Below are 228105 nucleotides of genomic sequence, written 5' to 3'. Positions count from 1 at the left end.
GGAGGCGCGGATCGTCGCTCGGGGCGTGACCATCGCGACGGCGCAAGGAGAACGGCGGGTAAATATCAGCAGTTCGCCGTTGCATGGCGCTGCCGGATGGCGTGTGCTGACACTGTCCGACGCCGGTCAACCCGAGATCGATGACGACGAGAACGAACGGGTAGAGCTGCGGGCTCCGGCCGTATTGGCTCACGAAATCAAGAATCCACTCTCCGCCATTCGCGGGGCGAGCCAGTTGCTCGCGCGGCGGGTTGCGGGAAAGGACAAACCTCTGGCGCGAATGATATCCGCCGAAGTCGACCGAATTGCCCAATTGATCGATCGGATGCAGCAACTCGGGGCAAAGCCGGTCGAGATCACAGGCCCGTGCAATCTGCACGAGGCCATCCGCAATGCGATGGGCACCGTGCGGGCGGGCCGTGCCGAGCCTTGCGAACTGGTGGAAGAGTTCGACCCATCGCTCCCTCCGGTAGCGGCAGATCAGGGCGCGCTCGAGCAGGTCCTCATAAATCTGATGGCGAATGCATGTGATGCCAGCGCGGGAATCGACGATGCCCGGGTGAAGGTTCGCACGCGCTTCGCCAGCGGTCTGGTTTTCAATACCATCCGGTTTGGCAAGGTCACGCGCCTGCCGATCGAAATCACTGTGATCGATAGCGGCCCGGGCATCGATCCAGCGCTTCACGAACATGTGTTCGAGCCCTTTGTGTCGAGCAAACCTCAGGGGCAGGGCCTCGGTCTGGCTCTCGTACGCAAGTTGTTGCGCGACATGGGAGGGCGCATATCGCACGAGCGCGACGAGCGCGCTGGCGAAACCCACTTTCGGATAAATCTGCCGGTAGCGGCAGGGTAGGACATTTCATGGCGCACGCGGTTCTGCTGGTCGAAGACGATAAGAGCATAGCGACGGTCATCACCGAGGCGCTGCGCGACGATGGCTTCGATGTGACGAGGTGCGAGAGTATTGCCCAGCGCGATGTCCTTTTGGCCGAGCGTCGTTTCGACGTCATGCTGACCGATGTGGTTCTGGAGGATGGCGACGGTCTGGCGTCGATCGAGGCCGTGCGCGCGCAGGCCCCCGATATGCCGGTGATTGTCCTCTCGGCGCAGAACACGCTGGATACCGCAGTCAGGGCGAGCGACAGCGATGCGTTCGAGTATTTTCCCAAACCTTTCGACCTGGATGAGCTCACCCAGGCCGTGACTCAGGCGGTTGCGAGCCGACCCGCGTCCCAAGATCAAGCTGCGGACGATGACGACGCCTTGCCGCTGATCGGGCGCAGCCCTGCCATGCAAGGCGTGTTCCGGATGATCACCCGCGTCTTGCGCAACGATCTTACCGTGCTGATCACGGGGGAAAGCGGCACGGGGAAGGAGCTGGTGGCGGAGGCCATCCATGAACTGGGTTCACGCAAGACCGGCCCGTTCGTCGCGGTCAATATGGCGGCCATCCCGCACGATCTTCTCGAAAGCGAACTTTTCGGACACGAGCGCGGCGCTTTCACGGGGGCCGTGGGCCAACAAATCGGCAAGTTCGAACAGGCGAATGGCGGCACGCTGTTCCTCGATGAAATCGGAGACATGCCTGCCGAGGCACAGACCCGACTCTTGCGCGCTCTCCAGTCGGGAAAGATCCGCCGTGTGGGCGGTCGGCAGGAAATCGGCGTCGACGTGCGCATCGTCGCCGCCACGAACCGGGATCTGACTCCGATGATTTCCGACGGGCGCTTCCGCGAGGATCTCTATTATCGCCTCAATGTCGTCCCGATCCATCTTCCCCCGCTGCGCGAGCGGCGAGAGGACATCGGCGCTCTGGTGCGGCATTTTCTGGGGCAGGCCGCAGCGGAGGGATTACCTGCGCGACAAGCACTATCCAGCGGCGTGGAGGCGCTCGAACAGCGCGATTGGCGTGGCAATGTCCGCGAATTGCGTAACGCGGTATTCCGTCTCGCGCTCATGGCGCGCGACGACGTGATCGATCGCTCGGCCGTCGAAGATGTTCTGCCCCAGTCGGCTCTCGATCCGGACACCGGGGAAAAGTGTGGGTTCGAGGCGGCCGTAGAGGATTGGGTAGAGGACGCGCATCCCCCCGATGGGACGCTTTACCATGCCGCCCTCGCTGCTTTCGAAACCCCGCTGTTCGAACTCGCTCTCGCGCGGACAGGCGGCAATCAGCTGCGCGCGGCCCGGTTGCTGGGGATCAATCGCAACACCTTGCGCAAACGGCTGTCCGAGCTTGGAATCGCGCCGGAGGATTTCGGCCCAAGGCGCTGAGGGAAGGGCGCTCGACCGCTACACCCCTCCTTTTGTCGTATTTATACTTGCAAACGTGCAACAGTGGCGTTGTATGCGCGCCACGATGGCCACCAGCTTTGCAGATACGAGACGACAAACCCCGCGCTGGTGGCGAAGGTTCATCGTGGCCTCGCGACGTCAGAATTTCATCGCCTATGTCGAAGTCGTAGCAGCGATTGCCTTCCTCGTCATGGTGGCGAGCACTTGGGCGACCTTCACCAATGCCCCTCCGAATGGCGCATTGCTGCCATCCCGACAAGTGGCAGGGCTGCTGATCGGAACGCTCATTCCCGCAATGGCCTTGCTGGTTCTGGCCGGACGCAGGATCGCGCTGCGGCGCGCTGCGGGGAGCACGGCACGCTTGCACGTCCGTCTCGTATTCTTCTTCTCCATGATCGCGGCAGTCCCCACGCTGTTGGTGGCGGGGTTCGCGGCGTTTCTGTTTCAGTCGGGGGTCGATTTCTGGTTCTCCGATGATTCCCGTGGACTGATGGAAAATGCCAACCAGCTCGCGGAAGGATATTACGAAGAGAACCAACTCGATCTTGCGAACGAGACAATCTCCATGGCGATGGATATGCGCGCAATCCTCGGCAGGGTCGAAGTAACCGATCCCAATTTCGCGCTCGTTTATCAGTACCAGGCCGAGCCGCGCGATGTCATCGAAAGCGCGATTTTGCAGGCGATGCCGGATACGACGATGCGCACGGCCGTCGTGTACGGCCTCAACGAGGATAGCGACCCGCGCGCCTTTGCCCAGGATTCGCTGAAAGTCCTTTCCGGCGGCGAGCAGGTGGCCGTGCGGGGGAGCCCCGAACGTATCGAAGCGGTCGCCCCCATCGACCGCGATGCGGGAATCTATCTCTACACCGCTCGCAATGCCGAAGCGGGGACCTTCCGCAGTTGGCAATCCGCGCGTTCGATTTCCACCGCCTACGACGAACTGACCAAGCGCGCCCGCGCATTGCAGTTACGGTTCAATCTCGCGCTGTTTTTCGTATCCTTGGCATTGGTCGGCCTGGCCGTGTGGTTCGCGTTGCGGTTCGCCGATCGCCAGGTCGAACCTCTGACCGATCTCGTTGCGGCGGCCCGCAAGGTCGGTGCGGGGAATTTCGCTTTGCGGGTCGAAGGGCGGACGGGAGCGGACGAGATCGGCCTGCTCAATCGCGCTTTCAACCGAATGACAGCGCAACTGGAAAAGCAGACCGATGCTTTGCTCTCGGCCAATACCGAGCTCGAGGAGCGCCGTGGCTTTATCGAGGCTGTTCTGGAATCCGTCAGTGCCGGCATCATATCGGTGGACGAGGATCTCAATGTCCTGCTGATGAACGGTCCAGCGCAGGCCATGCTCGGCAGGTCCGCGAGCGGGAATGGTCCGGATGCGACGCTCGACCAATTGGCACCGCAGATCGCATCGATGGTGCGCGGAGGGCTTTCGCAAGGTGTCGTATCGCATAGTCGCGAGGGCGAACTCCTGACGCTTGCCGTCAAGATCGGGCGTGAAAGCGACGGCCACGTTATCACTTTCGAGGATATCACGCGCCAATTGCTGGATCAGCGGCAGGCCGCCTGGTCGGATGTCGCACGCAGGATCGCGCATGAAATCAAGAATCCCCTGACTCCGATCCAATTGGCTACCGAGCGTCTCAAACGGCGCTATCGCAAGCAGATCGAAAGCGATGGCGAATTGTTCGATGAGCTGACCAGCACGATCGTTCGGCAGGTGGGTGACTTGCGCAAAATGGTGGATGAGTTCTCCAGTTTTGCGCGCCTTCCCAAACCGAGCTTCCGACCTGAGGACGCGCTCGATCTCATTCGGCAGTCGCTGTTCCTCCAGGAGGTCGCGCATCCCGCCGTCGATTACCGCTTGCAGGCGCCCGATGGCCCCCAACGTATACAGTGTGACAGGCATCAACTCGGCCAGGCACTTACAAATACACTCAAGAATGCTTACGAAGCCATTGAGGCAAAATCGCAATCTGCCGATGTCGACTACCGCGGCAAAATTCTGGTGGAGGTCCAGGCGGACGAAGAAGCCGTGACCGTTTCCGTGCAGGACAATGGTATCGGCTTGCCGCAGGACCGGGTGAACATCCTCGAGCCTTACGTGACGACACGCGAGAAGGGCACTGGCCTGGGCCTCGCGATCGTGAACAAGATCGTCGAGGAGCATGGCGGGGAAATGACATTCACCTCGGTTGAAACCGGCGGCACGCGCGTGATCATGCGATTTGCGCGCGATCCGCTCGCCGAAACGGGCGATGCGCAGAAGAATAGTCAAAGAGAAGGATAGGGACGCATCATGGCGCTGGATATTCTGATCGTCGATGACGAACGCGACATCCGCGAACTGGTAGCGGGAGTGTTGAGCGACGAAGGCTATGAATGCCGCACTGCCGGCGACAGTACGGCCGCTCTCGAAGCGGTCGATGAGAAGCGGCCGAGCCTGGTTCTGCTCGATGTGTGGCTTCACGGTAGTCCAATGGACGGGCTTGAGGTGCTCGATGCCATAAAAGTGCGCGAACCGGATCTGCCGGTGATCATCTTCTCCGGCCACGGCAACATCGACACCGCCGTTAGCGCGGTGAGCCGCGGTGCAGTCGATTTCATCGAAAAGCCATTCGAGGCCGAGCGCCTGCTCCACCTTGTCGAAAGGGCAACGGAGACCGAGCGCCTGCGCCGCGAAAACACGCGATTGCGGGAAAACCTTGCCCAGGGTGATGAATTCACCGGTAACTCGGCTGTAATCAACGCAGTGAGGGCAACTCTCAAGAGGGTCGCAAGTACGGGAAGCCGGGTTCTCGTCACAGGCCCTGCCGGAGCGGGAAAAGAGGTCGCCGCTCGGTTGCTGCACAGTTGGAGCCCACGTGCGGACAAGGCATTCGTCATCGTCAATTCGGCTCGCATCACTCCCGAACGTTTCGAAGAAGAACTGTTCGGCGAGGAATCCGACGGCAAGCTGGTTCGGCCGGGTCTGCTGGAGACGGCGGATGGGGGCACGCTTTATCTCGACGAGGTTGCCGACATGCCACTGTCGACACAGGCGCGCATATTGCGGGTTCTGACTGAACAGAGTTTCGTCAGGGTCGGCGGGACGCGGCAGATTGGGGTCGACGTGCGCGTTGTTTCCTCTACCTCGCGCGATCTGGCGAAGGAAATGGAAGAGCAGCGGTTTCGCGAGGATCTGTTCTATCGCCTGAACGTGGTTCCCGTGGAGGTTCCCTCGCTCGCCGAAAGGCGCGACGACATTCCCGCACTGGCCGACAGCTTCTTTACTCGCTACGCGACCGAACAGGGCCTGCGTCCTCCAACGGTCAGCGAAGAGGCTCTGGCCGCTCTACAGGCCTATGACTGGCCCGGAAATGTCCGCCAGCTTCGCAACGTGGTGGAACGGACCATCATATTGACGCCGCGCGAAGATTTGGAGCAGATCGAAGCGGATATGTTGCCCGAGGAGGTCATGGGCGGAAAGGCGGGCGGCAATGGCGGTGTAGGAGCGATGATGGGCGCGCCCTTGCGGGAAGCCCGGGAGAATTTCGAACGCGAGTACCTGACCGTTCAAATCCGCAGATTCTCCGGGAACATTTCCAAGACGGCGAACTTTATCGGCATGGAACGATCGGCATTGCACCGCAAACTGAAATTGCTCGGGATGGTCGAACGCAAGGGGCAAGAGCGCAAGAATTAGGCAGGAGCGAAAAGGGATACGTTCTCTGACAAAATCAGGAATTCGTTGCGCGAATAGGCATTCTCTTCCACAATGATTGTGTCTGGAAGGAGATCCAAACAAACTCGGGCGTGGTGGGCGCCCAGATTGCGGCCTTTATTAGGTCTGCCAAGAAACGGGAAAAAGACATGTCCGGTGATCGAACGCTATCGGCACGACCGCGTCCAAAACAGCCCGAATCCGGGCAGGGTAATCGCCCTGCGAATTTGCAGGATGCATTTCTGAATCTGCTGCGCAAGAACAAGGCGCCGGTGACGATGTTTCTCGTCAAGGGCGTCAAGCTTCAGGGCATCGTAACCTGGTTCGACAATTTCTCGATCCTGCTGCGCCGTGACGGGCAATCACAGCTCGTCTACAAGCATGCGATCAGCACCATCATGCCGGCACAGCCGGTCGATACCAGCCAGTTTGCGAGCCAGGGCTCCGGCGCCAAACAGCGCCTGCTGCAGGACGTTTTCCTGAGCCGCGTACGCCAGGCGGAAGCGCAGGTTACCATGTTCCTGGTCAACGGCGTGATGCTGCAGGGCAAAATCGCCGCCTACGACCTGTTCTGCATGCTGCTCGAACGGGACGGATATGTTCAGCTCGCATACAAGCACGCCGTGTCCACGATCCAGCCCGCAACCCCGGTCGATTTGACCGAAGATTGGGAAGAGGGCGAAAGCTGAGTTTCGATGACGACCTGATGGGCGAGGTGTCGCGCGGTGCGCGGGCACTTATCGTGTGCCCGGATATACGAGGCATGGCTTATGACCTCGATGCACAATCGCGTCTTGCCGAAGCGGAGGGATTGGCGTTGGCGATCGGTATCGTCATCGCCGAAAGCTTCGTTCTGCCGGTTCGCGAGGTGCGTCCGAACCTGTTGTTCGGGGCGGGGCAGGTCGACAACATCCGTATCGCCTGCGAGCAGAACGAGGCCGAGCTGGTCGTGGTGGATGGTGCTCTCAGCCCGATTCAGCAGCGCAATCTTGAAGAAAAGCTCGCGCGCAAGGTCATTGATCGCACCGGGCTGATCCTCGAAATCTTCGGCGAACGCGCCGCAACCGCGGAAGGACGGCTGCAGGTAGAGCTGGCCCATCTCGATTACCAGCAAAGCCGCCTGGTCCGTAGCTGGACCCATCTGGAGCGTCAGCGCGGCGGCTTCGGCTTCCTTGGCGGACCCGGCGAAACGCAGATTGAAGCCGACCGGCGCATGATCCGCCAGCGCATGGGCCGTTTGCGCAAGGAGCTGGAGCAGGTCCGCAAGACCCGTGGCCTCCATCGCGAACGACGCGAACGCGCGCCTTGGCCGGTTGTCGCTCTGGTCGGCTATACAAATGCCGGCAAGTCGACGCTGTTCAACCGCCTTACCGGGGCGGCAGTCATGGCCGAGGATTTGCTTTTCGCCACTCTCGATCCGACGATGCGTGCGATTGCGCTGCCCGGAGTTGAGAAAGCAATCTTGTCCGATACGGTGGGTTTTATCTCGGATCTTCCCACCCAACTGGTTGCAGCCTTTCGAGCAACTCTGGAAGAGGTGACTTCGGCCGATGTCATCTGCCATGTGCGCGACATTTCGAATGCATCGACTACCGCTCAGAAGGCGCAGGTTCTCCAGGTCCTCCGCGACCTGGGCGTGCTCGACGGAGAAGGGGAGGGTTCCTCGATCCCGATCCTGGAAGTCTGGAACAAGTGGGATCAATTGTCCCCCGCGGATGCCGAGGATTTGGCGGCGCAGGTGGAAGCCGACGAGGGGATAGTCGCCACCTCTGCCATCACAGGGGAGGGCGTCGATGTCCTGCTCGAACGGCTTGGCGAAATGTTGACGCGCAATGCTGCCCTGCGCACGTTCGAGGTCGCGGCGAGCGATGGCCGCAGAATTGCATGGCTACATGCCCATGGCGAGGTGATCGAGAATGTCGCGGACGAAAGTGACGGGGCAATTCGGCTGATCACCGTAAGGCTCAATCCGAAAGAGCTTGGGCAGTATGAGGCGCTGGCTTAACCGACCTCTCGTTTCGCACGCTGCCAGTATGTCTCTTGCGAGATAAGATCGAGTTTCGCGAAATCCTCGTTCTCCGCTTCGGATAGGCGTTCCATCTCCCTGAAGCGTCTTTCGAACTTGGCGTTCGAAGCGCGTAGAGCCTGTTCCGGATCAACGCCGTAGCGGCGGATGATATTCACGACCACGAAGAGCACGTCGCCAGCCTCCATCACCCGTTCCTCGTGTGTAGCAGCAGCGGCGAGTTCGGCCAGTTCCTCCTGCAACTTTTCGATCGGGCCTTCCAGGTCCTGCCATTCGAAACCAACCCTGGCCGCGCGCTTCTGCAGCTTGTGCGAGCGGAGAAGAGCCGGAAGAGCCTGGGCAACGCCGTCCATCGCGCTCGTCGCACCCGAGGCCGAACGCTCCGCAGCTTTGATATCCTCCCAGCGCTCGTCTTCCATGACTCCGCCTTCGTCGCCGAAGATGTGCGGATGCCTGGCGATCATCTTATCGGAAATCTCGCGTGCGACGTCTTCATAGGAGAAGTCGCCGGCTTCTTCCGCCATACGCGCGTGAAAGACGACCTGAAACAGCAGATCGCCAAGTTCCCCTCGCAGATCATTCATATCCGCGCGTTCGATAGCGTCCGCTACTTCGTAGGCTTCTTCGATCGTATAGGGTGCGATGGTGGCGAAATTCTGAGCCGTATCCCATTCGCATCCCGTCTGCGGGTCGCGAAGGCGGGCCATGATCGCGAGTAGTCTGTCAGTTTGATGGGACATGGCGTTGCTCTAACCAGAGCGGCGCGGGACCGGAAGGGCTGCAAGCCATAGCTGTCCACCGCGACGATCAGCGTGATAATATATATTATGTTAAATACGATCCAGCGTTTAGCGAACCATGTCGATGAACAGGATGACAATGGCGAAGATTCCAGCCCATGCCCCTGCCATGAAAAATCCCCTTCGTAAGCCGACCTGATGCGATCGAAAACCCGATGCGACGAGGATCAGGAACCCAAGCAAGGAAACCAGCGAAACGATTTGATATTCGTTCACGCGGCCATCTCCAATCCATCGTAACCCACGGTGACATTCGCCGGGACTTCGGAACATAGACTGCGGTAGTCCATGCTCTTGTCCATATGCGTGAGCACGGTTTTGCGCACCTTGGCCTTGCGCGCCAGTTCGAGAGCCATATCGAGATTGGCGTGCGTTGGATGCGGCCGCCTGCGCAGGCAATCGACCACCAGAATATCGGCGCGTTGAAAGCACCGGACCATTGCCGGTGTGATCTCGCTGAAATCGGTGGCGTATACGATCGATTTACCGTCGGCGTCGAAGCGAAAGCCGGTGCTTGTCACCGGACCATGCGGCATCTCTACATGGTCGAAGGAAAAGCCCGCAATCAGTTGTTTTTGCGTGATTTCCCGAAGATCGATTAGGGTAGGATAACCGAACTGACCTTCGAAGACATAATCGAAACGCCGCCGCAACCGTTCGCAGGTCACCTTGCTCGCAAAGCCCGGTAACGGATTGCTGCGATCATACCGCATGACCCGCAGGTCATCGATACCGTGGCAATGGTCGGCATGGTCATGCGTCCAGAAGACCGCATCGACCTTCGCAACTCCGTTGGCCAGAAGCTGCGCCCGCAAGTCCGTCGAGGTATCGACGAGGAGCTTTCGGCCCGCATCGTTTTCGACGATAATCGATACACGCATACGCCGGTTGCGCGGCTCGTGCGGGTCGCATTCGCCCCAGTCGTTGCCGATCCTCGGCACACCTGTAGACGTGCCGGAGCCGAGCATCAGCAGTTTCATGCGACCGCCTTGCTGAACAGTGTGTAGAAATTGCGCGTGGTATACTCTGCCAAATCTACGAGGCTTTCGGAGCGCAAATCCGCGAGGAATTGGGCCGTGTCGCGCACGAAACCGGGCTCGCAGGTCTTACCGCGATGGGGGACCGGCGCGAGGAAAGGGCTATCCGTTTCGACCAATAGCCGATCCTGAGGAATGGCTTTGGCGAAAGCCTGCAAGTCCTTGGCATTCTTAAAGGTAACTATACCCGAAATCGAAATGGACAGTCCAAGCTCCAGCACGCGCTCGCCGAATTGGGCCGAAGCGGTGAAGCAATGGATCAGTGCCGGGAAGCGCCCCTTCCCCAATTCATCTTCGAGTATCTCGAGCGTGTCGTCTTCGGCATCGCGCGTGTGAATGATCAGCGGAAGCTGAAGCTCGCGCGCTACGTCGATGTGCATTCGGAACAGTTTCTGCTGCGCGGCGCGATCTGAATGATCGTAATAGTAGTCGAGCCCGGTTTCGCCGATCCCGATCACCGTTTTTTCCCGACAGGCTTCCAGCAGTTCGTCACGGGTCAGGTCGAGATGCTGATCCGCGTTGTGCGGATGAATTCCGACGCTGGCGAAAATGTCGGCATCGGCCTGGGCCGTACCGATCACCTGCCCCCATTCCGAACGCTTCGTCGAGATGTTGAGGAAGGCCTGCACCCCTGCCCCGCGGGCACGGTCCAGCACCTCGCCCTGCTCCTCGACGAGGCCTTCGTATTCTAGGTGGCAATGGCTATCGACCAGCATCAGGCGGGCTCTTCTTCCGGCAGTTCGAGGCGCGGAAAGACCGGTGTGGGCTTGCCGATCGAGTGCCCGGCACCAGCGAGCGCGCGGAACCAACCATCGTCCGCGAGATCGGCGTAAGCCCGCTTCTCCGCCGGAACGCCAAGCTGGTCGAGCACCGCAGCGGCCTTCTCCGGCACTACGGGCTGAATAGCGATGGCAAGATCCCTGATCGCCATGAAAAGCGTCTGAAGCACGGCCTTCATCCGCTCCGGATCGGTTTTCTTGAGGGCCCAAGGCGCCTGTTCGTCGACATAGGCATTGCAGGCGTAGACCGCCTTGAGCCAGGCTTCGATCCCGATGGAAAACGCGAGTTGCTCGAATTCGCGCGGCAGGATGTCGGCGCAGACCTCGCGGACCTTGGCAAGCAAAGCCTTGTCGTCGTCCGACGGCTCGAAAACTTCCAATACGCCATCCATATTCTTGGCGATCATCGATAGCGTGCGCTGCGCGAGGTTGCCAAAGCTATTAGCCAACTCTGCATTTACTTTATTTACAAGTGCTTCTGCCGAATAGCTACCATCCTGTCCGAAGGTCACCTCGGCCAGTAGGAAATAGCGCAGCGCATCAACCCCGAACTTTTCCGCCAGCTCCATCGGGTCGGTGACATTGCCCAGCGATTTCGATTCCTTGACCCCGCGATTGAGCAGGAAGCCATGACCGAAAACCTTTTTGGGCAGCGGTAGATCGGCACTCATCAGGAAGGCCGGCCAGTAAATCGTGTGGAAGCGAACGATGTCCTTGCCGATCAGATGCAGATCGGCCGGCCAGAACTTTTCCCACAATTCGCCGCCATCGGGATAGCCGACGCCGGTGATGTAATTGGTCAGCGCATCGACCCAGACATACATGACGTGACCGTCGCTGTTCGGGACCTTGACACCCCAGTCGAAACTCGTCCGGCTGACCGACAGATCCTGCAAACCGCGTTCGACAAACGCGACCATTTCGTTGCGTCGGCTTGCCGGTTCGAGAAAACCGGGCGCTTTGAGCAATTTGAGCAGCGGTTCGGCATATCGCGACAGTCGGAAGAACCACGTCTCTTCCTCGGTCCACTCGACCGGCGTGCCTTGCGGTGAGAGCTTTTCGCCCCCCTCCCCTTCGACAAGCTCCTTCTCGTCATAATAAGCCTCGTCGCGGACCGAGTACCACCCCTCATAGCGATCGAGATAGAGATCTCCCTTTGCCTCCATCGCTTGCCAGATCGCCTGACTGGCACGATGATGATCGGAATCGGTCGTGCGGATGAAACGATCGTAGGAGATGTTCAAAACATCGAACAGCTCCCTGAAATAGCCCGACATTTCATCCGCGAGTTCACGCGGCGTCTTGCCCATGTCGCGTGCTTTCTGGGCCATTTTCAACCCATGCTCGTCGGTGCCGGTCTGAAAACGGACCTCGCGCCCGCGAAGGCGCTGGAAGCGGGCGATTACATCGGCCGCGATCGTTTCATAGGCATGGCCAATATGCGGCCTGCCATTGGGATAGTGGATCGCGGTCGTAAGGTAATAAGGTTCAGCCATCGGCCCGCTCGCTAGCCGCAGCGGCCTTCGCGAGCAAGGTGCCGATTTCCATCGCCAGAAGCCCGGCGTCGAAATTGTAGGTCGGCTGCTCGCCGCTCAGGCGTACCAGCTCGCTATGCGCGTCGATTATCCTGTGCGGATTGTCCAGCGAAGCCTCGAGACGCTGCGCCACCACCGATCGCGCAAGTTCCAGGACGGCGCGGATGCGTTCGCGGTCCGGACGGGCGCCGATCAAGCCGGCCAGCGTGCCCCGGAGGTGAAAATCGGGATCTCCCCGGTCGAGGATGTTCCCCATGGCCTGCGCGACCTTGCCCAGTTCCATGTCGACGAATTGCCGAGCGGCCCCCGGAGACCCCGCAGCAGCCGCAATGGCTGCCGCCCGGGTTGCGTCATCCGCATCCGGCGCCAGATCGCGTAATAGAAGGTCCATTTGCGCTTCGGATACGGTCGGGAAGCGCAATACACGGCAGCGCGAGCGGATAGTGGGCAACAGCCGGGCCGGGCTGTGGGAAACCAGGAGGAAATATGTCCCCACTGGTGGTTCCTCCAGACTTTTGAGCAAAGCATTGGCGGCGTTGCGCTCGAGATCGTCGGCCGGGTCGACGATGATGGCACGCCTGTCGCCCATTGTCGGCCGCGTACTCAGCCTGCTTTGCATGGCTCGGATCTGTGCGATGCGGATGCTTCGGGCCAATTCGTAAGGTTTACCATCGGCGCGCTTGCGCTCTTCCTTGTCGTCCTTGGGAGCATATGTGAGAACATGGATGTCCGGGTGGTGCTGGGCCTCGGTTTGATCCGCTCCGACGAGTTCGCGCGCGGCCGCCAGGGCAAAGCTGCCCTTACCCACGCCGCGGCGCCCCGCCAGCAGCCAGGCATGGTGCATCCTTTCCCCTGCCAGCGCCTCGTGCCACTCGCGCCAGGCGGTTTCATGGCCAAGCAGCATCAGGGGGTTCCCAAAAAGCGTGACAGCGCATCGAGGACCTTTTCGTGCACCTCCTCGACGGACCCCCTGCCATCGACGATAGCGAATCGATCCGGCTCGGCCCGCGCGAATTCCAGAAAGGCAGCGTTTACGGATGCGTGATACTCGGCTGCTCTCCCGCCGATCGCATCGCTTTCCTCTCCGTCGCGATTGACCAGACGCGCGGTGACATCGCCAATGGGCGCGTCGATGACGACTGTGACATCCGGCACCAATCCGGCGCTGCCTATCTCGTGCAAAGTCCTCACACGATCATCGCCCATCCCGCCCGCTCGGCCCTGATAGGCGCGACTGGAATCGAGGAAGCGGTCGCAGATCACCCAGTCGCCGGCCTCGATCGCGGGGCGAATTTTGCGGGCAACGTGATCGGCCCGCGCGGCAGCGAAAAGCAGCGCCTCCGCTTCGAGAGTCCAGCCCTCCCCGGGTGGCGAAAGGAGCAGCTCTCTGATCGCTTCCGCACCGGGTGTTCCGCCCGGCTCGCGCGTCAATTCAACCGAACGGCCTTCTCCACGCAGAAATTCGGCCAACAAGCGAGCCTGGGTCGACTTGCCCATGCCTTCGCCACCCTCGAATGCGATGAAACGGCCCGGCATCACGTAAGCCAGCTCCTGAAGGCATTGAATACCCTCTGAATCACCGTCGCCTCGAGAACCTCCTCTCGGGCCACAAGCGGGACGCGGTAACTCGGCATGCCCGTCACCGTGACGAGAAGTTCGGCAACATGTTCGCCCTTGGCGATCGGCGCGCGCAACGGCCCTTCATAGCGGACCGAGAGTGAAATTTGCGGCTCTCTGCCCTTCGGTACGGATACCCGTATGCCCCGCAGCGTCGTCAAGCCGACCTCGGATGCGCCTCCACCTTGCACACGGGCGCTCGCAACGCGTTCGCCAGGATCGATAAGCGTCCGACTGTCGAACGCCTCAAAACCCCATTCAACAAGGGAACGGGAGGCATACGCCCGGACACGCCCGCTTGGACTGCCAGCAACGACCATGATCAGGCGCCTCCCGTCGCGTTGTGCCGAGCCCAGGAAACCGAAACCCGCCTGATTGGTGAAACCTGTCTTGATTCCGTCCGCGCCTCTCACCACGCCGGAAATCGGATCGTGGTTGCTTTGCGTAATACCGTTATACTCGAATTCCCTGGCACCCACGAAATGGCGATATTTCGAAGGATGGCGTGTCACCATGGCCTGCGCCAGCGTTCCCAGATCGCGGGCGGTGACAAAGGTCCTGCCTTCATCCATCCACCCGTTGGGATTGCCGAACCGGCTGTCTGCCATGCCTATCTCGCGGGCCTTGGCGTTCATCGCGGCGACCCAATCTTCCACCGATCCGGCGGCTCCTTCCGCCAGAACGACGGCGCCATCATTGGCCGAAACGGTAGTGACCCCATGCAGCAGATCGTCAACCGTAACGCGCGCGTCCGCCGGCAGGAACATGGTGGATCCCTTGCGGCTCCATTGGCGGAACGTTTCAGGTCTGATTCCAAAAACCTGCTGGGGGAAAAGCCGCCCCTCCTCCATCCACTCGAATGCCAGGAAAGTGGTCATCACCTTGGTGATCGATGCCGGCATGAAGCGACGGTCGATATCCCGTTCGAAGAGGACTTGTCCGCTCGACGAGTCGAGGAGGTAAGCGATCGGCGCGTCTTCCACGCTGGGTATGGCGGGACCAGGGTTATCCCTCGCTCCCAGTGGTGCGGCGACCAAAACCGTTGCCAGAACGGCGAGCGAAGTCAGACGATAACTCAAATGGGCTCCCTCTCGCCGAGGCAAGCGCCACGGCCGTGTCAGTCGAGTAAACGAATTTCGGCGTCGCTATAGCCCCGCTCTCGCAGCATGGCGAGCGCCTGCGCTGCCTGTCCACGGGTTGCGAATGGCCCGACACGGACGAGAGTCAGATTGCCGCTCGTTTCGAGATAGCCCTGAACCCGCCTGGCCAGGCTATCGGCATTGGATCGCACTGAAAAGGCACCCAGTTGCACCGCGAATTTCCCATCTTCGGACGTCTCCACCATGACCGGCGCGGGTGTGGGGCCACCCTCAACCGCCATGGGCAATTGTGGGCGCAGCGCGCCGTTTCGCGGGGCGGGTTGGGCCTCGTCACTAGCGTCGGTTTCTTGCGTGGGCGATGGCATGACAGCCTCCTCATCGGGATCGACTGTTGCGATATCCGGGACGGGCACCGCGCCGCTCACCGGCGCCTGCCGGGCATCCCCCAGAGGGGCGGAACCGCGTTCGGGCAAGCGGCGTTTGAGCACTTCGAGCAGGCCCTGCGGGGTATCCATGCGCAATGGCGCTTCGCGCCCGGCACGCAATTCAGCGCGATGTTCTTCGGGAGGATTGACTCGGCGGACCCGTATCGGAGCCCCCTCCTCCGCACCCAATTGACCCAAGGCATTAGCCGACAATGACAGCAGGCGTTCATTGGTCATCGGACCACGCCGCTCGACCCGCACCAGGATCGTTCTTCCCGTATCGAGAGCAGTCACTTCGACATAACTTGGCAAGGGGAGCGTGCGGTGCGCGCCGGTAATGCCTTTCGTACCGGATTCGTCCACCGTGACATATCCGACCTGATCGTAATTCATCGTGTCGAGCGGTGTATAGGTCACACCGTCTATGGTGAAAGGATCGCCAATGACGATCGGATAATCGGCCGAAGGTCCGTTGCCGATAGGCCGTGCTGCAGGTGCCGGTGCGTCCTGCGCGATGCTGGCGCAAGCACCCAGGCCGAAAGAGCTCAGCCCGGCCAGTGCGGCGCCAAGGATCCTAGTTTCCAATTTCATCGGCCAGCAATCCCACACTCATGGCGTAATAATTCGAGCAGTTATATTCGAGAATGACCCGATAATTCGACGTTAACAGCCAAGCGGATGTTCCGGGGCCATCGGGCTGAAAGAGCGTCACAAGCAGATCGTCACCGATCGCACCTTGGGGTTGAATGCCCAGTTCACGCCATTCTCGAACGGTCTTGTAGACGCTGTGGCGCTCATGCACCCTGGCGCAAACCGGAGCGACAATCTCGGTACGGTGGGAAGCGACGTCGAAATTGGAGGGGATGTATGCTCGCACACCCCAAGGCTGGCCGCTGCGCCAACCGGCATCGCGGAAATAGTTGGCGATGGATGCAAGGGCGTCAGCGCCGCTATTCATGATATCCGCGCGGCCATCGCCGTTCCCGTCGGCCGCGAGGCGAAGGTAGACGGAGGGCAGAAACTGCGGATTGCCGAACGCGCCCGCCCAACTGCCCTTGAGCTCGCTGCGGGAATAGCCTTTGTCGGCAACCTTCATCAGCGCGACCCATTCGCTGGCGAACAGATCGCGGCGACGCCCTTCCCACGCCATGGTCGCCAGAGCCCGCGACAGATCGAAGCCGCCCTTGACTGCACCATAGGCGGTTTCGTGACCCCAGATTGCCACGAGTATCTCTCCCGGAACGCCGTATTGCCGCTCGATAGAACGGATGGTGCCCGAATACTGGGAATACGCTCTGCGGCCACCCATGATACGAGCACTATCGACGTGCCTCGCTATATAGGGCGCCAGCGGCGGATAGCCGGTGCTGGTCGGCGCGCCGGGCTGGTTGCGATCCAATTCGATGACTCGATAATTCGGCTCCAGACCCGCGGTCATCCGGGCGAGCGTACTTTCGCTGACTCCCTCGGCGCGTGCCCGTGCTATCAAAAGCTGTAGATAGGCGTCGAAGCCGATATCCTCCTGCGCTTGCGCGGGGACGGAAGGAAGCGAGAGGGCGATGGCCCCGAGGGCGACAAGAAAGCGGCGAAAAATCATACGCTCATTGTCGCAGAGGGAAGCTTAACGGCAAGTGTCATTCACCGTTTACGGAAAACTATCCATCGAAGTTCCTCGGGGCGTGACAAATACACTCTATGTGGGTAGCTAGCGCCGCGCTCGCGGACAGGTGGCAGAGCGGTTGAATGCACCGGTCTTGAAAACCGGCAAGGGTGCAAGCCCTTCGTGGGTTCGAATCCCACCCTGTCCGCCAGCTATTCGCCGCGAGGCGGTGCTCTTCCGACCGATTGGTCCTCCCGGTCGGCAGAGGGATAGTCTTTCGGCTGAACGCTCGATTGATTTCGAAGCGCGATATGGTCTTCGATCAGGCCGCCATCGCGCTGACCTTCGGATATGCAATCGCTATCCTGCGGATCATCGTCGATCTCGTATTCCATGCGTTTACTCCTTCGTTCGGTAAACGCCGGTCGATGCTATCATGTCCAGACATGGCGGCAAGGCGCCCTGGCAGTGAGATCAAAGGCAGGTTTCACAACCGCGCCGCCAAAGCGACATCGGATACCATGGCGGCGTGCGACCCCTTGGTCTTACCGTGGCAGGGTACGTATCACTTTCCCCTCCCTGCGATTTCGTCCATCGCGTCGCGCAATTTCGGGTCCCATTCGGCCTTCAGTTCCCTGATCTTGGCCAGGAGCTCCTCGTTTTCATAAGGCGGAATGTCGAGTCGATAGGCATCGGCGACTTCGCGCATGGATGTGCGATCCATTTCCTCGAATGCCTCCACCATCGCAGTCGCGGCCTGGCGGTCATGGCCCAGCGCCTCGTAGACCGAGCGTCCCATGCGCAGCGCGCTGTCGTAGGTCTCGCGAACGATGTCCCGGCACCCCATGGCCCATAGGTGATAGACATGGTCGCGATCTTTCGCGCGGGCCACCACATGCAAATTCGGAAAGGCTTCGCAGGCATAGCGGACCAGCTTGTCGATCTGCTGGCGCTCGTCCAGCGCGACCACCAGGATGCGCGCCCGCTCGATCCCGGCGCTTGCCAGCAGATCGGGGCGCGTCGCATCGCCGTAATAGGTTGTTATGCCGAATTTCTTGAGGTTTTCGAGGTGCTGGCTGTTGTAATCGATGACCGTCGCGCGGTGTCCCGCGGCATCGAGCATGCGATCGACGATCCCGCCTACACGCCCTCGTCCGGCGATGATAATCGGGTTTTCCTCATCGATGGTGTCGGCCTCGTCGGGGGTCTGGCTGGTGCAATAGGCATGCGCGATCAGCTTGTCGTACAGGATGAAGAGCAGCGGTGTGGCCAACATGGTCAACGCCACGATCAGCAGCAATTGATCGGCGAAGGCCTGGTCGAACACCGCATTGCCGACCGCGAAGGCGATCAGCACGAAGGCGAATTCCCCTGCCTGGGGCAGGCTCAGGCAAAACAGCCACAGTGCCTGGCGGCGCAGGCCGTAGAGCCAGCCGATAGTCAGCAGCACCGCCATCTTCGCCGCGATCGTCACAGCCGCCCAGAAGACCACCGATTGCCAGATCGTGCTGGCCAGCACGAAGTCGATCCCCGCGCCGACCGTGATGAAGAACAGTCCGAGCAGCAGGCCCTTGAACGGGTTGATATCGCTTTCCAATTCGTGGCGGTATTCGCTGGTTGCGAGCACCACGCCCGCCACGAAAGCGCCCAGCGCAGGCGATAGTCCGACAAGCGACATCAGCAGCGCGATGCCGATAACGACCATCAGCGCGGCGGCCGTGAACAGTTCGCGCAGATTGGCCTCGGCGATGTAACGGAACAGCGGCCGGATCGCATAGATTCCAATGGCGATCACTGTCGCAACAGCGCCGATTCTGGTGACGCCTGCCAGCCATCCGGACATGCGCGCGGTGAGGTCGATGCCGCCATGCGCGCCGCTCCCACCATGGGCCACCGTCCCCGCCGCGAGGTCGGGCAGTGCCAGCAGCGGCAGCAGTGCCAGAATCGGGATCACGGCGACGTCTTGCACCAGCAGCACCGAGAAACTGGCCTCGCCGCCCTCGGTCTTGAGCAGCCCCTTTTCAGTCAGTGTCTGGACGATGATGGCGGTCGAGCTGAGCGCAAGCACCATTCCGATCGCGAGCGCCGTCTGCCAGGACTGGCGATCGATCAGGGCAATACCGGTAATGACCAGAGTGGTCAGCAGAACCTGACCGCCGCCGAGCCCGGCCAGCTTGCCGCGCATCGCCCACAACCGCCTGGGTTCCATTTCGAGGCCGATGATGAACAGCATCATCACCACGCCGAATTCGGCGAAGACCTGCAACGCGTCGACATCGACATTGAGCGAGGCAAGCACCGGCGAGATCGCCATGCCCGCCAGAAGGTAGCCCAGTACCGATCCGAGACCGAACCGGCTCGCCAGCGGAACGGCGACTACACCTGCGACGAGGATGAGGAAGGCGAGGATCAGGAACCCGGTCATTTCACGATCCCCCTTTGCCCAAGCGCCAATCGCGCCATGACCAGGCTGTGGAGCATCTAGGCGGCCATCTCACGCAAACGGCCGCGGATGTATTTTCCGGCAGACCGGTAATGACTCGGCCCCGCTGCCTCGGCCCAGCGACCGGGCTTCCAGTCGTTGTTCGCGCCCTTCATGGGCCCGGAATAAAGGCTCTCATCGTCCCGCTCCACGATAAACGAGATCAGCTGCACGTGCCGGTCCCGCAGCAAGGCTCGCGCCTCGTCCCAGCTCAAACTCGCCTGATTCTCGCGGAGCCGGGCGTTGTATCGCTTCAACTCGTTCCACTTGTACCCTTCGGCGGGAAAGTGGACAGTCTTGCCCGCGAGCCCGTCGAAATACCATCCGAGGAATAGGGCGATCCAATTCGCGCGATGGGCGACGACATCCTTGATCGAGGTATCCTCCTCATCCTTCCGCAGAGCGATATCGGCCGGGATGCTGCTCATGAGCTTGTCGAGCTTCGCGAACTCCTTCTCGGTCAGGGCGAGCAGTTCGGACTGGGTGGTCGCAGCCATGGAAGCTCTCCTATATATGCAGCGCCCTGCCGTAGCTCGCAAGCACGCTTTCATGCATGCTCTCGCTGATTGTCGGGTGCGGGAAGACGGTCTGCATCAGTTCCGCTTCGGTCGTCTCGAGCGTCTTGCCGACGACGAAGCCCTGGATCATCTCGGTGACTTCGGCGCCGACCATATGCGCGCCCAGCAGCTCGCCGGTCTTCGCATCGAACACCGTCTTCACGAAGCCGTCCGCTTCGCCGAGGGCGATGGCCTTGCCATTGCCGATGAAGGGGAATGTGCCCGCCTTCACTTCATGGCCCGCTTCCTTGGCCTTGGCCTCGGTCATTCCGACCGACGCGATTTGCGGATGGCAGTAGGTGCAGCCCGGGATGTTGCCCCGGTCGAGCGGATGGGGGTGAACATCCTTATTGCCCAGTTCCCTGGCGATTGCTTCGGCGGTGGTGACGCCTTCATGGCTCGCCTTGTGCGCCAGCCAGGGGCCGGGCGTGCAGTCGCCGATGGCCCAGAGGCCCTTCGACTTGGTGCGGCCATAGTCGTCGATCTGGATGAAGCCGCGATCCATTTCGACCAGCTTTTCCAGCCCCACGTTCTCGGTGTTCGGCACGATGCCGATGGCCACGATGCAGTGCGTGAACTCGGTCTCGACCGCTTTGCCCGGAGCCCCGGACTTAGATCCGGGGTTGATCTTGGCCTTCACGCCCTTGTCTGAGACTTTCAGGTCCTCGACCCCGGCGCCGGTCATGATGGTCATGCCCTGCTTGGTCAGGCTCTTCTCGAGGAAGGCGGAAACGTCCTTGTCTTCCACCGGCACTATCCGGTCGAGCATTTCCACCACGGTCACCTCGCAGCCCATATCGTTGTAGAAGCTGGCGAACTCGATCCCGATCGCGCCCGAGCCGATGACGAGCAGCTTCTTCGGCATTTCGGGCGGGGTCATCGCATGGCGATAGGTCCACACGCGCTTACCGTCGGCCGGGGCGAAGGGCAGGTCGCGGGCGCGCGCGCCGGTGGCGACGATCACGTGCTTGGCGCTGAGCTTCTCCTCGCCCTTCTCGCCCTTCACGGTGAGGCTGGTGGGGCCGGTCAGCGTCCCTTCGCCCATATGCACCGTGATCTTGTTCTTCTTCATCAGGTGCGTGACGCCCTGATTGAGTTGCTTGGCCACCCCCCGGCTGCGCTTCACGACAGCTTCGAGATCGGCTTCGATCTTGCCCGCGATCTTGAGGCCATAGTCCTTGGCGTGCTGGGCGTAGTGCAGGATTTCGGCACTGCGCAGCAGCGCCTTGGTCGGGATGCAGCCCCAGTTCAAACAAATGCCGCCGAGCAGTTCGCGCTCGACGATGGCGGTCTTCAGGCCAAGCTGCGCGCAGCGGATCGCCGCGACATAGCCGCCAGGCCCGGAACCGAGAACGATGACGTCGTATTTGTCAGCCATGATAACTCCGAAATGGTTCGCCGCTTACCCGGCGAGAAATTCTACATCTTTCGCCAGCACCCAACCGGCGCGGCAGGGCCCGTCATAGGCGCGAGGCTCGGCGACCGGACTGCTCACGCGGCAATCGCCGGGTTCCTGGAATTCGCCGCTCGCATAGACCACGCCCTGCCAGTCGCCCTCGGCCTCGCACAGCCAGACAAGCGTGCTCTGCTCGAGCGTGTCGCTGGTGCGCGCGCCTTCTTCGGGCGCGTCGCGGATGACCTGCTTGCGGTATGCCCCGCCGACCCGGCCAAGCCCGCCGCATGCATCGAGGCTCGGCCCGTCGAGACCGATCATCGGCGCGCGAGGCTCGGGAAAGCTCTCGGCCTCGGGTGCAGGCGGGCCGCTGACTGTCCCCAGCGAAAGGAGCAGCGCGGCAATCATGCCCACCGCTCCGCCACTGCGCGCGGACGGTCGTTATCGTCGAGCAGGACAAATTTGAACGTGCCCTGCGCCACCCTGGTCTCGGCCTCGCCATTACGCTCGCGAGCGATGGCTTCGGCGGCGATAGTGAGCGAGGTGTTGCCGGTGGCGGCGATCTCGCAATAGACCGACAGCTCGTCGCCCACCTGCATGACGCCGGGAAAGGCGAAATCACTTGCCGAGACGACCACCGCCTTGCCCTTGCCATGACGACTGGCGAGCGAGCCTGCACCCAATGCCATCTGGCTCATCAGCCACCCGCCGAACACCCCGCCATAAGGGTTGAGGTCGGTCGGCATGGCCGTGACGCGGATGAGGGGGGAGCGTTCAGGCAAAAGGGAGATTCTCTAGGTTGAGCTCGAGAGCAATGAGCGAAACGACGCCGAGCAAAAGCCATATCGCTGCAGCGACGCGGGCGGTCGGATTTTCCCCTCGCCGCAAGATGATCGCCAGTGTCATCGCCACGAGTCCCCAGGCCGGGATAGCCAACCATGTGGATGACATTCCGCCCAGAAATCCCGGCGAACCAGCCTGCAGAGCCAGGAGCAGTAGGCTAACGAAAAGCGAGCCTGCACCGAGCCACAAGAGCAGAATCGCAAGAAAGCCTCCCGGCAGTGCCTTGGCCTCTTCCGAAATCAAACCACCAGCCCCATCGGGTTCTCGACCAGTTGCTGGAAAGCTTCCATCAATTGCGCTCCGTCGGCGCCGTCGATGGCGCGGTGGTCGAAGCTGCCGGTGGCGCTCATCACGGTGGCGATGCCCAGCGCGCCGTCGATGACATGCGGGCGCTGCTCGCCCGCCCCGACTGCGAGGATCATCGCCTGCGGCGGGTTGATCACCGCGTCGAACTGCTTGGTGCCGAACATGCCGAGATTGGAGAGCGAGGCGGTGCCGCCCTGGAATTCATGCGGCTGCAGCTTGCCGTCGCGCGCCTTGCCCGCAAGGTCCTTCATCTCGGTGCTGATCTGGGCGAGGCCCTTGCGGCCCGCATCGCGAATGATCGGCGTGATCAGGCCCGAAGGCGCGGCGACCGCGACCGAGATATCCTCGCGCGCATACTGGAACAGCTCGTCGCCCTGGAAGCTGACATTGCAGGCAGGCACACGCTGGAGCGCGCGGGCCAGCGCCTTGATGAGCAGATCGTTGACCGACAGCTTCACGCCGTCCGCCTCCAGCGAGGCGTTCAATTGTTTGCGCAGGTCGAGCAGCGCATCGAGCCGCACGTCCACCGTGAGGTAGATATGCGGGATGGTCTGCTTCGCCTCGGTGAGGCGCTTGGCGATGACCTTGCGGACATTGTTGAGCTTTTGCGCTTCGTAAGGCGCGTCGAGATCGCCGCCCAGCGTCGCCGGTTTCGGGGCGCTCGGCGCAGGCGCGGCAGCTTCGGCCTTGGCGGGTGCGGCGCCGGGCTGCGCGCCGTCGACATCCGCCTTGACGATACGGCCGTTGGGGCCGCTGCCTTTCAGGCTCGACAGATCGATGCCCTTCTGCTCGGCAATGCGCCTGGCGAGCGGCGAGGCGATGATACGGTCCTTGTCCGTCACCCCAGCGGACGCTGGGGTCGCTTTCGGTTGAGCGGAGCCGTTAGCGGTCCCAGCTTTCGCTGGGACGACGCCCTTTTCTTCTTCCTTGGTTTCGGTGGGCTCTTTAGCAGGAGCATCGCCCGGAGGCGCCGCCGCAGCGGCCTCGTCCACATCCTCACCCTCTTCGGCAAGCATGGCGATGACCGTGCCGACCTTCACGCCCTCGGTCCCTTCCTCCACCGCGATGGAGGCGATCGTGCCTTCGTCCACGGCTTCGAATTCCATCGTCGCCTTGTCGGTTTCGATCTCGGCCATGATGTCGCCGGCATTGACCGTGTCCCCCGGCTTTACCAGCCATTTGGCGAGCGTGCCCTCCTCCATGGTGGGCGACAGGGCGGGCATCTTGATCGGCGTGGGCATGGTGTTGACGTTACGTCCTCGCTGGGGAATGAGTTCGATCGCACCTCTGGCGAAAAGGTCGGTCGACTGCAAGGTCCTTGCGGAGAACACGAATTAACGGGTAGTCCGCTGCCGAGGGAGCCGGGGAGCATCGATGCGTACATACCTTGTCGTCATGGACGAGACCGAAGAGGCCAGACAGGCGCTGCGTTTTGCCTCGTTGCGGGCGCAGAAAACCGGCGGATCGGTCCATATTCTGGCGCTGGTACCGCAGCAAACCTTCAACGCGTTCGGCGGCGTTCAGGCGACGATCGAGCAGGAAGCGCGCGAGCGGGCCGAAGTGATGGCCAATAGCGCGGCGGGAAACATTTTCGGCGAGATGGGCAAGATGCCGACCATCGCCGTGCGTCCGGGCTCGCCGGCCGACGTTATCCGCAAATATATCGAGGAACACGGCAATATCGCCGCACTGGTTCTGGCGACGAGTGCCGAAGGCGGGTCCGGCCCGCTGGTGACGCATTTCGCGGGAAGTGCGAGCAGCCTGCCCTGCCCGCTCTACCTCGTCCCCGGCGGCCTGAGCCGCGAACAGATCGACGCGCTGGCCTAACCCGGCAGAGCGGCGCAATGCGGGATGTCTTCCAGGCGCACATCCCATTCCGCCCTGCTTGCACAGAAGATATGTGCGTCGGGCAGAAGATCGATGGCGCTGTCGAGACAGCCTGCCGGCACCACAATCCCCGCCCCGTCGTCAGCACTGTGCGGGACCGATGATCCGCAAATCGTGCAGAAGCTCTTCCGATGCCCGGTGTGCGGTACGCGATAGGTCCTGACCGTGTCCTGCCCGCGAAGCCAGTGGAGCTCGGCCGCCTGCGAGAAGAGATTGGCGGCATGGGCCGATCCGGTATCCTTGCGGCAGCGCCGACAATGGCACAGGAAGAAGCTCTCGAAAGGCCCCGTGACCCGGAACCGGACGGCGCCGCAACTACAAGACCCTTCTGTGTTCGCGGCCATATCCGCCTGCCCCTCCCTGTCGAAATCGGTCGGCGGAGCCGCGCTCCACCCGTTATCTCACTTCTTCTTGCGCCCCTGGTGCCGGATATTCCCCGGCCGCCCGCGTTTGCCCTGATCGTGCTGCTGGCGTGGAGCGCCCTTGCCCTTGACCGGCGGCTTTTTCGGGCCACGCTTCTGATGCGTGCGCTTCTTCGCGCGAACGCGATTGCCGCGCGGTTCGATACCCGATCCATCGCTGTCGGGCACTTCGAATTTCAGTGCGCCGGTCAGCGCATTGGCCTCGGCGAGCTTCAATTTCAGACGATCGCCCACGGCATATTCGGTCCCGCTGCTTTCGCCGATCAGCTTTTGCGCTTTCTCGTCATAGCTGAAATATTCGCGACCCAGCGTGCTGACCGGGACAAGGCCGTCTCCGCCCAGCTTCTCGATCGTGGCGAAAAAGCCGAAGCCCTGAACGCCTGTGATGCGCGTATCGAAGGTCTCGCCCACGCGGCCCGAAAGCCAGGCCGCGACATAGCGATCGATCGTGTCGCGTTCCGCCTCCATCGCGCGGCGCTCGGTCTGGCTGATCGCATCGGTGATCTGGTGCAGCGCGGTCTTGTCACGATCCGAAAGGCCCGATGTCTCTGGCAGGTCTATCTTCGGTTCGGGCTGTTCCAGCTTATAGGCATCGACCAGCGCGCGATGGACGAGAAGGTCGGCGTAGCGGCGGATCGGCGAGGTGAAATGCGCATAAGAGCCGAGCGATAGGCCGAAATGCCCCGCGTTCTGCGGCCCGTAAAAAGCCTGCGTCTGGCTGCGCAGCACCGCTTCCATGATAAGCGCCTTTTCGGCCGGATCGGCGATGTCCTTGAGCATGCGGTTGAAGATCCCCGGTGTGATCACCTGGCCCAGCGCGAACTTCTTGCCCTGCGTGGCGAGATATTCGCGGAAGGCGAGCAGCTTCTCGCGGCTCGGCTGTTCGTGCACGCGGTAGACGACCGGCGCGGCCTTGGCCTCCAGCGCCTTGGCCGCGGCGACATTGGCGGCGATCATGAAATCCTCGACCACGCGGTGTGCATCGAGCCGTTCGCGCACGGCGATCTCCTCGATCACACCCTCGTCGTTGAGGCGCACCTGGCGCTCGGGCAATTCGAGATCGAGCGGATCTCGCGCCTGCCGCGCCTTGAACAGCAGTTTCCACGCGCCCCACAGATTCTCCAGGACTCGTGGCAAATCTTCCCCTCCCTTGAGGGAGGGGATTGAGGGGTGGGTGTTCGATGTTTCAGGCGTGGTACGCCCCTCCCCAACCCCTCCCCGCTCGGGGAGGGGCTCGAAGCGATTATCCGCGATGGCCTGCGCGTCCTCGTAGGCGATGTTCTTTGCGAGCCGCACGATCGCGCGGGTGAAGCGCCAGTCGCTGACCTTGCCGTCCTTGTCGATACGGATGTGGCAGGCCATCGCCGCGCGGTCGACATCCTGTTTGAGGCTGCAAACGTCGGCGCTCAGCACTTCGGGCAGCATCGGCACCACACGGTCGGGGAAATAGACCGAATTACCGCGCTTCCTCGCCTCGCGGTCGAGTGCACCGCCGGGGCGGACGTAATAGCTGACATCGGCGATCGCGATAATCGCGCGGTAGCCGCCCTTGCCGTCCGGCTCGGCCCAGATCGCGTCGTCATGGTCGCGCGCATCGGCCGGATCGATGGCGACGATAGGCACGTCGCGCAGGTCTTCGCGATGGTCGGGCGAAAGCGGCAGGTCGACTGCCCGCTCCGCCTCGGCGATGGTTTCCTGCGGAAAAATATGCGGGATACCGTGCTTGGCGATGGCGATCAGACTGAAGGCCTTGGGCGCGAGCGGGTCGCCGACGACTTCGACCACCTTGACCTTGGAGCGGGCGGATTTGCCCATGCGCTCGGCCAGCACCAACTCGCCTTCCTTCGCCTCGCCCACATCGCCGATGGGCGCACTTTCGCGTACGCGCTTGTCGACGGGCGCGAGCCAGTAATTGCCGCTGCCATCCTTTTCGACGACGCCCATCAGCCCTTCGGTGCGCGCGGGCAGCTTCTTGATCGGCGTCGCGCGCCACCCGCGCTCGGTTTCTTCATTGCGCGCAAGAATCCGGTCGCCACGTTTGAGCGCGGCCATCTTCTTGCTTTCCTTCACCATCAGGCGCGGCGGCTTTTCCTTGTTGTCGGGAGCCCAGTTCTCGGGCTCGGCCACAGGTTCGCCATCCTCGATCGCAACGATCTTGAGCACGGTTACCTTGGGTACGCCGCCCATCCGGTGATAGGCGGTGCGCTTGCCGTCGATCAGGCCTTCTTCGGCCATGTCCTTGAGGCGCTTTTTCAGCGCGATCTTTTCCTGACCTTTCAGCCCGAACGCCTTGGCAATTTCACGCTTGCCAGCGGGGATATCGGAGGTCTGGATGAATTCGAGAATCTGGTCTTTCGTCGGAAGCCCCTGCGGCTTCCGGAATTTGTTCTGTTTTGTCATGCGCGCAATATGGGGACCCGAAGTCCCCATGTCACGCGCGTGCTAGTAAGCCTTGGCCATAAGGATGCGTTCCACTGCCGGATCTCCGGTGAAGATGCAGCTACCGTCGGCAGGCGCGGCATCCATCGGCACGTTGCGAATGGTGAGCTTGTGCTCCTTGAGCCGCTCGACGACCTTCTCAAGCGCCGCACCTGTGGGCTTCGACCACTGGACCTCGATCCAGCCGGGATAACGCGAGGCCGCGAAGTGCTTTTCGACCTCGGAAAAATCGGTGACGCCGCGCGTAATGTTGGCATCGCGGCGTTCGGCCGCTTCGGTCAGCAGCGCGGCCTGCATGTCGGCGAGGATATCGGGAATGGCCTTCCCGGCCACTTCGCGGGTCGGGTTCTGGAAGGCGGGCTTGCCGGTTTCGGCATCCCATAGCCGGTCGCGGCGCAGCAGGCTGACGACGCCGTTCTCCATGTCGCGGCTGCCCACCTCGACGATGATCGGCGCGCCCTTGCGCACATAGTCCCAGCGCTTCTGCGCCGCCTTGCCGGGACGCGTGTCGAGCAGCACGCGCAGCGGCTCGCCCAGCACGCTCTGGCCCGCGAGCGTTGCGCGGAGCGCCTCGCAATAGTCGACCAGCGTCTCGTCCTCGGGTTTGTCGCGCAGCATCGGCAGGATAACGACCTGCTGCGGTGCGATCTTGGGCGGCAGGCGCAGGCCGTCGTCATCGCCATGCGTCATAATGACACCGCCGACCATCCGGGTGGAGACGCCCCAGCTGGTGGTATGGGCGAGGCTTTCGCTGCCTTCCTTGTTCTGGAACTTGATGCCGCTGGCCTTGGCGAAATTGGTACCGAGATAATGGCTGGTGCCGGCCTGCAACGCCTTGCCATCCTGCATCATGGCTTCGATCGACCAGGTCTCGACCGCGCCGGGGAAGCGTTCGTTCTCGGGCTTCTCGCCCGGAATGACGGCCAGCGCGAGATCCTCGTCGGCAAAGGCGCGATAGACCTCGAGCATGGTGAGCGTGTGGTCCTTCGCCTCGGCCTCGTCGGCATGGGCGGTGTGGCCTTCCTGCCAGAGAAACTCGCTGGTGCGCAGGAACATGCGGGTGCGCATTTCCCAGCGCACGACATTGGCCCACTGGTTGAGCTTCAACGGCAGGTCGCGCCAGCTTTGCACCCAGCGCGCCATGGCATCGCCGATGATGGTTTCGGAAGTGGGGCGAACGACCAGCGGTTCTTCCAGCTTCGCTTCGGGATCGGGGACCAACCCGCCGTCCTTGCCCGCGATGAGGCGATGATGGGTGACGACCGCCATTTCCTTGGCGAAACCTTCGACGTGCTCGGCTTCGCGCTCGAAATTGGAGAGCGGGATGAACAGCGGGAAATAGCAGTTGTCGTGTCCCGTCGCCTTGATCCGGTCGTCCAGCAGGCGCTGCATCCGCTCCCAGATCCCCCAACCCCACGGTCGGATAACCATGCAACCGCGCACGCCCGATTCCTCGGCCATTTCGGCGGCGCTGATAACTTCCTGGTACCAGGCGGCGAAATCGTCTTCGCGCTTGGTCTTCAAGGCATGGCGGATGTGGGCCACGTTGTATTTCCCGTAATTGCTGGTCGGATCGGCGCGCGGGCCGATGCCGCTATTTGCTGATCTCGTCCAGCTTCTTCTGCATTTCGGCCATCTGCTTGCGCATCTGTGCCAACTCGTCGGACTGGTCAGGCTTGGGACTCTTCGCTCGGCCCGGGATAAAGGCCTCGGCGGCATTCTGCATCATCTTGAAATTGGCTTCGGCCATTTTGGCCAGGGGGTTACTTTCGATTCCCTTGGCAAAGGCTGCCTGCAACTGCTCGCGGTTCTTGCGCAGGTTCGCCATGCTGGCTTCGAGATAGCTCGGCATCATCGCCTGCATCGAATTGCCATACATGGAGATGAGATCGCGCAGAAAGCTGACGGGCAGCATCTGTGTGCCGTGGCTTTCTTCTTCGACGATGATCTGCGTCAGGATGGTATGCGTGATATCATCGCCGGACTTTGCGTCGAGCACGTGGAAGTCGACGTTCTCGCGAACCATCTTGGCCAGATCGTCCAGCGTGATGTAGCTGCTGGTGTCGGTATTGTAGAGCCGCCGGTTGGCGTATTTCTTGATGATGATCGGTTCGCCCTCGGCGGTCCGCTTTGCCATATGCGCATGCTCCCCAATTGTGCGTTGCAAGGGGCTTAGCATGTGCACAAACTGCGGCGCAACATGACGCAAAGGTCAACCGAAGCGATTGCCGAGTACGGTGAGCAATTCATATTGCGATAGAGTGGTTTGCCGCGCAGCATCGGGCAGATGGTAAGGCAGTTCGACCCAGTCGCCCTCGGCAAGTTCGGACGCCTCGGAAAGATCGAGGACGATCATATCCATGGATACTTTTCCCAGAACCGGCAGACGCCTGTCTCCTTGTGTAAAATACGCCCCCGCCCAACTGCGTAAAATGCCATCGGCATAGCCGAGCGAGACGACCCCGATCTTCATCCTGCGCCGTGCGGTGAAGGTGGCGTTGTAGCCGACGGTCGACCCGGCATCGATTTCGCGGGTCTGGATCAGCGCGGCTTGCGGGCGGACCACCTGCCTTATGTCATCGGCAAGCTCGTCTCTAGGAACGCCGCCATAAAGCGAGAGCCCGGGCCGCGTCAGATCGAAGCCATACTCGGCGCCCAAGGCTATCCCCGCGCTGTTCGCGAGACTTGCCTCCCTGTGCGATACCTGCGGAAGACAAGCACGGAATGCTGCCAATTGGCGTGCATTCATGGCGCTATTTTCGTCGGCGCAGGCCAGGTGGCTCATCACCACCTCTACATCGAGCGCCTGAATGGCAGGGGCATCCGCTTCGCCGGGCGAAATGCCGAGGCGATTAATGCCCGTATCGATCATCAGGTGGCAGGGACCGCCCCCGCCCTCCGTCCAGAGCGTGGCCTGCCGCAAGCTGTCGATAACCGGACGGACGCCGGTAGCGCGGGCAAACTCCACATCGTCCGATGTCGACGGGCCGTGAAGCACCGCCACCCGATCGGCCGGAACATGCGCGAGGACAGCGGGCACCTCGCTCCAATGCGCGACGAAGAAATCGCGGCAGCCCGCATCGCGCAGGACCGGCACGCACCGATCCACGCCCAAGCCATAGCAATCGGCCTTCACCGCCGCCCCCGCGCGAGCCTTTCCGGAAAGCGTGTCGAGTGCGCGCCAGTTGCTCGCCAACGCGGCGTCATCGATATGCAGCCGCAAGGTCGGCGGCGGGAGTTCGGTCATGCGGGTCTCACGGAAGAACTGGGGACGCAGGCGGGTCCTGCCCGCTATCCTCGAAATCGCGCGGCGGCCCATCCGGCAGACCCCACCAAGCGACAATCAAGCCAAAGCCGACTACCGCTATCGTGTACCAAAGGCCTGCATAGGCGTTGCCGGTCATCGCCACGATATAGCCGGCGATCAGTGGCAGAAAACCGCCGAGATAGCCCGCACCGATATGGTATGGGATCGACATCGAGCTATACCGGATTTTCGCGGGAAACATCTCCGACAGCAAGGCCGCGACCGAGCCGTAGGTCAGCGCCGACAACACGCCCAGCAACAGCAACAGGGCGACGATCCCGACCAGGCTCGCGAGCGGTGGTGTCTGGCGGGTGAAATCATATCCATTGGTTTCGAGCCATGACTGAATGCTCGCCCGGCGTGTATCGTCGGGCAGGTCTTCGTAGCCATAGATCCTGCTTCCGATGGCAAGCTGGGCTGCCGCCGCGTCATCGATGGTATAGGGAATGCCGAGCGCGGTAAGGTCCTGAAGCGCGCGGCCGCACGGACTGGCCTGAACCTCGGCGAAAGGGTCGTATTCACATGCAGGCCCGCTGACCGTCACCGGGGCAGCGCGCGCGCTGCGCTCCAGCCCTGGATTTGCCAGCGAACCGATGGCCCAGAACACGGGAAACAGCAGAACCAGCGAAGCAATGGCGCCGATAATGATCGGTTTTTTGCGCCCCACCCTGTCGGACCACTTGCCGACCACGACGTAGAAGCTCATCGAAATCGTGCCCGCGATCAGCAGCATCCATTCCACCACGCTTTCGTCCACGCGCATCGGCCCGCGCAGGAACGAAAGGCCAGAGAAGAAGGCTGTGTACCAGATCGTCGTGAGAACGCCGGTAATGCCGAACAAGGCCACGAAAATCCGCTTCGGATTGCCGGGATAGGTCAGGCTTTCCTTGAACGGATTGGCGCTGGTTTCGCCAGCAGCCTTCATCGCCTGGAACACGGGGCTTTCCGACAGTTTCAGCCGCATCCAGAGCGAGATGAACAGCAGCACGATCGACAGCAGGAAGGGAATGCGCCAGCCCCAGGCCGCGAAATCGTCGGCCGGGATCAGGGCGCGGCAGGCAATCACCACCGCGATCGACAGCACGAAGCCGCCAACCACGCTCGCCTGGATAAAGCTGGTATAGAAACCGCGCTTTTCCGGCGGGGCATGTTCGGCGACATAGATTGCCGCGCCCCCATATTCGCCGCCCAGGGCCAGGCCCTGCAATATCCGCAAGCAGATCACGATAATCGGCGCTGCCAAGCCGATGCTGGCCGCGCTCGGAATCAGGCCGACGCCCGCCGTCGCAATACCCATCAGCGTGACCGTGACGAGGAAGGTATATTTCCGGCCCAGTCGGTCGCCGAGAAAGCCGAAAAGGATTGCGCCAAGTGGACGAAATCCGAAACCGACCGCGAAGCCTGCCCAGACCAGCAAGATTTCGAGCGTCTCGTTATCGCTGGGAAAAAAGGCCGCGCCGATCAGTCCGGCGAGAGTCCCATAGATGAAAAAATCATACCATTCGAAGACCGTGCCGGCGCTGCTCGCGGCGATCACGAGACGGATCTCCTTTTCCGTCGGCTCCCTGTGCGGCGTGACGGCACCCTCGATCATTTCGCGCTCCCTCCTTCGCGATATTCATCTTCTCGACATGTCGGTCTAGCGAGCGTCAGAGGGCTTGGAAAGCGCGTCCAGCGCCGCTCTCCACGGCAGCAGGATCGCTTCGTGCCGGCCGTGATGCCGACGCGCGGGCTCGAGCAATTCGAGCCGCGGCAGGATCGAACTCGGAGCAGTGCCCGCCAGCCAGCTTTCCAAGGCGCGAAGCATATCGCCGACTTCTGCCCGGTCCATGCCTTGCGCCTCCCCGGCGAAGATAGCTGCCGAGGCCTGCCCGACCGCGCAGGCTGTGGTTTTTAATCCGATGTCCGCGAGCCGTTCGGACCCGGACGATGACAGCTCGATCACGCTGCCGCAACTACGCGATCGCGCGCGCCCGGTGGCCGCAGCGGCCCCGTCGAAGGGATAGTCCGCCAGTTCGATGGCCAGTGCCAAGAGCTGCGGTGAATAAAGCGCGGGTGCGCGCGGGTTGTCCATTATTGCCCGTCGGCAGACTGCTCGCGCAGGCGCGACCGGCGTTCCGCGAGGGCTTCGACCAGCGCGCGTGAACTTGCATCGACAAGCTCATAACTCCGCGCGGTAGTGATCCAGCTCGGTCGCCCCTTATAGCCCCAAATCCCGTCATAACCCAGCACAAGCAGCGAGAAAGCGATGACCACGATTAACACCCCCTTCAAGGCTCCGAAGCCAAAACCCAATACGCGATCGATCGGCCCCATGATCGAACCGCGTGAAGCGGTTCCGACATTGCTGGCGATGACTTTCATCGCGGCATAGGGGATCAGAAGCAGCAGGGTGAAGGATAGCAGCGAAGTCGTGATTTCGGGGCCGATATACTCTTCCAGCGCCAGCGTCAGAGGCGTGTGCAGGAAACGGATCGCGAAAGCCGCCAGAATCCAGGCGGCCAGCGACAGGATTTCCTGCATGAAACCGCGCATGAATCCACCGGCCGCGGCAATGCCGACGATCAGCAGGACTAAGTAATCGAAACCCGTCATGACCCTTCCTTGAAATGGCGGATTTATGGGTTCCCGATTATCCGGTCAACGAGATTGGCCAATTGTCCCAAACCGTCATAGCGAAGCGCGGACGAGCTGCTCTTCACGTCGGACGGCCCGAAGCCGCAATCGAAGCCAAGCTTGGCCGCTTCGCGCAGCCGCAAACCGCCATGGGCCACAGGCCGGATCTCTCCGGCAAGCGACACTTCGCCGAGCCAGACGCTGCGCGGTGGAAGCGGCTTGTCGGCCATCGCGCTGACCAGCGCCGCGGCAACCGCCAGATCGGCGGCGGGATCGGAGAGACGATAACCGCCAGCGACATTGAGATAGACCTCGGCCGAAGAGAAGTTCAGCCCGCAGCGCGATTCCAGCACCGCCAGCAGCATCGCAAGGCGGCCATTGTCCCAGCCCACAACCGCCCGCCTCGGCGTCGCGCCCGATTGCAGCCGCACGATCAGCGCCTGGATTTCGACCAGCACCGGCCGCGTGCCTTCGATTGCCGGGAACACCGCGCTGCCCGCCATCGGCTCGTCGCGGCCGGACAGGAACAGCATCGAAGGATTGTCGACCTCTTCCAGCCCTTCCCCCGCCATGGCGAAGACGCCGATCTCGTCGACCGCGCCGAAGCGGTTCTTGAGCGCGCGCAGGATGCGGTACTGATGGCTGCGCTCGCCCTCGAAGCTCATCACCACATCGACCATATGTTCGAGCACGCGCGGGCCGGCGATGTTGCCGTCCTTGGTCACGTGCCCGACCAGAACCAGCGCAACGCCGTTTTCCTTGGCATAGCGGATCAGTTCGAAAGCGCAGCCGCGTACCTGGCTGACCGTTCCGGGTGCGCCTTCGATCGTGTCCGAATGCATGGTCTGGATCGAATCGATCACCATCAGCTTCGGCGTATCCATCGTGCCAAGTGTGGTGAGAATGTCGCGCACGCCCGTCGCGGCGGCGAGTTTGACGGGAGCGTCGGACAGACCGAGCCGTGCGGCGCGCATACGCACCTGACCCGATGCCTCCTCGCCGCTGACATAGACCACGCCATGCCCTTCGCGCGCGATCCGCGCCGCCGCCTGGAGCAGCAAGGTCGATTTTCCGATACCGGGATCGCCGCCCAGAAGAATGGCGGAGCCGGGGACCAGCCCCCCGCCCAGCGCCCGGTCGAATTCCGCCAGGCCGGTCGGCTGGCGTATTGGCAATTCGCCGGGCTTGTCGAGATCGACGAACTGCACCGCCCTGCCACCACTGGACAGATCGTGCTTCATCGAAAACACGGTGGCAGGAGCATCCTCCACCAGCGTATTCCACTCCGCGCAGTCGGGGCATTGCCCCTGCCAGCGGTGCGAGACACTGCCACAAGCCTGACAGACATAGCGTTTCTTCGGTTTCGCCATGGCGTATCGCTAAACGGAACATTTGCGGAACGCAATTGCCTTGCGCGTTTTATCCCGCCATGACGGTGCGCGATGCGTCAAAAGGAATTGAGGATCGCACTGGTCTGCTATGGCGGCGTGAGTCTGGCGATCTATATGCACGGCGTGACGCGGGAATTGTGGCAGCTTGCCCGCGCCAGTCGCGATTTCCACACACGGGCTTCGCCACGCGGCGGGGTCGACGCGGTCTATCGCGCGTTGTTGGAGACGATCGAAGAGGAAAAAGGGCTCCGGCTTCGGGTCCTGCCCGACATCATGAGCGGAGCGAGCGCGGGCGGGATCAATACCGTCTTTCTGGCGCAGGCCATTCATTCGGGGCAGTCGCTCGAACCGCTCACCGACCTGTGGCTCGAAATCGCCGATGTGGACGAGTTGGTCGATCCGGCCGCCCGAATAAAATGGCGGTTCTCGAAGTTCTGGGCACAACCCTTCGCCACCTGGCTGCTGAGCCGACCCGGTAGCAACCTCGCGGGCGAAGTCGCCGCCGAAACGCAGGCCGAGGTGGAGCGCAAGGTCTCGCATCTCATTCGTGGACGTTGGTTCGAACCGCCCTTCTCCGGGCTGGGCTTCTCGCGGCTTCTGGAGCGGGCCTTCTCGGCGATGGCCGCCAACCCGATCGATGCGCCGCTGCTGCCGCCGGGTCACCCGCTGGATCTCTATGTCACGGCGACCGACTTTCACGGCCATCTCGAAATGTTGCGGCTGCACAGCCCTACGGTCGTCGAAGATACCGAACACCGGATGCCGATCGCGTTCCGCGCGCGGACACCGGATCGTGGTGGCCATGATCTGGCAAATCCTCTCGAACTGGTCTTCGCCGCGCGCGCTACGGCGAGTTTTCCGGGAGCCTTTCCTCCCTTGCGGATCGAGGAGATCGACCGGCTATCCAACCTCACCGAACGCACCTGGCCCGAGCGGGAGAGCTTTCTGAACCGCATAATGCCGGTTCATGTTGCGCGGCAAACACTTGATAACGTATCGCTTATCGATGGTTCGGTATTGGTCAACAAACCGTTTGCCGGGGCCATTGCCGCGCTGCAGGGCAGGCCTGCCCAGCGTGAGGTCGACCGGCGGTTCGTCTATGTCGATCCGCGTCCCGAACGGATCGGTGATCGTACCGCCGAGAAAAGCGAGCCGGTCGGTTTCTTCTCGGCTATCTTCGGTTCGCTCTCGACCCTTCCGCGCGAACAGCCGATACGGGACAATCTGGAGCAACTCGAAGAGCAGAGCCAGGAGGCCGAACGGCTGAGCCGGATGGTGGCCGCCTTGCGCCCCGAAGTCGACGCGGCGGTGGAAAAGCTGTTCGGCCGTACCTTGTTTCTCGACCGGCCGACGCCTGCACGGCTCAAGAACTGGCGCCAAAAGGCGCAGCAGGCCGCCGCGGAACGGGCGGGTTATGCCTTCCATGCCTATGCCCAAGCCAAGTTCACCGGCATCGTTGGCAGGCTGGCGCGGCTTACACTGCAATCGGCGCCCAAACTCGGCCTGGACGATCCCGCGCCCATCGAAAGCGTGCTGCGCCAGGAACTCATGCGCCGGGGTCTCGATACACTGTCGGCGCCTTCCGGTGGCGCATCGGCCGACGCGATCGCTTTCTTTCGCGAACACGATATCGGATTCCGTATCCGCCGCCTGCGCTTGCTTGCCCGCCGGCTTGCACGAGATTGGGAAGCGGATCCGGATATTCCCGACGATGCGCTCGAGACGGGACGTGATGCGGTTTATGAGATTCTTGCGCTCTATTTCGAAAAGGAAGGGTTGTCGGCTCTCGGCGATGCGTTCGAACCACTCGCCGAAGAAGTCATGCGCGATCCCGGAACGCTACTCGACCTGATCGAGGCACGGCGCCTGCTGCCCGCGCTGGACGAACGGGCCGAGGAAATGCTCGCTACCGCGCTCGAGAACATGCCCAAGAACCTGCGGCGGCGCATGCTGCTGACCTATCTCGGCTTTCCCTTCTATGATGTGGCCACACTGCCTTTGCTGCGCAACGAGGGATTGACCGAATTCGATCCGGTCAAGGTCGATCGGATCAGTCCCGAAGATGCGCGAAGCATTCGCGAAGGGGGCACGCAAGCGACGCTGCGCGGTATCGAATTTTACAATTTCGGGGCGTTTTTCAGCCGGGCCTATCGTGAAAACGATTATCTCTGGGGCCGATTGCACGGCGCCGAGCGGATGATCGATCTAGTTTGCTCGACCCTCGGCACTCCTTTTGCGGTAGAGACTTGCCGGTCCTTCAAGCGCGAGGCATTTCACGCCATTCTCGACGAGGAGCAAGAGGCGGGCCGCTGCGGCCAGCGGCTGCTCGACACGCTTCGCGCCGAAATCGTCGAGCGCCTGCCCTAACCCTTTGCCTTGGCGAAGAAGAGCAGCATCACCAGACGCCCGCTTTCCGGATCGGTGCCGAAACCCGGAGCCGAATTGTGGAATTGCCAAGGTGAGAACAGCAGCAGCCGATTGAAGCGTATCGGCACGCGCATCACGCGCTCCCACTTGGCGGGGTGCATCGTATCCTTGTTTACAACGGTGCCGACGAGATCGTCGAGATTGTCATATCCGGTCGCGGCAAGCTCTGCGCCATTCGTGGGTACCCGTTCGAGACCGGTACGTTTGTGGCGGAAAAAATCGGTTCCACCGGCTCCAGGCTTCACGCAATCCTCGGGCCGCGAGAGATAGAGGATGCCGGAATGGAAGGCCGGGTCCACGTGTACGCCGCTCCGCCCCTTGTCCGATTTCAGCGTAAGCCGACAGTGTCCGTGTTCGGTGCCCTCCGCTCCCGCCAAGTCGATACCGATATGGCGCGAAACGGCGGCATTGATGCCATCCACCTCCAGAGCGGAAGTCGAATCCCGGCCCGGATAATTTCCGCCAGTGCCGGGGAGCGCATATCGCAGCGCCAGCGCCGCCCGGCGCGCGGCCCAGGGATCGGACAGAAAATCGTCGATAATGGTCAGCGAAGGCAACATGGGGCGCGCTTATCGCGGCCCCTACGTCACTTGGCAATCACCCGCCAAAGGCATCCTTGAGCTTGTCGAAGAAGCCGCGGCTTTCGGGGCACTCCTCACCGGTTTCCATCTCGCGGAACTGTTCGAGCAGCGCGCGCTGCTCCTTGCTTAGCCTGGTCGGCGTTTCGACCGCGATTTCCACCACGAGATCGCCGCGACCGCGGCCCTGCAGCACGGGCATGCCTGCCCCACGCTGCCGCAACTGCTTACCCGACTGAATGCCTGCGGGGATTTCGATCGTAACCTCTTCCCCATCGATATTGGGAATATCGATCGATCCGCCGAGTGCGGCTGCTGTGAAGCTGATCGGCACACGCGTAGCCAGCGTCGTGCCTTCGCGCTGGAAGATGTCGTGCGGTTTCACATGAATGAAGATGTAGAGATCGCCCGGCGGCGCACCGCGCGGCCCGGCCTCGCCCTTGCCCGACAGACGGATACGCGTGCCGGTATCGACACCGGGCGGGATGCCCACCTCGAGCGCCTGAACCTTGTCGATGCGCCCTTCGCCGCGGCAATCGCGACAGGGCGACGAAATGACTTCCCCGCTGCCATGGCAATTGGGACAAGGTCGCTCGACGACGAAGAACCCCTGCTTGGCCCGGACACTGCCCTGGCCATGGCAAAGATTGCAGGTACGAGCGCGCGTGCCGGGCGTGGCGCCCGAACCGTGGCAGGTTTCGCAATTCTGCGAGACTTCGATTTCGATTTCGGTCGATTTTCCGTGAAAGGCCTCTTCGAGATCGATCTGCATGTCGTAGCGCAAATCCGCACCCCGGCGCGGACGCGCACGGCCTCCGCCACCGAAAGCGCTGCCGAAAATCGTTTCGAAAATATCGCCGAGATCCCCGAAATCGGCACCGCCCGGCCCACCACCCGGGCCGCCCTGTTGAAAGGCGGCATGTCCGTAGCGGTCATAGGCTGCCCGCTTTTGCGGGTCCTTGAGCACTTCGTAGGCGGCGCTGACCGCCTTGAATTTGCCTTCGCTTTCGGTGCAGCCCGGATTGCGATCGGGGTGGTGCTTCATCGCCAGTTTGCGATAGGCGGACTTGATCGTCGCGCCATCGGCGTCGCGGCTTACCTCGAGCAGTTCGTAGAGATCGGTTTCAGTCGTCGACATGGCTTTCCAATGGCTAATCGCCACCGGTGCGGGAATGCACCGATGGCGATTGGCTTCTCATCAGGCAATCAGTTCTTCGAATCTTCGTCGACTTCGGAGAATTCGGCGTCGACAACCTCTTCTTCCGCGCCACCGCCGGAGGATGCATCGCCTTCCGGGGCGTCAGGCGCGGCATTGGCCTGTTCCTGCTCGTAGATCGACTGGCCCATTTTCATCGCCGACTGCGACAGATCCTGGGCCTTCGCATTGATGTCGGCCGCATCGTCACCTTCGAGCGCGGCCTTGAGCGCCGCGACCTTTTCTTCGACTTCGCTCTTCAGCGAAGCGTCGATCTTGTCGCCATGCTCTTCGAGCTGCTTCTCGGTCGCATGGACGAGGCTGTCGGCCTGGTTGCGCGCTTCGGCGCTTTCCTTGCGCTTCTTGTCCTCGTCGGCGAACTTTTCGGCGTCCTGGACCATCTTCTCGATGTCGTCATCGGACAGACCGCCCGACGCCTGGATGCGGATCTGCTGCTCCTTGCCGGTGCCCTTGTCCTTGGCAGACACGTTCACGATGCCGTTGGCGTCGATGTCGAAGGTAACTTCGATCTGCGGGACGCCGCGAGGTGCTGCAGGGATGCCGACCAGATCGAACTGGCCCAGCATCTTGTTGTCCTGCGCCATCTCGCGTTCGCCCTGGAAAACGCGGATCGTCACCGCGTTCTGGTTGTCCTCGGCGGTGGAGTAGGTTTGCGTCTTCTTGGTCGGGATCGTCGTGTTGCGATCGATCATCTTGGTCATGATGCCGCCCAGCGTTTCGATGCCCAGCGAAAGCGGGGTCACGTCGAGCAGCAACACATCCTTGACGTCGCCCTGGAGGACGCCAGCCTGGATGGCAGCACCCATGGCCACGACTTCATCGGGGTTCACGCCGGTATGCGGCTTCGAACCGAAGAATTCCTCCACCACTTCGCGGACCTTGGGCATGCGGGTCATGCCGCCGACCAGGATAACCTCGTCGATCTCGTCTTTGGAAACGCCCGCATCGGCGAGTGCCTTCTTACAGGGCTCGAGTGTGCGCTTGATCAGATCGCCGACGAGCTGCTCGAGCTTCGAGCGGCTGATCGTTTCGACGAGGTGCAGCGGGGTCGAGCTGCCGCCTTCCATGCGTGCGGTGATGAAGGGCAGGTTGACTTCGGTCTGGGCCGAGCTCGACAGTTCGATCTTGGCCTTTTCGGCTGCTTCCTTGAGGCGCTGCAGGGCGAGCTTGTCGGTCCGGAGATCCATGTTCTCCTTCTTCTTGAACTCGTCCGCGAGATATTCGACGATCGCGCTGTCGAAGTCTTCACCGCCCAGGAAGGTGTCGCCATTGGTCGACTTAACTTCGAAGACGCCGTCGCCGATTTCGAGAACCGAGACGTCGAAGGTACCGCCGCCAAGGTCGTAAACGGCGATGGTCTTGCCGTCTTCCTTGTCCATGCCATAGGCGAGCGCGGCCGCAGTCGGCTCGTTGATGATGCGCAGCACTTCGAGACCTGCGATCTGGCCGGCGTCCTTGGTCGCCTGGCGCTGCGCGTCGTTGAAGTATGCGGGAACGGTGATCACGGCCTGCGTGACGGTTTCGCCGAGATAGCTCTCGGCGGTTTCCTTCATCTTCTGAAGAATGAAGGCGGAAACCTGACTGGGCGAATATTCCTCGCCGCCGGCTTCGACCCATGCGTCGCCATTCTTGCCCTTGACGATGTCATAGGGGACCAGCTCCATATCCTTCTTGGTCAGCGGATCGTCGAAACGGCGACCGATCAGGCGCTTGATCGCGAAAAGGGTGTTGTCCGGGTTGGTCACGGCCTGGCGCTTTGCCGGCTGGCCGATCAGGCGTTCGCCATCCTTGGTGAAGGCGACGATCGAAGGCGTGGTGCGCGCGCCTTCCGAATTCTCGATGACTTTGGGCTTGCCCCCGTCCATCACGGCGACGCAGCTGTTGGTGGTGCCGAGGTCGATACCGATAACTTTGCTCATGGTTTCCCCATCTGTTTCAAGTCGTTGGACACCGCTTCGTTGGCTCCCCATATCCTGGCGGAACCGGTCGGCGGCTCTATCCGGTGGTGTGTTACCCGGGCGATATAGGTGCGGTTTTTCTTGGCACAAGGGAGAGGCGCCGCTAGTTTTTCGACACTACCAAGAGGGGATCAAATCCATGAAAATGACGCATTTCGCGCCCTTTGCGCTTGCTTTTGCCGCGATTGGACTGGCCGGTTGCGCCAGTGAAACGGAAGAATCCACCACTCCCGCATCCGATGGAATTTCCCTGGAGGTCAGCAATGCGCGGCTGATGCTTCCGGCGGTTTCGGACAGACCCGGGGCGATATATTTCGATGTCGAGAACACTGGCGACAGAAACTACGCGATCCGCCGTGCCGATGTCGAAGGCGCAGGGAATGCGGAGCTGCACGGCTCGATGGAAATGGACGGTCAGATGATGATGGACAGCGTCGGCCAGGTCCTTGTGAATGCCGGCGGCACCGAAAGCTTCGAGCCGGGCGGATTTCACGTGATGGTCTTCGATCTCGATCCGTCGCTGGAAGCCGGAGGAACGACCGAAATGACACTCACAGTCGTCGGCGGGAAGAAAAAATCCTTTCCGGTGGAAATCCGCGCGGCGGGTGACGAACGCTGAACGATGCGCGCGACAGCCTCGGGCTTGAGACCCACGACGAAGCTGTCGCGCCTTCTTGTCCGGCGGGCGGCGAACGTGCGCTCACGCCAGGCGAAATTGCACTTGCACGGTCGGTGTTCGGCGACGTGATCGATTATGAAAAGGTCACGATCCGCCGCCGTAAATGGTTTCCGTTTCAGCCCCGCACGATCACCATGGCCCCCCGGGGCCACGTGCACTTCCACCCGCGCGCGGAAGCCTATTGCGATGATTTCTCCAAGGCCGACATCCCGCGTCAGGGACTGCTGATTCACGAATTGGTGCATGTCTGGCAGGTCCAGACGCGCGGCAAGTGGTTCCTCGTTACCCGGCGCATGCCCTGGGCGCGCTACGACTATGCGCTCAGGCCGGGATGGCCGCTCGAACGCTACGGCATCGAACAGCAGGCCGAAATCGTGAAGCATGCTTTCTGGCTCCGCAACGGTATCAAAGTCGCGGGGGTCGCCGATCCCGCAACCTATGATCTGCTGGTGCGCTTTCGCGGCGCCGGGGGTAGGTCCGTAAGCGGCTAGCAAAGAAAAGCCGCCCCTTGCGGGACGGCTCATCATTCAGCGGGATCGATTCGATGCCCTAGCGCCAGTAGCGCGCATAACGGTCATCATAGCGGCAATCGTCGTCGACATAGCGCCCGTCGCCGTAATAGCCGTCGCAATCGTCGTTCTTGTCGTTGACGTAGCCGACGACCCCGCCGATCGCAGCGCCAGCGAGCGCGTAGGTTTCGAGATCTTCGCCCAGAAGTGCGCTCAGCCCGGCGCCCGCAGCGGCACCGGCAACCGCGCCTTCGACCGCGTAGTTTTGCGCGCAGGCGCCGAGACTCAAACTTGAAGCCAAAAGTGCGGGCGCGAGTAACAATTTGGTATTCATCGGTTCTCTCCGTCGGCTTCCCTGTCGGTAGTTTTACGGACGAGAAGCACGCCTGTTCCTCAGTCGTATATCACACCGGAAAGACCCTGCCCGCGATCGGCAATGAAGGCATCGATCCGGGCTTCGAGCGCGGGCAGCGGCACCGAACCAAGCGAGAGCACAACATCGTGGAATTTGCAGATGTCGAAATCCTTGCCCAGCGCCTTTTCCGCTTTCGCGCGAACGCGGCGGATCGTCATCTCGCCCAGCTTGTAGGCCAGCGCCTGACCCGGCCAGCTAATGTAGCGATCAATCTCGGTCCCGACCTCGCGATCCGACAGGGCGGTGTGGCTGGAGAGGTACTCGATCGCCTGCTCGCGGGTCCACCCATAATGGTGAATGCCGGTGTCGATCACCAGCCGCGCGGCACGCCACATCTCGTAGGATAGCTGGCCGAAACGCTCGTAGGGATTGCGGTAAATGCCCATCTCATTGCCGAGATATTCGACATAGAGCCCCCAGCCCTCGCCGAAACCGGAGAAATAGGTTTGGCGGCGGAAGCGCGGTGCATCGTCGCGCTCGAGCGCGATGGCCGCCTGAAAGGAATGACCCGGCGCGCATTCGTGCATTGTCAGCGCGGGAATGTTGTAGACCGGACGCGAGGGTAGATCGTGGGTGTTGATCTGGCAGAACTCCAGCCCACCCCTGCCCGCCGTATAGTAAGGCGCGATGGCCGGATCGACCGGTCGCAGGCCATGGCGATAGCGCGGCAGGAAGCCGAAATATTCGTCCAGCTTGTCGTCGACTCGCTTGGCCGTATAGGCCGCCACTCCCATCAGTTCGTCCGGCGTATCGGCCACAAATTGCGGATCGCTGCGCAGGAAGGCGATGAATTCGTCCAGCGTCCCGTCAAATCCGGCCTCTTCCTTCGCCGTTTCCATTTCGGCGGTGATTCGCGCCACTTCGTCGAGACCGATCTGGTGGATCTCCTCAGCGGTCAGATCCAGTGTCGTATATTGCCGGATCTGCTGGGCGTAATAGGCCGGGCCATCGGGAAACTCGCTTGCCCCCAATGTGGCGCGGGTGTTGGGCAGATATTCTTCGCGGAAAAAGGCAAGCCACGCGGCATAGGCAGGGGTGACGCTTTCACGAATCGCTGCGCGTCCGGCTGCGCGCAAACGCTCCTGTTCCGCCTGGGGAATGCTGCGCGGCATATCGGCGAAAGGTGACCAGAAGGGGCTCTGCTCGGGGTCGTCGACGACATAGGAACTGATCGAGACATCGCGCCCCTCCAGCGTGATCCGGGGAACGGAAAATCCGCGTTCCAGCCCTGCTTTTGCATTGGCTGTATGTTCGGCGAAATAGCGCGGAATATCGCGCATCCGGCCGATATAATTCTCATATTCCTCAGCCGTGGGAAAGCTGCTGCGCGCGGCAAGGTAAGACCAGAAATTGCTATCGCTGTCGAAGGGCATTTCCCATTCGGCAAAGCGCGCATCGCCAATTTCAGCTTCGAGCAGAGTGCGCAAAACCAGCGCATTGGTCTGCGCCGTCTCGCTCAACTTCGAGATATCGATCTTGTCGAGCTGGGCCAGATATTCGGCATGTCGCGCAGCGCGCGCCCGCTGCGCTTCCGGGGCAACCGACCACAGCCGATCGCCCTGTTCGGTGCTGCCATTGGCATTTTCTGTAAGCCCGAATTGTTCGAGCTGATAATCGTAATAGTCATCCGCCAGCGCCTCGAGCCGCTCATCGGCGCTCTCTTGCGCGGCAAGCGGCGTGGTACAGGTGGCAGCGACGAGGACCGCCGCTCCGAAAATAGCAGTCCTCATCGTCTTTCCCCTATCCTAATCGGATCAGTCGGGCTTCTTCGCCACGCCGACCATGGCCGGGCGCAGCAGCCGGTCCTTGATCATGTAGCCGGCCTGCATTTCCTGCACGATCGTGCCGGGCTCTGCCTCGTCGGTCGGCACTTCCATCATCGCCTGGTGCTGGTTCGGGTCGAGCGGTATGCCCTTGGCGGCGATACGGGTGATACCGTTCTGGCCGAACACCTTCTCCAGCTCGCGCTGTGTGGCCTCGATCCCGGCGATGAAGTTCTTCGCTTTCTCATGCTCGCGCAGCTCTTCCGGCACGTGGTCAAGAGCGCGTGCGAGATTATCGGCCACGCTCAGAATATCGCGAGCGAAGCTGGTCGCGCCGTAATTGCGGGCATCCTGGACGTCCTTTTCGAGGCGGCGGCGTACATTCTGCGTTTCCGCACGGGCATAAAGCACGTCCTGCATTGCGCTATCGAGATCGCCCTTCAGCTTGGCGAGCGCTTCTTCGAGGCCGTTATCTTCATCGGCAGCTTCACCATCGTCACGCAGATGTTCCGGGACGCCTTCCATTTCGCGTGCCACTTCTTCGTCGACCGCCTTGTCTTGCGGTTCTTTGTTGTTTTCGTCGTTCACTGGAAAAACCCTGTTAGCCTATTCGTTTGCCCAAGGATCGGGCCGTGAAATCCACCATGGGGACGACCCGCGCGTAATTCAACCGCGTCGGACCGATCACACCCAGCACGCCGACCACTCTGCCCTCGCGATCGCGATAGGGCGAAGCGATCACCGAGGACCCAGAAAGCGAGAACAGCCGGTTCTCGCTGCCGATGAATATCCGCAAGGCATCTGCCCGTCGCGCGCGATCGAGCAGACTGGCGACCGATTGCTTGCTTTCCAAATCGTCGAGCAGCGAACGCACACGTTCGATATCCCCCAGCGCCACGTCATCGAGCAGATTGGCTTGGCCACGCACAATCAGCACCGGCCGGTTGGTTGCATCCTCGCTCCAGGTAGCAAGTCCGCGCTGCACGAGATCGCGACTTGCCTCGTCGAGAGCGGATCTGCCGCTGGCTATTTCCTCTTCGACCGTGCTGGCGGCCTCGGCCAGCGTACGGCCCGACGTGCGCGCGGTGAGATAATTACTGGCCTGCTCAAGCGAGGTGCCGAGCGCTTCTACCGGCAGCGACAGAATGCGGTTCTCGATATGCCCATCTTCGCCGACGAGCACGGCGAGCACCCGGTTGGCATCGAGCGCGGTCAGCGAAACCTGAGACAACCGAGGTTCGCGCGTGGGCACCATGACCATCCCCGCAGCGCCCGAAAGATCGGAAAGAAGTGCGCTGGTTTTCTCGAGTGCACGCTCGATCGGCCCCGGTTCCGCCAGCCGCTGTTCGATGGCGGCACGCTCCTCTTGAGACGGTTCGGCAACCTGCATCATCGCATCGACGAAAAGGCGCAGGCCGCTTTCGGTCGGCATCCGTCCGGCACTGGTATGCGGTGCCGCCAGCAGGCCGCGTTGTTCGAGCTCGGCCAGAACCGAACGGATCGAGGCCGGTGAGAGGTTTACTCCGCTCTCGCTCGCGAGAGCTTTCGATCCCACCGGCGCGCCGCTGTCGAGATAGCCTTCCACCACGAGACGGAAGATATCCCGCGCGCGGTCCGACAAATCAGTGAGCGGTGGAGAATTCATAGTGCCTATCTAACCACTCCCCTTGCGGCCTCAAGACCCATGCGCCACACGCGTCCCCGAGATTCGACTGCAATGGAGACCCCTATGCGACCTTCCGGCCGTGCGCCCGACGAAATGCGTGCCATCACCATCGAAACCGGTTACACCAAGCATGCCGAAGGTAGCTGCCTTATCAGCTTCGGCGAAACGCGCGTGCTGTGCACCGCCAGTGTCGAAGAACGCATTCCGCCATGGCTGCGTGGCAAGGGCGAAGGCTGGGTGACCGGCGAATATTCGATGCTCCCCCGCGCTACGCATACGCGCGGCCAGCGCGAGGCGGCCAAGGGAAAACAAAGCGGACGAACGCAGGAAATCCAGCGCCTAATCGGGCGGAGCTTGCGCGCCGTGGTCGATCATAAGAAGCTCGGCGAGCGCCAGATCACGCTCGATTGCGATGTGATCCAAGCCGATGGCGGCACGCGCACAGCCTCGATCTCCGGTGCTTGGGTTGCCCTGCGTCTCGCGGTCGACGGGCTGATGAAATCCGGCGCGATCACCCAGGATCCGATTACGGCCAAGGTCGCTGCGATTTCCTGCGGCATCTATGACGGTACGCCGGTGCTCGATCTCGACTATCCCGAAGACAGCAATGCCGATGCGGACGCCAATTTCGTACTCATCGAAGGCGGCAAGATCGCGGAGGCGCAGGCCACGGCCGAGGGCGCACCCTATGACGAGGAAGCTTTCCTGCGCCTGCTCCGCCTCGCTCAGATGGGCTGCGCGGACATCTTCAAGGCCCAAGACGAGGCAACGCGGAAATGACACGCTGCATCGGTTCGGGCACGCTGGTAATCGCCACGCATAACGAAGGCAAGCTGAAGGAAATTTCCGCTCTGCTCGAACCGCATGGCGTCAAATGTATCTCGGCCGGATCGCTGGGCCTGCCCGAACCTGCCGAGACGGGTACGACCTTCGTTCAGAACGCGCTGATCAAGGCACGTGCTGCGGCGGAGGCATCGGGCCTCGTCGCCCTGGCGGATGATAGCGGTTTGTCCGTCGATGCACTCGACGGACGGCCCGGCGTTTACACCGCCGACTGGGCCGAACGACAGTGGTTCGAAGGCGATCCGGGGCGCGACTGGTATATGGCGATGGGCAAGGTCGAAGGCATGCTGCAGGAGAAAGGCACCGAGGTCGATCGGTCCTGCGCTTTTCATTGCGTCCTCGCGGTCGCCTGGCCCGATGGCGAGCAAGCGGTCTATGAAGGCACCGCCCCCGGCACGTTAACCTGGCCGCCGCGCGGCACCATGGGGTTCGGATACGATCCCGTCTTCGTGCCCAAGGGGCGCGAGCAAACGTTCGCGCAGCTCGATCCGGCAGAGAAACACGCCATCAGCCACCGCGCCGATGCTTTTGCCAAGCTCGTCGCCGACCAGTTTGGCTGACGGTTAGAAGGCCTTCTGTCCCCACACGTTTCCGGCCGGCCAGTAACGGCAGACAAGCACGTCGTTGCCGCGCGCGCTCACCACTGCACAACCGACTTCCTTGGTTTCACGCCAGACCACCTGTGTATAGTGCCCGACATCGGCCCAGTTCCCGGTTTTGGAGATGTCGGGAAAATGAGCGTGGCGATAGTGTTGCTTTTCCTCGATGAACATGCCGACCATGGTTTCAACGGGCCAATGTCCGGCTGTGCCCATCCAGAGGTTTTCACCTGTCCGGTTCCGTGTTTTCCCGTCGGCATGCTGAAGCTTGCCCTTGCGGGAGAGATGATGCGCCCATTCCCGCGCCTCGCGTTCGAGGTGGACATTCCATTTCAGCGGGCGCAGGCTCAGCCGGTCCCGCTCCCGATTATGGGCGTCCAGAATGCGGGCCGCCATGCGCAGGTCGGATGTGCCTTGGCGATCAATCGAGCGCGGTGCCGGGTCGGCGCGGCGCAAATCGAGCGGTTTCGACGCCCCGCTTGCGGCTGCAGCAGTGACCGTGGCACATAGCACGGCAATGGCGCCGCCCAGCGACGCGATCCATTTTTTCGACCCATCCATGACAGGTGGAATTCCGTTCCGATGATTAAGATTAGCTGAAGACATCCTTGGCCCGCGCTCTCTACATTCACTGGCCCTTCTGTATCGCGAAATGTCCTTATTGCGATTTCAACAGCCATGTCCGGGAAACTGCGGATATCGCGCAATGGAAAGCTGCGCTGGTGGCGGACATGCAGCATGAGCATGATGAGACACAGTCGCAAGAACCCCTCGCAAGTATCTTTTTTGGCGGAGGAACTCCGTCTCTCATGCCTCCCACCCTCGTTTCCGCCCTGCTGGAGAAAGTAGAGCGCTTGTGGGGCTTCGATCCGGCGATCGAGATTACGCTCGAAGCCAATCCCAGCAGTGTCGAAGCGGGCAATTTCGCCGAACTCGCGGCAGCGGGGATCAACCGCGTTTCGCTGGGCGTGCAGAGTCTGCGCGACGAGGTGTTGCGTTTTCTCGGCAGGCTGCATGGCGTCGACGAAGCGCTGAAGGCGGTGACGGTGGCGCAGCGGCATTTCGCTCGCGTTTCGATCGACCTGATCTATGCCCGACCCGACCAGACGGAGGCGGACTGGCAAGTAGAACTGGGCGAGGCACTGGCGCTCGGTACCGATCACATGTCGCTCTATCAGCTTACGATAGAGCCCGCGACGCGCTTCGCGACCGATGTGCGGCGCGGCGTGTTCGAACCCCTCGGCGATGATTATGCGGCCGATCTGTTTGCTCTGACTCGCGAGATGACCGAAGCTGCCGGCCTCCCGGCCTATGAGGTCAGCAACCACGCCCGGCCGGGTCAGGAGAGCCGCCACAATCTGACATACTGGCGCTATCAGGATTATGTCGGCATCGGCCCCGGTGCGCATGGACGGCGGTGCGACGTCGCGACGATACGCCACCGCAAGCCCGAGAACTACCTCTCCGCAGTGGCGACGCAGGGGCACGGGATCGCCGAAGCGCGTCCGCTAGCTCACGGAGAACAGGCTAGCGAAGCGTTGCTGATGGGACTGCGGCTGGCCGAAGGGGTCGATCTCGCGGCACTGGCCCGCCGGTTCGACGCAGCGCCCGCTGCGTTGGTCGACGAGGCCAAACTGGCACTGTATCGCGATCTCGGCCTTGTTTGGGTGGAGCAAGAACGGATCGGCGTCACGCCGCAGGGCATGCCGCTGCTCGATGCCTTGCTTGGCGAAGTGGTCTGCACCGACCTCGTGACGTCATGAGCAGGGCCGACCTGCTCGCGGCTTGGCACGATCACCTGGCACTTGGATTGCGCCGCTCCCATCACACAGTGCGCGCTTATGACAAGGCGGCGGAGCGTCTTCTTACGCGAATGGGTCTTTCGTCCTGGGACGCCGTCGCCGAAATCACGGCAACACGTCTGCGCACGCATCTCGCATCGCGCCGCGCAGAGGGACTTTCCAATGCCTCCGCCGCGCGTGAACTTTCGGCGCTGAAGGGCTTCATCGCCTTCGCTCGGACACAGGCGGGACATGCCGTGTCCGACCCGCCGCGCCTGCGGGGGCCGAGCATAAAGAAAGGCCTGCCTCGCCCGGTCACGCCCGACGATGCAATCGGGCTCGCCGATGCGGTCGAGGCGCTGGCCGCTGAAGACTGGATCGGCGCACGCGATCGCGCGGTTTTGCTATTGCTCTACGGCGCGGGGATGCGGATCGCAGAGGCGCTGTCGCTGACCGGCAGCGCGCTGCCGCTGGGCGAGAGGCTGATCGTCAGCGGCAAGGGCGGCAAACAGCGTGTTGTGCCGCTGCTCCCCATCGTGCGCGAGGCTGTCGCGGATTATGCCGCGCGCTGCCCCTACCCCATGGCGAAGGACGATGCACTGTTTCGGGGTGCAAGGGGCGGGCCGCTGTCGCAAGGAATGATTCAGAAGGCGACGGCACGAGCGCGCAAAGTACTGGGCTTGCCCGACAGCGCCACGCCCCACGCACTAAGGCACAGCTTTGCCACTCACCTGCTTGGCGCAGGCGCGGATTTGCGGAGCCTGCAGGAGCTGCTCGGACATGCCAGTCTGGGCTCGACGCAAATCTACACCAAGGTCGACGCGGCTCGGCTGCTCGATACCTATCGCAGCGCCCACCCGCGCGAAAAGGACTAATCGCGCTTCCGCGGTTTCCAGGTCAGTACCCGCCACACATACCCACCGAATGCGGCCACGAAGATCGCCAGGACGAGCCAACCCAGCAATTCCTGCGAACGGGCCAGCCTGCGGCCCAGTTCAACCATGGCCAGGTTCCAAACCAAAGCGCCCGCGAAGGTATAGACCAGGAACCGGACAGCCCCCATGTGCGATAATCCCGCGGGGATCGAGATGAGTGTGCGCAGGACCGGCGTGAATCGCATGGCGAAGACCACCCACGAGCCATGCCTGCGAAAGAACGCCTGCGCGCGTTCGACATCGTGCCACTCCATCGTCAGCCAGCGACCGTGGCGCGTGACGAAGGGTTCGAGCCGCGTCCGCCCCCAGCGATCGCAAATCCAGTACCACCAGTAATTGCCCAGCGTCGTTCCCGCGCTGCCCACCAGGAGAAGCGGCCAATACTCCATCGTGCCGCGCGCCACCGCGACCCCGCCCAGCCCCATGATGATTTCGGAAGGGAGCGGCGGGAAGATGTTTTCCAACGCCATCAGCACGAAGATACCCAGCAGACCGCCGAGCTCGATCGTGCGGATGATGAATTCGGTCATCGCGCGCTAACCGGCACGGTCACATCGCCGCGTGACGCCGCTCGATCGCCTCCCATATCAGCGCGGCTGTATCCGTACCGTTGAAGGTGTCGATCGCCACGATGCCGGTAGGAGAGGTGACGTTGATTTCGGTCAGCCATTTGCCGCCGATCACGTCGATACCGACGAAAACCAGACCGCGGCGCTTCAATTCCGGCCCCATCGCGGCGCAGATTTCCTCTTCGCGCGCCGTCAGCGTTGTCGCTTCGGCATGTCCCCCTTGCGCCAGGTTCGAACGGAACTCACCTTCGCCAGGGAAACGATTGATTGCCCCTGCGAATTCCCCATCGACGAGCACGATCCGCTTGTCGCCTTCGCTGACTTCGGGAATGAAGGGCTGGACCATATGCGGTTCGGGCCAGGTCTGGTCGAAAACTTCGGACAGAGCCGATAGGTTCGTCCCCTCCGCATCGATCCGGAAGATCGCCTTGCCCCCATTGCCGTGCAACGGTTTGACCACCACCGAACCGTGCTTCTTCTGGAAATCGCGCAGATCGTCCAGATGCCGAGCGACGAGAGTTGGCGGCATATACTGCGCATAATCGAGCACGAACATTTTCTCGGGCGCGTTCACGACTTCGCGCGGGTCGTTGACCACCAGCGTCGTGCCCTTAAGCCGGTCGAGCAGCAAAGCGCTGCTGATATAGCCCAGATGGAACGGAGGGTCCTGCCGCATCAGCACGACATCGATATCCCGCGCGAGGTCGATCCGGCGACGTTCGCCGGCGCTGAAATGGTCGCCCTCCACCCGCTGCACGCGCACCGGGGCAGCATGGGCCGTGATGAAGCCGCCGGGCGCCCCGTCGCTTTCGTAGGCAAGGCTGGCGACATCGTAATGCCACACGTCATGCCCGCGCGCCTGCGCGGCCAGCATCAGCGCGAATGAGCTGTCGCCCGCTATATTGATAGTTTCGAGCGGGTCCATCTGGACGGCGACACGTAGCGGCATTCTAGTCTCCGATCATCCTCGCCTGCCTTGCGATTACGGCTGCCAGGCATTGGCGATGTGGCGAGGGAAGCTGCCCGGCGCAAGCAGGATCACGTCGATGCGGATGTCTTCGCCGTCCAGCGCATAACGATGCGCCACCGCTTCGGCGGCGGCGGCGGCGCGCGACAGCCGGTATTCGTCGATCGCATGGTCGAGGTCGGCGCGCCTGCGTCGCCATTTGACCTCGACGAAGGCAATCACTCCACGCCGCTTGGCGATCAGGTCGATCTCCCCCGCCGCTGTTTTCACGCGGCGGTCGAGGATCTGCCAACCCTTTGCCCTGAGCCACATTGCAGCGCGGGTTTCGCCTTCGCGGCCGCTTTTTTCGGCCAGTTGGCGTTTCATGCCGAGCGTAATTCCATCGCTCTGGCATAGAGGGTCTTGCGATCCATCCCCGTGGCCTTGGCCACCTGCGCCGCGGCCTGCGAAACCTTCATCGTGCGCAAGGCGTCGATCAGCATGGCGTCGGTATCCTCTTCGCGGGCAACGCTTTCGGGCGGCGGCCCGACCAGCAAGACGATTTCCCCCTTGGGCGGGTTGGCTTCGAAATAGGCGATTAGCCCGGCGGGAAGCCCGCGCCGCAATTCCTCGTGCAGCTTGGTGAGTTCGCGCGCGACCGCCACCTCACGGTCGGGAAGCGTTTCGGCTATCGCTGCCAGTGACTTTCCGAGCCGGGGAGCCGTGTCGTAGAATATCAATGTCGCATCGACACCGGCCAGTTCCTCCAGCGCCTCACGCCGGGCTTTGTCCTTGCTGGGCAGGAAGCCGCCGAACAGAAAGCGGTCATTGGGCAGGCCCGACAGCGCGAGACCGGCAATCGCGGCACAGGCCCCCGGGACTACGGTCACTGGAATGCCCTCGGCACGGCAATCATTGACCAGGCGATAGCCAGGGTCGGATATCATCGGCGTGCCTGCGTCGCTGACCAGTGCCACCGCACGCTGACGCATCGAATCGACCAGGCGCGAACGATCGCGATGCTCGCTGTGATCGTCGTAGCGCCACATCGGCCTGGAAATGCCGAGGTGCTTGAGCAGCTTGCCGGTAACGCGCGTATCTTCGCAGGCGATGCCATCGCAGCGCCGCAACACGTCGACGGCCCGCAGTGTTATGTCACCAAGGTTGCCGATCGGGGTGGCGACGATATAGAGCCCCGGTGTAAGGCTATCTTCGGGAGGGGCTTTTTCGTTCACCCTCCTTCAATGAACATCAATGAGGGACGCGGCAAGCATGAAGCGCTGGAGTTTGAACCGTCGGACGATCGTCACCGTAGGCCTCGCGGCGTTGCTCGCCGGGTGTTCCACGATTCTCCCACGCGGGACCGATCGCGCCGAGCCTGTCGACACCACGCCGACACCGCAGCCGACCGAGGCGCTGCCCACCGACCAGACGCGTCATCGTATCGCCCTGCTCGTCCCAATGTCGGGGCGGAATGGCCCGGTCGGTCAGGCGATCGCCAATGCCACCACCATGGCCTTGCTCGACACCAATGCGAGCAATCTGCGGATCACGACTTACGACACCGCGAAAGGCCCCGAGGCCGCCGCGCGGCAGGCAATCACGGAAGGAAACAAGCTGATCCTCGGTCCGCTGCTGGGATCGAACATTCCGTCGGTCCTCGCTCCGGCCCGGGCGGCCGATGTCCCGGTAATCTCTTTTTCCAACGATACCGGTGCGGCAGGCCCCGATGTCTTCATCATGGGCCATATTCCCGAACAGTCGATCATGCGCACAGTCGAGTATGCGCGTGAACGCGGATCGCAGAACTTCGCGATCATCGCGCCCGATGGCGCGTATGGCGCGCGGTCCGAGGAAGCCATGCGGCGGGCAGTTTCGGCCTATGGCGGCACGGTCGTCTGGACGGAACGCTATGCGCGCGGGAACACTTCGGTAGTAAGCGCCGCCGAGCGGCTCAAAGCCCATGGCGGCTTCGATACCGTCCTGATCGCCGACGGACCGAGGCTGGCCGCGCAGGCCGCGGGCGTGCTTTCGCCCGGCGGTGGCGGTGCAACCCAATTGCTCGGCACCGAACTGTGGAGCGGCGAAGGTTCGATCACCCGCGCCTCGGCGCTTCAGGGTGCTCTTTTTTCGGCCGTTTCCGATGACCGCTACAAGCGCTTCGTCGACAGTTACGAGGCCCGGTTCGGCAGCCAGCCCTATCGCATCGCGACGCTCGGATACGATGCGGTCCTGCTGACCTTGCGGGTTGCGCGCGACTGGCGCGTGGGTCGCGACTTCCCGGACCGGGCACTGCGCACCAGGGATGGCTTTCTCGGGCTCGACGGTGCCTTCCGCTTCGGACGCGACGGCCTGGTCGAGCGTGCTTTCGAAGTGCGCGAGGTACGCGATGGAACGGTCGTGATTGTGGACAATGCGCCGACTCGGTTCTGAGCAGCGCGGATAACCCGCCTCGTCCGCTTGTGGCGCGGCGAAGCAGCGCGATATAGCTGGCAGTCATGTCCGACGATCTGTTCGAAAACACGCCCACCTCCAGCGGCGATTACGATGCCTCCTCGATCGAGGTGCTGGAAGGCCTCGAACCGGTGCGCCGCCGCCCCGGCATGTATATCGGCGGGACGGACGATCGGGCGCTGCATCACCTCGTCGCCGAAGTGCTCGACAATGCAATGGACGAGGCGGTTGCAGGCCATGCGACGCGCATAGAAATGCGCATCGAGGAAGGCAACCGGGTCATTATCGCCGACAACGGTCGGGGCATCCCGGTTGACGAGCATCCCAAATATCCGGGCAAGTCGACGCTCGAAGTTATCCTCTCGACGCTCCACTCGGGAGGAAAGTTCTCGGGCAAGGCCTATGCCACCAGTGGCGGACTGCACGGCGTTGGTGTCTCGGTGGTCAATGCCTTGTCGAGCGATACGCGGGTCGAGGTGGCGCGCGACAAGCAGCTCTATGCGCAGAGCTTTTCCAAGGGACAGACGCTCGGCCCGATCGAACAGCTCGGCCCGACGCCCAACCGGCGTGGCACGACGGTCAGCTTCGTGCCCGACACCGAAATTTTCGGTGACCGTCAGTTCAACCCGAAACGGCTGTTCAGGCTCGCGCGGTCCAAGGCCTATCTTTTTGCCGGGGTCGAGATCCGCTGGAAATGCGCCGACAGCCTCGCCAGCGAGGACGTGCCTGCCGAGGCCGTGTTCAAGTTCCCAGGCGGCCTTGCGGACCACCTTGCCGAGCAAATCGACGGCCGCGAATGCGTAACCGCGCAGCCCTTTACCGGCAGTCAGGACTTTCCTGAAGAGGCGGGACGCGTCGAATGGGCGATCGCCTGGCCGCTCTATTCGGACGGTTCCACGAGCTGGTATTGCAACACCGTGCCCACGCCCGATGGGGGCACGCATGAACAGGGCGTGCGCGCGGCGTTGACCAAGGGGTTGCGAGCTTTCGGCGACCTGACCGGCGTGAAGAAAGCCAAGGATCTGACCGCGGACGACATCATGGTCGGCGCCGAGGTGATGCTAAGTGTCTTCATCCGCGATCCGCAGTTCCAGAGCCAGACCAAGGACCGCCTGACTTCCCCGGAAGCCGCGCGTCTGGTCGAAAATGCGGTACGCGACCATTTCGACCATTTCCTCGCCGACAACATGGATCGCGGCAAGGCGCTGCTCGGCCAGGTGATGGAGCGGATGGACGAGCGCCTGCGCCGCAAGCAGGAACGCGAGATCAAGCGCAAGACCGCGACCAATGCCAAGAAGTTGCGCCTACCGGGCAAGCTCACCGATTGCTCGGGAGAAGGCAACGGCGAGACCGAGCTGTTCATCGTCGAAGGCGACAGCGCAGGCGGCAGCGCCAAGCAGGCGCGCAACCGCAAGACGCAGGCGATCCTGCCGATCCGCGGCAAGATCCTCAACGTCGCCAGCGCATCCGCCGACAAGATCCGCGCGAACAGCGAAATCGCCGACCTCACACTGGCAATGGGCTGCGGCACACGCAAGGATTGCGACCCGGAAAACCTGCGCTACGACCGCATCATCATCATGACCGATGCCGATGTCGACGGCGCGCATATCGCCACGCTGCTGATGACCTTCTTCTTCCAGGAAATGCCCGAGATAGTGCGCAATGGGCATCTTTATCTCGCCCAGCCACCGCTCTACCGGCTCACTTCGGGCAAAGAGAGCCGCTATGCTCGCGACGACGCGCACCGTGCGGAGCTTGAGGAAACGGTGTTCAAGGGCAAGAAGGTCGATGTCGGACGGTTCAAGGGCCTGGGCGAGATGAACCCCGCGCAATTGCGCGAGACTACCATGAATCCCGACACACGCAGCCTGATCCGCATCACGCTGCCGCCCGAGTTCGAAGACCGCGTGAAAGTGAAGGAACTGGTCGACCAGCTCATGGGCCGCAATCCGGAACATCGGTTCAACTTCATCCAGAACAATGCCGGTGACATGGACCGTGAGATGATCGACGCGTAACGAGTCTACCGAACAGATTTGCGTCACCGAGCATTTGTCCGATATGGTCTTCGTCGGCCAATCAAGGGGACGGATCATGAACGGTCGATTTTCCCTAATCGCAATTGCCATGGCCGGGGCGCTGGGTTCTTGCGGCGTCCCTGCCCCAAGCCTTTCGCTACGAAGTGCCGATTGCGACGCTCAATTCTCCTCAGCCGATGTCGTGCGCAGTCCGGACGTCTTTTTCATGGCCAGCAGCATGGCGGATTGCCGAAAACCGGAACTGCGGTTCGCCCCCTTCCGGTCGAATGCGCTTTCTTACGGTTTCGTAACGCCGAGAGGGAGCAATGATGAGCCCTGGCAGACCCACGAAGCCAAGCTCTTGCGCGAAGAGGACTGGGTCGAAACCTTGGTCGACCAGGTCAATTCTTTGGGAGAGCAGCAGGAGCTCCTGATATTCGTCCACGGTTATCGGAACAATTTCCACGACGGATTACAACGCGCCGTCACCGTAAGAAACCTTTATCCCTATGCGGTCCCGACCGTGTCGATCGTTTGGCCGTCCCGAAAGCGGTATCTTGGCTACATCTACGACGCGTCGAGCATCGGATGGGCGCAGAGCCATGTAGATCGCCTCCTCCGAAGGCTGGTTCACAAGATCGACAACGTTACGCTGGTTGCGCATAGCATGGGTAGTCGTGCGCTGATCGGAGCGGTTGAACGGCTGAATCTGGAAGACGAAGGGGCGGCGGCCAATATCCGGAAGATCATCCTCGTTTCTCCCGATGTCGATCGCGATCGGGTATTGCGAGAAAAGGGATCAGTCGAAGCACTGCTTCATGGAGGACGTTCCGTAACGATTTATTCCTCCCAAGAGGATTTCCCGCTTCGCACCTCCCGCCGTTTGCATGGATACAGCCGCTTGGGGAGTTCCGACTGCCGGTATTCCGTGAACTATGAGGAACGGGACCGGGGGCGCTACGGCGAGTGTCACCTCGGGCCGGATTTACCGGGTCTCAGCATCGTCGAAACATCGGGTGCCGCATCGGGCGGCTTCAACCGGCATTCCGACGTGTTCGACACCTGTATCGGGCGCGCCGACCTCAAGGCTGTGCTCACGGATGAGCCGACACCCTGGCGCGAGCGGGTAGAGCCGAGGGACGGGCGCACCGGCTATCGGCTGACGCAGGCCGCATATGATACCGAGCGGGATGACTGCCCGCGCTAACTTCGAGTATGGACGTGCAGGTCCCCTTCAAGCGTGCGGTGCACCGGGCATTTGTCGGCAATTTCGACGATCTTGCGACGCTGACCTTCGTCGAGTGCATCGCCATGTAATTCGATCCGGCGATTCAGCGCCTGCATCTGTCGGCCTTCTTTCATAGCCTCCACATGATCGCATTCATCCCGGTGATTGCGTTCATGCGTGACCTGCACCGTCACGCCTTCAAGCGGCCAGCCCTTCTTATCCGCATACATCTTCATCGTCATCGCCGTGCAGGTGCCCAGCGCGGCATTGAGCAGATCGTAAGGCGTCGGCCCGGAATCATCGCCGCCATAGCTTTTCGGTTCATCGGCGACGAACCGGTGTGTTTTGGTGTGAACCTCGGTGCCGAATTTGCCATGCCCGGTCTTTATGACCACGCCTTGATCCGGCATCGGCCAGTCTTCGCGCATCGGGATATAGCGGCTCGCCCAGGCGGCAATCACGCTGGCGGCGAATTGGGCGTCGGCCTGCTCCAACAGAAGATGATCGGCCCCTTCCAGGCTGACGAAACTTTTGGGATGCTTCGCGGCGCCGAAAAGTGCGCTGGCGTTCTCGATCCCGACCACATCATCGGTCGGGGAATGAAGGAAGAGTAGTGGGCGTTTCAGCCGCCCGACCTCCTCCAGCAAATCGATGTTTTCGACCTTCTCCAGGAAATCGCGACTGAGTGCGAAATCCCGCCCGCCGATTGTGACTTCGCCCTCGCCTTCCTTGCGGATCGCTTCGATGTCGCCATCGATCCGCTGAAGGACGTGCGGCACGTCGCTCGGCGCGCCGATGGTCGCGATCGCCGCGACCTTTTCGGAACCGAGGTCGTTCGCCGCCGCGAGCACCGCCGCCCCGCCCAGACTGTGCCCCACCAGCAGAATCGGCTGCGCAAAGCGATCGAGCAGGGTTTCTGCCGCCGCAACCAAATCCGCGACGTCCGTCGCGAAACCGGCACGCCCGAAATCGCCTTCGCTGCCGCCCAACCCGGTGAAATCGAACCGCAGGCAGGCAATGCCCTTACTCGCCAGCGCTCGCGCAACGCTCACGGCAGCCTTGCTCTGCTTGGTGCAAGTGAAGCAATGCGCGAACAGGGCCGCGCCGCGCACCAGGCCGGTGGGCAGTTCTATCGAACCTTCCAGGGCGTGTCCGGCTTCGGTGGCGATGGTGATCTTTTCGGTCGGCATAGTTTCTCCACATCCGTAGGTCGGGGCCTCGCGGTTACAACGCCCCCTTGCGTGTCTCGTGCCCGGCCCCTAACGCTTACGTAAAGTTGCAAGGGAAAACCGATGACCGAACCGACCCGTTTCGAAGGTACGAAATCCTATATCGCCACAGACGACCTCAAGGTTGCGGTCAATGCCGCAGTCACGCTGCGCCGTCCGCTGCTGGTCAAGGGCGAGCCGGGTACGGGCAAAACAGTCCTCGCGCACGAGATCGCCAAGGCGATCGATGCACCGCTGATCGAGTGGAACGTCAAGTCGACCACCAAGGCCCAGCAGGGCCTTTACGAATACGATGCAGTCGCCCGCCTGCGCGACGGTCAGCTCGGCGACGAGCGCGTTCACGACATTTCGAACTACATCAAGAAGGGCAAGCTTTGGGAGGCGTTCACCGCACCACAGCTTCCCGTGCTGCTGATCGACGAGATCGACAAGGCCGATATCGAGTTTCCCAACGACTTGTTGCAGGAGCTCGACCGGATGAGCTTCGACGTCTACGAAACGCATGAGCGGATCGAGGCGAAGGAACGCCCGATCGTCGTCATCACGTCGAACAATGAGAAGGAACTGCCCGACGCCTTCCTGCGCCGCTGCTTCTTCCACTACATCAAATTCCCCGACACTGAGACGATGCGCGAGATCATCGAGGTCCACTTCCCCGGCATTCAGAAAAACCTCGTCACCAAAGCGATGGAGATCTTCTACGAGATTCGCGACGTTCCGGGCCTCAAGAAGAAGCCCTCGACCAGCGAGTTGCTCGACTGGCTCAAACTGCTGCTCAACGAGGACATGCCACTCGACGTGCTGCAGGATGCGAACCCCAACGCGGCTATTCCGCCGCTGCACGGCGCGCTGCTCAAAAACGAGCAGGACGTGATGATGTTCGAACGCCTAGCCTTCATGGCGCGGCGGCAAAGCTGATGCCCCATCAGGGTGGCTGCCTTTGCGGCGCCGTTCGGTTCGAGATTACCGCGGACCCGATCGGAGCACGGTATTGCTGGTGCCGGGATTGCCAACGGATCGCGTCGGGTATGGCGACGATGAACGTGCTGTTTCCATCCGAAGCAGTGGCGTATTCGGGTGAGATGACGACGATGCGTCTGGTCGCGGACAGCGGCAATACCGTCGAACGGGGATTTTGCTCGCAATGCGGCTCGCAAATGTACAGCAAGACGGTCATCGGCCCGCAGCAACCCATGCGGGTACGTGCCGGAACGCTGGACGATCCTGAGATATGCCCGCCCAGCCTGATTATCTGGGGGCCGAGCGCGCCAAGCTGGGCGCCCTTCCCAGAAGGCATGCCTGTGCTACAGGCCGGTCCGGGATCGCCCGAATGGCGCCGCCCGGAAACCCTTCAAGAGAAGCTGTAAGCCAGTTCGAAATCGCCCCAACGGCGCCCGTTGACGAGAAGCGGGACGTAGACATTGCGGACCACTCGATAAGACTGACCGTCATTTTCGTGACGATAGACTGCCATCATGTAGCTTGCACCGCTCTTCTTCGCCTTCTGGTCTATGGGATTGAAGATGATACGGCCATTGCGGCAATATTGGGTGTCGTGAGCCAGATCGCCCGTCGGAGCCTGCGAGTTCCGTGTGAGATGCGTCGGAAGATAGCCGTTCACATCACTGCAGACGGAACCGAGAATGTCGCCGCCCTCTGCGCCTGCCGCAGCGTCGAGAACAGGGCGCCAATGCTCGTTCGCCCATTCCATCAATCCGGTCTGGAAACGTTGGGGGTTCGATCCTTCGATCGGGCGATAGTCCCGGTCAAAGAGCTGCTCGATTGTCAGCTCGCCTGTGGCTATGGCTTCTTCGGCCATGGCGACGATGTCTTGCGCGTGGCCTTGCGCTTTTTCGACCATCGCGCTGTCTTGTGGTGAAAGGCCCGCCTTGACCAGCTTGTCGAACATTTCACTGGCGATCAATTCGAGGCTTTCCATCCGGTCGTGTGCAGTCGCGAGCTTATCTTCGTTTTCGCTGACTGCGCCGTCGAAATCGCCAAGCACATCCTGAACACGATGAACATGGTCCGAAATGGTCGCCGTGTTACGCGCGATCTGATCCTGCTGGCCATCCACCTCCAGCAACAGTTCGGTAACGCTGCGCATCGTGTCTTCGATGGATCCGACCGAGTTCTTTGCTTGGCTGCTGGCCTCCGCGCCGGTCTGGATTTTTTCGATCACCTGCCCGGCTTCATTGTCCAGCATGTCGATTGTGCGACCGATCTCCTCGGTAGCCTTGCGCGTTTCGCTGGCGAGCGATTTCACCTCGTTCGCGACGACGGCGAAAGTTCGGCCCTGCTCACCCGCGCGCATCGCCTCGATCGTGGCATTCAGCGCCAGGATATTTGTGGTTTCTGCGATCTGGTCGATCTCTTGGCTCGAACGGCGTACCTGATCCATCGCCGCAGCGAAGCCGGTGACATGCTCGGTGAGAGTTTCGACGAGGCTGAGCAGATTGCCGATCTCGTTCAGCGAGTTGTTGATCATCAACGAACCATCGTTCAGTCGCTCGATCGCCCGTTCCGACAAGAGGCGGGCCTCGTCGCTCGCTTCGAGAACCTTGTGCTGGTCTTCGTCGAGCGCGCGCACCGTGCCCTGCAATTCGACATATTCGCTGCGTAGATGGCCAAAGGAATCGATCACACCCTGAACGATGCCCGCAACATCCGAGCAGCCGACAGTGACCCTGCCGCAAGCTTCCGGTATCTCGTCCAGAGCCGATCCGCCCCGAGCATCGATCGCGCTAAGTTCCATTGTCAAACTGACCCCTGAATGGATTTTCACGCGACCTGCGTAGGACAGGATGGTTAGCGGACGGTAAAGACAAAGTCGTAAATCGAGCACTGGTGCGGGCCGCGGGCACGCGCTAGACCCTCGTATATGTTCTTCAATTTCGTCGACGAGCTGCGCGCTGCGGGCATTCCCGCAAGCTTCAAGGAACACCTCACGCTGATCGAGGCGCTGGATCGCGATGTGATCGAGCAATCGCCGGAAGCGTTCTATTATCTCAGCCGCGCGACCTTCGTGAAGGACGAAGGCCTGCTCGATCGGTTCGATCAGGTTTTCCAGAAAGTGTTCAAGGGTATCCTGACCGATTACGGGCAGAACCCGGTCGATATCCCGGAAGACTGGCTCAAGGCCGTCGCCGAAAAATTCCTCTCCGAAGAAGAGATGGAGAAGATCAAGAGCCTGGGCGACTGGGACGAGATCATGGAGACGCTGAAGAAGCGGCTCGAGGAACAGGAAAAGCGCCACCAGGGCGGCAATAAATGGATCGGGACGGGCGGCACCTCACCCTTCGGCAATTCGGGCTACAATCCCGAGGGCGTGCGCATTGGCGGCGAGAGCAAGCACAAACGCGCGCTGAAGGTGTGGGACAAGCGCGAGTTCAGAAACCTCGACAACACCAAGGAATTGGGCACGCGCAACATCAAGATGGCCCTGCGCCGCCTGCGCCGCTTCGCTCGCGAAGGTGCAGCGGACGAGCTCGATCTCGACGCAACCATCGAAGGTACCGCCAAGCAGGGCTGGCTCGACATCCATATGCGGCCCGAGCGGCACAATGCGGTCAAGCTGCTGCTATTCCTCGATGTCGGCGGCTCGATGGACCCCTTCATCAAGATGTGCGAAGAGCTGTTCAGCGCCGCCACCGCCGAATTCAAGAACCTCGAATTCTTCTACTTCCACAACTGTCTTTACGAAGGTGTGTGGAAGGACAACCGCCGCCGCTGGCAGGAACGCACCAAGACCTGGGACGTGCTCCACAAATACGGGCATGATTACAAGGTTATCTTCGTCGGCGATGCGGCGATGAGCCCGTATGAGATCACCCATCCGGGGGGCAGCGTCGAGCATATGAACGAGGAAGCCGGCGCCACCTGGATGCAGCGCGTGACCAACACCTATCCCGCGACCGTGTGGCTCAATCCCGTGCCCGAAAAGCAGTGGGGCTATTCGCAGTCGACCAAGGTTATGAAGCATCTCGTCAACGACCGGATGTATCCGCTGACGCTCGACGGTCTCGACGATGCGATGCGCGAGTTGAGCCGCAAAACAGGCGCCTGAGTTGAGACACAGCCGCTTCGAGGCGGTTCGCCTCCGCCTCGAACGATTCGATCCGGGCACGGGCTGGCGGCTCTGGCTCTACGAGTTCGTGCTGTTCGGTTTCAAACAGGGCTGGGCGTGCCTGTTCGGGGGGCTGATGCTGGCCCTCCTGCTGGCCACGCATTTCCTATATCCGGAAAACGCAGCGCTTCATCGCTACGACTTTCTCACCCTCTCCGCGATTGCGATACAGGCGGCCATGCTGGCCTTCCGGCTCGAGACCTGGGCCGAGGCGAAGGTCATTCTGATATTCCATATCGTCGGCACTGTGATGGAACTGTTCAAGACCGCCGCCGGATCGTGGATTTATCCCGAAGCAAGCGTTCTCCACATTGGCGCGGTGCCGCTGTTCTCGGGCTTCATGTATGCCGCCGTGGGGAGCTATATCGCGCGCGTCTGGCGGATCTTCGACTTCCGCTTCACGGGCTATCCCGCGCGCTGGACCACATGGCTGCTGGCCGCCGCGATCTACATCAACTTCTTCGCGCATCACTGGCTGCCCGATATTCGCATGCTGTTGTTCGCCGCAACGATCCTTCTGTTCTGGCGAACGCGCGTCCATTTCCGTAACTGGCGCGACCATCGCTGGATGCCCTTATTGCTGGGTTTCCTGCTGGTCGCGCTGTTCATTTGGGGCGCGGAGAATATCGGCACCTTCGCACGGGCCTGGACCTATCCCGGACAGGAGGATGGCTGGAAAATGGTCAGCCTGGCGAAGCTCGGCAGTTGGTTCCTGCTGATGTTGATCAGCTTCGTCCTGGTCGAACTGGTTTCGCCGGTGCGAAAGCCCGGTTAATCCTTCTGGTCGAGCTCCTCATTCAGCCGCAGCGAACAGCGCCAGAAGAAGAAGGCGGGAAGCAGACCGAGGAAGGCCGCGCCGTAAAGCACGTAACGTACGCTTTCCTCGCCGAATTCCGGGCGCAACCAGTCCGACAACGTGCCGAAGAACAGCGGCCCCAGCCCCAACCCGATAAGATTCTGGAAGAACAATAGCACCGCCGCCGCGATCGCCCGTGCGCGCAATGGCACCAGCCCCTGTGCCGCCGAATAGGTCGGCCCGTAATAGAGCGAGTTGAACAGTGTGGGCAGAAACAGCAGCGTCAGCGCGAAGAGCCAGTTGTCCGCCCGATAAGCAAGGAATGCGAGCGGCACTGCCAGCGCCATGCCCACCGCTGGCGCCGTGAGGACGTGCCGACGATTTTCGGCGCCGTAGCGATCCGCCAGCCAGCCTCCGAGAAATGTCCCTGCGATACCGGCGGCGCCATTGACGACGCCAAACCAGAAGCCGACTTCACCCGGCGTCAACCCGTGAGTGCGCTGAAAGAAGATCGTGGTCCAGGTGGTCTTCCCGTAAGCAAGGAATGCCGCGGCCGACCCCGCCACCAGCAGCAGTACGAATGCCTTGGATCCCATTACCGAGCGGACTGCTTGCCCCAGGGGCATGGTTTGCTGCGCGTTCGATGCGGCTTGTGCTTGCGTCAGGTGCCGCCGCGGCTCCTTGAGTACCCAGGCGACGACGATCGCCAGCAGGACACCTGGCACTCCGACGATGAAAAACGCCCTGCGCCAACCCACGAAATCGGCAAGCAGGCCGCCGATCATCATGCCCAAAAGAGTGCCGACAGGTATGCCCAGGGCGTAGAAGGCCAAAGCCGAGCTGCGCTTTTTCGGTTCGACCATATCGGCGATGAGCGAATGCGCGGGCGGTGTGCAGCCGGCCTCCCCTATCCCTACCCCGATGCGGGCGAGCAGCAGTTGGACGAAATTCTGCGCCATGCCGCATAGCGCGGTCATTGCCGACCAGGTTGCAAGCGCTGCCGCGATCAATTTGGGCCGATGCGTCGTAGGACGGTCGGAAAAGCGCGCGATCGGCAGGCCCAGAATGGTGTAGAACAGCGCGAAGGCCAGCCCTGTCATCAGCCCGATCTGCGTATCGCTCAGCCCGAGTTCGAGCCGGATCGGTTCGGCCAGAATGTTGACGATCTGCCGATCGATGAAATTGAAGATATAGACGATCAGCAGAATCCACAGGGTGACTCTGACCGATCCGCCGGTCTGGCGCGCTGCCGCAGTGGCCATGAAGACTCTCTCCCGAAGCGCGGGTATGCCCGTCGCTGGGGCACAAGCTCCATGCCAAAGGCGATTTCGTCAAGCCCGTTCGTCGAAAATCGAAGATCGGGTCGGTCAGCGCCTTACCGATATGGGGTGCCTCTTCACGGCTGCGCTGCCGGATCAGCTATAGATCAGGTGGGGGGCGATCGCTTCGCGCCAGGCAGCCTCGTCGGCTGCGGCGAGTTCATCGAGATCGTCGGGCATGGCCTCGCCGTCGTCGACCCATTTGCGCAGGCTCGGCCCCCCGTTGATGACATCGATGGCAAGCCGGTCGAACTCGTATTCATAGGGGAAGTCGCGCCAGATCGGATAATCCGGGTAAAGAGAGCGGATCGCCTTGAATGCCAGCGCCTGCAAGCGCCACGGCCGGAAAGCATGATGATCGTAGAACTTGCCTTCCGCATGGATCATCAAGCCGTTGCACAACGTGCCGGCATGTTTGTGGAAAGTCGGCTCGAACCAGCATTCGCGCAAGGCACAGCCGCGCAGCCATACGGGAGCCATGCGCTGCATTTCCGCAAGCACCGCCTTGGCATCGATATCGGGCGCGCCGAACAGCACTTCGAGCGGTCGGGTCGTCCCCCGCCCTTCGCTCAAGGTCGTACCTTCCAGCATGACCGTTCCCGCATAAGCGCGGGCCATGTTGAGATTGGCGGCGTTGGGGCTGGGATTGATCCAGATGCGATCTTCGGGCCAGCCATAACCTGGCGCCTTGCCCGGTTTCCAGTTTTCCATCTCGATCACGCGCAGGTCGACGTCGAGCTTGAAATGATCGACGAACCAGCGCGCCATCTCCCCCATGGTGAGGCCGTGACGCATGACCATCGGTCCGGCTCCGACGAAGCTTTCCTGCCCCGGCAGGAGCAGAGTTCCTTCGACTGGGCCGCCGGCGGGATTGGGGCGGTCGAGCACCCACACGCTCTTGCCCGATTTGGCGGCTTCTTCCAGCAGGTAGAGCAGCGTCGTGACGAAGGTGTATATGCGGCAGCCAAGGTCCTGCAGGTCGAACAGGAAGATATCGGCGCTGGACATCATCTGGCCGGTCGGGCGCCGCACTTCGCCGTAGAGACTGAAAACGGGGATACCGTATCGCGGATCGGTCTCGTCTCCGGTTTCGACCATATTGTCCTGCTTGTCGCCCTTGAGCCCGTGCTGCGGCCCGAAGGCGGAGGACACCTTCACGCCGCGCTCGATCAGCGCATCGAGCGAATGGTCGAGATTGGCCGTGACCGAGGCAGGATGGGCGATCAGCGCCACCCGCTTGCTCTCCAGTGGTCTGCGCAGTTCCTCTTCCGCGAGGAGGCGATCAATACCGAATTTCATGTGTCGGTCGGTGCCCCAAGCCGTGCGGTGAAGCAAGCCGGATCGTGGAAATCGGGCGTGGGTCCGCCATGCTCCAGCGCCCAGTAGCTCTTTTGGGCGCCAGCCTCCTCGATGACACAGGCGAGCGCCATGCAACATTCTTCCTGCGGCAATCCTGCTGCAGGAATTGCAGCATCGAAGATGGCGAAACCGCTTCCCGGACGCATGGTGCACACCGAGCCGCGAGGCATGGGCCGTTCGGTCATGCCCGTCCGCCGGGTCGCGAAATCGTAGGCGTTCCAGCGTTCGGAAGGAGACAGGTTGAACTCCGAATAGGAACTGTCTCCCGGGGGCCTTAGAAACATTTCGAAACAGGTCGTCTGCCAGAGGTCATCCGCCCTGCCCTTGCCCGCAAATGGCGGGACCACCAGTTTGCCCGATCCTTCGATGCGCCAGCGAAGGCGCAACCAGTTCCGATCCCACCCGACGATCCGCGTTTCCACACTCGAAACAGCCAAAGGTGGATGGGCCGGATGCGGGTGCAATCGATACGTTTTCATGCCGCCTCTTACCTGCTAGCGGGCGCTTCGTCATGAGCAACTACTCCTCCGATCTCCTGCGCCTGCTCGACGAGCGTGGCTACATCCACCAGATTACCGATGCCGAGGGCCTCGACGCGCTCGCAGGCGAACAGATCGTGCCCGGCTATATCGGGTTCGATGCGACCGCGCCCTCGCTCCATATCGGCAGCCTGGTCCAGATCATGATGCTGCGCCGGTTGCAGCAGACCGGTCACAAACCCATCGTTCTGATGGGCGGAGGGACGACGCGGATCGGTGACCCCACGGGCCGCGACGAGAGCCGCAAGATGCTGACCGACGAGGCGATCGCGGCCAATATCGCCGGTATTCGCACAGTCTTCGAGAGGCTGCTGAAATTCGGTGACGGACCGACCGATGCGGTCATGGTCGATAACCAGGATTGGCTCAGCAAGCTGGGCTATATCGAGATGCTGCAGAAGGTCGGCACGCATTTCACGATCAATCGTATGCTGACGTTCGATTCGGTGCGCCTGCGGCTCGAACGCGAACAGCCGATGACCTTTCTCGAATTCAACTACATGATCCTGCAAGGCTACGATTTCCGGTACCTGTCGCAGGAAATGGGCGTGCGTCTGCAAATGGGCGGCAGCGATCAGTGGGGCAATATCGTCAATGGGATGGAACTCGGCCGCCGCATGGACGGCGCTGAGCTGTTCGGGTTGACCACCCCGCTTCTGACCACCGCCGACGGCGCCAAGATGGGCAAGACCGCCGCCGGGGCCGTGTGGCTGAACGAAGCGCAGTTGCCGAGCTACGATTTCTGGCAGTACTGGCGCAATGTCGACGATCGCGACGTGGGCCGTTTCCTGCGCCTGTTCACCGATCTCCCGCTCGAGGAGATCGCGCGTCTCGAATCGCTCGGGGGTGCGCAGATCAACGAAGCGAAAACGGTTCTCGCCAATGAGGTAACCAAGCTGGTGCGCGGCGAGGACGCCGCCGTCCTGGCCGCGAGCACCGCTGCCGAAACTTTCGCCGGAGGCGGCGCCGGGACCGACCTTCCATCGCTCGAAGTGGGCGATGACGGTATGCGGATCGGCGCGGTGCTTACTGCGCTTGGCTTCACCGCCTCGAACGGGGAGGCCAAGCGGAAGCTGGCCGAAGGCGCGGTTAAACTGGATGGAAAACCGGTGACCGATCCGGGCTTTCTGGTTGCGATCGATGAAGGCACTGAATCCAAGCTCAGCCTGGGTAAAAAGAAGCACGCGATTATTCGCCGCTAATTGTCGGTGAACCGTTCCTCCGTGAGGGATGAACCGCTGGACCGGTTTACCAATTGGCAGCCTTTTACGCCCATAAAGTCGGGCAATCGTTTCATCGCAGAGGGGCCGCCCGCATGAGTGCCGGAGCACAACTGAGCGTTACCGACCAACGGCGCATGACGCGTCACCCGGTCGATTACCCGGTCATCGCCGAACATTTCGGCAAGGGCGATGTGCGCCTTCATATCGCCAATATTTCCGCCAACGGCTTCATGATCGACAATGCGGAAGGTATCGAGCGCGGTGAACGAGTGATCGTGCGCCTGCCGGTGATCGGCCGCATCGAAGCCTATTGCATCTGGACCCGCGACAATCGGGCGGGCTTTCAGTTCGAACGCATCATTCGGGTCGACGATTTTCTGGCGATGATCGACACGCTGCAGCCCAATCCGCGCCTGCGTAAGCTGCGCTGATCCGCAACGCCTTCTACTAGAACGACAAGCAGGCCCGTCTTCACAAGTGAAGGCGGGCCTGTCATGTGTCCGGCGTGACCGAAACCGCCACCCCCACCCCCGATCGATCGCCCCTGCGGATCGCCAATTTCAGAGCGTACTGGGTCAGCCGCCTGTCGATGACTCTGGCGCAATACGCGATGATGCTGATCATCGGATGGCAGACGTACAATATCGCTCGCGATGGGGGGATGAGCGTTGCCGAAGCCTCTGGCCAGCTCGCGCTCATTGGCCTGCTGCAATTCGTGCCGCTGTTCCTGCTCACACCATTTTCGGGCTGGGCCGCAGACCATTTCGACCGCCGCAATATCGCCCGACTTACAGTGCTGGCGCAATTGGGATGCGCAGCAGCGCTTGCCTGGCTGACCTGGAGCGGAAATCTCACTCTTTTCGCCCTGTTCGGGGTTGCCATCGTGCTGGGTATAGTCCGGGCCTTCAACGGACCGGCACTCTCCGCTCTCGCGCCCAATCTCGTGCCCAAAGCCATCCTGCCCAATGCGATCGCGCTGTCCAGCATCGCCTGGCAAGTCGGGATGATCGTCGGCCCCGCGATCGGCGGATACACCTATGCGATCTTGCCCGCCCTTCCCTATCTGACTGCCTGCGTTCTCTTCGTGTTATCGCTGATTGCACTGACCTTTATCGGCAAAGTCCAGCAGCCGCCGAGGGAAGCCAACAAACGCCCGATCCATCAGATGGTAGAGGGGCTGCGCTATGTCGTGCGCAACAAAATGGTGCTGGGTGCGATCACGCTCGATCTCTTCGCCGTTTTCCTTGCCGGGGCGACCGCGCTGTTCCCTGTCTATGCGCGCGACATTCTGGAGGTCGGCGAGACAGGGCTGGCCCAGCTCGCCATGGCGCCCGCCGTTGGCGCCGCGCTCACCGCATTGTGGTTCAGCTTCCGTCCCCTCAAGACCAATGTCGGCCCGAAGATGCTCTGGGCTGTTGCCATATTCGGACTGGCCACCGTGGTCTTCGGCCTTTCGACCTCGATGCCGCTCAGCCTCGCCATGCTGGTCATCGTGGGGGCGGCGGATATGTTCAGCGTCTATATCCGGCAATCGCTGATCCAGCTACACACGCCCGATGACAAGCGCGGCCGCGTGTCTTCCGTCAGCCTGCTCACGATCAGCGCCTCCAACGAATTCGGCGATTTCTTTTCCGGCAGCCTCGCTTTCCTAGTCGGCCCCGTGTTGGCGGTCGTCGGCGGCGGCGCGGGAGCGATCGTCACAGTCGCGCTCTGGGCGCGGATTTTTCCGGTTCTGCGCACGACGCGAACCTTTGACCCACCAGAAGAATTGCTAGAAACTCCCCCCGAAGAGAAATTGAAGGAGCAGATGCCATGAAAGCCGACTCTGTCCTCGCCACCATTGGCGGCACCCCCCACATTCGCCTGTCGCGCCTGTTTCCGGATCACGAGGTCTGGGTGAAGAACGAGCGCGCCAATCCGGGCGGTTCCATCAAGGACCGGATCGGCCTCGCCATGATCGAAGATGCCGAGCAGGCGGGCAAGCTCAGGGAAGGCGGCACGATTATCGAGCCGACCAGCGGCAATACCGGCATTGGCCTCGCCATGACCGCGGCGGTCAAGGGCTACAAGCTCGTGCTGGTCATGCCCGAAAGCATGAGCGTGGAACGCCGCCGCCTGATGCTGGCCTACGGGGCGACCTTTGACCTGACCCCCAAGGAAAAGGGCATGAAAGGTGCGATCGAGCGCGCGCAGGAACTCGTCGAAAAGACCGAGGGCGCCTGGATGCCCAGTCAGTTCGACAATGAAAGCAACTGGAAGGTGCACGCCCGGACCACTGCAAAGGAAATCCTAGACGACTTCGCTGACACGCCGATCGACGCGCTGATCACCGGCGTCGGTACAGGCGGCCACCTGACCGGCTGTGCGGAAGTGTTGAAAGAGACCTGGCCGAACATGAAGGCCTGGGGCGTCGAGCCCGAACTCTCGCCGGTCATCAGCGGCGGCCAGCCCGGCCCGCACCCGATCCAGGGCATCGGCGCGGGCTTCATCCCCGGCAATCTCCACACCGACGCCATCGAAGGGGCAATCCCCGTCGATGCCGCCGAGGCCAAGGAAATGGCCCGCCAATGCGCGGTAAAGGAAGGTCTGTTGGTCGGCATTTCGAGCGGTGCCACGCTGGCCGCAATCAAGCAGAAACTGGCCGAGCTACCTGCGGGATCGCGCGTGCTCGGTTTCAACTACGACACGGGCGAGCGGTATCTGTCGGTGCCGGACTTCCTGCCGGAGTGACGTAATTCGCGAAGGCCCGGTTTAAGCGGTGGGGTGGTCGAACCGACCGCCCTTCACGCGCACCCGTCGTCGGATAGAGTGCCCCGTGCGGCAGTGGCGGTCTATCCGATGTTCATGAATTCGACCCTAGGGTCGAGGCGAGAGCTCGGCAACTCGCCGAGGCGGACTTTGCCGTCCTGACCAGTAATTACCACCGAGCATAAGCTCCCTCCAACTTCGATGAGGCCTTCGCCTCTATGCGCAAACTGCGGAGCCTTTTCAGCGAGGTCCTGGACGGAAACGAAAAAGCCCGGACGTCTCCGCCCGGGCCGATCCGATATTGAAGCCGACGAAAGACTACGCAGCCGTGGCGAACGCGTCTTCACCCAACGCCATCATGCTGTCAGCACCGCTTTCGAGCTTGTGGCGCAGCGCGCCGACATCGGGCAGGAAGCGATCCATGTAATAGCGCGCGGTGGCGAGCTTGGCTTCGTAGAACGCCTTGTCCTCGGTGCCGTCCGCCAAAGCGGCCTGCGCGACCTTGGCCATACGGAGCCACATCCAGCCCAGAGTTACGATGCCCATGATATGCATGTAGTGATGCGCGCCTGCACCGAGGTGGTTGGGGTTCTGCATCGCATTGTTCATGAACCACATCGTCGCCGCCTGCTGCTGTCCGAGCGCCTTTTCGAGTTGCTCGGCCATCGCGCCGAGATTCTCGTCACCCTTGGCAGCCGCGATTTCGTCACCGACCGTCTTGAAGAAGGCCTGAATCGCGGCCCCGCCCTTGCTGGCGAGTTTGCGGCCGCACAGGTCCATAGCCTGCACACCATTGGTGCCTTCGTAGATCTGGGCGATGCGCGCGTCGCGAACGAACTGGCTCATGCCCCATTCCTCAATGTAGCCGTGGCCGCCGAAGACCTGCTGCATATTGGTGGCGACTTCATAGCCCTTGTCGGTGCCGTACCCCTTGATGACCGGAGTCAGCAGACCGATCATCTGGTCGGCTTCGGCGCGCTCCTCTTCGGTTTGCGCCTTATGGGTCAGGTCGACCTGCAACGCGCCCCACAGGCACAGGGCACGCATTCCTTCGGTAAAGGCCTTCGCATCCATCAGCATACGGCGCACGTCCGGGTGGACGAAAATGGGATCGGCCTGCGCTTCGGGTTCGGCCGGGCCGGTCAGGGCGCGGCCCTGGCGGCGGTCGAGCGCATAGGCAACCGCGTTCTGGTACGCAACTTCCGCCTGGCTCAGCCCCTGGATCCCGACGCCGAGGCGCGCGGCATTCATCATAATGAACATCGCGGCGAGCCCCTTATTCTCCTCGCCGACCATCCAGCCTTTCGCCCCGTCATAGTTTAGCACGCAGGTCGAATTCGCGTGGATGCCCATCTTGTGTTCGATCGAGCCGCACATCACGCCGTTGCGCTCGCCCACCGAACCATCTTCGTTGACGAGGAATTTCGGCACGACGAAGAGCGAGATGCCCTTGGTGCTATCGGGCGCGCCGGGTGTCTTGGCCAGCACGAGGTGGATGATGTTCTCACTCATGTCGTGCTCGCCGGCAGAGATGAAGATCTTGGTGCCGGTTATCGAATAGCTGCCGTCGCTCTGCGGTTCGGCCTTGGTCCGGATCATACCCAGATCCGTGCCGCAATGCGGCTCCGTCAGATTCATGGTGCCGGTCCATTCGTTGGAGATCATCTTCGGGAGGTATTTCTCCTTCTGCTCCTGCGATCCCTTGGCGATGAGGGCCGAGACCGCGCCGTTCGTAAGGCCCGGATACATGCCGAAAGCCTGGTTGGCGCTGGAAATGAATTCTTCCAGCACGAAACCCAGCACGTGCGGCATGCCCTGCCCGCCGAATTCTTCCGGCTGCGACAGCGTTCCCCAGCCCGCCTCGCGAAACTTGTCGAATGCTTCCTTGAAGCCTTTGGGGGTGGTGACCGACCCATCGTCATGCCGGACGCATCCCTCCTGATCGCCCGACTGATTGAGCGGCGCGAGAACCTCCGCACAGAACTTGCCGCCTTCATTCAGGACCGCGTCGGTCACATCGGGGCTGACCATCTCGAAGCCCGGCAGATTTCCATAGCCGGCGAGATCGAGCAGTTCGTTGACGACGAAGCGGGTATCGCGGGTGGGCGCTGAATAGATGGGCATCGGCGTGTCCTTGGATTTTTTTTGGGGAGTTTAGGTGAAAATCTTGCAGGCGGGATCAGTCGAAATCGAGAGTTTCGATGTGTTCGATGAACTCGGTGAGTTCACTGATCGAACTGTCGATATCGTCCCGCTGTTCCTTGAGCTTGGCGACATGCGCTTTGCACTTTTCAATCGTGACGCGACGCTGCTCCACGCGACCATCGCCGAGATCGTAAAGATCGATCATCTCGCGAATCTCGGTCAACGAAAAACCGACATTCTTGGCGCGCATAATCCATGCAAGCCGTGCGCGGTCGCGTTTGGAATAGATACGCGTCAGGCCGACCCGCGACGGCGCGATCAGGCCCTCGTCTTCGTAAAAGCGCAAGGCTCGTGCCGTGCAGTCGAACTCGCTAGTAAGGTCCGAGATCGAATATTGCTCGCGACCGAGTTCGTCCGGCCGTTCGATATGGGCACCGGCATGACGCCGGTCGCCCGTTTCGGAAGGAACATCCTTGGGAAGCGGCTGTGTCATGCCCCTTCCATAATCGCACGTTTACGTAAGCGTCAAGTCTTGACGGGTTCGAGAACACCCTTGTCGAGACGCCGATAGAAACAACTGCGCGCTCCGGTGTGGCAAGTCGGGCCTGCCGGCTCGCACGCCATGACAAGCGCGTCCTGATCGCAATCGACCAGGATTTCGCGCACTTCGAGAACATCTCCGGATGTCTCGCCCTTCTTCCACAGCCTACCGCGCGAACGAGAATGGAAATGCGCGAAGCCCGTTGCTTGCGTGGCCTCCAGAGCCTCGGCATCCATGAAAGCGACCATCAACACCTCGCGCGTTTCATGATGGACGACGACCGCGCTCAACAGCCCCTTCTCGTCGAATTTGGGCATAAAGGTTCTGCCCGCTTCACGTTCGGTCGCTTCGCTCATCAAGGCGCCTTTCGATGTGTTCCCGAACAAGGCGTTTGTTGCATTATAACCACAAAGTCGACCCAAAATTGGGAACATCGGTAGATGACTGTTTGATAAAGGCCTTTTTTGAGGAACAAACGGCCTTGCAGGCAAGTGAGGCCTGCCCACCGGAGCAGCGGCGTCGCAGAGCGCCAGGTTCAGGGGGTCAATGGATCCGCTGCCGCGAACGAGGGTGTACGTGGCGCATCCAACAACGATGAGGGATGGACCGAGGTGCATGCTGGGGGGCTGCACCGCCGCCGCAAGGTAGGTCCGGTAATATTCGTCACGTGGCGCCCGGGATCGCAAGGTTCCGGGCGTTTCGTTTGCCGGTTACTTCCCGCGCAATCTTAGTTCGCAAGCGCTTCGTCGAGTACTCGCGAGAAACAGGCGATCGTCACCCGCCGGGCGCCGGCTCGCTTGAGCGCCTTGACGCAGGCCGTGCTGGTCGCCCCGCTGGTGAGCACATCGTCGACCAGCAGGATATCGCGGCCAGCGATCGCCATCCTGCGCCTGGGATTGACCCCGATCGCCCCAGACAGCGCCCTTGCCCGCGCCTTGCGCCCGAGCCCGCCCAGGCTCGGTGTCGGCTTCGTGCGGAGCAGAGCGTCGACCTGCATGGTTCCGTGCCCGGCTTTTTCCAGTTGCCGACCGAGCAAGACCGCCTGATTGTAGCCGCGCTGCCACAACCGGCGACGGTGCAGGGGCACGGGCACGATCACCCGGCTGTCATCCGGTTCTGGCAGTCGCGCGGCGATAAGCCTGGCCAGCATCGGTGCGAGTGCGATCCGGCGGCCATGCTTGAGGGCCAGCACCAGCTTGCGCGATACCTCGGTGTAGAGCGTGGCCGCCGCGATCCCGTCATGCACGGGCGGATGGGCAAGACAGACCGCACAGGTCGCGCCTTCGCCGGGGCCGCGATCGCCGAACGGCCTTTGACAGCTTTCGCAGCAGGGATCGGACGGGATGACCAGTTCGTCCCAGCATTCGAAACACAGCCCCCCCTGCTCGCCGACCGCACTGCCACAGGCAGGGCAGCGGGGCGGATAGACGAAATCGAGCAGCGGCGCGAAGCTGGCGGCGAGGAGGCGGCTTGTCGACACATTCGCATGCTGCCCCGCTTGCGCGAGGCTGGCAAGCGCGGCAGGGCGTGGCCCGATGGCAAGCCAGGTACCTCCGCAGATTTTCTCACGCCGCCGAAGGATCGCCGGATTGCGCCGCGCCCGCGTGAGGCAGGCCAAGCGCGATGCGGCGCGCTACATCCTCGACGACATGGTGGAGGACGTGCTCGACCGGCTCGAATTCATCCGTATGTCGCCGACGCGCGTTATGGTTATCGGCGACTGGACCGGGACGCTGGCCCTTTCGCTGCGCGGCGGCGGATCGGATGTAACCGAACATGACGTCGCCACGCTCGACGAAGAACATCCGGTCGAGAGCGAGTCCTACGACCTCATCGTCAGCCTGTGCTCGCTCGACCGGGTGAACGATCTTCCCGGCGCGCTGCTCCACCTGCGCAATGCGCTGGCGGAAGGCGGGATGATGATCGCCAGTTTCCTTGGCGCGGGAAGCCTCGTCAATCTGCGCCGCGCCATGCTGGCCGCCGAGCCGGACAGGCCCGCGGCCCGCATGCATCCGCTGGTCGACAATCAGGCGGCTTCCGCGCTGATGCAGCGGGCGCTGTTCAAACGGCAGGTGGTCGACAGCCGCACGCTCACTGCCTCCTTCGGCTCGCTCGACCGGCTGGTGTCGGACCTGCGCGATCAAGGCCTGGGCAGCGCCTTGGCAAATCCGCCCCCTGCTCTCGACAAAGCGGCGAAAGCGCGTGCGGGGGCAGCGTTTCTGGACACTGCCAACGATCAAGGTCGGGTTCTCGAAAGTTTCGAGATACTGACCTTAACAGGCTGGAAAAATTAATTTCTTTCTATTTTTACAGCCCATAAAAGCTCGGCATTTCGGGCTGAGCCCCCCGGCTTTGCGGGGATCAGTCTTTCAGGCTCGCCTGTGCCGCTGCCAGTCGCGCGATCGGCACCCGGTAGGGCGAGGCGCTGACGTAATCGAGCCCGGTCGCCTCGCAGAAAGCGATGCTGGCGGGATCGCCCCCATGTTCGCCGCAAATGCCCAGCTTGAGCCCGTCGCGTGTGGCCCTGCCTCGCTCCGCCGCCAGTTCGACCAACTGCCCCACCCCGTCGATATCGAGGCTGACGAAGGGGTCGCGGGCGAAGATGCCCTTGTCGACATAGGTCGTCAGGAACCGTCCCGCATCGTCGCGGCTTACGCCGAGCGTGGTCTGGGTGAGATCGTTGGTGCCGAAGCTGAAGAACTCGCCCACTTCGGCAATCTCGCCCGCCATCAGCGCGGCGCGCGGCAATTCGATCATCGTGCCGACGAGGTAATCCAGCCTGCAGCCCGAGGCTTCGAACACCTCGCCCGCGACACGATCGACCACTGCCTTGAGCAGCTCCAGCTCGCGCCGCGTGGCCACCAGCGGGATCATGATTTCGGGCACCGGAGCTTCGCCGCTGTCCCTGGCGACCTGGCAGGCCGCCTCGAAGATCGCACGCGCCTGCATCTCGTATATCTCGGGATAGGTGATCCCGAGGCGGCAGCCGCGATGGCCGAGCATGGGGTTGAATTCGTGCAGTTCGCCCGCGCGGCGACGAAGTTTGTCGATGTCGACACCGGTGGCCGCGGCGAGATCCTCAAACTCGGCATCGCCATGCGGCAGGAACTCGTGCAGTGGCGGGTCGAGCAGGCGGATCGTGCACGGCAGCCCGGCCATGACTTCGAAAATGGTCACGAAATCGCTGCGCTGTTCGGGCAGCAGCTTGTCGAGCGCGGCGCGGCGGCCTGCCTCGGTATCCGCCAGGATCATCTCGCGCACCGCACTGATCCGGCTCGCATCGAAGAACATGTGCTCGGTCCGGCACAGACCGATGCCTTCGGCGCCGAACTGACGCGCCATGCGGCATTCGGTCTCGGTTTCGGCATTGGTGCGGACCTTCATCCGGCGATGCCGGTCGGCCCATTCCATCAGCGTGGCGAAATCGCCCGCGAGTTCAGGCTCGATGGTCGCGACTTCGCCCGCCATGACCTGGCCGTTGGCGCCATCGATGGTGATGACGTCGCCTTCCTTCAATTCGCGCGAGCCGATTGCAAGCGTGCGCCCTTCGCGCGCGATCGAGACCTGCGAGGCGCCCGAAACACAGGGTCGGCCCATACCGCGCGCAACCACGGCGGCGTGGCTGGTCATGCCGCCGCGTGCGGTCAGAATACCGGTCGCGGCGTGCATGCCGTGAATGTCCTCGGGGCTGGTTTCAACGCGGACTAGGATAACCTTCTCGCCGCGATTGGCCCATAGCTCCGCCGTGTCCGCATCGAGCACGATCTTGCCGCTGGCCGCGCCGGGCGAAGCCGGCAGGCCCGTGGTCAGCACATCGCGCGGCGCATCCGGGTCGAGCGTCGGGTGAAGCAACTGGTCCAGCGCCATCGGGTCGACGCGCAGGATCGCGGTTTTCTCGTCGATCAGCCCTTCATCCACCATGTCGACCGCCAGCTTGAGCGCCGCCTTGGCGGTGCGCTTGCCATTGCGGGTCTGCAGCAGCCACAGCTTGCCCTGCTGCACGGTGAACTCGATATCCTGCATGTCGCGATAGTGCTTTTCGAGCAGGTCGAAGAGATGCGCCAGTTCGGAAAAGGCCTCGGGCATGGCTTCCTCCATGCTCGGCTTGTCGGCCCCGGCTGCCTCGCGCGCCGCCTTCGTCAGATATTGCGGCGTGCGGATGCCCGCGACCACATCCTCGCCCTGCGCATTGACAAGCCACTCGCCATAATAGGCCTTCTCGCCGGTCGAGGGATCGCGCGTGAAAGCGACGCCGGTGGCACTGGTTTCGCCCATATTGCCGAAGACCATCGCCTGCACATTGACCGCCGTGCCCATGTCATGCGGTATGTCGTTTAGGCGGCGATAAATCTTGGCGCGTTCGGTATCCCAGCTATCGAACACGGCGCTGATCGCACCCCAGAGCTGTTCGACCGGGTCCTGCGGAAACGGCTTGCCCAGCTCTTCCTCGACGATGGACTTGTACTGCGCGACCAGGGCCTTCCACTCTTCGGCGGAAAGCTCGGTATCGGCGTAATAGCCATTGTCTTCCTTGGCGATTTCGAGCGCTTCCTCGAACAGGCCGTGATCGACGCCGAGCACCACGTCGCCATACATCTGGATAAAGCGGCGATAGCTGTCCCAGGCGAAACGTTCGTCGCCGCTGGTCCTGGCAAGGCCTTCTACCGTCTCGTCGTTGAGACCGAGATTGAGCACGGTGTCCATCATCCCGGGCATCGACACCGCCGCGCCCGAGCGAACCGAGACGAGCAACGGATCGGCGGCATCGCCGAAATCCTTACCCACGGTCTTCTCGACATGGTTCAGCGCCTCGACGACGTCGCTGCGCAGCTTCTCCGAAAAGTCCGAACCGCCCGCGAGATATTTGAGGCATTCCTCGGTCGCGATGGTGAAGCCGGGAGGGACAGGCAGGCCGATGCTGGCCATTTCGGCCAGATTGGCTCCCTTGCCGCCGGTCACGGTCTTGTCCTTCTGCCTTGCGTTCGTATGCGGCGCGTCGCCGCCGAAGGTGAAGACTGTTTCCGACATGAAAGCTCCTGTCCGGGTGCCTGTAGGTGACACGAAGTTACAGGGGTGTCACCCTATTTCCAACAAAAGAAAGCACCTGTTTTCAGGTGCTTGTCATACATCTCGGTGCCCAGGGTGACAGATCGGCCGACTTTTCTTCCCTACACCCGGAACACGGCCGACCTAACCCTCGATACGCGAGAAATCGGCCACTTTGTGCACTGCAGCACGAAAGGCTGCAAGCAGGTTGAGGCGATGTGCCCGCTTGTTTTCTTCATCCGCGTTTACCGTCACTTCATCGAAGAAACGGTCGATCGGGGCGCGAAGACCTGCAAGCGCCGCCATCGCGGCCGAGAAGTCTTCCACCTCGATCGCCTTGGCGGCCTCCGGTTCCGAAGTCGCCAGAGCATCCATCAGCGCCTTTTCCGCCGGTTCGGGCGTGTAGGAAAGCTGTTTCGCCTTGGCGGCTGCGGCATAGATTTCACGCATTTGCGGGTCGTCGACATTTTCCAGCGGGTCCTCGTCGCCGGTATGTTCGACTGCAACCCCGTCATTCCCGCGAAGGCGGGAATCCCGCTTGTCTTCTGCGGTCGCGTCCGAAGGCAGCGGGAGCTCCGCCTGCGCGGGGGTGACGGCAGAGGATTTGAGCCAGTCTTCCTTCTTGAGAATGTTGGCCGCACGCTTGTAGCCAGCGAGCAGATTTGCGCCGTCTTCACTGTCCATGAAGGACTGGAGCGCCTTCACCCGGGCGAGCAGGCGGACGAGATCGTCCTCGCCGCCAAGCGCGAAGACCGCATCGATGAGGTCGTGGCGGACGCCCGCTTCGCGCTGCTGGACCTTGAGGCGGTCTATCAAAAGGGCGCTGAGTCCTTCAGCAACTATCTCTTGTGGAACGATAATTGACTTGATCCCAGGGGTCGCGCTTCCTGAAGCTGCGATCAATTGAGAGCCTACATGGATCTTGAAGTTTTTTGAGTCCTCGAAATCGAACACGACTTTATCGCGATCACGGACCAACTCTAGCCAGTATTCGTGACGCGAAACGTCCTTGAAGAAATTGTCGCCGATGACGCTTAGTTGAGCCATCCAAGCAAGCGGCTGAAACGCCGCCAAAAACATGGACTCCGTAGAACCGCGGAGACCCGACGATCGAATGAGAGATATAACGCCAAGGATGGCACGGCGAAGAGCGAACGGATCCTTTGAACCACTCGGCCTCTCATCGATTGCGAAGAACCCCGCCAGCGTATCCAGCTTGTCCGCCAAACTTACCGCCACCGTCACCGGCGCAGTCGGCACTTCATCGCCCTGCCCGACCGGCTTGTAGTGATCGCGTATCGCGTCGGCGACTTCGTCGGGCAGGCCCTCGGCGCGGGCGTAGTAGCCGCCCATCAGGCCTTGCAGTTCGGGAAACTCGCCGACCATTTCGGTGACGAGGTCGGCCTTGGCGAGGCGGGCGGCCTGTTCGGCGAGGTCGGCCAAGGAAGCCCCTTCCCTCGAGGGAAGGGGTTGGGGATGGGTGTTCGACGTCTGCGAGGTGGTACCCCCCACCCCCGGCCCCTCCCCCGTGGGGAGGGGGGCATCGGTGACGATACCCTCTTCCACCAGCCACCTTGCCAGCTTCGCCACACGGTCCACCTTGTCGGCGACCGTGCCCAGCTTTTCGTGGAAGGTGATCCGCTCCAGCCCGCTGGCATGCTCCGCCAGCGTTTTCTTGCGGTCGACGTCCCAGAAGAAGCGCGCGTCGGACAGGCGGGCGGCGAGGACCTTGCGGTTGCCGTCGACCACGCGCGCGCCGCCGTCTTCCGCTTCGATATTGGCGGTGCAGATGAAGGCGTTGGCGAGTTCGCCCTTGTCGTCCTCGCACACGAAATACTTCTGGTTCACGCGCGCGGTGAGCTGGATCGTCTCGGGCGGGACCTCGAGGAAATCCTCCTCGAACCGGCCGAGCAGCGGGACGGGCCATTCGGTGAGACCGGCGTTTTCGATCACCAGCCCTTCGTCCTCGACCAGCTTGAGACCGGCTTCGGAAGCAACCTTGGCCGCGCCCGAGCGGATCAGGTCCTGCCGTTCCTCGTGGTCGACGATCACATGGCCGGCGCGCAGCTTCATCGCGTAATCGTCGGCATTGCCGATGGTGATGTCGCCCGAATGGTGGAAGCGGTGGCCCAACGTGACCGCGCCGGAGGTGACGCCATGCACCTCGCATTCGATCACGTCATCGCCCAGCAGCGCGACGATCCCCGACAGCGGGCGCACCCAGCGCAAGCTCTCGGTGCTGATCGAGGCAGCACCCCAGCGCATCGACTTGGGCCAGCTGAAGTCGCGGATGATCGCGGGGATCGCTTCCGCCAGCAAATCCCTCGTCACGCGGCCCGGGATGTTCTTGACGGCGAAGTAGGTCGCCCTGCCCTTCACATCGCGCTCTTCGAGATCGGAGCGATCGACGCCTGCCTTGCGGCAGAACCCCTCAAGCGCTGCATCGGGCGCGCCGACCGGCGGACCCTTCAATTCCTCGCTGACAGCCTCGGTCGCTTCCGGCAGGCCGCGCGCAATCAGCGCAAGACGGCGCGGGGTCGACCAGACGGTGATGTCGCCCGACGTGACACCGGCAGCTTCCATTTCGCGGCGGAATAGCTTTTCCAGTTCGGCGCGCGCACCGGCCTGCATGCGGGCGGGGATTTCTTCGCTGCGCAGTTCGAGGAGAAAGTCGCTCATTTCGACCACTCCGGATATTTCTCGGCCCACACGGGCGCTTCCTTTTCCATATGCGCTTCGCACGATCCGCGCGCGAGGTCGCGGACCCGACCCATATAGCTGGCGCGTTCCTGCACGCTGATCACACCGCGCGCCTGCAGCAGGTTGAAGATGTGGCTCGCCTCCACCGCCTGCTCGTAAGCGGCGATGGGCACGTCGTTGGCGAGCGCGTTCTTGCACTCGGCCTCGGCCTTGTTGAACAGGTCGAACAGAGCATCGGTCTCGGCGACCTCGAAGTTCCACTTCGACATCTGCTTCTCGTTTTCGAGGAACACGTCGCCATAGGTCACGAGTCTTTCGCGTCCTACCGCTTCGCTACTTGAGGACGTGCCCCCGTTGAAATTCAGGTCGTACACATTGTCGACGCCCTGAATATACATGGCGAGGCGTTCGAGCCCGTAGGTCAGTTCGCCCGCAACGGGCTTGCAGTCGAAGCCGCCCATTTGCTGGAAATAGGTAAACTGGGTCACTTCCATCCCGTCGCACCAGACTTCCCAGCCAAGGCCCCAGGCCCCGAGCGTCGGGCTTTCCCAGTCGTCTTCCACGAAGCGGATATCGTGCCTCAAAGGATCGATGCCGATGACTTCGAGGCTCTTGAGATAGAGGTCCTGAATGTCCGGCGGGCTCGGCTTGAGGATTACCTGATACTGGTAATAGTGCTGCAGCCGGTTCGGGTTCTCGCCATAGCGGCCGTCGGTCGGGCGGCGGCACGGTTGCACGAAGGCGGCGTTCCACGGCTCGGGGCCGAGCGCGCGCAAGGTGGTCGCCGTATGGAAGGTGCCGGCACCCATGCGCATGTCGTATGGCTGAAGGATAAGGCACCCCTGCGCGGCCCAGAAATCGTGCAGCGCGAGGATCATGTCCTGGAAGGATTTTTGCGGATTGCGGTCCATGGCGCGGGGCAATGGCGCAAGCGAATTGCACGGTCAATGCCGCAGCGCGGCGACAGCAGCACACACCGCTCGAGCATCCGGCTTGGCAAATACTACGCCGTCTCGCTATCGCGGGAAACCAATCCAAAAGGAATCGCAGCGCATGACCCGTCCTACTGTCCGCCAGGCCATTGCCTGCCTTGCCCCGCTGACGCTCGCCCTGCAGGGATGCGCGGCCTATCCCGAAACCGATGTCGCGACTGCGCCCGTCGCGGCGCAAGCGGCTGTCGCTAAAGGGCCGGGGCTGTGGAAAGTCGCCGACGAGGACACCACGATTTACCTTTTCGGAACGGTCCATGCGCTTCCCGAAAGCGTCGAATGGTATCAGGGGCCGATAGAAAGCGCGCTGGCCGCTTCGCAGGAGCTGGTGACCGAAATCCCCGATGGTGCCGCGAAAGACCCGGCATCGCAGCAAATGGTCATGGCCAAAGCCTTGCTGCCCGCCGACGAATCTCTGCGCGATATTCTCAGTGAACCGGATCGGACGAGTTACGAGATCGCGCTGACCAGGCTCGGCCTGCCGCCCGCGGCATTCGATCGTTTCGAACCCTGGTTCGCGGGCATGACGCTGGCCGTGGTTCCGCTAATGCAGGCGGGCTATGCCGCCGAAAGCGGTGTGGAAACGAAGCTGGAGGAGCTGGCGCCTGCCGATGCGGCGCGCGGCGCATTGGAGACGCTGGAGTGGCAGATCGAACTTTTCGACACGCTGCCGGTCGAATCGCAGCTCGCCTTTCTGATGGCGTCGGCGGACAATATCGACGAAGTCGTTCCGATGATGGACCGGATGGTTGCCGAATGGCTCGAAGGCGATGCCGATGGTCTGGCGGCGCTCATGAATGAAGGGCTGACCGATCCGGTGCTGGCCGATGCCCTGCTCTATCAGCGCAATAAACGCTGGGCAGAGTGGATCGACGAGCGGCTCGATCGGCCCGGCACCGTGTTCATCGCGGTCGGCGCAGGCCACCTTGCCGGTCAGGACAGTGTGCAGGATTATCTCACCGGCAGCGGACTGACCGTGACGCGGGTACAGTAACCGTCCCATGTCCGGTCAGGCGTCATTGCAGGCTTGCCAGCGCCACCGAACCATGCACTCGAACAGCATGACCTCGCGCTTTCTCCTCGGCCTGACTGCGGCCCTGACGTTCCTGCTGGCCGCGTGCGGCAAGCAGGCGGATACCGCCAAGCCCGAAGGACCTTATCCCGCTTTGTGGGAAATTGCCGACGGGAATGGCGCTACCGAAGGCTGGATGTTCGGCACGATCCACGCCCTGCCCGATGGCACCCGATGGCGCTCCGAACGGCTCGATACGGTGGTGGGCCAGGCCGACATGCTGGTGGTGGAGGTCGCAAATCTCGAGAATGGCGAGGCGCTTTCCGCCTTGTTCGAGCAGATGGCCTATGATCGCCCGGCCGGACCGATCGCCGAACGGATCGATCCCGAGCTGCGCGGCGAGTTCGAGGAACTGCTGGTCAAGGCCAAGGTGCGGCGCGGCTATTTCGATCCCATGGAAAGCTGGGCTGCGGCGCTGGCGCTGGCACAGGTGGCGCAAACGGCGAAGGCCGAAAACGGGGCCGATCGCGCCCTGCTTGCCGCATTCGACAAACGCGAGGTGGTCGAACTGGAGGGCGCACACGGCCAGCTTGCGATCTTCGACAGCTTGCCCGAAGACGAGCAGCGCGATCTGCTCAATGCGGTTCTGGAAGAATCGCGCGATTATCAGGGCGAGATCGGGACGCTGGCAAACGCCTGGCTGGAAGGCGATACCGAACGGCTTACGCAATTGACCCGTCGCGGAATTCTGGCCGACCCCGAACTGGTGCAGGTGTTGCTGCGCGATCGCAATGCCGATTGGGCGGCGCAGATCGAAAACCTTCTCTCGGCCCGCGACAAGCCGCTGATCGCGGTCGGCGCCGGGCACCTGCTGGGCGATCATGGTTTGCCCGCCCTGCTCGAAGCCCGTGGATATACGGTCCGCCGGATCGAATAGGGCGCCCTGCCCCGCACCTTCGCGCTTGCTTTTCACGCACGCCCTGCTAAGCGCGCGCCCTTCGGCACCATGGTCATCCCTGGAGGCGTGGTGGACCGAACATGTAACCAAACGTATTTCGAAAGGTAAGCGACATGAGCGATGCTCTGACCCTGCCGGCCGAGACGCGCGAACGGGCTGGCAAGGGAGCCTCCCGTGCACTGCGTCGCGAAGGCCGCGTCCCCGCCGTGATTTATGGCGGCAAGGAAGAACCCACGATGATCCACGTGGAAGCGAAGGAACTGGTCCGCCAGCTCGGCACCGGCCACTTCATGAACTCGATCGTCGAGATCGAGCTCGGTGGCAAGAAGATCAAGACGCTTCCCAAGGATGTGTCGCTCCACCCCGTCAACGATCGTCCCGAACACGTCGACTTCTTCCGTCTCGCAAAGGGCGGCAAGATCGAAGTCTCGGTTCCTGTCGTATTCCTCAACGAAGAAGCCAGCCCGGGCCTCAAGAAGGGCGGCGTTCTCAACGTGGTCCGTCACGAACTCGAACTGGTTTGCGAAAACGACAAGATCCCCGGCGAGATCGAAATCGATGTCACCGGCAAGGAAGTTGGCGATTCGATCCATATCAGCGAAGTGACCCTGCCCGAGGGCAGCGAAAGCGCGATCACCGATCGCGACTTCACCATCGCCACGCTGGTCGCTCCCTCGGCGCTCAAGAAGGCCGAAGGCGACACCACGCAGGAAGGCGACGAGGTCCAAGAAACCGAAGTCACCGAACAGAACGCCGAAACCGTCGAAGGCGAAGCCGACCAGTCCGACGACTGATCCGCACTTCCGGTATCGCAATCGAAGCGCCGGTCCCGCAAGGGGCCGGCGTTTTGCTTTTGGGAACAGCGAAGCTAAGGGGCGCGCATGCAGATCTGGACAGGCCTCGGAAACCCCGGACCCAAATACGCGCTTCACCGGCACAATGTCGGCTTCATGGCGGTGGACGTCATCGCGGAAACATACGGATTCGGCCCGGTGCAGAAGAAGTTCTCGGGTTGGGTGCAGGAAGGGCGGATCGGGCACGAGAAGATACTGCTTCTCAAACCGGCGACCTTCATGAACGAAAGCGGCCGTGCGGTCGGTGAGGCGCTGCGGTTCTACAAGCTCCAACCCGATGCGCTGACCGTCTTCCATGACGAGCTCGACCTGGCGCCCTTCAAGGTGAAGGTTCGCCGGGGTGGCGGCCTTGCCGGTCATAACGGACTGCGTTCGATCAACCAGCATCTCGGCCCCGATTTCCGCCGCGTCCGGATAGGCATCGGACATCCAGGCTCGAAAGAGCGCGTGCATGGTCACGTTCTGGGCAATTATGCGAAGTCGGAGATGGACCCGCTGGCCGCAATGCTGGGAGCTATCGCGGCGGAGGCCGAATGGCTGGCAAAAGACGACGATCCCCGTTTCATGAGCGAGCTTGCCCTGCGGATGTAAGGAGCTTGTTCACCACTTGCGTCGTAACTGTCCCACCAAGAAACAGTCTGGATACGGCCAGTGCGTCGGATACCATAGTGCGATAGCCGGTCTTTCCTGACCACGGAGAATTCAAGAATGCGTGTTTGCCAGATTGCACTCGTTTGCGCTTCGTTACTGGCGGCGGCTACACCGGCCGCTGCTCTTACAAAGCCGCCAAGCGAACCCGGCGGAGGCGGAGGCACTTCCGTACCCGAACCCGGCGCTCTTGCAATGATGGGAACCGGCGTTGCGGGATACGGCGCAGCGGTTGCCCTGTATCGCCGCAAGAAGCGTAAACAGAAGAATTAACGCGTAGAAGAATTAGCGCATAAGCGCCGCCAGCACCGGGAAACACACCCTTGCTAGCGGCGCCGATCGTCGTTCGAAAGAAGAACGCACTAGGCCCGAACCGCTGGCCATTTCCTCCGCCACGGGGCATCATGCGCGCGAGAGGAGACGAACGATGCCCGATCTCACCCGCCGCACCCTGCTTGCCGGAGCCGCCGCCACCGGTGCCCTGGCCGCGACCGCGTCGCTGGCCCAGACCGACCAGCTCGACACCGCACCGATACTGACGGGCAAAGCGATCTTGATTACCGGATGCTCGTCCGGTTTCGGGCGGTTGATGGCGGAAGACTTCGCGCGCAAGGGCGCCAGGGTCTTCGCTACCATGCGCAACCTGCCTCGTCCCGAAGCCGACGAATTGCGCGCACTGGCCGCTGCGGAAAGCCTCGATCTCCATGTGATCGAGATCGACGTCACGGACGATGCCCAGGTTGCCGCGGGCGTTGCCGAAGCCGAACGTATCGCGGGTGGCGCGCTCGATGTCCTGGTCAACAATGCGGGTATTTCCACCGCCGGACCGATCGAAATCCAGGACATGCAGGCCACGCACTCGCTGTTCGATACCAATGTCTATGGCCCGCACCGGCTCGCCCGCGCAGCCCTCCCCGCGATGCGGGCACGCAAAGCGGGGCAGATTGTCAATGTGACCTCGCAGCTCGGACGCGTCATCGTGCCGGGATATGGTCAATATTCGCCCACCAAATTCGCGCTAGAGGCGATGAGCGAGCAGATGGCCTATGAGCTGGTGCCGCATGGCATCGACGTGACGATCATCGAGCCGGGCGGTTATCCGACCAAGATCTGGGAGAATGCCAATCGCCTGACGATTGCCCTGCTCGACCGCGCCGACGAAACGCACCTCGCGGGGTATCCGGCGATGATCGACCAATTGCGCGGGCGCGGTGGCGGCGGCGGATCGACCGATCCGATGGACGTGCCCAATGCCATCGCCGCGATCATTGCGATGCCGCCCGGCACACGCCCGCTGCGCAAACCCGTTCACCCAGGCCCCAAACCGCAAGTCCCGATCAACGAAGTCAGCGCAAGTGTGCAGGTGGGCTGGCTTGGCGAGTCGCCCTACGGCCCGATGATCCGGGCCGTGCACAATGTCTGACGCGGGGGACGTCTCACGCTCTGGCAATTCGTGAAGGGGGCGGCTAAGGCGCGCGCCACACACTTTTTCCGGAGTTTCTAATGGGTTTCCGTTGCGGGATCGTCGGCCTGCCGAATGTCGGCAAGTCCACCCTTTTCAATGCATTGACCGAAACGCAGGCCGCGCAGGCCGCGAACTATCCCTTCTGCACGATCGAGCCGAATGTCGGCCAGGTTGCCGTCCCCGACGAACGGCTCGACAAGATCGCCGCCATTGCCGGATCGGCCAAGGTGATCCCGACGCAGCTTGCGTTCGTCGATATCGCCGGTCTGGTAAAAGGCGCGAGCCAGGGCGAAGGCCTCGGCAACCAGTTCCTCGGCAATATCCGCGAAGTCGATGCGATCGTCCACGTGCTACGCTGCTTCGAGGATGACGACATCCAGCACGTCGCCAATAAGGTCGATCCGCTGGCCGATGCCGAAGTGGTCGAAACCGAATTGCTGCTCGCCGATCTGGAAAGCCTTGAAAAACGCGTCCCCGCCGCGGCCAAGCGGGCCACCGGCGGCGACAAGGAAGCCAAGCTGATGGCATCGGTTCTCGGGCAGGCGCTGGACCTGCTCAAGGACGGCAAGCCCGCCCGCCTCACCGAGCCGAAGGACGAGGAAGAGGCCCGCGTGTTCCGCCAGGCGCAACTGCTTACCGCCAAACCCGTGCTCTATGTCTGCAATGTAGCCGAAGAAGACGCGGCTACCGGCAACGCGCTGTCCGAACAGGTCTTCGCCAAGGCTGCCGCCGAAGGCGCGGAGGCTGTCGTCGTTTCCGCCGCTATCGAAGCCGAACTGGTCGCCATGCCGGCCGAAGACCGGGGGGAATTCCTCTCCGAGCTCGGCCTCGACGAAAGCGGCCTGAGCCGCGTGATCCGGGCTGGCTACAAACTGCTCGGCCTGCAGACCTTCTTCACTGCCGGTCCGAAGGAAGCGCGCGCCTGGACCTTCCCCGTTGGCGCCAAGGCACCGCAGGCCGCTGGCGAAATTCACACCGATTTCGAGCGTGGCTTTATTCGAGCTGAAACAATTGCCTTCGATGATTACATCGCTCTCGGCGGTGAAGGCGGTGCGCGCGAAGCGGGCAAGCTGCGGCAGGAGGGCAAGGATTACCTCGTCCAGGATGGCGATGTGATGCTGTTCAAATTCAACGTCTGAGGACACCCCCATGAACCGGATCGCCGCTGCTCTCGCCCTTGGCCTTGCCAGCGTTCTCGTCGGGTGCGCTACCTATGCCGAACCGCCGATCGCCAGCGCTCCGGTCGAACAGCGCGATCCCGTTACCCTTCTCGTATCGATCGACGGGTTCCACCCGGACTATCTCGAACGCGGATTGACCCCCACCCTCTCCCGTCTCGCGGCGGAAGGGGCAAGCGCCGCGATGCGCCCGTCCTTCCCTACCAAGACCTTTCCCAACCATTGGACGCTGGTAACTGGGCTGGTGCCCGACCATCACGGCATCACCGCCAACCGGATGGAAGATACCGGAAGGCCGGAAGCCCCCTTCACCATGGCCACGGTCGATCCCTATTGGTGGAGCGAAGCGAAGCCCGTCTGGGTTGAGGCCGAAGAGGCAGGCATTCGCAGCGCGGCCATGTTCTGGCCCGGCTCGGCCGTGCCCTGGGGCGGCACCGCCGTACGCTACGGACCAGTCGCCGACGGCATCATGGCGAGCGACTGGCAGGCCTTCAGCATGCAGGTATCGAACACCCAGCGGGTCAATTCGGTGCTCGACTGGTTGCGGCGCCCCGCCGATATCCGGCCGGAATTCGTGACGCTCTATTTCGACACCGTCGACAGCGCCGGCCATGGCGGGGGGCCGGAGAGCGAACAGATCGACACCGCCCTGCGCGATATCGACAGCCATATCCGCGATCTCGTTGCCGGTCTCGAAACGCTCGGCCAGCCCGCCAATCTGGTGATCGTCTCCGATCATGGCATGGCCGCGACGGGTTCCGACAAGACGATCGTGCTTGCCGATATCGTCGACCCCTCGCTCTATCGTCTGGTCGAAGGCGGCGCCTATGCGACCTTCGAGCCGACCGAAGGTAACAGAGCGGCGCTGGAAGCCGCGCTTCTACGCGAACACGATCGGATGGAATGTTGGCGCAAGGGCGAGATCCCGGCCCGCTATCAATATGGGACGCACGACCGGATCCCGTCTTATTTCTGCCTGCCCGAAACCGGCTGGACGATTTCGGCCACCGCTTCCGGTACAAGCTGGAGCGGCGGAAACCATGGCTATGATCCCTTCTCGCCGGAAATGGCCGCGCTGTTCATCGCACACGGTCCCGCATTCCGCAGGGGGGCAACCTTGGCACCGTTCCAGAACACTGCGGTCGCGCCGCTGCTGCGCCATCTGGTCGGGCTTCCTCAGGCAAGCCGCGCGGACGGCGATTTGGCGGATGTCGCACCGGCGCTCGCGGCGCAAAATTAGGGGTCGACCGGAACGAGCGCGCTCCCTCCCCGTTGCCATTCAAAGTTCAACGGGGAGACGACCGTGGTCGATAAATCGGAAAAGTTCAGTACGTTGGTGCGCGTCGGCTATTTCAGCCGCGCCATTCTCTATTCGGTTCTCGGCCTCATCGCGCTCACCAGTGCAGGCAAGATCGGCCAAGGCACCAACGGCATTTTCGAGGCGATCCACGAATTCCCGCTCGGCACCGCGATTCTCTGGCTGATGGTCGTGGGATTGTTCGCCTATGCCCTGTTTCGATTTGCCTCGACCTTCTTCGATATCGAAAATCACGGCAGCGACACCACCGGCTGGGCTCATCGTATCGGGCACGCGGGCAGCGCCATCGGCCACCTGGCACTGGCCTATTCCGCGTATAAATTCGCCACCTCCGGCAGCGACAGCGGTAGCGGCGCACAGGATGCGGCTTCGGGCGTTCTCTCGATGGAATTCGGCGGCGCATTGCTGGGCCTCCTGGGAGTTGCCTTTTTCGTCACTGCCGTATTTCAGGCGAAGAAGGGGCTCACGGGCAGCTTCATGAACCGTATCAGTGGCGCGGCCCCTTCTCAGACACGGATGATAGGGGGCATCGGCTATGTCGCCAGGGCAGTGGTGTTCCTCGTGATTGGCTGGTCGTTGTTCAAGGCCGGCTTTCTGTCTGGCTCGGCCGGTCAGATCAAAACGCTGGGCGATGCCGTCGCCAGCTTGGCCGGAGAAGGCGTGATCTTCACTCTGGTTGCCATCGGACTGCTCGCATTCGGTCTCTTCAGCCTCGTGCTGTCGCGCTACAGGATTATTCCGGACATGGGCTCCGACGGTCGGGTTCCGCAATTTCGCGCTTGACTTGATTTATACCCCCTGGGGGTATATCTGGCGCGCATGGAAAAGACCGCCACACTCTATCGAATGGTGATGGACAAGCATGTCTGTCCCTATGGAATCAAAGCCAAATGGCTGCTGGAACGCGAAGGTTACCGGGTCGAGGATCATCACCTCAGCACCCGCGAAGAAACCGACGCGTTCAAGCAAAGGTTCGATGTATCGACGACGCCGCAGGCTTTCATTGCCGACGAGCGTGTCGGAGGATACACCGATCTGGCCGAACATTTTGGACGTGCCCGCGATCCGGATGCGACCAGCTACCGCCCCGTGATCGCGGTCTTCGCCGTTGGCGCCGCCCTCGCCATTGCCCTCAGCCAGTTCGTATTCGGAACCCCGTTGACGATCCGCACCGCCGAATGGTTCGTGGCATTTTCCATGGCCATGTTGGCCATGCTGAAGCTGCAGGACGTGGAACAGTTCTCGACCATGTTCGTCGGCTACGACCTGCTGGGGCAGCGCTGGGTTCGCTATGCCTATGCCTACCCCTTTCTCGAGGCCGCCGCAGCCGTCCTGATGGCGGGCCGATTGCTACCCTGGCTGTCGATCCCCATTGCCCTGTTCATCGGCACGGTCGGGGCTGTCAGCGTGTTCTATGCCGTCTATATCCAGAAGCGCGAAATCAAATGCGCCTGCGTGGGCGGAAGCGCCAATGTGCCGCTCGGGTTTATCTCGCTGACCGAAAACCTCGCGATGATGGGCATGGGAATTTGGATGTTGCTTCGCCCAGCATTGTGATCCATTGCAATTTGCAATGCAGTTCTACGAAGACATCGAGATCGGGCGGGAGCGCGCCTTCGGCCAATATCAGGTTACGCGGGAAGAGGTGATGGAGTTTGCCTCCAAATACGATCCGCAATCGTTTCACCTCGACGAGGAGGCGGCAGCGCAGACCCATTTCGGCAGGCTGTCCGCGAGTGGCTGGCATACCTGCTCGATGACCATGGCGATGATGGTCGAGAATATGAAACAGGAGAAATCGGCCGGTCTCGGATCTCCGGGCATCGACCATCTGCGATGGAAAAAGCCGGTCTATCCCGGGGACACTCTGCGCTGCGAGACGGAGGTGATCGAAAAGCGCCGCAGCCAGTCACGACCTGAGATGGGCATTTTCAAAACCCGGATCAGGACGCTCAACCAGCATGACGAAGTCGTGCTGGAAATGCAGTCCAACGGATTGATCCGTACGCGCGATCCCAACGGGGCCGACTAGCCTAACCTAGTCTAGGCTAGCCTAGACTAGGCTCCGCATTGGGCGATGCCGTCCTTGCGGTAGACGATCTGGTCGGCCGCATCGCGGATCGTCAGCGTCGCGGGAAAATCGCTGACTTCCTCGCCCACCTGCTCACCCTCGGCCTCATCCAGGTCGAGCGTCATGGAATATTCCGTTCCGTCATATTTGCGCCGCGCGAGATAGGGCAGTTCGGCGCTGCCCTTGTCCGCAGCCAGCGTCATCAGTTCGGTTCCGCGCAGGAAATGCCCGGTCTCCGCCATGGCCAGGGCGACCGCCGACAAACCGCCGCCTTCGGGCGCGAAACTGCATCCGGCGCCATAAAGATCATGCTGTTCGATTTCCCGATACCGGATCGCGCCGAGATCGAGGTTTTCGGGCGCCGGTGTCTGGTTGGCCTTCACCTCGGCCACGGCGGCCTGCCGTTCCTCCTCGGTCGGTTCGTTCGAGCAGGCGGCCAGTGCCACCACAAGCAAGAGAATTCCGGCGCGCATCAATGCCTCCCGAAGAGTTTCTCGACGTCGTCCATCGACAGTTTCACCCAAGTCGGGCGGCCGTGATTGCACTGGCCCGAACGCGGTGTACGCTCCATTTCGCGCAGCAGGGCATTCATTTCTTCGACCCGCAACACGCGGCCTGCCCGGACCGAACCGTGGCAGGCCATGGTCGCAAGCACGAGATCGAGCTTCTCGCCCAACAACAAGGCCTCGCCATTGAGGGCAAGATCGTCGTCGATATCGCGGAGCAGTTTTTCAGGATCGGTCCGCGCGATGGCATGCGGCAGGCTGCGCACCAGCATGGCCGACGGCCCGAAGCGTTCCAGCGCGAGCCCGTGCTCGGCAAGTTTCGGTGCGGCTTCCTCGAGCCTGTCGCAGCTCGTCTCGTCCAGTTCGACGACTTCGGGGATGAGCAGTGCCTGGCTTCTTGCCACCGCCTCTTCCGCCCCGGCAGCGCGCAACCGTTCGAGCACGAGCCGTTCATGCGCCGCATGCTGATCGACAAGCACCAGCCCGTCCTTGGCCTCGGCAACGATATAGGTGTTGGCCACCTGCCCGCGCGCGATACCGAGTGGATAGTCTTCGGTGTCCTGGGCGACCGGCGCCGCCTCCTCGGCGCGGCCATGCGGCTCGGCCATGACGTCCGCCTCCACCGCGCGCCACGCCGTATTCGCTTCCGACACGCGATGCTGCGGGCCGGACCAGTCCCGCCCGTTGAAGATCGAGCGAAGCGCCGGAGCCGGTTCGTCCCCGGCAGGCTCCTGCTGCCAGCGGGCCATGGCGCCCGCATCGGGGGTTTGCGCGCTGCGCTTGTCGCCCGTGGCCAGCGCCTGTCGCAAGCCCGAAACGATAAAGCCGCGCACCCCCTGCGAATCGCGAAACCGCACCTCGGTCTTGGCCGGATGAACGTTGACGTCGACATCCTCGCACGGAAGGTCTAGGAACAGCGCGAGCACCGCATGGCGATCGCGGGCCAGCATATCGGCATAGGCACCGCGGACCGCGCCGGTCAGCAGGCGGTCTTTCACCGGGCGGCCATTGACGAACAGATACTGGTGGTCGGCAACGCCGCGATTATAGGTTGGCAGGCCGGCAATCCCGGTCAGCCGCATCGCGCCGCGTTCCATATCGATGGCGACCCCATTGTCCTTGAGTTCGCGGGCGATCAGTTGCGCCACGCGGTTTGCAAGCCCTTCCCCGCCCTGCAGTCCGAATATCCGCCGATCGCCATGGTCCAGCGTGATTGCGATATCGGGCCGCGCCATGGCGAGCCGAAGGACCACATCCTTGCAGGCGGCATATTCGCTGCGCGGTGTGCGAAGGAATTTGCGCCGGGCCGGGATTTTGCCGAAGAGGTTTTCCACCCTTACCCGCGTACCCGGTGGCAGGGCAGCCGGGCCTTCGGTCACGGTTTCGCCGTGATCGACAACCCGGCGCCAGCCCTGTTCCGCATCATGCGGGCGGCTTTCCAGGGTGAAGCGCGCAACACTGGCAATGCTCGGCAAGGCTTCGCCGCGAAAGCCCAGGGTGGACACCTGTTCAATCGCATCGTCGGCCAGCTTGGATGTGGCGTGACGTTCCAGCGCCAGGGCCATCTGTTCGGGCGACATCCCGCATCCGTCATCGGTCACCTCCAGGCTGTCGAGACCGCCTTCGACCAGCTTCACGGCAATGCGCGAAGCCCCCGCGTCGATCGCGTTTTCGACGAGCTCCTTGAGCGCGGATGAGGGCCGTTCGACCACTTCGCCGGCAGCGATGCGATTGACGAGATTTTCAGGCAGGCGGCGGATTTCTGGCATGGGCAATGAAGTGTAGCGGTGAAGTGTCGCGAATCCGAGATGGCGCGTTCATCTATCCCCCGCAGGAATGACGGAAATTTTTGGCATTCGAAGCATTATATCGCTAAGGCACCGCCACCATTCCCTCCGGAGAGGTGCGAGCGGGCCGCATCCCCTCTCGCCGGATCACGCGACATAACGGAAAATCGAATAACAATGGGCTTCTGGAACAATCTCTTCAAATTCGGCGTGCAGAATATGGCGATCGACCTGGGGACTGCCAATACGCTGGTTTACGTGCAGGATCAGGGCATCGTACTGAACGAGCCGAGCGTGGTCGCGCTCGAGACGATCAACGGCATGAAGCGCGTCAAGGCCGTTGGCGACGATGCCAAGATGATGATGGGCAAAACGCCCGACAGCATCGAGGCCATCCGTCCGCTGCGCGACGGCGTGATCGCCGATCTCGACGTGGCCGAAGAGATGATCAAGCATTTCATCCGCAAGGTGAACGGGCGCAAGAGCCTGATGCGCTACCCCGAAATCACCATCTGCGTCCCCTCCGGCTCGACTAGCGTCGAGCGCCGCGCGATCCGCGATGCCGCTTCGAATGCCGGCGCCAGTCAGGTCTATCTCATCCTCGAACCCATGGCCGCCGCGATCGGCGCCGACATGCCGGTGACCGAACCGGTCGGTTCGATGGTCGTGGATATCGGCGGAGGCACCACCGAAGTCGCCGTTCTGTCACTGCGTGGCCTGGCCTACACCACTTCGGTCCGCACCGGCGGCGACAAGATGGACGAGGCGATCGTGTCCTATGTCCGGCGACACCATAATCTGCTGATCGGTGAAAGCACTGCCGAACGCATCAAGAAGGATTTCGGTGTCGCCCGCCCGCCCGAAGACGGCGTTGGCGAAAGCATCACCATCAAGGGCCGTGACCTTGTGAACGGCGTGCCCAAGGAAATCACCATCAACCAGGGCCATATCGCCGAAGCGCTGTCCGAACCGATTGGCGCCATTGTCGAAGGCGTACGGATAGCACTGGAAAACACCGCTCCCGAACTGGCGGCGGACATCGTCGATCAGGGAATCGTGCTCACCGGCGGCGGTGCGTTGATCGGCGGGCTGGACGAATATCTGCGCGAAGAAACCGGCCTGCCGGTGACTATCGCCGAGGATCCGCTTTCCTGCGTGGCGCTCGGCACGGGGCGCGCGATGGAGGACCCGATCTATCGCGGCGTCCTGATGACGGCTTGAGAAAGGCATAGGGGATGGCGCCGACAGGCTCACGGCGCTCGGGATATTCTCGAAGGGCGCAATACAACCTCTTCACCGGTTACGTTATTGCAGGCGTGGGTGCGCTGATCGGCGCCACGCTGCTGGTATTGTCTTTCTTTCAGCCGCATCTCTTCGGCGGGCTGCGCGGTGCGGCGCAGGATGGAGTATCCCCGGCGACGGAAACCGCCGCGACCGTGCGCACCGGCTCAAAAGGGTTCTGGGACACGGTCAGCGGGTATTATCGGGCCGGCTCGAAGAACGCCGAACTCAAGCGCGAGATGGAGATCGCCCGCATTCGCCTGGCCGAAGCGGAGGCGGTGAAGCAGGAAAATGCCCGCCTCAAGGGCCTGCTCGATCTTCAGGATGACGAGCGAAAGCCTGTGGCGGTTGCCCGGCTCGTTGGATCTTCGGCTTCCAGCAGCCGACGGTTCGCATACCTTGGTGCAGGCCTGAACGATGGTGTGACGATCGGAATGCCCGTGCGTTCGCCGCGCGGCGTGGTTGGCCGCATTCTCGAAGCCGGTGGCGACAGTTCACGCGTTCTGCTGCTCACCGACAGCGAAAGCGTACTTCCGGTGCGGCGTGCAAAGGACGAAGTCGTGGCGTTTGCCGAAGGGCGCGGTGACGGCCTCCTGCGTATCAGGCTGATCAATCTCGGCATCAATCCGCTTGAGCCTGGAGACGTCTTCGTCACCAGTGGCGCGGGCGGATATTATCCACCCGGCATTGCAGTCGCCATACTGACCGAAACCACCGATGATGGAGGGCTCGCCCGCATTGTCAGCGATCCGGCGGCAACCGACTATGTGAGCGTGGAGCCAATTTTCGAGCCGGAAGCGGCACTGGGCGCCACCACCCCGGTCGAGCGCGAGCTGTCCGAGTGATGGAGCGCAATGACCCGCGTTCGCGCAGCGATGCGTATGGTAGCCGGATAAACCGCTCGCACTCTCCCATCATTGCCAATGCCGTCCCGTGGATCTCGATCGTCATCGGGTCGATACTGCCGATCTTCGCCATCGCCGCGGCTCTTCCGATGGTGCCGCCGCTGGGGCTTCTCATGTTGCTTGCATGGCGGCTGGTGCGTCCCGGTCTGCTGCCCGTATGGGCCGGAATGCCGCTTGGTCTGGTAGACGATCTGTATAGCGGTCAACCGTTCGGTTTCGCCATTTTCACCTGGTCTCTGATCATGATCGCTATCGAACTGATCGAAAGCCGCATGCCATGGCGGGCCTTCTGGCAGGACTGGTTCAGTGCCAGTATATTGATATTGGCCTATCTGCTGGCAGGTTGGTTGCTTTCGGGTGGCCAGCCCAATGTTCATTCCCTCATCGCTCTTGTGCCCCAACTCGTGTTTACCACCCTTCTCTTCCCGATAGCAGCTCGTATCGTCGCCACGCTCGACCGCTTCCGCCTCCATCGCTGGAAGGCTGTCTGATGCGTCTGCGCAAGCGGAGTCGGCCGCGCGAAGTCGTTACCCACTCGACGCTCGACAATGCCTTCGACCGTCGGACCTTCGTCATCGGAACCGCGATGGGCGGTCTCGGCGTGCTGCTGGCGGCGCGCATGGGTTACATTGCAATCGCCGAGAACGAGAGATACGAACTGGAAAGCGAGAGCAACCGGGTCAACCTGTCGCTGATACCCCCGCGTCGTGGGTGGATTCTCGACCGGAACGGTGCGCCGCTCGCGTCGAACCGCGCGGATTTTCGCGTCGACATAATCCCGGAACGCACACCCGATTCCGACGCGACGATCACCGCGCTCGCCAACCTCCTCAATCTCGACGAGAACCAGGCTGCCGACATTCGCAAGCGCGTCGATGATGGCCCCGGCTACCAGCCAGTGGAAATCGCCTCGGGCATCAGCTACGATCAGTTCGCCGCCGTCAGCGTGCGCCTGCCCGATCTGCCGGGCGTCGTGCCGCAGCGCGGATTCTCGCGTTTTTATTCGACCGGTCCCAGCGTAGGGCACCTGATCGGCTATGTCGGAACGGCCAATGCCGAGGAATATGCCGAGCAGGACCGCAACCCGCTGCTCGTCACGCCCGGCTACAAGATCGGCAAGGATGCGCTCGAGAAGCAGTTCGAGCAGGATTTGCGCGGTATCCCCGGGGCACGGCGGGTGGAGGTCACCGCATCGGGCCGGATCGTGCGCGAACTCGAAACGCGGGAAGACATTCAGGGCGATCCGGTTCGCCTGACGATCGACGGGCCATTGCAGGATTACGCCGCGCGCCGCATCGGTCTGGAAAGCGGATCGGTTGTGGTAATGGACTGCGAGAGCGGCGACCTTCTGTGCATGGCATCCATGCCAAGCTTCGATCCCAACAGTTTTTCGCAAGGCATCGGCCGGGTCGAATATGCCATGCTGCGCGATGACGAGCGTGTGCCGCTACGCAACAAGGTGCTCAAGGGGCTGTATCCGCCGGGATCGACCGTCAAGCCGATGCACTGCATGGCTTTTCTCGACGCTGGGGTGAAGCCCGAAGAAACGATCATGTGCAATGGCGGACGCCGGATCGGCAACCGTTTCTTCAACTGCTGGAGCAATCACGGCCGGGTCGACATGGCCAAGGCCATCTATCAAAGCTGCGACAGTTATTTCTATCACTTCGCCCAGCAGGTGGGCTTCGCAAAGGTCGCCGAATGGGCGCACAAGATGGGGCTCGGCGAAGAATTCCCGCTTCCGGTGCAGAGCCAGTTCTTCGGCACGGTTCCCTCGCCCGAATGGAAGCAGCGCCGCCACGGTAGCGCGTGGCAACCCTACGATACGGTGAACTCGTCGATCGGCCAGGGCTATTACCTCACCAACCCCCTGCAGCTTGCAGTCATGAGCGCGCGCATGGCGACCGGCTTCAAGGTTATGCCGCGCCTGCGTATGTCGGACCAACAGCCGCGCTTCGAACATTTCGATTTCAGTCCGGAAGAGATCGGCTATGTCCGCCAGGCAATGAGCGATACGGTCAACGGCCCGGGCACCGCCGGGCGGGCTCGCCTGCCTTTCGAACACATCAAAATGGCCGGTAAGACGGGCACCGCGCAGGTTGTCTCGCTCAGCGTCTCGGACGGGCGCAGTGGTCCATGGAAGTATCGCGACCACGGTCTGTTCGTGTTTTTCGCGCCGTTCGACAAACCGAAATATGCCGGCGCGGTGGTGATCGAACATGGGGGCGGTTCGGGCGCGGCCTATCCGATCGCGCGCGATGTGATGACCTTCATGTTCGACCCGGCCAAAGGCATGCAGGCCCTGCGCGCGCTCGAGGAACAATGGGGCGGCAATGCGCAGCAGCGGCTGAATTCGAAATACCGTGCCTATGCCGCGGCGCAGGGCGAATCGGTCCCGCCGGTTCCGGCGCGCGACGAGGATATTTTCGACCAGGTCGAGGCGGAAGCCCGACTTGCGGCGCGCCAGCCCGAAGGACTGGCTGAAGAATCCAATCCCTCGCGCGTCGACGATCGCACGCCCGAAGAGATCTCGCGCTCGTCCGCCGCCGCCAATGCGGAGGCGGAACAATGAGCGGCATCGTCCCCGCGCCGATCGCGCGGCAGCCATGGCAGATGCTTTTCCCCCTTTTCGTGCTGATCGCTTTCGGCGCGCTGGTTCTGTTTTCGGCCGCCGCAGGGAGCTGGGAACCCTACGCATCGTCGCATGTGATCCGGTTCGGCGTCTTTCTGGTCATGGCCTTTGTGCTCAGCCGGTTTTCCCGCGATCTGGCCATGTTCTTCGCCTTCCCGATCTATGTGATCGTGCTCCTGATGCTGGGCGCCGTGGAGGTGATCGGCTTCGTGGGAGGCGGCAGCCAGCGGTGGCTCAATCTCGGCTTCATGCAATTGCAGCCGTCCGAGGTGATGAAACCCGCCATCGTGCTGATGCTGGCGCGATTTTACGCGACGCTTCCGGTCGGGATGGTGCCGACCTGGCGGGCTTTAATCCCGGCGGGCGCCTTGATCCTGACACCGGTGGCCCTGGTCCTTCTCCAGCCCGACCTCGGGACATCCCTGGCGATAACCTTCGGCGGCGCCATGGTGATGTTCGCGGCCGGGCTGCCGTTGCGTTGGTTTCTTGGCGCGGGCCTGGCGGCCGCCCTCCTCGCCCCCCTCGCCTTCTTCTTCGGACTGCAACCCTATCAGCAGAAGCGAGTCTTCACCTTTCTCGATCCCGAAAGCGATCCGCTCGGCGATGGCTATCACATCACTCAATCGAAGATCGCGATCGGTTCTGGCGGCTTTTCCGGCAAGGGCTTCAACGAAGGATCGCAGAGCCATCTCAATTACCTTCCCGAACCTCACACCGATTTCATCTTCGCAACCATGGCCGAAGAATGGGGCTTCCTGGGCGGCCTTGTCGTATTGGGCGCCTTTGCCATGATCCTTGGCTGGGGACTGTCGGTGGCCCGCGCCAGCACCGAGCGCTTTGACAAGCTGTTGGCTTTTGGAATGACCGCCTCGATCTTCTTTTACGTCGCGATCAATCTGATGATGGTCATGGGCCTTGCCCCCGTCGTAGGCATTCCCCTGCCCTTCATGAGCCACGGAGGCAGTTCTATGCTAACCAACATGGTGTGCATCGGATCCTTGATGATGGTGAATCGCTGGAACCGGACTGCGCCCCGCACGGGGCTGTTGCGATAGGCTTCAAGCGAAACCGATTTTGCCGCCTTCCGGGGCCGCTGCCTACAGGTCTTCGCTTTTCTGGCGACATCTTGCGGCCGATGGCACCATCATCCGCGACTCCGCGGCGCGGCTTCGCCGACAGGCAAATGTCACCCGCTTGAGGGACTCGATTCTCATTCCCATCCGGCTACCTGCCCGGCGAAACAGCAAGCGGAAACCGGGGGGAGGTTCCGCGAAGTAGGGACGCACTCACTTATGACCCCCGAGAAGCCCCGGCGGCGGGCCGACGACGAACTCGACTCCAATCGCAGCGATGTGGCCGACACGATCGGCCACGAGGCCCGCAACAGGGTTCTGCTGGAAATTTGGTATGCCAACCAACAAGGTACGCCGATAACGATCTGGGATCTCCCGCAGCCAACCGGCCTGCCTTTGCGCGCCGCTTTTGCCGCCGCGCGCAAGCTCGAATCCGACGGCCTCGTTACCATTGGGGACAATCCATCCGACCCTTTCGGCGCAACGCTGAGGGTGCGGAAAGCCGCCGTGCCGCATCTGCGCAAGTTGCATCCGACCCGATCGGTCATTTAGGGCTTTTCATCTCGAAAGAGCCCGCTATATGAGCGCCTCCCGAGTCGGGAACGCCTCTTTCCACGAGGCCGCGGCACGCCGCAGTGTGGACGCATAGCTCAGTTGGTAGAGCAGCTGACTCTTAATCAGCGGGTCCTAGGTTCGAGCCCTAGTGCGTCCACCATTTTTCTTCAGCCGATCAATTCAGGCGAGTCCCGACAGGGGGCTATCGCGCGCAAATCACATGCAATGTGACGATCGTCGTTGGCAATCACATTGTGATGTGATAGCCAACGACGTATGGATACGATCGAAAAAGTTCGCACGCTTGTCTCGCAAGGGCTGATGACCCGCGCCGGCCTTGCCCGTGCAGCGGGCCTTCATGCCAATACGCTGCGCGAGTGCAGCGAGGAAAGTTGGAATCCCACCGCCGAAACCCTCGCCAAGCTCGAAGCCTTTCTCGAAGCCAATGACGACACGCCGGTCATTGTGAGCGCCGAGGAAATCATCGACGAGGCGCGCAACGGCCGGATGTATATCCTCGTCGATGACGAGGACCGCGAAAACGAAGGCGACCTTATCATTCCCGCCCAGATGGCGACGCCCAGCGCAATCAATTTCATGGCGACACATGGCCGCGGCCTGATCTGCCTCTCGCTCGATCGCAAACGTGTCGAGGCGCTCGGCCTCGAGCCGATGAGCCGCGACAACCGCGAAAGCATGCAGACCGCCTTCACCACTTCGATCGAGGCGAAAGAAGGCGTCACCACGGGGATCAGCGCGGCCGACCGCGCACGCACCGTTTGCGTGGCGATCGATGCGACCAAGGGGCCGGACGATATCGTGACGCCCGGCCATGTCTTCCCGCTCGCCGCGCGGGATGGCGGTGTGCTGGTCCGTGCGGGCCACACCGAGGCAGCCGTCGATATTTCGCGCCTAGCGGGCCTCAACCCCTCGGGTGTCATTTGCGAGATCATGAATGAGGACGGCACCATGGCGCGCCTCGACGATCTGATCGCCTTCGCGCGCAAGCACGATATGAAGATCGGCACGATCCGCGATCTTATCGAATATCGCATGCGCCACGATCATCTGGTCGAACGCGTCGGCGAAGACAGTTTCGAATCCGATTATGGCGGCGAATGGCGCCTGCTGACCTATCGTAACACAGTGGACGGCAGCGAAAGCTACGTCCTGCAGAAGGGCCATGTCGTGGAGGGTCAACCCACGCTCGCCCGCGTGCATCCGATTTCGATCTTCGAAGACGTGCTCGGCAGGCCGGGACCGCGCAAGCGCACGCTTCAGCGCTCCATGCATGCGGTCGGCGAACACGGAGCCGGTGTGATCGTGCTGATTACCGGACGACCGGCGTCTAACCGGGGCTATAGCGAGAGCGATGCGCAGCGAAACGTCGGCATCGGTTCGCAGATCCTTGCCGATCTCGGTATCGAGGACATGATCCTGCTCAGCAATTCGCAACCCAATGTCGTGGCGATCGAAGGCTATGGCCTCAACATCGTCGATCATAAACCTATCCCGGAGTGACACGCATGGCCCGTTTCCTGATCGTCGAAGCCCGTTTCTACGACCATCTCAACGATATGCTCGTCGCGGGTGCCCGCGCCGCTCTCGAGGCAGAGGGGCACGAGGTCGAAGCGCTGACCGTGCCCGGCGCGCTGGAAGTGCCCGGAGCGATCGCCCTGGCCTCGGAAAGCGGCCGGTACGATGGCTATGTCGGCATCGGTGTGGTCATCCGCGGGGAAACCTATCACTTCGAAATCGTCGCAGGCGAAAGCGCCCGCGGGATCATGGCGCTGACCATGGACGGCATGGCGATCGGCAATGGCATCCTGACGGTCGAGAACGAGGAGCAGGCGCTGGTTCGCGCCGATCCGGCCCAGAAGGACAAGGGTGGCGAAGCGGCCAAGGCGGCCATGGCCCTGCTCGATCTGCAGGCGCGCTTCGCCGCCTGACGCCATGGCCGAAATCACGGTGCACGTGATGATCAATCCATAGAGGGGGAGCACGGTCGTCAAGCCGGACGGGCCATGCTCGCCAGCACCGTGTCGCGAGGCTGGATCGCCCTTTGTCGGCCCTGCCCGAAAACCACCCCTTTCTTCTCATCGGTCTTCTATGAAGCGGTTCCCGGAACGCTAGCTGGCGCCGCGCGTCGTCACAATCATGCTGGGAGAAACGTCATGAACGGCCCTTTCGAATGGGCCGCATCGATCGGGGCGGTCATTGCCGCCTCTATGATCGCCTTCGATCTGGGGCGCCGCGCAACCGCCTGGGGCTTTGTCCTGTTCTGCGTCGTCTCGGCGCTGTGGATCTATATCGGCCTGACGGAAGACGCGCTGCCGCTGGCAGCAATGAACGGCGTGCTGCTGCTGATCAACGCCTGGGGCGTTTGGCAATATTGGTTCCACCCGAAGAACCGAAGCTGACCTTCCGCTAGAGCGGACGTCTCAGACCCTCAGTCCTGGTGGACCGAGGTCCCCGCTTGCACGGGGACCCCCGCTTCAGCCCCCGATACGCCCGAAACAGTGCCGCCGGGCATAATGCGCGCTATCGCCCAGCTCTTCCTCGATACGGATGAGCTGGTTGTACTTGGCGAGCCGGTCCGACCGGGCCAGCGAGCCGGTCTTGATCTGCCCGCAATTGGTGGCGACTGCCAGATCCGCGATCGTCGCATCTTCGGTTTCGCCCGACCGATGCGACATCACGGCGGTGTAGCCCGCGCGATTGGCGATGCTGACCGCGTCGAGCGTTTCCGACAGGGTGCCGATCTGGTTGACCTTAACAAGCAGCGAATTGGCAAGCCCCTGGTCGATCCCTTCGCGCAGGCGCTGAGGGTTGGTCACGAACAAGTCGTCGCCGACCAGCTGGACGGTATTGCCGATCCGGTCGGTCAGCGCCTTCCAGCCTTCGAAATCGTCTTCGGCCATGCCGTCCTCGATCGAGCGAATCGGATAGTCGCGGCACAGCTTATCGAGGTATTCGGCCATCTCATGACCGGTGAGCGATAGGTTCTCGCCCGAGATCTCGTATTTGCCGTTCTTGAAGAACTCGGTCGAGGCGCAGTCGAGAGCAAGCGCGATGTCCTCGCCCGGCTTGAAGCCCGCCTGCTCGATCGAGGCCATGATGAAATCGAGCGCGTCGCGCGTGCTGGCAAGGTCGGGGGCAAAGCCGCCCTCGTCACCGACCGAAGTAGCCAGGCCCTTGTCATGCAGCTTCTTCTTGAGCGTGTGGAACACCTCAGCGCCCCAGCGCACCGCTTCGGCGAGACTGTCCGCGCCAACCGGCATGACCATGAATTCCTGAATGTCGATCGGGTTGTCGGCATGTTCGCCCCCATTGATGATATTCATCATCGGAACGGGAAGCACATGGGCCGAAACGCCGCCGACGTAGCTGTAAAGCGGCAGGCCGCGCGCATTGGCCGCCGCCTTGGCCACTGCCATGCTGGTGCCGAGAATGGCGTTCGCACCGATGCGGCCCTTGTTGGGCGTTCCGTCGAGTGCGATCATCGAAAGATCGATGTCGCGCTGGTCTTCGGCATCGAAAGCGCCCACCAGCATATCGCGAATTTCGGCGTTGACCGCCTCGACAGCCTTGATCACGCCTTTGCCGAGATAGCGACCCTTGTCCCCGTCGCGCAGCTCCACGGCCTCATGCGCACCGGTGGATGCGCCGCTGGGCACCGCCGCGCGACCGAAGCTGCCATCGTCGAGAAGCACATCGACCTCGACCGTGGGATTACCCCGTGAATCAAGGATTTCGCGGGCGTGGATGTCTATGATCGCGGTCATGGGTGCTGGCGCTCCGGGGTAAAGGTGTTGTAATCGTCTAAAACACCCCCAGATGGGGAGTTGGCAGCGCTCTATTCGCCGGAACATTGGCGCGCAAGTTGCGTTGCAACATCGAAGGCCATTTCGCCGGACGAATACGAATTAAGGGCAAGGACGACCATCATGGCAGAAACCACCGCAGGCGATGCGCCCAAGAAGCGCAATACTCCTGCCACCAAGAAGACCGCAGCCTCGAAATCCACGAGCGCCAAGACGCCGCGCAAGACCGTGGCGAAGAAGGGCGTAGCGAAGGAGATGACCCCCGTGACCGATACAGCACCCCAAGCCCCCACCACCGACAACCGCGCCGAAGCGAAATCCCGCTTCAACGCGGCTCTCGAAGAGGCAAAGGCAGGTGCAGCCGCGCTCAAGGCGGAAGGCCGCGACCGCGCCACCGCCTACCGCGATCAAGCCAAGCACAAGGGCGACGACCTCGCCGCCGAAGCCAAAGCCTATGGCGAAGAAGCGAAGGTGAAGGGCCGTGAACTTGCGACCGAAGGCAAGGTCAAGGCCGGTGAAGGCCTGCGCTCGCTCAGCAAGCTCGTCAACGAGAACGCTCATCAGGTCGACGAAAAACTGGGCGCGAAATACGGTGACTATGCTCGCAGCGCTTCGAAGTCGCTGGATGGCTATGCTGCCAAGCTCGACGAAAAAAGCGTCGACGATCTCGTGGAGGACGGCCGTGAGTTCGTCCGCAAGAGCCCCGGCAAGGCACTCGGGATCGCAGCGATTGTCGGTTTCATGCTTTCGCGTCTATTCCGCGGCTCGCGTTGAGCGAGCGATGACGGGGGTTTGAATGCGAGATGATAACGACGAGCGGGTCGATGAGTATTCCGGCCCGCTCGATTTGCCCGACGAGCACGAATCCCCCAATGAGGAGGATGAAGGCGGTCGGCAGTTTTCCTTGACCGACGATGTTCTCGCGCTGCTTGAGGATGGCAAGACATATGCCGAAGCGGAACTGCGTTTCCAGAAAAGCCGCGCGGGTTATATCGGGAACCGGTTCAAGGGCGCCCTCGCCTTCGGGCTCGGCGCTTTCGGCGTTTTTCACCTCGCCCTGATTGCGACCACGGTTGGGCTCGTCATCGCGCTCGCGCCCATCGTCGGACCTTGGGGCGCGACTGCCATCGTAACGCTCGCGCTGATTGCGGGCGGGGTATTTCTCTTGCGACTGCTGAAAGGGCGCCTCGACGATATCCGGGACGCATTCGAAGAGGAGGACGCCGAATGAGCGATCGGCGGATCCGAATGCTGGAAGACAAGTATATGCGCGATTCCGCTCGCGCATTGGTCGAAGCCGATATCGAGCACCTCAAATCCGACTTAGCCCATAAAGGGTTGGGAGAACGCGCCATTGAGCGCGTGAGAGAAGGTGCCACCGATCTCTACGAAGAAGCGGCCGATATGGCCGGGGACAACAAAGGTGCTCTGGCAGCTCTGATTGCGGCGATAGTTGTCTGGTTTGCACGAAATCCAATCATGGAACTGTTTGGGCGGGACCCCGATGAAGGGGATGACGCCGCGACCGAAAATCCGGAACGTTAGCGCCTTACGAACCGTTGTTTCGACGAACACGCATTGCGGAGAAATATCATGGCAGACACGGCCGAAAACAATGTCACCCCTATCAGCGCCGACAGGAAATTGAGCGATGAGCAGAAGCGCGAACAATTGCGCGCCCGCATCGAGGCCGGGGAGAAGCGCAATGAAGAACGCAGCCTGACCGATCAGGCGAAAGACGTTGCCGACAGCGCGATCGAATTCACCAAGAAACACCCCTTCGCTGTCGTCGGTGGCGTACTTGTCGCCGGGCTTGCGATTGGCGCCATGACACGCCCGGGCCGCAGGCTCGGGCGACGCGGGAGTATTTGGGCCGGTCTCGCCGCAGATGCAGCCCTCGCCTACGGCGCGCGAATGATCGATGGCGTCGTCGATGGCGCTCAATATGCGGGCGACCGGATGGAAGATCTCGGTGACAGCGCTTCGACGGCAGCGCGCGGCCTGCGCCGCGATACGGCCTATAAACTCGATGTCGCTGGCGATGCTTTGCGCAGCTCGGGCCGGAAAGCAAGCCGCAAGGGCAGCCGTGCCTATCGCGCGCTGCGTACTCGTATCACCCATTGATGATAGTCATTTAGTAGCATGCCGTAGCGGCGCGACGGGGTTGCCTGTCGCGCCGCTTTCGCTATGGCGCGCAACGATTCATTCCTCCCTAGAGAAAGACGATCCGATGGAAGAAACCGAGAGCAAGCAAACGCTCTATCTGGTCATGGGTGGCCGCGTCGCAGACCCGCGCAGCGTCACTTTCGCCGATCCCGAAAGCCTTCATGTCGCAGGCGTGTTCAGCAGCTACGATGCTGCCGTCGATTCCTGGCGCTCGAATGCCCAGCGCACGGTCGACGATGCCGAGATGAAATATGTCATCGTTCATCTGCACAAGCTGCTCGACCCGGGGGCCTGAACTGTCCCATGGCCTATTCCATAAGGCCATATCGGGACAATGACGCCGAGGCGCTGGCCGAGGTGATCGCCGCAGCGATTGCCGCCATTGGCCCGCACGCATACTCACTTGAGCAGGTCGCTGCCTGGAGCGCGCGACATCCCGGTGCCAGACGGTACCGGGAGCGTGTAGCGGAAGGTCATGCGATCTTCGTCGCCACAGATGCGGACGACAGCCCGGTCGCTTATGCCTTGATCGAGCACGACGGTCATCTCGACCATCTCTACAACCGCCCCGACCACACGCGGCACGGTCTGGCGACGCAGTTGCTCGCGCGTGCGGAAATCTATACGCAGGCACACGGCGTGGAGCGGATCTATACCGAGGCGAGCGATCTCGCTCGCCCCGCTTTCGAGCGGGCAGGCTATGTCGTGACGAACAAACGCGAATTCACCATCGCCCACGAGCGTCGGGATGTCCCGATCCACAACTGGGCGATGGAAAAGCGGCTCAGATGAACTCGATCTTGTCGATCAGGTAGAATTTGTCCCCAGACGGAACGGTCACTTCCACCTCTTCCTCGAGCTGTTTGCCGATCAACGCCCGTCCAAGGGGCGAATTGTAACTGATACGTCCCTTTGCGGCATCGGCTTCGGTCTGGCCGACAATCTGGTATGTCACCGGCTTATCGTTTTCATCGAGCAGGGTAACGGTCGCGCCGAAGATTACCTTGTCCCCCGAAAGTGTCGTGGGGTCGATGATCTGCGCGCGGCTGATCTTGTCCTCCAGCTCGCCGATCATCGCCTCCACCTGGCCCTGACGTTCCTTGGCAGCGTGGTATTCGGCGTTTTCGGACAGATCGCCATGCGCGCGCGCTTCCTCGATCGCATCGACGATCTTAGGACGCTCGGCACGCAAGACTTTCAGGTCCGCCGTGAGCTTCTCATAGCCCTCGGCCAGCATCGGCACTTTTTCCATCGGACCCCTTTGTCCTTCCTGTTCGGCGCCTCCCGGGACAATTCGGACCCGGCCCGCCGGATTGCGGTGCCCGATCGATACGAATGTCAGGAGGGATAAGCGCGTGTTCTTCGTCAGCTATAATAGTCTTGCAACGAACGCACTTCAAGCTGATCGGGTGAAACCTCGGCTACAGCCTGCGCAACCGCGAGCGATGCCGCAGCCGTGGTGTAATAGGGCAACTTCTTTTCAAGCGCCGCTTCGCGGATGGATTTGCTGTCCAGCAGCGACTGCCAGCCCTCGGTGGTGTTGAAGATCAACTGCACCTCGCCATCGATAATCGCATCGACGATGTGCGGGCGCCCTTCGGCGACCTTATTGACCGGTTCGACCGCAAGGCCCTGCTCCGCCAGATAGCTCTGCGTGCCCCCGGTGGCGATGACCCGGAAACCCTTGTCGAGCAGTGTCCGAACCGCGGGCACGATCAGCGGCTTGTCGGTATCTTTCACCGAAACGAACAGCGTGCCGGATTGAGGCGGGTTCATTCCCGCACCGAGCTGCGACTTGAGAAACGCCGCTGCGAAATCGCGATCTATACCCATGACCTCGCCGGTCGATTTCATCTCCGGCGACAGGATAGGATCGGCGCCCGGGAAGCGCGCAAAGGGGAAGACAGCCTCTTTCACCGCCATGTGGCCCGGAGTGAGATCGAAGGGTTCGAACGTATGCAGCGCCTCGCCCGCCATGACGCGCGCCGCGACCTTCGCGATGGGCTGGCCGATGGCCTTGGCGACGAAGGGCACCGTGCGGCTGGCGCGCGGGTTCACCTCGATCAGATAGACCTCGCCTTCTTTCACCGCGAACTGCACGTTCATCAGGCCGCGGACCTCCAGCGCCTTGGCCAATTCGGCCGCCTGGCGGGACATTTCGTCGACGATGTCCTGCGGCAGGCTGTAGGGCGGCAGGGTACAGGCGCTGTCGCCCGAATGGACCCCGGCTTCCTCGATATGCTGCATCACCCCCGCGATACGGACGTCATTGCCGTCGGATACCACATCGACATCGCATTCGATCGCATCGCGCAGATACTGATCGACCAGCACCGGGCTGTCGCCCGAGACGTTGACGGCGGTGTTAATGTAATCGTCGAGCTGCGCTTCGCTGTCGACGATTTCCATCGCCCGTCCGCCGAGCACGTAGCTCGGGCGCAGCAACACCGGATAGCCGATGCGCGCGGCCACGGCCACGGCCTCGTCGCGGCTCTTGGCGATGCCGTTCATCGGCTGCTTGAGCTTCAACTTATTGACCAGCTTGGCAAAGCGTTCGCGGTCTTCGGCCAAATCGATCGCATCGGGGCTGGTGCCGAGGATGGGGATGCCCTCACGCTCGAGCGCGGCGGCGAGCTTGAGCGGGGTCTGCCCGCCGAACTGGACGATGACGCCCACCACTTCGCCCCGGGACATTTCGACGCGCATGATTTCGAGCACGTCTTCTTCGGTCAGCGGCTCGAAATAGAGGCGGTCGGAAGTGTCGTAATCGGTCGAAACCGTTTCCGGGTTGCAGTTGACCATGATCGTCTCGAACCCAGCCTCGGCCAGCGCGAAACAGGCGTGGACGCAGCAATAGTCGAACTCGATCCCCTGCCCGATACGGTTCGGGCCACCGCCGAGGATAACGATCTTCTTGCGGTCGGACGGATCGGCCTCGTCCTCTGGCTCACCGAAACTCGGCGCTTCGTAGGTCGAATACATATAGGGCGTGATCGCCTCGAACTCGGCGGCGCAGCTATCGATACGCTTGTAGACCGGGTAGACGCCGAGCTTGCGGCGCAGATCGCGTACTTCCTGCTCACTGGTCGCGCCCGCCATGGCACGCAATGCGTCGTGCAGCAGGCCCGAGCGCTTGGCCTGCGTCTCGCCGAGGCCTCCCGCCACGCCGACCGATCGCACGGCCAGCGTCGCCAAGCGCTTGTCCGAAAAGCCCATGGCCTTAAGCCGGCGCATTTCTGCGGCATCGCCCGGCAGGCCATTGTGACCGATCATCTTCTCTTCATAGATGATCGCCTCGATCTGGCGCAGGAACCACGGATCGAACCCGGTGATGCGCGCCACTTCCTCCACCGTGAAATCCTCGCGGAAGGCTTGCGCGATCTTGAGAATACGGTCGGGCGTGCGCTTGCTGAGCGAGGCAGTGATGACCTCGCGGCTGACACCCTCGAACTCGGTGATGCGGTTGAAGCCGTCGAGCCCGGTTTCGAGACCGCGCAGCGCCTTTTGCATCGATTCCGCAAAGCAGCGACCGATGGCCATGACTTCGCCGACCGATTTCATCGCGGTCGACAGCTCGTTCTTCGATCCCTTGAACTTCTCGAAGGCGAAGCGCGGGATCTTGGTGACGACATAATCGATGGTCGGTTCGAACGACGCCGGGGTTGCGCCGGTAATCTCGTTCTGGATCTCGTCGAGCGTGTAGCCCACCGCCAGCTTCGCCGCGACGCGCGCGATGGGGAAGCCGGTGGCCTTGGAAGCCAGCGCCGAGCTGCGCGATACGCGCGGATTCATCTCGATCACGATCAGGCGGCCATCCTTCGGATTGACTGCGAACTGTACGTTCGAACCACCTGTTTCCACGCCGATTTCGCGCAGCACATTGATGCTGGCGGTGCGCATGATCTGGTATTCCTTGTCGGTCAGCGTCAGCGCTGGCGCGACGGTGATGGAATCGCCCGTATGCACACCCATCGGATCGACGTTCTCGATCGAGCAGATGATGATGCAATTGTCCTTCCGGTCGCGCACCACCTCCATCTCGTATTCCTTCCAGCCGAGGAGCGACTCCTCGATCAGGACTTCGGTGGTGGGCGATGCGTCGAGACCTTCGCGGACGATCTTGTCGAACTCGGCCTTGTTGTAAGCGATGCCGCCGCCCGTGCCGCCAAGCGTGAAGCTGGGGCGGATGATGGCGGGCAGACCGGTGCGCTCGAGCACGGCAAAGGCCTCGTCGACCGTGTTCGCCACGCCGCTGCGCGCGCTTTCGAGGCCGATCTTGTCCATCGCCTCGCGGAAGCGCTGGCGGTTTTCGGCCTTGTCGATGGCATCGGCATTGGCGCCGATCATTTGGACGCCGAATTTCTCCAGCACACCCTGATTGGCAAGGTCGAGCGCGCAGTTGAGCGCCGTCTGCCCGCCCATCGTCGGAAGCACCGCGTCGGGCCGCTCCTTCTCGATGATCTTGGCGACGATCTCGGGCGTGATCGGCTCGACATAGGTGGCGTCGGCCATTTCCGGATCGGTCATGATCGTGGCGGGGTTGGAATTGACCAGGATGACCCGGTAGCCCTCCTCCTTCAGCGCCTTGATCGCCTGCGTGCCGGAATAGTCGAACTCGCAGGCCTGGCCGATGATGATCGGCCCGGCGCCGATGACGAGGATGGAGGAAATGTCTGTACGTTTGGGCATCTAGCTCGACTTCGCTACTGAAAGCCCCTTCCCTTGAGGGAAGGGGTTGGGGATGGGTATGCCACGATGGCTGAAAAGCGACTGACTGACGTTGCGCGCAAGCTGCGGCGCGACATGACGGATGCGGAGCGGCGGCTCTGGTCGCACCTGCGAGCCAGGCCGCTCGGAGCGAAATTCACACGGCAATTCCCGATCGGCAACCACATCGTCGATTTCGCCTGCCGTAGCCTCAGGCTCGCGATCGAATGCGACGGTGGACAGCATTCTGCCGAGTCCGACGCCCCGAGAAGCGCCGCCATCGAAGCCCACGGCTACCGCGTCATCCGCTTCTGGAACCACGATATCCTCGAAAATACCGACGGCATGCTGGAAGCGATCATGAAAGAAATCGAAATCGCCCGAAACCAGCACTGAAGAGCCCATTCCTAACTGGCAATCCCCCTCCCTCGAGGGAGGGGCTAGGGGTGGGTGTACGACGCCCGAAATGTAGCTCAGCCCCATCACTGCCGGACCCCCATCCCCAACCCTTCCCCAAGGGGAAGGGAGATGACGAGGATCGAGGAGATGTCGGTGCATTTGGGCATTAGATAACCTTAAAACCGAGTTTGACTGCATTATCGACATCTCGGGCGCGGACTTCGATGCAGTGAAGGCCTCGCATGTTTTTCGCTGAGATCTCGATCTCGTATGTTATTCCATGCAGGTCGCCGAGCTTCATATCGAACTCCGAAAGGCCGCATTCACGAAGCACTTCACCGACTTCGAACGCGATATTGCTTGTTTCGTCCAACTCGCCTTCAGGCTCGATGATGTCCGGCGCAAAAACTGTTCGGTATGCCTTGGCCTCAATTGGATCGGCATTGAATTGGGACGCGACTCCGACGCTGACCAAGGAAGCGAATGCGCCGAATGCAAAAGCAACCAAATTGCTGCGCCTCACCCCAACATCCCCACGAATTTCTCGAACAGGTAGAAGCTGTCCTGGGGGCCGGGAGACGCCTCGGGGTGGTATTGTACGCCGAAGGCCTTCTTGCCCTTGATGCTGATCCCGCAATTGGTGCCATCGAACAGCGAGATATGGGTCTGCTCCACCTCCGGCGGCAGCGTGTCGACATCGACCGCGAAGCCGTGGTTCATGCTGGTGATCTCGACGAGGCCCTCGCTCGCGCCCCACCCTTCGCCGACGCGCTGGACGGGATGGTTGGCGCCGCGGTGGCCCTGGAACATCTTGGCGGTCTTCGCCCCTGCCGCCAGCCCGAGCATCTGGTGTCCCAAACAGATGCCGAACAGCGGAGTATCGGCGTCGAGCAGTGCCTTGATCACTGGAACGGCGTATTCGCCCGTCGCCGCCGGATCGCCCGGACCGTTCGAAAGGAACACGCCGTCGGGCTTCAGCGCCATGATCTGGTCGAATGAGGTGCGTGCGGGCACCACGGTGACCTTCGCCCCCGCCTTCACGAGGTTGCGGAAGATATTGTCCTTCGCGCCGTAATCGATCGCGACGACATGCGGCTTTTCCGCACTGCCGTTGGTATAGCCGAAGCCGAGTTGCCAGTGGCCGCCGGTCCAGTCTTCTTGGGCCTCGCGCGTCACGCCGGGGACGAGGTCGAGCCCTTCGAGCCCGCTCCATTCGGCGGCCTGCTTTTTCAACGCCTTGAGGTCGAATTCACCCCGCGGACTGTACGCGATCACCGCATTGGGTGCGCCCGACATGCGGATGCGGCGGGTCAGAGCGCGCGTATCGACGCCCGACAGGCCGATCTTGCCGTGATCCTTCATCCATTCGACGAATTCATTCTGCGCGCGGAAGTTCGACTGCGGGGTCACTTCCTGCCGCGTGACGCAGCCGACTGCGCCGAGCCCGCGACTCTCGTGATCTTCCTCGTTCGCGCCGACATTGCCGATATGCGGGAAGGTGAAGGTGACGATCTGGCTGTCGTAGGAGGGATCGGTCATCACCTCCTGGTATCCGGTCATCGCGGTGTTGAAGCAGACCTCGCCAACGGCGGAACCGGTGGCGCCGAAGCCCTTGCCCCAGATGACCGTACCGTCGCCCAGAACGAGGACTCCCGTGGCATCTTTAGGTTGCGCGTGCGAAGATGCGGACAGGGCCATGGGCGCTCCGGGATAAAAAGGTTTCCAGCGATGTGTGCTAAGACCCAGCCGCTAGGGACCTGCACGAGTCCCGTCAAGCGGAACCCTTGGCTTATCGGCGCACTGGTCTAAATGAGCCGGTGAAATCAGACACCAACCACCCGGGAAACCCAATGCTGCGCGAAAAAATTCAGGCCGAAACCGTCACCGCCATGAAGGCCAAGGACAAGGAACGCACCGCCGCGCTGCGCCTGATCGGGGCGAAGATCAAGGATCGCGACATCGAACTGCGCACCTCCGATAAGAAGCCGGAGGACGACGAGCTGGTCACCGACGTGCTGCTCAAAATGGCCAAGCAGCGCCGCGAATCGATCGAGATGTACGAGGACGGCGGGCGCACCGAACTGGCCGACAAGGAAAAGGCCGAACTCGCCGTGATCGAGGAATTCCTGCCCAAGCAGATGAGCGAGGACGAAACCCGCGCCGCGATTGCCGCGATCAAGGCAGAGCTTGGCGCCGAGGGCATGAAGGACATGGGCCGCGTAATGGGGGAACTTAAGAGCCGCCACGGCGCTACTCTGAACATGAGCAAGGCCAGCGGACTGGTAAAGGAAGCGCTTTCATGAACAGGATTTCGGTCGCCCTCCCCCTCGCCCCGGCGCTCGCCCTCATGCTTGCCGCCTGCGGTTCCGACGCGGACGAACCGCCGACCGATCTCGAAACCGCCGAAAGCGATGGCGCGGCCGAAGCGCTGGCGCGCAATATCGAAGCAGTCGACTTCCTCGACCTAGAACTCGGCGCGAAAATCGTCGGCCCACAAGGCCCCGAGGTGAAAGCCGCTCTGTCCAACCCCGAAGGCAATTTCGCCGATATGCGCAGCTATGTGGCCTGCCCGGCAGGCATGACGGTATGCGATCCGGCGACGGCGCCAGAGGGCACGATCTACACGTATGTTCATATCGTATATCCGGGAGAGGATAACCAGCCCGACAGCGGCAGCGGTGAAGGCGCGGATTCCTCCGATGTGGAACGCGCCACTGCCTTTCGCATGACACGACCCTCCACCGGCTTCACCGGCGCGGTGGGTTACTCCAAGGACGAGGCGATGGCCGCGATCGGGGCCAAGGCCGATGTCGTGATTACCTGCGACGATGGCGCATTGGTCTGGACCGTCAGCGCAGGCGATGGCGGCGACCAGTGGGAACAGGCCGAACCGCTTACCTTCTGGTGGCAATCGACCGTGCCGCCCGCCGGCCCCGTGGAAGCTTATGCGATCGAGGCCAACTATACGATGGCCATGGGAAATGGGCCTTACCCCGGCGAGGCACCCGATGCGGTCAATGCCTGCGATCGCGACATCGTTTCCGGTGCCGAGGGATGACCTGATAATGCGCCTCGCGTCCCTTGCCCTACCCGGGGTTATGTTTGCCCTCGCCTCGTGCGGCTCTCCCGAGCCGGAGCCCGCGCCCACCCCGACCCCGACCGTCGCCGCACCGCGCACCCTCGTCGGCGCAGATCTCGATCTGTCGACGCTCGGTGCGAGGATCGCCGGGCCGCAAGGATCGGAGGTCGAAACTGTCCTCAGCGCACGCAACCGCCAGGTCGGTACGCTGGTAAGCTACGTCGCCTGCCCTGCCGGTGTGGAGGAGTGCAGGCCTGGCGAGATGTCCGAAGGAACCGTCTACACTTACGTTCATGCGGTCACGCTGGCAGAGGAAAGCGAGTCCGAGGACCCTGCCGAAGGACCCGAAGTGGTCGAGGCCCCACCCACCCTGTTCCGCACGATACGCAAGGCCGCGGGCTTCAACCAGTCGATCGGTTATTCGACCGCCGAAGCCGAGGCCGTGCTGGGCGATCCCGATGCGATCTCGATCAGCAACGATAATGGCAGCCTGATCTGGCGCGTGGTTCGCGGTACCGGATGGAAGCCCGGCGGTACGGTGACCTTCTGGTGGCAATCGACCCTGCCCCCGCAAGGACCGGCAGAATCCTATCTGTTCGAAGTCGACGGCAATCAGGTCGCGGCGACCGGCCCCTTCCCGCCTGAGGATAAGCCTGTGGAGGGCGCCGCCGGGAGCTAGCCGCACCTCTGCGGGTCCGGTAAGGTCTGCGACCTTATGGCCCTGTCTCCCCAATGGCTCGACGAATTGCGCATGCGGACCACGCTTTCCGCCGTGATCGGTCGTACCCTGCGGCTGACCAAGGCGGGGCGCGAGTTCAAGGCCTGCTGCCCGTTCCATAACGAGAAGACACCAAGCTTCTACGTCAATGACGAGAAGGGCTTCTACCATTGCTTCGGCTGCGAGGCCCATGGCGATGCGATCCGCTGGCTGACCGACCAGCGCGGCATGCCCTTTATGGATGCGGTGAAGGAACTGGCCGCCGAGGCCGGGATGGAGGTCCCCGCCCCCGACCCTCAAGCCGCGAAGCGAGCGGAAAAACGCGCCAGCCTGCACGATGTGACTGCTGCCGCGCAGGAGTGGTTCGAGAGCAATTTGCGGGGGACCGAAGGCGTGCAGGCACGCGGCTATCTCGGGCGGCGCGGCTTCTCCGATGCGACGATCCGCGAATTCGGCTTCGGTTTCGCGCCTGAAGACCGGCAGGCCCTGAAGCGCGCGCTGAGCAAATTTGAGGAGCCCATGCTGATCGAAGCGGGCATGCGGATCGCGGTCGAGGACAAGGAACCCTACGACCGGTTTCGCGGACGGCTGATGTTGCCGATCCACGACACGCGCGGCCGCGTGATTGCATTCGGCGGGCGCATTCTCGACAGCGAGGCCAATTCCAAGGCGCCGAAATACCTCAACAGCCCCGACACACCGCTCTTCGACAAGGGCCGCACGCTATACAATCTCCACCGCGCCGCGCCCGCTGCGCGCCAGAGCGGTCGGATGATCGTGGTCGAAGGCTATATGGACGCGATCGCGCTTGCCAATGCGGGTATCCGGGAAGCGGTTGCTCCGCTCGGCACGGCCCTGACCGAAAACCAGATCGAGCTGCTGTGGCGGCAGGTCGAACGGCCGATCCTTTGTTTCGATGGCGACAATGCCGGTCAGCGCGCCGCCATGCGGGCGATATCGCGCGCGCTGCCGATGCTGCGGCCCGGCCATTCGCTGGCGATCGTGCGCCTTCCGGCCGGGCTCGACCCGGACGATCTCATCCGCGAGAAAGGTGTCGGCGCGCTTGAGGAATTGCTCGCGCATCCTACGAGTCTGCTCGATACGCTTTGGGAGTTCGAAAAAGCGGCGGCCCCGCTCGACTCCCCGGAGGAGAAAGCGGGCCTCAAAGCGCGCCTTCTCGGCCATGTCGACAGCATCCAGCACCCCGATATCGGTCCGCTCTACAAACGCGAACTGCTCGAACGCTTCTCGGCCTTCGCCTTCCCGCCCCGCCCACAACGCGAATTCCGGTCTCGCGGAGACTGGAAGAAGGGGCAATTCAAACAGCCCGCACCGACTCTGTCGCCGGAGGCCCGAGACAGCCTTACCCGCGCGATGGGCGGTGGTGCGCGCGATTCGCTGACCCGCGCGGTGATTGCCGGGTTGGTCAAATATCCCGACCAGATCCTGCGCCACGAAGAAGCGCTCTCCGAACTGGCCAGGCGTGACCAAAATGTCGGTCCGGCGCTCGATTCACTTCTCGAAGCCGCAGAGACGCTTGATTTGTCCGCGCAATCGACCATATCGCTCGAACGAGGCCTTCCCGCCCCACCGGCAAAAGCTCATTTCGCCTTCCTCGATGAAGGCACCGACCCGGGTGATGCGCGCGAGGATCTGGCCGAGGCCGTATCGCTGCTGGTCGAAAGACCGGCGCTAGAGGCTGCGCTTGGCGCGGCCACGGTGCGTTTCGAACGCGATCCGGAAGGCTCTATCGCCGAACAGGCCCGATTGCGCGAGCGGTTGCTGGCACTAAACGAGCGGTTGAAGCGTTTCGGTCGCAGGAAAGCCGCGGCAGACGGCGAATCGGATACTTGATCTTGGCGGGATCGCGACCCGCCCAAAGCGAATAGACTGGATTTGAAATCTCTATGGCCACCAAGTCGAAGACCAAGGACGATGGCGACGCTCCCCTGATCGATCTCAACGAGGCGTCGGTCAAGAAGCTCATCACCAAGGCTAAGAAAAAGGGTTACGTCACATATGACGAGCTCAACGACGCCCTGCCTCAAGGCGAGATGAGTTCGGACCAGATCGAGGATATCCAGTCCGCCCTCTCCGACATGGGCGTGCAGATCGTCGAAAACGACGAGGAAGCCGAGGCGGCTGCGGAAGAAGCAGCCGAGGTCGAGGAAATCGCGACCGACGACAAGAAGACCAAGGCAGCGGCAAAGCCGGCTGCCAAAAAGACCGCCACTGGCGAGCGTACCGACGATCCGGTGCGTATGTATCTGCGCGAAATGGGCGCGGTCGAGCTGCTCAGCCGCGAGGGCGAGATCGCGATTGCCAAGCGGATCGAGGCCGGCCGCGACATGATGATCATGGGCCTGTGCCAGAGCCCGATCACCTTCCACGCAATCATCCAGTGGTCCGAAGCGCTGAACGCCGAGGAGATGCAGCTACGCGAAATCCTCGATCTCGATGCCATGCTGTCGAAGGAACCTCCGCCCGAGAAAATGGCGGAGGAAGAGGAAGACGATGACGGCGAAATTTCGGAAGAAACCGCCGGCCCTTCGATACGCGACGATGAAGGCGACGACAGCGAAGACGAAGACGGCGAAGAGGGTTCGTCCAAGAGCGACGACGACGAGGACGAGGACAACACCATGTCGCTCGCTCAGATGGAGGCCGCACTCAAGCCCGACGCGATCGAACGATTCGCCCGCATCACCGACCTCTTCGGCAAATTCGAGAAGCTCCAGAAAGAGCGCGTCGATGTCATGGCGAAGGGCGATGCTTTCCCGCCCGCCAAGGAAAAGAAATACGAAGCGCTGTCCGAACAGCTTACCGCGGAAGTGGAAAGCGTCCAGTTCCATGCGACGAAGATCGAGTTCCTGGTCGACAACCTCTACGCGTTCAATCGTCGGCTGACCGCACTGGGCGGCCAGATGCTGCGCCTAGCCGAACGTCACAAGGTCAAACGGATCGATTTCCTCGATGCCTATATTGGCAACGAGCTCGACGATAGCTGGCTCAAGGCGCGCGCGAAGAAGGACAAGAAATGGGCCGCCTTCGCCGAGAAGGAAGCAGATGCGGTCGAGCGCATCCGCGCCGAAATTTCCGATATCGCTGCGCAGACCGGCATGGCGCTGGAAGAATTCCGGCGGATCGTCAACAAGGTCCAGAAGGGTGAGCGCGAGGCGCGGATCGCCAAGAAGGAAATGGTCGAGGCGAACCTGCGCCTGGTGATCTCGATCGCCAAGAAATACACCAATCGCGGCCTGCAGTTCCTCGACCTCATTCAGGAAGGCAATATCGGCCTGATGAAGGCGGTCGACAAGTTCGAATACCGCCGTGGCTACAAGTTCAGCACCTACGCGACATGGTGGATCCGTCAGGCGATCACCCGCTCGATCGCCGACCAGGCACGCACGATCCGCATTCCGGTCCACATGATCGAGACGATCAACAAGCTGGTGCGCTGCTCGCGCCAGTTCCTGCACGATCAGGGCCGCGAGCCGACGCCCGAAGAGATGGCGGAGAAGCTCTCCATGCCGCTCGAGAAGGTGCGCAAGGTGATGAAGATCGCCAAGGAACCGATCAGCCTCGAAACGCCGATCGGCGACGAGGAGGATTCGCACCTCGGCGATTTCATCGAGGACAAGAACGCGATCATCCCGGTCGACGCGGCGATCCAGGCCAACCTCAAGGAAACGGTCACCCGCGTCCTTGCCAGCCTGACCCCGCGCGAGGAACGTGTGCTGCGCATGCGCTTCGGCATCGGCATGAATACCGATCACACGCTGGAAGAAGTCGGTCAGCAGTTCTCGGTGACGCGCGAACGTATCCGTCAGATCGAAGCCAAGGCGCTGCGCAAGCTCAAGCATCCGAGCCGCAGCCGCAAGATGCGTTCGTTCCTGGATCAGTAGTGCCGGACGGGGCCGCCTGCGGTCCCGTCAAGCATGCTCCCGCAAATGGCGTGATGCCGCGGCGACCGACATGGGTGCGGCGAAATGGTAGCCTTGGCCGTAATCCACTCCTATGCGGGTCAGCATATCCAGCTCGCTTTGGCATTCGATGCCCTCGGCAATAACCTTGCTACCGATTGCTCCGGCGAAGCTCACGATCGCCTTTGCCAAGGCTTGTCGCGCCAGGTCTTGATGAATGTTCCGGGTCAGACTCATATCGAGCTTCATAAGGTCGGGTGCCAGATCGACGAGGTAGCGCAGCCCTGCATAACCAGCACCGACGTCGTCCACCGCTATGCGCGCGTACTTTGCGATCTCCCTGAGCGAATCGCGCAGCCGTATAAAATCACTAACTTTTTCGTGCTCGGTCAATTCGACCACTATGTTACGAGCGCGATGCTTTTCCAAGAGGGGCGCGATCTCGCCCGAAAGCACGGTCTCCGGCGACGCGTTAATGGAAACATACGCGCCTGGAGGAACATGTTCCACCGTCTCGAGGGCCAGCTCGATCGCCGCCAGCTCAAGCTCGACGCCACGTCCAACCGCAACGGCCTCCGCAAACCATTTGTCGGGACCGCGAGATTGCGCGTCTTCGAAACGCGATAGACACTCGACGCCTACAGCACGCTGCGTTCGCACCTCATGAATCGGTTGTTGTACGATGTTGATCGCACGCCGTCCGATAGCATCAGAAATACTCCGATCGAGCCGCATTGATTGCTCGTCCTCGGCAATCGAACTCTCTATATGCTCGGCTGCGAGCCTTCCGAACGCGCGAAGGACATTCATGTCGCGCTCGGTTACGGTCCTATCGGCTTGTCGGCTGACGCAGCAGAAACTTCCGAAGACCGCTCCGTCGGAAAACCGCAAGGGGACATTCAGGTGGCACCCCACGGGCAGCATGTTGGTGACCGGCAAACTCTTGGCAAGCTCGTAGTCGGCAGCATCCTGAATGAGCTCGGGCAGACGTCCTTCTAGGATATGCCAGCAGAAACTGTCCTCGCGCGGCTCGCGAAAGCCCGCTCCCATCGGCAGGTCAAGATCGGTATCGACGTGCATTAACTCACGCTGATCCCCATCGACGTAGCGTCCGACGAAGGCGATCTCGGCTCCGAGATGTTCACGGGTTGTATGCAATATCCGCTGGATCGATTCACTCTCGACCGCTTCGAACCGCAGGGGGTGCTTTTCCGCAGGTAAGGCAAGCTTGAGACCAGTCGACATGGAATCACACTTAAGCGCGATTGGTTAAAGGACATTTCACGATCACCACAGCTTTTTACCCCTGCCAAAATCCGATTTGCACTGGAAGCTAGGCGTTCGAATCCCTATGCCGCCCCCATGCGTATCGCCATTGCCTCCGACCATGCCGCCATCGACCTCAAGACCGAGCTGCGCGACTGGTTGATCGAGCAGGGTCACGAGGTCGCCGACCTCGGCCCGGAAACCACCGATAGCGTCGATTATCCCGATTTCGGTTACAAGCTGGCGAGCGTCGTTGCAGACGGCACAGCCGAGCGCGGCGTCGCCTTGTGTGGCTCTGGCATCGGCATTTCGATGAGCGTCAATCGCAACCCTGCCGTGCGCTGTGCGCTGGTCTCGGAACCCCTGTCCGCATCCCTCGCGCGCGAACACAATGATGCGAATTGCATCGCCATGGGTGCGCGCCTGACCGGCAGCGACATGGCCAAGGCCTGCCTTACAGCCTTCCTTGAAACCGAATTCGCCGACTCTCTTCCAAACGGAACGGGGCGTCACCAGCGCCGCGTCGACAAGCTTTCCAATCCGGAGATCTGATTTGGCTACCCAGTCCGCCAATACCGACCGCAATCCGATGGACCGCTTCTGGCACGATACGCTTGCCGAGGCCGATCCCGAGATCCACGCTGCGATCCGCAAGGAACTCGCGCGCCAGCAGGATAAGATCGAACTGATCGCAAGCGAGAACATCGCTTCGAGTGCTGTGCTCGAAGCCACGGGCTCGGTGTTCACCAACAAATATGCGGAAGGCTATCCGGGCAAGCGCTATTATGGCGGCTGCGACTATGCCGATGTGATCGAAACACTGGCCATCGAACGCGCCAAGCAACTGTTCGGCTGTAACTTCGCCAACGTCCAGCCCAACTCTGGCAGCCAGATGAACCAAGCGGTCTTCCTCGCGCTGCTACAACCGGGCGATACCTTCATGGGGCTCGATCTCAATTCGGGCGGGCACCTCACCCATGGCTCGCCGGTCAATATGAGCGGCAAGTGGTTCAATCCGGTGAGCTACGGCGTACGCAAGGATGACGAACTGATCGACATGGACGAGGTCATGGCGATCGCGAAAGCCAACAAGCCCAAGCTCATCATTGCTGGCGGCACTGCCTATTCGCGCGTGTGGGACTGGGAAGCCTTTCGCAGGGTGGCGGACGAGGTCGGCGCCTATCTGATGGTCGACATGAGCCACATTTCGGGCCTTGTTGCCGGCGGAGCGCATCCTAACCCTTTCCCCCATGCGCATATCGTCACCACCACGACCCACAAGAGCTTGCGCGGTCCGCGTTCGGGCGTGATCCTGTGGGACGACGAAGAGCTGACCAAGCCGATCAATATGGCGGTATTCCCCGGCATGCAGGGTGGCCCGCTGATGCACGTGGTCGCTGCCAAGGCGGTCGCATTCGGTGAAGCGCTGCGCCCGGATTTCAAGGACTATGCGCACCGCGTCGTCGAAAACGCGCGTGCGTTGGCGGAAGGCATCGAAGCAAACGGGCTGCGGGTCGTTTCGGGCGGGACCGACAATCATTCGATGCTGGTCGATCTCACCGCCAAGGATGTCACGGGCAAGGCGGCCGAAGCCGGTCTCGACCGCGCCTGGCTGACCTGCAACAAGAACGGTATTCCGTACGACACCCGCAGCCCCTTCGTGACCAGCGGCATTCGCCTGGGCACCCCGGCGGGCACCACCCGGGGCTTCGGCCCCGAGGAATTCCGTCGGATTGGCGCGCTGATCTGCGAAGTGGTAGATGGGTTGTCGCGCAATGGCCCCGAAGGTGACGGACAGGTCGAAGAGCGGGTGCGCGGCGAGGTCGCCGAGCTCTGCGCTGCCTTCCCCGTCTATCCGGGCCGCTGAGGAGACGAGCGATGGACGATAAAGAACCGCAGCATCAGGATCACGATCTGGTTTCCGACGCGGGTGCGGAAATCAAGGGCATGGCGAAGGAGGGACTCAGTCACCCTTCGACCAAGCCGGTGCTGACAGGCGCCGCCGTCGGCGCCCTGGCCGGCGGGATACTCCCCGTGGTGACATGGCCGCTTGGTCTTGTCGCAGGCGCTGGCTTCATGCTCTACAAGCGCCTGCGACCGTAAATGCGTTGCCCTTTCTGCGCCCATGACGACAGCCAGGTAAAGGACAGTCGTCCGACCGAGGATTCGACCTCGATTCGTCGTCGTCGTCAATGCTCGAGCTGCGGCGCCCGGTTCACAACTTTCGAACGCGTGCAACTGCGCGAAGTGACCGTGGTCAAGAGTGGCAACCGGCGCGAAAGTTTCGATCGAAGCAAGCTGGAGCAATCGATCGCGCTCGCTTGCCGCAAGCGCGATGTGCCCCAGGAGAGGATCGACCAGCTTGTCAGCGGTATCCAAAGACAAGTGGAAACCGCCGGAGAGGCTGAAATCCCTTCGCAGCGCATCGGCGAAATGGTTATGGACGGGCTGCGGGGTCTCGACAGCGTGGCCTATATCCGCTTCGCCAGCGTCTATCGGGACTTCAGCGAGGCTCGCGATTTCGAGGAATTCGCCAGCACGGTGCAGGAAGCGGCCGCCCATGAGCGCGGCTGAGACCCGCAAACCGATAATCGTTCTCGTCAGGCCGCAACTGGGCGAGAACATCGGCAAGGCCGCTCGCGCCATGCTCAATTTCGGGCTTGTCGAAATGCGCCTCGTCGAACCCCGCGACGGGTGGCCCAATCCCTCGGCGGGTCCGGCCGCCGCAGGCGCGGATGTCGTTCTGAATCAGGCCCGCGTATATGCCACCACTGCCGAGGCCGTTGCCGATTGCGCGCATGTCTACGCAACCACGGTTCGCAAACGCGGGGTCACCAAGCCCGTCGTCACTCCGGAAGAGGCAAGCCGGGAGATGGCCGCAGCACAGGGCCGCAGCGCAATCCTTTTCGGCCCGGAACGGTCGGGGCTGGAAACCGAAGACGTCGCCCTTGCCCGCGCCATCCTGACCGTCCCGATCAATCCGGAATTCGGATCGCTCAATCTGGCGCAGGCGGTAATTCTATGCGCTTACGAGTGGTCCAGGCACGAGGAACTGGTGCAGCCGCCGCAGGAAGACCTCCTCCCGCCGGCACCGCAGGGGGAACTCGACGGCCTGATCGGGCATCTCGAACGCCTGTTGGAGCCAAAGGGCTATTTTCTGCCCGAAGCCCGCGCCGAAGCAACCCGCCGGACCCTGCGGGGTGTCCTCACCAAGCCGGGCTGGAACCATCTGGAGGTGCGAACCCTGCGCGGTGTATTGTCCAGTTTGGAACGCGAACCTAAGTCCTGATCCGGTCCCATTCGACCAATTCGTAGGCGATCGAGGTTTCGACCAGATCGTCCCAAATTCGCTTAAGCTCTTCTGCTGGCAGCCCGCGGCGCTCGGCATCCGCCCGTGCGTTTTCGATCACCTCGGCCTTGCGGGCTTCGTCACGCACCACGTTGCGATCCGGCTTGATCCGGGCGGCGGCGCGCATATAGCCGAACCGACGGTCGAGCAATTCCATCAACTCACGGTCTGTCTGGTCCACCCCGATCCGTACTTCCGCCATGTTCGTGCAGGTCTCGGGCAGTTTGAAAATGTCATTCATGGCGCAGCGCCCTGCCCCGCTTGAACGTACTTGTCGAGCGCCTATCTTACCGCTTGACGCGCTGCGCAATATTGCTAGGAGCGCGCCTTCGCGAATTGGCTCCGCACCCCGGTGAAGCGGTAGCCGCGCTGGAACACTTTCCAGCGGTGCGATGCCGGGTTGGATGGCCGCCATTGGGTGGCTCAGCAAATTGAAGGAAAGACCTATGTCGAAGCGCAAGAGCGCCAAGTACAAACTCGACCGCCGGATGGGTGAAAACATCTGGGGTCGTCCGAATTCCCCGGTCAACAAGCGTTCCTACGGTCCCGGCCAGCACGGTCAGCGCCGCAAGAGCAAGATGAGTGACTTCGGTCTGCAGCTTCGCGCCAAGCAGAAGCTCAAGGGCTATTACGGCGACGTGACCGAGAAGCAGTTCAAGCGCACCTACAAGGAAGCGTCGGCCATGAAGGGCGATACCGGTCAGAACCTGATCGGGCTGCTCGAACAGCGCCTCGACATGGTCGTGTATCGCGCCAAGTTTGCGCCGACCATCTTCTCCGCCCGCCAGATCGTGAGCCATGGCCACATCTACCTCAACGGCGTGAAGACCAACATCGCGTCGGCCCGCGTCAAGGTCGGCGACGTCGTCAGCCTCGGCAAGAAAGCCCAGGAAATGGCGCTGGTCATCGAAGCGCAGAGCCTGCCCGAGCGTGACATTCCCGACTACGTCGCGCCCGACGGCAACGACAAGGTGACCTTCACCCGCGTGCCGAAGCTCGACGAAGTGCCCTACCCGGTCACTATGGAACCGAACCTCGTGGTCGAGTTCTACTCGCGCTAAACCGCGAAATCCGCGACACGAAAAAGGCGGTTCCTTGCGGAGCCGCCTTTTTCTTTTGTCCGACGCAAATCGGTGCGAGAAGCGGTCAATCGCTGCTCGGGAGTGTCCGACGATGAAGATTCTGCTGCTCGACGGACATCCCGACCGTGACCGGTTTTCGTCCCATTTGCTCGATCTCTATCGGCAAGCCTTGCCCCCTGACGTCGACGTGGAGGTGGTCGCCATCCGCGACATCACATTCACGCCCATCCTGCGTCACGGTTACGTCCGTAGAACCGAATGGGAACCAGGGTTGCGAACACTCGCGGCCAAACTCGATGCCTGCGATCACCTTGTTGTCGCCTTTCCCATGTGGTGGGGAAGTGAACCGGCAGAACTCAAAGGGTTGCTTGATCGCCTATTCCTGCCCGGCTTCACTTTCGCCTATCGCGAAGGCAGCTCCTTGTGGGACAAGCTGATGGCCGGACGCTCGGCCGATGTCATCGCGACGATGGACACGCCGCCTCTGTTCCTGCGTCTGATGTATGGGAATGCCTTGGTGAAGCGCTGGAAACGACAGGTGCTCGGATTTTGCGGCTTCAAACCCGTTCGCGTATTGGCATGCGGGCCGATCAAGAACGGAGCTTGGGAGAAAGGCCTTCCGAAATGGCGCCGAAAGATCGAACGCATGGCGCGCTCGATCTCGCAGGCAAAGCCGCAAGAGAAGCGCGCAAGGCTTCCGGACTTCCTTGAGCGACAACGTTAGTGCGCCGAAGGGGACGCTGACCGCCCTCGAAACGTGGCCCCACATTCCCGGTTATCCCATGCTTGCGCCCGATACCTTGTCGAAGTCCGCAAACCCTGCGTGCGGCGGGGCAAGAAGCTGCCCGTCAAAGATCGCCCCATGCGAGCCTGCAAGCGCCACGATAGGGAGAGGGGTTTCATGCAAGACCACCCTCTCCTGCTACGGCCAGGTCTCGAAATCCAATTCGCCTAGCCACCCAACGCCTTGGTCAGAAATGCGTCGATCTCCAGCAGCATTTCCGTCCTTACTTTACTGTCGGACAGGTTGTGCTGGAGGTCCTCGTATTCACTGTAGCTGACCTGTTTCCCGGCTTTGCGCAGTTCTCGTGCCATGGCACGAGAGTGCCGCACATCGACATTGAGATCGAGTGTTCCATGAAACAGCGCGACCGGTGCTGAGAATTTTTCCGCGTGTCGCAGCGGGCTGCCTGCATCGATATGCGGGCCTTCACCGATGAAGCGGCTCACGACGCGGGAATTGGTATATCCGCGCGCGTCCTCGCGGAGATATTTGAGATCGGTAACCGGTGCGATTGCAACAACCGCCTTGAACAGTTCGGGATCGAGCACTTGGGATTGCAGCGCGGCATACCCTCCGTAAGACCAGCCCGCGATGGCAAGCCTTTCCGGATCGGCAATGCCCTGGCTGACAAGCCAGCGACCGGCATCGTTGACATCGCCGATCGCGACATCCCAGGCTTTGAAGCCATTCCGGCCATACCACGCTTCACCATAACCCGAAGATCCGCGGTAATTCGGCTGTAGAACAGCATACCCCCGCGCGACGAAGAACTGCACGATCCAGTCGAACCCCCACTCATCGCGAGCGGATGGTCCCCCGTGTGGCAGGACAATTGCGGGTAGCCCCACGGCTTCTTTCCCGGGTGGCAGTGTGAGATAGCCAGGAATACTGGTCCCATCCGAAGCCGGATAGGCAATCGAAGTCATCGCTCCCATCGTCCGATCGACCAGGTAATCGCGAATCGCGAGAAGCGGTTCGAGGCTCTTTGTTTTCTTGTCGAAAAGATACGAGGTCCCAGGCTGGGTATCGCTGGAAGCGACAATCAACAGCCGGTTTTCATCCGCACTCGCACCGACGATGTTAATGAGCGGCGTCTCCGGCAAGGCTTGCGAGAGACTGCCGGCCAGGGCCTTCAGCTCCTTGTCGAAGTATTCTACCTCGCGCTTTTCCGTGGCGTAACTGGCCCCGACTACCCTGCGCTGGCGACCAATCCTGATCAGCCTGTCCACGTCTACGTCATCCCGTGCGAGCAGCATCCTTCCTTTGGCCGATCCGTCAAGCGTCACTTCGGCCAATGCATCGAAGCCATCACGGGTTACGAACCCAAACGCGACGTCCCTGTCGCTATCGACTGCAACAGCAGTGAAACCGTTGACAGTTTCTCCATCAATAGTGATGTCTTCTAGACGTTTCCAAGCATCGCTATCCTTCGTGCGGTACACATAAGTCTGATCACCCTTGAGTATCCCCCCACCATCGACAAGAGAACGGACTTTTATTCGAACTCTCCCAGTCTGATCTGCGATATAGCGGGTCGCCTCTGCATCGGGCCGCTCCAGCGGGTGGCGGCTGCCGTCGACGACATCGACCAAGTCTACGCCCAACCCCTCTTTTTCATTGGCGGTCCGCGTTCCGGTCGAAAACTCCTTCACATATTCTCGGGTCATCAGGATGTGCCCATCCTTTTCGGCGACGTCCAGGGCAACGATATCGCCGCCATCTTGCCTGTAACCGAGTGCGCTCAAACTGCGCCGCTCAGTCAATGTTCGGAATTCCGACCCGTCGTCATTCACCGCGAACATGCGATCGAACGGCAACAAAAGTCCCCGCTCATTCTGTGACATCGCCCATACCTTGCAGACAAGCCGGGACTCTGTCGCCCACTCGCACTGAGTCATATCGGCCTTGATCTCGGTGTTCCCAGCAATCGTCTTGACCGATGCATCGCCGGAAAGATCGATCACATTCAACACTTCCGAATGCTGCGGCCCCGGTGCAATGAACGCGATTTTATTACCCGATGGCGAAAGGCTGATGTCGAGAACCGACGTACGAACCCCATAGCGCGCGGCTGTTTCTTCGCGGGTTTCTGCTTGGGCGGGCAGGGCAATCGCCGTTCCTCCAAGCGCAAGGAGACTGGCGGCTACGACCGCCTTGGACAGTATCTGCATAATCTTCGACCCTCACATCCTGAATTCTAAAAATAAACACGGGATGGCAGGTCTGACAACCCAATATTTGAAGCAAGTATTATCAGTTTATATGGGCCGCGGTAACCCGAAATTCTGGGATGAAGCAGACCTTGTAGAATTGCATAGTTCGATTGCGGAGTAACTCCATATCTTTGGAAGAAGTTCCCATTCCGTTGATCGATAGATTTCCGGTTCAGCAGTTCGAGAACTGCCGAGGCCCTGGCTATCCATCAATAGCGCCCGGCAATCTGTAGCGACTTCCAGACCATCGCGACAATCGCGATAGTGATCGCCCCGCCCCAGAACCAATATGGCAAGAGCAGCGCTTGCGCGATACGGCCCGTATCCGACAACACGAACTGATCACCGACTACACCTCCCGGGCTGAACAGATAGCCAAGGTCTTGATAGACGCTGACAGCACCCTGGACGCCTAGGAACTCTACCCCGATCCGCTGCCATCGCTCGTTCCCGCGAACCGCAATCGCGAACGCAGCGACTGCGAAGAGCGGCAAAACGATCCACCCGGCAATGGATCGCACCCAGATCACCGTGCTGATCGCCAGTACCAAGCCCAGCACCAGCAAGCCCCATCTGGTTGCGCGGCGGGAGCGCGCGGCGATAATCATCAGGCAACCCGCGATTGTCGGCCCCAGCAGACCCATCGTCGCCACGATCGCCTGCCCGACACCCCCCAACCTGCCCGAATATTCGGCGAAACCCGAACCGTTCGCGTAAATCACGAGCCTATCGAAGTCCGCGCCGAGAGCGGCAGCCGAAAGACCATGCGCCATCTCGTGAAACCACGTCGCGAGCAAAGTGAACGGCATCAATGCCAGCGTTCCGATCTCGGTCTGCCAGGCAATCATCGTCAGCACCGCGAAGGCGACGATATAGCTCTGTTCACGCTGTATGGCCGGTTTCACGTCATCCTCCGCGTAAGGCAGGCCCCATTTGGCTGGAACGACGAGTGGCCGGGGTTTCTCTTTCATCCAGCGAGAGTATCGCCAGATAGGTCTAACGCAAGTAATCCCTGCGAAATTCACGCGCGAACGCGGAAAAGCGCCCCTGCCCGATCGCATCGCGCATCGCATGCATCAACTGCTGGTAGAATGCGATATTGTGTTCGGTCATCAGCATCGCGCCGAGGATTTCCTGCGATTTGACGAGATGGTGAAGATAGGCCCGCGTATAGGTGCTGCAGGTGTCGCAGGCACAACGACTGTCGAGCGGTTCCTGGTCCTCGGCGAAGCGCGCATTGCGCAGGTTTATCGGGCCGTTCCAGGTGAAGGCCTGACCGTTGCGGCCGGATCGGCTCGGCAGGACGCAGTCGAACATGTCTACACCCCGCTCCACCGCGCCGACGAGATCGTCCGGTTTGCCCACCCCCATAAGGTAACGCGGGCGGTCCTGCGGCAATTGGCCGGGCGCGAAATCGAGCGTGGCGAACATCGCCTCCTGCCCCTCGCCCACGGCCAGCCCGCCAATGGCGTAGCCGTCGAAGCCGATGTCGGTGAGTTTGTCGGCGCTGATCTTGCGCAGTTGCTCGTCGAGCGCGCCTTGCTGGATACCGAACAGCGCCGAACGGGCCGCATGCTCGCCACCCGCATCGAAGCCGTCGCGACTGCGCTTTGCCCAGCGCATGCTCATCTCCATGCTGGCGGCGATCTCGTCGCGCGGACGGTCGGCGCGCGGACACTCGTCGAAAGCCATGACGATATCGCTGCCAAGCAGGCACTGGATTTCCATGCTCCGTTCGGGCGTGAGCATGTGCTTCGAGCCGTCGATATGGCTGCGGAACTCGACCCCTTTCTCGGTAAGTTTCCTGAGGTCCGACAGGCTCATCACCTGGTAGCCGCCGCTATCGGTCAGGATCGGGCGCTGCCAGTTCATGAATTTATGGAGCCCGCCAAGCTTCGCCACCCGCTCCGCTCCCGGGCGCAGCATCAGGTGATAGGTATTGCCGAGGATGATGTCGGCGCCGGTCTTGCGCACGGTCTCCGGCTTCATCGCCTTGACGGTGGCTGCCGTCCCGACAGGCATGAAAGCAGGCGTGCGGATATCCCCCCGCTGCATTTCGATACACCCCGTGCGCGCCGCGCCATCGGTTGCCTGTATGGAAAAGGAAAAGCGTTCGGCCATGGTCAGAAACCGTAAATCAATGTCGCGCGGGTGTGCGTATCGGTACTCACTTTTCCGGGCGGAGGGTTGCTGTCATATTCGACCTGATAGGACAGGCGCGAACGCAAGCGATCGCTAACCTGGAAATCCAGACCGGTGACGAGATTGATCGAGGTATTGGCCCTTTCCAGAATGATCGTCGCCTCACCGCCGGTTTCCGCCAGTGCATTGAGATCCTGCGTCAACTTGAGCCGGTCCAGCAATTGCCAGTCGAAATCGAAACCGGCCAGCGCAGCCAGGCTGTTCGAGCTCGTCCCGTCGGTGAATTCGGTCACTCGATAGGCCGGACCGGCCTTGAGCGAAAGCTGGAGTGCCTTACTGTCGACGATCTTGTAGCCGAGCCCGCCAGAAACCGAATAGCGGCCGGAGAAGCCCTGAATCCTGTCACGCTCATACTGCGCGAGACCGTAGGCGAAGATATCGTCATCGAACTGCCAGCGCGGTTCGTATGCGGCAAGGTACTGTTCGCGGTTGGTCGCCCCGTTCTGGCGGCGGTAATCTGCGCGTAGACGAACGAGATGAGTCCAGTCGATGCCCGTGCGCTTAAGCTTGAGCGAGGCCGCGATGCCGACCGATTCCGTATTGCCACTCGACTGGAAGGCCCCAAGCTCGCCCTCCCCGCTCCAGCGCTCGAAGAGGCCCGCATTGCGGATAGCGTGCTGCGCCTTTTCCGCCGCTGCTGCCTCTCTGGCAGCAACGGTGGAGCGAAAGTCGTTCTCGATAGCGTCGATTTCGGCGCGATCTTCTGGCCAAGTATTCCGCGCCAGTTCGATTACCGTGGCCACTTTCGCCTTGTCGCCCGTCGCGATGGCGGCATCGATCATCGCCTGAGCACCTTCGGGCAGTTCGGCCTGGGCGGGTACCCCCGCAAGCAGCGACATAGCTGAGAGGGAAAACAGTACAGTTCGCATGGCGCGCGCGTAGCGGCTCCCTCGCCGCACTGCCACCCCGCAATCGTAGAGAGGCGTCCGGGCCGCTTTTGCGATCCGGACGCCGATATGTTCAGAAGCGAAGGCCGACACCTGCCGTGGCGCGCATGGTATCGAACGAAATCGTGTCGAGGTTGGCGCGGACGAAAGCCTTGCCCACGGGAACGTCGACGCCGATCCCGGCGAGAAAATCGCTTTCGGTATCGTCGAAAGCATCGAAGTTTACCGTATCGTCGTCGATTATCTCGTTATAGTCGACCTTGATCGCCTGATATCCAGCGCGGCCATAGATTTTCACGCCGCCGGGGGCACGGAAACCTAGACGGGCCGATGCGCCGTAATCGCCATCGAGCGCGTCTGTGCCGAAGTTGTAATTCGCTTCGACGCCGGCGAACAGGCTCTGACCGAGGGGGAAATCATATCCTGCGAAAACGCCGAAGATCGGGCTGGAATCGTCGATATCGAGGCCGGGAACGACGGCTTCCACCTCGTCTTCGAGACCGAGGCTGTGCACACCTGCAGAGACGCCGATAAAGCCTTCGCCGGGAACGGCGGCCTGCGCCTGAGCGGCGGAAGGAAGAGCGATTGCAGCGCCCGTTGCGAGTGCTGCGACAAGGAGATTTTTGGTTTTCATTAATGTCCTCATTCGGTTCGCCCGTTGGATACGGGGCGAGAGGGGATGTGTTGCCAGGCGACTTACGGCTTGCTGAATGGATCGGTCAGAAAAGACGAAAAGATTCAGGCGCGCAATCGCCATCCCGTCTTGAAGATATAGGCAATCACTCCGACGCAGACCGCAAGAAAACCCAAAGTGATGGAGAAGCTGATCCAGATGTCGACATCACCCGATCCGTAAAAGGTCCAGCGTAAGCCGCTGACCAGATAGACGATCGGGTTGGCCAGCGCGATCGTGTCCCAAGGCTTGGGCAGCATGTCGATCGAATAGAAGGTTCCGCCAAGGAAGGTCAGCGGGGTCAGGAACAGCATCGGAATGATGCCGAGTTTTTCGAAATTGTCGGCCCATATGCCGAGAATGAAACCGAACAGGCTGAAGGCGGCGGCGACAAGCATGATATAAAAGACCGCCAGGAACGGATGCGCGATCGAGTAATCGACGAACAGGCGGGCAGTCAGCAGGATGATCGTGGCCAGGATCAGGCTCTTGGTCATCGCCGCGCCGACGAAGCCGATGAGAGTTTCAGCCACGCCGACCGGCGCGCTGAGCAATTCGTAGATCGTCCCGGTGAACCGCGGCATATAGATACCGAAGCTGGAATTGCTGGTAGTCTCGCCAAGCAGCGTCAGCATCAGCAGGCCGGGAATGATGAATGCCCCGTAATCCACTCCGCCAAGGTCGGGCATCCGCCCGCCGATCGCAGCACCGAAGACAATGAAGTAGAGGGAGGTCGTCAGTACCGGGGCGAGTACCGACTGGAAGGCGGTGCGCAGGAAACGCATCAGCTCGCGGGTGTAGATCGACCAGGTAGAACGCCAGGAGATCATGCCGCGTCCCCCTCTTCGCCGAGGAACGTGACGAAGATGTCCTCGAGGCTGCTCTCGCGCGTATCGATCCCGGTATAGTCTATACCCGCCGCGATCAGCGCCTTGGTGAGATCCGCGACTTCGGTCTTGCCCTTCCCCGTGCCATCGCCGCCGCGATAGCGCAGAGAGGTACCGCCTTCTTCCAACTCCACCGGGAAACGCGCGATTTGCGGCGGTAGGGAACTTCGCGCTTCGGCAAGCGTGATATGTGCTTCGGTCCGCCCTAGCCGCGCCATCATCGCATCCTTCTCGTCGACCATCAGGAGACGCCCGCGATTTATGATGCCCACGCGATCGGCCATCATCTCCGCCTCTTCGATGTAATGCGTGGTCAGGATGATCGTGACCCCGCGCGAGCGCATCTCGTCGATGATTGCCCACATGCCCTTACGCAGCTCGACATCGACGCCCGCCGTGGGTTCGTCGAGGAACAACAGGTCGGGCTCGTGCGCCAGGGCTTTGGCAATCAATACCCGGCGCTTCATTCCACCCGACAACGCCATGATCCGTTCGTTGCGCTTTTCCCATAGGCTGAGACTGCGCAGGATTTCCTCGATCCGTGCCCTATCGGGAGCAAGGCCGAAAAGCCCACGCGAATAGCTCACCGCCCGGTGAACCGGTTCGAACATGTCGGTGCTGAGTTCCTGCGGAACGAGCGCGATCCGGCTGCGCGCCTTGCGCCAGTCCCTCGCCATGTCGTGACCGAAAGCGCGGATCATCCCCGAGGTCGGACGCACAAGCCCGCAAACCGCGCCGATCAGCGTGGTTTTGCCAGCCCCGTTAGGGCCAAGCAGCGCAAATATCTCACCTTTGCGGATGGTGAGATCGACATCGTCGAGCGCTTTCAGCCCGCCGGGATAGACCTTCGACAGGCCGCTGAGTTCGAGAATCGGCTCCACGTCCTCCTAGCTAGCGGCGATCCAGTTGCCGTGGAAGCCCGGGGGGATAACATGCGGGATGTGAACTGCCGCGAGCAGATCCAAGCTCATCGCATCTAGGATCTCCAAGGCGCTGGTTCGCTCGTCACGATCGATGACATAGCCCATGACCCAGCCATCGCCCTCTGGCGCATTTTCGCTGCGCGGTACGAACACGAATTCACCCGGTATACGTCCCTCGCCGAAATCGCGCTGGACGCGCTGGCCCGTTTCGAGATCATGGCGATACAACGGCATGGGAGCGACGAATTCCAGGTCACCATCCTCGGGCAGGCCCATGGTCCACAGATAGCGGTACGGCTTCGTGAAATAGCGCTCGTCGGGTCGCGGGAATTCCTGACCCGCCGCATCGAGCGTATTGCGAACCACTTTCCCGCCGTTCCCGTCGACGGTCCAGCGTTCGAGGCCCAGCGACTTACCGTAGGGGCCGGGCATTTCTCCATCGAAGATCGTCTCGTAAGCACACAAATCGACGATCACTCGTCCCGCATCGTCCTCGAAGCTGTTGCCGACATGGAACACATAACACGGGTCGACCTTGTGCCAGACGACCTCGTCGCCGCGACCGTTGCGCGGCAGCAGGCCGACACGTGCCTTGTGTGCGGGATTCCAGCGATAGGGGAACTTGTGGCCCGCTATCAGCGCCTGCATCGAAAAGGTCACTGGCAGGTCGAGAATCACGACATGATTTTCCGTCAGGGCACAGTCGTGAATCGAAGGGCCGTGGCGCACCGCGATCTCGGTCTGGCGTATCACCATGCCGCTACGGTCCATGGCCACATGACGGATGGTGTCCTGCGATGTGCCCTCATAGCAGATCGCATGGAACTCGCCGGTTGTCGGGCACTGATGCGGGTGAGCGGTGAATGAGCCGGTCAGGCCGCCGCCGAAATCCGAATAGGCCACGCTCTCGAGCTTGTCGTCGAGCTCGACCGGGAAGCTGCTCGCCTCGACCAGCGCCATGATCTTCCCGCCGATATCGAGAACGTTGGTGTTGACCATGTCTCCCAAGCCGCGACGCGGACCGCCAACTGCGGCTGGGCCGCCTTTGGCTTCGAGATCGCGGGAACGGATGAAGCGGTTGCGGTACCATTCGGCCGTGCCGTTTTTCAGCCGCACACCGTGGACCATCCCATCGCCAAGGAACCAGTGATGGCCCTTGGTGCCCTGGCCGAACGGGTTCGGGCCGATGCGGACATAGCGACCATCGAGTTCGGCGGGAATTATTCCGGTGACGGCCAGGTCTTCGAGAGTGGATTCTTCTTTCAAGGGCGTGTGCACGCCCTTGAGAAACGGATTCTCGTCGGCACGGGGCAGTCGTTTGCGGTTGATGCTCGCAACCGCCTGGATGGCCGGGGTGACTGCCTTGCGGATGGTTTTTTCAATGACGCTTGCCATGCCCGATTCGCTCCGTTTAAAGTGAACGGCGTAAACATAAAGGCAAAGGTAACAGTGTCAACATCGACAGTAACCTATCATCATGGAAACCTGCGCGACGCACTTGTCGCCGCAGGACTGGGCGCGCTGGAGGCGTCGGCGGGCAAGCCCCCATCGCTGCGTGAGCTTGCCCGCGCGGTCGGTGTGTCTCCCACCGCGGTTTACCGTCACTTTCCGGACAAGCAGGCTTTGGACGCCGCCCTGGCGCAGGAGGGTCTCAAGCTGCTCGCCACCGAACAGCAGACCGCCGCTGCGAAAGCCGGTGGCGGGTCTGCTGGTTTCGCCGAAACCGGGCGAACCTATGTTCGCTTTGCGCTCGCCCATCCCGCCCTTTTCCGGCTTATGTTCACGCAGGGCCGCCCTGTACCCGACAGTGACCCGCCCGACGAAGCACGCGCACTGCTGACTGCCTATACGCAGGCACTGGCCGACAATCCGGAACGGGCCGAAACGCTCGCTCTGCAAGCGTGGTCGATCGCGCATGGTATCGCAATGCTCATGCTGGATGGCCGCATACCGGCCGACGATGCGCTCATCGACAGGCTGCTCAACACCGAAAACCTGTTTTCCTGATCAGGGAAGCAGGAGCGAAGAATCGCCGTAGCTGTAGAAGCGGTACTCGTTGGCTATGGCGTGCTCATAGGCGGCCATCATGCGCTCTCGGCCCATCAGCGCGCTGACCAGCATCATCAAAGTGGATTTGGGCAAATGAAAATTCGTCATCAGCCCGTTGACCGCGCGGAACCGATAACCCGGCGTGATGAAGATGTCGGTGTCTCCGGCAAAAGGACGGATTACGCCGCCCTCATCCGTGGCACTTTCGAGCAGGCGGAGGCTGGTCGTACCGACCGCGATCACCCGCCCCCCGGCCTTGCGGGCCGCGTTGAGCCGTGAAGCCATGTCGGGCTCGATGCGTCCCCACTCGGAATGCATCGCATGATCGTCGGTATCCTCGGCCTTCACCGGAAGGAAGGTCCCCGCCCCGACATGCAATGTCAGCGTCTCGCGTCCGACCCCAGCCCTTTCCAGAGCCGCGATCAATTCAGGCGTAAAATGAAGGGCTGCCGTCGGCGCGGCAACGGCGCCGTCCTCCGCCGCGAACATGGTCTGGTAATCCTCGCGGTCGCGTTCGTCGGTGTCGCGCTTTCCGGCGATGTATGGCGGTAAGGGCATGCGCCCCGCCCGTTCCAGCAGCACCTCGACCGGCTCATCGCCTTCGAAATGCAGAACGAAGCTGCCATCGGCAAGGCGTTGTTCGGCGATAGCGGTTACGCCGCCTCCGAATTCCGCGACATCGCCGACACGCAAGCGTTTGGCGTTGCGGACAAAGGCCTGCCATCGCCGCAAATCGATCCGCTTGTGCAATGTGGCGCCGATCCTGGCCTGCCCGCGACGACCCTCTAGCTGGGCGGGAATGACGCGGGTATCGTTGAAGACGAGGATGTCGCCGGCGCGCAGCAAATTCGGTAGATCGCGTACACCGCGATCCTCGAAGGGGCCTTCCTTGGGCACGACCAGCATACGCGCGGCATCGCGCGGACGCGCGGGGCGTAGCGCTATCCGCTCGGGCGGAAGCTCGAAATCGAAAAGGTCGACTTTCATCGCCAGCGCCGCTTAGGGACGCGGCCCATTACGCGCAAATGCTATTCGCGGATCGGCGCGTTGAGATCGTCCACGCTGATCTCGTCGGCTACGCGCGGGGCGGTGTTGACCGGCACCGGCTTGTTGTCGGCCGCGATCGAGGCCTGGAGAATGCGTGTCGGGTTTGCGGGCGGCTCGCCACGCTCGATAGCGTCGACCGCAGCCATGTTGGAGATCACACGGCCGAAATTGGTGTAATTGTTGTCCAGATTCAGGCGCGGGTAGAACACGATGAAGAACTGGCTGTTGGCGCTGTCGCGGTCCGCCGCGCGCGCCATGGATACCGTGCCCCGCACATGCGGCATCCGGCTGAACTCTTCGGCGATATCCGGGAGGTCCGAACCGCCCGTCCCGGTGCCCGTGGGATCGCCGGTCTGCGCCATGAAACCGTCAATTACGCGGTGGAAAATCACGCCGTCGTAAAAGCCCTGGCGGGCCAGCGTTTTGACCCTGTCGACGTGATTGGGTGCCCAGTCGGGCTTCAGGCGAATTGCCACCCGCTCGCCATTCGACAGGTCGAGCAGCAGGATGTTCTCGGGATCTTCGTTGACGTCGAAGCTGACGGGCGTGAAGACGCGCGTGTCGGCAGCGGGTTCAGGTTCCGCCGCAGCGGCCTCGTCCTGCGCGTGGACGGCGAAGGGAGTTGCAGCGAGCGTCAGCGCGGCAGCAATGGCAAGCGAAGTCTTGAGCATCGTCATTCCGTAGCAATGTCCTGGATTGCGCCCCGTCTAGCGAGCGGCGTCTGTCGGTTCAATGAATAGGTTCAACCCTCGCCGCGACCGCCGCGCAGGCCGAGCTTCCTTACCCGGGCCTCGACATCGTCCCGCACGGGCGATGTCACGAACTTCCCAATCGGCCCGCCGTAAAATGCGATTTCCTTGACCAGGCGGCTGGCGATCGGCTGCAATTCGATGTCGGCCATGAGGAAAACGGTTTCGACCTGATCGTTGAGCTGACGGTTCATACCCGTGAGCTGGTATTCATATTCGAAATCGGTCACGCCGCGAATGCCGCGGATGACGATCCCGGCTTTCATATCCCGGGCGAAATCGACCAGCAGCGAATTGAAACCGACCACGCGGATTCGTTCGCAATCGATCCCGGCAACCTCGCGCTCCACCATGGCGATACGCTCGTCGTCGTCGAACATGGGTGATTTGGCGATATTGGTGGTAACCCCGATAATCAGTTCGTCCACCAGCTTCGCGCCGCGCTCGATAATGTCCATATGACCAAGCGTTATCGGGTCGAAGGTACCCGGATAAATGCCAATGCGCTTCACCATCAGTGATCCCTTTTCACGACGAAATGCGCCAGATCGACCAGCAACCGCGCCTCCTCACCATAGCTGGCGAGATGACGGCCCGCCTGGTCGACAAGCATTTCCGCCTGCGTTCTGGCCTGTTCGCGCCCCATCAGGGTCACGAAGGTTTGCTTGCCCTGTATCTCGTCCTTGCGCAGCGCCTTGCCTGCCTTTTCTTCATCACCTTCCACATCGAGGAGGTCGTCCGCGATCTGGAACGCCAGGCCGATATCGCGGGCATAGGCGCGCAAATGGGTTCTGCCTTCGGGTGGCACGCGGCCGAGAATGGCACCCATTTCCACGCTGGCGGCGAGCAGGGCACCGGTCTTGAGTTGCTGCAGACGGGTGACCTGCCTCAGATCGTATCTTTCCTCTTCAGAGACGATATCCATCATCTGCCCCCCGGCCATGCCGTCATGTCCGCTTGCCCGCGCGAGAGTGGCGACGAGTTCGGCCCGAACGAAGGGATCGGTGCTGGTGTCGGCTTGGGTCAGAATGTCGAAGGCCAGCGCATGCAGACAGTCACCCGCCAACACTGCGGCCGCCTCGTCGAAGGCTTTGTGAAGCGTGGGTTTGCCATGCCGAAGATCGTCATCGTCCATGCACGGCAAGTCATCGTGGATCAGCGAATAGGCATGGATCGCCTCGACCGCGCAGCCCGCATTGATCGCGGCATCGCGGTTAACGCCGAAAAGTTCGGCGGTGGCGACCAGAAGAAGCGGACGGACGCGCTTTCCGCCGCCGATCGTGGCATAGCGCATGGCCTCGATCAAGCGGGCGCGCGTATCGTCCGGGACAGGCAGGAAAGCGTCGAAAGCGCTGTCGACCTCTTGCTGAACCCGCTCGAAGGCTTCTCCAAGCAGATCGGGCATCGCCATCGTCACGCTCACGCGTTGCCATCCGCGTCGAAAGGCTGCGTACCCGCAGGCTTGCCATCGGTTCCGGCAACGATTTTCTCGATCCGCGCCTGCGCCGCGTCGAGACGGGATTGGCAAGCTTTGCGCAATTCTTCGCCGCGTTCGTACAGCGTAATGCTCTCATCGAGCGGCACATCGCCGCTTTCGAGCCGCCGGACCACACTTTCGAGTTCGCGCAATGCCTGCTCGAAGCTCATTTCCGAAATCTGTGACTGTTCCTCTGCCATTGCAGGCAAGCATTGACGGCCCGTCTGCGCGCGGTCAAGTAAACCCCAAAACAGGGGGGCGATTATGACGTGGATTGTCGCTGCCATCGCTGCGGCACTGATGTTCGGGGCGCTGGTTACAGGCTTGGTGAGCTGGGTCGGCAGCAAGGTCGGATAGGGCCATGTTCATCGGCCATCTAGCGCCTGCACTCGCGGCACGCGCACTAACGGACGAAGCGCCAAAGCTCGGCGTCCTGTTTCTGGGTGCCCAGCTCGTCGACATAGCTTTCTTCTCGTTTGCGCTGGTGGGGCTCGAGAATTTCCGGATTTCGCCCGGCATTACCGCCATGAGCCCGCTCGACCTTTATGACTATCCCTTCACGCACAGCCTGCTCGGCTCCGCGATATGGGCAATCGGCTTCGCGATCGTGATCGGCTTCGCGCAGCGCAATCTCGTCGCGGCAAGTTGGGCCGGTATCGTGGTCATATCGCATTGGGTGCTCGACTGGCTGACGCACCGCCCGGACCTGACGATTTCAGGGAGCGGGCAAACTTACGGTCTTGGTCTGTGGGACTATCCACTGGCCACGATCGGGGTGGAACTTGGTATTCTTGGCTTGGCATTCTGGATGTATTTGCGACGGACCAAGGGGCCGGTCCTTCCACCCATCATCATGTTGGCTATCCTGCTGGCGATGCAAGCTTTCGCATGGTTCGGGCCGGAACCGGTATCCGCAGGGCCGGGCTTCCTGATACTTGGCCTGATGTCTTTCGCCATTATGATATGCCTTGGGACATGGGTGTCCTCAACGCGCTGGCACCGCACGACCGTCGGACTGGGGGTTGCCAGCCCACCGCCATGACGCGCTGCCGTATTGCACCTCGCGCCGCTGCACCGTAAGGGCGCGACCCATGAGCGAAATCACTCCCGAAGTCGTCGAGCAACATGGGCTCTCCACCGAGGAATACGAGCGCGTCCTGCACGCGCTGGGCCGTGAGCCCAATCTGGTGGAGCTGGGCATCTTTTCGGTCATGTGGTCGGAGCACTGCTCGTACAAGTCGAGCCGCCTGCATCTCAAGAAACTGCCGACCGAAGCGCCGTGGGTCATTTGCGGTCCGGGCGAGAATGCGGGCGTGATCGATATCGGCGACGGCCAAGCCGCCATCTTCAAGATGGAGAGCCACAACCACCCAAGCTACATCGAACCCTATCAGGGCGCCGCGACCGGCGTCGGCGGTATTTTGCGCGACGTTTTCACCATGGGCGCGCGCCCGGTGGCGAACGCCAATGCGCTTCGCTTCGGCCGTCCCGAGCACCCGAAGATGAAACACCTCGTGCAGGGCGTGGTTGCAGGCATTGGCGGCTACGGCAATTGCGTCGGTGTGCCGACCGTTTGCGGCGAGACCAATTTCCACCCTGCCTATGACGGCAATATCCTCGTCAATGCGATGACGGTGGGCGTCGCCGATGCGGACAAGATCTTCTATTCGGCGGCCACCGGCGTCGGGAACCCGATCGTCTATGTCGGCTCGAAGACCGGCCGGGACGGCATTCACGGCGCGACCATGGCCAGTGCGGATTTCGAGGAAGACGCCGACGCCAAGCGCCCCACGGTGCAGGTGGGCGATCCTTTCACCGAGAAGCTGCTGATCGAAGCCTGCCTCGAGCTGATGGCGACCGATGCGATCGTCGCCATCCAGGATATGGGCGCGGCGGGCCTGACCTCCTCCAGCGTCGAAATGGCGACCAATGGCAAGGCAGGCATCCGCCTCGACATGAACAAGGTCCCCTGCCGCGAAGAGGGCATGACGCCCTACGAGATGATGCTGAGCGAAAGCCAGGAGCGCATGCTCATGGTGCTGAAGCCCGGCAAGGAAGAGATGGCTGCGGCCATCTTCGAGAAGTGGGAGCTCGATTTCGCAGTCATCGGCGAAGTCACCGACACGCAGCACATGGTGCTCGAATTCGGCGGCGAGGTGGTGTGCGACATCCCGCTCGGTCCGCTTGCGGCCGATGCACCCGAATACGACCGCCCCTACCTTTCGAAGGAAGACTATACCGCCTGGGCCGGTATCAAACCGATGGCCGAGCGACCCGACACGGACGATGTCGGCGGCGATTTGATGAAACTGCTTGCCTCGCCCAATCTGTCTTCGCGCAAGTGGATCTCGGAGCAGTATGACAGCCAGGTCGGCGCGGACACGCTGCAGACCGGCGGCGATGCGGGCGTGGTACGCGTGCACGGCACCAAGAAGGCTCTGGCGATCAGCACCGATTGTACCCCGCGCTATGTCCATGCCGATCCCTATGAAGGCGGCAAACAGGCCATTGCCGAGGCCTATCGGAACCTGTGCGCGGTCGGCGCGCGTCCGCTGGCGGTGACCAACTGCCTCAATTTCGCCAATCCGCAGCGCCCGGAAATCATGGCGCAGTTCGTTCATGCGCTCGAGGGCATGGGCCGCGCCTGCCGCGTGCTCGACTTCCCGATCGTGAGCGGCAATGTCAGCCTCTATAACGAGAGCAAGGCAACCGGTGGCGGTTCGGCGATTCTGCCCACCCCGGCCATCGGCGGCGTGGGCCTGATCGACGATTACGACCGCATGATGACCATGCCGTTCAAGGCCGAGGGCGAGGCGATCTACCTCATCCATGCCGAAGAATGGGCCACCGCCGATCCCGAGCGTTCGCATCTCGGCAAGTCGCTCTGGCTCAGCGAAATTCACGGCCGCGACGAAGGGCGAACCCCACCCACCGATCTCACGGTCGAGAAGAGCGCAGGCAGAATCATTCTGCAGCTCATCGCCGACGGTCTGGTCAGCGCAGTTCACGACGTATCGGATGGCGGTCTCGCCATCGCGCTTGCCGAAATGGCCATGGCCGGCGGCATTGGTGCCGATGTGGAATGGAACGAGGAATATTCGCAGGCCGCATGGTGGTTCGGCGAGGATCAGGGCCGCTATGTCGTGACCGTTCCCGACACGGAGGCACTCAACCAAGCCCTCGCCAAGGGCACGGAGAACGACGAGACCGCCTCCATCGGCATTCGTCGCATTGGCAAGACGGGTGGCAACACATTGTTCGGCAACACCATTGCAGACATGCGCGCTGCGCATCGCAGCTTCTTTTCCGATTGGATGGAGCGATAAGGCCGTGGCGGCGGGCTATTCCGGAACGCCGCTCGCCAAGAAGCTCAGTCTGCGCGATGGACTGCGCGTATGGTTCGACGCGATGCCCGAGAGTGTTCAGGACGAAATCGGCGAATATGCCCTGGAACTGACCTTCGTCAGCGGGCCGGAGGAGACACCGGACGCTGCGCATGTTTTCGTCACCGAGCGCACAGACCTCGAAGCGAAGCTGGGCGTCCTGCGCGAGCATATGGCCCGCGATGGGCACATCTGGGTGAGCTGGCCGAAGAAAGCCGGGACGGTGCAAACCGACATCACGGAAGACAATATCCGCGAGATCGCGCTTCCCATGGGCCTGGTCGATACCAAGGTCTGCGCGGTCGACGAGATCTGGTCCGGCCTCAAGCTCGTGATCCGCAAGGAATTGCGCTGAAGCCAAATACCCGTAATCGTGACATCAGATTCGAGCTGCCTGCCGCGCTCGACCGGGGATACCCATTCGACCGCTTCGAACCAGGGGGTCCAAGCGCGCGGCATCATGCGATAGGTCTGGGATTATGCGCGATCACGAAACCGTTCCCTACTCACTTCCCGATATTGCAGACGATGAAAGCATCGCTCTGGCGCGATCCATGCGTGACCGGCTGAAGCAGCGGCGCACATGCCGCTATTTTTCAGGCGAGCCGGTGCCGCGCGAGGTGATCGAGGCCGCGATCGAGGCCGCCGGGACCGCGCCCAACGGTGCCAATCACCAGCCATGGCATTTCGCCGTGGTCTCATCGCCCGAAAAGAAGCGCGCCATCCGCGAGGCGGCGGAGGAAGAGGAGCGCAATTTCTATGCCGGAAAGGCGAGCGAGGAATGGCTGACCGCCTTGGCTCCGCTAGGCACCGACGAAGACAAACCGTTTCTCGAAACCGCACCTTGGCTGATCGTCGTCTTCGCCCAGCGCAAGGGTGGCATCGAGGAAGATGGCAAAACGCAGAACTACTATGTCAGTGAAAGCGTCGGCATCGCCTGTGGGATGCTGATCGCCACGCTCCACGAAGCAGGTCTCGCAACGCTGACACACACACCCTCGCCCATGGGTTTCCTGCGCGATATCTGCGAACGCCCCGACTGGGAAAAACCGCTAATGGTGGTCGTGGTAGGCCACCCCGAGAAGGAGGCGAGCGTTCCCGCCCATGCGCTGAAGAAAAAGCCGCTGGAACAGATCGCTAGCTGGCTCTAGGCAGTTACGAAGACGGGGGACAGAATTTGGAAAAGACAGCTAAGCGCTGGCCGCTGCTATTAGCTATAGTAGTCGCCCTGTCAGCGATTTGGGCTGGCTTCGCGGCAGGCGAGAACCTCGCTGAAGACTGGCAGCTGGCCGCGCGGTGGACGGCAAGGGCCGGCTTGCCGATTTTTCTGCTGGTGTATTCGGCATCGACGCTCGTTCGACTATTGCCCAGCAAATCGACTAAGGCTCTGCTGCGCGATCGGCGATGGTGGGGGCTCGGATTTGCCGCGTCGCACACGATCCACCTTTATGCCCTCACAATGGTTTTCGTGGTCGGACCCGACAGCCGATCGCCGGTCTCACTCATTCCCGGCGGTCTGGCCTATGCGATGATCTACGTGATGGCGGTGACGTCGAACGCCTACTCCATGCGCAAGCTGGGCCGCAGCTGGAAGCGCCTTCACACGCTCGGAATGCATTACATCTGGCTGGTCTATACCGCGTCCTACGCAGGCCGCATCTTCCAACCAGAGAAGCAGGTCGAGGGTCTTGTCGGGACTAGCTTGCTGGTGGCAGCGTTTATTCTCCGCATCGCCGTCCGCTGGCCGCGGCACAGAACCGTACGTGTTTAGGCGGCGGCCAGCTGCTTTTCGGGCTGGTGAGCAAGCAGGTCGTAGGGGTCGATCCCCTCTTCTCGCCAGATCCGATGGCATTCGCGGTACCAGTGTGGTTCGGGAATATTGAGTTCGGCACGGGCCTGCTTGAGGTCTTTCGTCAGCAGTTCGCGGATCGATAGGCCAACGAGTGCGGGACACGCCTTGCCCGTGCGGTGCGCCTGTCGTGTCGCCTTCATGACTGGCGCTTGGCTCTTCACCAGCTTCTTCAGATGGAGGGAACCGGCATAGCCCAACAGCAGATGCCCGTGGCTCGGGCTTTGCCCGTGCGTGAAGAGCAGCACGCATTGCTCGCCCAGCGCATCGCGGCCGTATCCCGTCAGCACATGCATGAGATCATGCGTATCCCGCTGGCGAAAACCGAACCATTGAACCAGATCGTCGTAAACGGGTTGGTCGGCTTTCTCGGATTCCTCGACCAAACCTGCGGCCGAGAGACCTTCGCGTTCCATGAAATCGCAATAGGCATGCGCAACCGATCCCTCAGGAAGTCTGCGCAAGGCATCGTGGTCGTCGAGGATCGCCGGAAGATAGGGTTCGCTCGCGCGCAAGGCTTCACCGTGGGGGCTGAGCGTGAGCGCGCGAACACGCGGTATGAACTGTCCCGAGGGGAGCGCGTCGTAGATCCGGAAGACCTCGGCGGTGTTTTCCTTGTCCTTCAACAACTCGCGGAAATGTCTGAGCGCGGTCAGAGGGCGATAGCGTGCCCTGGGCCGATGAGGATGACGCAGCGGCGTACCATCGCGGGCGGTTTCAAGATCGGCAATGATAGAGCTGCTGACGTTCATCTGGTTGTCCATGGGTGTAGGTTTCTATCAAAAACCCGGCCTACACAATTGGAAAAGCGCGCCAAGCGTCACGCAGGCGTGGCCTCGTCGATCCATTCGCGTTCCGGAATGCCCAGCAGCTTGAGTATCGTCGTCAGGCTCCGGCTCTCGATCCGCCCGTTCGCGGCTTCGCGCGCCTTGGGTTTGGCGCGATAAGCGATGCCGTAGTCCGCCGCTTCGATCATGGGGATATCGTTGGCGCCGTCGCCCGTGGCAAGCACGCGAGCACCCTCGCCCAATTGCGCGCGCTCTTCCTCCAGCGTTGCCAGCTTGGTCGATGCATCGCTCACCGGACCGGCGAGCAGCCCGGTAAGCGCTCCGCCCGCGACACCGAGGCGATTGCCGACCACGCGTTCGAACCCCAGTTGCTCGGCAACCGGATCGGCGAAGTGATGGAATCCCCCGGTTACGAGCACGGAGCGACAGCCTTTGCTCCGCAACGTCGCGACCAGCGTCCGGGCGCCTTCGACCGGCCGGATCCTGTCGGAGAGGCACCGCTCGATAGCGGCTTCCTCCAGACCTTCCAGCAGCCCTACGCGTTCTTTCAGCGCGCTTTCGAAATCGAGTTCGCCCCGCATCGCGCGTTCGGTTATCGCGGCGACCCTGTCCTTGAGATCGGCGAAATCCGCGAGCTCGTCGATGCACTCTTGCCCGATCATGGTGGAATCCATGTCCGACACGAACAGACGTGGCACCTCGATCTCGTGATCGGCCACGAGCAGGTCGCACTCGCCGAAATGCTCGGCGAGCGTTCCTGTCAGCCGCGCCCGGTCGCCTTCGGGAAGCGAAAGCTGCAGCACGTCTCCGCAAGAATCGTGCATGCCTGCCATCGCGACCGGCATGTCGGCGGCGGCCAGCGCCCTCATCGCTGCGTCGAGCCGTGTTTCCACGCTGTCCATGTCTGCTATCAGCCGGGCGATGAGCACCAAAACGTCTCCATATGAAAAACCGGTCGCGCTCATCGCAGGGCCGACGGCGAGCGGCAAGAGCGATCTCGCGGTCAGGCTGGCACAGCGACTCGAACGGGGCGGCCGTCGGGGGGTCATCGTCAATGCGGATAGCCAGCAGGTCTATCGCGACCTGCGCATCCTGTCCGCCCGCCCGACGGAAGAAGAGATGGGCGGGATCGAGCATCGCCTGCTCGGAACCTGGGACGGAGCCGAGATTTGCTCGGCTGCCGAATGGGCCGACGTGGCGAAACAGGCGATCGCAGAGGCGCATGCGGATAACGCCGTACCGATCCTGTGTGGCGGGACAGGCCTGTACCTGCGCACGCTGCTCGACGGTATCGCCCCGGTTCCCGAGATCGCCCCCGGCATTCGCGAGGCCGTGCGGGCTTTGGCGCAAACTGAGGCGCGCATTGCCCTTGAAACCGAAGACCCGGAAGCAGCGTCTCGTCTCGCCCCCGCCGATGTCACGCGAACCGCCCGGGCGCTCGAAGTGGTCCGTTCGACCGGGCGAACGCTGAGCGAGTGGCAGAAGGACAGGTCCGGCGGCATCGGGCAGGACGTCACGCTGCATCCCTTGGTTCTCCTGCCGGATCGTGAATGGCTCTTCGCCCGCTGCGACCTGCGGTTCGAACGCATGCTGGATGCCGGGGCCATCGAGGAAGTCGAGGCGCTTCTGGCCCGCAACCTCGATCCAGGCCTGCCCGTGATGCGCGCCATCGGCGTGCCGGAAATCGCCGCCCTCCTCCAAGGCGAACTATCGCGGGCTCAAGCTATCGCCGCTGGCCAGACCGCGACGCGCCGGTATGCCAAACGGCAGTACACATGGTTCCGTAACCAGCCACCGGAAAATTGGCCGAGCACGGATAACAAAAATGATGCCGAATGCGATTTTTTTGTTTCATTATTTCAAAATGACGGTTGACCGTGAAATTCAACACGCCTATCTGGAGCAAAGTCGGTCCGGCGCTATAGACCCCAGCGCCGGGCCGATTTGTGTCTCTTGAACACCGTGAAACGGGTCGGAGGGTAAAGTGAACAAAGAGCGCAGCGGCGCCGCTATCCTGATCGAATGCCTCAAACGGCAGGGTGTCGAATTCGTCTTCGGCTATCCCGGCGGCGCGGTGCTGCCGATCTATGATGAGCTCTTTGCCGACGAGGATATCCGCCATATCCTGGTGCGCCACGAAGCGGGGGCGGCCCATGCCGCCGAAGGCTATGCCCGCTCGACCGGCAAGGCCGGCGTGGTGCTCGTGACCAGCGGCCCGGGGGCGACCAATGCGGTCACCGGCATCGCCGATGCCTATATGGATTCGATTCCCATGGTGGTGATCACCGGACAGGTGCCCACCGCGCTCATCGGCACGGACGCCTTTCAGGAAGCGGACACCGTGGGGCTGACCCGCCACTGCACCAAGCACAACTACCTCGTGAAGGACCCCGAACGCCTTGGCGCGACGATCGAGGAAGCCTTCCGCATCGCCACGTCGGGCCGCCCCGGTCCGGTCGTGATCGATATCCCCAAGGATGTGCAGATCGCATCGGCGCGGTGGGATGAGCAGGACGATACCCCCCTGCCCTCGCATCGCTACCAACCGCGCATGGTCGGCGCGGCGGACGAGATCGCCGAAGCTGTCGAAATGCTCGCCACGGCAGAGCGTCCCGTGCTCTATACCGGCGGCGGCGTTATCAACGCCGGACCCAAAGCGAGCGAGTTGCTGCGCCAATTGCAAGCGGCAACCACTGCCCCGGTGACGAGTACGTTGATGGGCCTCGGCGCTTTTCCCGCCGATCATCCGGACTGGCTCGGCATGCTGGGCATGCACGGTACCTACGAAGCGAATATGGCCATGAACCGCGCCGATCTGATCGTTGCGGTAGGATCCCGCTTCGACGATCGCGTGACGGGACGGCTCGACGCCTTTGCTCCGCAAGCCAAGAAGATTCATATCGATATCGACCGCGCGAGCATCAACAAGATCGTGCCGGTCGATCTCGGAATCGTGGGCGATTGCGCGCATGTCCTCGAGCAGTTGGTGGAAGCATGGGGCAGCCGGAAGGGGCGCGACCTGTCCGAATGGAAGGCCCGCATTCTCGGCTGGAAGGCGCGTGACTGCCTTGCCTATCCCGAGCGCAGTGGCGATCTCATCATGCCGCAGAAGAGTATCGAGCGTCTCCACGCGCTGACCGGTGATCGCGACCCGATCATCACCACCGAAGTAGGCCAGCATCAGATGTGGGCCGCGCAGTATTTCGGTTTCATGGGGCCGAACAAATGGCTTACCAGCGGCGGTCTCGGGACGATGGGCTACGGCCTGCCCGCCGCCATCGGTGCGCAACTGGGCAATCCCGATAGCCTCGTGATCGATATCGCGGGAGAAGCCTCGATCCAGATGAATATCCAGGAACTTGGCACGGCCAGCCAGTATCGCCTGCCGGTGAAGGTCTTCATCCTCAACAATGAATATATGGGCATGGTCCGCCAGTGGCAGGAACTGACTTATGAGAGCCGGTATTCGAACAGCTACTCGGACAGCCTGCCCGATTTCGTGAAACTGGCCGAAGCTTACGGCTGGAAGGGTATCCGGATCGAGGATGAAAGCCAGCTCGACGCCGGGATCGAGGCCATGCTCGCCCATGACGGACCGGTGATGGTCGATTGCCAGGTGGCCAAGGAAGCCAATTGCTTCCCCATGATCCCAAGCGGCGCCGCCCATACCGAGATGCTGCTTTACGGCGACCAGGTCGAGGGGACCATGGACGACGAAGCGAAGGCGCTGGTGTGATGGGTATGCAACCGAAATTCCCGCCCCAATTCGCGGATCGCGCGGAACGCCGCGTCTGGTTCAACCGCCAGGATGCCGGGCGACTGCTCGACTGGATCGAGGATACCGGCCAGCGCTTCCTCGGCATGGATGTTGCCCAGAAACAACCGGACGAGGCGTGGGTTCTCCTGCCTGACAGCCTCGACCTCAGCCGCCAGACAGACAACTTCGAGGCGGTGCGCATGGGCCGCGTCTTCCTTGCCGAATATGACGGCGATGGGCGCATGTTCGAACCTGTGTGGCAGGATCGTGAACAATGAAGATAGAAGAACAGACCGCCGAACGGCACGTTCTCAACGTCATCGTGGACAACGAGGCCGGCATTCTCGCCAAAATCTCGGGTATGTTCACCGCGCGGGGCTACAATATCGACAGCCTGACCGTGGCCGACATCTCCGAAGATCACGCGATCAGCCGCATCACCATCGTGACGCGCGGACCGGAACCGGTCATCGACCAGATCCGCGCGCAGCTCGAACGGCTGGTCCCGGTGCACAAGGTCATCGACCTGACCGAAAGCGGCGCCCATGTGGAACGTGAGCTTGCGCTGGTGAAGGTGGCCGGCAAGGGCGACAATCGGGTGGAAGCGCTACGGATCGCGGAGCTTTTCCGCGCCAATGTGGTCGATACCACCACGCAGAGCTTCGTGTTCGAGCTGACCGGCTCGCGCGACAAGGTCGACAGCTTCATCGTACTGATGCGTGAACTCGGCCTCGTCGAGGTGGGCCGTTCGGGGATCGTGGGAATGATGCGCGGGGACGGTTCCGACTGACCAGCAGCAGGATTACTTCGTCACCCTGAATCCGGGCGGCTTTTCACCGGCCTCGCTTTCAGGGTCCATCCAACCTCCGGCAACACCGTCCAGGCCGAAGAATGGATGCGGAAACAGTTTCAGGATGACGGTTCATTTTACGAAGGTGCGAACATGCAAGTCTACTACGATGCCGATTGCGACCAGCAACTGATAAAGGACAAGAAGGTCGCCATCGTCGGATATGGCAGCCAGGGTCATGCCCATGCGCAGAACCTGCGCGACAGCGGTGTCGGCGAAGTTGTCATTGCGCTGCGCGAAGGCTCGGCCACGGCAAAGAAGGCCGAAAGCGCGGGCTTCACCGTGAAGACCGTATCCGAAGCCGCCGAATGGGCCGATGTTCTCATGATCCTCGCGCCCGACGAGCATCAAGCCGCGATCTACGCGAACGAAGTCGCGGGCAAGATGAAGCCGGGCAGCGCGCTCGCCTTCGCGCACGGCCTCAACATTCATTTCGGCCTGATCGATCCGCCCGCCGATATCGACGTCATCATGATCGCGCCCAAGGGTCCCGGTCACACCGTGCGCGGCGAGTACATCAAGGGCGGCGGCGTCCCGTGCCTCATCGCCGTCCATCAGGAAAGCGAGCAATCGGGGGGCCAGGGTTTCGCCAAGCAGCTTGCCCTGTCCTATGCCAGCGCGGTTGGCGGCGGCCGCTCGGGCATCATCGAAACCGATTTCAAGGAAGAATGCGAGACCGACCTCTTCGGCGAACAGGCCGTGCTGTGCGGCGGTATCACCCATCTCATCCAGGCCGGTTTCGAAACGCTGGTCGAGGCTGGCTACGCGCCCGAAATGGCCTATTTCGAATGCCTCCACGAGACCAAGCTGATCGTCGACCTGCTGTATGAAGGCGGCATCGCCAACATGCGCTATTCGATCTCGAACACTGCCGAATACGGCGACATCAAGACCGGCCCACGTATCATCACCGACGAAACCAAGGCCGAAATGAAGCGCGTCCTCAAAGACATCCAGTCGGGCCGCTTCGTGAAGGATTTCGTGCTCGACAATCAGGCGGGCCAGCCCGAACTCAAGGCAAGCCGTAAGGCCGCCGCCGCCCATCCGATCGAACAGACCGGCGCCCAACTGCGCGCGATGATGCCGTGGATCGGCGCCAACAAGCTGGTCGACAAGGACAAGAACTGAGCTAGGGTCGCGCTCATGGGAGAAGAGACCATGAGCGCGACCGACAGCTTGCCCTTTGCGTGCAAATGCGGTGCCGTGACCGGCGTCGTTCTGAAGGCCAGCCCGTCCGAAGGCGATCGGGTGGTATGCCACTGTGTCGATTGCCGCGATCTTGTCCGCCATCTTGGACAGGAAGAGCGCGTGCTCGACGATCTGGGCGGCACCGATCTCTATCAATCCCGCTGCGCCCGGGTCGAATTGCATTCCGGCCGCGAAAAGCTCGCCAGCCTTCACATGACGAAAGGCAAGACGCTGCGCTGGTACACGACCTGCTGCAATTCGCCGCTGTTCAACACCTACGCCAATGGCAAAGTGCCCTATGTGACAACGATTCTCGCGAACACCGATCCCGCTCGGCGCGATGCTCTGCTGGGCAGCCCCATCGGCCATGTCTTTCTCGAACAGGCAACAGGTGATGCAAGCGCTCTCACCGCCATGCCGTTCAACCGCCTGATGCGCCGGTTCTTCGGGCGGATGATCAAGGATATGCTGAGCGGGGATCGTCGGCGAAGCGCTCTGTTCGATGCCGAAACGCTCGAGCCCATCGCCCCGCCGCGCCACCTGTCGCCGGCCGAACAGCAGGCGCTCGGCCGCATATGAAGCTCAGCGACTGCCACAATATCGACGACTTCCGGAAGCTGGCCAAGCGGCGCCTCCCATGGCCGGTGTTCGACTATATCGATGGCGCTGCGGATGACGAAATCACCAAGGCACGCAATACCAGCGCCTTCGACGAGGTCGACCTGGTGCCCGACGTGCTGGCAGGCGTCGCCGAAATCGACACCTCCCGCACCATTATGGGCCGAGAAAGCACCCTCCCCCTGATGCTCAGCCCGACCGCATTGCAGCGCGCCTTTCACCGCGATGGCGAGCGTGCGGTGGCGAAAGCGGCGGAGAAGTTCGGCGTTTGGTTCGGCATTTCCAGCCTCGCCACGCACTCGATCGAAGAAATCGCAGCACTGACCGGCGGCCCCAAGCTGTTCCAGCTCTATGTGCATAAGGACGCAGGGCTGAACACCAGTATGATCGAGCGCTGCCAAGCGGCCAAGTTCGATGCGCTCGCTCTGACGGTCGATACGATCGTTTCGGGCAAGCGCGAACGATGCCTGCGATCCGGCTTCACCACCCCGCCTCGGTTCAGTGCATCTGCACTATGGAGCTATGCCACGCGACCACGGTGGACGTTAGACTATGTTTTCGGCCCGAAATTCCGCCTGCCCAATCTCGATGAACATGTGCAGGAGGGCACGGGCAAAGCCGTCAGCATCCAGGACTATTTCAACACCATGCTCGACACGAATATGGACTGGGATACCGCCGCCCGTATTCGGCAGGATTGGGGCGGAACTTTCGCGCTAAAAGGGGTGATGAGCGCCGCCGACGCGCGCCGCGCGGTCGAGATCGGGGCGGATGCGATCTGGATATCGAACCATGGCGGCAGGCAGCTCGACGGCAGCCGCGCGCCTTTCGATCAGCTTCGCGAGATCGTCGACGCGGTCGGCGGCGAAATCGAAATCATCCTCGACGGGGGCGTGCGGCGCGGGACGCATGTTCTCAAGGGCCTTGCCGCTGGCGCGACGGCGGCTTCGGGCGGGCGCTTATATCTCTACGCCCTCGCCGCAGCCGGTCAACCCGGTGTCGAGCGTGCGCTGACCATCCTCAAGGAGGAAATCGAACGCGCAATGCGCCTGATGGGCGTGACCTCGGTGGACCAGCTTAACGCCGACCGATTGCGCTATCGTCAGGGCTAGTTCGACCGTTCGACGCTTCGGGAAAATCGGGCAATCTCTTGGGAAACGGCCTCCTCGCGTCCAACCCACACATGCCCCCCAGTCTCGTAGAGCACTAGCCGGGAGTTCGGTATGATCCGACTGAGCTGACGCCCCGTCCCCGCGGTTCCGAACAGATCGTCCTTTGCCGAGATGATCAGCGTAGGCACCCTGATTGAGCTGTAGTCGATTTCAGTCGGCGACCCGGCAAGGCGACCATCGGCCAACATCCCCTCGGTTCTCCGGCTGATGGGCAACATGCCTTCCGCAATGTCGCTCACGCGCTCTCGCCGCTCCCTCGCGGCGCCACCCACAAGTGTCGGATCGGTCGCGAGCAAGGTCTTGATGACCTGGTCCGGAGCAAGGCGCAGGAGGGCCCAATACAGAAAGTCGGACCCAGCGAGACGAGCGACAAGCGCCTTCTCCCATTCGGTCATTTCGACCGGGTCCCGGTCATTCAGATTGCTGGCGGGAACGAGCAATACCAGTGCCCGGCACCGTTCAGGATGGCGCAGGGCAAATGCCGCGGCAAAATTGGCGCCTGCCGACCCGCCGACCACGACCGCGTCCTGCACTCCCAACTCGTCGAGCAGCATCGCAAAGGCATCGGCCTGAAGCTCTGGCGCGACGGGATCGGGCGCGCTCCTCAAATAGCCGAACCTCGAAGGTGCGATGACCCGAAAACCGCGCTCGTGAAGATCGCCGGAGAAAAGCAGCCCCTGATCGAACCCGCCACCCGTTCCGTGAATCATCAAGAGCGGGCGGCCCGTTCCCTGCTCGGCATACTCGAGACGACCCTGCGGCGTATCGATAACCCTGCTGCGGCCGGTCAGCCGCTCTTCGGCAGCGGTCAGATCCAAGTGATAACGCACACCGATCGCCATCGTGACAAGGAGGACACCGACGAGAGAGACGATCCATATCGGCCTCAAGGTCCGAGCACGCCTCATCCTATCGCATCCTTGCGAAACAGGCGCGCAACTCGCCTATGAACAGCTCGGGTTGCTCCCACGCGGCGAAGTGGCCACCCGCATCAAGATCGTTCCAGTAGCTAAGATTGGTCAGCGTGCGTTCGACCCAGGCGCGCGGTGCGGGCAGTATCTCTTTCGGAAAAGCGCTCACACCGGCAGGGATGTCCACCGTGTCTCCACCGAGCTTGGCGAAACTCTCCCAATAGAGCCGCGCTGCCGAGGCTCCCGTGGCAGGCAGCCAGTAGAGCATGATGTCGTCGAGCACCTGATCCATCGACAGCGCATCCCAGGGCGAGCCGTCATTGTCGGTCCAGTAATAGATCTTCTCGAGTATCCATGCAGCCAGCCCGATGGGAGAATCGACCAGCGAATAGCCGATCGTCTGCGGGCGAGTGCTCTGCTGCTTCGAATAGCCCGAGTCCCATTCCCGATAAAAGCCAAGGCGCTGCATCGCGTCGAGCACGTGCGGATCCTCACTCTGCAGGTCTTCCGGGCGGGGCCTGCCGATCGGCATGTTGAGGTGAATGCCTTTGCACCCCTGCGGTGCAAGTTGCCCTATGGCGGTCGTCACCGCAGCGCCCCAATCGCCGCCCTGTGCCACCCAACGGGTGTAGCCGAGGCGCTGCATGAGTTCGGACCATGCTCGTGCAATTCGCTCGACACCCCAGCCCGTCGCGGATGGTTTCTGCGAAAAACCGTAGCCGGGCAGCGAGGGAGCGACCACATGAAAGGCCATCGCCTCCGGGTCCGTGGGTTCGGCCAACTCATCCATAACATCGAGGAACTCGACCACCGATCCGGGCCAGCCATGGGTGATCACCAGCGGCATTGCGTCTTGGCGGCTGGAGCGCTTGTGCAGAAAATGGATATCGAGCCCGTCGATCTCGGTCATGAACTGACCGATCTCGTTCAACCGCGCCTCGCAGCGCCGCCAGTCGTATTCGATCCTCCAATAGGCGACCAACTCCTTGAGAGCTGCGACCTTCGTGCCTTGCGACCAGTCATGGACCGGCTCCTCCTCGGGCCAGCGAGCATGGTCGAGCCGGTCGGCGAGCGCCACCAGTTCATCGTCCGGAACAGTCAGCTCAAACGGCCTGATTGCGCCCATGCCTACCCTCCGGTCGCCTTTTTCGAAGCCTCGACCACCCGGCTTATATCTGCCAGCAGAATCGTACTGGTCGCCTTGGCGAGTATGGTTCCGCTCGCATCCTTGAGGTGTCCCTCGTAAAAGCTGGTGCGCTTGCCGTGCCGCTCGACCCAGGCCTCCGCGATCACGGATCCAGGCCGCGTCGGCGCGAAGAAGCTGACCTTCAGCTCCAGCGTCATCGGGACGATGCCCTGCCCGTTCTTCGCCATCGCGGCGTGGGCCATTGCGGCGTCGATCCATCCACTGATGAAGCCACCCTGTACCACGCCGCCCGAATGGCACTGTTCCCGCTTGGCCTCGTATTCCAGGCTCGCACGCCCTTCCGGGTCGGTGGAGACGATACGCACCAGCCCCATCGTCTCGTGTAATGAATGTCCGTCTGCCATGCCCTCTCCCTTCGCGAAACAATATGTCACGCGATGCCCAAGCTTCTTTTGCTTTACAACCCCGAGGAAGGGCACCATAGCGATGGCCATGCACTACGCACTCGGTCTGATTATCCTGCGACTTACACGCCCTTGGGCGTGATAGCTGGCGTGCCTTTCGCGGTGCGCTGAGCGCCCAAGGGACCAACTACCGCCCCGCAAGCTTCCGCAAGACCAGAGACCCTCGTAATGTCCATGCTCCACAACCCGAGCACCAAGTATTCGCCTTTCCCGCAGGTCGCTCTGACCGACCGGCAATGGCCAAGCCGAACCATCACCACGCCCCCACGCTGGCTCTCCACCGATCTTCGGGATGGCAATCAGGCCATTGTCGACCCGATGGATGCGCACAAGAAGAACCGCTTCTTCGATCTGCTGGTCGAGATCGGCGTGAAGGAAATCGAAGTCGGCTTTCCCAGCGCGGGTGCGACCGAATTCGATTTTATCTCCGGCCTCGTGCAATCGGGCCGCGTTCCGGACGACGTACTGGTTCAGGTGCTCACTCAGAGCCGCGAAGATCTCATACGCACCAGCTTCGCCAGCCTGACCGGAGCGCGGGCAGCGATCGTCCACCTCTATAATGCGGTCAGCCCCGCATGGCGCGAAGTCGTGTTCGGCATGACCACCGAACAGGTCCGCGAAATTGCCGTGCACGGCGCGAAGGTCATGCGCGACGAGGCAGGCAGGCAGCCGCAGACCGACTGGCACTTTCAATACAGCCCCGAGACCTTCTCGACCGCCGAACTCGATTTCAGTTTGGAGGTTTGCGAGGCGGTGATGGAGGTGCTCGCGCCGACACCCGAGCACCCGATCATCCTTAATCTGCCTGCCACCGTCGAAGCGGCGACGCCCAATATCTACGCCGATCAGGTGGAGTATTTCATCCGCAATCTGCCCAACCGGGAGAGTGCGATTATATCGCTGCACACGCATAACGATCGCGGCACCGGGGTCGCAGCGGCGGAGCTGGCGCTGATGGCAGGCGCGGACCGCGTCGAAGGCTGCCTGTTCGGTAATGGGGAGCGGACGGGCAATTGCTGCCTTGTGACCATGGCGCTCAACATGTACACGCAAGGCGTTGATCCAAAACTCGATTTTTCGGATATCGACCGCGTCATCGAGACCGTGGAATATTGCAACGAACTGCCTGTACACCAGCGCCACCCCTATGGCGGGGAGCTCGTATACACGGCATTTTCCGGCAGCCACCAAGATGCGATCAAGAAGGGATTCGCCGCGCTCGAGACTCAGAACGATCCGCATTGGCGCGTGCCTTATCTGCCGATCGATCCCGCCGATCTCGGCCGCAGCTACGAAGCGGTCATCCGGGTCAATTCACAATCCGGCAAAGGCGGCTTCGCCTGGGTTCTCGAGCAGGATCAGGGCCTCAAACTGCCCAAGCGCATGCAGGCCGACTTCAGCCCCCACGTCCAGCGCATGGCGGACGAAGTAGGGCGCGAACTCGATGCCGCCGACATATGGGCGGCCTTCAAGGGCGCTTATCACGTCCAGACGGCAGATAAGCATTTCCAGCTTGTCGATTACGACGAACGCCGCGCCAGCGACGGGACCCGCCTGTTCACCGGCACCATCGCGGTCGAGGGCAAGGAGCAGACCGTTTCGGGCCGCGGCAACGGGCTCATTTCCAGCGTGCTGACGACGATCGAGAACGCTTTCGGCCTGTCGCTCGAAGTGGTCGATTACAGCGAACACGCGCTCACCGCAGGCCGCGACAGCCGCGCCGCCGCCTACCTAGAATGCCGCGCCAAGGATGGCCGGACTATCTGGGGGTGTGGCATCGACGAGGACGTGGCCACAGCGAGCGTGCGGGCGGTTCTAAGCGCTGCGAATTCGGCGGTCGAGACAATCTAGCTATTCGCGGCCACCCGGCTATCCTCCAGCGGAGGTTTCCGGTTTTCGCCATGTCGGCCCATGTCCTGTGCATGACGCAGGCGATTGCGTCCCGCTGCCTTGGCGGAATAAAGCGGGCCGTCGGCAGCCTGCATCGCCATCGAAGAACTGCACCGTTCGGCGATGCGTGCGATCCCGAGCGATGCGGTGATGTTGAACGTGCCGCCATCATTGTCGGTCATGACATGACGCTGGATAGCGAGCCGAAGCTTCTCACATATGATCGCGGCGGTCTCGCGCGCGGGACCCACAGCGATCATACCGAACTCCTCCCCACCGAGGCGCGCGAAAAAGCAATTGTCGTTAGCGCTTTCGCGCATGATTTCAGCAACCTGTTTGAGCACAGCATCCCCGACCGCATGGCCGTAGGAATCGTTGACACGCTTGAAATAATCGAGATCGACCAGCGCCAGGGCGAAGGGCTCCTCATCGGCAAATTCGAGCTGGTCCTCCAGCACATCGAGGAAGGCCCGGCGGTTGGGCAGACCGGTGAGCGCGTCGGTACGTGCTTCCCGAGATGCCTGAATCTCGTCGAGCTTGCGAGCAGTGACGTCGCGGATCGTAACCACATAGGCGGATGCCTGGTGTTTCGAGGAATCAATGGCGCGTAGCTTCGCTTCCAGCCAGCGGGTCTGGCCGCCCCTTTCGACGGACCGTTCGATGATTTCCGTGTGTCCGGGATATTGCGCCGCAGATCGTAGAGTTCCATCCACGATTTCCTTGTCGAACTCGCTGAAAAACGCGGCAAGATGAAGATCGACAACCTTGTCGCGACCACTCAACCGGATGGAGGCAGGCGAGGCGAAGCGGATCATGCCATGCTGGTCGAGCTGCAGCAGGGCATCGTCGGAATGATCCGCGATAAGGCGCTGCATCGCTTCACGATTGGCGAGTTCTTCCATGAACCGCTGCCGCTGTTTGAGCGCCACGGCGAGCGGGAAGGACAGGAGCACGAGGATGCTGAGATAGAATTGCAGGAACAGGGCTTTCTGCCACAACGGAATGGTCAGTTCCGCAAAGACGCCGGTGTCCGCCCCAAGCGTTCCGGCAGACGCGAGCGTGATGAGCAACACGGTAATCGCTGCACCGAAGCGCCCGAAGCGGAAACTGGCGAGGACGAGCGGCACGACCGGAAGAAACAGCGTGGGGAAGGTCGATTGCAGAAGGGCGACAGCGGAAATCCCTATCGTCAGCAAGGTCATGCCGATGAAGGGCAGTATCCGGTCACGTTTCAATAGTCGCGCGAAAACCGGCTTTTTGTACGAGGCCAGGAGCAGTGTAAGCGGCATCACCAGAAGCGTGCCCAATCCATGGGCGATAAACCATGAAAAGGAATGCTCCTGCCACCCCCCGGCGATGACCTGCGAGGCCAGTATACCTCCGGGAATGGAAGCAGCCAGCGGCCCGACGATCCCCGCCAAAAAACCCAGCCAGACGATTCCGATTTCGCTTTCGACATAGTCCCGTTGCGGCCGGAAGCGAACCAGCAGCCATGCGATCAGCCAGGCTTCGAAGACATTCACAAGGGCGAATGGAATTGCCCAGACCGGCCCCAAACCAAACAGTGCGGTAGCGAGAGTGCTGAAGGCGGCGAGGGTCACGGCGGCAGCCAAGGAGTGGGAGCGCGGAATTGTGAGAAACAGAGCCGCAGCAATGGCCGCGCCCGGCCACACCAACGCAAGCCCCCCGGAAAACCGAGTCCAGACGATCGTCAGGGATGTGACACAGAAAAAGACCGCACCGTAGGTGGCGATTTGCATCACAGGATTCGGTGCCCTGGAATGCATCATATGTTCAACCACTCCATAACAGGTCGCTAGACCGGTAAGCTTAACGCGGGAAAGGCAGTTGCATACGCATTTCCACTTATGCGCTCGCAAAAAGCCAGGATACGGGCCGCATCTACGACCCCCTGATTCTTAACCTTTCCGTTTCGTCAGGACGCTCGCCATCGATAGGAGATGTAACGCCGTCCATCGAAACCACCACTTTTCCTTGTCAGCATCGTGGTCCATGTGTTCCATCATGAAGGCTTTGCCATGGGTGAAGATCGCGCCGACCGCGACAAATTGGGGAGAGTGCCGCCGATGACCGAAGATATCCTCGAACCCGACCTGCCGATCATCGATCCGCACCACCACCTTTGGGACCTGCGCCCGCTGATCGCGGCTTTTCCGGAACCGAGGCACGATTTCATCGAAGCCGTCGCCGGAGCCGCTTACTATACTTTCGACGAACTCCACTCCGATACGCATTCGGGGCACAAGGTGATCGGCACGGTGTTCATGGAATGCGGCGCCTTCTACGACGCTGCACGCGCCGACGCGATGAAACCGGTCGGCGAAGTCGAATTCGCCAATGGTGTCGCGGCACAGGGAGCCAGCGGCCAGTACGGCGATTATCGCCCCTGTGCGGCAATCGTCGGGCATGCCGACCTGACGCTTGGCGATGCGGTCAGGCCCGTTGTCGAAGCCCTGATCGCCGCCGGCAATGGACGCTTTAAGGGTATTCGCCATGCCGCAGCATGGGATGCGGATCCCGATGTGCTCGGCCCGCCTTTTCACGCACCGGAGGGCCTCTACCGCTCGGACGCCTTCCGCGCCGGTTTCGCGGCTTACTCGGATTACGGGCTGACCTTCGATGCCTGGCTGCTCGAGCCCCAGCTCGGGGACCTGCTCGACCTCGCCAAGGCGTTCCCGGAACAGCAGATCGTCCTCGACCACTGCGGCACACCGCTCAATATCGCATCCTATCGCGGCAAGCTGCACGAACGCTTCGATGTCTGGCGCCGTTCGATCCATGCCCTTGCCGAATGTCCCAATGTAGCGGTGAAGCTCGGCGGTCTGGCGATGGCTTTCTGCGGCCTGCCCGAGGATGGCCCGGCGAAGGAGCACGGTTCCGAATATCTGGCGGCGTTGTGGCGGCCTTATGTCGAAACCTGCATCGAGGCCTTCGGTCCGGGGCGCGCAATGTTCGAATCCAATTACCCGGTGGATCGCTGGGGCGCCAGCTATCCGACCCTTTGGAATGCCTTCAAGCGTCTTGCCGCCGGGTACAGCAAGGACGATAAGCGCGCGCTTTTCGCAGCCACGGCGGCGCGAGTTTACGACATCGAGCATATCCTCGACCGCGCCCCGACCGACGCTTGACGTTTACGTAACGTCACTCTCGACAAGCGCCTCGACGCACCATAGGCCCTCGCCTCCACAGTTCTCAGAGGAGCCTCCTGCATGACCCTGCCCGCCCCGTTCGACAAGTTGCGTATTCCCGTAATCGGATCGCCGCTGTTCATCGTTTCCGGGCCGGAACTCGTCATCGCGCAGTGCAAGGCCGGTATTGTCGGGAGCTTTCCCGCATTGAACGCGCGGCCACAGAGCCAGGTGGATGAATGGCTCCACCAGATAACCGAAGAGCTGGCCGCGCATAATCGCGACAATCCCGACCGACCGGCAGCGCCCTATGCAGTGAACCAGATCGTCCACAGGTCGAACGATCGCCTCGATGCCGATATGCAGACCTGCGCAAAATGGCAGGTGCCCATGGTGATTACCTCGCTCGGCGCACGCGAAGAGGTTTTCAAGGCCGTGGATAGCTGGGGCGGAATCACGCTGCACGACGTCATCAACGACCGCTTTGCTCGCAAGGCGATCGAGAAAGGCGCTTCCGGGCTCATTCCTGTGGCCGCAGGTGCGGGCGGTCATGCCGGCACGCTCAGCCCCTTCGCGTTGATGCAGGAAATCCGCGAATGGTTCGATGGTCTGGTGGCGCTTTCGGGCTCCATCGCTCATGGACGCTCGATCCTGGGCGCGCAGGCTCTAGGCGCGGACTTCGCCTATATCGGTTCGCCATGGATCGCGGCGAGCGAGGCGAATGCGGATCAGCGGTACAAGGACGCGATCGTCGAAGGCCGTGCCGACGGCATCGTTTACACCAACCTCTTCACCGGGGTGCATGGGAATTATCTGCGGTCGAGCATCGAGGGTGCGGGGCTCGATCCCGACAATCTCCCCGAAAGCGATCCCAGCAAGATGAACTTCGGCAGCGGCGGCAACACCAAGGCCAAGGCCTGGAAGGACATCTGGGGGTCGGGCCAGGGCATTGGCAGCGTGACCAAGAGCGCGCCGGTGGAAGAAACGGTCGCCCGGCTCGAACGCGAATATATCGCCGCGAAGGAAGCGCTGGCAAAGGTGACCGCCTAAAGCACCACGGCGGTCCCGGCGGCCCATAAAACCTCAGCCATCGCATCGAGGTCGGAAAAGTCGACTCCCCTGCCTAGGGGGTCCTTGCGATTGAGCCGCAAGGGCTTTCGCTCGTCCAGCAGCCTTTGGCGCAAGGCCCGCTGCAACAGCGCCAGCCGCATCAGCGCGGTTTCGGCGGCGTGGATCGGATCGGACGTGGATTGGCGCGCCCATTTGCGTTCGATGCGGCCGACCCGTTCGATCACCATCGCATTGTAATCGCGGTGCGGCCCGCGGTGGAGCGGAAGGGCCAGGCGCCGCGCAGCCTCCTCGCGCGCGGGGAGCAGCAGACCATTCCTGCGAAAGTCGTCGAAACCGATCCGTTCGGTGCCCAAAGCATCGAACAAAGCTTCGAAACATGCCTCACCAAGCAATTGGCGTGGCAGCAGGTGATGCCTCTGCAACGCAGGATCGTGCTGGGGAGATCCGCGTCGGTTTACGGCCCGGAATGGAAGGTTGCGACGATTGGCGCCCAAGGTGGCTGGCAGGCGATAATCCATCCCGCAGTCAGGCTGGAAAAATCCTGAGCAGACCGGCCGGGCGATCCGGTTCCAATTTCAGGATTGTCCCGTCTTCGGTCGCAAACTCGCAAGCGCTTTCCCGCAGGTCGAAACCGATCAATTCCTGGACCACGCGCACAGCCAGGCGCGTAGCGGCGGTTCGATCGCGGCACAGGGCGGGATCGAGCCACAATTCGCAATCGGTGAAGAAGTTTAGCCCCTCGCTACACAATGCCCCCTGCCCGTCGAACCGGATGCCGAGCAGTCCGAGTGCGGGAAACGGTCCGCCGGTGAGCCAGCTTTCGGTCGTTTTGGCAAAAAACTTCGGCGCGATGGCAGAGCGTGCGGGAGGCCAGCACACCGCATTCACGCCGCCCAGCGATCGGACCAGCGCGGCGCCGATCCCCAGTAGGGTTCGCACAATCGGAAGTGCATGGGCGCCCTGCGCTATATGCGGTCCCGGATACAGTCCGAGCGCTTCGCTCCCCTCCTCGCGGTCGACCTGGACGTTGAACAGATAGCCAACTTCCGGCGTGGCCAGCGCGGGGCCTGGTCGCAAGCCGAGCAAATCGAAGGTCAACCCGTCGGCGAGCAGTTCGACCCAGTCGATATCGCCGTCGTTCGGCAGGGCGGCGCCATTTACCGGGTCAAGTCTCTCGACTGCGATGGGATCGTGGCTGATCGAGATGCGCGGCTGGTCCGAAAGGGCTGCGAGCAAATCGGCGCGATCCGGCCTTTTACCCTTGTCGAACAAGAGGATGAGGCCGGAACCGATTGTGCTGCCATCGCCAATGCTTCGCTCACCGGCCGCCACCAGAATACGCCGTCCTTCTCCCTGCGAAGAGCAAACCTTGGCTGCAATCCGGCAGGCCGTCGAGTCCACAAAAGGCTAATGCTCGAAAGCGGACCCTTTTTTCAGAAGATCCCCTGCGCGATCCCTTCGGCCAGAGCCGCGCCGAGTTCGGTCGCGTTGGCAAGCGTCTGGGGCGCAACGGTCTTCGGTGCGAGAATCGCTTCCGGTTCCTGTGCGTCGGTCATTTCGATCCACGGATCGGTCACTCGCTTCAACCGCCAGCCCGTGGCGATGCGATCGATCTGCCGCTGCGCGCCCTCCCCATCCGATCCGGCGGCGATGACCGTGGCATAGGGCCTGCCTTCGATCCGCCCCAGGAGCGGGTAATAGCAGCGGTCGAACATTTCCTTCATCTCGCCGCTCATACTGGCGAGATTTTCCGGGCAGCAGAACAGGTAGCAGCCCGCCGCAAGCAGATCTTCCGGCGAAACATCCGACGCCCGCTTCAGCACGCCGCCGTCGCCGGCGCCCTCACTGGCGGCACGAGCGATCTGCTCGCTGGTACCGGTGCGGCTGTGCCAGACGATGAGCAGAGACGTTGGGGCCATCGGCAGAGCATCGCCAACACCTGTCGATTGTCAATCTCCAGAACTTCCTCCCACACCCCGCACCGGCTATTGCCATCCCATGGCATCGCAGGCCCTCTCCCACGTATTCGGTGTTTCCTCCTCACTTACCGGCCGTGCCTGGCGCTGGCGTGGCGGGAATATGGAGCTCGGCAACACGCCGGGCCTGGACGACGATATCGTGCGTCAGCTCTTGCTTTCACGCGGAGTCGCCGCAGAGGATATCGAGCGACATCGCAATCCGACATTGCGGAATTTCCTGCCCGATCCATCCCTGTTCCGCGATATGGACGTTGCCGCCGATCGCATCGCGCAGGCCGTTATCGCGGGTGAGAGAATCACCATTTACGGCGATTACGACGTCGACGGGGCGACCAGTTCCGCATTGCTGATCCGTTTGTTGCGCGAGCTGGGCGTGGAAGCGGACTATTACATTCCCGACCGGCTGCTGGAAGGCTACGGACCGTCGGGCGAAGCTCTGGTCAAGCTAGGCCAGGCAGGTTCCAGCCTGATCGTCACGGTCGATTGCGGCGCGATGGCGCATGAGGCGCTGGGCATGGCGCATGAGGCGGGCATCGACGTGATCGTGGTCGACCACCACAAATGCGCCGCGGACCTTCCCAAGACGGTGGCGCTGGTCAACCCCAATCGTCTGGATGAAGAAGACGAGGCGGCGGCACATGGACACCTTGCCGCAGTCGGGGTGGCATTCCTCCTGGCGATTGCCCTGGTCCGTACTTTGCGCGAGCGCGGTTTCTTCACCGAGCGCAAGGAACCGGACCTGCTCGCGCTGCTCGATGTCGTCGCGCTGGGTACGGTCGCCGATGTCGCCGCGCTACATGGCCTCAATCGCGCATTCGTCTCGCAGGGCCTCAAGGTCATGGCCAAGCGCGACAATATCGGCATGTCCGCCCTCATCGATGCAAGCCGCCTCAAGCGCGCTCCGGCGTGCTCGGACCTCGGCTTTGCGCTTGGCCCGCGCATCAACGCCGGCGGTCGCGTGGGAGAATCGACGCTAGGCGTCAGACTTCTGACCACGCAGGATCCCGAAGAGGCACGCGAAATCGCAGCGCAATTGTCCGCGCTCAACGAGGAACGCCGGGCGATCGAAGCGGAAGTGCAAGAGGCCGCCGAAGAGCAATTGGCGGCGCAGCACAATCGCGCGGTGCACCTCGTGGAAGGTGAAGGCTGGCACCCCGGCGTGATCGGCATCGTGGCCGGGCGCATCAAGGAAAAGACGGGTAAGCCTTCGCTGGTGGTCGCGCTCGACGGCGAGACTGGCAAGGGATCCGGGCGCTCGATCGCCGGGGTCGACCTTGGCGCCGCCATCATCCGCGCCCGCGACGAAGGATTGCTGGTGGCGGGCGGCGGACATGCAATGGCCGCCGGATTGACCGTGGCCGCAGACCGGGTCGAGGCGTTGGCCGATTGGCTCGACCGTATGCTCGAAGGACAGGTCGCCCGCGCCTCGGCTGAGCGTGCCATGGCGCTGGACCTTGCGGTCGCCCCCGGTGGGTTGACGCCCGAACTGGTCCACGCGCTCGAAGAAGCGGGACCTTATGGAGTAGGCTGGCCCGGCCCACGCGTTGCAGTGGGTCCGGTGCGGCTGGTCAAATGCGATATCGTCGGAACAGATCACGTTCGCCTGATCGCCGCCGGCGAAGATGGCAAGAGCTTCAAGGGCATCGCTTTCCGTGCCGCGGAAAGCGACATGGGTCAGGCCCTGCTGCACGGTTCGCGTGGCCGCCGCCTGTGGCTGGCAGGCCGGGTAAAGATCGACGATTGGGGCAATCGTCCCCAGGCGGAACTGCACCTCGAGGACGCCGCGTGGGCCGATTGAATCATTTGCATGCATTCGAGGGTTGACGGCCCGCAACCCCACGCCTAATTGGCCCGCCACGCCACCGACCCGCAACGCGGGTGTGGCCCGTTCGTCTAGCGGTTAGGACGCGGCCCTTTCACGGCTGAAACACGGGTTCGATTCCCGTACGGGTCACCACGGTGGCGGTATTGCATCTGCAATCCGCGCAAAGCGCCACATATGTGGCCCGTTCGTCTAGCGGTTAGGACGCGGCCCTTTCACGGCTGAAACACGGGTTCGATTCCCGTACGGGTCACCATCTCTCCACATCTTCGGAAAAGCGGGTAGCGCCCCTTGCCGGGCACGGGTAAGGCGCGCGGCAATGAGCGAGCGAAGCTTCCCCTGGCCCGGATTCGCAGTGGCGGTTGTCGCCTGCATCTTTCTTGCGATTCTCGGTGTCGACCTGGTCTATGTGGGGGTTCTCTTCCTCGTCTGGACGGGGTCTCTTCATCTGGTCTCGGCTCGACCGCCCGAGAACAAACCCGTTGCCACCGGCCCCGCTTTCACCCGCGACAATATGGCGGACCTGTTCGAGCACTCCGAAACGCCGGTCGTAATCACCGAACGCGATCGGGTGATCGTGGCCAATCTCGCGGCGCGCAAACTGCTCGGCGGGCACATCGTCGGACAGGACGTGCGCATGGCACTGCGCCAGCCCGAAGCCATCCGGCTGCTGGCACGCAAGGCCGATGGCGGAGCGGTCGTGCGCGGTCTGGCACGGCGCACCGACATCTGGCGGATCAACCGCAAAAGCCTGCCCGGCGGCCTTGCCGTCATCGAATTCGTCAACAAGACCGCCGAAGCCGACATTGCCCGCGCGCATACCGATTTCGTCGCCAATGCCAGCCACGAACTGCGCACGCCGCTTGCTTCGATCATCGGTTATGTCGAGACGCTGCGCGAAGACGTGGACCGGCTCGACCCCCGAATGGCCGACAAATTCCTCGGTACTATCCAGCGCGAAGCCAAGCGGCTGCAGGATCTTGTCAGCGATCTCATGTCGCTGTCGCGAATCGAAGCCGAGAAGCACGACCTCCCCAGCAAGACACTCGACCTCTCCAAGCTGGTGGAACGCGCCGCTCACGATGCGGCGAGCGGCGAGCGGGCGCCATTGCTCGATTTCGAGACTGCGCAGGCATTCGAGGTTCTTGGCGACCGGCAACAGCTCGAACAACTCGTCCGCAACCTCGTCGACAACGCGTTCAAATACGGGAGTCCGGGCGAGCGGGTCACCGTGCGCTTGCATCCGAGAGGGGACAGCCGTGTGCGCCTGACCGTCACCGACCGCGGCGACGGCATATCGCCGGAACATATTCCCCACCTCACCCGTCGCTTTTACCGTACCGATCCGGGTCGCAGCCGAGCATCGGGGGGAACCGGGCTGGGCCTAGCGATCGTCAAGCATATCGTGGAGCGGCATCGTGGCAGACTCGACATCGACAGCACGCCTGGCGAAGGCACGAGGGTCACTGTCACCCTGCCGATCGAAAAAGCCGACGAGACTGTCTGACCTTACACCCCGTTGCAAAGCCCCGCAGCGCATCGCGCCGGTACATACGCTTGCCTGCAACCTGTCATCGAAATGTAATTTAGCGGTCATAGAGGCGTCGTCGCACCGTAATTTCCCGTTCAAAGGATTCGTCCCGATGACCCGTACCTACCGCCTGTCGCTGGCGGCTGCGGCGCTCTGCTGCACCATGGCCACCCCGCTGTTCGCCCAGGACGTAACTGTCTCGACCGACGAACTGGCCCAGATGCGCGCCCAGCTTTCCGCGATGAACGCGCGGATCGACCAGCTCGAAAACGAATTGGCGGCCGCCAGGGCTGCGAATGAGGCGCAGGACGCAACGATCGCGGCCAATACCGCAGCCGCCGCGGCGAAGCCCGAGACGGCTGTCGCCACGCTCGAAAAGGAGGATGGCTGGAGTTTCAAGCCGCGCGGCCGCCTGATGTACGATGCCGGCTGGACCAATGCCCCGGAATCGACTGGCGCCAGCGATGGTTTCGGCAACGAAGTGCGCCGTGCCCGTCTCGGCGCTTCGGGCGATATCCCGGGCGGCTTCGGTTACAAGGTCGAGGTCGATTTCGCCGGGAACGAGGTCGAGATGGCCGACGCCATCCTGACTTACGAGGACGGCCCGCTCGAAATCGCGATCGGCCATCACAACAACTTCCAGTCGCTGGAAGAGCTGACCAGCAGCCTCCACACAACCTTCATCGAGCGCGCCGCCTTCACCGACGCTTTCGGCTTCGAACGCCGTATCGGTGCATCGGTGACCTATTCGAAAGGCGCGATCCTGGCACAGGCCGGTGTCTTCACCGACAATTTCGACGACACTTCGAGCAAGAATCGCGGCGTCGATGCCCGTCTGGTCTTCATGCCCAAATCGGGCGACGCGCAGCTCCATTTCGGGGGCTCGTTCCATTACAACGATATCGACGATCCCGCAGCCACCGTGCGCTATCGCCAGCGCCCGCTGGTTCACTTCACGTCGGAACGGTTCGTCAATACCGGCCGACTCGGCGCGAAGAGCGAGACCGGATTCGGGCTCGAGGGCGCCGCGATCGCCGGACGGTTCCATGCCGCAGCGGAAGGCTACTGGCAGAAGGTCGACATGCCCGGCGCGGCGATGGACCCGACCTTCTTCGGTGCCTATTTCGAAGCGGGCGTTTTTCTCACCGACGACAGGCGCGGCTACAAGGCAGGCAAGTTCGACCGTACCAAACCCAGCAACCCGGTCGGAGAAGGCGGTTTCGGTTCGCTCCAGCTGAACCTGCGCTACGATCACCTCGATCTGAACGATGCCGGCATTCTGGGCGGTCAGCAGGCCGGTTATCTGGCCTCGCTGATCTGGAAGCCCACGGATTATACGGCTTTCATGGTCAACTACGGCCGACTGCAATATACCGATGCCGTTCTGCCGACCGCCAATGGCGACACCTCTTACGGTGTGGACGCCGTTGGTCTGCGCGCGCAGGTCGATTTCTGACCCGCGAAAAGGCCAGTCAAACGATTGTCGCAACCCTGTAACATTGAGGCGCTTTGGCGCCGCTAGCTATCAACCCAAGGGGCTACCCATGACCAAGACCAAATCCATCATATTCGCCGCGGTTTCCGCTGCCGCCCTCGCCGCCTGCGGTGGCAGCGGTGGCGACTCCGCTTCGCGCGATTCGATCCGCGCGGTCGGTTCCTCGACCGTTTTCCCCTTTGCCAAGGCGGTTTCGGAAGCCTTCGTGCGCTCCAACCCTGAGTTCCGCTCGCCGATCATCGAATCGACCGGCACGGGCGGCGGCATGAAGCTGTTTTGCTCCGGCGTCGGCGCCGATACGCCCGACATGACCAATGCGTCGCGCCGCATGAAGGCCAGCGAATTTGCCGACTGCCAGGCCAATGGCGTGACCGATGTGATCGAACTGCAGGTCGGTCTCGATGGTATCGCCTTCGCTTCGGCCAAGGGCGGGATCACCATGAACCTGACCCCGCAGCAGGTCTACGAAGCGCTGGCCGCATCCCCCTATGGCGGCGAACAGACCACCAAGACCTGGTCCGACGTCGATCCTTCGCTACCGGATCAGCCGATCCTGGTCTACGGCCCGCCCTCCACCTCGGGCACCCGTGATGCGCTTAAGGAACTTGTTCTCGAAGCCGGGTGCAAGACCAACGCGGACATGAAGGCTCTGAAAGAGACCGACGAAGACCGCTACGACCAGCTCTGTACCGAAGTGCGTTCGGACGGGGCCTATGTCGACCAGGGCGAGCAGGACAATCTCATCGTCCAGAAGATCGAAGGCAATCCCAACGCGGTTGGCGTCTTCGGCTACAGCTATCTCGAAGAGAACGCGGACAAGGTTCAGGGCCTCAACATGAATGGTGTCGCCCCGACTTACGAGAACATTTCGAGCTTCGAATATCCCGGCGCACGTCCGCTCTACGTCTATGTGAAGAAGGCTCATCTCGACGCGATCCCCGGGCTCAAGGAATATCTCGCCCAGTGGACCAAGATGTGGGCAAAGGATGGCGATCTGGCAAAGATCGGTCTTGTGGCTTCGCCCGATGACGTTATGGCGGCCAACCAGAAAGCGGCCACCGAGTTCACGACGCTCGACGGCGCCCAGCTCAAGTAAGGTTGAATGTAACGCATGTCGCCAGCCATCTTGCTCCTCCTGGCCCTCGGGCTCGGGCTCGCCGGATGGTTGGCGGCTCGTGCACGTGCATGGACCTTTCGGCGTGAAAGCGCCGATGGCAGGCTCGCCAGCCTGCCTACCTACCACGCGTGGTATGTCGCGCTGTGGATAGTCCTTCCGGTACTGGCATTCGTGGCGCTCTGGGGTGCGATAGCCCCGGGTCTCGTCAGCCAATCGGTCCTGGCCGATCCCGCGGCGGCCGACCTTCCCGTATTCGGCTTCGAACGCCAGACGATCCTCAACGAGGCCCGCGCGGTCGCGACGGGGGCGGCGCCTGCCGTGTTCAATCCCCAGGCTGCCGCGCTTGTCGAACCCTATCGCGATGCGCTGTCGCATTACAACCTGATCGGGATCGCGGTGACGGTGCTGATCGCGTTTCTCGGCGGTGCCTACGCCTTTCTGCGTCTGCGCCCCGATTTCGCAGCCCGCACCAAGGTCGAGCGGATCGTCATGTCGATCCTGTTGGGCGCTTCGCTGGTGGCAATCCTGACCACTATCGGCATCCTTGCCAGCCTCATTTTCGAGACCGTCCGGTTCTTCGGCATGGTCTCGCCGATCGATTTCCTTTTCGGCACCCATTGGGGTCCCGACCCCATGGCCAACCCCGACAATCCCGATCCGTCCCGCTATGGCGCGGTGCCTTTGTTCTGGGGCACGCTTTTCATCGGCGCGATCATCGCGATGATCGTCGCCATCCCGCTCGGGCTTATGAGCGCGATCTACCTCACGCAATATGCCAACCCCCGGCTGCGCAAATGGATCAAGCCGGCGCTCGAGATTCTCGCGGGCGTGCCGACGGTCGTTTACGGATATTTCGCAGCTCTGACGATCGCACCGGCCATTCGCGATATCGCCCTGAAGCTCGGCGTGACGAACCCTTCGACCGAGAGCGCGCTCGCCGCCGGTCTGGTCATGGGTGTGATGATCATTCCCTTCGTGTCCTCGATGGCCGACGACAGCATCACGGCCGTTCCGCAGGCGATGCGCGACGGCAGCCTCGCCATGGGCGCCACGACCAGCGAGACGATCCGCCGGGTCTTGGTTCCGGCTGCCCTGCCCGGCATCGTGGCCGGGATCATGCTGGCCATCAGCCGCGCGATCGGGGAAACCATGATCGTGGTGATGGCGGCATCGACGGCCGCCAACCTGTCGGCCAACCCGCTCGACAGAATGACGACCGTGACGGTCCAGATCGTCAAGATGCTGACCGGCGAAGGGAGCTTCGACCACCCTGCCACGCTCAGCGCCTTTGCCCTCGGCTTCGTTCTGTTCCTCGTCACCCTCGGCCTCAACTTCATCGCGCTCAGCGTGGTCAAAAGGTATCGCGAAGCATATGACTGAGCGTGTCGCCCCTACCCGCACGCCCGCCTTCGAGGCGCGTCTCAAGAAACGTTATGCTGCCGAGCGCCGGTTCAAGGCTATCGGCCTGTCGGCGATCCTGTTCTCGATCGCCGTGCTCATACTCCTGCTCGCGACGATGACTTTCAACGGGATTGGCGGGTTCCAGCGCGTGGAACTGCAGGTCCCGGTCGATTTCGCCGAAGCCGGCATCGCCGCCGACCCGGCCGCGATGGAACAGCCGGGTGCTCTCGCCTCGCTCGAAGCACAGGGCCTGCGCGACGTGGTCCAGTATTTCGCGGAAGAGCATCTGGGCGAGGAAGGCGCTGAAGAACTCGGCGCTCAGGCCTGGCGCGATGTCGCCGCGGCGATCATCGCCGATCCGGCGATCCTGCGCGAAGAGATCACCTTCTCCCTGCCGGCATCGGCAAATCTCGCTTCGGGGTATGAAGGGGAAGGCTCGCAGGACATGCAGGCGCTCGCGGCGCAACTGGCGCAAGAAGGGCAGATCGAGAAGAACTTCGATGTCGGCTTCCTCACCCGCTCGGATGCGACAAACCCGCAGCAGGTCGGTATCTGGGGGGCGCTCAAGGGCTCCATGCTGACGATGGTCGTCACCCTCCTGCTTGCCTTCCCGATCGGCGTTCTCGCGGCACTCTATCTCGAAGAATATGCGCCCAAGAACAGGTGGACCGACTTCATCGAGCTGTCGATCAACAATCTGGCCGCCGTTCCGTCGATCATTTTCGGCCTGCTGGGGCTCGCCGTATTCCTGACGCTGTTCCCCAATTTGCGGTCGGCGCCGGTGATCGGCGGTATGACGCTCGCCCTGATGACCATGCCGGTCATCGTGATTTCGGGTCGCAACGCCATCAAGGCCGTCCCGCCGAGCATTCGCGATGGCGCGCTGGCAGTGGGTGCCTCGCCCGTCCAGGTCGTGTTCCACCATGTCCTGCCGCTTGCCTTGCCGGGCATTCTCACGGGCACGATCATCGGCATGGCTCGCGCTCTCGGCGAGACCGCGCCGCTGTTGATGATCGGCATGCGCGCCTTTGTAGCCACCCCGCCCGATGGCTTTACCTCTCCCGCGACCGTCCTGCCCATGCAGATCTTTCTGTGGTCGGACGAAATCGACCGCGGTTTCGTGGAACGCACCAGCGCGGCGATCATCGTGCTATTGCTGTTCCTGCTCGTGATGAACGGGCTCGCCATCTACCTGCGTAACAAATTCGAGAAAACCTGGTGACCGTAGTCCACGACAACCTCGAGCCCACCGAAGCCAAGATGAGCGCCACCGATGTCTCCGTTTTCTATGGCGACAAGAAGGCGATCGATTCGGTTTCGATAGACATCCCGACCGAATACGTGACCGCCTTCATCGGTCCGTCCGGTTGCGGCAAGTCCACCTTCCTGCGCACTCTCAACCGCATGAACGACACCATTCCCACCGCCCGGGTCGAGGGGATGATCGAACTCGATGGCCAGGATATCTACCGCTCCGGAATGGATGTCGTGCAGCTTCGCGCGCGAGTCGGCATGGTTTTCCAGAAGCCCAACCCCTTTCCCAAATCGATCTATGAGAACATCGCCTACGGCCCCAAGATTCACGGTCTGGCCGAAGGCAAGGACGAACTCGATGCCATCGTCGAGAAATCGCTCAAGCGCGCCGGATTGTGGGAAGAGGTAAAGGACCGTCTCCAGGACAGCGGTACGGCGCTGTCCGGCGGCCAGCAGCAGCGATTGTGTATCGCCCGCGCCATTGCGGTCGATCCCGAAGTCATTCTGATGGACGAGCCGTGTTCGGCGCTCGATCCGATCGCCACCGCGAAGATCGAGGAACTTATCGCGGAACTCAACGGCCGTTATGCTATCGTAATCGTGACCCACTCGATGCAGCAGGCCGCCCGCGTCAGCCAGCGTACCGCCTTCTTCCACCTCGGAAAAATGGTGGAATACGGCCGCACATCTGACATATTCACCAATCCGCACGAAAAGCGCACCCAGGATTACATCACGGGTCGCTACGGATAAGGCCATGAATTCCATGCAAGAACACACAGTAAAGGCCTTCGATGAAGACATCACCCGCCTGCGCGGCCTGATCGCCGAAATGGGCGGATTGGCCGAAGCGGCGGTCGCCCAATCGCTCGAAGCGCTGGTCAAGGGCGACGATGAGCTGGCGGACAAGGTCGTCAAGGGCGACAAGAAGATCGACGCGCTCGAAAGCGAGGTCGACAAGCTTGCCGTGCGCATCATCGCGCTGCGCGCCCCCATGGCCGACGATCTTCGCGAAGTGATCGCCGCCCTCAAGATCGCCGGCGTGGTGGAGCGCATCGGCGATTATTCGAAGAACATCGCCAAGGCGAGCAAGCAGATCGGCGGCAACCGCAAGCAGTTCGAACCGCTCACACTGCTTCCCGCCATGGCGGAAGTCGCTGCCGAAATGGTCCACGACGTGCTGACCGCTTACGCCGCCCGCGATGCCGAACTGGCCCGCGAGGTGATCGCGGCCGATGAGAAGGTCGATGCCTTCTACAATTCGATTTTCCGTAACTTAGTCAGCCACATGGTCGAAAATCCTTCCACCATTTCGAGTGCGGCGCAGATGCTGTTCATCGCGCGCAATCTCGAGCGTGTCGGCGATCATGCCACGAATGTTGCCGAAATGGTGCACTTTGCGGCCACGGGCAATTATCCGCCCGATGAAGACGGCTGACACAAAACTGTAGCGCGAGGGTCATAAAGCTTTGCCGACCGAGACTGAGAATTCCCGGAAAGGCAAGGATTTGCACGCGGCCAAACTGCTTCTGGTAGAGGACGATCCCGCCCTCTCCGAACTGCTCGAATATCGCTTCTCCAACGAAGGTTATCAGGTTCGCACGACCTCGGATGGCGACGAGGCCCTGTTGCTGGCTTGCGAAGACGTGCCCGACCTCGTCATCCTCGACTGGATGATCGAAGGGACCAGCGGTATCGAAGTGTGTCGCCGACTGCGCCGCGACAAGGATACCGCGCACGTTCCGATCATCATGCTCACCGCCCGCGAGGCGGAAGACGATCGGGTGCGCGGCCTCGATACGGGGGCTGACGATTATCTGACCAAGCCGTTCAGCCCGCGCGAACTGCTTGCCCGCGTGGCCGCGGTCATGCGCCGCATCCGACCCGCGCTGGCGGGGGAGAGCATCGAGGTCGGCGATATCACGCTGGACCCGGTGGCGCACAAGGTGACGCGGCGCGGCCGCACCCTTCAACTCGGCCCGACCGAGTACCGCTTGCTCAAGTTTTTCATGGAAAGCCCGGGGCGCGTCTTCAGCCGCGGGCAGCTCCTCGACGGTGTCTGGGGTACCGAAAGCGAAATCGAACTCCGCACGGTCGACGTCCATATCCGCCGCTTGCGCAAGGCGATCGAGATCGAGGGCGCCAAGGACCCGGTACGCACCGTGCGCAGCGCCGGCTATTCGCTCGAAGCCTGATCCGGCCGTTCAGCCAGGAAACAGACACGTCACGCTAGCGTTCTTCCTCTTGGGAGAATGCCAATGCTGGAAAGACCCATTGCCGCCTTGCTGGCCTGTTGTTCCACGGCCCTGGTCTTCGCTTGCATTCCGGCGGTTCAAAAGGGGGAAGCCGAAGAAGGCGATCTGCCCGACGCAGAGGGTAGCGCGGCTCCGGCAACTGCTCCGGTCACCGACAGTCGGCAAATCGAGGGCAAATGGGATATCGTACGCTTCGATGGCTACCAGCCTGCCCGCTTGAACGGACCGACGCGGGTCGCCTTTGCCGATTTCACCGATCGCGGTGTCGCGTTGCGGATCGAGTGTAATTATTCCGGCGCAGCGGGTTTCGTCGTCGATGGCCGGTTTCGGCCCGAACCCGGCGCCGCGTTTCAGACCGAAATGGGGTGCGGCGCGGTTCGCGAGGCGCGTGACACAGCCCTGTTCTCTTTCTTCGGAAAATCGCCGAGCGTCGAACGCCTGGCGGACGGCAAGATACTGCTTCGCGCAGACGGAAAGGAACTGCTGCTCCAGCGCCCCGACGAGCGGCGGCTCGACTTCCTCCCTCGCCCGGAAGAACTCGCAGGCGAATGGCGGCTGATCGGCGTGACGCGCTATATGGAAGGCAATGGCCATGCGGGTATCGGCCTGACCGATGTGCCGGGTCGCGTTATCCTTACCGATACGACGGCCAGTTACACACGCTGTCCGCAATATGATTTCGGCTATCGCTACACGGAAGAAGGCCGGCTGCTGAAGACGTCCGGCCCGGCAATTCCCGCCAGCCCCGCCTCCTGCGCGGAGCTTTCCGAACCGCAGCGCGGTTCGGGCGATATGCCGACCCAGTGGGATGTCATGAGTGTCCTGCATGCCAGCCCGCTGATCGAATGGGCCGGGAAGGAAGAGATTCTCCTGTCGACCGATCGGATCGGGCTGGTCCTTTCCCGTGCACCCTGCCGGAGGATCGGGCAGTCCGACGATCATTCGGAAACGAAAGAGGTCGATTGCGCCTCGCCGCGTTAGCGGCAGACACCCCGCCAGCGCGGGCTCATGTCGAGGTGGAAGTGATCGGCATGCGCGGCATTGTAGTCTGGCGACAGCACCGTTGCGAAGCTTTCGCAAGCGCCGTCTCTCACGACACGGAGAAAACGCGCCTTCTCACTCTCGCCCGGCCAGTCCCGCAGCACATTGATGCGCGTACCATTATCGAGAACAAACCCGGCGATGTCGATGGCGTTGGCACTCGCATGCTCGCTCCACGGACCGGTGTCACGGCCATAGAGTCGACGGCAGGAATAGGCTCCAAGATGCTCTATCCGGGAGATTTTCGATCCGAAAATATCCACGGCCAAGGGATTCAAAACGTCTCGTTCCCACAAGAGCAGAGCAATCGATGCAGGGCAGGTCACAGCCGGGGTTCGCGGCGAGAGAGGAAGGCTGTTCAGCCTGATGCGGTCTTCGCGTCGGCAGGCTCCCTCGCCCGCCGGTTCGAGCACGTCATGCGCGATTCCGCTGCGGTCGAGTACGGCGCGGCATTCGGCCACGTCGTCGCGCAGGGCGAGCAGCTTTGTCTCGGTTGCCCAGCCCACCGGATCGCGCAGGTCGAGCGGTGCCCATGGATTGTGTTCGGGATGGTCGGCCAGCCACGCCCGCCCCGCCAATAGCAGGCCGATTGTGACGAGCAGCAGCAGCGCTCGCCTGTCGCCGGTGAAATTGCCGATGCGGCGCGATAGCCTCGGCTTCACAGATTTCTGCCGTGTCATTGCAGAAATGCGAACACCGAAATTTCGGGACTGGCAGCTCCAGCATTGTGCCCGCCCCTTTTGCAGGCCGCGGCGCAGTTCATCGGGAAGGCAGGCGTTTCGCTATCGATCATCGGGCGCGTCCTAATGAAAGTCACGGCTCGGGGGAATGATCCGTACATCGCGCGGGTGCCCGCCATGCCACCCGCATTCGCGATTGCCCGGTGCAGGTTCCTGCCATGGTTCGACAGGCCGGTAGGGATCGTCCCTCCCTTCCCTGAGGTTGTCGCGCGGATTGAACTTGTCGGGCAAGGGCGATGTGACGTGATCGGCGCGCGCGACAGGTGCATCCAGCATATCATCCGACAGGCGATATAGCTGGTGCGTCGCATCCTCCATATGATGCGCTATCACGTGTATGACTTCATCGTCATATTCCACCCGCCCGCGCACTTCCATCAGGCGTGAGCCCATCACGACACGGCGCTGTTTTTCCTTGAGATCCGGCCAGACGACCAGATTGATGACCCCGGTCTCGTCCTCCAGCGTGATGAAGCACACACCCTTCGCCGATCCTGGCCGCTGACGGATCAGTACCACGCCCGAGACATGGACCATGGAGCGGAATTTGCGACTGCGCAGATCGCAAGCGCGCACGAAGCCGCGTTCGGCAAGGCTGGCACGCAGAAAGGCCATCGGATGCGCTTTCAGGCTGAGGCGCGTGGTCTGGTAATCCGCCACGACCTCCTCGCTCAATGGCATCTGCGGAAGCTGCGTGGGTGAAACCTCGCCGCCTTCGTCGCGCGTCGCCGCTGCGGCGAACAGCGGCAGATCCGGACCGCCGACAATGCTCCTCGCATCCCACAGGGCCTGACGGCGCGACATCTGTAGCGACCCGAAGCAGTCCGCGCTCGCGAGCCGCTCGATATGCGCCGGGGCGAGGCGGGCACGGTCCCGCAGCGCCATGACGTCGCCGTAATGCCCCCGTTCCTCGCGCTCGGCAATCAGCCGTGCCGCCACGGCTTCCGGCAGCCCGTCGACCTGTCTGAGGCCCAGGCGCAGGGCGATTTGGGTGCCGAGGCGGCTTTTATCTTCCCCCCTACCGTTGTGAACCCACCCCGCTTCGCTATGGCTCGCCTCCGGCTCGCCAAGCTCCGCTACCCCTCCCTTGAGGGAGGGGTTGGGGTGGGTGTTCGACGGTTGTAATTCCTCCAGCGTGCAGTCCCACTGCGACCCATTGACGTCGGCAGGCAGCACCGTGACGCCATGCTCTCGCGCATCGCGCACGATCTGCGCCGGAGCGTAGAAGCCCATCGGCTGCGAATTGAGCAGCGCGCAGGCGAAGGCGGCTGGGAAATGGCACTTGAGCCAGCTCGACACATAGACGAGATGCGCGAAGCTGGCCGCATGGCTTTCGGGAAAGCCGTATTCGCCGAAGCCGCGAATCTGGTTGAAACAGCGCTGCGCGAAATCGCGATCGTAGCCCCGGTGGACCATGCGCTCGACCATCATGTCCTGCAATTCGTCGACCATGCCCCGGCTGCGGAAGGTCGCCATCGCCTTGCGCAGCCGGTTCGCCTCGAGCGAGGAGAACTTCGCCGCATCGAGCGCGATCTTCATCGCCTGCTCCTGGAAGATCGGTACACCCAGCGTGCGCTCGAGGATGCTGGACAGTTCGTCGGGCGGGCCATGCTCGGGCGATGGCGCGGGAATGACCACCTGTTCCGCTCCGCGCCTGCGTTTGAGATAAGGATGCACCATATCACCCTGGATCGGCCCCGGGCGCACGATGGCAACCTGGATCACCAGATCGTAGAATTCACGCGGGCGCAGGCGCGGCAGCATGTTCATCTGCGCCCGGCTTTCGACCTGGAACACGCCGAGCGAATCGCCCTTGCGCAGCATGGCATAGGTTTCCGGGTCCTCGCGCGGGACGCTGGCCAGCGTCAGCGGGCGATTGTGATGATCTTCAAGCAGGTCGAGGCACTTGCGGATGCAGGTCAGCATGCCAAGCGCCAGAACATCGACCTTGAGGATGCCCAGCGCTTCGATGTCGTCCTTGTCCCACTCGATGAAGCTGCGCTCGGGCATGGCGCCATTGCCGATCGGCACGGTCTCGGTCAGCGCGCCTTCGGTGAGGATGAAACCGCCGACATGTTGCGATAAATGGCGCGGCATACCGATCATTTGCTCGGTCAGCTTGAGCACACGTCGCAAGTGTGGATCGCGCACGTCCATGCCCGTCTCGGCAGCATGTTTGTCGCTGATCTCACGCCCCCACCCGCCCCAGACGGTCTTGGCCAGCGCGGCGGTGACATCCTCGGTCAGGCCCATCGCCTTGCCCACCTCGCGGATCGCCATGCGCGGGCGATAGTGGATCACGGTGGCGCATAGCCCGGCGCGATGGCGGCCGTATCTGCGATAGATGTACTGGATCACCTCCTCGCGCCGCTCATGCTCGAAATCGACGTCGATATCGGGCGGCTCCTTGCGCTCTTCGGAGATGAAGCGGTCGAACAGCAGCGCATGCTTGGCCGGGTCGACGCTGGTGATGCCGAGGCAGTAGCACACGGCCGAATTGGCCGCGCTGCCGCGCCCCTGGCACAGGATCGGCGGATCGACCCCGCGTGCGTAATCGACGATGTTCTTGATGGTGAGGAAGTAGCGCGCCAGCTCAAGCTTGCCGATCAGCGCCAGCTCGCGCTCCAGCGTGGCGCGCACACTGTCGGGCAGACCACCGGGATAACGCCATTGCGTGCCTTTCCAGGTCTCGCTCTCGAGGAATTGCTGCGGAGTCTGGCCGTCGGGGTAGATTTCCTCCGGATATTCATATTGCAGCTCGTCCAGGCTGAAGTCGCAGGCATCGGCCACCGCGCGCGCAGCGGCGATGGCGTGCGGCCAGCGTTCGAACAGCTTCACCATCACCTCGGGCGGCTTGAGATAGCGCTCAGCATTGCCGTGGAGCAGGTGCCCGGCATGCGCCACCGTAGTCTTGTGCCGGATCGCGGTCATCACGTCCTGCAGCGGCCGCTTGTCGGGTGTAGCGTAATGCACGTCGTTGGTGGCGAGGATGGAGAGGCCGTTCGCCTTCGCCAGCGCATCGAGCCACTCGATCCGCGCAACGTCGTCGCCGGTGTAGAGATAGCTTGCGGCGATGTGGCGGAGCGTGGGGAGCTGGGCTGCGAGGTGGGGGAGGATTTCGGAGAGGGTGCCTTCCATCTCCACCTTCTCAACGTCACCCCGGCCCCCGAGCCGGGGTCCCGCTTTTTCCGGTGTCGCGCTCGAAGAAGAGCGGGACCCCGGATCAAGTCCGGGGTGACGAAAAGGGACTATGTTGCTCTCGACCTCAATCGCAAACTTCGTGCCCAGGTCGCGCGGCGGCAGGAGGATCAGTTGCACACCCCCGGCATGTGCGGCGAGCATGGCGAGGCTGATGTCGCACGCCCCTTTCTCCTGCCACTCTCCGTCGAGTGTCTGCATGCGCCCTGCGCTGATGAGCCTGCACAGCCGCCCATAGGCCGCCCGATCGATCGGATAGGCGAGGAAGGCCAACCCTTCGACGATCTCTATCCTACAGCCGATAAGCGGCTTCAACTTAAGCGTTTTCGCCTCGGTATGGATGCGCACGACGCCGGCCATTGTGTTGGCATCGGCAATCCCGATGGCATCATAGCCGAGCGCGCGGGCCTGCATTACGAGATCCACCGCATCGCTCGCCCCGCGCAGGAAGCTGAAGCAGGAGGCAACGCCGAGTTCCACGAAGGCGCTGCGCGGCGGCGCGTCTATGCTTTCCGGATCGAGTTCGATCGTACGCTTGGGAATCTGGAGGTCGTTGTCGGGCATCTCACCCTGCCACCTCCCCCAACCTTGCCTTCACCGCCGCGAGGTCGGCGTCGAACAACCGCGCCTGTTCCTCGCGCGCAGGGCCGTCAAGGCGTAGAAGGTAGGAGGGGTGCGCCGTGACCCACAGCTCGCTGCCGTCCTCCAGCGGGATCGGAGCCCCGCGCACTTTCGAAATGCTCACCGTCCTGCCGAGCAGCCCGCGCGCCGCGCTGGCGCCCATGGCGAGCACCAGTTTCGGCTGCACGATCGCGCGCTCCGCTTCGATCCACCAGCGGCAGGTGTCGATCTCTTTCGCTTGCGGATTTTGGTGCAGGCGCCGTTTGCCGCCCCGAACGATCCTGGGGACATATTTGAAGTGCTTCACCGCATTCGTCACATAGGCCGAACGGCGGTCGATTCCGGCCCGATCAAGATGCTGATCGAGCAACTTTCCGGCAGGCCCGACGAAGGGACGGCCCGCCTGGTCCTCATGGTCGCCCGGCTGCTCGCCGACAATCATCAGCGCCGCATCGCGCGGCCCCTCGCCCATCACCGCATGATTGTCGAGCGCGCCGATGGGGCACTTGCGGCAGGCATGAATCGCCTTGTCGATCGCCTCGAGCGTGTCGGGCCGCTCCTCGAATTCGCCGGAGAAAACCGATTTGCCCTTCGCCACCATCGCCGCCTCGCGATTCTGCGCGCCCGCGATAAGCTCAGGGATTAGAGCAGCTTCGGGCATGTTCTTCCAGTATTTCTTCGGCATCTCCTTCAGCATCGCGCCCACTTTCAGCCGCGCGGGATTGAAGATCGCAGCGTAATAGCTGCGCCAGAGGTCCTCCATCGGATCGCCGCCCGGCGCATCGCTGCGCTGCGCAGGCGGGCCTTCGGACATGCTGCTGCCGTCCCAGTGCAGGCAACCGCGCGGGGTCAGGATCGACCAGCGCATGTTGGAAAAGCGCCGCATGAAGAAGCCCGCATTGGCGCGCAGGATATGATGCTCGGGCTCGAACCAGGCGACATAGTGCTCGCCTGCCTCCTCTTCGTCGGATTCCACCAGGCGGAAGCGGACGAAGGCATGCATCTTATGGCTGTCGCGGCGGACGTTCTTGGCGAGGTCTTCCACCCGCCGCACGTCGGTATCGGCCTTGTCCTCCATCATGCGCGGATTGGCCTGCAGCCGCCACAGCAGACGATAGAGCAGCGCGAAGCGTTCTGGGTCGGAATGGAGGATCGCATTCCTCGCAAGGCTCACGAAACGCCGGTTTGCGCGCACGGGTCGCGCATCGGCGGGAGTAACCGGCATGTTCCGGTCACCATGTGCAAACAGGTCGCCGCTGCCGCCCGGTTCCACCCAGGCGATCCGATCGGGCGGCACCTCGCACTGGACAAGCACACGAGCGCGCTCGCGCCAGAAGTCGAAGTCGTCCGCTTCGGGCAGGTGCACCACATAATAGCTGCTGAGCTTGACGTGCTGGAGCCCCATATTCTGCTTCGCAATCATGCGGCAAACAGCTCCAACTGCTCGGTCTTGGGCGCGAGCAGGCTGCGCAGATCGGCCCGGTCGGTCAGCAGCACGGGTCGCCAGTCCACGGTGCAGATGAAGGGTCGCACCTTGGTAATCGACAGCGTGAGACGCGCCACATCGTCCAATCGCAACGCACGGTGGCGACGACTGGCGAGGATCTTGCCCACCGCCTTCACGCCGAGGCCGGGAACTCGCAGCAATTGCTCTTTAGACGCGCGGTTCACATCGACCGGGAATGCCCCGCGAAACTTCAGCGCCCAGGCGAGCTTGGGATCGATATCGAGCGGCAGATTTCCGTCCGGCTCGGTCGCCTGCATCACATCCGCCGGCTTGTAGCCATAGAAGCGCATCAGCCAGTCCGACTGGTAGAGCCGGTGCTCGCGGATCAGCGGCGGGCGCTTCAGCGGCAGCACCGCGCTGGCGTCGGGAATGGGCGAGAAGGCGCTGTAATAGACCCGGCGCAGCCCGAAACTGTCGTAGAGCCTGCTCGCCTTGCCGACGATGTCGCTGTCGGTCGCGGCATCGGCGCCGACGATCATCTGCGTCGACTGGCCTGCGGGCGCGAAACGGGGGGCATGCTTGAAACGCTTCCGCGCATCCTTCGCCTCGACGAGATCGGCCTTCACCTTGCCCATCGCGCCTTCGATCTGCGCGGCGTTCTTGTCGGGCGCGAGGCGGGTCAGGCCGCTGTCGGTCGGCAGTTCGACATTGATCGACACACGGTCGGCATAGAGACCGGCCTGATGGACGATCTCCGCATCCGCTTCGGGAATGGTCTTTAGATGAATGTAGCCGCGAAAATCGTGCTCTTCCCGAAGGATGCGCGCGACTTCTACCAATTGTTCCATCGTATGGTTCGAGCTTTTCACGATGCCCGAGGACAGGAACAGCCCCTCGATATAGTTGCGGCGGTAGAAGGCGAGTGTGAGATCGACCACTTCCTGCGGCGTGAACCTCGCCCGAGCCACATTCGAACTCTTGCGGTTCACGCAGTAATGGCAATCGAACACGCAGTGGTTGGTCAGCAGGATTTTGAGCAGCGAGATGCAGCGTCCATCGGGCGCATAGGCGTGGCAAATGCCCATCCCCTCGGTCGAACCGATCCCCCCACGTCCATTTGGGCCGCCCATCGAATTGCGATTCGCCGTGCCCGAAGACGCGCAGGAGGCATCGTATTTCGCGGCATCGGCGAGAATCTCAAGCTTCTGGAAGAGGGATTGCGCAGCCATATGTTCCTTATATGTTCCACACGACCTTTCGCCAATGTCAAATGACAAAGGATGGAACTTTTAGTCGATTTCTGCATACTGCATGTACGGACCGGGCCCCTCTGGCGAGTGCATATGTGCTCGTGATGTCGGACGTACGTAACGCCGACGGCCTGACCAAATTCTTACGTGATCGTCGGCATACCTACACCTCGCGGCCACCAGGTCGCCTGTCTGGAGTATGCAATGAAATATCTCGCTTCCCTTGCCATCCTCGGCTTCGCCACCGCGCCTCTTGCCGCTGCGGAAAAGGACTGGAATTTCGGTGACGGCACCAGCCCCGAGCGCTGGGCCAGCGTGAACGCGGCCTATGCGTTGTGCGATGCTGGCCTCAACCAGTCACCGATCGACCTCGGCGCCCCCAATGCTCGCGGCGATGTTCAGCTCGATACCAATTTCGGCGATGCCAACGGCACTATCGCTCTTGGTGAAGAAAAAGTGCAGGTCGACTTTGCAGCCGGGCTCGGCATGAATTCGGGCGGCAAGGAATTCAACCTCATTCAGGTGCATTTCCATACGCCTGCCGAACATGCGGTCGATGGCGAACGCTACCCGCTGGTGGCGCATTTCGTGCATGCCACCGAGGCTGGTGAACTGGGCGTGCTTGGCGTGATGTTCGAAGAGGGCGCGGCCAACCCGGCGCTGACCACGATCGTCGACGGTGTCGGCAAGGGCAAGGGAACTGCCGTGTCTTTCGACGTGAACGATATGGTCCCCGATGAGCTCGACGTCTATCGCTATATGGGCTCGCTTACCACGCCGCCGTGTAGCGAAGGTGTAAACTGGCATGTCGCCGAAGCGCCGATGACCGCCAGCGCCGAACAGATCGCCGCGATGGAAGCCAATCTCGGTCCCAGCGCCCGCTCTCTACAACCGCTCGGCTCGCGCCTTCTGGTCGCGCCGGAATAAGTATTCTGCCACCCGGCCCAGGCGGTCGGGTGGCACTCGCCTGTCAGGCGTATAGCCCCTGCAGATACCAGTCGGGCGGACCGCCGCGCCCGTCGCCGATGATTCCCAGGCGGTAAATCCAGTAACGTCGGCCTTCCTCGTCCTCGATCCGGTAATAGTCGCGTAGACGTGCCCTGCCCCGTTCGCGCCACCATTCGGGTGCGATCCGCTCAGGCCCCTCGACTCGTGCGACTTCATGGACCTGTCCACGCCAGCGAAAGCGCTGCGGATAGCCGTCGGGCGTCGCATAGAGCACCGCGATCTTCTCGGGATTATCGAGCAGCTTGAGCGGCCGCGCATGGAAGGCCAATTGCCCCTGCGAAGCCGGTTCGGGTTCGAGCGGCGGCTGCCAACGCTGCGCTCGTTCGGGGATGTGGCTGGCGAACGGCATCGGACGGTTGATCGCCTGTGCACCGAGCCGTACCGTCAGCCTGTCGATACAGGCTGCAAGACTGGTTCCACGGTTTTCCGTCGCCGCCTCGATATCGGCCTGCTCCAGCGCCAATGGTTCGGCCCAGTTGGCGCGCAGACGCAGCATTTCGATCCCGAAGCCGGCATCTATATCGTCGAGACGGGCAGCGAAGAGCCGCACGATATGCGCCGGATCGCGCGTGGCCTCGGCCATTTCAAGGCGGCGAACCACCACCTCGCCATCCACGCGCCACAGCCCCAGTTCGAGCCGCCGCGCACCCTGCCCCTGCCTTTCGAGTTCGCGTGCCATGTCATCGGCAAGGTCGGCAACCACCCGGTCGAGCAATTCGCGATGCCGGATCGGTTCGACCAGACGGCGCTGAACCAGCGGCATTTGTTGCGGGATCACCGGCAAGAGCGGCTCGGGTACACGGCCAAACAATTGGTCGAGCCGGATCAGAGGGTTGGCGGCAGGCGATTTACGATTGCGAAAACGCCTCTGGATCGCATCGCGGCCAATGGTGCCAATCTCGCCCAGGCGCTTGAGGCCGAGGCGGCGCAGAACGGTCAGCACATCCTGGTCGAGCCGCAGCGCGGCCACGGGCAGGTCGGCCAAGGCGCGCTCGATTGGCTCGCCCCGCTCCACAATTGCCCTATCCGGGCCGAAATGGGTCATGGCCCAGGCTGCTCCGGCGGTTGGGGCGATGGCGGCACGAATGGTCAACCGCCGTCTGGCGAAAGCTTCGTACACATCGTCCAGCAGGCGTTCCTCGCCACCGAACAGATGCGGTACCGCGGTCACATCGACCAACAGGCTATCGGGTACATCGAGTGCAGACCAAGGCCCCCAACGCTGCGCCCATATGGCGAGATCTTCGAGGAAAGTCAGATCGCCCGCCGGATCGGAAGGCGCGGTGACGATTGCGGGGCACAATGCGCGCGCATCGGCAAGCATCATGCCCCTGCGCGCACCAGCGGCAGTCGCGGCGCGATTGACTGCCTCGATCCGTGGACCATGCGCATGATCCGCAATCAGGACTAAAGGCCCGTCCCGAACGGTCTCTGCCTTCCTCCTTTTGTCCAATTGCCAGCGATCCATCGCCAGCGCGGGAAGCCAGATCGACAGGATACGGCAGGAACGCGATACACCCGCAGGCTGCGCGCTCACGCCCGTAGCGGCGGATGCCGCAAGCGCAATCCCGCTGTCCAGTCGACCCCCGCTTCGTCTGCTTTGCGCTGCACCCTGTCCGTTATCAACCTGCCCTGCTCTTCGCCCAGCACCCATTCGCCCGGCGCATGCATGCGTGCGCGGAACAGCTCAGCCCGCCAACGCGGCGCTCCAGGCGCCTGCCCGTTCCAGCGCGGGGCAGGCGATGGGGCCGAAGACACCTCCCACCGCATTCGCGCAGAAGAGAGATCGCGTACCGCATCCAGTCTCACGAGAAACAGGGGCACACCATGCTTTTCGCTCGCCAGTGTCAGGCGACGCGACGCAGTGAAATCGAGCGCTTTGGGATTGCCGACGATTTCCCCGATCACGAAAGCGAGTTCTCGGCAGCGCAGCCCTTCCTCGATGGCGAAGAGAGCATCTTCCGCCTTTTCCGCGCGTACGTGAACAATCCGTGCCTGCAGATCTTCAGGCAAACCCGCGCGGTATGGGCGTCCAACGCGCCGCGCCGCTTCGCGTGTCTGGACCCACAGCACGCTACGCCGGTCATGCGCTTCACAAGCCTCTGCGCGCGGCAAGTTACGCCAGTCGTCCAATGCCAGGCTCAGGGCGACTCCCGCTCCCGCCCCCTCGCACGAGGAGGCGAAAACCTCGTTGTGCAGCGCGAGACCCTGCCTTGCAGCCAAGCCCGGGCACCAACGTATGCTTCGCTGCGCAGAAAGAGCAGCGACGTCTTCGAAGGCTGTGGACGGCATGGAGACAGGGTTGGATCGGGACATAGGAAATCAAGCTATTCGTTCTCATTATGTTCCATATCCAATCGATTCGCAATTCGTCCTTCCACTGCCCCGTTCCGGCGCACCCAAGGGAACACCGAATCACGCGCATTCGTTTGAAAACCAAACGCAATTACGAAAGGCGCATTCGATGAAATATTCCGACGGCAATTCCGAAGAACTCAAGAAAAAATTCTGGCTGGCGCTTGCCGACTCGCCCTTCCTTTTCCTCGAACTGGACGGCCAATCGCAGACATCGGTGCCGATGACCGCCCAGCTCGACGAAGACGCCAACAGCGCAATCTGGTTCTTCACTCAGAAAAACTCGACCTTTGCCCAGCTCGGCAAGGTCAAGGCCAGCTTTTCCGGCAAGGATCACGACATGTTCGCCCGGTTCGATGGTACGCTTGCCGTCGAAACCAGCAAGGAACGCTTCGACCAGTTCTGGAACAATTTCGTCGAGGCCTGGTACGATGGCGGCAAGGATGATCCCGACATCCTTTTCCTGCGCATGGATCTCGGTGAAGCCGAAATCTGGAGCGGCGATCTTGGTTTGCTCAATACCGCCAAGATGGCGCTCGGCATGAATGTCCATGACGAAGCCGAAGATCGCCACGCTGAATCAATCGATATCTAACACCGATCCAACAACAAGAATACGGTCGCCAAAGGGCCGCTCCCTGATGGAGCGGCCCTTTATCGTGTCACGCCCCGAGGATTCCCGGAAAGAGGCCGGTCACCAGAATGGTCGCCACCGCAAGCGGGCAAAGCCATGCGAGCAGGAAACGCCACAGATTGAAGGCCCAAGGCGAAAGACCTGTCGTTGTACGCAGCAAATTCTCATCGGCTTTCCAGCCAATGAAAATGGACGTCAGCAATGCACCGACAGGCAGCATGACCTTCCCCGTGAAGCCGTCAACCGTATCGAGAATATCCGTGTTCTCGAACAGCGACCAAAAGCCCAGCGGGCGCACATCCGACCAGACATTATACCCGAGCAAACAGGCGATCCCGATGAGAAACGCGCCGCCGCCGAAAATGAGCGCCGACTTCGGACGGCTCCAACCACGTTCGCCGACGCCATAGGCCGTCGGAACCTCCAGCAGCGAAATCGAGCTCGTAATCGCCGCCACCAAAATGAGGACGAAGAACAGAAAACCGAACAGGGCGCCTGCCGGCATCGCCTGGAAGGCGAAGGGGAGTGTCTGGAAAACCAGCGTCGGCCCGGCTGCGGGATCGAGCCCCACCGCAAGGACGATGGGAAAGATCATCAGCCCCGCCAGAAGCGCCACGCTGGTATCGGCAATCGCGATCATTGCCGCCGTCGGCCCCAATCCGCCGCCTTCCTTGATATAAGAGCCATAGGTAATCAGCCCAGCCACGCCCAGCGACAGCGAGAACAGCGCCTGCCCGAGAGCAGAATTCATAACCTGCGGCGTCAGCTTCGACCAATCCGGAGTGAACAGGAAGGCCACCGCATCGCCAATATCGCCTTCAATCGCACCATAGACCACGAGACCTACAAGCAGGACAAAAAACATTGGCATGAGATAGGTCGCAGCTTTCTCGATGCCCGAACTGACGCCCCGCGCCACGATGTAGAGGGTCGCGCCCATGAACAGGAAGTGGACGCCCAGAAGCAGCCCCGGGTTGGCAAACATGTCTCCCAGGCGCTGCTGAATCTGTTCCTGGCTTTCACCCACCAGCGCACCGCGGAAGGGATCACCGGCCGCGATGGCAGAGAGGAGATCGGCCCCCATGATGGCAGCGTAATAGAGCACCCAACCGGCGACGACCGAATAGAAAGAGACGATCAGAAAAGCCGCCACTGCCCCAATCGCGCCGAAAATCGACCAGCTTGGCGCTACGTGCGATTGCGCCGCCACACGGCGGATCGAGCCGATCGCATCTGTTTGCCCGACTTTGCCGATGAAAATTTCGGAAAGCACCAGTGGCAGGCCCAATAGGAACACGCAGCCGATGTAGAAAATCACAAAGGCCCCGCCGCCGCTTTCCCCGGCAAGCGTCGGGAAACGCCAGATATTGCCAAGCCCTACGGCGGCACCGACCGCCGCGAGGATGAATGCGGTGCGTGAGGACCAGCCCTCGCCCGTCGTAGTCGTGGTGGCGACCATGTTCAGATTTTTCCTCTCCAGGCGCGGCGATCCCTGCCGCGTATCACAAGAGCGCCCTTAAACACGCAATTCCGCAGGATTCCAAGCTTCGCTTGGCCATCATCCACGCGCTTGCTAGTGGAGCCGCATGTCGACGACCTTTCAGCTCGATACGAGCACCAGCCGGGCCAACCCTACACCCCAGCCGATGAAGCGGCTGACAGTGCCGAAAATCCGTGCGCACAAAGCCGATGGCGAGACCCGTGATCCACTCGTCATGCTGACCGCATACACCGCACGGCAGGCGCAACTGCTCGACGCGCATTGCGATATACTGCTGGTGGGGGATTCGCTGGCCCAAGTGATCTACGGCCTGCCGACGACCATACCCGTGACGCTGGATATGATGGCCAACCATGCCGCCGCAGTGGTGCGCGGCAGTTACCATTCGGTGGTCGTGGTGGACATGCCGTTCGGTTCCTATGAACAGTCACCACAGCAAGCCTTCGAAAGCGCGACCTTCCTGCTCAAGCAATCGGGTGCGGCTGCCGTGAAGCTCGAGGGCGGCGAACAGATGGCCGAGACGGTTTCCTTCCTCAACCAGCGCGGCATACCGGTCATGGGCCATGTCGGGCTGACCCCGCAGGCGGTCAACGTCCTTGGCGGCTATGCCGCGCGGGGGCGGGACGATGCGGAAGCCAAGAAGATCGTCGGCGATGCCAAGGCGCTGGACGACGCCGGCGCATTCGCCATCGTGCTCGAAGGGGTGCTCGAGCCGATTGCAATCGAGGCCACCAAATCGGTTTCCTGCCCCACTATCGGAATCGGTGCCTCGGCACAGTGCGACGGACAGGTGCTGGTGACCGAAGACATGCTCGGCATGTTCGATCGCGTGCCCCGCTTCGTGAAAAAGTACGAAGACATCGCCAGCGTCATCGAAAAGACCGTGGCGCACTATGCCGAGGAAGTGCGCGCGCGCAGCTTCCCGACCGAAGACCAGACCTACCAGCCCAAACGCTGAATTCAGGGATCTCGAAACATGGCTACGCTCTGGCGTTTCTACGGCTTTTCGCTCGTCTTCACCCTGTTCTGCCTCGGCCTTGCGGTGTGGTACGGCTGGGCAAGCACTGCCTCGGTCACAGGCACGTTGTCGCTCCTCTGGATTGTGGTGGTCCTGTCGGTGCTCGAAGTCTCGCTCAGTTTCGACAATGCGGTCGTCAATGCGTCCGTTCTCAAGGAGATGGACGAGGTCTGGCAGCGCCGCTTCCTGACCTGGGGCATCGCATTCGCCGTATTCGGCATGCGGATCGTATTCCCGCTGGCGATCGTGGCGATCGCGGCGGGCCTGGGGCCGGTGGAAACGGTCAATCTTTCGCTGAACGACCCACGGGAATACGAACGCATTGTCTCATCGGCCCATGTCGGCATCGCCGGTTTCGGCGGCGCTTTTCTCGCCATGGTCGGCCTCAAGTTCTTTTTCGATCTCGACAAAGAGATTCACTGGATAGCCGTCGTCGAGCGTCACCTCGCGAAATTCGCTGCTCTGCCCGCCGCCGAAATCGCATTGCTGCTGCTCGTCCTGTGGGGCATTTCCACGACGCTCGATCCGGACGAGGCCTTGACCTTCCTTGTCGCCGGGATTCTCGGTCTCGTGACCTTCATCGCTGTCGAAGGGATCAATGCGATCCTCGAAATGAAGGAAGAAACGGCCAAACTTCACGGTGCAGTCGTTCGCAGCGGGCTTGGGGGCTTTCTCTACCTCAACGTCCTCGATGCCAGCTTCAGTTTCGATGGTGTAATCGGCGCCTTCGCGCTTTCGAACAACATGATCGTCATTGCGCTAGGCCTGTCGATCGGCGCGATGTTCGTCCGCTCGATGACCATCCACCTCGTTCGCAAGGGCACGTTGGCGGCCTATCGTTTTCTCGAACACGGCGCTTTCTGGGCCATCATAGTGCTGGGTGCGATCATGCTCATTTCGGCGAAGATCCATATTCCCGAAACCGTTACCGGATTGATCGGCGCCATTCTCATCGGGCTCAGCTTCTGGTGGTCGGTGCGCTATAACCGCCGTCACCCGGACGTGGAGACTGTGCCAGCCGAGTAGCAATCGGTGCCGCTACGACCAGTTGGAAGAAGTGATAGAGCAGCAATGCGATCACGATGAATCCAGCTTCCTCCGGCGGAAACAGAATGGTCGCGAGGGGAGCACCCACAGCAGCGCTTTTCTGCGCTGCGGCGAAAAGAAAAGCGGTACGGTCGGGCCGTTCCAGCCGGAGCGCCCCGCCGGCCAGCCACGCGCCCAGATTGCCGGCCACGAGAAATGCCGCGACGAGAAGACCTATGACTGCCCAGTCGGGACCATCCACGCGCGACCAGATCCCCTGCTCTACCGCGCCGGAAAAAGCGACATAGATCGCGGCTGAAATCGCAAACCGATCCACCCATACTATCCTTGGCCCGTGTCGAGCCACGAATGGACCGGTCAGCCCCTGAACCGCCTGTCCGATGGCGAATGGCAGGATCAGCAGCACCATGATCTTGCCGATCGTTTCGAAACCCACCCCGCCGCTTCCGCTGCCGCCCAGCGCCAGAAAAATCGGCACCGTGACGAATACGCCCAGAATGTTGAGCAAGGCCGCACCGACCACTGACAGAGCCACATTGCCTCTCGCTAGCGCAGTGTAAGATGTTGCGGACTGAACCGTCGAAGGAAGCGTGCCGAGATAAAGAAATCCCAGTGCGACAGAAGGCGCCAACCACCCTTCGGCCAGCGATGCAAGACCTGCGCCCATGACGGCCATTGCGCCGAACACCCATATAACCAGGGGAAGCAGGAACCGCCAATTCACGAAACCGGCAATGATATCACGCCGGGCGATACGCATTCCGTTGAGCAGAAACAGAATGAAAATCGCCGCATTCGCAACGGTTTGCGCAACACCTCTGGCGTCTCCGGTCGCAGGCAGCAGCGCGGCAAGAGCGATCGCTGCGGCAAGCATCCGCAACATCGGATCGGCAAAAACGGTGCGAAATGTCATGGCGTGCAGTTGCCGCCGGAACACGATCTTGTCGAGGGACTCACTCGGGACGCAGCGAATGCAACTTCGCTTCGAGTTCCCGCCGCGCCCGCTCTTCTCCCTCTGGAAGCGCCGCGATCAGGGCAGAGATCGCCAACGGATTCATCGGCTGCAAATCATGCGCCGCCAGCGCGAAATCCAACGCCTCTTCGGGATTGTCGAGTTGGAGCGCCCCGACGCTGCGAGCGGCAAGTACCCAGGGCACCCGCCCCAAGCCGAGACCCATCGCATGATCGAGTAATGCGACAGCGCGCGTCCAGTCACCTTCAGCCGCAAGGGCATCGGCGAGGATGGCCGCCGCGTCTCCGTTCATCGGGTTCTCGCGCACATAGGCCGTTAGCAGTTGGCGAGCACTTTGCGGGTCTTCCTGAGCGCCCGCAAGCCGCAAGGCCAAGGGCCAAGGCCGCCGCACCTGTGCGGAGCGTCGATACGCCTCGCGGGCGGCGCGCTTGTTGCCCCGCGCGAATTCGGCATCACCCAGAATAGCCTGTGCATCTGCCGACCCGGGGAACCTTCTGGCGAATTCGCGCCCCTTCCGAAGCGCTGCGACGGCCTCTCTGCCGGCTATCGCATTGCGAACATAGTCACGGACCTGTTGCCCTCCTTCGCCTTCGGATATCGCCAGCAGTTCGGGCGGCGTAAGGCTGGGGAGTACCGAAAAATTTCCGCCGCCAAGCGCCGCAAGGTCGATATAAATCGCCGCCCGCTCACGATTGCCGAGGGCCTCGTAGGCGCGACCGACCAATACCCGCAAATAGGCCGAGCTCGAATTGGAAGCCGCCATTCCGGCGAAACGATGCACCAGTTCCCGCTCACCACCATCGCGGGACAGGGCATAGGCGAGCAGATCGCGGATGCGCGGATTGTCCGGCTGCCATGTATATAGCCGGTCCAACCCCTGCGCTGCGCTGGCGAAGTTTCCTTCTTCCAGATCGATGATTGCCGAAAGAAGCCAGGCGGATGCAACGTCATCCTGTTGCAGGCCAGATCTCGATAGAAGATCCCGGGAAAGGCGAAAATGCCTGCCGCGCGCCGCCAGAACCGCCTGGACGAAAAGGCCTCTGGGGGTTGTCGCAGCCGAAGAATTCGTGCCGCGCAAGACCTGCAAGGCTTCTTCAGCGCGCCCCGCATCGCCCAGCGTCGCGGCATATTCCACGCGGAGATCGATGTCTTCGGGCCGGGATCGCAGCGCCCTGCCCAACAGCTTCGCCCCCGCTTCCATACCTTGGGCATCGCGCGCAAGCTGCCCCTTGAACCGGAGAGCTTCACCATTGGCCGGGTCGATGGCAAGCGCATGGTCGACCGCTTCAATCGCTTCGAACTGCTCTCCGCCACGATAGCGCAGGCGGCCGATATCCACCCACAGCTCGGCATTCTCCGGGTCGACAGCGTGTGAACGATCAAAGGCCGCCCCGGCAGCCCGCAGGTCGCCCTCGGCCATCTCCAACCGGCCCAGCATGCGAAAGCCGAGCGCTCTTGTCGCGTCGGAAAACTCTTGTGGGGCAAGCCATGCGCGCGCCGCCGCCAGATCGCCCGCGAGAAGCTCGACTTTCCCGAAAAGCGCGGCCAGTTCCGCCCGATTCGCTCCCTCGTCCAGCGCACGCTCGAGATGAAGACGAGCAGCGCGTGGATCATCGCCGTCCATGCTCGCGCGCGCCTGGTCTATCCGCGAGCCTTCGAAGCCTTCCTCGCTACATGCGCCCAGTGGCGCGAGGCCAAGAACGAGAGCCGCGACAATACCGAGATCACGTCTGAAGATCATACTGCTTGAGCAGATCGTACAGAGTCGGTCGGCTGATGCCGAGGAGCTTTGCGGTGTTGGAAATATTCCCCTCGGTTCTCGCCAGGGCCTGCCGTATCATACGGCGGTCGGCCTGTTCGCGCGCTGCCTTGAGATTCAGAGCGATGTCGGCACCACCGTCATCCGGCTGCGAGAGATCGAGGTCCTCCACGGAGATCTGCTTGCCCTCGGCCATGATCACCGCGCGTTTTACACGGTTTTCGAGCTCGCGGACATTGCCGGGCCACGTCCAGCTATCGATGGCGGCGAGTGCGTCCGGAGCGAAGCTCTTCACCTGGGGGTTCATCTCTTTCGCAAAGCGGGCCATGAAGTGCTTTGCAAGCAGCACCGCGTCACCCGGCCGCTCGGCGAGAGTCGGAACCTTCACGACAATCTCCGCCAGACGATAGAACAGGTCCTCGCGGAACGTCCCCTCGCCGATCATCGATTCAAGATTTTGATGCGTGGCGCACACGATACGCGTGTCGACCGCAATCGGTTTTCTTCCACCAATGCGTTCGATGGTGCGCTCCTGCAAAAACCGCAGGAGCTTGACCTGCAACGAAAGCGGAATATCGCCCACTTCATCGAGAAACAGCGTACCGCCATCAGCCAGTTCGATCTTGCCTTCGGTTGTCTTGACGGCACCGGTGAAAGCACCCTTCTCATGACCGAACAGCTCGCTCTCGAGCAGATTTTCGGGAATAGCCGCGCAGTTGATGGCAACGAACGCGCCTTGTCTGCGGCCGCTGCAATCATGGACGCCCCGCGCCAGCAGTTCCTTACCGGTACCGCTGGCCCCCAAAAGCATCACCGAAACATTGGTCGGCGCCACGCGCTCGATGGTTCGCGCAACCTTGGCCATTTCCGGTGCGGCAGTGACCATCGAGCCCAGCACCGTCCGGTCTTCCCCGACCTTTTCCGCAAGGCGCCGGTTCTCGCTCTCGATATGATGCAACCGATAGGCGCGCTGCACGATCAGCCCCAGCGTATCGATGTCCACGGGTTTCTGGTAAAAGTCGTAGGCCCCTTGTTCGACGGCTCGCAAGGCGCTTTCGCGCGCGCCATGGCCGGAGGCTACGATGACCTTCGTGTCCGGTTTCATGGCCATGATCGCTTCGAGAACGGCGAAGCCCTCGCTCGTCCCATCAGGATCGGGGGGAAGCCCAAGATCGAGCGTTACGACCGCCGGCTCCTCCGAGCGTAGGGAAGCAAGAGCCGCCTCGCGGGTGCCGGCAATCACAACGTCGAAATCGTCATAGGTCCATTTCAGTTGGGCCTGTAAACCTTCATCATCTTCTACGATCAGCAGTTTTGGCTTGGCCTCTGCCATTATACGACCTCGTTTTTGTGGCGGGTTTGGTCGCGCCCGATGATCGAAGCAGCCGATTTCAGCGGCAAGCTGATCGTGAAACGCGTCCCCAGCCCCTCGCGAGACTGAACATCCAATCTCCCGCCCATCGACCGAACAAGCTCGCGAGATTCGAAAGCCCCGATGCCGAACCCGCCCGATTTGGAGGAGACGAAGGGCTCAAACAGCCTGTTGCGAACGAAATGGGGCGACATTCCTTGGCCATTGTCGATCACCACGACCTTCCCGGAAATTCCGTCGCTATACGCCTCGATCATGACCGAGCTGTCGGCATCGCTCGCATCGATGGCATTCTGCACCAGATGGGTCAGCGCCTGTTCAAACGCTTCAGGACTTCCTTCGACCATAGCCGGTTCGGCCCTCAATACCGTCAATGGGTGCGCTTGGCCGAGGCGTTGGGACACCTGACCTACCGCCGCGGCAAGATCGAACCGAACGGCCCTGTCCGATTGCGGCGGGCCATAGCGCCCCAAACGGGCGAGGAGGGAATTAAGCTTGTCGGCGCTGTTGCGGAGCGTGACCAACATGTCCTTGCGAAATTCCGGTTTATCGGCATGCTTTTCGGCATTGCGCAGGAGCAGAGACATCTGGCTCGACAGGTTCTTAATGTCGTGCATGACGAACGCCATACGCCGGTTGAATTCATCGAACCGGCCCGCTTCGAGCAGCGCGGCCTGACTGGCTTGTTCTGCCAGATAGCTGGCAAGCTGCCGTCCGACCACGGACAACAGATCGAAATCCTCCCAATCGAGCTTGCGTCCGATCAAGGGCTTGGCGAGCACCACGATGCCGACAAGGCGATCGAAATGCAGCAGGGGCACCGCCGCCCAGGCACGGTGATCCTCGCGCAGCCAATCGGGGACGAGCGCCAGTTCGCCATGGTGGTCAATACCCTCGCGCACTTGGTCGAGATCGATAATCAGCTCGTTGCTTTCGAGCACATCCCCCAGCGCGGTAGAGGCTGCGTGGGCGGGGATGCCCGAATTGTGCCATAGCCAATTTGCCTCAACTTCGAAGGTGCCCTCATCACCCGGGACAAGCAGAATGCCGGAAGGACTATCGACGATATCGGCGAGCGCCTTCACCGTACGCTCTTGCAGAGTGGAGTTGTCGAGACCCGTCGTGCCGATGGTGTTGGTGAAGCGTATCCATTCGTTCCGGTAATCGTACCGATGCTTGAACAGGTGCTTGATCGCGGTGACCCGTAGCCAGCCTCGCAGCCGCTCCGATGGCAACCAGATCAAGGCCAGGGCGCCGGCCGCGATGATCAGGCCGACCTGGGTCATTCGTGCAAGATCGCCGGTGAGCATGTCCAGCCAGCGCGCCAGCGCGAGCATCAGCCCGAGATACGCCCCGATAACCATGAGCGAGAGAAACCGAAAGGTCACTGCCCGAGAGGGGCGAAACTCCAGATTCGACGAGCTTTGGTTGAACCCCATTGCAAAGGGTATCGCGACAATCGCAGCCGCGACCCCGCGCAGAGCGGCAAGCTCTACCGGCACCTCGCCAATGATATAGCCGACGGTGAAATAATTGAGGTCGAATGCCCAAAGCCCGGCAAGCGCCGCGGCATTCCAGCGCAAAATCCGGCGCGAGGATACCGCCGCGCCGACATAGAGATTGTGCAGCAGCACGAGCGCCCCGACAGCGACCATGATTCTGAATAGGGTTCCGGTTTCAAACACCAGCGTCGCAAGTTCGGGTGTTACGGCATAACGCCGGGCACTCAGCAACAATGCAAATTGCAGGACTTCGACGAAGCCGAGGGAAAATGCCGCCGGTCGTACCAGCCGCAGCGTTTCGTCCCGTCCGTCATTGGCGAACAAGCGGAAAAGGGTGAAAAGCCAGGCCAGATTTCGCGCGATCTCGGTCAATTCGACGATGGGGCGGCCGGGTTCGAAACTTGCCGAGGCGAAACACCAGTTTGCCGTCAATGCCAGGGCCACGATGGCCGGCGTGCGATCGCTGCGCGAGCTGTCGCCCCGACGAGCTATCCAGACCGCCGCCAAGGCACAGACAATCGCGCCGAGGGTGTAGGCGATATAGGAGAAGGTACCGATCAAGCCGGTCATCGCGCACCCTCCGGCCAGAGGATTACGCGCGCGGTCTGTAAAAGGATGAGCACATCCAGAAAGGGTGTGTAGTTTTTGGCGTAATAGAGATCGTATTCGAGTTTGTGCCGCGCATCCTCGATACTCGCGCCATAGGGATAGTTGATCTGCGCCCAGCCGGTGATCCCGGGTTTGACCACATGGCGCTCGGCATAGAATGGAAGCTCTTTCTCAAGTTCGACGACGATTTCCGGCACTTCGGGACGCGGACCTACGAAGCTCATCTGACCTTTCAGCACACTCCAGACCTGAGGGAGCTCGTCGATGCGAACCTTGCGGATCAAACGGCCCACGCGGGTGACCCTCGGATCATCCTTTTCCGCCCATTTCGCTCCGCCCGCCTCGGCATCCACCTGCATCGAACGCAGCTTCCAGAGGGTGAAATGCTCGCCATACAAGCCAATGCGGGTCTGGCGGAAGAATGCCGGCCCCTTGGTCTCCAGCTTCACCAGCACTGCAAATATCGCGATCAGCGGAATGCCCACGATCAGAATGAGGAGGCTCACGAGGATGTCGAAGAGGCGCTTGCCTATGCTCGATAATCGTCGACCGGAGGAAAACCCGTCGGAGAAGATCAGCCAGCTTGGGTTGAGGGTATCGAGATCCACCCGACCCATTTCTCGCTCCAGAAAGCTGGAGAAATCGCTCACCTGAACGCCCTTGGTCTTTACACGGAGCAGGTCTTTGAGCGGCAACGCATTGCGCCGTTCCTGGAGCGCCAGAACCACTTCGGTCGCGCCGACACGCTCCACGAACCGACCAAGGTCTGAAATGGAATCGCGCGCGACGGCCGTAGTAATCACCGGTGTGGCAGCATCCATGGCAACGAAGGCGGCCACGGCAAAGCCGCTCTCCCGTCGGTGCGAAAGCCTGAGAATCCGCTCCGCCCGCTCGCCGGCGCCTAGAACCAAGACCGTCCGACGAAAAACTACCGGTCCCAGAAGCCGGTTTGCAAGAACCCGATTTGAAACCAGAAAAACAATCGAGAGGCCCATCGCATAGAGCAGGACCGAGCGCCACAGCGCGGAGCCAGGCAGGAAGAAATTCAGCAGCGAAATCGCGAGTACGCCGAGACTTACCGCAACCAACAACCTTGCAGTGGCGAAGCGGATCGATCGCAGGGCTTCAGGCCCATAGCCACCGACCGCGATCATCGCCAACCAGATCACGCCCGAAAAGCCGACGATCTCGAGCACTCTTTGGGAAAAGTCACCTACGCTCACGCCGATCTGCACCACACGTAGCCGCCAGGCCACTTCGCCAGCGAGGGCGAGCAGCGCGAGGTCTATCAAGGACAGCAGCACGACATTGTAGGAAATGTAATGCTTGAACAGGCGGAGCATCCGGTCCGGCTCGCAAATTGCTAGTGTCGGAATTCTTGACTAGCAGAGAGGAATGAACCGTCGGTAAATTTTACACTTACGTAAAAAGGGCGATGCGCCGTCGACGCATCGCCCTTTCGGTATTCCCAAAGGTGTCAGTTCTCGACGGCGTTTTCTACCGCTTCTCCGGCGCTTTGCGCAGCATCGCCGACCTGGTTCGCGGCTTCGCCAACTTCGCTTGCCGCCTCGGCGACTGCATTGTCCTTGGCCACTTCGGCGCTGTTCATCTGTGTCAGCAGGAATATTCCCACTACCGCGACGGCCAGAACGATTACGATCAGCACCCAGTTGGTGCCACCGCCTCGCGATTCTCCGTCGGTCACCACGGTATGGGTGGTATGCGTATTCCCCGTAGCGTCGGTCGTTTCCGTAATGCGTTCTTCGGTCATCGCCTTCTCTCCTCGAGACAGAGGTTCTGCGCCCGATAACGCCTGCTCGAGAATACCGGTTCCCCAAAGCGGTGCGATTTATCCCTAATCACGGGTGAATTCGAAGGGAGTCACACCCCTGCGAACCCTGTCGAAAGCCAGTCTGCGCCCAATCGGCGGTAGCGAGCGCTGACTGCACTGGATTCGATGACATTGTGCACAACCGGGACCAATTGGCTGAGCATCGTCGGCGCGCAGCGAAATTCCACGGGCCTGTGCCAATTCGTTGGCCAGAACCGCCTCGACGCCCAGCACCACGACGAACTGCGCCTCCCCCGGCGCACCGCTACCTTCGACGGTTCGTGCCATGGTCAGCCAGCCGCCATCCCGATCGCCCGAATTGTCGAGCGCGACGAACTGGACCTGCAGCTCACCGGCACGATCGAAGGCGCGATGGGCGTGCCATAGGGGACAACTCGCACCGGATTCGATGAACCGCGCGGTACTGGCTCCGATGAAGGTTTTCGAAAACTGGCCCGCACGGTCGATCCGAACCATGAAGAACGGCAAACCACGTTGCCCGACGCGCTGCAGCGTTGTGAGCCGATGTCCGAGTTGCTCGAAACTGACGCCGAAGCGCCGTTCCAGGACAGGCAGGTCGTATCCGGTCGCCTCGCAAGCGCGTAAAAAGCGGCCATAGGGCATGAGAAGGGCTGCCGCCATGTAACCCGTCAGGTGACGGGCGAAGAGCGCACGGGCCGCCTCTTCCTCAAATTTAGCCGCATTTGCGATGGCAGCGATCGCCTTGCTGAATTCCAGTTGAGCCAACTGGATCGCCAGTTGGAAGTTCCGCGAAGCAACGCTCAACATCTCGGATAGCTGGACCTGCCGTGCATGCAGGTCCAGCCGGCGCAGGCTGTCGGGCATGACCTCTCGCGGCAAAACGCGAACGGAGAGCTGGTGTCGCTCGCGCAGTCGTTCGGTAAGGGCGATGCCAATGTCTCCCCGCGAAAGCCGCATCTCGTCGGCCAGTTCCTCCGCCGCCATATCGAGGTCCGCGAAATGGTTGCGCCAACGCTCGATCTCGCGCCGGGAAGCCGACATAGGGTCATCGGGCTGGACGCCGACGGAACCGGCACTATCATACAGCCGTGCGAAAGCCGCCGCAGCCTGAGGGGCAGCAGCCAGCAATTCCTGCATTTCATCGCGATCGATGCCGAGGTCCGCGAACCTCTCGTCTGCAAAACGTCGGGCCAGCCCGTCGATCCCGCCGATCGCCTCGTCTTCGCGTAGCGAACGCGGATCGAAGTCGAACTGTTCGACCAAGCGCATCATGACGCGCGCGCTGACCGGTCGCTGGTTACGTTCGATCAGATTGAGATAGCTCGGGGAGATATCGAGCCGAGCAGCGGCGGCGGCCTGCGTCAACCGTTCACGCTTGCGAAGCCGACGGACGGCGGGACCGGCAAATAGTGCTTCCTCTGCCATGTGTAACTTTCTTTACATGTTTACTAGCCCGATAAGCGAATTTGATCCGTTTAGACAAGAAATTTTGTAAATTGCTCTATCGTGCCCCGGCGAGTTCCGGCATCAACATGTCAGACGATAACGCCCTATACACGACTAAGGAGCACCCCCGTGACCTATCAGGCCCGGATCAAGGAACTGAACGAAACCATCGCAGCCAACGGCGCGCCCTGGGCTGCGATCGACGCTGAAAGCGCCGCGCGCATGGTCGTCCAGAACCGTTTCCGCACGGGGCTCGACATCGCACGCTACACCGCGAAGATCATGCGCGAAGACATGGAAGCCTATGACCGCGATCCAGCGAACTACACCCAGTCGCTCGGCACGTGGCACGGCTTCATCGCGCAGCAGAAGATGATCTCGATCAAGAAGCATTTCGGCAGCACCAAGCGCCGTTATCTCTATCTCTCGGGCTGGATGGTCGCCGCACTGCGCAGCGAGTTCGGCCCCCTGCCCGACCAATCGATGCACGAGAAGACCTCGGTTCCCGGATTGATCGAAGAGCTCTACACCTTTCTGCGCCAGGCCGACGCCCGCGAACTGGGCGGCCTGTTCCGTGAACTCGACGAAGCCAAGCAAGCCGGCGATGCGGTCAATACGCAACGTCTGACCAAGGAAATCGACGAGCACGAGACACATGTCGTGCCGATCATCGCCGATATCGATGCCGGGTTCGGCAATGCCGAGGCGACTTATCTGCTGGCCAAGAAGATGATCGAGGCTGGCGCCTGTGCCCTGCAGATCGAAAATCAGGTGTCGGACGAAAAGCAGTGCGGCCACCAGGATGGCAAGGTTACCGTGCCCCACGAAGAGTTCCACCAGAAGATCCGCGCGATCCGCTACGCCTTCCTCGAGCTGGGCGTTCCCGAAGGCATCATCGTTGCTCGTACCGACAGCCTCGGCGCAGGCCTGACCAAGTCGATCGCCTATTCGAAGGAGCCTGGCGATCTGGGCGACAAATACAACAGCTTCCTCGATTGCGACGAAGTCGACGCAGCCGATATCAAAAACGGTCAGGTCTTCATCAGCCGCGACGGTAAGCTGCTGGCCCCCAAGCGCCTGCCCAGCAATCTCTACCAGTTCCGTCCGGGAACCGGCGAGGATCGCTGCGTGCTCGACTGCATCACCGCGCTGGAAGCCGGTGCCGACCTGCTGTGGATCGAGACCGAGAAGCCGCATGTCGAGCAGATCGCCGGCATGGTGGACCGGGTGCGTGAAGTGATCCCCAATGCCAAGCTGGTCTATAACAATTCGCCCAGCTTCAACTGGACGCTCAACTTCCGTCAGCAGGTCTACGATGCGTGGGCCGAAGCGGGCAAGGACGTCTCATCCTATAATCGCGATAAGCTGATGAGCGTCGAGTACGATGGCAGTAAACTGGCCGCCGAAGCCGACGAAAAGATCCGCACCTTCCAGGCCGATGCCGCGAAGCGTGCCGGTATCTTCCACCACCTCATCACTCTGCCGACCTATCACACGGCCGCACTGAGCACCGACAACCTGGCTCGCGAGTACTTTGGCGAACAGGCGATGCTCGGCTACGTCAAGAACGTCCAGCGCGAAGAAATCCGCCAGGGCATTGCTTGTGTGAAGCACCAGAACATGGCCGGATCGGACATCGGTGACGATCACAAGGAATATTTCGCCGGCGAAGCAGCCCTGAAAGCGGGCGGTAAAGACAATACGATGAACCAGTTCGCCGCTGCGTAAGGAGAGGAAGGATGACGACCATGACAGACGACACTCCGAAGACAGAGCCCGGTCGCGCCCGCGCGCTGTTCTCGACCGCCGACTTCCGGCTGCTGCGTACCGCCCTGACGCATTATGCGCGGCAGACCGAGGACCGAGAGGAACTGGCGAAGATCAACGCCCTTCACCACCGCCTGGGCACCTACGTCCCTTCGGACGGGTAGCGATATATAACCCGGTTTAATCATTTCTCCTGGGGAGGAGAAAACGGCCGCCGGAGCGTCCCCAACGCTCCGGCGGCCACTCTTTTTTGGTGACTAGTTCTCGCCGATGGGCATCAGATCGATGGCCGCACTCGCCAAGGCTTCCGCTCCGGCTGCGACGACCTTGTCCGCATCGGGAGCCCAAAAAGGCGAATGAAGCGAGGGCAGCGGGGTTCCGTCCTTCTCCAGCGCATCGAGCATCGATTGCGGTGTGCCGCTGATCCAGAAGATCATCGATTTGACATCTTCGGGCGCGGCCCGGCGATACTGGCTGAAATCCTCGCCGCCCATAACCGCAGGCCATTCCATGACGCGATTTTCACCGAAACGCTGACGAAAACCCGCGGCGACCTTCTCGCTGAACTCGGGATCGTTGAACGTCGACGGCGTATGAGGGTCCTTGACCGTCACTTCGGGCATCAAATTCTCGGGCAGCCCGGCCGTGATCGCTTCGCCCCGCGCAACGCGGCGAATACCGTCCAACAGAAGCTGCCGACTCTCGTCGGAATAGCTGCGCACGGTCAACTGGAGCTTTGCTTCGTCACTGATGATATTGTGCTTGGCGCCGGCATGAAAACTGCCCACCGTGATGACGGCCGGGTCCAGCGGCGAGGAATTCCGGCTAACGACGGTTTGCAGCTTCATGACGATCGCGCTGGCGAGAACGACAGGATCGATCGCCGTATGCGGATAGGCCCCATGCCCGCCGACACCCTTCACCGTGATGTCCACGCTGTCGACATTGGCCAGTGCATAGCCGGGAGTATAGCCGATGGTCCCCGCAGGGGCAGGCGCTGCCGCATCATGAAATGCCAGCGCGTAATCGGGTTTGGGAAAGCGGGAGTATAGCCCGTCTTCCAACATAGCGAGCGCGCCGAGACCCAGTTCTTCCGCAGGCTGAAGCACCATGACCAGCGTGCCCCGCCAACTGTCTTTGTGCCCCACCAGAAGCTGCGCCGCACCGATGAAGCCGGCCATGTGGGTATCGTGACCGCAGGCGTGCATCACGCCTGTGGTGACGCCGCTGGCCGGAGTGGCGGTGACTGTCGAGGCATAGGGCAGCCCGGTCTGCTCGATCACCGGCAAGCCATCCATATCGGCACGTAAAAGCACCGTGGGTCCCTCTCCGTTTCGCAGGATGGAGACGACACCGGTTCTGCCGACGCCTTCGGTCACATCGAAGCCGATCTTGCGCATGCGTTCCGCCAATTTCGCAGCGGTTCGATGCTCCTCGAAACTCAGCTCCGGGTTGGCATGCAGGTCACGGTAGAGTTCCATCAGCTCGGGCATGTCGGCAGCCAGGTCGTCGCGCAATTCATTGGCGGCGGCGGGCGCTGATAGCACCATCGCCAGCGCGGCCAGGCTTGTTGGAACGGTTTTGGACATCGGCACTAGTCTCCCTACACATGGACCGCATGGACCACGGTCCATTGGCGGAAAATCCTGCTCTCGTTTGCGAGGGGTCTTTTCGCAGAATGACGCGCGGTAGGAAAGGGCGGGCCTATTCCTTCGCGGGACCATCATCGGGGACCGCCACGAAATCGGCCTCGTCCACCTTCTGCCACTGCGGTTCGCGGTTGAGACGGGCGTTGAACAGCGTGTTGAACGTTCCCGGATCGGTAGAGGGTTCGTCGAGCGCTCCGCCATAGCGTGCCCGCACTGCCGCACGCTCGTATCCCATCGCGGCAAGCAGGGTCGGTGCAATCATGTAGTGGCTGGCGGGACCGTTGGTTGCGAAGTCCAGTGCCCCGCCCTCGCCCTGCATGGCAACCAGCGGAACCGCCCCTTCTTCCGAGCGCGGCGAGGACGAGCAGTGCGTGGTAGTCCCTGCGTGTCGGTCCTCGTGCAAATCCTGGCCGTGATCGGAAGTGTAGATGACCAGCGCCCGGCTCAGGTCGGCGTCTCGCAGAAAGCGCGCGAAGAACTCGCCCGTGTTCCAGGCCAGCGTATTGCGATAGGAATTGCGATAGCGCTTCCACTCCAACTCGCTGCCTCCGAAGCCCGCCCGCGAACCCGTGTCGACGATGTCCGCGTAGCCCCCTTGCGCGAGGTTTGGGAGGTAGAGCGCGCGATCTGCCGGGTACTTGTCATGCACCGGGAAATGGGCGCCGACCTTGTTGGCGATTATGAAGCTGGAGCGGTCGTCCGAGAGAAGTTCGGCGAGCGCCTCGCCCAGCGCCATATCGCGCTCGACCACGGGGACATCGTCGAATTGGATGAAGCGGTCGATCTCGGCCAGCTCGTCCGCATCCATGCCGTTCTGCATGGCACCGCCGGTGCGTTGTGCGTCGAGATAGACCGTCTCCAATCCCGCGTCCTTGGCATAGGTCCAGAGCGACGGCCCTACCCCGATGTCGCGGCGGTAGGTGTCGCGCGTTCCCGCGTAGCGCAAGGCGATGTTCGAACCGGTGCTGCAATTGGTGATCGCCGCCGCAATGCCGAAATTGGCGAGGGTGATGCCTTCACTCGGGGCGGTCAGGCCCGAGGACACGCCCGCAGGTGAATTGATATCGAGGTAGTGCGCCGTGACGCTCTCGTCGATGAGCAACACGATATCGCGGTAGAGCGGCTTGGCGGCCTGCGCGATTGCCACCGCTTCCCGCGGGCCCAGGTCGCCCGTCAACCGTTCGTATCCGGCAAGCAGCGTGTAGGTCAGCGCGGGATAGCTGCCCGGAACGCCCTTCAGCCCGTCACCGCCTCGCAGAAACGCAAAGCCGGTGAAAAGGGCTACTATTGCGAGTGGCACGAGGGGAACGATTGGGCCGAGGCGGCCGTGCATTTGAAAAGCGCCCGTTGGCTTTAGACCGATGGCCAGCAAGAGGAGCAGCGCGCGCGGGATTGCCGCGGTTAGCGCCCGGCTGTTCTGCTCGATGGCATCGCCTGCAAAACCGGTCGCGTTTACGAGGTCGATGTAGACCGCATAGGTCATGAAATCGAGTGAGGAGCGCTCGTAGCTCTCCATGAACCAAGAGCCGACGGCGAACAGGATTGCGAGCGCCCAACGCAGCCATGCCGGGCGTGTACACGCGGCGCCCACGATCCCGATGATTGCAAGCGCGAACATGCCGACAAAGGCGATCTTACCGCCCATCCCCCCGATATCGGCAATCCGGTCCAGGACTCCGGGAGTTAGCGACAGGATGTAGGTAAGCAGCGCCAGCGGCTTCGCAGCTGCCGACAGCCACGCACCGCGCTTGTTCACAATCCGTAGGTCACGACGAGGCCCAGCGAAAGCGCCGTAACCATGATAAGGACCAGCGGCACCCCGGTGCGAACGTAGTCCTTAAACTCGTAAGACCCCTCGGCCATGATGAGCATGTTGGTCTGGTAGGCGATGGGTGTCGCGTAGCAGAGGTTGCTGCCGAACAGCACGGCTAGGACAAGCGGTTCTGGCGGAAGGCCCAGCTTGGTCGCGATTGCAAAGGCGATGGGCGTACCGACGGTTGCTGCCGTGGCATTGGACGCAAAGTTGGTCAGGAAAGTCATTGCGAGCATGATCGCTGCAAGCGCGGCGGCGGGGGACAGATAGTCGAGCCCCGCGGCAAGCACGGTTCCGATCCAGTCGGCCGCCCCGCTATCCAGGATGATGCGGCCAAGGGCGATACTCGCCGCAACGAGCACGATGACACTGCCCGAAAGACCGCGCCCGACGCGGTCGAATTTCACGCAGCCAGTAACGAACATGAGGATCGCACCGGCCAGCGAGGCAATTGCGATCGGGACCAGACCGAAAGAGGCGAATGCGATCGATCCACCCATGATCGCGGCAGCCAGGGTCGCCTTCGAACGGCGGGGCAGCTCCCGCATGCCCTCGAGCTGCAGCAGGCTGTCAGCCCGGGCAAAATGCTGCATGTCGTCGGGCAGGCCCATGACGAGGAGCACATCACCTTCTGCAAAGCGGTGATCGCCACCCTCGGAGAACTTCTCCTTTTCGCCGACGAGTCGTTCGGGCCGATGGGTCCCGATGATTGCGACACCGTAGAGATCGGCGATCCCCGAGCTCGGCAAGGTCCGGCCTATAAGGCGCGAATCGGCGGTCACGATCATTTCGCCGACCGCGATATCGGTGCGCGTCTCGCTCGACCGGCGCCGGATGCGGTCGAGCACCCAACTGGGGGCGGCGTCGCCGCGCAGCGTCGCCATCGCCTCTTCGATAGCCTCGTGCGTCCCGGTCATGCGCAAGCGATGCTGAGGTCTTAGCAGACCGGGCGGAACGTCGTGGAATTCGATACCCGTGGGAAGACGAGTTTCGAGCTCGGATAGTTCACGTCCGTTGAGCATCGAATTCTCGGTGACTCTCAGCCGGGTTTCGAACAGGCGTTGCGCATGCACCGTTTCGACCCGGTTGTCCCCCAGCATGCGGGGCATCACGATCCAGACAAAGGGGAGCGCGACGAGAGAGGCAAACAGGACGATCGGCGTGAAATGGAATACGTCCATTTCGGGCATTCCGAGATCCACCGCGATCGAAACGACGAGAATATTGGTGGAAGTGCCGATGGTCGTGGCAAGACCGCCCATCAGCGATGCCGCGTTGATCGGGATGAGCGCCTTGGATGCCGGTAACAGCCCACGAAGAGCCAGTTGTACGAAGATCGGGATCAACAGCACCAATACGGGCGTGTTGTTCACGATCATAGACAGAAAGAAGGTCACCAGAAGGGAAAACAGCAGCCCGAGCTGAAGATTGATCTTGAAGAGCCGTTCGAGAAATCGCGCTGCAGGTTCCAGCGCGCCGGTCACCACCAATCCCCGCCCCATGATCATCAGCGCGCAGATGGTAATCAGTGCGTAATGGCCGAAACCCGAAAAGGCGAGACTAAGGCCGTCGGTTGGCTGAGTGTCGGGCAGAGGGAAGAAATAGAGGCCGACCGCGATCACAGCGATAGTCAGCAGCGAGATGATCTCCACCGACATGCGCCCCCGCGCAAAGGCGACGAACATCGCGATCGTGATGATCATCGCTGCAATCGCGTGGTATGAAGGAGGCCCGATCATCCGGTGTCAAAAATCCCAGTTTATTCACCGATGTGCAAGGATTTAGTTTGGTACCCCTGGCCGGACTCGAACCGGCACTTCGTAAGAAACTCGATTTTGAGTCGAGCGCGTCTACCAATTCCGCCACAGGGGCACTGGGTCGGGAGCGCGGCGGATAGCTCGTGGCACCGCGCGGTTCAAGCGGCGCGTTGCATTGTCCCTTAAAAATCCATGCCGATCGCAATATGCGCAAGCCGCGGCGCATCTTTGAATTTGGCGCCCATCGCGCCCATGGCCAGTATAGGGCCGTCTTTGGCGAGTTGAACTGCGAGCGAGGGCGGTTTGAAATCGGGCTCCGCCGGTTCGGGCTCGTGCAGCGTTGAGGAGATCGGGTGCTGCCGGTCGGTGACCATCCGGCCATCCTTGATGAGCGTGCGTGCGAGATCGAATTCGTGCGGCAACGAACCTATCGATCGCTCGGCCTTGCCCTGCCCTTCGGCCCCCATGGCCGGAACCGCGCAAGCGACACATACAGATGCGATTGCCAGTTTCCTGGACATGGGCGACCTCTCCATTCCTGCGTATGGAGAAAAGACGTATGAACGTTCGGGTCGGTTCCCGATCTCTTTGCCGGAACGCGCTGGCTGCTACGCCTTGAGGGCACCGACAAGCAGCTTGTGGAGCTTCGAATGCAGCGCGTCATTTCCCGCCAGCACCTGAGCGGAATGTATCGGCTGCGAACGCCCACGGAAATCCGAAACGAATCCGCCCGCTTCGCGCACGATGAGGCAGCCGGCAGCCGTGTCCCAATCGTTGAGGCCGCTTTCCCAGAAACCGTCGAATCGACCGGCTGCGAGCCAGGCGAGATCAAGTGAGGCTGCACCGAAGCGGCGGACGCCCGCCACCTGCGGACCGATAGCCCCGAAGATCCTGGTCCATTCGCCAAAATCGCCGTGGCCCTGGAACGGGATACCTGTGGCAATCAGTGCTTCAGGGAGATTTCGGCGGGCCGAGACACGCAGACGGCCATCGTGCAACCATGCTCCACGACTTTTCTCGGCCCAGAAGGTCTCGTCGGTAATCGGGTTGTAGATCACTCCGGCTGTGACATCGTCCCAGCCACCTCCCCCGAGCTTGGGCTCCTGAACGGCGATGCTGATCGCGAAATGCGGAATACCGTGGAGAAAATTGCTGGTCCCGTCGAGCGGATCGACGATCCAGCGCGGCTTGCTTTCATCGCCTTCGATAATACCGGCCTCTTCCATCACGAAACCCCAATCGGGGCGCGCAGAGAGAAGCTCGTCATAGATCGTGCGTTCGGCGATCTGATCGGCTTTGGAAACGAAGTCGGCCGGTCCTTTGCGACTGACCTGGAGATGCTCGACCTCGCCGAAGTCGCGGCGCAGGCGGCCACCCGCCTTGCGCGCGGCTTTCTCCATTACGCGGATGACACCCGATAGAACGGCCATTGAAACTCTCTTATTCGGTCAGGGCGCGGATCATGCGCGCCGGAAAGTGGACGGTGGCCCGATCGCGGGCCACGCGCAATCAGTTGGCCTTGCCGACGTAGCTCTGCTCGTACACGTCGACGATGATCCGGGTACCGCTTTCGATATGCGGCGGAACCATGATGCGAACGCCATTATCGAGCACGGCAGGCTTGTAGCTGGATGAGGCGGTTTGCCCCTTCACCACCGCATCGGCCTCGACGATTTCGGCTTCGATCTGCTGCGGCAGCTCGACCGAGATGGGCTTTTCTTCCCACAGTTCGAGCTTTACCTGCATGCCATCCTGCAAAAACGGGCGCGCATCGCCGAGCAGGTCGCTCGGCAGGTTGATCTGTTCGTAGGTGTTCTGTTCCATGAAGACCAGCATGTCGCCGTCCTCGTAAAGGAACTGGTAGTCCGCCGTATCGAGACGCACCTTTTCCACCGTATCGGCGCTGCGGAAGCGGACATTGGTCTTGCGGCCGTCCTGCAGGTTCTTCATCTCGACCTGCATATAGGCGCCGCCCTTGCCGGGCTGCGTATGCTGGATCTTGGCGACCTTCCAGATGCCGCCTTCGTACTCTATGATGTTGCCCGGACGGATGTCCACGCCGCTGATCTTCATGGGGAAGCTACCTTCGACTTGTAAAAGAGCGCACCCGCCCAACGGCGGATATGTGGGCGCGCCTTAGCCGAGCCGCGCCTTTCGGGCAAGCGAGTGGAAAAGCAGCGATGCATTCGCTATGTACTTATGTGTACGGACCATATGAAACACGCCATAAACACAGCCGTTTTCGCCGCGATGGCATGCCTTGCCTGGACCCCTGCATTCGCGCAGGGTCGTCTCTCGCTGCTCGAACAGGGGGAGTATGTCTGCGCTCTACCCGGCGATGCGACCGGTGCCGCGTGGATCGAACAGGAAGGCCGCGATTTCGCGATCACCGGCGGGTCGAGCTACCGCACCGCCAAGGGCAGCGGGACCTATCTCATGGAGGGCAAGCGAGTGCTCTTTACCCGTGGTCCCATGCGCGGCGCGCGCTTCATGCGGCTGGGATCGCGTCTGTTGCAAGAGGTCGGACGCGATGGAAAGCTGGGCCGCCTGCGCTGCCATCGCGCCGGGCCGCTCAAGAGCTGATCAGCGGCTGGTCAGCAATGGGTAGGGATTCACCGCGTTGGCGGGCTCCCACCACGCCGCTTCTTCGGTCGTCTGCAGAATTGCGAAATGCAGGTGCGGCGCATCCTCGGAGGCATTTCCCGAGCTGCCAACCGTACCGAGACGTTGGCCGCGCCGTACCCGCTGCCCTTCCTTGAGACCCGGCGCATATTCGTCGAGATGGGCGTAATAGTGGATCGTGCGGCGGTCGGGCGAGCGAACATAGATCGTCAATCCACCCGCATCGCTTTCAAACAGCTTTTCGATTTCTCCCGGACCCGCTGCCACGACGCTGGTGCCTTTGGGCGCCATAATGTCGATCGCCTCATGCAGGCGCGATCCGTCCGCGCGCGAATCGCTGAATGTATCCGTTAGCTCGCTTGGGCGGACGTTGAGCACGGGAACGACCAATTCGCGACCGCTACGCGCATCGGGCACGGAAGTAACCGATGAATCGAGCGCTGTGCCAGCAGGGGTATCGCTCCCCTCTGTATCAGGCTCGGCCCCTCGATCGGCGGTCGCCGCGTTCGGACTTGGCGCGGCCTCTGCCGGACGTGTCCGCTCGCGCTGGCTCACACTGGACGCGTTCTCGATGAGGCTGCCCCCCGCGACGATCCAGACCGCGCTGGTAATCGTGGCGGTAACGATGATGGTGAGAATGCGATCGATCAAGGCCATGTTCGAACCCTAGCGCCTTATGGTTCGAAAATCACCTGCGTCGATTGCGATACCATCCCGGCAAGCCGCGCCGCATCCCAATTCGTCAGGCGCACACAACCGCTCGACTGAGCCCGACCGATCGTTTCGGGGTCGGGCGTCCCGTGGATACCGTAATGCTCCTTGCTGAGGTCGATCCACACCACGCCGACAGGCGAATTGGGTCCTGGAGCCAAAGTGTAAGTCTCTCCCTCGCCTTCGCCGAGCACTTCGGGATCGTAGCTATAGGGCGGATTGTAAGCCTCGCCGAGGATATCCCATTCTCCGATCGGGAGCGGGAATTCGCTGGAGCCCGAACTCACCGTGAACAGCGCAACCAGCTCGTCACCCCGGTAGGCCTTCAATGTCTTGCCCGCCTTGCTCACGACGATGCGATCCACCTCTGGCTGTTCGGTTCCGACACCCAGCGAGGCGAGCGTGCGCTGCCAGTTGCCGTCCTCGATCGATCCCGGCGCAATGCGGTCGCCGCCGATATTGGGAACGCGGATCTGTTGGCCCGCTTGGAAATAACTCGGCTCTTGTCCGTCCGGACGCGCGATGTCGGGCGTGGGTGTAGGCTGTGGGTTCGGCCCCTGGACATCCGCCGCTGTGGCTGGCTGGCCGTTCGGATTAAGCTGTTTGAGCACTTCCACCGTGGTATGGAATCGCTCGGCAAGGCGCTCGTCAAGCGATGCGTAGCCGAGGCGTTCGAGTTTCGCTTTCTCGGCAACGTCTTCGGGCATGTCGATATAGCTTTCCTCGCCCCAGCTTGCGGGGATCGTGACCACGCGGGTCGCCGGTATCCGCTCCCAATCGGCAAGTGCACTCTTGGTCGCTTCGTCGAGCTTGCCGGTAATCTCGAGATCGTTCGCTTCCTGGAAGCCCCGAAGGGCGTTTTCCGTACTCATTCCCATCTTGCCGTCGATCACGCCGGGACCGAAACCAACGCGGTCGAGCACAACCTGTGCCTGCATGATTGGGCGCTCTTCGGCATCGGGCAGTTCGGACGGCTGCGCCTGCTCGCCTCCGGCATCCGCGCCGATCTCGTTCCGGTAGCGATCGTCGTTTGAGGCCATGGTGTCGGCGAGGTTGTCGTCGCCATAGGTCTCGTAGCCATAATCCCTGCCGCTATCGCTGTTGGCGACCGGATCACCTTCTTGCTTATTGTCCTGGCCCTGCATGCCACACGCGGCGAGGGCCAACGAGGAAACGGCGGCGAGAACAAATATACGCATGGGGACCCTTCCTGAAACGGGGGACGCAGCTCCGCCCCTTCAGGTCACCAAACTCACGCGGGGGCGATTTGCTCCGCGAAAGCTTTTATCGCGGCAACTTCGTCGCCGTTCCACACCGCACCCGACACGGCGAGGAAGTCCGCCCCTGCCTCTATCAGCGGCCTGCAATTGTCAGGCGTGATGCCACCGATCGCGACCGAGGGCAGTTCGACCATTTCGCTCCACCATTCCAACAGTGCGAGTTCGGCGCGATGCTCGGTGTCCTTCGTCGTGCTGGGGAAGAACGCGCCGAAAGCGACGTAGTCTGCTCCCGCCTCGCCGGCTTCGAGCGCGAGATGGCGCGATGCGTGACAGGTCACCCCGATCTGTGCTTCGCGGCCAAGCTGCTCGCGCGCGTCCCTGGGATCGCCGTCGCCCTGACCCAGATGGACGCCGTCCGCCCTGAGACGCTTTGCAAGCGCAATGTCATCGTTGACGATGAAGGCGACGTCGCGCGCCGCGCAAATAGCCTGCAACGGTTCGGCGAGCGTTGCGGCCTCGTGCTGGTCGATACCCTTTACCCGGAATTGGAAGGCGGTGACGAGACCGGGTCCGGCATCGAGCGCGCGTTCGAGCCGCGCTGGGAAATCGCCCGATACATCGAGCGGCGAGATGAGATAGAGCTGGGTCGAGGGTATGGTATCGGTCATCGGAGGGGCTCTCTAGAGCGCCGATCGCATTTCGTCACGCATTCAGACCTGCGAAAGCGTATGGCACGTCCAATAGCAGGCATGAAAACGCTATTTGCCGCCGCGCTGCTTATCCCCCTCACCGCCTGTGCCATCATTCCCGATACGCCGATGTCCGGCAGCGAGGCCGCAGCGCAGGGTACGGCGGTTGCGATAGCGCAGCCGGTCTGGGCGGGCGATGCGATCCTGACACCCTTGGCGGTGAAGGAAGACAGCCGCTGCCCGGTCAACGCACGCTGCGTCTGGGCGGGCAAGCTCACCGTCTCGACACGCATTGCGGCCACGCACTGGACGCAGACCGCCCCGCTCACCCTGGGCGAACCCTATGAGGTGATGGGGCGGACCTACGTGCTGGTGTCCGCTACGCCGGAGCAGGCCACTGACGGCCAGATCGCTCCCGGCGATTATCGCTTTATTTTCGAGAGACGCTGAGCTTCAGGCGACGCTGGCCGCGTGGATCTGGTCGATCGCGCCCGAGAGGGTCCGGTCGAACTCCTCATCGCTCTGCGTGGCGCGCAGGTCCTGCAGCAGACCGCGGCTGAAGCTGGCGATCATGCCTGGGTTCTTAGCCAGCTCACGGCAGGCCTCGTCGGTCGAATACCCACCCGACAGAGCGACAACGCGGAGCACCTTGGGATGCTTGGTAAGCCCGGAATAGAGGCCCGCTTCCTTGGGGATCGACAGCTTGAGCATGACCTGCTGGCCTTCGGGCAGCGCATCGAGCCCTTCCTCGATCGCTTCGAGCAGGATTTTCTCGCCTTCGGCACGATCGTCGGCGGTGATGTCGTATTCGGGCTCCAGCATCGGCACCAGACCGGAGCTGAGGATACGCGCGCCTTCGGCGAACTGCTGGTGGACGGCTTCCTTGATTCCGACCGGATTGGCCGACTTGATGACGCTACGCATCTTGGTGCCGAAAACGCCGAGTTCCTTGGCGCGATGGCACATAGCTTCGAGGCCCGGATTGGGCTTCATCAGCTGTGCACCGTCGCGTTCGTCTTCGAGCCCCTTGTCGACCTTGAGAAACGGTACGATTCCGCGCTCCTTGAGGCGCGCCGGAACCGGCTTACCGCCACTCACCCCTTCCATGGTCTTTTCAAACAGAATGGCGCCGATCACCTTGCCATTGCCGAAGCTGGGCGCTTCGATAATGCGCTGGCGCATTTCATGGATCAGGCCGAACATTTCGTCCTCCGTGCTCCATGCCGTATCATCGACTCCATACCCCTTGAGTGCCTTGGGGGTCGAACCGCCCGACTGATCGAGTGCTGCAATGAAGCCCTGGCCTTCGGCGATACGCGCCTTCATCTCATCAAAAGTCATCTGGAAAACCCCGCGTCTGGTACTGATCGTGCATTCGTACGCGCGCGCCATACAAAAGCGATTTCACGCCTGCAACAGCGGTGCGTGACTTATTGGCGAGCCATGGTCAGCTATCGCGGAGACGTTGCAGGAACCGAGTGTACTGCGACATCCGGACCAGTGCCCGGTCAATGCGAGCGGCCCCGCCACCGCGAGCACCGGCAACTGTAACTATCTCGGTCCTCAAACGTATTCTCGACGGACATGGGGAGATTGCATGCTCGACGACATCCAGCAAAAGCTCTGCGACGAAAGCGCGTCCGATTTTTCGGACCTAAAGGCCTTGACGATAAACTGTACGTTGAAGCCGACGCCGCAAGGTTCGCACACCGACAAGCTGCTCGGCGTTGTGGAGGCGATTTTGGTGAGGAACGATGTCGCGTTAAAAAGCGTGCGGCTTGTCGACCACGATATCGCCCCGGGCGTGTATCCCGATATGACCGAGCACGGCGCCGAGCGCGACGACTGGCCGACAATCTGGGAAAAGGTGCGTGCAGCCGACATCCTTGTCGTCGGAACACCGATCTGGCTGGGCGAGAAAAGTTCGGTCTGCCAGCGCCTGATCGAACGGCTCTACGGCCATTCGGGCGACACCAACGATCGCGGCCAATACATCTTCTACGGAAAGGTCGGTGGCTGTATCGTTACCGGTAATGAAGACGGAATAAAGCATGTCGGCATGGGCGTGCTCTATTCCCTGCAGCATGTCGGCTGCACCATCCCGCCCCAGGCCGATGCCGGCTGGATCGGCGAGGCAGGCCCGGGGCCGAGCTATGGCGACGCGAAGGAAGATGGGTCGGGCTATGTCGGTTTCGACAATGATTTCACCCGCCGCAACACGACCTTCATGACCTGGAACCTGATGCACATGGCGCGGATGCTCAAGGACGCGGGCGGCATCCCAGCGCATGGCAATTCGGTCGATCTGTGGAACAAGGGACGACGCTTCGACGCGCCCAATCCCGAATATCGCTAGCAAGCGAATCTCACCAAAAAAAGCATGCGAGCCTATCGCCTGGTGATCTTTCGGATGATCCCGTTGAAACTGAGCACCGGGGCACCATCGGCCCGGATCATGCCGACGACATAGATCGTCTTGCCGCCCGCGCGCACAACCTCTCCGCGCGCCTCGATCAACTGGCCGACGCGCGCCGGATCGAGGAAGTCGCCTGCCAGATGCATGGTCACGCCGTGCGAACCGGCAAGAGCATCGGTCGCGATCGTGAAGATAGCGCTATCGGCAAAGGTCATCATGCAGCCACCGTGCATGAAGCCTGCGCCATTCATATGGCGTTCTTCGGCGCGGAAGGCCGCAACCATCGAGCCATCGTCCTCGCGGCGCTCGTAAAACGGCCCCGCGCGCTGCTCGAAGGCGTCGCCCTGCCATACCGACCATCCTGCCCAGTCCCCTTCGGTGACAGGCACGAGACCACCGCTCGATCCTACCGCTTCGTTCTCGCTCATGCGGTCAGCGCCGCAACGCCGGGCAGATCTTTGCCTTCCATCCATTCCAGGAAAGCGCCGCCCGCAGTAGATACGAAGGTGAAGTCATCTTTGACCCCGGCATGCGCGAGCGCGGCGACGGTATCGCCGCCACCGGCTACGGAAATCAGCGAGCCATCCTGCGTCAGAGCAGCCGCCGTTTTGGCCAGGGAGACCGTGGCCGCATCGAAAGGTTCGGTTTCGAATGCACCCAGCGGACCGTTCCATACCAGCGTACGGCAGGTTTTGAGGACATCGCCCAAGGCTTCCACCGCCAACGGACCGATATCGAGGATCATTTCGTCCTTGGCCACCTCATGAACGTTGGATGTCCGCAGAGATGGCGGGTTGGCAGAAAACTCTTTCGCCACCACCACGTCATACGGCAGGTGGACGGTGCAACCGGCATGATCCGCTTCATCCATGATCCGGTTGGCCGTGTCGGCAAGGTCATGCTCGCACAGCGATTTGCCGACATCGACGCCCTTCGCGGCGAGGAAGGTATTGGCCATGCCCCCGCCGATAACGAGATGCTCGACCTTGCCGACCAGGTTGTGGAGCACGTCGAGCTTGGTCGAGACCTTGGCTCCGCCGACGATAGCAGCCACCGGCGCTTCGGGGTTGCCAAGCGCGGCGTCGAGCGCCTTCAGCTCGGCTTCCATCGCACGGCCGGCATAGGCCGGGAGGCGATGCGCCAATCCCTCGGTCGAGGCATGCGCGCGGTGCGCAGCGGAAAAGGCATCGTTGACGTAGAAATCGCCGTGAGCGGCAATGCCCTTGGCAAATTCCGGGTCATTGGCCTCCTCGCCCGGCCAGAAACGGACATTGTCGAGCAAGCCGATATCGCCATCGCGCAGGATACCGATCGACTGTTCGACAACCGGCCCCATCACCTCGGGGATGAACATGATTTCGCGGTCGAGCACGCGTTCCACATCGCCTTGCACCATGCTCGTGCTCATGGTCGAATGACGCTGGCCCTTGGGACGACCGAAATGAGCGAGCAGCAGGACCTTGGCACCCTTGTCGGCAAGCTCGAGGATGGTCGGTTTGACCGCCTCTGCCCGGGTCACATCGGAGGCGCGGCCTTCCTGCATCGGCAGGTTGAGATCGACGCGCACCAATGCGACCTTGCCGGTAATATCGCCAAGGTCGTCCAGGGTCCTGAAACTGCTCATTTTTTCTCGTCCTTAAAGGAACTTCGCCATCACGCCGGCGGTGTCGATCATGCGGTTCGAGAAGCCCCATTCATTGTCGTACCAGCTGACGACGCGGGCAAGCTTGCCTTCCATCACGCTGGTTTCCAGGCTGTCGACTGTCGAACTGGCCGGATGATGGTTGAAATCGCTGCTGACGAGCGGCTGGTCGGTATAGTCGAGCACGCCTTTCATTGCCCCTTCCGAAGCCGCCTTTAGGGCTGCGTTCAGTTCCTCGGCGCTGGTATCGCGGCCGGGCGTGAAGACGAGATCGACAAGGCTGACGTTGGGCGTCGGTACGCGCACCGAGCTGCCGTCGAGCTTGCCGGCCAGTTCGGGCAGCACGAGGCCGACCGCGCGGGCTGCGCCGGTGGTGGTCGGGATCATGTTCTGCGCACCGCCGCGGGCACGGCGCATGTCGCCGTGCATCTGGTCGAGCATGCGCTGGTCGTTGGTGTAGCTGTGAATGGTGGTCATGAAGCCGCGCTCGATACCCACGGTGTCGTGCAGCACCTTGGCAACCGGCGAGAGACAATTGGTGGTGCAGCTAGCGTTGGAGACGATCACGTCCTCGGCGGTCAGCGTTTCGTGGTTTACACCGTATACGATTGTGGCCGAAACATTTTTCGCCGGAGCGGAGATCAGCACGCGCTTGGCGCCAGCTTTGAGATGCGGTTCGGCCGCTTCGTGGCTCTGGAAGAAGCCGGTGCATTCGAGGACAATATCGACGCCCATTTTGCCATGCGGCAGGTTGCCCGGATCGCGCTCGCTGGTCACCGCGATCGACTTGCCATTCACGATGATCGCATTGTCGCCGACTTCGACCGTGCCGGGGAAACGGCCGTGCGTGCTGTCGTACTGGAACAGCAGGGCGTTCGACTTGGTATCGGCCAGATCGTTGATCGAAACGAGCTCGAGATCATGATCGTCACGTTCCAGAATGGCGCGCGCCACGAGGCGGCCGATACGTCCGAAGCCATTGATTGCAACCTTGGTCGCCATTGATAAGAACTCCTGCTTAATCGTTCAATTTATTCATGATTTGCGGAACGATGGCCTCCGCGGTAAGACCGAATTTCGCGAACAGATCGCCAGCCGGGGCGCTGGCGCCGAACCGGTCGATCCCGATCGTCAATCCATCGATCCCGACATAGCGTTCCCAGCCGAAGGTGGTGCCTGCCTCGATCGATACCTTGAGCGTATTGTCGGGTAAAATATCGCTGCGATACGCATCGTCCTGCTCGTCGAAAAGCTCGGTGCAAACCATCGAGACGACCTGCGCGCCAACGCCCTGCTTTTCGAGCTGTTCAGCACAGTCGAGCGCGACATGCACTTCGCTGCCGCTTGCGACCAACGTGACCTTGGGGGCGTTGCCGTTCTTCTTGAGGCGATAGGCGCCCCTTGAGCACATGCCGATCTCGTCGGGGGCGTTGCGGACTTGCGGCAGGCCCTGACGGCTAAGCGCGAGAACCGTTGGACGGGCCTTCTGCCGCAGGGCGATCTCCCAACATTCGGCTGTCTCCACCGCGTCGGCCGGGCGCATCACCAGCACATTCGGCATCATCCGCAGCGACTGGACATGCTCGACAGGCTGGTGGGTCGGGCCGTCCTCGCCAAGCCCGATGCTGTCATGAGTCATCACATAGACGACACGCTGCTGCTGCAAAGCCGAAAGACGAATGGCCGCGCGGCAATAATCGGTGAAGACGAGGAAGGTGCCGCCATAGGGAATGACGCCGCCATGCAGAGCCATGCCGTTCATCGCGGCGGCCATGCCGAATTCGCGGATACCGTAATAGACGTAGCGGCCCGAATAATCGTCGGCGGTGAAGGCGGTAATACCGCCCGCCTTGGTGTTGTTCGATCCGGTCAGGTCGGCGCTGCCGCCGATGGTCTCGGGCAATTTGCCGTTGATCTGCGCCAAGGTCATCTCGCTCGCCTTGCGGGTCGCGACCTTCTGCGGCTCGGCCATCAGCGACTGGATATAATTGTCGAGGCTGAAGCCCGCGGGCAGTTCGCCTGCCATGCGGCGTTCGAATTCAGCCTTTTCGGAGCTGTTCGAGAGACGCACATCCCATTCGGAGTGCATCGCCGCGCTGCGCTCGCCAGTGTCGCGCCAATCGGACAGAACCTGTTCCGGCACTTCGAAAGGCCTGGCATCCCAACCCAGCACATTGCGCGCAGCGGAGATTTCATCCTCGCCCAGCGGCGCACCATGGGTGGCACTGGTGCCCTGCTTGTTGGGCGCACCCTTGCCGATGACCGTCTTACAGGCGACGAGCGACGGGCGGTCGTCAGCAACAGCTTCGTCGAGCGCGCGCCGGATGTCCGCGAAATCGTGACCGTCGCAGCTTACGACATGCCATCCCGTCGCTTCGTACCGGGCTTTGATGTCCTCGCTGGTGGACAGGTCGGTTGTGCCATCGATGGTGATGTTGTTGTCGTCCCACAGCACCACCATCCGGCCGAGCTTGAGATGTCCGGCGAGGCCGATCGCCTCGTGATTGATGCCTTCCATCAAGCATCCGTCACCCGCTATCACCCAGGTACGATGATCGACCAGATCGTCACCGAAGGCCGCGTTGAGGTGACGCTCGGCCATCGCCATCCCGACGGCCATTGCAAGACCCTGACCCAGCGGACCGGTGGTGCTTTCGACACCGTCGAGCAGGAAGTTCTCCGGGTGCCCCGCACAGGGGGACCCAAGCTGCCGGAAATTGCGGATGTCTTCCATCGTCGGGCGGGCATACCCCGACAGATGCAACAGGCTGTAGATCAGCATGGAGCCGTGACCCGCCGACAGCACGAAACGATCGCGGTCTGCCCAGTCGGGCGCCTTGGGATCGTGCTTCAGATATTCGCTCCACAGCACGGTCGCGACATCGGCCATACCCATGGGCATGCCGGGATGCCCCGAATTCGCCGCCTGCACCGCATCCATAGAAAGCGCCCTGATGGCATTGGCCATCTGGACCATGCGAGCAGTGTCGAGACTCATAGAATATATTCTCCGGAAAACAGCGGCGATTCGACGCGCGCGAAGCCTTCGCGGAGCGCGCGCGCGAGGTCAACCCGCGCGCGCAGCCATTGTCACCGCCCATCTGCTCACCCCACTTGTCAACAGAAGGACCCAAGCCTTTGCATGACAGCGGCTATCTTGGTACTCCGTCCCCGCCATGAATTCCGAACGTATTCAAAACGCTCTTGACCGGATCGATCGTGCATTGGCGCGGATCGAGACTCAGGCAGCGCTTAAGGCGCATTCTCCCGTATCGAGCGGGCCAACCAATGCCGAACTCGTCGCCCGCCATGAAGCGCTTCGCGAAAGCGTGGCTGCCAGCATCTCGGAACTCGACGGACTGATCAAAGGGCTCGAGGCATGAGCAATGTCACCCTCGCCGTCGGCGGTCGCAACTATACCGTCTCCTGCGAAGACGGACAGGAAGACCACGTCCAGCGGCTTGCCCGTGTGATCGACGAAAAGCTCGGATCGATGGGCGCCAATCTTTCCGGCCAGGAAGCAAAGAACCTGCTCTTCGCCGCGCTGTTGCTGGCCGATGAGCTCGACGAAGCGAAGAAAGCGACTGTCGGTCCAGCGGAACCGGCAATCGACGCGGATAAGCTGGCCGGTCAGCTCGAACGCATTGCGATCGCGCTTGAGAACGCAGCCTCCACTCTTGAGAGTGGAGCGAGCGCATCCTAAGTAGGCCGAGGCGGGGCTGCCCGGCACGAGCCGCATGAACATCCCTGAGGCTATAAGCAATCCAAGGGAGCTGTCCCTGCCCTGGTCCACCGGTTCGGCCGTGGGATTGGGGCATACGGCACCCACCTGACGTTTTAGGCGTCAGAGGATTTCGCCGGAAACGACCCATGGTGGTCCCGCCACTTTTCCAGCTTGGTGCGGTCAGGACATCCGTCCTTACCTTGCTGTGCCATCCCGCTTTACCTCCCGGCCACCCATAAGAAACCGTGCCGTGGGTGGCCGGGACGGGCAGCGGGATGGAGGGACCGGAAGGGCGCGAATAGACGCCAAGGGAGTCTGCCCCTAGAGAGCTCTGCCGTGACCAAAGACGAACTCCGCAAACAACTCCGCGCCGCGCGCCGCGAGCATGTGGCGGCGCTGCCTGCCAGCATGCGCACACTCGTGTTCATGCGCCCTCCGGCGCCCTTGCTGAAACTGGTTCCTGACGACGCCATCATCGGACTCTATCGGGCTACAGCCTCCGAGGCGCCCGCAGCGTCCTACGCCCGTTACTTCCTAGAGCAGGGTCACGCCATCGCCCTCCCCCGGTTTGCGGACAGGCGCGCAGCGATGGAATTCGCACGGTTCACCGATCCCTTTGAGGAAAGCGATCTCGAAAACGGTCCCTTCGGCATTGCGCAGCCAAGCGCCACAGCAGAGCCGGCCGCACCGGACGTCCTCTTCGTCCCGGTCGTCGGGTTTGCTACAAATGGCGCGCGGCTTGGACAGGGTGGCGGGCACTACGACCGGTGGCTCGCCGCAAATCCCGGCACGACCGCCATCGGCCTTGCCTGGGATACGCAACTGGTAGACGAATTACCGATCGAGCCGCACGACGTCCCGCTGTCCGCCATCGTCACTCCAACCCGTATTTATGGACCCTTCGCATGAGGAAAGAACCAACCTGGCGCATTCCGGTCGGCCTGCTTGGCCTCCTGCTGGGCCTTTCGATCTATGGCCTCGTCATCGCTCGTTATGCGCCGGAGTTGATCGGCGATTGGCCGACCCTGTTGCAGACGATCGTTTATATAGTTCTCGGCCTCGTCTGGCTGCTGCCGCTGCGCCGCTTTCTGATCTGGATGGAAACCGGCCGCTGGGGCTGATTGCAAGGGAATACTCCTTCCCTTCCCCGCGAACGGAACCGGCTCTGAGAAAGGCGCGCCGATCGCCAGATGGACAAACGGAAAGGACACATGCGCTAGCACGATCACGAGCGATGCTCTTACCCGATCCGGTTCGCCAAGGTGGCGATACCGCGGTTTACGAGACACTCGCTCCACGCCTGATCGTCAGAATTCGAAGAAAGGGATCACCAGCGCGACATCGTAGCAGGTCCGGGGGGGGGGGCCTGACTTGCAGAAAACGCCACCCCTGCGTCTGTCCGCGCACGGACAGTCGGGGGACTTGACTAATTGCTGTGAAAAGAAACCCAAGTGGCGCGAGTGACGGGACTCGAACCCGCGACCTTCGGCGTGACAGGCCGACACTCTAACCAACTGAGCTACACCCGCGTAGCCACTTGGGAGCCGCGCATCTACGGGCGGCTCCGATTCCTGTCAATGGCCTATATTGCGCTTTTTTTGCTCTTTTTGCGAGGAGCGATTTGGCGACCCGTCACAAGCGGTATTCCGGTACGAACAAGGGCACCGGAGCCGTGCTCCGATGCCCTTTTTTCGATCCTTCCGCTCGCCCCAGGATTGGGGTGAACCGTCAGTCGACGAGGATAAGCGCCGGGGTTTCCAGCAGCCTCCTGAGCGCCTGTACAAAGCTCGCCGCATCCCAGCCATCGACCACGCGGTGATCGCAACTGATCGAGATGTTCATCAGCTTGCGCTTCTCGATCCGTTCCACACCGTCGGTGCCGGTCACGTACATCGGGCGCTCGATGATGCGGTTCGGGCCGATGATGGCGACTTCCGGACGGTTGATGACCGGTGTCGTCGCCACGCCGCCGAGCGGACCGAGCGAGGTAACGGTGAGCGTACCTCCCTGCATTTCTTCCGACTTGGCCGTGCCGGCACGGGCTGCATCGGCCAGGCGAGAAATCTCGTTCGCAAGCTGCCACAGGTTTTTGGCCTGCGCATTCTTGATGACCGGGACCATCAGGCCCGCATCCGTCTGCGCGGCCATGCCCAAATGCACTGCTCCATGACGCGTGACCACACCCGCTTCGTCGTCATAGCGGGCATTGATCATCGGGAAGTCGGGCAGCGTCTTGCAAATCGCGGTGATCAGCAGCGGCAGGATGGTCAGCTTCGGCTTGTCGCCGCGATTGGCATTGAGCTGCGCGCGCAGTTCCTCCAGCGCGGTGACATCGCATTCCTCGACATAGGAAAAATGGGGGATGTTGCGCTTGGATGCAGCCATGTTCTCGGCGATGCGACGGCGCATGCCGATGACCTTCTTTTCCTCGTCCGCGCGGGTCTTGGCGGCGGCGCCATATCCCGAATTGTAAGACAGGAACTGGTCGAGATCGCCGTGGCGGATGCGACCGTCTTCGGCGGGCTTGACCTGGGCGAGATCGACACCGAGATCCCTGGCGCGCTGGCGCACCGCCGGGGTAGCGAGAACCTTAGCCTGCGGCGTCGGCTCGGGCGCCGGGGTCGGTTCCGGAATCGGTTCGGGCTCGGGATCTGCGGCGAGCGCGTCATCGGCATCGCTGGCGTCCGAAGTCTCGACCTCGATGCGCTCCTCGACTTCTTCCGCTTTGGGAGCAGGCGCGGGGGCCGGAGCCTCCTCGGCCACGTCGTCGGGTACCTCGCCTTCGACCTCGATCACAACCAGCATCGAGCCGATCGAGACCATGTCGCCTTCAGCACCTGCAATTTCCAGGATCTTGCCATCGACCGGGCTTTCCATCGGCACGGTCGCCTTGTCGGTCATCATGTCGACGAATTCCTCGTCTTCCTTGACCGTGTCGCCGACCTTTTTGTGCCATTGCACGATTTCAGCCTCGGCAATGCCTTCGCCGATATCGGGCATGTTGAAGGTAAATTTCGCCATGAGGATCAGTCCTTGAGGATCTTGTCGATGGCCTCGCCGATGCGGATCGGGCCGGGGAAATAGGCCCATTCGAGGCTATGGGGATAGGGCGTGTCGAAGCCGGTCACACGTTCGACCGGGGCTTCGAGATGGTAGAAGCAACGCTCGGTAACGAGCGCGGAAAGCTCGGCGCCGAAACCGCTGGTGCGCGTGGCTTCATGAACGATCAGGCAGCGTCCGGTCCGCTCGACCGAGGTTTCGATCGCCTCGATATCGAGCGGGACCAGTGTGCGCAGATCGAGAATGTCGGCCTCGACACCCTTCTCCCTGCACACCGCTTCGACCACATGAACCATCGTGCCATAGGCGAGGATGGTGAGCTGTTCGCCCTCGGTAACGTGGCGCGCTTTGCCGAGCGGGATTTTGTAATAACCCTCGGGCACGACGCTCGCGTCGAATTTTTTCCACGGCTGTACGGGCTTGTCGTAATAGCCGGAAAACGGGCCGTTATAGATCCGCTTGGGCTCGAAGAAAACGACCGGGTCATTGTCCTCGATGCACGAGATCAGCAGACCTTTGGCGTCATAGGGTGTTGCTGGGATTACCGTCTTGAGGCCGGAGACGTGGGTGAAGATCGCTTCCGGGCTCTGGCTGTGCGTCTGACCGCCGAAGATGCCTCCACCGAAAGGCGAGCGCACCGTCATCGGCGCGATGTACTCTCCCGCCGATCGGTAGCGCAGGCGCGCCGCTTCACTGATTAGCTGATCCAAACCGGGGTAGATATAATCGGCGAACTGGATTTCGGGCACCGGGCGCAGGCCATAGGCCCCCATCCCCACGGCCACTGCGATAATACCGCATTCGTTGATCGGCGTGTCGAACACGCGCGTCTTGCCGTATTTCTCTTGCAAGCCCGCGGTGCAACGGAATACGCCGCCGAAATAGCCGACATCCTCGCCCATGACGACGACATCCTCGTCGCGGCCCATCGATACGTCGAGCGCATCGTTGATCGCCTCGATCATGTTGAGGCGGCGTTCGGTTGCGCCTTCGGTAGCTGGTGCGTCCTGGGTTGCGGTCTCGCTCATCAGCCCTGCACTCCCTTGGCCGGCAGCCCTTCCGGGAACTTGGTTTCACGCTCGCGCACGGCCTGGTTGGCCTGTTCCTGGAGGTGCCACGGCAACTCCTCGAACACGTCTTCGAACATGGTGCGGAACGGGTGGTGCAAGCCATGACCGAGAATGCCGTTCGCTTCGGCTTCCTTGGTAACCTTCTTGACGTGCTCGGCCGCCTCGAGATCCATCTTTTCCTGGCGCTCCTCGTCCCATTCGTCGATCGCGATGAGATGGTTCTTGAGGCGCATCACCGGATCGCCGAGTGGCCACTCCTCGCGCTCCTGCGCGCTGCGATAGCCGCTGGGATCGTCCGATGTGGAATGGCCTTCGGCGCGATAGGTGAAGAATTCGATCAACGTCGGCCCGGCATTGGCGCGCGCGCGATTGGCGGCCCATTGCTCGGCGGCGTAGCAGGCAAGCGCATCATTGCCATCGACGCGCAGGCCGGCAAGCCCGTAACCCAGCGCGCGCGCGGCGAAGGTGGTGCGTTCTGCGCCCGCGAAACCGCTGAAGCTCGAGATCGCCCACTGGTTGTTGATAACATTGAGGATAACCGGTGCATTATACACCGTTGCGAAGGTGCAGGCCGAATGGAAGTCGCCCTCGGCGGTGCTGCCCTCGCCCACCCAGGTCGCGGCGATGCGGCTGTCGCCCTTCATCGCGCTCGCCATCGCCCAGCCCACCGCCTGCGGCGTTTGCGTTGCAAGATTGCCGCTGATGGTGAAGAAGCTGTGTTCGCGGCTCGAATACATGATCGGTAGCTGGCGGCCCTTCAGCTTATCGCCCTTGTTCGAGTAGATCTGGTTGATCATCTCGATCATCGGATAGCCGCGCTGGATCAGGATGCCCTGCTGGCGGTAGCTGGGGAACACCATGTCGTCGGCGGCAAGCGCCATGCTGGCCGAAACGCTGGTCGCCTCTTCGCCCGTGCACTTCATGTAGAAGCTGGTCTTGCCCTGCCGCTGGCCGCGAAACATGCGCTCATCGAAGGCGCGGGTCATCGCCATATGGCCGAGCATGGTGCGCAGTGTGTCCGGGTCCAGTTTCGGGTCCCAGGGACCGTGCGCCTTGTTGTCCTCGCCCAGCACACGCACGAGGCCGAAAGCCATGTCGCGCATTTCGGCCGGGTCGCAGGCCTCGTCGGGACGCGCCATGCTCCCGGCCTCGGGCACGTCGATATGCGAGAAATCGACCGCGTCGCCCGGTCGGTACTTCGGTTCGGGAACATGCAGCGACAGCTTGGGACGGTTGTCGCCTTTGGCTGCATTACCCTCGGGCCTGTCGGCCATAGAATCGTCTCCCAGACGCAATCTTACGCTTGCGCGTTATTTTATTTCACCGGTGGGAAACGGTCAAGTCATCGCCGCATCACACCGCGACGGGCGCTTTGATTGGCCCGTGCGGCGCGTAGTCGTGAACCGCGAAATCCTCGATCGCATAGTCGAAGATCGAAGGCGGGCGCCGCACTATTTCAAGCCGCGGAGCGCCTTGCGGTTCCCGCGAAAGCTGCTCGCGGATCAGATCTTCGTGATTGAGATAGAGATGCGTATCGCCCCCCATCCAGACCAGCTCGCCGGGTTCGAGATCGACCTGCTGTGCAATCATGCACTGCAGCAACGCCGCCGACCACAGGTTGAACGGGAGGCCGAGTGCGACATCACAACTGCGCTGGTAGAGCAGGCAGTTCAGGCGATTGCCCTCGACATGGAACTGGTATGTCTTGTGACACGGTGGCAGCGCCATCTGCGGCACCTCGGCGACGTTCCATCCCTCGATGATGTGTCGGCGGCTACCCGGATTGTCTCTCAGCGAATCGACCACTTCGGCGACCTGATTGATGCCCGGCCCCTTGCGGAACAGCCCTCCGGCAACCGGCTGGTAAGTGGGCCAATCCACCCACTGTTTACCATAGACGGGGCCGAGATCGCCCCACTTGGCTGCGAACTCCTCGTCTTCCCTGACTCGTTCGACGAATATGTCGAGTGCGATCTCGTCGCCCATCTCCTCGACGTAGCGAGCATGTGGCCACTCGTTCCAGATTTTGACGTTCTGGAGCACCAGCGGGCGGATGTTGGTGTCCCCGGTGAGGAACCAGAGCAACTCGCGCGTGGCGGTCTTCCAATAGACACGCTTGGTCGTGATCAGCGGCATCGCGCCGCCCGCCAGGTCGAACCGCAGAGTCGCGCCGAAGATCGACCGGGTGCCGATGCCGGTTCGGTCTTTACGCTCGCCTCCCTCACGCCAGATCCTGCGCATTAGGTCGAGATATTGCTGTTCGAAGTGCGGTCCGGGCACGGTTTCAGTCTCGCTGGATGTGTCAGGCCGCTGTAATGCCGATTTGTGCAAATTGCCCGCTTGCACGGCCCGCAATCCACACCTATAGGGCGCGCCTGCCTCGCAGCCGTGGCCTTCGCAGATGGCCCGGTCCGATCCGGTCGGGGAGTAGCTCAGCCTGGTAGAGCACTGTCTTCGGGAGGCAGGGGCCGGAGGTTCGAATCCTCTCTCCCCGACCATTTTTCAAGTACTTGCGCGGTTTCCGGTGAGGCCTGAACCACAGCCGACTGCGGCTTGGGAATGGATGCGGAGCCGCGCGGGTGGCTTGTGCTTCGTCTAAAGCGACGTCGCAGCCCCCTCGCCCGGCTCAAGCGCGCGTTTTCTCGGATCAAGGCGCCGATAGGTATTGCCTGATGAAGCTGGTCGACGTGCTGACCCATCCCAGTTCCAAGTGGTTCACCGCTGTCGTAACACTGCCGCCATGCGTCGTCATTCCGGTCGTGTCGCGGCAACTCGAAATGAAGACCACCCCGTCCGAAGGTCCGGTATGTTCGTTGTGCAGAAGAGCTATGTCGGCCTGGTTACCGCAGATATTGTGAATCCGCACAGCCGAGGGCGACGGCGCCTGACGGATCACGTCAACCAGCGATTTGGACAGATAGGCGGCGAGGCCCGGCCCGGCACTGTAGAAGCCCTGTCCACCGTGGAACGTGGTGTACCAATCCTGTTCGTAAGTCGGCAATCCATAGGTGCCGCTCCAGTCCTTGAGCAACTGGGCCGAGCCGGGGAAATAGGGCGAATCATAAGTCCATTCCGAGCCGGAGCGCCAGAAACCATAGCAGATTAGCTTGTCGTGCGGTGTCGGTCCGTTGATCACGCCGCCGCAGGCGGGATAGACGGTCAGGCTGAAGGTCCATCCATGGCGGAAGGACAAGTCGATACCATTGTTGGCCGATCCCAGCAGGATCAGACGGCGGACGTCGCCGCGATAGGCCGTGCCCCATGATCTGCGCACGCCCGAGATATACATGCGCGCGTTCGATGCAGCCTTCGACCAGGCGACCACGTCAACCTGGCCTGCGCCGGTGCGAGACTTGATGATGGCGATCGCATCGGCGATCTGCTCCGACCAGAAGTAGCCATCGCCATTCTTGTGCGGCAGTCCGAGAGCGAAGACGCGGTGGCCCCGGCTCGACAGATCCTGCATTAGACCTGTCGACGGGCAGCTCGATCGGCCGCAGCCGTAACTGCCAGCCTCGTTCGGATCGGCCCAGGCAAGATCGGCATCCTGGTTGGCGCCATGCACCAGCAGCACCGGCACCTTCGTACCCACGTTCCAATTGGGGGCATAGTAGAGAAGAAATCGCGAGCTGTGGGGCCGGGCCGTTCCGAAAAAAGTCGCCCGTTGGCCCGTCTGATCGCCGCGCCCGTCGGTGGGGAAGCTTTCCTGAGTAAAGGCCGTCAGAGTGTCGCGCCACCGTTCGACCCGCACCCATCCATTATCGATACCGCTGGAGTATGTCGCCTCCAGCGTGGTCGATCCGGCATGGGCAGATGGCCCCCACGCCAGCGCACCCAGCGCCAGCAACAGTTTCCAAACATGCTTCATCGTCCCTCTCCTTCAGATTGCCCTATGGTTTTGCGAACTCCATCTTCCGATGAAGGTAATCGGCGATCCTGCGACGCATGTCCTGAGCGGTGTCGAGCACTCCGAAAGACAGGAAGGCGTGAATGGTCTCCTCGGCACAGTGATGGACACTGTCGACACCGGCGGCCCGAAGCTTGTCGTGATAGGCGATGGCTTCGTCACGCAAGGGATCGCACCCCGCCGTCACGATCATCGCGGGGGCCAGATTCGCGGGGACAGGTGCAAGCAGCGGCGAGATGCGCGGATCGCCCGCCAGGCCGACATTTTCACCGAGGTAATTGTCACGCGCAAATTCGATCGCTTCGCTGACCAGGAAATAGTCGCCCTGCCCGAACCGCATACGAGACGGAAAGGTGGCGTGAGCGCTGGCAATGTCGGTCATCGGATAGATCAGGACCTGACAGGCCAGAGGCGGAACATGGCCGAGGGCGGATTCCCGTGCGAGCACCGCGGCGAGATTACCCCCGGCACTGTCACCGATTACCGCGAGCCGATCGGGATCGCCGCCGATGCTCGCGCCGTGGCGATGGAGCCAATCCAGCGCGCATAGCGCATCGTTCAGTCCGTCGGGGAAGCGGTGTTCGGGAGAAAGCCGGTAATCGAGGCTGAGGATAGCAACCTTGCTCAGCGCAGCCAGCGAACCGGCCAGCCCGTCATAGGCGGGAATTCCCCCGAGCGACCAGCCGCCCCCATGAAGGAACAGCGCCAGCGGTGCGGGTGCGCCATCGGCAATCGCCGGCCGATAAAGCCGCGCACTGCGTTCCCCATCGCCGCACGGCACGGCCAGATCGACGACCTTCGCCGGTGCGATGTCGCGATCGGGACCGCGAAAGCGATCGAAGACGGCATCGGCGAAAGCTCTCGACGCCGCCATGCCTTCCGCTTCGATGCGCGGCGTCCATTCGCTGCGCATCGCATCGTAATCGCGCAGCAGCGCCCGGGACTGCCGGTCCAGCGGTCCCTGTTCCTCAGGCGTGGTCCGGGTCATCAGAAGCGCAGGACGAAACGCAGATCGTAGGTTGCAGGTGCGCCGTAGAAGCCAAGCTGCACCCCCGGAAAATCGGCCAGGTTGAAGC

At 61.9% G+C, this 228105-nt stretch carries 221 protein-coding genes and 7 tRNA genes (2 of these 228 running past the window's edge); 109 read left to right on the top strand and 119 right to left on the bottom strand.

Going from position 1 to position 228105, the window contains the following annotated elements; translation table 11 throughout:
• The 6 genes from L5849_RS16075 to hflX all read left to right on the top strand — a co-directional run.
• Positions 1-853: the 3' portion of a nitrogen regulation protein NR(II) gene (locus L5849_RS16075; protein ID WP_115416791.1), read on the top strand. The gene continues 212 nt to the left of window position 1, outside the view; only the last 853 of its 1065 coding nucleotides appear in the window; its start codon lies off the left edge, out of view; the stop codon is at positions 851-853.
• 8 nt (positions 854-861) lie between these two features.
• Complete coding sequence (gene ntrC, locus L5849_RS01345) at positions 862-2274, top strand: nitrogen regulation protein NR(I) (protein WP_236924022.1); 1413 nt, start codon at positions 862-864, stop codon at positions 2272-2274.
• Between the two features lie 85 nt (positions 2275-2359).
• Positions 2360-4588: an ATP-binding protein gene (locus L5849_RS01340; RefSeq protein ID WP_236924020.1), complete on the top strand. Its 2229-nt coding sequence runs from the start codon at positions 2360-2362 to the stop codon at positions 4586-4588.
• Between the two features lie 9 nt (positions 4589-4597).
• Complete coding sequence (locus tag L5849_RS01335; protein WP_115416789.1) at positions 4598-5983, top strand: sigma-54 dependent transcriptional regulator; 1386 nt, start codon at positions 4598-4600, stop codon at positions 5981-5983.
• 167 nt (positions 5984-6150) lie between these two features.
• Positions 6151-6690, top strand: coding sequence for an RNA chaperone Hfq (gene hfq, locus L5849_RS01330; protein ID WP_115416788.1), 540 nt, complete (start codon positions 6151-6153; stop codon positions 6688-6690).
• Positions 6691-6707: 17 nt separating this feature from the next.
• Complete coding sequence (hflX, locus tag L5849_RS01325) at positions 6708-8006, top strand: GTPase HflX (protein WP_236924019.1); 1299 nt, start codon at positions 6708-6710, stop codon at positions 8004-8006.
• On the opposite strand, the gene mazG is transcribed toward hflX, so the two are convergent.
• From mazG to L5849_RS01275, 10 genes are all read right to left on the bottom strand, one after another.
• The gene (mazG, locus tag L5849_RS01320; protein ID WP_236924017.1) at positions 8003-8767 is read right to left on the bottom strand and encodes a nucleoside triphosphate pyrophosphohydrolase; all 765 of its coding nucleotides are present in this window, start codon (positions 8765-8767) and stop codon (positions 8003-8005) included. The genes hflX and mazG overlap by 4 nt on opposite strands.
• Positions 8768-8875: 108 nt before the next feature.
• Complete coding sequence (locus tag L5849_RS01315) at positions 8876-9043, bottom strand: hypothetical protein (RefSeq protein ID WP_162814931.1); 168 nt, start codon at positions 9041-9043, stop codon at positions 8876-8878.
• Entirely contained in the window at positions 9040-9807 is a 768-nt protein-coding gene (locus tag L5849_RS01310; protein ID WP_236924016.1) for an MBL fold metallo-hydrolase, read from the bottom strand. The genes L5849_RS01315 and L5849_RS01310 overlap by 4 nt, the downstream gene beginning before the upstream one ends.
• Positions 9804-10580 (bottom strand): TatD family hydrolase, encoded by a 777-nt coding sequence (locus tag L5849_RS01305; RefSeq protein ID WP_236924014.1) that lies wholly within the window; start codon positions 10578-10580, stop codon positions 9804-9806. Before L5849_RS01305 ends, L5849_RS01310 begins: the two co-directional genes overlap by 4 nt.
• Positions 10580-12139, bottom strand: a complete 1560-nt coding sequence (gene metG, locus L5849_RS01300; protein WP_236924013.1) for a methionine--tRNA ligase — start codon at positions 12137-12139, stop codon at positions 10580-10582. Before metG ends, L5849_RS01305 begins: the two co-directional genes overlap by 1 nt.
• Positions 12132-13082, bottom strand: coding sequence for a DNA polymerase III subunit delta' (locus L5849_RS01295; RefSeq protein ID WP_115416782.1), 951 nt, complete (start codon positions 13080-13082; stop codon positions 12132-12134). The genes metG and L5849_RS01295 overlap by 8 nt, the downstream gene beginning before the upstream one ends.
• The gene (gene tmk, locus L5849_RS01290) at positions 13082-13717 is read right to left on the bottom strand and encodes a dTMP kinase (RefSeq protein ID WP_236924012.1); all 636 of its coding nucleotides are present in this window, start codon (positions 13715-13717) and stop codon (positions 13082-13084) included. Before tmk ends, L5849_RS01295 begins: the two co-directional genes overlap by 1 nt.
• On the bottom strand, positions 13714-14874 hold the full coding sequence (locus L5849_RS01285; RefSeq protein ID WP_236924011.1) for a D-alanyl-D-alanine carboxypeptidase family protein: 1161 nt from the start codon (positions 14872-14874) through the stop codon (positions 13714-13716). The genes tmk and L5849_RS01285 overlap by 4 nt, the downstream gene beginning before the upstream one ends.
• A gap of 38 nt (positions 14875-14912) precedes the next feature.
• Positions 14913-15911 (bottom strand): SPOR domain-containing protein, encoded by a 999-nt coding sequence (locus L5849_RS01280; RefSeq protein ID WP_236924010.1) that lies wholly within the window; start codon positions 15909-15911, stop codon positions 14913-14915.
• Entirely contained in the window at positions 15895-16917 is a 1023-nt protein-coding gene (locus L5849_RS01275; protein ID WP_236924009.1) for a lytic transglycosylase domain-containing protein, read from the bottom strand. The genes L5849_RS01280 and L5849_RS01275 overlap by 17 nt, the downstream gene beginning before the upstream one ends.
• Positions 16918-17041: 124 nt before the next feature.
• On the opposite strand from L5849_RS01275, the gene L5849_RS01270 reads away from it, so the two are divergent.
• Positions 17042-17131 (top strand) — tRNA-Ser (locus L5849_RS01270).
• Between the two features lies 1 nt (position 17132).
• Here the strand turns inward: L5849_RS01270 and L5849_RS01265 are convergent.
• The 8 genes from L5849_RS01265 to L5849_RS01230 form a co-directional block, all read right to left on the bottom strand.
• Entirely contained in the window at positions 17133-17315 is a 183-nt protein-coding gene (locus tag L5849_RS01265; protein ID WP_236924008.1) for a hypothetical protein, read from the bottom strand.
• A gap of 170 nt (positions 17316-17485) precedes the next feature.
• Positions 17486-19345, bottom strand: coding sequence for a cation:proton antiporter (locus tag L5849_RS01260; protein WP_236924006.1), 1860 nt, complete (start codon positions 19343-19345; stop codon positions 17486-17488).
• A 56-nt stretch (positions 19346-19401) separates the two neighbouring features.
• Positions 19402-19899: a ClbS/DfsB family four-helix bundle protein gene (locus L5849_RS01255; protein WP_236924005.1), complete on the bottom strand. Its 498-nt coding sequence runs from the start codon at positions 19897-19899 to the stop codon at positions 19402-19404.
• A 10-nt stretch (positions 19900-19909) separates the two neighbouring features.
• Complete coding sequence (lpdA, locus tag L5849_RS01250; protein WP_236924003.1) at positions 19910-21337, bottom strand: dihydrolipoyl dehydrogenase; 1428 nt, start codon at positions 21335-21337, stop codon at positions 19910-19912.
• A 24-nt stretch (positions 21338-21361) separates the two neighbouring features.
• Positions 21362-21760, bottom strand: coding sequence for a hypothetical protein (locus tag L5849_RS01245; RefSeq protein ID WP_236924002.1), 399 nt, complete (start codon positions 21758-21760; stop codon positions 21362-21364).
• Positions 21757-22098 carry an acyl-CoA thioesterase gene (locus L5849_RS01240; protein WP_370459124.1) on the bottom strand — a complete coding sequence of 114 codons (342 nt, stop codon included), beginning with the start codon at positions 22096-22098 and terminating at the stop codon, positions 21757-21759. Before L5849_RS01240 ends, L5849_RS01245 begins: the two co-directional genes overlap by 4 nt.
• A gap of 28 nt (positions 22099-22126) precedes the next feature.
• Positions 22127-22438: a hypothetical protein gene (locus L5849_RS01235; RefSeq protein WP_236923999.1), complete on the bottom strand. Its 312-nt coding sequence runs from the start codon at positions 22436-22438 to the stop codon at positions 22127-22129.
• On the bottom strand, positions 22435-23742 hold the full coding sequence (locus tag L5849_RS01230; protein ID WP_236924601.1) for a pyruvate dehydrogenase complex dihydrolipoamide acetyltransferase: 1308 nt from the start codon (positions 23740-23742) through the stop codon (positions 22435-22437). Before L5849_RS01230 ends, L5849_RS01235 begins: the two co-directional genes overlap by 4 nt.
• A gap of 133 nt (positions 23743-23875) precedes the next feature.
• Here L5849_RS01230 and L5849_RS01225 point away from each other — a divergent pair, with 133 nt between their 5' ends.
• A complete protein-coding gene (locus L5849_RS01225; protein ID WP_236923998.1) occupies positions 23876-24328 on the top strand; it encodes a universal stress protein in 453 nt (150 codons plus the stop codon).
• On the opposite strand, the gene L5849_RS01220 is transcribed toward L5849_RS01225, so the two are convergent.
• From L5849_RS01220 to radA, 9 genes are all read right to left on the bottom strand, one after another.
• Positions 24325-24732 (bottom strand): GFA family protein, encoded by a 408-nt coding sequence (locus L5849_RS01220; RefSeq protein ID WP_236923997.1) that lies wholly within the window; start codon positions 24730-24732, stop codon positions 24325-24327. The two genes, L5849_RS01225 and L5849_RS01220, sit on opposite strands and share 4 nt — an antisense overlap.
• A 57-nt stretch (positions 24733-24789) precedes the next feature.
• Positions 24790-27210, bottom strand: coding sequence for a ribonuclease R family protein (locus L5849_RS01215; protein ID WP_236923996.1), 2421 nt, complete (start codon positions 27208-27210; stop codon positions 24790-24792).
• Between the two features lie 42 nt (positions 27211-27252).
• Positions 27253-28794 carry a proline--tRNA ligase gene (gene proS / locus L5849_RS01210; RefSeq protein WP_236923995.1) on the bottom strand — a complete coding sequence of 514 codons (1542 nt, stop codon included), beginning with the start codon at positions 28792-28794 and terminating at the stop codon, positions 27253-27255.
• Between the two features lie 49 nt (positions 28795-28843).
• A complete protein-coding gene (gene phaR / locus L5849_RS01205) occupies positions 28844-29386 on the bottom strand; it encodes a polyhydroxyalkanoate synthesis repressor PhaR (RefSeq protein ID WP_236923994.1) in 543 nt (180 codons plus the stop codon).
• 75 nt (positions 29387-29461) lie between these two features.
• Entirely contained in the window at positions 29462-30496 is a 1035-nt protein-coding gene (alr, locus tag L5849_RS01200; protein ID WP_236923993.1) for an alanine racemase, read from the bottom strand.
• Between the two features lie 7 nt (positions 30497-30503).
• Positions 30504-32150, bottom strand: a complete 1647-nt coding sequence (locus L5849_RS01195; protein WP_236923991.1) for an MFS transporter — start codon at positions 32148-32150, stop codon at positions 30504-30506.
• Between the two features lie 45 nt (positions 32151-32195).
• Positions 32196-32630, bottom strand: a complete 435-nt coding sequence (locus L5849_RS01190) for an iron-sulfur cluster assembly scaffold protein (protein ID WP_236923989.1) — start codon at positions 32628-32630, stop codon at positions 32196-32198.
• A complete protein-coding gene (locus L5849_RS01185; RefSeq protein ID WP_236923987.1) occupies positions 32630-33151 on the bottom strand; it encodes a CvpA family protein in 522 nt (173 codons plus the stop codon). Before L5849_RS01185 ends, L5849_RS01190 begins: the two co-directional genes overlap by 1 nt.
• A 23-nt stretch (positions 33152-33174) precedes the next feature.
• Positions 33175-34542, bottom strand: coding sequence for a DNA repair protein RadA (gene radA / locus L5849_RS01180; RefSeq protein ID WP_236923986.1), 1368 nt, complete (start codon positions 34540-34542; stop codon positions 33175-33177).
• 72 nt (positions 34543-34614) lie between these two features.
• Here radA and L5849_RS01175 point away from each other — a divergent pair, with 72 nt between their 5' ends.
• The gene (locus L5849_RS01175) at positions 34615-36930 is read left to right on the top strand and encodes a patatin-like protein (protein ID WP_236923985.1); all 2316 of its coding nucleotides are present in this window, start codon (positions 34615-34617) and stop codon (positions 36928-36930) included.
• Here L5849_RS01175 and L5849_RS01170 read toward each other — a convergent pair.
• The 3 genes from L5849_RS01170 to dnaK all read right to left on the bottom strand — a co-directional run bounded on the left by L5849_RS01170 (position 36927) and on the right by dnaK (position 40703).
• Positions 36927-37550, bottom strand: coding sequence for a DUF6445 family protein (locus L5849_RS01170; RefSeq protein WP_236923983.1), 624 nt, complete (start codon positions 37548-37550; stop codon positions 36927-36929). The genes L5849_RS01175 and L5849_RS01170 overlap by 4 nt on opposite strands.
• Positions 37551-37587: 37 nt before the next feature.
• A complete protein-coding gene (gene dnaJ / locus L5849_RS01165; protein WP_236923982.1) occupies positions 37588-38706 on the bottom strand; it encodes a molecular chaperone DnaJ in 1119 nt (372 codons plus the stop codon).
• Between the two features lie 68 nt (positions 38707-38774).
• A complete protein-coding gene (gene dnaK / locus L5849_RS01160; protein ID WP_236923980.1) occupies positions 38775-40703 on the bottom strand; it encodes a molecular chaperone DnaK in 1929 nt (642 codons plus the stop codon).
• Positions 40704-40881: 178 nt separating this feature from the next.
• Here dnaK and L5849_RS01155 point away from each other — a divergent pair, with 178 nt between their 5' ends.
• Positions 40882-41361 (top strand): copper chaperone PCu(A)C, encoded by a 480-nt coding sequence (locus tag L5849_RS01155; RefSeq protein WP_236923978.1) that lies wholly within the window; start codon positions 40882-40884, stop codon positions 41359-41361.
• Positions 41362-41456: 95 nt separating this feature from the next.
• Positions 41457-41912: a vgr related protein gene (locus L5849_RS01150; protein ID WP_236924600.1), complete on the top strand. Its 456-nt coding sequence runs from the start codon at positions 41457-41459 to the stop codon at positions 41910-41912.
• Positions 41913-41970: 58 nt separating this feature from the next.
• On the opposite strand, the gene L5849_RS01145 is transcribed toward L5849_RS01150, so the two are convergent.
• Genes L5849_RS01145 through hrcA form a run of 4 tightly spaced genes read right to left on the bottom strand, consistent with a single transcriptional unit; the run spans position 41971 to position 45753 of the window.
• Complete coding sequence (locus tag L5849_RS01145; RefSeq protein WP_115416755.1) at positions 41971-42264, bottom strand: glycine zipper domain-containing protein; 294 nt, start codon at positions 42262-42264, stop codon at positions 41971-41973.
• 59 nt (positions 42265-42323) lie between these two features.
• Positions 42324-44075, bottom strand: a complete 1752-nt coding sequence (locus tag L5849_RS01140) for a DUF885 family protein (protein WP_236923976.1) — start codon at positions 44073-44075, stop codon at positions 42324-42326.
• Positions 44076-44099: 24 nt separating this feature from the next.
• Entirely contained in the window at positions 44100-44696 is a 597-nt protein-coding gene (gene grpE, locus L5849_RS01135) for a nucleotide exchange factor GrpE (protein ID WP_236923974.1), read from the bottom strand.
• Between the two features lie 13 nt (positions 44697-44709).
• Complete coding sequence (gene hrcA, locus L5849_RS01130) at positions 44710-45753, bottom strand: heat-inducible transcriptional repressor HrcA (protein ID WP_236923972.1); 1044 nt, start codon at positions 45751-45753, stop codon at positions 44710-44712.
• Between the two features lie 84 nt (positions 45754-45837).
• Here hrcA and rph point away from each other — a divergent pair, with 84 nt between their 5' ends.
• Both rph and rdgB read left to right on the top strand, forming a co-directional pair.
• Complete coding sequence (gene rph, locus L5849_RS01125) at positions 45838-46554, top strand: ribonuclease PH (protein WP_236923971.1); 717 nt, start codon at positions 45838-45840, stop codon at positions 46552-46554.
• Positions 46551-47177, top strand: coding sequence for an RdgB/HAM1 family non-canonical purine NTP pyrophosphatase (gene rdgB, locus L5849_RS01120; protein WP_236923969.1), 627 nt, complete (start codon positions 46551-46553; stop codon positions 47175-47177). The genes rph and rdgB overlap by 4 nt, the downstream gene beginning before the upstream one ends.
• Positions 47178-47180: 3 nt before the next feature.
• Here rdgB and L5849_RS01115 read toward each other — a convergent pair whose 3' ends face one another.
• Positions 47181-47777 carry a CAP domain-containing protein gene (locus tag L5849_RS01115; RefSeq protein WP_236923968.1) on the bottom strand — a complete coding sequence of 199 codons (597 nt, stop codon included), beginning with the start codon at positions 47775-47777 and terminating at the stop codon, positions 47181-47183.
• 47 nt (positions 47778-47824) lie between these two features.
• On the opposite strand from L5849_RS01115, the gene hemW reads away from it, so the two are divergent.
• Together hemW and L5849_RS01105 are read left to right on the top strand one after the other, a co-directional pair.
• Positions 47825-48979 carry a radical SAM family heme chaperone HemW gene (gene hemW, locus L5849_RS01110; RefSeq protein ID WP_236923966.1) on the top strand — a complete coding sequence of 385 codons (1155 nt, stop codon included), beginning with the start codon at positions 47825-47827 and terminating at the stop codon, positions 48977-48979.
• Complete coding sequence (locus L5849_RS01105; protein ID WP_236923965.1) at positions 48976-49872, top strand: tyrosine recombinase XerC; 897 nt, start codon at positions 48976-48978, stop codon at positions 49870-49872. The genes hemW and L5849_RS01105 overlap by 4 nt, the downstream gene beginning before the upstream one ends.
• On the opposite strand, the gene L5849_RS01100 is transcribed toward L5849_RS01105, so the two are convergent.
• Genes L5849_RS01100 through rsmI form a run of 4 tightly spaced genes read right to left on the bottom strand, consistent with a single transcriptional unit; the run spans position 49869 to position 52682 of the window.
• Positions 49869-50462 carry a DedA family protein gene (locus L5849_RS01100; protein WP_236923964.1) on the bottom strand — a complete coding sequence of 198 codons (594 nt, stop codon included), beginning with the start codon at positions 50460-50462 and terminating at the stop codon, positions 49869-49871. The two genes, L5849_RS01105 and L5849_RS01100, sit on opposite strands and share 4 nt — an antisense overlap.
• Positions 50463-50481: 19 nt before the next feature.
• Positions 50482-51450, bottom strand: coding sequence for a glutathione synthase (gene gshB, locus L5849_RS01095; RefSeq protein WP_236923963.1), 969 nt, complete (start codon positions 51448-51450; stop codon positions 50482-50484).
• A gap of 33 nt (positions 51451-51483) precedes the next feature.
• Complete coding sequence (locus L5849_RS01090) at positions 51484-51834, bottom strand: YraN family protein (RefSeq protein WP_236923962.1); 351 nt, start codon at positions 51832-51834, stop codon at positions 51484-51486.
• On the bottom strand, positions 51831-52682 hold the full coding sequence (gene rsmI / locus L5849_RS01085; RefSeq protein WP_236923961.1) for a 16S rRNA (cytidine(1402)-2'-O)-methyltransferase: 852 nt from the start codon (positions 52680-52682) through the stop codon (positions 51831-51833). The genes L5849_RS01090 and rsmI overlap by 4 nt, the downstream gene beginning before the upstream one ends.
• A 37-nt stretch (positions 52683-52719) precedes the next feature.
• Here rsmI and L5849_RS01080 point away from each other — a divergent pair, with 37 nt between their 5' ends.
• The 3 genes from L5849_RS01080 to L5849_RS01070 all read left to right on the top strand — a co-directional run bounded on the left by L5849_RS01080 (position 52720) and on the right by L5849_RS01070 (position 57129).
• The gene (locus L5849_RS01080; RefSeq protein ID WP_236923960.1) at positions 52720-53880 is read left to right on the top strand and encodes a penicillin-binding protein activator; all 1161 of its coding nucleotides are present in this window, start codon (positions 52720-52722) and stop codon (positions 53878-53880) included.
• A 65-nt stretch (positions 53881-53945) separates the two neighbouring features.
• Entirely contained in the window at positions 53946-55922 is a 1977-nt protein-coding gene (gene parE, locus L5849_RS01075) for a DNA topoisomerase IV subunit B (RefSeq protein WP_236923959.1), read from the top strand.
• Positions 55923-55998: 76 nt separating this feature from the next.
• Positions 55999-57129, top strand: coding sequence for an alpha/beta hydrolase (locus L5849_RS01070; protein WP_236923957.1), 1131 nt, complete (start codon positions 55999-56001; stop codon positions 57127-57129).
• Here the strand turns inward: L5849_RS01070 and L5849_RS01065 are convergent.
• Positions 57126-58340, bottom strand: a complete 1215-nt coding sequence (locus L5849_RS01065) for a bifunctional alpha/beta hydrolase/OsmC family protein (RefSeq protein WP_236923956.1) — start codon at positions 58338-58340, stop codon at positions 57126-57128. The genes L5849_RS01070 and L5849_RS01065 overlap by 4 nt on opposite strands.
• Before the next feature lie 102 nt (positions 58341-58442).
• On the opposite strand from L5849_RS01065, the gene L5849_RS01060 reads away from it, so the two are divergent.
• Together L5849_RS01060 and L5849_RS01055 are read left to right on the top strand one after the other, a co-directional pair.
• A complete protein-coding gene (locus L5849_RS01060) occupies positions 58443-59297 on the top strand; it encodes a MoxR family ATPase (RefSeq protein ID WP_115416739.1) in 855 nt (284 codons plus the stop codon).
• Positions 59297-59746 (top strand): GFA family protein, encoded by a 450-nt coding sequence (locus tag L5849_RS01055; protein ID WP_115416738.1) that lies wholly within the window; start codon positions 59297-59299, stop codon positions 59744-59746. The genes L5849_RS01060 and L5849_RS01055 overlap by 1 nt, the downstream gene beginning before the upstream one ends.
• On the opposite strand, the gene L5849_RS01050 is transcribed toward L5849_RS01055, so the two are convergent.
• The gene (locus tag L5849_RS01050) at positions 59731-61134 is read right to left on the bottom strand and encodes a methyl-accepting chemotaxis protein (protein ID WP_236924599.1); all 1404 of its coding nucleotides are present in this window, start codon (positions 61132-61134) and stop codon (positions 59731-59733) included. The genes L5849_RS01055 and L5849_RS01050 overlap by 16 nt on opposite strands.
• A 126-nt stretch (positions 61135-61260) precedes the next feature.
• Here L5849_RS01050 and L5849_RS01045 point away from each other — a divergent pair, with 126 nt between their 5' ends.
• Positions 61261-62445, top strand: coding sequence for a VWA domain-containing protein (locus tag L5849_RS01045; protein WP_236923955.1), 1185 nt, complete (start codon positions 61261-61263; stop codon positions 62443-62445).
• 1 nt (position 62446) lies between these two features.
• A complete protein-coding gene (locus tag L5849_RS01040; RefSeq protein WP_236923954.1) occupies positions 62447-63280 on the top strand; it encodes a DUF817 domain-containing protein in 834 nt (277 codons plus the stop codon).
• Here L5849_RS01040 and L5849_RS01035 read toward each other — a convergent pair.
• The 3 genes from L5849_RS01035 to L5849_RS01025 form a co-directional block, all read right to left on the bottom strand.
• Complete coding sequence (locus L5849_RS01035; protein WP_236923952.1) at positions 63277-64563, bottom strand: MFS transporter; 1287 nt, start codon at positions 64561-64563, stop codon at positions 63277-63279. The two genes, L5849_RS01040 and L5849_RS01035, sit on opposite strands and share 4 nt — an antisense overlap.
• A gap of 153 nt (positions 64564-64716) precedes the next feature.
• Positions 64717-65919 carry an exo-beta-N-acetylmuramidase NamZ domain-containing protein gene (locus tag L5849_RS01030; RefSeq protein ID WP_236923951.1) on the bottom strand — a complete coding sequence of 401 codons (1203 nt, stop codon included), beginning with the start codon at positions 65917-65919 and terminating at the stop codon, positions 64717-64719.
• Complete coding sequence (locus L5849_RS01025; protein ID WP_236923949.1) at positions 65916-66458, bottom strand: DOMON-like domain-containing protein; 543 nt, start codon at positions 66456-66458, stop codon at positions 65916-65918. The genes L5849_RS01030 and L5849_RS01025 overlap by 4 nt, the downstream gene beginning before the upstream one ends.
• Before the next feature lie 32 nt (positions 66459-66490).
• On the opposite strand from L5849_RS01025, the gene tyrS reads away from it, so the two are divergent.
• The 4 genes from tyrS (at position 66491) to cysK (ending at position 70471) form a co-directional block, all read left to right on the top strand.
• Complete coding sequence (tyrS, locus tag L5849_RS01020) at positions 66491-67720, top strand: tyrosine--tRNA ligase (RefSeq protein ID WP_236923948.1); 1230 nt, start codon at positions 66491-66493, stop codon at positions 67718-67720.
• Between the two features lie 113 nt (positions 67721-67833).
• Positions 67834-68172 carry a PilZ domain-containing protein gene (locus L5849_RS01015; protein ID WP_115416732.1) on the top strand — a complete coding sequence of 113 codons (339 nt, stop codon included), beginning with the start codon at positions 67834-67836 and terminating at the stop codon, positions 68170-68172.
• 65 nt (positions 68173-68237) lie between these two features.
• Positions 68238-69557, top strand: a complete 1320-nt coding sequence (locus tag L5849_RS01010; RefSeq protein WP_368735711.1) for an MFS transporter — start codon at positions 68238-68240, stop codon at positions 69555-69557.
• On the top strand, positions 69554-70471 hold the full coding sequence (cysK, locus tag L5849_RS01005; RefSeq protein ID WP_236923946.1) for a cysteine synthase A: 918 nt from the start codon (positions 69554-69556) through the stop codon (positions 70469-70471). The genes L5849_RS01010 and cysK overlap by 4 nt, the downstream gene beginning before the upstream one ends.
• A 336-nt stretch (positions 70472-70807) precedes the next feature.
• Here the strand turns inward: cysK and L5849_RS01000 are convergent, their stop codons facing one another.
• The 4 genes from L5849_RS01000 to L5849_RS00985 all read right to left on the bottom strand — a co-directional run bounded on the left by L5849_RS01000 (position 70808) and on the right by L5849_RS00985 (position 74655).
• Positions 70808-72613 (bottom strand): acyl-CoA dehydrogenase C-terminal domain-containing protein, encoded by a 1806-nt coding sequence (locus L5849_RS01000; RefSeq protein ID WP_236923944.1) that lies wholly within the window; start codon positions 72611-72613, stop codon positions 70808-70810.
• A 55-nt stretch (positions 72614-72668) separates the two neighbouring features.
• The gene (locus L5849_RS00995; protein WP_115416729.1) at positions 72669-73127 is read right to left on the bottom strand and encodes a MerR family DNA-binding transcriptional regulator; all 459 of its coding nucleotides are present in this window, start codon (positions 73125-73127) and stop codon (positions 72669-72671) included.
• Positions 73128-73159: 32 nt separating this feature from the next.
• Complete coding sequence (gene hisI / locus L5849_RS00990; protein WP_234041393.1) at positions 73160-73531, bottom strand: phosphoribosyl-AMP cyclohydrolase; 372 nt, start codon at positions 73529-73531, stop codon at positions 73160-73162.
• Between the two features lie 371 nt (positions 73532-73902).
• Positions 73903-74655, bottom strand: a complete 753-nt coding sequence (locus L5849_RS00985; RefSeq protein ID WP_115416727.1) for a ComF family protein — start codon at positions 74653-74655, stop codon at positions 73903-73905.
• A gap of 55 nt (positions 74656-74710) precedes the next feature.
• Between L5849_RS00985 and L5849_RS00980 the strand changes: the two genes are divergently transcribed.
• Positions 74711-75469 (top strand): class I SAM-dependent methyltransferase, encoded by a 759-nt coding sequence (locus tag L5849_RS00980; RefSeq protein WP_236923941.1) that lies wholly within the window; start codon positions 74711-74713, stop codon positions 75467-75469.
• 67 nt (positions 75470-75536) lie between these two features.
• On the opposite strand, the gene ppdK is transcribed toward L5849_RS00980, so the two are convergent.
• The 3 genes from ppdK to L5849_RS00965 form a co-directional block, all read right to left on the bottom strand.
• Entirely contained in the window at positions 75537-78203 is a 2667-nt protein-coding gene (gene ppdK / locus L5849_RS00975; protein WP_236923939.1) for a pyruvate, phosphate dikinase, read from the bottom strand.
• Positions 78204-78365: 162 nt separating this feature from the next.
• Positions 78366-80900 (bottom strand): glycine--tRNA ligase subunit beta, encoded by a 2535-nt coding sequence (glyS, locus tag L5849_RS00970; protein WP_236923937.1) that lies wholly within the window; start codon positions 80898-80900, stop codon positions 78366-78368.
• Positions 80897-81832: a glycine--tRNA ligase subunit alpha gene (locus L5849_RS00965; RefSeq protein ID WP_115417887.1), complete on the bottom strand. Its 936-nt coding sequence runs from the start codon at positions 81830-81832 to the stop codon at positions 80897-80899. Before L5849_RS00965 ends, glyS begins: the two co-directional genes overlap by 4 nt.
• Before the next feature lie 142 nt (positions 81833-81974).
• On the opposite strand from L5849_RS00965, the gene L5849_RS00960 reads away from it, so the two are divergent.
• The 11 genes from L5849_RS00960 (at position 81975) to L5849_RS00910 (ending at position 91375) form a co-directional block, all read left to right on the top strand.
• A complete protein-coding gene (locus tag L5849_RS00960; RefSeq protein ID WP_236923936.1) occupies positions 81975-82904 on the top strand; it encodes a TraB/GumN family protein in 930 nt (309 codons plus the stop codon).
• A 67-nt stretch (positions 82905-82971) separates the two neighbouring features.
• Positions 82972-83859 carry a TraB/GumN family protein gene (locus tag L5849_RS00955; RefSeq protein WP_162814928.1) on the top strand — a complete coding sequence of 296 codons (888 nt, stop codon included), beginning with the start codon at positions 82972-82974 and terminating at the stop codon, positions 83857-83859.
• Between the two features lie 134 nt (positions 83860-83993).
• A complete protein-coding gene (locus tag L5849_RS00950) occupies positions 83994-84674 on the top strand; it encodes a 50S ribosomal protein L25/general stress protein Ctc (protein WP_115416723.1) in 681 nt (226 codons plus the stop codon).
• Between the two features lie 87 nt (positions 84675-84761).
• The gene (gene pth, locus L5849_RS00945) at positions 84762-85325 is read left to right on the top strand and encodes an aminoacyl-tRNA hydrolase (protein WP_236923935.1); all 564 of its coding nucleotides are present in this window, start codon (positions 84762-84764) and stop codon (positions 85323-85325) included.
• 117 nt (positions 85326-85442) lie between these two features.
• The gene (locus L5849_RS15870; protein WP_255703647.1) at positions 85443-85655 is read left to right on the top strand and encodes a PEP-CTERM sorting domain-containing protein; all 213 of its coding nucleotides are present in this window, start codon (positions 85443-85445) and stop codon (positions 85653-85655) included.
• 154 nt (positions 85656-85809) lie between these two features.
• Positions 85810-86805: an SDR family oxidoreductase gene (locus tag L5849_RS00935; RefSeq protein ID WP_236923934.1), complete on the top strand. Its 996-nt coding sequence runs from the start codon at positions 85810-85812 to the stop codon at positions 86803-86805.
• 80 nt (positions 86806-86885) lie between these two features.
• Positions 86886-87986, top strand: coding sequence for a redox-regulated ATPase YchF (ychF, locus tag L5849_RS00930; protein WP_236923933.1), 1101 nt, complete (start codon positions 86886-86888; stop codon positions 87984-87986).
• Between the two features lie 10 nt (positions 87987-87996).
• Positions 87997-89265, top strand: coding sequence for an ectonucleotide pyrophosphatase/phosphodiesterase (locus L5849_RS00925; RefSeq protein ID WP_236923932.1), 1269 nt, complete (start codon positions 87997-87999; stop codon positions 89263-89265).
• A gap of 63 nt (positions 89266-89328) precedes the next feature.
• A complete protein-coding gene (locus tag L5849_RS00920) occupies positions 89329-90126 on the top strand; it encodes a DUF1206 domain-containing protein (RefSeq protein ID WP_115416719.1) in 798 nt (265 codons plus the stop codon).
• 36 nt (positions 90127-90162) lie between these two features.
• Positions 90163-90900 carry a MauE/DoxX family redox-associated membrane protein gene (locus tag L5849_RS00915; protein ID WP_236923931.1) on the top strand — a complete coding sequence of 246 codons (738 nt, stop codon included), beginning with the start codon at positions 90163-90165 and terminating at the stop codon, positions 90898-90900.
• 16 nt (positions 90901-90916) lie between these two features.
• Positions 90917-91375: a MaoC family dehydratase gene (locus L5849_RS00910; protein ID WP_236923930.1), complete on the top strand. Its 459-nt coding sequence runs from the start codon at positions 90917-90919 to the stop codon at positions 91373-91375.
• Positions 91376-91401: 26 nt separating this feature from the next.
• On the opposite strand, the gene L5849_RS00905 is transcribed toward L5849_RS00910, so the two are convergent.
• Together L5849_RS00905 and mutL are read right to left on the bottom strand one after the other, a co-directional pair.
• Positions 91402-91887 (bottom strand): hypothetical protein, encoded by a 486-nt coding sequence (locus L5849_RS00905; RefSeq protein WP_236923929.1) that lies wholly within the window; start codon positions 91885-91887, stop codon positions 91402-91404.
• Complete coding sequence (gene mutL / locus L5849_RS00900) at positions 91887-93689, bottom strand: DNA mismatch repair endonuclease MutL (protein ID WP_236923928.1); 1803 nt, start codon at positions 93687-93689, stop codon at positions 91887-91889. Before mutL ends, L5849_RS00905 begins: the two co-directional genes overlap by 1 nt.
• Before the next feature lie 195 nt (positions 93690-93884).
• Between mutL and L5849_RS00895 the strand changes: the two genes are divergently transcribed.
• The 10 genes from L5849_RS00895 to L5849_RS00850 all read left to right on the top strand — a co-directional run bounded on the left by L5849_RS00895 (position 93885) and on the right by L5849_RS00850 (position 102573).
• Positions 93885-94928 (top strand): rod shape-determining protein, encoded by a 1044-nt coding sequence (locus L5849_RS00895; RefSeq protein WP_115416714.1) that lies wholly within the window; start codon positions 93885-93887, stop codon positions 94926-94928.
• 14 nt (positions 94929-94942) lie between these two features.
• Positions 94943-95833: a rod shape-determining protein MreC gene (gene mreC, locus L5849_RS00890; RefSeq protein ID WP_236923926.1), complete on the top strand. Its 891-nt coding sequence runs from the start codon at positions 94943-94945 to the stop codon at positions 95831-95833.
• Positions 95833-96384 (top strand): rod shape-determining protein MreD, encoded by a 552-nt coding sequence (locus L5849_RS00885; protein ID WP_236923925.1) that lies wholly within the window; start codon positions 95833-95835, stop codon positions 96382-96384. The genes mreC and L5849_RS00885 overlap by 1 nt, the downstream gene beginning before the upstream one ends.
• Positions 96384-98465 carry a penicillin-binding protein 2 gene (gene mrdA, locus L5849_RS00880; RefSeq protein ID WP_236923923.1) on the top strand — a complete coding sequence of 694 codons (2082 nt, stop codon included), beginning with the start codon at positions 96384-96386 and terminating at the stop codon, positions 98463-98465. Before L5849_RS00885 ends, mrdA begins: the two co-directional genes overlap by 1 nt.
• Positions 98462-99580, top strand: a complete 1119-nt coding sequence (gene rodA / locus L5849_RS00875; protein WP_236923921.1) for a rod shape-determining protein RodA — start codon at positions 98462-98464, stop codon at positions 99578-99580. Before mrdA ends, rodA begins: the two co-directional genes overlap by 4 nt.
• A 237-nt stretch (positions 99581-99817) precedes the next feature.
• Positions 99818-100150, top strand: a complete 333-nt coding sequence (locus L5849_RS00870; protein ID WP_236923919.1) for a hypothetical protein — start codon at positions 99818-99820, stop codon at positions 100148-100150.
• Positions 100151-100237: 87 nt separating this feature from the next.
• Positions 100238-100313, top strand: a tRNA-Lys gene (locus L5849_RS00865).
• A gap of 116 nt (positions 100314-100429) precedes the next feature.
• Positions 100430-101674, top strand: coding sequence for a 3,4-dihydroxy-2-butanone-4-phosphate synthase (gene ribB, locus L5849_RS00860; RefSeq protein WP_236923917.1), 1245 nt, complete (start codon positions 100430-100432; stop codon positions 101672-101674).
• A gap of 5 nt (positions 101675-101679) precedes the next feature.
• Complete coding sequence (gene ribH, locus L5849_RS00855) at positions 101680-102102, top strand: 6,7-dimethyl-8-ribityllumazine synthase (protein WP_236923915.1); 423 nt, start codon at positions 101680-101682, stop codon at positions 102100-102102.
• Positions 102103-102327: 225 nt separating this feature from the next.
• Positions 102328-102573 (top strand): hypothetical protein, encoded by a 246-nt coding sequence (locus tag L5849_RS00850; RefSeq protein ID WP_236923914.1) that lies wholly within the window; start codon positions 102328-102330, stop codon positions 102571-102573.
• Between the two features lie 75 nt (positions 102574-102648).
• On the opposite strand, the gene eno is transcribed toward L5849_RS00850, so the two are convergent.
• Positions 102649-103938: a phosphopyruvate hydratase gene (eno, locus tag L5849_RS00845; RefSeq protein ID WP_236923912.1), complete on the bottom strand. Its 1290-nt coding sequence runs from the start codon at positions 103936-103938 to the stop codon at positions 102649-102651.
• Positions 103939-104100: 162 nt separating this feature from the next.
• Between eno and L5849_RS00840 the strand changes: the two genes are divergently transcribed.
• The 6 genes from L5849_RS00840 (at position 104101) to L5849_RS00815 (ending at position 106935) form a co-directional block, all read left to right on the top strand.
• Positions 104101-104751, top strand: a complete 651-nt coding sequence (locus tag L5849_RS00840; RefSeq protein WP_236923910.1) for a hypothetical protein — start codon at positions 104101-104103, stop codon at positions 104749-104751.
• A gap of 22 nt (positions 104752-104773) precedes the next feature.
• On the top strand, positions 104774-105208 hold the full coding sequence (locus tag L5849_RS00835) for a phage holin family protein (RefSeq protein ID WP_236923908.1): 435 nt from the start codon (positions 104774-104776) through the stop codon (positions 105206-105208).
• Positions 105205-105522, top strand: coding sequence for a hypothetical protein (locus L5849_RS00830; protein ID WP_236923906.1), 318 nt, complete (start codon positions 105205-105207; stop codon positions 105520-105522). The genes L5849_RS00835 and L5849_RS00830 overlap by 4 nt, the downstream gene beginning before the upstream one ends.
• Positions 105523-105570: 48 nt before the next feature.
• The gene (locus L5849_RS00825; RefSeq protein ID WP_236923905.1) at positions 105571-106101 is read left to right on the top strand and encodes a hypothetical protein; all 531 of its coding nucleotides are present in this window, start codon (positions 105571-105573) and stop codon (positions 106099-106101) included.
• Positions 106102-106207: 106 nt separating this feature from the next.
• On the top strand, positions 106208-106438 hold the full coding sequence (locus tag L5849_RS00820; RefSeq protein WP_115416701.1) for a DUF4170 domain-containing protein: 231 nt from the start codon (positions 106208-106210) through the stop codon (positions 106436-106438).
• Between the two features lie 8 nt (positions 106439-106446).
• Entirely contained in the window at positions 106447-106935 is a 489-nt protein-coding gene (locus tag L5849_RS00815; protein ID WP_236923904.1) for a GNAT family N-acetyltransferase, read from the top strand.
• Here L5849_RS00815 and greA read toward each other — a convergent pair.
• A complete protein-coding gene (gene greA / locus L5849_RS00810) occupies positions 106928-107395 on the bottom strand; it encodes a transcription elongation factor GreA (protein WP_115416700.1) in 468 nt (155 codons plus the stop codon). The genes L5849_RS00815 and greA overlap by 8 nt on opposite strands.
• 113 nt (positions 107396-107508) lie before the next feature.
• Positions 107509-110832: a carbamoyl-phosphate synthase large subunit gene (gene carB, locus L5849_RS00805; RefSeq protein WP_236923903.1), complete on the bottom strand. Its 3324-nt coding sequence runs from the start codon at positions 110830-110832 to the stop codon at positions 107509-107511.
• Positions 110833-110898: 66 nt separating this feature from the next.
• Between carB and L5849_RS00800 the strand changes: the two genes are divergently transcribed.
• A complete protein-coding gene (locus tag L5849_RS00800; protein WP_236923902.1) occupies positions 110899-111246 on the top strand; it encodes an endonuclease domain-containing protein in 348 nt (115 codons plus the stop codon).
• 169 nt (positions 111247-111415) lie between these two features.
• Here L5849_RS00800 and L5849_RS00795 read toward each other — a convergent pair whose 3' ends face one another.
• Both L5849_RS00795 and carA read right to left on the bottom strand, forming a co-directional pair.
• Positions 111416-111772, bottom strand: a complete 357-nt coding sequence (locus tag L5849_RS00795; protein ID WP_115416698.1) for a hypothetical protein — start codon at positions 111770-111772, stop codon at positions 111416-111418.
• Positions 111769-112947: a glutamine-hydrolyzing carbamoyl-phosphate synthase small subunit gene (gene carA, locus L5849_RS00790; protein ID WP_236923901.1), complete on the bottom strand. Its 1179-nt coding sequence runs from the start codon at positions 112945-112947 to the stop codon at positions 111769-111771. Before carA ends, L5849_RS00795 begins: the two co-directional genes overlap by 4 nt.
• A 152-nt stretch (positions 112948-113099) precedes the next feature.
• Here carA and L5849_RS00785 point away from each other — a divergent pair, with 152 nt between their 5' ends.
• The 5 genes from L5849_RS00785 to rpoD are packed head-to-tail and all read left to right on the top strand — an operon-like array spanning position 113100 to position 118951.
• Positions 113100-113552 (top strand): GatB/YqeY domain-containing protein, encoded by a 453-nt coding sequence (locus L5849_RS00785; protein WP_236923900.1) that lies wholly within the window; start codon positions 113100-113102, stop codon positions 113550-113552.
• Positions 113549-114307, top strand: coding sequence for a hypothetical protein (locus L5849_RS00780; protein ID WP_236923899.1), 759 nt, complete (start codon positions 113549-113551; stop codon positions 114305-114307). The genes L5849_RS00785 and L5849_RS00780 overlap by 4 nt, the downstream gene beginning before the upstream one ends.
• Positions 114308-114314: 7 nt before the next feature.
• Positions 114315-115007: a hypothetical protein gene (locus tag L5849_RS00775; RefSeq protein ID WP_236923897.1), complete on the top strand. Its 693-nt coding sequence runs from the start codon at positions 114315-114317 to the stop codon at positions 115005-115007.
• A gap of 36 nt (positions 115008-115043) precedes the next feature.
• Positions 115044-116900 (top strand): DNA primase, encoded by a 1857-nt coding sequence (gene dnaG / locus L5849_RS00770; RefSeq protein WP_115416694.1) that lies wholly within the window; start codon positions 115044-115046, stop codon positions 116898-116900.
• 53 nt (positions 116901-116953) lie between these two features.
• Positions 116954-118951 (top strand): RNA polymerase sigma factor RpoD, encoded by a 1998-nt coding sequence (gene rpoD / locus L5849_RS00765; protein WP_236923896.1) that lies wholly within the window; start codon positions 116954-116956, stop codon positions 118949-118951.
• 27 nt (positions 118952-118978) lie between these two features.
• On the opposite strand, the gene L5849_RS00760 is transcribed toward rpoD, so the two are convergent.
• Positions 118979-120214: an EAL domain-containing protein gene (locus tag L5849_RS00760; RefSeq protein ID WP_236923894.1), complete on the bottom strand. Its 1236-nt coding sequence runs from the start codon at positions 120212-120214 to the stop codon at positions 118979-118981.
• 117 nt (positions 120215-120331) lie between these two features.
• Between L5849_RS00760 and L5849_RS00755 the strand changes: the two genes are divergently transcribed.
• Genes L5849_RS00755 through L5849_RS00735 form a run of 5 tightly spaced genes read left to right on the top strand, consistent with a single transcriptional unit; the run spans position 120332 to position 123524 of the window.
• Positions 120332-120787: an RpiB/LacA/LacB family sugar-phosphate isomerase gene (locus tag L5849_RS00755; protein ID WP_236923893.1), complete on the top strand. Its 456-nt coding sequence runs from the start codon at positions 120332-120334 to the stop codon at positions 120785-120787.
• Between the two features lie 37 nt (positions 120788-120824).
• Positions 120825-122102: a serine hydroxymethyltransferase gene (gene glyA, locus L5849_RS00750; RefSeq protein ID WP_174223775.1), complete on the top strand. Its 1278-nt coding sequence runs from the start codon at positions 120825-120827 to the stop codon at positions 122100-122102.
• An 11-nt stretch (positions 122103-122113) separates the two neighbouring features.
• Positions 122114-122338: a hypothetical protein gene (locus L5849_RS00745; RefSeq protein ID WP_115416689.1), complete on the top strand. Its 225-nt coding sequence runs from the start codon at positions 122114-122116 to the stop codon at positions 122336-122338.
• Complete coding sequence (gene nrdR, locus L5849_RS00740; RefSeq protein ID WP_236923891.1) at positions 122339-122809, top strand: transcriptional regulator NrdR; 471 nt, start codon at positions 122339-122341, stop codon at positions 122807-122809. It abuts the gene before it with no gap.
• Positions 122796-123524, top strand: a complete 729-nt coding sequence (locus L5849_RS00735) for an RNA methyltransferase (protein ID WP_236923889.1) — start codon at positions 122796-122798, stop codon at positions 123522-123524. The genes nrdR and L5849_RS00735 overlap by 14 nt, the downstream gene beginning before the upstream one ends.
• On the opposite strand, the gene L5849_RS00730 is transcribed toward L5849_RS00735, so the two are convergent.
• On the bottom strand, positions 123514-123825 hold the full coding sequence (locus L5849_RS00730; protein WP_236923888.1) for a chorismate mutase: 312 nt from the start codon (positions 123823-123825) through the stop codon (positions 123514-123516). The genes L5849_RS00735 and L5849_RS00730 overlap by 11 nt on opposite strands.
• Positions 123826-124030: 205 nt before the next feature.
• Between L5849_RS00730 and rpsD the strand changes: the two genes are divergently transcribed.
• The gene (gene rpsD, locus L5849_RS00725; RefSeq protein ID WP_115416685.1) at positions 124031-124645 is read left to right on the top strand and encodes a 30S ribosomal protein S4; all 615 of its coding nucleotides are present in this window, start codon (positions 124031-124033) and stop codon (positions 124643-124645) included.
• Positions 124646-124757: 112 nt separating this feature from the next.
• Positions 124758-125390 carry an NAD(P)H-dependent oxidoreductase gene (locus L5849_RS00720; RefSeq protein WP_236923887.1) on the top strand — a complete coding sequence of 211 codons (633 nt, stop codon included), beginning with the start codon at positions 124758-124760 and terminating at the stop codon, positions 125388-125390.
• A gap of 227 nt (positions 125391-125617) precedes the next feature.
• On the opposite strand, the gene L5849_RS00715 is transcribed toward L5849_RS00720, so the two are convergent.
• The 8 genes from L5849_RS00715 to L5849_RS00680 all read right to left on the bottom strand — a co-directional run bounded on the left by L5849_RS00715 (position 125618) and on the right by L5849_RS00680 (position 134630).
• Complete coding sequence (locus L5849_RS00715) at positions 125618-127621, bottom strand: S9 family peptidase (protein WP_236923886.1); 2004 nt, start codon at positions 127619-127621, stop codon at positions 125618-125620.
• A 251-nt stretch (positions 127622-127872) separates the two neighbouring features.
• Positions 127873-128634 carry a M50 family metallopeptidase gene (locus L5849_RS00710; protein ID WP_236923885.1) on the bottom strand — a complete coding sequence of 254 codons (762 nt, stop codon included), beginning with the start codon at positions 128632-128634 and terminating at the stop codon, positions 127873-127875.
• Positions 128635-128659: 25 nt separating this feature from the next.
• Entirely contained in the window at positions 128660-129784 is a 1125-nt protein-coding gene (gene tgt, locus L5849_RS00705) for a tRNA guanosine(34) transglycosylase Tgt (protein ID WP_236923884.1), read from the bottom strand.
• Positions 129785-129786: 2 nt separating this feature from the next.
• Positions 129787-130734, bottom strand: a complete 948-nt coding sequence (locus L5849_RS00700) for a YdiY family protein (protein WP_236923883.1) — start codon at positions 130732-130734, stop codon at positions 129787-129789.
• A 91-nt stretch (positions 130735-130825) separates the two neighbouring features.
• Positions 130826-131386 carry an outer membrane protein gene (locus tag L5849_RS00695; protein WP_236923882.1) on the bottom strand — a complete coding sequence of 187 codons (561 nt, stop codon included), beginning with the start codon at positions 131384-131386 and terminating at the stop codon, positions 130826-130828.
• Positions 131387-131490: 104 nt separating this feature from the next.
• Positions 131491-132255 (bottom strand): ABC transporter permease, encoded by a 765-nt coding sequence (locus tag L5849_RS00690; RefSeq protein ID WP_236923881.1) that lies wholly within the window; start codon positions 132253-132255, stop codon positions 131491-131493.
• On the bottom strand, positions 132252-133193 hold the full coding sequence (locus tag L5849_RS00685; protein ID WP_236923880.1) for an ABC transporter ATP-binding protein: 942 nt from the start codon (positions 133191-133193) through the stop codon (positions 132252-132254). The genes L5849_RS00690 and L5849_RS00685 overlap by 4 nt, the downstream gene beginning before the upstream one ends.
• 6 nt (positions 133194-133199) lie before the next feature.
• Entirely contained in the window at positions 133200-134630 is a 1431-nt protein-coding gene (locus L5849_RS00680) for a carotenoid oxygenase family protein (RefSeq protein WP_305040832.1), read from the bottom strand.
• A 54-nt stretch (positions 134631-134684) separates the two neighbouring features.
• Here L5849_RS00680 and L5849_RS00675 point away from each other — a divergent pair, with 54 nt between their 5' ends.
• A complete protein-coding gene (locus L5849_RS00675) occupies positions 134685-135242 on the top strand; it encodes a TetR/AcrR family transcriptional regulator (protein WP_236923877.1) in 558 nt (185 codons plus the stop codon).
• On the opposite strand, the gene queA is transcribed toward L5849_RS00675, so the two are convergent.
• From queA to L5849_RS00650, 5 genes are all read right to left on the bottom strand, one after another.
• Positions 135243-136271, bottom strand: a complete 1029-nt coding sequence (gene queA, locus L5849_RS00670) for a tRNA preQ1(34) S-adenosylmethionine ribosyltransferase-isomerase QueA (protein WP_236923876.1) — start codon at positions 136269-136271, stop codon at positions 135243-135245. It abuts the gene before it with no gap.
• A 41-nt stretch (positions 136272-136312) separates the two neighbouring features.
• A complete protein-coding gene (locus L5849_RS00665) occupies positions 136313-137002 on the bottom strand; it encodes a peptidylprolyl isomerase (protein ID WP_236924596.1) in 690 nt (229 codons plus the stop codon).
• A gap of 71 nt (positions 137003-137073) precedes the next feature.
• On the bottom strand, positions 137074-137595 hold the full coding sequence (gene coaD, locus L5849_RS00660; RefSeq protein ID WP_370459073.1) for a pantetheine-phosphate adenylyltransferase: 522 nt from the start codon (positions 137593-137595) through the stop codon (positions 137074-137076).
• Positions 137595-138485 (bottom strand): polyprenyl synthetase family protein, encoded by an 891-nt coding sequence (locus tag L5849_RS00655; RefSeq protein ID WP_115417882.1) that lies wholly within the window; start codon positions 138483-138485, stop codon positions 137595-137597. Before L5849_RS00655 ends, coaD begins: the two co-directional genes overlap by 1 nt.
• A gap of 14 nt (positions 138486-138499) precedes the next feature.
• Positions 138500-138757 carry an exodeoxyribonuclease VII small subunit gene (locus L5849_RS00650; protein WP_236923874.1) on the bottom strand — a complete coding sequence of 86 codons (258 nt, stop codon included), beginning with the start codon at positions 138755-138757 and terminating at the stop codon, positions 138500-138502.
• 161 nt (positions 138758-138918) lie between these two features.
• Here L5849_RS00650 and L5849_RS00645 point away from each other — a divergent pair, with 161 nt between their 5' ends.
• From L5849_RS00645 to L5849_RS00625, 5 genes are all read left to right on the top strand, one after another.
• Positions 138919-139599: a hypothetical protein gene (locus L5849_RS00645; RefSeq protein WP_236923872.1), complete on the top strand. Its 681-nt coding sequence runs from the start codon at positions 138919-138921 to the stop codon at positions 139597-139599.
• 49 nt (positions 139600-139648) lie between these two features.
• The gene (gene purL / locus L5849_RS00640) at positions 139649-141883 is read left to right on the top strand and encodes a phosphoribosylformylglycinamidine synthase subunit PurL (RefSeq protein WP_236923870.1); all 2235 of its coding nucleotides are present in this window, start codon (positions 139649-139651) and stop codon (positions 141881-141883) included.
• Positions 141884-141887: 4 nt separating this feature from the next.
• Positions 141888-142295: a DUF3052 family protein gene (locus tag L5849_RS00635; protein ID WP_236923869.1), complete on the top strand. Its 408-nt coding sequence runs from the start codon at positions 141888-141890 to the stop codon at positions 142293-142295.
• A 124-nt stretch (positions 142296-142419) separates the two neighbouring features.
• A complete protein-coding gene (locus L5849_RS00630; RefSeq protein ID WP_236923868.1) occupies positions 142420-143091 on the top strand; it encodes a nitroreductase family protein in 672 nt (223 codons plus the stop codon).
• Between the two features lie 26 nt (positions 143092-143117).
• Positions 143118-143711, top strand: a complete 594-nt coding sequence (locus tag L5849_RS00625; protein ID WP_236923867.1) for a hypothetical protein — start codon at positions 143118-143120, stop codon at positions 143709-143711.
• Here L5849_RS00625 and L5849_RS00620 read toward each other — a convergent pair.
• The gene (locus L5849_RS00620) at positions 143708-144541 is read right to left on the bottom strand and encodes a Coq4 family protein (protein WP_115417881.1); all 834 of its coding nucleotides are present in this window, start codon (positions 144539-144541) and stop codon (positions 143708-143710) included. The genes L5849_RS00625 and L5849_RS00620 overlap by 4 nt on opposite strands.
• A 68-nt stretch (positions 144542-144609) precedes the next feature.
• A complete protein-coding gene (gene serB, locus L5849_RS00615) occupies positions 144610-145506 on the bottom strand; it encodes a phosphoserine phosphatase SerB (protein ID WP_236924594.1) in 897 nt (298 codons plus the stop codon).
• Between serB and miaA the strand changes: the two genes are divergently transcribed.
• From miaA to L5849_RS00580, 7 genes are all read left to right on the top strand, one after another.
• On the top strand, positions 145499-146452 hold the full coding sequence (gene miaA, locus L5849_RS00610; RefSeq protein ID WP_236923866.1) for a tRNA (adenosine(37)-N6)-dimethylallyltransferase MiaA: 954 nt from the start codon (positions 145499-145501) through the stop codon (positions 146450-146452). The genes serB and miaA overlap by 8 nt on opposite strands.
• Positions 146453-146561: 109 nt before the next feature.
• On the top strand, positions 146562-148313 hold the full coding sequence (gene ilvB / locus L5849_RS00605) for a biosynthetic-type acetolactate synthase large subunit (RefSeq protein WP_236923865.1): 1752 nt from the start codon (positions 146562-146564) through the stop codon (positions 148311-148313).
• The gene (locus L5849_RS00600; protein ID WP_115416665.1) at positions 148313-148612 is read left to right on the top strand and encodes a hypothetical protein; all 300 of its coding nucleotides are present in this window, start codon (positions 148313-148315) and stop codon (positions 148610-148612) included. The genes ilvB and L5849_RS00600 overlap by 1 nt, the downstream gene beginning before the upstream one ends.
• Entirely contained in the window at positions 148609-149124 is a 516-nt protein-coding gene (gene ilvN / locus L5849_RS00595; protein WP_115416664.1) for an acetolactate synthase small subunit, read from the top strand. The genes L5849_RS00600 and ilvN overlap by 4 nt, the downstream gene beginning before the upstream one ends.
• A 153-nt stretch (positions 149125-149277) precedes the next feature.
• Complete coding sequence (gene ilvC, locus L5849_RS00590; protein WP_115417880.1) at positions 149278-150312, top strand: ketol-acid reductoisomerase; 1035 nt, start codon at positions 149278-149280, stop codon at positions 150310-150312.
• 30 nt (positions 150313-150342) lie between these two features.
• A complete protein-coding gene (locus L5849_RS00585) occupies positions 150343-150951 on the top strand; it encodes a DUF6151 family protein (RefSeq protein WP_236923864.1) in 609 nt (202 codons plus the stop codon).
• Positions 150948-152102, top strand: coding sequence for an alpha-hydroxy acid oxidase (locus L5849_RS00580; RefSeq protein WP_236923863.1), 1155 nt, complete (start codon positions 150948-150950; stop codon positions 152100-152102). The genes L5849_RS00585 and L5849_RS00580 overlap by 4 nt, the downstream gene beginning before the upstream one ends.
• Here L5849_RS00580 and L5849_RS00575 read toward each other — a convergent pair.
• From L5849_RS00575 to L5849_RS00565, 3 genes are read right to left on the bottom strand one after another with little or no spacing between them, the layout of a single operon-like run.
• Complete coding sequence (locus tag L5849_RS00575) at positions 152099-153070, bottom strand: alpha/beta fold hydrolase (protein ID WP_236923861.1); 972 nt, start codon at positions 153068-153070, stop codon at positions 152099-152101. The two genes, L5849_RS00580 and L5849_RS00575, sit on opposite strands and share 4 nt — an antisense overlap.
• A 1-nt stretch (position 153071) precedes the next feature.
• The gene (locus L5849_RS00570) at positions 153072-154199 is read right to left on the bottom strand and encodes an epoxide hydrolase family protein (protein ID WP_236923859.1); all 1128 of its coding nucleotides are present in this window, start codon (positions 154197-154199) and stop codon (positions 153072-153074) included.
• 2 nt (positions 154200-154201) lie between these two features.
• On the bottom strand, positions 154202-154624 hold the full coding sequence (locus tag L5849_RS00565) for a PaaI family thioesterase (protein ID WP_236923858.1): 423 nt from the start codon (positions 154622-154624) through the stop codon (positions 154202-154204).
• Positions 154625-154852: 228 nt separating this feature from the next.
• On the opposite strand from L5849_RS00565, the gene leuA reads away from it, so the two are divergent.
• Positions 154853-156535, top strand: a complete 1683-nt coding sequence (gene leuA, locus L5849_RS00560) for a 2-isopropylmalate synthase (protein ID WP_236923857.1) — start codon at positions 154853-154855, stop codon at positions 156533-156535.
• Here leuA and L5849_RS00555 read toward each other — a convergent pair.
• Positions 156532-158334 (bottom strand): diguanylate cyclase, encoded by a 1803-nt coding sequence (locus tag L5849_RS00555; protein ID WP_236923856.1) that lies wholly within the window; start codon positions 158332-158334, stop codon positions 156532-156534. The two genes, leuA and L5849_RS00555, sit on opposite strands and share 4 nt — an antisense overlap.
• 327 nt (positions 158335-158661) lie before the next feature.
• Here L5849_RS00555 and L5849_RS00550 point away from each other — a divergent pair, with 327 nt between their 5' ends.
• Both L5849_RS00550 and L5849_RS00545 read left to right on the top strand, forming a co-directional pair.
• Positions 158662-159723, top strand: coding sequence for an amidohydrolase (locus L5849_RS00550; protein ID WP_236924593.1), 1062 nt, complete (start codon positions 158662-158664; stop codon positions 159721-159723).
• A gap of 81 nt (positions 159724-159804) precedes the next feature.
• Positions 159805-160773 (top strand): nitronate monooxygenase family protein, encoded by a 969-nt coding sequence (locus tag L5849_RS00545; protein ID WP_236923854.1) that lies wholly within the window; start codon positions 159805-159807, stop codon positions 160771-160773.
• Here the strand turns inward: L5849_RS00545 and L5849_RS00540 are convergent.
• The 3 genes from L5849_RS00540 to L5849_RS00530 all read right to left on the bottom strand — a co-directional run bounded on the left by L5849_RS00540 (position 160770) and on the right by L5849_RS00530 (position 162713).
• Entirely contained in the window at positions 160770-161312 is a 543-nt protein-coding gene (locus tag L5849_RS00540) for an AHH domain-containing protein (protein WP_115416658.1), read from the bottom strand. The genes L5849_RS00545 and L5849_RS00540 overlap by 4 nt on opposite strands.
• 7 nt (positions 161313-161319) lie before the next feature.
• Entirely contained in the window at positions 161320-162126 is an 807-nt protein-coding gene (locus tag L5849_RS00535; RefSeq protein WP_236923852.1) for a hypothetical protein, read from the bottom strand.
• Between the two features lie 101 nt (positions 162127-162227).
• A complete protein-coding gene (locus L5849_RS00530) occupies positions 162228-162713 on the bottom strand; it encodes a flavodoxin family protein (protein WP_236923851.1) in 486 nt (161 codons plus the stop codon).
• A gap of 79 nt (positions 162714-162792) precedes the next feature.
• On the opposite strand from L5849_RS00530, the gene recJ reads away from it, so the two are divergent.
• The 12 genes from recJ to L5849_RS00470 all read left to right on the top strand — a co-directional run bounded on the left by recJ (position 162793) and on the right by L5849_RS00470 (position 174629).
• Positions 162793-164571, top strand: coding sequence for a single-stranded-DNA-specific exonuclease RecJ (gene recJ / locus L5849_RS00525; protein WP_236923849.1), 1779 nt, complete (start codon positions 162793-162795; stop codon positions 164569-164571).
• An 84-nt stretch (positions 164572-164655) separates the two neighbouring features.
• Positions 164656-164730, top strand: a tRNA-Glu gene (locus tag L5849_RS00520).
• Between the two features lie 46 nt (positions 164731-164776).
• Positions 164777-164851 (top strand) — tRNA-Glu (locus tag L5849_RS00515).
• A 63-nt stretch (positions 164852-164914) separates the two neighbouring features.
• Positions 164915-166102, top strand: a complete 1188-nt coding sequence (locus L5849_RS00510) for an ATP-binding protein (protein ID WP_115416654.1) — start codon at positions 164915-164917, stop codon at positions 166100-166102.
• A gap of 136 nt (positions 166103-166238) precedes the next feature.
• Entirely contained in the window at positions 166239-167582 is a 1344-nt protein-coding gene (locus L5849_RS00505; protein WP_236923848.1) for an OprO/OprP family phosphate-selective porin, read from the top strand.
• A gap of 88 nt (positions 167583-167670) precedes the next feature.
• Complete coding sequence (locus L5849_RS00500) at positions 167671-168717, top strand: substrate-binding domain-containing protein (protein WP_236923847.1); 1047 nt, start codon at positions 167671-167673, stop codon at positions 168715-168717.
• A 15-nt stretch (positions 168718-168732) separates the two neighbouring features.
• Complete coding sequence (gene pstC / locus L5849_RS00495; protein ID WP_115416651.1) at positions 168733-170118, top strand: phosphate ABC transporter permease subunit PstC; 1386 nt, start codon at positions 168733-168735, stop codon at positions 170116-170118.
• Entirely contained in the window at positions 170111-171361 is a 1251-nt protein-coding gene (gene pstA, locus L5849_RS00490; RefSeq protein ID WP_115416650.1) for a phosphate ABC transporter permease PstA, read from the top strand. The genes pstC and pstA overlap by 8 nt, the downstream gene beginning before the upstream one ends.
• Before the next feature lie 38 nt (positions 171362-171399).
• The gene (gene pstB / locus L5849_RS00485) at positions 171400-172146 is read left to right on the top strand and encodes a phosphate ABC transporter ATP-binding protein PstB (RefSeq protein ID WP_234041612.1); all 747 of its coding nucleotides are present in this window, start codon (positions 171400-171402) and stop codon (positions 172144-172146) included.
• A 13-nt stretch (positions 172147-172159) separates the two neighbouring features.
• Complete coding sequence (phoU, locus tag L5849_RS00480) at positions 172160-172831, top strand: phosphate signaling complex protein PhoU (protein WP_115417876.1); 672 nt, start codon at positions 172160-172162, stop codon at positions 172829-172831.
• A gap of 70 nt (positions 172832-172901) precedes the next feature.
• Complete coding sequence (phoB, locus tag L5849_RS00475) at positions 172902-173588, top strand: phosphate regulon transcriptional regulator PhoB (RefSeq protein ID WP_115416648.1); 687 nt, start codon at positions 172902-172904, stop codon at positions 173586-173588.
• A 63-nt stretch (positions 173589-173651) separates the two neighbouring features.
• Positions 173652-174629, top strand: a complete 978-nt coding sequence (locus L5849_RS00470) for an META domain-containing protein (protein ID WP_236923846.1) — start codon at positions 173652-173654, stop codon at positions 174627-174629.
• Here the strand turns inward: L5849_RS00470 and L5849_RS00465 are convergent.
• From L5849_RS00465 to L5849_RS00450, 4 genes are all read right to left on the bottom strand, one after another.
• Positions 174626-175351, bottom strand: coding sequence for an extensin family protein (locus L5849_RS00465; protein ID WP_236923845.1), 726 nt, complete (start codon positions 175349-175351; stop codon positions 174626-174628). The two genes, L5849_RS00470 and L5849_RS00465, sit on opposite strands and share 4 nt — an antisense overlap.
• A gap of 141 nt (positions 175352-175492) precedes the next feature.
• On the bottom strand, positions 175493-179191 hold the full coding sequence (locus tag L5849_RS00460) for an error-prone DNA polymerase (RefSeq protein ID WP_236923844.1): 3699 nt from the start codon (positions 179189-179191) through the stop codon (positions 175493-175495).
• A gap of 1 nt (position 179192) precedes the next feature.
• On the bottom strand, positions 179193-180671 hold the full coding sequence (locus tag L5849_RS00455; RefSeq protein WP_236923843.1) for a UdgX family uracil-DNA binding protein: 1479 nt from the start codon (positions 180669-180671) through the stop codon (positions 179193-179195).
• On the bottom strand, positions 180668-181924 hold the full coding sequence (locus L5849_RS00450; RefSeq protein ID WP_236923842.1) for a putative DNA modification/repair radical SAM protein: 1257 nt from the start codon (positions 181922-181924) through the stop codon (positions 180668-180670). Before L5849_RS00450 ends, L5849_RS00455 begins: the two co-directional genes overlap by 4 nt.
• Before the next feature lie 225 nt (positions 181925-182149).
• Here L5849_RS00450 and L5849_RS00445 point away from each other — a divergent pair, with 225 nt between their 5' ends.
• Positions 182150-182872, top strand: a complete 723-nt coding sequence (locus L5849_RS00445; protein WP_236923841.1) for a carbonic anhydrase — start codon at positions 182150-182152, stop codon at positions 182870-182872.
• Positions 182873-182915: 43 nt separating this feature from the next.
• Here L5849_RS00445 and L5849_RS00440 read toward each other — a convergent pair whose 3' ends face one another.
• Together L5849_RS00440 and L5849_RS00435 are read right to left on the bottom strand one after the other, a co-directional pair.
• Positions 182916-184421 (bottom strand): DNA polymerase Y family protein, encoded by a 1506-nt coding sequence (locus tag L5849_RS00440; protein ID WP_236924592.1) that lies wholly within the window; start codon positions 184419-184421, stop codon positions 182916-182918.
• 65 nt (positions 184422-184486) lie between these two features.
• On the bottom strand, positions 184487-185176 hold the full coding sequence (locus L5849_RS00435; protein WP_306664111.1) for a hypothetical protein: 690 nt from the start codon (positions 185174-185176) through the stop codon (positions 184487-184489).
• Positions 185177-185417: 241 nt separating this feature from the next.
• Here L5849_RS00435 and L5849_RS00430 point away from each other — a divergent pair, with 241 nt between their 5' ends.
• Positions 185418-185903 carry a pyridoxamine 5'-phosphate oxidase family protein gene (locus L5849_RS00430; protein ID WP_236923839.1) on the top strand — a complete coding sequence of 162 codons (486 nt, stop codon included), beginning with the start codon at positions 185418-185420 and terminating at the stop codon, positions 185901-185903.
• Positions 185904-185970: 67 nt separating this feature from the next.
• On the opposite strand, the gene L5849_RS00425 is transcribed toward L5849_RS00430, so the two are convergent.
• Entirely contained in the window at positions 185971-187401 is a 1431-nt protein-coding gene (locus tag L5849_RS00425) for a sodium-dependent transporter (RefSeq protein ID WP_115416640.1), read from the bottom strand.
• A 127-nt stretch (positions 187402-187528) separates the two neighbouring features.
• Here L5849_RS00425 and panB point away from each other — a divergent pair, with 127 nt between their 5' ends.
• Entirely contained in the window at positions 187529-188401 is an 873-nt protein-coding gene (gene panB / locus L5849_RS00420) for a 3-methyl-2-oxobutanoate hydroxymethyltransferase (RefSeq protein WP_236923837.1), read from the top strand.
• 18 nt (positions 188402-188419) lie between these two features.
• Positions 188420-189487, top strand: a complete 1068-nt coding sequence (locus tag L5849_RS00415) for a DUF475 domain-containing protein (protein ID WP_236923835.1) — start codon at positions 188420-188422, stop codon at positions 189485-189487.
• On the opposite strand, the gene L5849_RS00410 is transcribed toward L5849_RS00415, so the two are convergent.
• The 7 genes from L5849_RS00410 to L5849_RS00380 all read right to left on the bottom strand — a co-directional run bounded on the left by L5849_RS00410 (position 189420) and on the right by L5849_RS00380 (position 198961).
• A complete protein-coding gene (locus L5849_RS00410; RefSeq protein WP_236923834.1) occupies positions 189420-190421 on the bottom strand; it encodes a bile acid:sodium symporter family protein in 1002 nt (333 codons plus the stop codon). The genes L5849_RS00415 and L5849_RS00410 overlap by 68 nt on opposite strands.
• Before the next feature lie 40 nt (positions 190422-190461).
• On the bottom strand, positions 190462-192222 hold the full coding sequence (locus L5849_RS00405) for a tetratricopeptide repeat protein (RefSeq protein ID WP_236923833.1): 1761 nt from the start codon (positions 192220-192222) through the stop codon (positions 190462-190464).
• Complete coding sequence (gene prsR, locus L5849_RS00400; RefSeq protein WP_236923831.1) at positions 192206-193573, bottom strand: PEP-CTERM-box response regulator transcription factor; 1368 nt, start codon at positions 193571-193573, stop codon at positions 192206-192208. The genes L5849_RS00405 and prsR overlap by 17 nt, the downstream gene beginning before the upstream one ends.
• Positions 193573-195684, bottom strand: coding sequence for an XrtA/PEP-CTERM system histidine kinase PrsK (gene prsK, locus L5849_RS00395; RefSeq protein WP_236923829.1), 2112 nt, complete (start codon positions 195682-195684; stop codon positions 193573-193575). The genes prsR and prsK overlap by 1 nt, the downstream gene beginning before the upstream one ends.
• Positions 195681-197066 carry a TIGR03013 family XrtA/PEP-CTERM system glycosyltransferase gene (locus L5849_RS00390; RefSeq protein WP_115416633.1) on the bottom strand — a complete coding sequence of 462 codons (1386 nt, stop codon included), beginning with the start codon at positions 197064-197066 and terminating at the stop codon, positions 195681-195683. Before L5849_RS00390 ends, prsK begins: the two co-directional genes overlap by 4 nt.
• Before the next feature lie 134 nt (positions 197067-197200).
• Entirely contained in the window at positions 197201-197494 is a 294-nt protein-coding gene (locus tag L5849_RS00385) for a hypothetical protein (protein WP_236923827.1), read from the bottom strand.
• Positions 197495-197578: 84 nt separating this feature from the next.
• Positions 197579-198961 (bottom strand): short-chain fatty acyl-CoA regulator family protein, encoded by a 1383-nt coding sequence (locus L5849_RS00380; RefSeq protein WP_236923825.1) that lies wholly within the window; start codon positions 198959-198961, stop codon positions 197579-197581.
• A gap of 150 nt (positions 198962-199111) precedes the next feature.
• Here L5849_RS00380 and L5849_RS00375 point away from each other — a divergent pair, with 150 nt between their 5' ends.
• Positions 199112-200710 (top strand): isocitrate lyase, encoded by a 1599-nt coding sequence (locus tag L5849_RS00375; protein ID WP_236923824.1) that lies wholly within the window; start codon positions 199112-199114, stop codon positions 200708-200710.
• Positions 200711-200721: 11 nt separating this feature from the next.
• The gene (locus L5849_RS00370) at positions 200722-200913 is read left to right on the top strand and encodes a hypothetical protein (protein WP_369828415.1); all 192 of its coding nucleotides are present in this window, start codon (positions 200722-200724) and stop codon (positions 200911-200913) included.
• A gap of 93 nt (positions 200914-201006) precedes the next feature.
• Here the strand turns inward: L5849_RS00370 and L5849_RS00365 are convergent, their stop codons facing one another.
• The 7 genes from L5849_RS00365 to efp form a co-directional block, all read right to left on the bottom strand.
• Positions 201007-202338 carry an amidohydrolase gene (locus L5849_RS00365; protein ID WP_236923823.1) on the bottom strand — a complete coding sequence of 444 codons (1332 nt, stop codon included), beginning with the start codon at positions 202336-202338 and terminating at the stop codon, positions 201007-201009.
• 115 nt (positions 202339-202453) lie between these two features.
• Positions 202454-204154, bottom strand: coding sequence for a sulfatase-like hydrolase/transferase (locus L5849_RS16070; RefSeq protein WP_236923821.1), 1701 nt, complete (start codon positions 204152-204154; stop codon positions 202454-202456).
• Positions 204151-205914 carry an SLC13 family permease gene (locus L5849_RS00355; RefSeq protein WP_306664110.1) on the bottom strand — a complete coding sequence of 588 codons (1764 nt, stop codon included), beginning with the start codon at positions 205912-205914 and terminating at the stop codon, positions 204151-204153. The genes L5849_RS16070 and L5849_RS00355 overlap by 4 nt, the downstream gene beginning before the upstream one ends.
• A gap of 84 nt (positions 205915-205998) precedes the next feature.
• Positions 205999-206083, bottom strand: a tRNA-Leu gene (locus L5849_RS00350).
• Between the two features lie 67 nt (positions 206084-206150).
• Positions 206151-206489 (bottom strand): hypothetical protein, encoded by a 339-nt coding sequence (locus tag L5849_RS00345; protein ID WP_236923819.1) that lies wholly within the window; start codon positions 206487-206489, stop codon positions 206151-206153.
• Between the two features lie 87 nt (positions 206490-206576).
• Positions 206577-207398 carry an inositol monophosphatase family protein gene (locus tag L5849_RS00340; RefSeq protein ID WP_115416625.1) on the bottom strand — a complete coding sequence of 274 codons (822 nt, stop codon included), beginning with the start codon at positions 207396-207398 and terminating at the stop codon, positions 206577-206579.
• A 79-nt stretch (positions 207399-207477) separates the two neighbouring features.
• Positions 207478-208041, bottom strand: coding sequence for an elongation factor P (efp, locus tag L5849_RS00335; RefSeq protein ID WP_236923817.1), 564 nt, complete (start codon positions 208039-208041; stop codon positions 207478-207480).
• A 141-nt stretch (positions 208042-208182) separates the two neighbouring features.
• Here efp and L5849_RS00330 point away from each other — a divergent pair, with 141 nt between their 5' ends.
• Positions 208183-208551 carry an elongation factor P gene (locus L5849_RS00330; RefSeq protein ID WP_162814921.1) on the top strand — a complete coding sequence of 123 codons (369 nt, stop codon included), beginning with the start codon at positions 208183-208185 and terminating at the stop codon, positions 208549-208551.
• Here L5849_RS00330 and L5849_RS00325 read toward each other — a convergent pair whose 3' ends face one another.
• The 3 genes from L5849_RS00325 to thiE are packed head-to-tail and all read right to left on the bottom strand — an operon-like array spanning position 208552 to position 211189.
• Positions 208552-209247, bottom strand: a complete 696-nt coding sequence (locus tag L5849_RS00325; protein ID WP_115416622.1) for a M23 family metallopeptidase — start codon at positions 209245-209247, stop codon at positions 208552-208554. It abuts the gene before it with no gap.
• Positions 209248-209264: 17 nt separating this feature from the next.
• On the bottom strand, positions 209265-210500 hold the full coding sequence (locus L5849_RS00320; protein WP_236923816.1) for a L,D-transpeptidase family protein: 1236 nt from the start codon (positions 210498-210500) through the stop codon (positions 209265-209267).
• A 53-nt stretch (positions 210501-210553) separates the two neighbouring features.
• Positions 210554-211189: a thiamine phosphate synthase gene (gene thiE / locus L5849_RS00315; protein ID WP_236923814.1), complete on the bottom strand. Its 636-nt coding sequence runs from the start codon at positions 211187-211189 to the stop codon at positions 210554-210556.
• Positions 211190-211270: 81 nt separating this feature from the next.
• Between thiE and L5849_RS00310 the strand changes: the two genes are divergently transcribed.
• Positions 211271-211660, top strand: coding sequence for a hypothetical protein (locus L5849_RS00310; RefSeq protein WP_236923813.1), 390 nt, complete (start codon positions 211271-211273; stop codon positions 211658-211660).
• 3 nt (positions 211661-211663) lie between these two features.
• Here the strand turns inward: L5849_RS00310 and L5849_RS00305 are convergent, their stop codons facing one another.
• Positions 211664-212551, bottom strand: a complete 888-nt coding sequence (locus L5849_RS00305; RefSeq protein WP_236923812.1) for a fructose bisphosphate aldolase — start codon at positions 212549-212551, stop codon at positions 211664-211666.
• A 256-nt stretch (positions 212552-212807) separates the two neighbouring features.
• Here L5849_RS00305 and L5849_RS00300 point away from each other — a divergent pair, with 256 nt between their 5' ends.
• Positions 212808-213566, top strand: a complete 759-nt coding sequence (locus tag L5849_RS00300; protein ID WP_236923811.1) for a flavodoxin family protein — start codon at positions 212808-212810, stop codon at positions 213564-213566.
• A 32-nt stretch (positions 213567-213598) separates the two neighbouring features.
• Here L5849_RS00300 and L5849_RS00295 read toward each other — a convergent pair whose 3' ends face one another.
• From L5849_RS00295 to tkt, 4 genes are read right to left on the bottom strand one after another with little or no spacing between them, the layout of a single operon-like run.
• Positions 213599-214054: a PaaI family thioesterase gene (locus tag L5849_RS00295; protein WP_115416617.1), complete on the bottom strand. Its 456-nt coding sequence runs from the start codon at positions 214052-214054 to the stop codon at positions 213599-213601.
• The gene (gene pgk / locus L5849_RS00290) at positions 214051-215250 is read right to left on the bottom strand and encodes a phosphoglycerate kinase (RefSeq protein WP_115416616.1); all 1200 of its coding nucleotides are present in this window, start codon (positions 215248-215250) and stop codon (positions 214051-214053) included. The genes L5849_RS00295 and pgk overlap by 4 nt, the downstream gene beginning before the upstream one ends.
• A 12-nt stretch (positions 215251-215262) precedes the next feature.
• Positions 215263-216270: a type I glyceraldehyde-3-phosphate dehydrogenase gene (gap, locus tag L5849_RS00285; protein WP_236923810.1), complete on the bottom strand. Its 1008-nt coding sequence runs from the start codon at positions 216268-216270 to the stop codon at positions 215263-215265.
• A gap of 16 nt (positions 216271-216286) precedes the next feature.
• A complete protein-coding gene (tkt, locus tag L5849_RS00280) occupies positions 216287-218266 on the bottom strand; it encodes a transketolase (protein WP_236923809.1) in 1980 nt (659 codons plus the stop codon).
• 178 nt (positions 218267-218444) lie between these two features.
• Between tkt and L5849_RS00275 the strand changes: the two genes are divergently transcribed.
• The 4 genes from L5849_RS00275 to L5849_RS00260 all read left to right on the top strand — a co-directional run bounded on the left by L5849_RS00275 (position 218445) and on the right by L5849_RS00260 (position 220113).
• Positions 218445-218651, top strand: a complete 207-nt coding sequence (locus L5849_RS00275; protein WP_115416613.1) for a hypothetical protein — start codon at positions 218445-218447, stop codon at positions 218649-218651.
• A complete protein-coding gene (locus L5849_RS00270) occupies positions 218648-218971 on the top strand; it encodes a cell division protein ZapA (RefSeq protein ID WP_236923808.1) in 324 nt (107 codons plus the stop codon). The genes L5849_RS00275 and L5849_RS00270 overlap by 4 nt, the downstream gene beginning before the upstream one ends.
• Positions 218972-219328: 357 nt before the next feature.
• Positions 219329-219901: a 5-formyltetrahydrofolate cyclo-ligase gene (locus L5849_RS00265; RefSeq protein WP_236923807.1), complete on the top strand. Its 573-nt coding sequence runs from the start codon at positions 219329-219331 to the stop codon at positions 219899-219901.
• Positions 219898-220113, top strand: coding sequence for a DUF2842 domain-containing protein (locus tag L5849_RS00260; protein WP_115416610.1), 216 nt, complete (start codon positions 219898-219900; stop codon positions 220111-220113). The genes L5849_RS00265 and L5849_RS00260 overlap by 4 nt, the downstream gene beginning before the upstream one ends.
• 331 nt (positions 220114-220444) lie before the next feature.
• Here the strand turns inward: L5849_RS00260 and L5849_RS00255 are convergent.
• The 5 genes from L5849_RS00255 to thyA all read right to left on the bottom strand — a co-directional run bounded on the left by L5849_RS00255 (position 220445) and on the right by thyA (position 225402).
• Positions 220445-220521 (bottom strand) — tRNA-Asp (locus L5849_RS00255).
• Between the two features lie 199 nt (positions 220522-220720).
• Complete coding sequence (locus tag L5849_RS00250) at positions 220721-222013, bottom strand: dihydrolipoamide acetyltransferase family protein (protein WP_236923805.1); 1293 nt, start codon at positions 222011-222013, stop codon at positions 220721-220723.
• 5 nt (positions 222014-222018) lie between these two features.
• Positions 222019-223080, bottom strand: a complete 1062-nt coding sequence (locus L5849_RS00245) for an alpha-ketoacid dehydrogenase subunit beta (protein WP_115416608.1) — start codon at positions 223078-223080, stop codon at positions 222019-222021.
• Positions 223080-224396, bottom strand: a complete 1317-nt coding sequence (locus tag L5849_RS00240; RefSeq protein ID WP_236923804.1) for a 3-methyl-2-oxobutanoate dehydrogenase (2-methylpropanoyl-transferring) subunit alpha — start codon at positions 224394-224396, stop codon at positions 223080-223082. The genes L5849_RS00245 and L5849_RS00240 overlap by 1 nt, the downstream gene beginning before the upstream one ends.
• A gap of 79 nt (positions 224397-224475) precedes the next feature.
• Complete coding sequence (gene thyA / locus L5849_RS00235; RefSeq protein ID WP_236923803.1) at positions 224476-225402, bottom strand: thymidylate synthase; 927 nt, start codon at positions 225400-225402, stop codon at positions 224476-224478.
• Between the two features lie 141 nt (positions 225403-225543).
• Between thyA and L5849_RS00230 the strand changes: the two genes are divergently transcribed.
• Positions 225544-225620: transfer RNA gene (locus L5849_RS00230), tRNA-Pro, on the top strand.
• A gap of 149 nt (positions 225621-225769) precedes the next feature.
• Here L5849_RS00230 and L5849_RS00225 read toward each other — a convergent pair.
• The 3 genes in view from L5849_RS00225 to L5849_RS00215 are tightly spaced (at most 22 nt apart) and all read right to left on the bottom strand, a layout consistent with a single transcriptional unit that may run on beyond the window.
• Entirely contained in the window at positions 225770-226990 is a 1221-nt protein-coding gene (locus tag L5849_RS00225; protein ID WP_236923802.1) for a triacylglycerol lipase, read from the bottom strand.
• Positions 226991-227012: 22 nt separating this feature from the next.
• The gene (locus L5849_RS00220; RefSeq protein ID WP_236923801.1) at positions 227013-228017 is read right to left on the bottom strand and encodes an alpha/beta hydrolase; all 1005 of its coding nucleotides are present in this window, start codon (positions 228015-228017) and stop codon (positions 227013-227015) included.
• Positions 228017-228105, bottom strand: the 3' end of a protein-coding gene (locus L5849_RS00215; RefSeq protein WP_236923800.1) for a TonB-dependent receptor. Its footprint extends 2182 nt past the window's final position; only the last 89 of its 2271 coding nucleotides appear in the window; its start codon lies beyond the right edge, outside the window; it ends in the stop codon at positions 228017-228019. The genes L5849_RS00220 and L5849_RS00215 overlap by 1 nt, the downstream gene beginning before the upstream one ends.

It is taken from the genome of Erythrobacter sp. SN021 (genome assembly GCF_021864455.1).
The sequence above is the reverse complement of the archived record's forward strand: the minus strand, read 5'-3'. Positions and strand labels throughout refer to the sequence as shown.

Bases quoted from the DNA above. Each gene is read 5' to 3' on its own strand.
- L5849_RS00715 (WP_236923886.1), bottom strand. From the start codon at position 127,621: ATGCAGATACTGTCCAAGGCGGTCGTAGCCGCCAGTCTCCTTGCGCTT.
- ilvN (WP_115416664.1), top strand. From the start codon at position 148,609: ATGAAGATAGAAGAACAGACCGCCGAACGGCACGTTCTCAACGTCATC.
- L5849_RS00510 (WP_115416654.1), top strand. From the start codon at position 164,915: ATGAGCGAGCGAAGCTTCCCCTGGCCCGGATTCGCAGTGGCGGTTGTC.
- L5849_RS01190 (WP_236923989.1), bottom strand. From the start codon at position 32,630: ATGGACAACCCGCGCGCACCCGCGCTTTATTCACCGCAGCTCTTGGCA.
- mutL (WP_236923928.1), bottom strand. From the start codon at position 93,689: ATGCCAGAAATCCGCCGCCTGCCTGAAAATCTCGTCAATCGCATCGCT.
- L5849_RS00240 (WP_236923804.1), bottom strand. From the start codon at position 224,396: ATGGCCGACAGGCCCGAGGGTAATGCAGCCAAAGGCGACAACCGTCCC.
- pgk (WP_115416616.1), bottom strand. From the start codon at position 215,250: ATGAGCAGTTTCAGGACCCTGGACGACCTTGGCGATATTACCGGCAAG.
- L5849_RS00415 (WP_236923835.1), top strand. From the start codon at position 188,420: ATGGCTACGCTCTGGCGTTTCTACGGCTTTTCGCTCGTCTTCACCCTG.
- L5849_RS00355 (WP_306664110.1), bottom strand. From the start codon at position 205,914: ATGATCATCACGATCGCGATGTTCGTCGCCTTTGCGCGGGGGCGCATG.
- L5849_RS01265 (WP_236924008.1), bottom strand. From the start codon at position 17,315: ATGGAATACGAGATCGACGATGATCCGCAGGATAGCGATTGCATATCC.
- L5849_RS01050 (WP_236924599.1), bottom strand. From the start codon at position 61,134: ATGGAACTTAGCGCGATCGATGCTCGGGGCGGATCGGCTCTGGACGAG.
- metG (WP_236924013.1), bottom strand. From the start codon at position 12,139: ATGGCTGAACCTTATTACCTTACGACCGCGATCCACTATCCCAATGGC.
- L5849_RS00575 (WP_236923861.1), bottom strand. From the start codon at position 153,070: ATGAGGCGTGCTCGGACCTTGAGGCCGATATGGATCGTCTCTCTCGTC.
- L5849_RS00530 (WP_236923851.1), bottom strand. From the start codon at position 162,713: ATGGCCCCAACGTCTCTGCTCATCGTCTGGCACAGCCGCACCGGTACC.
- pstB (WP_234041612.1), top strand. From the start codon at position 171,400: ATGAGCGCCACCGATGTCTCCGTTTTCTATGGCGACAAGAAGGCGATC.
- L5849_RS00545 (WP_236923854.1), top strand. From the start codon at position 159,805: ATGACCCTGCCCGCCCCGTTCGACAAGTTGCGTATTCCCGTAATCGGA.
- L5849_RS00385 (WP_236923827.1), bottom strand. From the start codon at position 197,494: ATGACCGAAGAACGCATTACGGAAACGACCGACGCTACGGGGAATACG.
- pstA (WP_115416650.1), top strand. From the start codon at position 170,111: ATGACTGAGCGTGTCGCCCCTACCCGCACGCCCGCCTTCGAGGCGCGT.
- L5849_RS00310 (WP_236923813.1), top strand. From the start codon at position 211,271: ATGAAAACGCTATTTGCCGCCGCGCTGCTTATCCCCCTCACCGCCTGT.
- L5849_RS00300 (WP_236923811.1), top strand. From the start codon at position 212,808: ATGCTCGACGACATCCAGCAAAAGCTCTGCGACGAAAGCGCGTCCGAT.
- L5849_RS01185 (WP_236923987.1), bottom strand. From the start codon at position 33,151: ATGACGGGTTTCGATTACTTAGTCCTGCTGATCGTCGGCATTGCCGCG.
- L5849_RS01070 (WP_236923957.1), top strand. From the start codon at position 55,999: ATGAACGGTCGATTTTCCCTAATCGCAATTGCCATGGCCGGGGCGCTG.
- rdgB (WP_236923969.1), top strand. From the start codon at position 46,551: ATGACACGCTGCATCGGTTCGGGCACGCTGGTAATCGCCACGCATAAC.
- L5849_RS00910 (WP_236923930.1), top strand. From the start codon at position 90,917: ATGCAGTTCTACGAAGACATCGAGATCGGGCGGGAGCGCGCCTTCGGC.
- L5849_RS01060 (WP_115416739.1), top strand. From the start codon at position 58,443: ATGACCGAACCGACCCGTTTCGAAGGTACGAAATCCTATATCGCCACA.
- L5849_RS01000 (WP_236923944.1), bottom strand. From the start codon at position 72,613: ATGCCCATCTATTCAGCGCCCACCCGCGATACCCGCTTCGTCGTCAAC.
- L5849_RS00440 (WP_236924592.1), bottom strand. From the start codon at position 184,421: ATGGATCGCTGGCAATTGGACAAAAGGAGGAAGGCAGAGACCGTTCGG.
- L5849_RS00825 (WP_236923905.1), top strand. From the start codon at position 105,571: ATGGCAGACACGGCCGAAAACAATGTCACCCCTATCAGCGCCGACAGG.
- dnaG (WP_115416694.1), top strand. From the start codon at position 115,044: ATGGCCCTGTCTCCCCAATGGCTCGACGAATTGCGCATGCGGACCACG.
- L5849_RS00785 (WP_236923900.1), top strand. From the start codon at position 113,100: ATGCTGCGCGAAAAAATTCAGGCCGAAACCGTCACCGCCATGAAGGCC.
- L5849_RS01145 (WP_115416755.1), bottom strand. From the start codon at position 42,264: ATGAATACCAAATTGTTACTCGCGCCCGCACTTTTGGCTTCAAGTTTG.
- L5849_RS01030 (WP_236923951.1), bottom strand. From the start codon at position 65,919: ATGAAATTCGGTATTGATCGCCTCCTCGCGGAAGAGGAACTGCGCAGA.
- nrdR (WP_236923891.1), top strand. From the start codon at position 122,339: ATGCGTTGCCCTTTCTGCGCCCATGACGACAGCCAGGTAAAGGACAGT.
- L5849_RS00220 (WP_236923801.1), bottom strand. From the start codon at position 228,017: ATGACCCGGACCACGCCTGAGGAACAGGGACCGCTGGACCGGCAGTCC.
- tkt (WP_236923809.1), bottom strand. From the start codon at position 218,266: ATGAGTCTCGACACTGCTCGCATGGTCCAGATGGCCAATGCCATCAGG.
- L5849_RS00735 (WP_236923889.1), top strand. From the start codon at position 122,796: ATGAGCGCGGCTGAGACCCGCAAACCGATAATCGTTCTCGTCAGGCCG.
- L5849_RS00320 (WP_236923816.1), bottom strand. From the start codon at position 210,500: ATGCGTATATTTGTTCTCGCCGCCGTTTCCTCGTTGGCCCTCGCCGCG.
- L5849_RS00430 (WP_236923839.1), top strand. From the start codon at position 185,418: ATGAAATATTCCGACGGCAATTCCGAAGAACTCAAGAAAAAATTCTGG.
- L5849_RS00680 (WP_305040832.1), bottom strand. From the start codon at position 134,630: ATGGCAAGCGTCATTGAAAAAACCATCCGCAAGGCAGTCACCCCGGCC.
- L5849_RS00460 (WP_236923844.1), bottom strand. From the start codon at position 179,191: ATGCCCGACAACGACCTCCAGATTCCCAAGCGTACGATCGAACTCGAT.
- L5849_RS01100 (WP_236923964.1), bottom strand. From the start codon at position 50,462: ATGACCGAATTCATCATCCGCACGATCGAGCTCGGCGGTCTGCTGGGT.
- carB (WP_236923903.1), bottom strand. From the start codon at position 110,832: ATGCCCAAACGTACAGACATTTCCTCCATCCTCGTCATCGGCGCCGGG.
- L5849_RS00570 (WP_236923859.1), bottom strand. From the start codon at position 154,199: ATGGGCGCAATCAGGCCGTTTGAGCTGACTGTTCCGGACGATGAACTG.
- L5849_RS00340 (WP_115416625.1), bottom strand. From the start codon at position 207,398: ATGGCCGTTCTATCGGGTGTCATCCGCGTAATGGAGAAAGCCGCGCGC.
- ribB (WP_236923917.1), top strand. From the start codon at position 100,430: ATGGATACGATCGAAAAAGTTCGCACGCTTGTCTCGCAAGGGCTGATG.
- gap (WP_236923810.1), bottom strand. From the start codon at position 216,270: ATGGCGACCAAGGTTGCAATCAATGGCTTCGGACGTATCGGCCGCCTC.
- L5849_RS00260 (WP_115416610.1), top strand. From the start codon at position 219,898: ATGAGGAAAGAACCAACCTGGCGCATTCCGGTCGGCCTGCTTGGCCTC.
- L5849_RS01090 (WP_236923962.1), bottom strand. From the start codon at position 51,834: ATGAAACGCCAACTGGCCGAAAAAAGCGGCCGCGAAGGCGAAACCCGC.
- radA (WP_236923986.1), bottom strand. From the start codon at position 34,542: ATGGCGAAACCGAAGAAACGCTATGTCTGTCAGGCTTGTGGCAGTGTC.
- ychF (WP_236923933.1), top strand. From the start codon at position 86,886: ATGGGTTTCCGTTGCGGGATCGTCGGCCTGCCGAATGTCGGCAAGTCC.
- L5849_RS00775 (WP_236923897.1), top strand. From the start codon at position 114,315: ATGCGCCTCGCGTCCCTTGCCCTACCCGGGGTTATGTTTGCCCTCGCC.
- L5849_RS00600 (WP_115416665.1), top strand. From the start codon at position 148,313: ATGGGTATGCAACCGAAATTCCCGCCCCAATTCGCGGATCGCGCGGAA.
- rph (WP_236923971.1), top strand. From the start codon at position 45,838: ATGCGACCTTCCGGCCGTGCGCCCGACGAAATGCGTGCCATCACCATC.
- L5849_RS00965 (WP_115417887.1), bottom strand. From the start codon at position 81,832: ATGGACCGCAATCCGCAAAAATCCTTCCAGGACATGATCCTCGCGCTG.
- L5849_RS00960 (WP_236923936.1), top strand. From the start codon at position 81,975: ATGACCCGTCCTACTGTCCGCCAGGCCATTGCCTGCCTTGCCCCGCTG.
- glyS (WP_236923937.1), bottom strand. From the start codon at position 80,900: ATGAGCGACTTTCTCCTCGAACTGCGCAGCGAAGAAATCCCCGCCCGC.
- hrcA (WP_236923972.1), bottom strand. From the start codon at position 45,753: ATGAATTCTCCACCGCTCACTGATTTGTCGGACCGCGCGCGGGATATC.
- L5849_RS00550 (WP_236924593.1), top strand. From the start codon at position 158,662: ATGACCGAAGATATCCTCGAACCCGACCTGCCGATCATCGATCCGCAC.
- L5849_RS00720 (WP_236923887.1), top strand. From the start codon at position 124,758: ATGAAGATTCTGCTGCTCGACGGACATCCCGACCGTGACCGGTTTTCG.
- L5849_RS00650 (WP_236923874.1), bottom strand. From the start codon at position 138,757: ATGGCAGAGGAACAGTCACAGATTTCGGAAATGAGCTTCGAGCAGGCA.
- L5849_RS01035 (WP_236923952.1), bottom strand. From the start codon at position 64,563: ATGGCCACTGCGGCAGCGCGCCAGACCGGCGGATCGGTCAGAGTCACC.
- mreC (WP_236923926.1), top strand. From the start codon at position 94,943: ATGGCGCCGACAGGCTCACGGCGCTCGGGATATTCTCGAAGGGCGCAA.
- L5849_RS00760 (WP_236923894.1), bottom strand. From the start codon at position 120,214: ATGTCGACTGGTCTCAAGCTTGCCTTACCTGCGGAAAAGCACCCCCTG.
- L5849_RS00295 (WP_115416617.1), bottom strand. From the start codon at position 214,054: ATGAGCGAGAACGAAGCGGTAGGATCGAGCGGTGGTCTCGTGCCTGTC.
- L5849_RS00980 (WP_236923941.1), top strand. From the start codon at position 74,711: ATGGCAAGCCAGGTACCTCCGCAGATTTTCTCACGCCGCCGAAGGATC.
- L5849_RS01295 (WP_115416782.1), bottom strand. From the start codon at position 13,082: ATGCTGCTTGGCCATGAAACCGCCTGGCGCGAGTGGCACGAGGCGCTG.
- phaR (WP_236923994.1), bottom strand. From the start codon at position 29,386: ATGGCAAAGCGGACCGCCGAGGGCGAACCGATCATCATCAAGAAATAC.
- L5849_RS00445 (WP_236923841.1), top strand. From the start codon at position 182,150: ATGAAATATCTCGCTTCCCTTGCCATCCTCGGCTTCGCCACCGCGCCT.
- L5849_RS00450 (WP_236923842.1), bottom strand. From the start codon at position 181,924: ATGGCTGCGCAATCCCTCTTCCAGAAGCTTGAGATTCTCGCCGATGCC.
- L5849_RS01155 (WP_236923978.1), top strand. From the start codon at position 40,882: ATGAAAATGACGCATTTCGCGCCCTTTGCGCTTGCTTTTGCCGCGATT.
- L5849_RS00815 (WP_236923904.1), top strand. From the start codon at position 106,447: ATGGCCTATTCCATAAGGCCATATCGGGACAATGACGCCGAGGCGCTG.
- L5849_RS00410 (WP_236923834.1), bottom strand. From the start codon at position 190,421: ATGACATTTCGCACCGTTTTTGCCGATCCGATGTTGCGGATGCTTGCC.
- L5849_RS00245 (WP_115416608.1), bottom strand. From the start codon at position 223,080: ATGAGCGAGACCGCAACCCAGGACGCACCAGCTACCGAAGGCGCAACC.
- efp (WP_236923817.1), bottom strand. From the start codon at position 208,041: ATGAAGATCAGCGGCGTGGACATCCGTCCGGGCAACATCATAGAGTAC.
- L5849_RS01195 (WP_236923991.1), bottom strand. From the start codon at position 32,150: ATGATCGAGGGTGCCGTCACGCCGCACAGGGAGCCGACGGAAAAGGAG.
- mrdA (WP_236923923.1), top strand. From the start codon at position 96,384: ATGCGTCTGCGCAAGCGGAGTCGGCCGCGCGAAGTCGTTACCCACTCG.
- ppdK (WP_236923939.1), bottom strand. From the start codon at position 78,203: ATGTCGGAAACAGTCTTCACCTTCGGCGGCGACGCGCCGCATACGAAC.
- L5849_RS01280 (WP_236924010.1), bottom strand. From the start codon at position 15,911: ATGAAATTGGAAACTAGGATCCTTGGCGCCGCACTGGCCGGGCTGAGC.
- L5849_RS00370 (WP_369828415.1), top strand. From the start codon at position 200,722: ATGACGACCATGACAGACGACACTCCGAAGACAGAGCCCGGTCGCGCC.
- L5849_RS00850 (WP_236923914.1), top strand. From the start codon at position 102,328: ATGAACGGCCCTTTCGAATGGGCCGCATCGATCGGGGCGGTCATTGCC.
- hfq (WP_115416788.1), top strand. From the start codon at position 6,151: ATGTCCGGTGATCGAACGCTATCGGCACGACCGCGTCCAAAACAGCCC.
- L5849_RS00755 (WP_236923893.1), top strand. From the start codon at position 120,332: ATGCGTATCGCCATTGCCTCCGACCATGCCGCCATCGACCTCAAGACC.
- L5849_RS01080 (WP_236923960.1), top strand. From the start codon at position 52,720: ATGAAGCGCTGGAGTTTGAACCGTCGGACGATCGTCACCGTAGGCCTC.
- L5849_RS00925 (WP_236923932.1), top strand. From the start codon at position 87,997: ATGAACCGGATCGCCGCTGCTCTCGCCCTTGGCCTTGCCAGCGTTCTC.
- L5849_RS00780 (WP_236923899.1), top strand. From the start codon at position 113,549: ATGAACAGGATTTCGGTCGCCCTCCCCCTCGCCCCGGCGCTCGCCCTC.
- ntrC (WP_236924022.1), top strand. From the start codon at position 862: ATGGCGCACGCGGTTCTGCTGGTCGAAGACGATAAGAGCATAGCGACG.
- L5849_RS00345 (WP_236923819.1), bottom strand. From the start codon at position 206,489: ATGTCCAGGAAACTGGCAATCGCATCTGTATGTGTCGCTTGCGCGGTT.
- L5849_RS01175 (WP_236923985.1), top strand. From the start codon at position 34,615: ATGCGTCAAAAGGAATTGAGGATCGCACTGGTCTGCTATGGCGGCGTG.
- L5849_RS00820 (WP_115416701.1), top strand. From the start codon at position 106,208: ATGGAAGAAACCGAGAGCAAGCAAACGCTCTATCTGGTCATGGGTGGC.
- L5849_RS00365 (WP_236923823.1), bottom strand. From the start codon at position 202,338: ATGTCCAAAACCGTTCCAACAAGCCTGGCCGCGCTGGCGATGGTGCTA.
- prsR (WP_236923831.1), bottom strand. From the start codon at position 193,573: ATGGCAGAGGCCAAGCCAAAACTGCTGATCGTAGAAGATGATGAAGGT.
- L5849_RS01240 (WP_370459124.1), bottom strand. From the start codon at position 22,098: ATGCCGACCGACCTCAACCCTTATGGCGGGGTGTTCGGCGGGTGGCTG.
- L5849_RS01220 (WP_236923997.1), bottom strand. From the start codon at position 24,732: ATGGCCGCGAACACAGAAGGGTCTTGTAGTTGCGGCGCCGTCCGGTTC.
- L5849_RS00995 (WP_115416729.1), bottom strand. From the start codon at position 73,127: ATGACACAGCCGCTTCCCAAGGATGTTCCTTCCGAAACGGGCGACCGG.
- L5849_RS00935 (WP_236923934.1), top strand. From the start codon at position 85,810: ATGCCCGATCTCACCCGCCGCACCCTGCTTGCCGGAGCCGCCGCCACC.
- L5849_RS01230 (WP_236924601.1), bottom strand. From the start codon at position 23,742: ATGCCCACGCCGATCAAGATGCCCGCCCTGTCGCCCACCATGGAGGAG.
- pstC (WP_115416651.1), top strand. From the start codon at position 168,733: ATGTCGCCAGCCATCTTGCTCCTCCTGGCCCTCGGGCTCGGGCTCGCC.
- L5849_RS00305 (WP_236923812.1), bottom strand. From the start codon at position 212,551: ATGACTTTTGATGAGATGAAGGCGCGTATCGCCGAAGGCCAGGGCTTC.
- rpoD (WP_236923896.1), top strand. From the start codon at position 116,954: ATGGCCACCAAGTCGAAGACCAAGGACGATGGCGACGCTCCCCTGATC.
- L5849_RS01045 (WP_236923955.1), top strand. From the start codon at position 61,261: ATGTTCTTCAATTTCGTCGACGAGCTGCGCGCTGCGGGCATTCCCGCA.
- L5849_RS01115 (WP_236923968.1), bottom strand. From the start codon at position 47,777: ATGGATGGGTCGAAAAAATGGATCGCGTCGCTGGGCGGCGCCATTGCC.
- L5849_RS01225 (WP_236923998.1), top strand. From the start codon at position 23,876: ATGCGTACATACCTTGTCGTCATGGACGAGACCGAAGAGGCCAGACAG.
- L5849_RS00555 (WP_236923856.1), bottom strand. From the start codon at position 158,334: ATGCAAATCGCCACCTACGGTGCGGTCTTTTTCTGTGTCACATCCCTG.
- L5849_RS00955 (WP_162814928.1), top strand. From the start codon at position 82,972: ATGACCTCGCGCTTTCTCCTCGGCCTGACTGCGGCCCTGACGTTCCTG.
- thiE (WP_236923814.1), bottom strand. From the start codon at position 211,189: ATGACCGATACCATACCCTCGACCCAGCTCTATCTCATCTCGCCGCTC.
- queA (WP_236923876.1), bottom strand. From the start codon at position 136,271: ATGAAAGTCGACCTTTTCGATTTCGAGCTTCCGCCCGAGCGGATAGCG.
- L5849_RS00275 (WP_115416613.1), top strand. From the start codon at position 218,445: ATGAATTCCGAACGTATTCAAAACGCTCTTGACCGGATCGATCGTGCA.
- L5849_RS00665 (WP_236924596.1), bottom strand. From the start codon at position 137,002: ATGCTCAAGACTTCGCTTGCCATTGCTGCCGCGCTGACGCTCGCTGCA.
- L5849_RS00800 (WP_236923902.1), top strand. From the start codon at position 110,899: ATGGCTGAAAAGCGACTGACTGACGTTGCGCGCAAGCTGCGGCGCGAC.
- L5849_RS15870 (WP_255703647.1), top strand. From the start codon at position 85,443: ATGCGTGTTTGCCAGATTGCACTCGTTTGCGCTTCGTTACTGGCGGCG.
- L5849_RS00730 (WP_236923888.1), bottom strand. From the start codon at position 123,825: ATGAATGACATTTTCAAACTGCCCGAGACCTGCACGAACATGGCGGAA.
- L5849_RS00580 (WP_236923863.1), top strand. From the start codon at position 150,948: ATGAAGCTCAGCGACTGCCACAATATCGACGACTTCCGGAAGCTGGCC.
- L5849_RS01170 (WP_236923983.1), bottom strand. From the start codon at position 37,550: ATGTTGCCTTCGCTGACCATTATCGACGATTTTCTGTCCGATCCCTGG.
- parE (WP_236923959.1), top strand. From the start codon at position 53,946: ATGTCCGACGATCTGTTCGAAAACACGCCCACCTCCAGCGGCGATTAC.
- L5849_RS00565 (WP_236923858.1), bottom strand. From the start codon at position 154,624: ATGGCAGACGGACATTCATTACACGAGACGATGGGGCTGGTGCGTATC.
- L5849_RS00455 (WP_236923843.1), bottom strand. From the start codon at position 180,671: ATGATTGCGAAGCAGAATATGGGGCTCCAGCACGTCAAGCTCAGCAGC.
- miaA (WP_236923866.1), top strand. From the start codon at position 145,499: ATGAGCACCAAAACGTCTCCATATGAAAAACCGGTCGCGCTCATCGCA.
- glyA (WP_174223775.1), top strand. From the start codon at position 120,825: ATGGACCGCTTCTGGCACGATACGCTTGCCGAGGCCGATCCCGAGATC.
- ilvC (WP_115417880.1), top strand. From the start codon at position 149,278: ATGCAAGTCTACTACGATGCCGATTGCGACCAGCAACTGATAAAGGAC.
- L5849_RS00505 (WP_236923848.1), top strand. From the start codon at position 166,239: ATGACCCGTACCTACCGCCTGTCGCTGGCGGCTGCGGCGCTCTGCTGC.
- L5849_RS00830 (WP_236923906.1), top strand. From the start codon at position 105,205: ATGAGCGATCGGCGGATCCGAATGCTGGAAGACAAGTATATGCGCGAT.
- L5849_RS01065 (WP_236923956.1), bottom strand. From the start codon at position 58,340: ATGCCGACCGAAAAGATCACCATCGCCACCGAAGCCGGACACGCCCTG.
- eno (WP_236923912.1), bottom strand. From the start codon at position 103,938: ATGACCGCGATCATAGACATCCACGCCCGCGAAATCCTTGATTCACGG.
- L5849_RS01055 (WP_115416738.1), top strand. From the start codon at position 59,297: ATGCCCCATCAGGGTGGCTGCCTTTGCGGCGCCGTTCGGTTCGAGATT.
- L5849_RS00270 (WP_236923808.1), top strand. From the start codon at position 218,648: ATGAGCAATGTCACCCTCGCCGTCGGCGGTCGCAACTATACCGTCTCC.
- L5849_RS00620 (WP_115417881.1), bottom strand. From the start codon at position 144,541: ATGAACGTCAGCAGCTCTATCATTGCCGATCTTGAAACCGCCCGCGAT.
- L5849_RS00425 (WP_115416640.1), bottom strand. From the start codon at position 187,401: ATGGTCGCCACCACGACTACGACGGGCGAGGGCTGGTCCTCACGCACC.
- purL (WP_236923870.1), top strand. From the start codon at position 139,649: ATGAGCGAAATCACTCCCGAAGTCGTCGAGCAACATGGGCTCTCCACC.
- L5849_RS00700 (WP_236923883.1), bottom strand. From the start codon at position 130,734: ATGCGAACTGTACTGTTTTCCCTCTCAGCTATGTCGCTGCTTGCGGGG.
- carA (WP_236923901.1), bottom strand. From the start codon at position 112,947: ATGGCCCTGTCCGCATCTTCGCACGCGCAACCTAAAGATGCCACGGGA.
- greA (WP_115416700.1), bottom strand. From the start codon at position 107,395: ATGGAAAAAGTGCCGATGCTGGCCGAGGGCTATGAGAAGCTCACGGCG.
- L5849_RS00330 (WP_162814921.1), top strand. From the start codon at position 208,183: ATGAAACACGCCATAAACACAGCCGTTTTCGCCGCGATGGCATGCCTT.
- ribH (WP_236923915.1), top strand. From the start codon at position 101,680: ATGGCCCGTTTCCTGATCGTCGAAGCCCGTTTCTACGACCATCTCAAC.
- L5849_RS00645 (WP_236923872.1), top strand. From the start codon at position 138,919: ATGTTCATCGGCCATCTAGCGCCTGCACTCGCGGCACGCGCACTAACG.
- L5849_RS00585 (WP_236923864.1), top strand. From the start codon at position 150,343: ATGAGCGCGACCGACAGCTTGCCCTTTGCGTGCAAATGCGGTGCCGTG.
- L5849_RS01255 (WP_236924005.1), bottom strand. From the start codon at position 19,899: ATGGCTGCGACCACCCAGTCCGAACTGCTCGCCCTGACCGAGAAGGAG.
- phoU (WP_115417876.1), top strand. From the start codon at position 172,160: ATGCAAGAACACACAGTAAAGGCCTTCGATGAAGACATCACCCGCCTG.
- L5849_RS00905 (WP_236923929.1), bottom strand. From the start codon at position 91,887: ATGCGCGCCGGAATTCTCTTGCTTGTGGTGGCACTGGCCGCCTGCTCG.
- L5849_RS01215 (WP_236923996.1), bottom strand. From the start codon at position 27,210: ATGACAAAACAGAACAAATTCCGGAAGCCGCAGGGGCTTCCGACGAAA.
- L5849_RS01310 (WP_236924016.1), bottom strand. From the start codon at position 9,807: ATGAAACTGCTGATGCTCGGCTCCGGCACGTCTACAGGTGTGCCGAGG.
- tgt (WP_236923884.1), bottom strand. From the start codon at position 129,784: ATGGCCGAACGCTTTTCCTTTTCCATACAGGCAACCGATGGCGCGGCG.
- L5849_RS00745 (WP_115416689.1), top strand. From the start codon at position 122,114: ATGGACGATAAAGAACCGCAGCATCAGGATCACGATCTGGTTTCCGAC.
- L5849_RS00950 (WP_115416723.1), top strand. From the start codon at position 83,994: ATGAGCGATGCTCTGACCCTGCCGGCCGAGACGCGCGAACGGGCTGGC.
- L5849_RS00630 (WP_236923868.1), top strand. From the start codon at position 142,420: ATGCGCGATCACGAAACCGTTCCCTACTCACTTCCCGATATTGCAGAC.
- dnaJ (WP_236923982.1), bottom strand. From the start codon at position 38,706: ATGTCGACGACTGAAACCGATCTCTACGAACTGCTCGAGGTAAGCCGC.
- L5849_RS00405 (WP_236923833.1), bottom strand. From the start codon at position 192,222: ATGATCTTCAGACGTGATCTCGGTATTGTCGCGGCTCTCGTTCTTGGC.
- L5849_RS01025 (WP_236923949.1), bottom strand. From the start codon at position 66,458: ATGAAAACGTATCGATTGCACCCGCATCCGGCCCATCCACCTTTGGCT.
- L5849_RS00655 (WP_115417882.1), bottom strand. From the start codon at position 138,485: ATGCCCGATCTGCTTGGAGAAGCCTTCGAGCGGGTTCAGCAAGAGGTC.
- recJ (WP_236923849.1), top strand. From the start codon at position 162,793: ATGGCATCGCAGGCCCTCTCCCACGTATTCGGTGTTTCCTCCTCACTT.
- L5849_RS00695 (WP_236923882.1), bottom strand. From the start codon at position 131,386: ATGAAAACCAAAAATCTCCTTGTCGCAGCACTCGCAACGGGCGCTGCA.
- coaD (WP_370459073.1), bottom strand. From the start codon at position 137,595: ATGGTGAAGCGCATTGGCATTTATCCGGGTACCTTCGACCCGATAACG.
- lpdA (WP_236924003.1), bottom strand. From the start codon at position 21,337: ATGGCTGACAAATACGACGTCATCGTTCTCGGTTCCGGGCCTGGCGGC.
- L5849_RS00690 (WP_236923881.1), bottom strand. From the start codon at position 132,255: ATGATCTCCTGGCGTTCTACCTGGTCGATCTACACCCGCGAGCTGATG.
- L5849_RS00870 (WP_236923919.1), top strand. From the start codon at position 99,818: ATGACCCCCGAGAAGCCCCGGCGGCGGGCCGACGACGAACTCGACTCC.
- L5849_RS00710 (WP_236923885.1), bottom strand. From the start codon at position 128,634: ATGAAAGAGAAACCCCGGCCACTCGTCGTTCCAGCCAAATGGGGCCTG.
- pth (WP_236923935.1), top strand. From the start codon at position 84,762: ATGCAGATCTGGACAGGCCTCGGAAACCCCGGACCCAAATACGCGCTT.
- L5849_RS01305 (WP_236924014.1), bottom strand. From the start codon at position 10,580: ATGCTGGTCGATAGCCATTGCCACCTAGAATACGAAGGCCTCGTCGAG.
- rodA (WP_236923921.1), top strand. From the start codon at position 98,462: ATGAGCGGCATCGTCCCCGCGCCGATCGCGCGGCAGCCATGGCAGATG.
- L5849_RS00915 (WP_236923931.1), top strand. From the start codon at position 90,163: ATGGAAAAGACCGCCACACTCTATCGAATGGTGATGGACAAGCATGTC.
- L5849_RS00390 (WP_115416633.1), bottom strand. From the start codon at position 197,066: ATGCTCCGCCTGTTCAAGCATTACATTTCCTACAATGTCGTGCTGCTG.
- rpsD (WP_115416685.1), top strand. From the start codon at position 124,031: ATGTCGAAGCGCAAGAGCGCCAAGTACAAACTCGACCGCCGGATGGGT.
- L5849_RS00895 (WP_115416714.1), top strand. From the start codon at position 93,885: ATGGGCTTCTGGAACAATCTCTTCAAATTCGGCGTGCAGAATATGGCG.
- cysK (WP_236923946.1), top strand. From the start codon at position 69,554: ATGAAAGCCGACTCTGTCCTCGCCACCATTGGCGGCACCCCCCACATT.
- L5849_RS01275 (WP_236924009.1), bottom strand. From the start codon at position 16,917: ATGATTTTTCGCCGCTTTCTTGTCGCCCTCGGGGCCATCGCCCTCTCG.
- dnaK (WP_236923980.1), bottom strand. From the start codon at position 40,703: ATGAGCAAAGTTATCGGTATCGACCTCGGCACCACCAACAGCTGCGTC.
- L5849_RS01245 (WP_236924002.1), bottom strand. From the start codon at position 21,760: ATGATTGCCGCGCTGCTCCTTTCGCTGGGGACAGTCAGCGGCCCGCCT.
- L5849_RS00540 (WP_115416658.1), bottom strand. From the start codon at position 161,312: ATGGATTATCGCCTGCCAGCCACCTTGGGCGCCAATCGTCGCAACCTT.
- L5849_RS00885 (WP_236923925.1), top strand. From the start codon at position 95,833: ATGGAGCGCAATGACCCGCGTTCGCGCAGCGATGCGTATGGTAGCCGG.
- L5849_RS00250 (WP_236923805.1), bottom strand. From the start codon at position 222,013: ATGGCGAAATTTACCTTCAACATGCCCGATATCGGCGAAGGCATTGCC.
- leuA (WP_236923857.1), top strand. From the start codon at position 154,853: ATGTCCATGCTCCACAACCCGAGCACCAAGTATTCGCCTTTCCCGCAG.
- gshB (WP_236923963.1), bottom strand. From the start codon at position 51,450: ATGCCGCTACGTGTCGCCGTCCAGATGGACCCGCTCGAAACTATCAAT.
- L5849_RS01140 (WP_236923976.1), bottom strand. From the start codon at position 44,075: ATGAGGACTGCTATTTTCGGAGCGGCGGTCCTCGTCGCTGCCACCTGT.
- L5849_RS00835 (WP_236923908.1), top strand. From the start codon at position 104,774: ATGCGAGATGATAACGACGAGCGGGTCGATGAGTATTCCGGCCCGCTC.
- L5849_RS01015 (WP_115416732.1), top strand. From the start codon at position 67,834: ATGAGTGCCGGAGCACAACTGAGCGTTACCGACCAACGGCGCATGACG.
- L5849_RS00840 (WP_236923910.1), top strand. From the start codon at position 104,101: ATGGCAGAAACCACCGCAGGCGATGCGCCCAAGAAGCGCAATACTCCT.
- alr (WP_236923993.1), bottom strand. From the start codon at position 30,496: ATGACCGAACTCCCGCCGCCGACCTTGCGGCTGCATATCGATGACGCC.
- hisI (WP_234041393.1), bottom strand. From the start codon at position 73,531: ATGAGCGAAGCGACCGAACGTGAAGCGGGCAGAACCTTTATGCCCAAA.
- hflX (WP_236924019.1), top strand. From the start codon at position 6,708: ATGGGCGAGGTGTCGCGCGGTGCGCGGGCACTTATCGTGTGCCCGGAT.
- L5849_RS01340 (WP_236924020.1), top strand. From the start codon at position 2,360: ATGGCCACCAGCTTTGCAGATACGAGACGACAAACCCCGCGCTGGTGG.
- L5849_RS01105 (WP_236923965.1), top strand. From the start codon at position 48,976: ATGAGCAGGGCCGACCTGCTCGCGGCTTGGCACGATCACCTGGCACTT.
- L5849_RS00380 (WP_236923825.1), bottom strand. From the start codon at position 198,961: ATGGCAGAGGAAGCACTATTTGCCGGTCCCGCCGTCCGTCGGCTTCGC.
- prsK (WP_236923829.1), bottom strand. From the start codon at position 195,684: ATGACCGGCTTGATCGGTACCTTCTCCTATATCGCCTACACCCTCGGC.
- L5849_RS00225 (WP_236923802.1), bottom strand. From the start codon at position 226,990: ATGAAGCATGTTTGGAAACTGTTGCTGGCGCTGGGTGCGCTGGCGTGG.
- L5849_RS00500 (WP_236923847.1), top strand. From the start codon at position 167,671: ATGACCAAGACCAAATCCATCATATTCGCCGCGGTTTCCGCTGCCGCC.
- L5849_RS01260 (WP_236924006.1), bottom strand. From the start codon at position 19,345: ATGACCGGGTTCCTGATCCTCGCCTTCCTCATCCTCGTCGCAGGTGTA.
- L5849_RS01335 (WP_115416789.1), top strand. From the start codon at position 4,598: ATGGCGCTGGATATTCTGATCGTCGATGACGAACGCGACATCCGCGAA.
- panB (WP_236923837.1), top strand. From the start codon at position 187,529: ATGTCGACGACCTTTCAGCTCGATACGAGCACCAGCCGGGCCAACCCT.
- tyrS (WP_236923948.1), top strand. From the start codon at position 66,491: ATGAGCAACTACTCCTCCGATCTCCTGCGCCTGCTCGACGAGCGTGGC.
- mazG (WP_236924017.1), bottom strand. From the start codon at position 8,767: ATGTCCCATCAAACTGACAGACTACTCGCGATCATGGCCCGCCTTCGC.
- L5849_RS00325 (WP_115416622.1), bottom strand. From the start codon at position 209,247: ATGGCCTTGATCGATCGCATTCTCACCATCATCGTTACCGCCACGATT.
- L5849_RS00470 (WP_236923846.1), top strand. From the start codon at position 173,652: ATGCTGGAAAGACCCATTGCCGCCTTGCTGGCCTGTTGTTCCACGGCC.